Annotated in this window: 163 protein-coding genes and 2 pseudogenes; 81 read left to right on the top strand and 84 right to left on the bottom strand. The window is 54.6% G+C overall.

Features of this window, described 5'->3' with window-relative positions; all coding sequences use genetic code 11:
• Positions 1–234 precede the first annotated feature (234 nt).
• Positions 235–333: pseudogene (locus tag GOX61_RS18800) on the top strand (IS5/IS1182 family transposase); the annotation flags it as partial.
• A gap of 49 nt (positions 334–382) precedes the next feature.
• Here GOX61_RS18800 and GOX61_RS18795 read toward each other — a convergent pair.
• From GOX61_RS18795 to GOX61_RS18785, 3 genes are all read right to left on the bottom strand, one after another.
• Positions 383–2,245, bottom strand: a complete 1,863-nt coding sequence (locus GOX61_RS18795; protein ID WP_217353928.1) for an acyltransferase family protein — start codon at positions 2,243–2,245, stop codon at positions 383–385.
• A 320-nt stretch (positions 2,246–2,565) separates the two neighbouring features.
• Positions 2,566–3,144 carry a prolyl hydroxylase family protein gene (locus GOX61_RS18790; protein ID WP_170336210.1) on the bottom strand — a complete coding sequence of 193 codons (579 nt, stop codon included), beginning with the start codon at positions 3,142–3,144 and terminating at the stop codon, positions 2,566–2,568.
• A gap of 527 nt (positions 3,145–3,671) precedes the next feature.
• A complete protein-coding gene (locus tag GOX61_RS18785; RefSeq protein WP_170336208.1) occupies positions 3,672–4,556 on the bottom strand; it encodes a LysR family transcriptional regulator in 885 nt (294 codons plus the stop codon).
• Positions 4,557–4,658: 102 nt separating this feature from the next.
• Here GOX61_RS18785 and GOX61_RS18780 point away from each other — a divergent pair, with 102 nt between their 5' ends.
• The 6 genes from GOX61_RS18780 to GOX61_RS18755 all read left to right on the top strand — a co-directional run bounded on the left by GOX61_RS18780 (position 4,659) and on the right by GOX61_RS18755 (position 12,302).
• Complete coding sequence (locus GOX61_RS18780) at positions 4,659–6,101, top strand: aldehyde dehydrogenase family protein (RefSeq protein WP_170336206.1); 1,443 nt, start codon at positions 4,659–4,661, stop codon at positions 6,099–6,101.
• Positions 6,101–7,078 (top strand): membrane dipeptidase, encoded by a 978-nt coding sequence (locus tag GOX61_RS18775; protein WP_170336204.1) that lies wholly within the window; start codon positions 6,101–6,103, stop codon positions 7,076–7,078. The genes GOX61_RS18780 and GOX61_RS18775 overlap by 1 nt, the downstream gene beginning before the upstream one ends.
• Positions 7,075–8,760, top strand: coding sequence for a hypothetical protein (locus tag GOX61_RS18770; protein ID WP_170336202.1), 1,686 nt, complete (start codon positions 7,075–7,077; stop codon positions 8,758–8,760). The genes GOX61_RS18775 and GOX61_RS18770 overlap by 4 nt, the downstream gene beginning before the upstream one ends.
• The gene (locus GOX61_RS18765) at positions 8,757–9,386 is read left to right on the top strand and encodes a DUF3726 domain-containing protein (RefSeq protein ID WP_170336200.1); all 630 of its coding nucleotides are present in this window, start codon (positions 8,757–8,759) and stop codon (positions 9,384–9,386) included. Before GOX61_RS18770 ends, GOX61_RS18765 begins: the two co-directional genes overlap by 4 nt.
• A gap of 12 nt (positions 9,387–9,398) precedes the next feature.
• Complete coding sequence (locus tag GOX61_RS18760; RefSeq protein WP_170336198.1) at positions 9,399–10,409, top strand: Ldh family oxidoreductase; 1,011 nt, start codon at positions 9,399–9,401, stop codon at positions 10,407–10,409.
• Positions 10,410–10,487: 78 nt separating this feature from the next.
• Positions 10,488–12,302: a BCCT family transporter gene (locus GOX61_RS18755; protein WP_170336196.1), complete on the top strand. Its 1,815-nt coding sequence runs from the start codon at positions 10,488–10,490 to the stop codon at positions 12,300–12,302.
• Positions 12,303–12,997: 695 nt separating this feature from the next.
• Here GOX61_RS18755 and GOX61_RS18750 read toward each other — a convergent pair.
• The 5 genes from GOX61_RS18750 to GOX61_RS18730 form a co-directional block, all read right to left on the bottom strand.
• Positions 12,998–14,005: a DUF2955 domain-containing protein gene (locus GOX61_RS18750; RefSeq protein WP_170336194.1), complete on the bottom strand. Its 1,008-nt coding sequence runs from the start codon at positions 14,003–14,005 to the stop codon at positions 12,998–13,000.
• Entirely contained in the window at positions 13,995–15,059 is a 1,065-nt protein-coding gene (locus GOX61_RS18745; protein ID WP_170336192.1) for an HlyD family secretion protein, read from the bottom strand. The genes GOX61_RS18750 and GOX61_RS18745 overlap by 11 nt, the downstream gene beginning before the upstream one ends.
• Positions 15,056–16,135, bottom strand: a complete 1,080-nt coding sequence (locus tag GOX61_RS18740) for an AI-2E family transporter (RefSeq protein ID WP_170336190.1) — start codon at positions 16,133–16,135, stop codon at positions 15,056–15,058. The genes GOX61_RS18745 and GOX61_RS18740 overlap by 4 nt, the downstream gene beginning before the upstream one ends.
• Positions 16,136–16,314: 179 nt before the next feature.
• A complete protein-coding gene (locus GOX61_RS18735; protein WP_254436926.1) occupies positions 16,315–16,554 on the bottom strand; it encodes a potassium channel family protein in 240 nt (79 codons plus the stop codon).
• 281 nt (positions 16,555–16,835) lie between these two features.
• Positions 16,836–17,351, bottom strand: a complete 516-nt coding sequence (locus GOX61_RS18730; protein WP_217353926.1) for an Lrp/AsnC family transcriptional regulator — start codon at positions 17,349–17,351, stop codon at positions 16,836–16,838.
• Between the two features lie 101 nt (positions 17,352–17,452).
• On the opposite strand from GOX61_RS18730, the gene GOX61_RS18725 reads away from it, so the two are divergent.
• The 4 genes from GOX61_RS18725 (at position 17,453) to GOX61_RS18710 (ending at position 20,220) form a co-directional block, all read left to right on the top strand.
• Positions 17,453–18,487 carry a zinc-dependent alcohol dehydrogenase family protein gene (locus GOX61_RS18725; protein ID WP_170336186.1) on the top strand — a complete coding sequence of 345 codons (1,035 nt, stop codon included), beginning with the start codon at positions 17,453–17,455 and terminating at the stop codon, positions 18,485–18,487.
• Between the two features lie 50 nt (positions 18,488–18,537).
• Positions 18,538–18,858, top strand: coding sequence for a pyrroline-5-carboxylate reductase family protein (locus GOX61_RS18720; RefSeq protein ID WP_217353925.1), 321 nt, complete (start codon positions 18,538–18,540; stop codon positions 18,856–18,858).
• 46 nt (positions 18,859–18,904) lie between these two features.
• Entirely contained in the window at positions 18,905–19,063 is a 159-nt protein-coding gene (locus GOX61_RS18715) for a hypothetical protein (protein ID WP_254436922.1), read from the top strand.
• Between the two features lie 221 nt (positions 19,064–19,284).
• Positions 19,285–20,220: a hypothetical protein gene (locus GOX61_RS18710; RefSeq protein WP_170336183.1), complete on the top strand. Its 936-nt coding sequence runs from the start codon at positions 19,285–19,287 to the stop codon at positions 20,218–20,220.
• 294 nt (positions 20,221–20,514) lie between these two features.
• On the opposite strand, the gene GOX61_RS18705 is transcribed toward GOX61_RS18710, so the two are convergent.
• Positions 20,515–21,414, bottom strand: a complete 900-nt coding sequence (locus GOX61_RS18705; protein ID WP_170336181.1) for a LysR substrate-binding domain-containing protein — start codon at positions 21,412–21,414, stop codon at positions 20,515–20,517.
• Between the two features lie 138 nt (positions 21,415–21,552).
• On the opposite strand from GOX61_RS18705, the gene GOX61_RS18700 reads away from it, so the two are divergent.
• The 5 genes from GOX61_RS18700 to GOX61_RS18680 are packed head-to-tail and all read left to right on the top strand — an operon-like array spanning position 21,553 to position 26,023.
• Positions 21,553–22,644, top strand: coding sequence for an aromatic ring-hydroxylating oxygenase subunit alpha (locus GOX61_RS18700; protein ID WP_170336179.1), 1,092 nt, complete (start codon positions 21,553–21,555; stop codon positions 22,642–22,644).
• Positions 22,641–23,369, top strand: a complete 729-nt coding sequence (locus GOX61_RS18695) for a class II aldolase/adducin family protein (protein ID WP_170336177.1) — start codon at positions 22,641–22,643, stop codon at positions 23,367–23,369. The genes GOX61_RS18700 and GOX61_RS18695 overlap by 4 nt, the downstream gene beginning before the upstream one ends.
• Positions 23,366–24,013: an enoyl-CoA hydratase/isomerase family protein gene (locus GOX61_RS18690; protein ID WP_170336176.1), complete on the top strand. Its 648-nt coding sequence runs from the start codon at positions 23,366–23,368 to the stop codon at positions 24,011–24,013. Before GOX61_RS18695 ends, GOX61_RS18690 begins: the two co-directional genes overlap by 4 nt.
• Positions 24,010–25,170, top strand: a complete 1,161-nt coding sequence (locus GOX61_RS18685; RefSeq protein ID WP_170336174.1) for a CaiB/BaiF CoA transferase family protein — start codon at positions 24,010–24,012, stop codon at positions 25,168–25,170. Before GOX61_RS18690 ends, GOX61_RS18685 begins: the two co-directional genes overlap by 4 nt.
• Before the next feature lie 22 nt (positions 25,171–25,192).
• Positions 25,193–26,023, top strand: coding sequence for an alpha/beta fold hydrolase (locus GOX61_RS18680; protein WP_170336172.1), 831 nt, complete (start codon positions 25,193–25,195; stop codon positions 26,021–26,023).
• A 503-nt stretch (positions 26,024–26,526) separates the two neighbouring features.
• On the opposite strand, the gene GOX61_RS18675 is transcribed toward GOX61_RS18680, so the two are convergent.
• The 3 genes from GOX61_RS18675 to GOX61_RS18665 form a co-directional block, all read right to left on the bottom strand.
• A complete protein-coding gene (locus GOX61_RS18675; RefSeq protein ID WP_170336170.1) occupies positions 26,527–27,141 on the bottom strand; it encodes a DUF2147 domain-containing protein in 615 nt (204 codons plus the stop codon).
• 230 nt (positions 27,142–27,371) lie between these two features.
• Complete coding sequence (locus GOX61_RS18670; protein ID WP_170336169.1) at positions 27,372–28,484, bottom strand: ATP-binding protein; 1,113 nt, start codon at positions 28,482–28,484, stop codon at positions 27,372–27,374.
• Positions 28,481–29,179, bottom strand: a complete 699-nt coding sequence (locus GOX61_RS18665) for a response regulator (RefSeq protein ID WP_170336167.1) — start codon at positions 29,177–29,179, stop codon at positions 28,481–28,483. The genes GOX61_RS18670 and GOX61_RS18665 overlap by 4 nt, the downstream gene beginning before the upstream one ends.
• A gap of 229 nt (positions 29,180–29,408) precedes the next feature.
• On the opposite strand from GOX61_RS18665, the gene GOX61_RS18660 reads away from it, so the two are divergent.
• Positions 29,409–30,458 carry an alpha/beta hydrolase family protein gene (locus tag GOX61_RS18660; protein ID WP_170336165.1) on the top strand — a complete coding sequence of 350 codons (1,050 nt, stop codon included), beginning with the start codon at positions 29,409–29,411 and terminating at the stop codon, positions 30,456–30,458.
• A 64-nt stretch (positions 30,459–30,522) separates the two neighbouring features.
• Positions 30,523–31,407, top strand: coding sequence for a sterol desaturase family protein (locus GOX61_RS18655; RefSeq protein ID WP_170336163.1), 885 nt, complete (start codon positions 30,523–30,525; stop codon positions 31,405–31,407).
• 427 nt (positions 31,408–31,834) lie between these two features.
• On the opposite strand, the gene trhA is transcribed toward GOX61_RS18655, so the two are convergent.
• The 5 genes from trhA to GOX61_RS22670 form a co-directional block, all read right to left on the bottom strand.
• Positions 31,835–32,482, bottom strand: a complete 648-nt coding sequence (gene trhA / locus GOX61_RS18650) for a PAQR family membrane homeostasis protein TrhA (protein WP_170336161.1) — start codon at positions 32,480–32,482, stop codon at positions 31,835–31,837.
• Positions 32,483–32,812: 330 nt separating this feature from the next.
• Positions 32,813–33,334, bottom strand: a complete 522-nt coding sequence (locus GOX61_RS18645; RefSeq protein ID WP_170336159.1) for a GNAT family N-acetyltransferase — start codon at positions 33,332–33,334, stop codon at positions 32,813–32,815.
• An 8-nt stretch (positions 33,335–33,342) separates the two neighbouring features.
• Positions 33,343–33,600 carry a YjhX family toxin gene (locus GOX61_RS18640; protein WP_170336157.1) on the bottom strand — a complete coding sequence of 86 codons (258 nt, stop codon included), beginning with the start codon at positions 33,598–33,600 and terminating at the stop codon, positions 33,343–33,345.
• Positions 33,601–34,011: 411 nt separating this feature from the next.
• Positions 34,012–35,115: a hypothetical protein gene (locus GOX61_RS18635; RefSeq protein WP_170336155.1), complete on the bottom strand. Its 1,104-nt coding sequence runs from the start codon at positions 35,113–35,115 to the stop codon at positions 34,012–34,014.
• Between the two features lie 440 nt (positions 35,116–35,555).
• A complete protein-coding gene (locus GOX61_RS22670) occupies positions 35,556–35,783 on the bottom strand; it encodes a hypothetical protein (protein ID WP_254436921.1) in 228 nt (75 codons plus the stop codon).
• A 226-nt stretch (positions 35,784–36,009) separates the two neighbouring features.
• Here GOX61_RS22670 and GOX61_RS18630 point away from each other — a divergent pair, with 226 nt between their 5' ends.
• Positions 36,010–36,378 carry a hypothetical protein gene (locus tag GOX61_RS18630; protein WP_170336153.1) on the top strand — a complete coding sequence of 123 codons (369 nt, stop codon included), beginning with the start codon at positions 36,010–36,012 and terminating at the stop codon, positions 36,376–36,378.
• 21 nt (positions 36,379–36,399) lie between these two features.
• On the top strand, positions 36,400–37,062 hold the full coding sequence (locus GOX61_RS18625; protein WP_170336151.1) for a hypothetical protein: 663 nt from the start codon (positions 36,400–36,402) through the stop codon (positions 37,060–37,062).
• A gap of 429 nt (positions 37,063–37,491) precedes the next feature.
• Here GOX61_RS18625 and GOX61_RS18620 read toward each other — a convergent pair whose 3' ends face one another.
• The 4 genes from GOX61_RS18620 to GOX61_RS18605 are packed head-to-tail and all read right to left on the bottom strand — an operon-like array spanning position 37,492 to position 42,821.
• Entirely contained in the window at positions 37,492–38,595 is a 1,104-nt protein-coding gene (locus GOX61_RS18620; protein ID WP_170336149.1) for a dimethylsulfoniopropionate demethylase, read from the bottom strand.
• 1 nt (position 38,596) lies between these two features.
• On the bottom strand, positions 38,597–40,210 hold the full coding sequence (locus tag GOX61_RS18615; protein ID WP_170336147.1) for an AMP-binding protein: 1,614 nt from the start codon (positions 40,208–40,210) through the stop codon (positions 38,597–38,599).
• A 16-nt stretch (positions 40,211–40,226) separates the two neighbouring features.
• The gene (gene dmdD / locus GOX61_RS18610) at positions 40,227–41,036 is read right to left on the bottom strand and encodes a methylthioacryloyl-CoA hydratase (RefSeq protein WP_170336145.1); all 810 of its coding nucleotides are present in this window, start codon (positions 41,034–41,036) and stop codon (positions 40,227–40,229) included.
• A gap of 21 nt (positions 41,037–41,057) precedes the next feature.
• Entirely contained in the window at positions 41,058–42,821 is a 1,764-nt protein-coding gene (locus GOX61_RS18605; protein WP_170336143.1) for an acyl-CoA dehydrogenase, read from the bottom strand.
• 112 nt (positions 42,822–42,933) lie between these two features.
• On the opposite strand from GOX61_RS18605, the gene GOX61_RS18600 reads away from it, so the two are divergent.
• On the top strand, positions 42,934–43,947 hold the full coding sequence (locus GOX61_RS18600) for an AraC family transcriptional regulator (protein WP_170336141.1): 1,014 nt from the start codon (positions 42,934–42,936) through the stop codon (positions 43,945–43,947).
• Positions 43,948–44,007: 60 nt separating this feature from the next.
• On the opposite strand, the gene GOX61_RS22640 is transcribed toward GOX61_RS18600, so the two are convergent.
• Together GOX61_RS22640 and GOX61_RS18595 are read right to left on the bottom strand one after the other, a co-directional pair.
• Complete coding sequence (locus GOX61_RS22640) at positions 44,008–44,139, bottom strand: DDE-type integrase/transposase/recombinase (RefSeq protein WP_367646984.1); 132 nt, start codon at positions 44,137–44,139, stop codon at positions 44,008–44,010.
• Between the two features lie 177 nt (positions 44,140–44,316).
• Positions 44,317–46,293, bottom strand: coding sequence for a TonB-dependent receptor domain-containing protein (locus GOX61_RS18595; RefSeq protein WP_170336139.1), 1,977 nt, complete (start codon positions 46,291–46,293; stop codon positions 44,317–44,319).
• Positions 46,294–46,547: 254 nt separating this feature from the next.
• Here GOX61_RS18595 and GOX61_RS18590 point away from each other — a divergent pair, with 254 nt between their 5' ends.
• Genes GOX61_RS18590 through GOX61_RS18575 form a run of 4 tightly spaced genes read left to right on the top strand, consistent with a single transcriptional unit; the run spans position 46,548 to position 50,090 of the window.
• Positions 46,548–47,438, top strand: a complete 891-nt coding sequence (locus tag GOX61_RS18590) for a siderophore ABC transporter substrate-binding protein (protein WP_170336137.1) — start codon at positions 46,548–46,550, stop codon at positions 47,436–47,438.
• 3 nt (positions 47,439–47,441) lie between these two features.
• Positions 47,442–48,407, top strand: a complete 966-nt coding sequence (locus tag GOX61_RS18585; RefSeq protein ID WP_170336135.1) for an ABC transporter permease — start codon at positions 47,442–47,444, stop codon at positions 48,405–48,407.
• Between the two features lie 49 nt (positions 48,408–48,456).
• The gene (locus GOX61_RS18580) at positions 48,457–49,341 is read left to right on the top strand and encodes an iron chelate uptake ABC transporter family permease subunit (RefSeq protein ID WP_170336133.1); all 885 of its coding nucleotides are present in this window, start codon (positions 48,457–48,459) and stop codon (positions 49,339–49,341) included.
• Complete coding sequence (locus GOX61_RS18575) at positions 49,338–50,090, top strand: iron ABC transporter ATP-binding protein (protein ID WP_170336131.1); 753 nt, start codon at positions 49,338–49,340, stop codon at positions 50,088–50,090. The genes GOX61_RS18580 and GOX61_RS18575 overlap by 4 nt, the downstream gene beginning before the upstream one ends.
• Positions 50,091–50,161: 71 nt before the next feature.
• On the opposite strand, the gene GOX61_RS18570 is transcribed toward GOX61_RS18575, so the two are convergent.
• The gene (locus GOX61_RS18570) at positions 50,162–51,004 is read right to left on the bottom strand and encodes a PHB depolymerase family esterase (RefSeq protein WP_170336129.1); all 843 of its coding nucleotides are present in this window, start codon (positions 51,002–51,004) and stop codon (positions 50,162–50,164) included.
• A gap of 104 nt (positions 51,005–51,108) precedes the next feature.
• On the opposite strand from GOX61_RS18570, the gene GOX61_RS18565 reads away from it, so the two are divergent.
• A complete protein-coding gene (locus GOX61_RS18565; protein WP_170336127.1) occupies positions 51,109–52,005 on the top strand; it encodes a GntR family transcriptional regulator in 897 nt (298 codons plus the stop codon).
• 446 nt (positions 52,006–52,451) lie between these two features.
• Here the strand turns inward: GOX61_RS18565 and GOX61_RS18560 are convergent, their stop codons facing one another.
• The 6 genes from GOX61_RS18560 to GOX61_RS18535 form a co-directional block, all read right to left on the bottom strand.
• Positions 52,452–54,917: an autotransporter outer membrane beta-barrel domain-containing protein gene (locus tag GOX61_RS18560; RefSeq protein WP_170336125.1), complete on the bottom strand. Its 2,466-nt coding sequence runs from the start codon at positions 54,915–54,917 to the stop codon at positions 52,452–52,454.
• Positions 54,918–55,181: 264 nt separating this feature from the next.
• Positions 55,182–55,709, bottom strand: coding sequence for a dihydrofolate reductase family protein (locus GOX61_RS18555; RefSeq protein ID WP_170336122.1), 528 nt, complete (start codon positions 55,707–55,709; stop codon positions 55,182–55,184).
• Between the two features lie 159 nt (positions 55,710–55,868).
• Positions 55,869–56,570, bottom strand: a complete 702-nt coding sequence (locus GOX61_RS18550) for a response regulator (RefSeq protein ID WP_155147789.1) — start codon at positions 56,568–56,570, stop codon at positions 55,869–55,871.
• A 3-nt stretch (positions 56,571–56,573) separates the two neighbouring features.
• Positions 56,574–58,895 (bottom strand): ATP-binding protein, encoded by a 2,322-nt coding sequence (locus GOX61_RS18545; protein WP_170336120.1) that lies wholly within the window; start codon positions 58,893–58,895, stop codon positions 56,574–56,576.
• A 112-nt stretch (positions 58,896–59,007) separates the two neighbouring features.
• Entirely contained in the window at positions 59,008–59,763 is a 756-nt protein-coding gene (locus tag GOX61_RS18540; protein WP_170336119.1) for a hypothetical protein, read from the bottom strand.
• 151 nt (positions 59,764–59,914) lie between these two features.
• Positions 59,915–60,736, bottom strand: coding sequence for a LysR family transcriptional regulator (locus GOX61_RS18535; protein WP_170336117.1), 822 nt, complete (start codon positions 60,734–60,736; stop codon positions 59,915–59,917).
• A 96-nt stretch (positions 60,737–60,832) separates the two neighbouring features.
• Between GOX61_RS18535 and GOX61_RS18530 the strand changes: the two genes are divergently transcribed.
• Entirely contained in the window at positions 60,833–61,240 is a 408-nt protein-coding gene (locus GOX61_RS18530) for a hypothetical protein (protein WP_254436920.1), read from the top strand.
• 116 nt (positions 61,241–61,356) lie between these two features.
• Here the strand turns inward: GOX61_RS18530 and GOX61_RS18525 are convergent, their stop codons facing one another.
• The 5 genes from GOX61_RS18525 to GOX61_RS18505 all read right to left on the bottom strand — a co-directional run bounded on the left by GOX61_RS18525 (position 61,357) and on the right by GOX61_RS18505 (position 69,247).
• Positions 61,357–62,634, bottom strand: a complete 1,278-nt coding sequence (locus tag GOX61_RS18525) for a hypothetical protein (protein WP_170336113.1) — start codon at positions 62,632–62,634, stop codon at positions 61,357–61,359.
• A 636-nt stretch (positions 62,635–63,270) separates the two neighbouring features.
• Positions 63,271–64,788, bottom strand: coding sequence for an ABC transporter permease (locus GOX61_RS18520; RefSeq protein WP_170336111.1), 1,518 nt, complete (start codon positions 64,786–64,788; stop codon positions 63,271–63,273).
• Between the two features lie 10 nt (positions 64,789–64,798).
• Complete coding sequence (locus GOX61_RS18515) at positions 64,799–65,848, bottom strand: quaternary amine ABC transporter ATP-binding protein (protein ID WP_170336109.1); 1,050 nt, start codon at positions 65,846–65,848, stop codon at positions 64,799–64,801.
• Between the two features lie 68 nt (positions 65,849–65,916).
• Positions 65,917–66,888, bottom strand: a complete 972-nt coding sequence (locus tag GOX61_RS18510) for an ABC transporter substrate-binding protein (protein WP_170336108.1) — start codon at positions 66,886–66,888, stop codon at positions 65,917–65,919.
• Positions 66,889–66,922: 34 nt separating this feature from the next.
• Positions 66,923–69,247 carry a DUF1989 domain-containing protein gene (locus GOX61_RS18505; protein WP_170336106.1) on the bottom strand — a complete coding sequence of 775 codons (2,325 nt, stop codon included), beginning with the start codon at positions 69,245–69,247 and terminating at the stop codon, positions 66,923–66,925.
• A gap of 105 nt (positions 69,248–69,352) precedes the next feature.
• On the opposite strand from GOX61_RS18505, the gene GOX61_RS18500 reads away from it, so the two are divergent.
• From GOX61_RS18500 to GOX61_RS18480, 6 genes and pseudogenes are all read left to right on the top strand, one after another.
• Positions 69,353–70,381 carry a LacI family DNA-binding transcriptional regulator gene (locus GOX61_RS18500; protein WP_367646983.1) on the top strand — a complete coding sequence of 343 codons (1,029 nt, stop codon included), beginning with the start codon at positions 69,353–69,355 and terminating at the stop codon, positions 70,379–70,381.
• Between the two features lie 10 nt (positions 70,382–70,391).
• A pseudogene (locus GOX61_RS22665) lies at positions 70,392–70,547 on the top strand (IS6 family transposase); the annotation flags it as partial.
• 207 nt (positions 70,548–70,754) lie between these two features.
• Complete coding sequence (locus GOX61_RS18495; protein WP_170336104.1) at positions 70,755–71,432, top strand: response regulator transcription factor; 678 nt, start codon at positions 70,755–70,757, stop codon at positions 71,430–71,432.
• Positions 71,419–72,780 (top strand): sensor histidine kinase, encoded by a 1,362-nt coding sequence (locus tag GOX61_RS22490; protein WP_170336102.1) that lies wholly within the window; start codon positions 71,419–71,421, stop codon positions 72,778–72,780. Before GOX61_RS18495 ends, GOX61_RS22490 begins: the two co-directional genes overlap by 14 nt.
• An 85-nt stretch (positions 72,781–72,865) precedes the next feature.
• On the top strand, positions 72,866–73,519 hold the full coding sequence (locus GOX61_RS18485; RefSeq protein ID WP_170336100.1) for a YfdX family protein: 654 nt from the start codon (positions 72,866–72,868) through the stop codon (positions 73,517–73,519).
• Between the two features lie 220 nt (positions 73,520–73,739).
• On the top strand, positions 73,740–75,356 hold the full coding sequence (locus tag GOX61_RS18480; protein ID WP_170336224.1) for an ABC transporter substrate-binding protein: 1,617 nt from the start codon (positions 73,740–73,742) through the stop codon (positions 75,354–75,356).
• A gap of 568 nt (positions 75,357–75,924) precedes the next feature.
• Here GOX61_RS18480 and GOX61_RS18475 read toward each other — a convergent pair.
• The gene (locus GOX61_RS18475; RefSeq protein WP_170336098.1) at positions 75,925–76,824 is read right to left on the bottom strand and encodes a LysR family transcriptional regulator; all 900 of its coding nucleotides are present in this window, start codon (positions 76,822–76,824) and stop codon (positions 75,925–75,927) included.
• 108 nt (positions 76,825–76,932) lie between these two features.
• Here GOX61_RS18475 and GOX61_RS18470 point away from each other — a divergent pair, with 108 nt between their 5' ends.
• The 4 genes from GOX61_RS18470 to speB all read left to right on the top strand — a co-directional run bounded on the left by GOX61_RS18470 (position 76,933) and on the right by speB (position 80,914).
• Positions 76,933–77,976 (top strand): TRAP transporter substrate-binding protein, encoded by a 1,044-nt coding sequence (locus GOX61_RS18470; RefSeq protein ID WP_170336222.1) that lies wholly within the window; start codon positions 76,933–76,935, stop codon positions 77,974–77,976.
• 68 nt (positions 77,977–78,044) lie between these two features.
• Positions 78,045–78,650 carry a TRAP transporter small permease gene (locus GOX61_RS18465; RefSeq protein WP_170336096.1) on the top strand — a complete coding sequence of 202 codons (606 nt, stop codon included), beginning with the start codon at positions 78,045–78,047 and terminating at the stop codon, positions 78,648–78,650.
• Positions 78,647–79,927 (top strand): TRAP transporter large permease, encoded by a 1,281-nt coding sequence (locus GOX61_RS18460; protein ID WP_170336094.1) that lies wholly within the window; start codon positions 78,647–78,649, stop codon positions 79,925–79,927. The genes GOX61_RS18465 and GOX61_RS18460 overlap by 4 nt, the downstream gene beginning before the upstream one ends.
• Positions 79,928–79,948: 21 nt before the next feature.
• Positions 79,949–80,914, top strand: a complete 966-nt coding sequence (speB, locus tag GOX61_RS18455; protein WP_170336092.1) for an agmatinase — start codon at positions 79,949–79,951, stop codon at positions 80,912–80,914.
• A 150-nt stretch (positions 80,915–81,064) separates the two neighbouring features.
• Here the strand turns inward: speB and GOX61_RS18450 are convergent, their stop codons facing one another.
• The 7 genes from GOX61_RS18450 to GOX61_RS18420 all read right to left on the bottom strand — a co-directional run bounded on the left by GOX61_RS18450 (position 81,065) and on the right by GOX61_RS18420 (position 89,284).
• Positions 81,065–82,285 (bottom strand): aminopeptidase P family protein, encoded by a 1,221-nt coding sequence (locus tag GOX61_RS18450; protein ID WP_170336090.1) that lies wholly within the window; start codon positions 82,283–82,285, stop codon positions 81,065–81,067.
• A 164-nt stretch (positions 82,286–82,449) separates the two neighbouring features.
• Positions 82,450–83,661 (bottom strand): ABC transporter permease, encoded by a 1,212-nt coding sequence (locus GOX61_RS18445; RefSeq protein WP_155147754.1) that lies wholly within the window; start codon positions 83,659–83,661, stop codon positions 82,450–82,452.
• Positions 83,662–83,666: 5 nt separating this feature from the next.
• Complete coding sequence (locus tag GOX61_RS18440; protein WP_170336088.1) at positions 83,667–84,941, bottom strand: ABC transporter permease; 1,275 nt, start codon at positions 84,939–84,941, stop codon at positions 83,667–83,669.
• Positions 84,942–85,015: 74 nt separating this feature from the next.
• The gene (locus GOX61_RS18435; protein WP_155147750.1) at positions 85,016–86,107 is read right to left on the bottom strand and encodes an extracellular solute-binding protein; all 1,092 of its coding nucleotides are present in this window, start codon (positions 86,105–86,107) and stop codon (positions 85,016–85,018) included.
• Positions 86,108–86,195: 88 nt separating this feature from the next.
• Entirely contained in the window at positions 86,196–87,296 is a 1,101-nt protein-coding gene (locus GOX61_RS18430) for an ABC transporter ATP-binding protein (RefSeq protein WP_170336086.1), read from the bottom strand.
• Positions 87,297–87,434: 138 nt separating this feature from the next.
• Positions 87,435–88,142 carry a maleate cis-trans isomerase family protein gene (locus GOX61_RS18425; protein WP_170336084.1) on the bottom strand — a complete coding sequence of 236 codons (708 nt, stop codon included), beginning with the start codon at positions 88,140–88,142 and terminating at the stop codon, positions 87,435–87,437.
• Positions 88,139–89,284, bottom strand: a complete 1,146-nt coding sequence (locus GOX61_RS18420; protein ID WP_170336220.1) for a M24 family metallopeptidase — start codon at positions 89,282–89,284, stop codon at positions 88,139–88,141. The genes GOX61_RS18425 and GOX61_RS18420 overlap by 4 nt, the downstream gene beginning before the upstream one ends.
• A 96-nt stretch (positions 89,285–89,380) precedes the next feature.
• Here GOX61_RS18420 and GOX61_RS18415 point away from each other — a divergent pair, with 96 nt between their 5' ends.
• The 15 genes from GOX61_RS18415 to GOX61_RS18350 all read left to right on the top strand — a co-directional run bounded on the left by GOX61_RS18415 (position 89,381) and on the right by GOX61_RS18350 (position 105,784).
• Positions 89,381–90,565: a M24 family metallopeptidase gene (locus GOX61_RS18415; protein ID WP_170336082.1), complete on the top strand. Its 1,185-nt coding sequence runs from the start codon at positions 89,381–89,383 to the stop codon at positions 90,563–90,565.
• The gene (argE, locus tag GOX61_RS18410) at positions 90,565–91,719 is read left to right on the top strand and encodes an acetylornithine deacetylase (RefSeq protein ID WP_170336081.1); all 1,155 of its coding nucleotides are present in this window, start codon (positions 90,565–90,567) and stop codon (positions 91,717–91,719) included. Before GOX61_RS18415 ends, argE begins: the two co-directional genes overlap by 1 nt.
• Positions 91,720–91,907: 188 nt before the next feature.
• Positions 91,908–93,164 (top strand): flavin-containing monooxygenase, encoded by a 1,257-nt coding sequence (locus GOX61_RS18405; RefSeq protein ID WP_170336079.1) that lies wholly within the window; start codon positions 91,908–91,910, stop codon positions 93,162–93,164.
• 23 nt (positions 93,165–93,187) lie between these two features.
• Positions 93,188–94,354 carry an aromatic ring-hydroxylating oxygenase subunit alpha gene (locus GOX61_RS18400; protein WP_170336077.1) on the top strand — a complete coding sequence of 389 codons (1,167 nt, stop codon included), beginning with the start codon at positions 93,188–93,190 and terminating at the stop codon, positions 94,352–94,354.
• Between the two features lies 1 nt (position 94,355).
• Positions 94,356–95,468, top strand: a complete 1,113-nt coding sequence (locus GOX61_RS18395) for an aromatic ring-hydroxylating oxygenase subunit alpha (protein WP_217353924.1) — start codon at positions 94,356–94,358, stop codon at positions 95,466–95,468.
• Positions 95,469–95,480: 12 nt separating this feature from the next.
• Positions 95,481–95,900 (top strand): RidA family protein, encoded by a 420-nt coding sequence (locus GOX61_RS18390; RefSeq protein WP_170336076.1) that lies wholly within the window; start codon positions 95,481–95,483, stop codon positions 95,898–95,900.
• A complete protein-coding gene (locus GOX61_RS18385) occupies positions 95,897–96,571 on the top strand; it encodes a DUF1028 domain-containing protein (protein WP_170336074.1) in 675 nt (224 codons plus the stop codon). Before GOX61_RS18390 ends, GOX61_RS18385 begins: the two co-directional genes overlap by 4 nt.
• A 71-nt stretch (positions 96,572–96,642) precedes the next feature.
• The gene (locus tag GOX61_RS18380; RefSeq protein WP_170336072.1) at positions 96,643–97,542 is read left to right on the top strand and encodes a LysR family transcriptional regulator; all 900 of its coding nucleotides are present in this window, start codon (positions 96,643–96,645) and stop codon (positions 97,540–97,542) included.
• A 419-nt stretch (positions 97,543–97,961) separates the two neighbouring features.
• On the top strand, positions 97,962–99,314 hold the full coding sequence (locus GOX61_RS18375) for an ABC transporter substrate-binding protein (RefSeq protein ID WP_155147732.1): 1,353 nt from the start codon (positions 97,962–97,964) through the stop codon (positions 99,312–99,314).
• A gap of 62 nt (positions 99,315–99,376) precedes the next feature.
• Positions 99,377–100,678 carry a carbohydrate ABC transporter permease gene (locus GOX61_RS22320; RefSeq protein WP_174825263.1) on the top strand — a complete coding sequence of 434 codons (1,302 nt, stop codon included), beginning with the start codon at positions 99,377–99,379 and terminating at the stop codon, positions 100,676–100,678.
• A gap of 9 nt (positions 100,679–100,687) precedes the next feature.
• A complete protein-coding gene (locus GOX61_RS22315) occupies positions 100,688–101,515 on the top strand; it encodes a carbohydrate ABC transporter permease (protein ID WP_174825262.1) in 828 nt (275 codons plus the stop codon).
• Complete coding sequence (locus GOX61_RS18365) at positions 101,515–102,564, top strand: ABC transporter ATP-binding protein (RefSeq protein WP_170336071.1); 1,050 nt, start codon at positions 101,515–101,517, stop codon at positions 102,562–102,564. Before GOX61_RS22315 ends, GOX61_RS18365 begins: the two co-directional genes overlap by 1 nt.
• Positions 102,564–103,985, top strand: coding sequence for a glycerophosphodiester phosphodiesterase family protein (locus GOX61_RS18360; protein ID WP_170336068.1), 1,422 nt, complete (start codon positions 102,564–102,566; stop codon positions 103,983–103,985). The genes GOX61_RS18365 and GOX61_RS18360 overlap by 1 nt, the downstream gene beginning before the upstream one ends.
• On the top strand, positions 103,978–104,997 hold the full coding sequence (locus GOX61_RS18355) for a LacI family DNA-binding transcriptional regulator (protein WP_170336067.1): 1,020 nt from the start codon (positions 103,978–103,980) through the stop codon (positions 104,995–104,997). Before GOX61_RS18360 ends, GOX61_RS18355 begins: the two co-directional genes overlap by 8 nt.
• Positions 104,990–105,784: an inositol monophosphatase family protein gene (locus GOX61_RS18350; protein WP_170336065.1), complete on the top strand. Its 795-nt coding sequence runs from the start codon at positions 104,990–104,992 to the stop codon at positions 105,782–105,784. The genes GOX61_RS18355 and GOX61_RS18350 overlap by 8 nt, the downstream gene beginning before the upstream one ends.
• A gap of 279 nt (positions 105,785–106,063) precedes the next feature.
• Here the strand turns inward: GOX61_RS18350 and GOX61_RS18345 are convergent, their stop codons facing one another.
• The 4 genes from GOX61_RS18345 to GOX61_RS18330 all read right to left on the bottom strand — a co-directional run bounded on the left by GOX61_RS18345 (position 106,064) and on the right by GOX61_RS18330 (position 110,981).
• On the bottom strand, positions 106,064–106,948 hold the full coding sequence (locus GOX61_RS18345) for a hypothetical protein (protein WP_170336064.1): 885 nt from the start codon (positions 106,946–106,948) through the stop codon (positions 106,064–106,066).
• A gap of 152 nt (positions 106,949–107,100) precedes the next feature.
• Positions 107,101–108,396, bottom strand: coding sequence for a hypothetical protein (locus tag GOX61_RS18340; protein ID WP_170336062.1), 1,296 nt, complete (start codon positions 108,394–108,396; stop codon positions 107,101–107,103).
• A gap of 42 nt (positions 108,397–108,438) precedes the next feature.
• Entirely contained in the window at positions 108,439–109,779 is a 1,341-nt protein-coding gene (locus GOX61_RS18335) for a TfuA-like protein (protein ID WP_170336061.1), read from the bottom strand.
• Positions 109,776–110,981, bottom strand: a complete 1,206-nt coding sequence (locus GOX61_RS18330; protein WP_170336059.1) for a YcaO-like family protein — start codon at positions 110,979–110,981, stop codon at positions 109,776–109,778. The genes GOX61_RS18335 and GOX61_RS18330 overlap by 4 nt, the downstream gene beginning before the upstream one ends.
• Before the next feature lie 419 nt (positions 110,982–111,400).
• Between GOX61_RS18330 and GOX61_RS18325 the strand changes: the two genes are divergently transcribed.
• From GOX61_RS18325 to fdhD, 3 genes are read left to right on the top strand one after another with little or no spacing between them, the layout of a single operon-like run.
• Complete coding sequence (locus GOX61_RS18325) at positions 111,401–113,695, top strand: FdhF/YdeP family oxidoreductase (protein WP_170336057.1); 2,295 nt, start codon at positions 111,401–111,403, stop codon at positions 113,693–113,695.
• A 2-nt stretch (positions 113,696–113,697) separates the two neighbouring features.
• A complete protein-coding gene (locus tag GOX61_RS18320) occupies positions 113,698–113,985 on the top strand; it encodes a hypothetical protein (protein ID WP_170336055.1) in 288 nt (95 codons plus the stop codon).
• A 2-nt stretch (positions 113,986–113,987) separates the two neighbouring features.
• Positions 113,988–114,815: a formate dehydrogenase accessory sulfurtransferase FdhD gene (fdhD, locus tag GOX61_RS18315; protein WP_254436919.1), complete on the top strand. Its 828-nt coding sequence runs from the start codon at positions 113,988–113,990 to the stop codon at positions 114,813–114,815.
• Positions 114,816–114,829: 14 nt separating this feature from the next.
• Here the strand turns inward: fdhD and GOX61_RS18310 are convergent, their stop codons facing one another.
• From GOX61_RS18310 to napF, 9 genes are all read right to left on the bottom strand, one after another.
• Positions 114,830–116,464: a GMC family oxidoreductase gene (locus GOX61_RS18310; RefSeq protein ID WP_254436918.1), complete on the bottom strand. Its 1,635-nt coding sequence runs from the start codon at positions 116,462–116,464 to the stop codon at positions 114,830–114,832.
• A gap of 193 nt (positions 116,465–116,657) precedes the next feature.
• Positions 116,658–116,915 (bottom strand): hypothetical protein, encoded by a 258-nt coding sequence (locus GOX61_RS18305; RefSeq protein WP_170336051.1) that lies wholly within the window; start codon positions 116,913–116,915, stop codon positions 116,658–116,660.
• 15 nt (positions 116,916–116,930) lie between these two features.
• Complete coding sequence (locus GOX61_RS18300) at positions 116,931–117,632, bottom strand: NapC/NirT family cytochrome c (protein WP_170336049.1); 702 nt, start codon at positions 117,630–117,632, stop codon at positions 116,931–116,933.
• A 29-nt stretch (positions 117,633–117,661) separates the two neighbouring features.
• A complete protein-coding gene (locus tag GOX61_RS18295; protein ID WP_170336047.1) occupies positions 117,662–118,105 on the bottom strand; it encodes a nitrate reductase cytochrome c-type subunit in 444 nt (147 codons plus the stop codon).
• Positions 118,106–118,124: 19 nt separating this feature from the next.
• Complete coding sequence (napH, locus tag GOX61_RS18290) at positions 118,125–119,048, bottom strand: quinol dehydrogenase ferredoxin subunit NapH (RefSeq protein ID WP_170336046.1); 924 nt, start codon at positions 119,046–119,048, stop codon at positions 118,125–118,127.
• Complete coding sequence (napG, locus tag GOX61_RS18285; RefSeq protein ID WP_170336044.1) at positions 119,045–119,914, bottom strand: ferredoxin-type protein NapG; 870 nt, start codon at positions 119,912–119,914, stop codon at positions 119,045–119,047. Before napG ends, napH begins: the two co-directional genes overlap by 4 nt.
• Positions 119,915–119,943: 29 nt before the next feature.
• Positions 119,944–122,445, bottom strand: a complete 2,502-nt coding sequence (gene napA / locus GOX61_RS18280) for a nitrate reductase catalytic subunit NapA (protein ID WP_155147695.1) — start codon at positions 122,443–122,445, stop codon at positions 119,944–119,946.
• A 16-nt stretch (positions 122,446–122,461) separates the two neighbouring features.
• Positions 122,462–122,731 (bottom strand): chaperone NapD, encoded by a 270-nt coding sequence (locus tag GOX61_RS18275; RefSeq protein ID WP_170336042.1) that lies wholly within the window; start codon positions 122,729–122,731, stop codon positions 122,462–122,464.
• The gene (napF, locus tag GOX61_RS18270; RefSeq protein WP_170336039.1) at positions 122,725–123,243 is read right to left on the bottom strand and encodes a ferredoxin-type protein NapF; all 519 of its coding nucleotides are present in this window, start codon (positions 123,241–123,243) and stop codon (positions 122,725–122,727) included. The genes GOX61_RS18275 and napF overlap by 7 nt, the downstream gene beginning before the upstream one ends.
• Before the next feature lie 819 nt (positions 123,244–124,062).
• Here napF and GOX61_RS18265 point away from each other — a divergent pair.
• Positions 124,063–125,097: a glycosyltransferase WbsX family protein gene (locus GOX61_RS18265; protein ID WP_217353923.1), complete on the top strand. Its 1,035-nt coding sequence runs from the start codon at positions 124,063–124,065 to the stop codon at positions 125,095–125,097.
• Between the two features lie 217 nt (positions 125,098–125,314).
• Here the strand turns inward: GOX61_RS18265 and GOX61_RS18260 are convergent, their stop codons facing one another.
• From GOX61_RS18260 to GOX61_RS18230, 7 genes are all read right to left on the bottom strand, one after another.
• On the bottom strand, positions 125,315–126,364 hold the full coding sequence (locus GOX61_RS18260) for an AI-2E family transporter (RefSeq protein ID WP_170336036.1): 1,050 nt from the start codon (positions 126,362–126,364) through the stop codon (positions 125,315–125,317).
• A 123-nt stretch (positions 126,365–126,487) separates the two neighbouring features.
• Positions 126,488–127,273, bottom strand: a complete 786-nt coding sequence (locus GOX61_RS18255; RefSeq protein WP_170336034.1) for a TIGR03084 family metal-binding protein — start codon at positions 127,271–127,273, stop codon at positions 126,488–126,490.
• A 3-nt stretch (positions 127,274–127,276) separates the two neighbouring features.
• A complete protein-coding gene (locus GOX61_RS18250; protein WP_170336032.1) occupies positions 127,277–128,407 on the bottom strand; it encodes a nitronate monooxygenase in 1,131 nt (376 codons plus the stop codon).
• Positions 128,408–130,381, bottom strand: a complete 1,974-nt coding sequence (locus GOX61_RS18245; protein WP_170336029.1) for an acetyl/propionyl/methylcrotonyl-CoA carboxylase subunit alpha — start codon at positions 130,379–130,381, stop codon at positions 128,408–128,410.
• A 3-nt stretch (positions 130,382–130,384) separates the two neighbouring features.
• Positions 130,385–131,179, bottom strand: coding sequence for an enoyl-CoA hydratase/isomerase family protein (locus GOX61_RS18240; RefSeq protein ID WP_170336027.1), 795 nt, complete (start codon positions 131,177–131,179; stop codon positions 130,385–130,387).
• Positions 131,180–131,181: 2 nt separating this feature from the next.
• Positions 131,182–132,801, bottom strand: coding sequence for an acyl-CoA carboxylase subunit beta (locus GOX61_RS18235; RefSeq protein WP_170336025.1), 1,620 nt, complete (start codon positions 132,799–132,801; stop codon positions 131,182–131,184).
• Entirely contained in the window at positions 132,801–134,585 is a 1,785-nt protein-coding gene (locus GOX61_RS18230; protein ID WP_170336023.1) for an acyclic terpene utilization AtuA family protein, read from the bottom strand. The genes GOX61_RS18235 and GOX61_RS18230 overlap by 1 nt, the downstream gene beginning before the upstream one ends.
• Before the next feature lie 114 nt (positions 134,586–134,699).
• Here GOX61_RS18230 and GOX61_RS18225 point away from each other — a divergent pair, with 114 nt between their 5' ends.
• Both GOX61_RS18225 and GOX61_RS18220 read left to right on the top strand, forming a co-directional pair.
• The gene (locus tag GOX61_RS18225; protein ID WP_170336022.1) at positions 134,700–135,341 is read left to right on the top strand and encodes a TetR/AcrR family transcriptional regulator; all 642 of its coding nucleotides are present in this window, start codon (positions 134,700–134,702) and stop codon (positions 135,339–135,341) included.
• Complete coding sequence (locus GOX61_RS18220; RefSeq protein ID WP_254436917.1) at positions 135,338–136,495, top strand: acyl-CoA dehydrogenase family protein; 1,158 nt, start codon at positions 135,338–135,340, stop codon at positions 136,493–136,495. The genes GOX61_RS18225 and GOX61_RS18220 overlap by 4 nt, the downstream gene beginning before the upstream one ends.
• 8 nt (positions 136,496–136,503) lie before the next feature.
• Here the strand turns inward: GOX61_RS18220 and GOX61_RS18215 are convergent, their stop codons facing one another.
• Positions 136,504–137,499, bottom strand: coding sequence for an AraC family transcriptional regulator (locus GOX61_RS18215; RefSeq protein WP_170336020.1), 996 nt, complete (start codon positions 137,497–137,499; stop codon positions 136,504–136,506).
• A gap of 98 nt (positions 137,500–137,597) precedes the next feature.
• Between GOX61_RS18215 and GOX61_RS18210 the strand changes: the two genes are divergently transcribed.
• Together GOX61_RS18210 and GOX61_RS18205 are read left to right on the top strand one after the other, a co-directional pair.
• Positions 137,598–138,806, top strand: a complete 1,209-nt coding sequence (locus GOX61_RS18210) for an acetyl-CoA C-acetyltransferase (protein ID WP_170336018.1) — start codon at positions 137,598–137,600, stop codon at positions 138,804–138,806.
• 15 nt (positions 138,807–138,821) lie between these two features.
• The gene (locus tag GOX61_RS18205) at positions 138,822–140,963 is read left to right on the top strand and encodes a 3-hydroxyacyl-CoA dehydrogenase NAD-binding domain-containing protein (protein WP_170336016.1); all 2,142 of its coding nucleotides are present in this window, start codon (positions 138,822–138,824) and stop codon (positions 140,961–140,963) included.
• 113 nt (positions 140,964–141,076) lie between these two features.
• On the opposite strand, the gene GOX61_RS18200 is transcribed toward GOX61_RS18205, so the two are convergent.
• Positions 141,077–142,039 carry a LysR family transcriptional regulator gene (locus GOX61_RS18200; RefSeq protein ID WP_155147669.1) on the bottom strand — a complete coding sequence of 321 codons (963 nt, stop codon included), beginning with the start codon at positions 142,037–142,039 and terminating at the stop codon, positions 141,077–141,079.
• Positions 142,040–142,119: 80 nt separating this feature from the next.
• Here GOX61_RS18200 and GOX61_RS18195 point away from each other — a divergent pair, with 80 nt between their 5' ends.
• Positions 142,120–143,646: a trimethylamine methyltransferase family protein gene (locus GOX61_RS18195; protein WP_170336014.1), complete on the top strand. Its 1,527-nt coding sequence runs from the start codon at positions 142,120–142,122 to the stop codon at positions 143,644–143,646.
• Here the strand turns inward: GOX61_RS18195 and GOX61_RS18190 are convergent.
• Positions 143,640–144,383 (bottom strand): hypothetical protein, encoded by a 744-nt coding sequence (locus GOX61_RS18190; RefSeq protein WP_170336011.1) that lies wholly within the window; start codon positions 144,381–144,383, stop codon positions 143,640–143,642. The genes GOX61_RS18195 and GOX61_RS18190 overlap by 7 nt on opposite strands.
• A 47-nt stretch (positions 144,384–144,430) precedes the next feature.
• Between GOX61_RS18190 and GOX61_RS18185 the strand changes: the two genes are divergently transcribed.
• The 3 genes from GOX61_RS18185 to GOX61_RS18175 are packed head-to-tail and all read left to right on the top strand — an operon-like array spanning position 144,431 to position 150,482.
• On the top strand, positions 144,431–146,797 hold the full coding sequence (locus GOX61_RS18185; protein WP_170336009.1) for a GcvT family protein: 2,367 nt from the start codon (positions 144,431–144,433) through the stop codon (positions 146,795–146,797).
• Positions 146,794–149,172, top strand: a complete 2,379-nt coding sequence (locus GOX61_RS18180) for a GcvT family protein (protein WP_170336008.1) — start codon at positions 146,794–146,796, stop codon at positions 149,170–149,172. Before GOX61_RS18185 ends, GOX61_RS18180 begins: the two co-directional genes overlap by 4 nt.
• Positions 149,169–150,482 (top strand): aspartate aminotransferase family protein, encoded by a 1,314-nt coding sequence (locus GOX61_RS18175; protein WP_170336006.1) that lies wholly within the window; start codon positions 149,169–149,171, stop codon positions 150,480–150,482. The genes GOX61_RS18180 and GOX61_RS18175 overlap by 4 nt, the downstream gene beginning before the upstream one ends.
• Positions 150,483–150,671: 189 nt before the next feature.
• Here the strand turns inward: GOX61_RS18175 and GOX61_RS18170 are convergent, their stop codons facing one another.
• The 6 genes from GOX61_RS18170 to GOX61_RS18145 all read right to left on the bottom strand — a co-directional run bounded on the left by GOX61_RS18170 (position 150,672) and on the right by GOX61_RS18145 (position 157,237).
• A complete protein-coding gene (locus tag GOX61_RS18170; protein WP_170336004.1) occupies positions 150,672–151,358 on the bottom strand; it encodes an ABC transporter ATP-binding protein in 687 nt (228 codons plus the stop codon).
• Positions 151,355–152,104 carry an ABC transporter ATP-binding protein gene (locus GOX61_RS18165; protein WP_170336002.1) on the bottom strand — a complete coding sequence of 250 codons (750 nt, stop codon included), beginning with the start codon at positions 152,102–152,104 and terminating at the stop codon, positions 151,355–151,357. The genes GOX61_RS18170 and GOX61_RS18165 overlap by 4 nt, the downstream gene beginning before the upstream one ends.
• Positions 152,097–153,083 (bottom strand): branched-chain amino acid ABC transporter permease, encoded by a 987-nt coding sequence (locus GOX61_RS18160; RefSeq protein ID WP_155147653.1) that lies wholly within the window; start codon positions 153,081–153,083, stop codon positions 152,097–152,099. The genes GOX61_RS18165 and GOX61_RS18160 overlap by 8 nt, the downstream gene beginning before the upstream one ends.
• Positions 153,080–154,000: a branched-chain amino acid ABC transporter permease gene (locus GOX61_RS18155; RefSeq protein ID WP_170336000.1), complete on the bottom strand. Its 921-nt coding sequence runs from the start codon at positions 153,998–154,000 to the stop codon at positions 153,080–153,082. The genes GOX61_RS18160 and GOX61_RS18155 overlap by 4 nt, the downstream gene beginning before the upstream one ends.
• A gap of 51 nt (positions 154,001–154,051) precedes the next feature.
• Positions 154,052–155,182 carry an ABC transporter substrate-binding protein gene (locus tag GOX61_RS18150; protein WP_170335999.1) on the bottom strand — a complete coding sequence of 377 codons (1,131 nt, stop codon included), beginning with the start codon at positions 155,180–155,182 and terminating at the stop codon, positions 154,052–154,054.
• A 459-nt stretch (positions 155,183–155,641) separates the two neighbouring features.
• Positions 155,642–157,237, bottom strand: coding sequence for a GMC family oxidoreductase (locus GOX61_RS18145; RefSeq protein WP_170335997.1), 1,596 nt, complete (start codon positions 157,235–157,237; stop codon positions 155,642–155,644).
• 109 nt (positions 157,238–157,346) lie between these two features.
• Here GOX61_RS18145 and GOX61_RS18140 point away from each other — a divergent pair, with 109 nt between their 5' ends.
• From GOX61_RS18140 to GOX61_RS18125, 4 genes are all read left to right on the top strand, one after another.
• A complete protein-coding gene (locus GOX61_RS18140; protein WP_155147646.1) occupies positions 157,347–158,585 on the top strand; it encodes a TRAP transporter substrate-binding protein in 1,239 nt (412 codons plus the stop codon).
• Between the two features lie 66 nt (positions 158,586–158,651).
• Positions 158,652–159,317, top strand: a complete 666-nt coding sequence (locus tag GOX61_RS18135; protein ID WP_170335995.1) for a TRAP transporter small permease — start codon at positions 158,652–158,654, stop codon at positions 159,315–159,317.
• Complete coding sequence (locus tag GOX61_RS18130) at positions 159,317–160,675, top strand: TRAP transporter large permease (protein WP_155147642.1); 1,359 nt, start codon at positions 159,317–159,319, stop codon at positions 160,673–160,675. The genes GOX61_RS18135 and GOX61_RS18130 overlap by 1 nt, the downstream gene beginning before the upstream one ends.
• 11 nt (positions 160,676–160,686) lie before the next feature.
• Positions 160,687–161,472, top strand: a complete 786-nt coding sequence (locus GOX61_RS18125; protein WP_170335993.1) for an IclR family transcriptional regulator — start codon at positions 160,687–160,689, stop codon at positions 161,470–161,472.
• A 280-nt stretch (positions 161,473–161,752) separates the two neighbouring features.
• Here GOX61_RS18125 and GOX61_RS18120 read toward each other — a convergent pair whose 3' ends face one another.
• From GOX61_RS18120 to GOX61_RS18110, 3 genes are all read right to left on the bottom strand, one after another.
• Positions 161,753–163,330, bottom strand: coding sequence for a serine hydrolase (locus GOX61_RS18120; protein WP_170335991.1), 1,578 nt, complete (start codon positions 163,328–163,330; stop codon positions 161,753–161,755).
• Between the two features lie 339 nt (positions 163,331–163,669).
• Positions 163,670–165,604 carry a RiPP maturation radical SAM C-methyltransferase gene (locus GOX61_RS18115; protein WP_170335989.1) on the bottom strand — a complete coding sequence of 645 codons (1,935 nt, stop codon included), beginning with the start codon at positions 165,602–165,604 and terminating at the stop codon, positions 163,670–163,672.
• Positions 165,605–165,610: 6 nt separating this feature from the next.
• The gene (locus GOX61_RS18110; protein ID WP_155147633.1) at positions 165,611–165,892 is read right to left on the bottom strand and encodes a hypothetical protein; all 282 of its coding nucleotides are present in this window, start codon (positions 165,890–165,892) and stop codon (positions 165,611–165,613) included.
• A 171-nt stretch (positions 165,893–166,063) separates the two neighbouring features.
• Between GOX61_RS18110 and GOX61_RS18105 the strand changes: the two genes are divergently transcribed.
• Positions 166,064–168,970: an ATP-binding protein gene (locus GOX61_RS18105; protein ID WP_170335987.1), complete on the top strand. Its 2,907-nt coding sequence runs from the start codon at positions 166,064–166,066 to the stop codon at positions 168,968–168,970.
• A 448-nt stretch (positions 168,971–169,418) separates the two neighbouring features.
• Here GOX61_RS18105 and GOX61_RS18100 read toward each other — a convergent pair whose 3' ends face one another.
• Both GOX61_RS18100 and GOX61_RS18095 read right to left on the bottom strand, forming a co-directional pair.
• On the bottom strand, positions 169,419–171,044 hold the full coding sequence (locus GOX61_RS18100; protein ID WP_155147630.1) for a N,N-dimethylformamidase beta subunit family domain-containing protein: 1,626 nt from the start codon (positions 171,042–171,044) through the stop codon (positions 169,419–169,421).
• A 9-nt stretch (positions 171,045–171,053) separates the two neighbouring features.
• On the bottom strand, positions 171,054–173,528 hold the full coding sequence (locus tag GOX61_RS18095) for a CoA transferase (RefSeq protein ID WP_170335985.1): 2,475 nt from the start codon (positions 173,526–173,528) through the stop codon (positions 171,054–171,056).
• Between the two features lie 124 nt (positions 173,529–173,652).
• Between GOX61_RS18095 and GOX61_RS18090 the strand changes: the two genes are divergently transcribed.
• A complete protein-coding gene (locus GOX61_RS18090; protein ID WP_170335983.1) occupies positions 173,653–174,609 on the top strand; it encodes a GlxA family transcriptional regulator in 957 nt (318 codons plus the stop codon).
• A 221-nt stretch (positions 174,610–174,830) separates the two neighbouring features.
• On the opposite strand, the gene GOX61_RS18085 is transcribed toward GOX61_RS18090, so the two are convergent.
• Positions 174,831–175,787, bottom strand: a complete 957-nt coding sequence (locus GOX61_RS18085) for an isopenicillin N synthase family dioxygenase (protein ID WP_170335981.1) — start codon at positions 175,785–175,787, stop codon at positions 174,831–174,833.
• 334 nt (positions 175,788–176,121) lie between these two features.
• On the opposite strand from GOX61_RS18085, the gene GOX61_RS18080 reads away from it, so the two are divergent.
• Positions 176,122–177,024, top strand: a complete 903-nt coding sequence (locus GOX61_RS18080; protein ID WP_170335980.1) for a LysR family transcriptional regulator — start codon at positions 176,122–176,124, stop codon at positions 177,022–177,024.
• Here the strand turns inward: GOX61_RS18080 and GOX61_RS18075 are convergent.
• The gene (locus GOX61_RS18075) at positions 177,021–177,902 is read right to left on the bottom strand and encodes an SDR family oxidoreductase (protein ID WP_170335978.1); all 882 of its coding nucleotides are present in this window, start codon (positions 177,900–177,902) and stop codon (positions 177,021–177,023) included. The genes GOX61_RS18080 and GOX61_RS18075 overlap by 4 nt on opposite strands.
• A 421-nt stretch (positions 177,903–178,323) precedes the next feature.
• Here GOX61_RS18075 and GOX61_RS18070 point away from each other — a divergent pair, with 421 nt between their 5' ends.
• The 3 genes from GOX61_RS18070 (at position 178,324) to GOX61_RS18060 (ending at position 182,223) form a co-directional block, all read left to right on the top strand.
• The gene (locus tag GOX61_RS18070) at positions 178,324–180,246 is read left to right on the top strand and encodes a DUF3604 domain-containing protein (RefSeq protein WP_170335976.1); all 1,923 of its coding nucleotides are present in this window, start codon (positions 178,324–178,326) and stop codon (positions 180,244–180,246) included.
• A gap of 160 nt (positions 180,247–180,406) precedes the next feature.
• Positions 180,407–181,237 carry a peptidyl-prolyl cis-trans isomerase gene (locus GOX61_RS18065; RefSeq protein WP_170335973.1) on the top strand — a complete coding sequence of 277 codons (831 nt, stop codon included), beginning with the start codon at positions 180,407–180,409 and terminating at the stop codon, positions 181,235–181,237.
• Positions 181,234–182,223 (top strand): HupE/UreJ family protein, encoded by a 990-nt coding sequence (locus GOX61_RS18060; RefSeq protein ID WP_170335972.1) that lies wholly within the window; start codon positions 181,234–181,236, stop codon positions 182,221–182,223. The genes GOX61_RS18065 and GOX61_RS18060 overlap by 4 nt, the downstream gene beginning before the upstream one ends.
• A gap of 194 nt (positions 182,224–182,417) precedes the next feature.
• On the opposite strand, the gene GOX61_RS18055 is transcribed toward GOX61_RS18060, so the two are convergent.
• Entirely contained in the window at positions 182,418–183,320 is a 903-nt protein-coding gene (locus tag GOX61_RS18055) for a LysR family transcriptional regulator (protein ID WP_170335970.1), read from the bottom strand.
• 131 nt (positions 183,321–183,451) lie between these two features.
• Here GOX61_RS18055 and GOX61_RS18050 point away from each other — a divergent pair, with 131 nt between their 5' ends.
• Complete coding sequence (locus GOX61_RS18050) at positions 183,452–184,315, top strand: MBL fold metallo-hydrolase (protein WP_217353921.1); 864 nt, start codon at positions 183,452–183,454, stop codon at positions 184,313–184,315.
• 566 nt (positions 184,316–184,881) lie between these two features.
• Positions 184,882–190,602, top strand: coding sequence for an autotransporter outer membrane beta-barrel domain-containing protein (locus tag GOX61_RS18045; RefSeq protein ID WP_170335966.1), 5,721 nt, complete (start codon positions 184,882–184,884; stop codon positions 190,600–190,602).
• Between the two features lie 419 nt (positions 190,603–191,021).
• On the opposite strand, the gene GOX61_RS18040 is transcribed toward GOX61_RS18045, so the two are convergent.
• A complete protein-coding gene (locus tag GOX61_RS18040; RefSeq protein ID WP_155147611.1) occupies positions 191,022–191,369 on the bottom strand; it encodes a winged helix-turn-helix transcriptional regulator in 348 nt (115 codons plus the stop codon).
• An 86-nt stretch (positions 191,370–191,455) separates the two neighbouring features.
• On the opposite strand from GOX61_RS18040, the gene GOX61_RS18035 reads away from it, so the two are divergent.
• Entirely contained in the window at positions 191,456–192,547 is a 1,092-nt protein-coding gene (locus tag GOX61_RS18035) for an NAD(P)/FAD-dependent oxidoreductase (RefSeq protein WP_170335964.1), read from the top strand.
• Between the two features lie 73 nt (positions 192,548–192,620).
• Here the strand turns inward: GOX61_RS18035 and GOX61_RS18030 are convergent, their stop codons facing one another.
• From GOX61_RS18030 to GOX61_RS18020, 3 genes are all read right to left on the bottom strand, one after another.
• On the bottom strand, positions 192,621–192,827 hold the full coding sequence (locus GOX61_RS18030) for a dodecin (RefSeq protein ID WP_155147607.1): 207 nt from the start codon (positions 192,825–192,827) through the stop codon (positions 192,621–192,623).
• 361 nt (positions 192,828–193,188) lie between these two features.
• A complete protein-coding gene (locus tag GOX61_RS18025; protein ID WP_170335962.1) occupies positions 193,189–195,072 on the bottom strand; it encodes an amidohydrolase family protein in 1,884 nt (627 codons plus the stop codon).
• A 163-nt stretch (positions 195,073–195,235) separates the two neighbouring features.
• Positions 195,236–196,075: a LysR family transcriptional regulator gene (locus GOX61_RS18020; protein ID WP_170335961.1), complete on the bottom strand. Its 840-nt coding sequence runs from the start codon at positions 196,073–196,075 to the stop codon at positions 195,236–195,238.
• Between the two features lie 103 nt (positions 196,076–196,178).
• Between GOX61_RS18020 and GOX61_RS18015 the strand changes: the two genes are divergently transcribed.
• Genes GOX61_RS18015 through GOX61_RS18000 form a run of 4 tightly spaced genes read left to right on the top strand, consistent with a single transcriptional unit; the run spans position 196,179 to position 198,709 of the window.
• A complete protein-coding gene (locus GOX61_RS18015; protein ID WP_170335960.1) occupies positions 196,179–197,222 on the top strand; it encodes an LLM class flavin-dependent oxidoreductase in 1,044 nt (347 codons plus the stop codon).
• Positions 197,219–197,731: a flavin reductase family protein gene (locus GOX61_RS18010; RefSeq protein ID WP_170335958.1), complete on the top strand. Its 513-nt coding sequence runs from the start codon at positions 197,219–197,221 to the stop codon at positions 197,729–197,731. The genes GOX61_RS18015 and GOX61_RS18010 overlap by 4 nt, the downstream gene beginning before the upstream one ends.
• On the top strand, positions 197,722–197,916 hold the full coding sequence (locus GOX61_RS18005) for a 2-hydroxymuconate tautomerase (RefSeq protein WP_170335956.1): 195 nt from the start codon (positions 197,722–197,724) through the stop codon (positions 197,914–197,916). The genes GOX61_RS18010 and GOX61_RS18005 overlap by 10 nt, the downstream gene beginning before the upstream one ends.
• A gap of 10 nt (positions 197,917–197,926) precedes the next feature.
• Positions 197,927–198,709, top strand: coding sequence for an alpha/beta fold hydrolase (locus GOX61_RS18000; RefSeq protein WP_170335954.1), 783 nt, complete (start codon positions 197,927–197,929; stop codon positions 198,707–198,709).
• Positions 198,710–198,840: the final 131 nt, after the last annotated feature.

Below are 198,840 nucleotides of genomic sequence, written 5' to 3'. Positions count from 1 at the left end.
CGCAACAACTATCTCGCCCGAGGCAACAACTATGCCTGCCGAATAAAGGTCGATTTGGTTTATATGAATGGCCTCCGACGTTTCGGAGGCCATTTTCTATACTACCCTTGGCCCGGCATCGGTAATCTGAATTCCCACCATTCTCTGAGTGTCAACGAAAAATCTGGTTCTCAAGCTGTGGCATACATTTTCTCACCACAACTGTCGTAGAACGGGCAACGCGGCCGCTGATGAGGTGGCTTCACGATCAAAATCCATCTCTTCGTCAATGCACACGGCCTGCCCATGAGGACGGAAATCACACCAGGCCAGACATCCGACTACCTAGGCTTCATCGACATCACACCAATCCGCCTCTGGCTGCGTCAATTGTAAACATGATCTAAGGTTCAATTATCGATCGCATGGAAGGATGATCTCTCAAACGCTCTCCGTAATATTTCATTCCGGCTGGCGAAAAATGTTGAGAATCTGAATACAACAGATCATTGCCGACGATCACTGCGCATTTGAAATTCGGACAGACAACTTCACGTTTCAATACAAACGTGACTCCTGTCTCTTGCGCGATTTCTTGAAGCCTTTCGTCAATGCCATCGAAGTAGGGGTGTCGCAGGGACCAAGCGCTGTCATTCAACTGCTCGACGCTACTAAAATCCCGGAAAACAGTCTCGGGCGTTCCGACCCACTGCGGCACCCTGCCCAGAACAACAATTTCAGCATTTGTAACGCTCTGCAGCTCCTCGATAGTCGCTTGGAGAAACTCCAATGACACCTTTCTCCAAGCCTCTGAGAAAACAATAAAGTCCGGTTTCTGAGCAGTTACGTGGTCCAGGAAACTCTGATGAAAGTCCAAGCACTTTTGGGCAGTAGCCTCCGGGTTCGTATGATTTTCATACAGCGCATCAAGCGAAATATTGATACTTCCGCTCGAAAGTGGATCGCAGGCGCTGTTTCCGGAAAGCAATGTAAGATTGTATTTCTTCGGGGATAGCGAATACCTCAACGCTGCAAACACGTCATAAGCGTGAGAGTCTCCGAGAATCAGGATATTCTTTTTCTCACCATTGTAGTCTGGCCAGCTGATCTGCGATATCTCACTTTCGGCAATTTGCACGACGTCTCGGCGCGCGGGGATCTTATCCAATATTTCAGCGACCAAACCTCTATTGTGATGGATGGTCGAGTAGATGCGCTGATGCGTGAATTGGAAGGCTAGACCGAAAATGAATAGACCAGCGACCATCCCGACCAGAGCTTTTGATCCGGTTTCCAACGAAATACGCGATGCGGGCTGCTCTATACAACGATACATGAATTCGGCGATGATCACTGTTGCGAGAATGAGCGCCAGAATGCCAATCGCTGAAATGTCTCCGGGGAAGTAAGTCTTGTAAACAACCACCAGGGGCCAGTGCGCAAGATAGATTGAATAGGAAATCAGGCCTATTCTCAGCATGGGAGCTGTTATGATTGTATCCTTTTGCAGCAATGGATGAGATGCGCTGATAATCCCAGCCGTGCCCAGGCATACTGCCAAAGTGCCCCAACTCGGGTTTGGATCGAGTTCCGAACTGAAAAAAAGTGACACTCCCACAAGCAGAAATGAAACGGGAAGCACGAATGCTCTGTAATGTACAAGTCTGGAGCTAAGCGCTGCGCTGGTTAGCAATGCGCCTATCGAGAACTCGTAGATCCTGAACGGGAACTGAAAGAATGTGGTTGAAGAGGAAAATGCGGGAACCAGCCCAAGCCCCAAGGAGAGCAGGCCCACGAGAACTATCGCTCTGGCATGTAGCCTGAGTGAAATGAGCATGAGAAACAACGGCCAAATTAAATAAAACTGCTCTTCGACCGACAGGGACCATGTGTGCAGCAAAGGCTTGTAGATGCTCTCAAAGTCAAAATAATCAGCGCCCGACCAAAAGTGTATGTTGGAAAGATAGACGGAGGAAAAAATCAAAGATAACGCGAAATCCGAAATCAGATTCGGTGGGAATACGAAAAGAACAACGACCGCTGTAGCGAAAAGTGTAAACAAAAGTGCGGGATATAGTCGTCTGATCCTCTTTAGGAAAAATGACGATAACTTAAAACGCTCGTTTCGAATTTCACTTCGGATATGAGAGGTGATCAGATACCCGGAGATGACAAAAAACATGTCCACACCGAGAAATCCGCCGGAAAATCCAGGTGCCTCAAAGTGAAATAGAACCACCGCAGTTACCGCAACAAAGCGCAACAAGTCGATATCGCAACGTCTGCTTTTGGGGTGAGAGTCTGGCCGATAGTCACTAAAAAGTTGCACCGCTGCAGGCCTCTTCCTAAAAAGCTCGTCTTGGTCGTTCGAACAGTTTGTTATAACAAGGTCGTGGGATCGTCCATCGTGTTACGCCCAATATCGGCCCTGAGCCGAAACTGTCGCAAACTCTAAGCTAGGTTGAAAAGGATCGACGCTCGGGTTGACCAATCCTGCCGACTGTACAACCTGCTTTTAGGGAGAGATTCTTGGCGTGCTTTGCAGCATCAGGCCTTGAAGACAGCAGCTTTGTGGGCAAAGCGGACTTAGGCTGCCTTCTCAAACATCACGTCAGTTCGTAAGACAAACTTCTCTCCGCTTGTAACTGGGTCACCTCGGTGAGACAGCGGGTGGTTAAAGAAAAGTGCCTTTCCCGTCTTTGGCGCAATCGTGAAATCATTGAAAACATGCGGTGAGAACACATCGGCAAAGGATGTGCCGCCACCTTCGCAGCCTTCATTGAGGTACATCATCATCGTAAACATACTGCGGTGACCAGTTGACGCCTGAAACTCGCCGTCCTGATGCCAATCGAAGAACTGATCGGCGCCATAGCGATACACGCGAAATCTTTCATTTAGGCCGACAGCGCGATGTCCTTTGAATGAGTTTGAAAACAGAGGATCCGCTTTTCTCCATAGTGCGTTCGCTAGCTCCGGATCATCGAAGATCACTCGATCATTGTTACGAATTTCCTGTGCGACGCTTGTACCACGTTCGGTTGTGATTGTTGCCGAACTAAAGCCAATTTCGTTGGCTCGACCAATTATCTGGTCACAAAATTCTGGTGTGCCGAAATCTGATACCTCAAAAACGAGGTGTTGCAGGTAAGTTGGAATGGTCATTGTCCATCTCCATGAGCAGTTCAAAAAACAGGGGTGTTCGCTAGATCGCCACGCGATCAACGATGGGAGCCCCTGAGAAGAGCTGAGTGGCAGGGCCACTGGAGGGAAATCGGCATTAGATCCATTATCGCTTATTGTCAGAAGGGCTTGTTTTAATCAACCGGTTTGCACTTGCAGCATATGTGAATCTAGGCTCTTCGCTTACATTCTCTGCAAACGGGATTAATGTCTGCTACCAGGTAGACTTAATTAATGGTGTATGGGATTCGCAGGGGAACTGACACCTCAGCCAGAGATCGCTTTACGTACCATCGGCTGAGTGATGATCGTGTTTGGTGTGATACCCAATACACCCTTGGGAATCTGCGTCTTAGGCGAGAGCATAAGCCTCACCTCAGGCCCGAGTTACTGTGTGATGCCGACCCCAAGCAAACAATTCCTCCGCCATCTACGATGCCGTTAACACGAGTGCTTCATTTCAAACAGTCAGACTTTGTAGATTGCAACAGAACCCGAAAAGACAATAGCTACTCGGTTCGCCAATCATTAATACATTCCAAAATGAACGACTTGCACGCATCGGTTTGTTCCCGAAATCGGGTTCTGTTGTGGACATAAAGATAGACCTGCCTTTTATCCGGCAGGTCGGAAACGGACCGAAACGCTATGGTTTCCGGCATAAACCGTGAAACGGTTTGGGGCAGTATCGTGACCCATTTTCCGGTTTTGACAAAAGCAATCAACGAGTGTGTGTTGTGGAGGGTTATCGCCGCGCCCTCCATTGCGCTCACGAAGGCCTGGGTTTGGATATTATCGCTCAGAGCGTTCCGCACGAACGGAGCGGCAACCACATCCTCGATTGTCGGAGGGGCCGTTTGCGTGATCAGAGGGTGATCCGCCGCACACACTAGTCCGAAGCGATCCTCAAACAGAGGGATCGCTTCAACGCCGTTGATCGGGTGGTGACCGGACGCGATCCCGATATCAGCCTCTCCTTCTGCAAGCGCATCCAGAACGCGCTGCGTGTCGGTATCGCGTATCTCGACTTTCAGTTTGGGAAACCGGGCTGCCAAGATGTCAAGAACGGCCGGAAAGATCAGCGCCCCGACCGACGGGACCGATACAATTCGAACCAGACCTTGCTCGGAATTTGCGGCTTCTCCGATGCTGTTTATAGTGTGTTCGAACTGGCGGACCTGTTTCAATGCCAGTTTAAACACTTCCTCGCCCAATACCGTTAGCCGGTTCTTGCGTTCGCCTTCGAACAGCGGCTTTCCGATGTGCTGTTCCAACTGCTTCAATGACATTGAAATAGCGGATTGTGTGCGGCCAAGCCGTTCTGCTGCTTCGGCAATGTTTCCGGTTTGCGCGACGGTGCAGAAGCAGCGCAGCATTTCGATCTTGATAGCCATACTTCAATTCCTCTGAAGTTTGGTCAATTTATTTGAATTTGACTGATGCAATCAAGGGAATCCATCCTTCTGCAACCCGAATTTCTGTTGGTGGGATCCAAAGTGACCAAATTGAACTTGATTGCTGGCGAGTGGCTGGCTGGCGAAAGCGAGATTGAAAACCGCAACCCGTCGGATTTGAGCGATCTGGTGGGCATGTTTGCCCAGGCCAGTGCCGATCAGCTGGACGCAACGCTGGATCAGGCCCGCATCGCACAGGCCGAATGGGCATCCTATGGGCTGGAGCGTAAGCAAGCCGTGCTCATGAACATCGGCAATGAGTTGATGGCGCGCGCTGAGGAACTGGGTACATTGCTCAGTCGTGAAGAGGGCAAACCTCTGGCAGAAGGCAAGGGCGAGGTTTTCCGCGCCGGTCAGTTTTTTACCTACTATGCCGCTGAATGCTTGCGCCAAATCGGTGAGAACGCTGACTCCGTGCGCCCCGACATCGAGATCGACGTGCGGCGTGAGGCGGTTGGCGTTGTCGCGATCATCAGCCCATGGAACTTCCCTACTGCGACCGCCTCGTGGAAGATTGCGCCAGCGTTGTGTTATGGCAACTCGGTTGTGTGGAAGCCTGCGAACATTACGCCTGCCTCGGCTGTGGCGCTGACCGAAATCATCGAACGTCAGGATATTCCGAAGGGCCTGTTCAGCCTTGTGATGGGCTCGGGACGTTCAATCGGGCAACGACTGGTCGAAAGCCCCAAGGTCAACGCGATTTCTTTCACTGGCTCCGTACCGGTGGGCAAGGGTATTGCCGCCGCTGCCATCCAGAACCTGACCAAGGTGCAAATGGAGATGGGTTCCAAGAATGCTCTGGCTGTCATGGATGACGCCGATCTGGATTTGGCGGTGACACTGGCATTGGGTGGAGCCTTTGGTGGTACAGGCCAGAAATGCACAGCCTCCTCTCGGCTGGTGGTGCATGAGGGTATCCATGATGCCTTTGTCGAAAAGCTGGTCGCGGGCGCACTGGGGATGAAGGTTGGTCACGCACTAGAACAGGGCACCCAAATGGGGCCTGTCGTGAGCCAACAGCAACTGCATGAAAACCTCGCCTATGTCGATCTGGGCAAATCTGAGGGTGCGGAACTAGCCTGTGGCGGTCAGCGGCTTGAGATGCCACATGACGGGTTCTACATGTCTCCCGGCGTGTTCCTGAACACTACCAACGACATGCGCATCAACCGCGAGGAAATGTTTGCGCCCCTGACCAGCGTCATCAAGGTCGGCAGCTATGACGAGGCGCTGAGCGTGGTCAATGACACCAACTTTGGTCTGACCTCGGGCATTGTGACCAAATCGCTGGCCCGCGCCACCCATTTCCGCCGCAATGCGCGCACAGGTGTTGTCACCGTGAACTTGCCGACTGCAGGCACCGACTATCACGTGCCCTTCGGTGGCCGCGGTGACAGTTCCTATGGCCCGCGCGAGCAGGGCAAGGCTGCTGCCGAATTCTACACCACGGTCAAAACCGCCTATATCAGTGCAGGCCCTGTCTGATGCTGATCGATGGCCTGCAATATGCCAACTGGTCGGAAAAGATCTTCCGCCAACTACGCGAAGGCGGCGTGGACGCGATCCACGTCACCATCGCCTATCATGAAAATTTCCGCGAAACCGTTCTGAACTTTGAGAAATGGAATCGCTGGTTCGAGCAATATCCGGACCTGATCATGAAAGGCCGCTGGGCCAGCGATATTGATTTAGCAAAGGAAACGGGCCGGACGGCTGTATTCTTCGGGTTCCAGAACCCGTCTCCGATTGAAGACGATATCGGTCTGGTCGAAATCCTGCACGATCTGGGTGCGCGGTTCATGCAGCTGACGTACAACAACCAGTCCCTACTGGCGACCGGCTGTTACGAGGCCGAAGACACCGGCATCACCCGCATGGGCAAGCAGGTCATCAAGGAAATGAACCGCGTCGGACTTGTGGTCGACATGAGCCATTCGGCAGACCGCTCGACCATCGAGGCGGCTGATATTTCCGAACGTCCTATCGCCATCACGCACGCCAACCCGCACGAATGGTCTCCCGCGCTGCGCAATAAGCGCGAGGATGTGATCCGCGCGGTGACACAAAACGGCGGGATGTTCGGCTTTTCGGTCTATCCGCATCACCTGAAGGGCAAATCTGACTGCACGCTGGAAAGCTTCTGCGAAATGATCGCCCGTACGGCCGACAAATATGGGGTAGAGCACCTGGGGATTGGTACGGACCTGTGTCAGGATCAATCCGACAGCGTGGTCGAATGGATGCGGGTTGGGCGCTGGACGAAAGAGATTGACTATGGCGAAGGCTCGGCCTCGGCGCCTGGCTTCCCTCCGATGCCGCACTGGTTCCGCGACAATCGCGACTTTGGCAACATCAAAGACGGGCTTCACGCCGTTGGCATGAACGCCGAAGAAGTGGCGGGCATCATGGGTGGCAACTGGTATCGTTTCTTCGCCGAAAACTTTGGATCGCAGCAGTCATGACCACCACGCCCCAAAATGTTGAACGTCGTGAGCCTGCCCGGGTGATGCGCCTTTCGCGTCTTGGGTCGTTGCATCAATGTCGGCTCAGCTTCATGCGCCAGCTCACCCGCCGCATGGCGGCTGAGAAATGGGTCTTTTCCCGGCCCGTTTTTGATATTGACGCTAACGGTGTGGGCCATGCGGTGTATTCCGCGCAAGGACCCGATCGCACCTATTCACTGGTCGCCTTCGCCCATGACCTGCCGCCCGAGCAACGTTCGGATCGCGTGATAGCCGAGGCCTGGGATGCCACCTTCGCCTTGTTCGACGGTGTTCCCACCAAGGACGATATTCAACGTCTGTCCCGGAATGTACCGCTGCAAGAGGCCGGCCGGGTCAGCGAAAGCGAGTTGTCGCTGTCGCGTGCCAATCGCTCGGTTCGGTTGTGGGCCCATGTGGTCGACCGGCTGGCTGCGGGTCAGCAGCCGGATCTCGCGCAGATCTACAAGGTTGGGTATCTGATGCGCACCACGGCGGTTTACGGATCGGGCAAGTTCGGCGCGGCGGACCGGGAAAAAATCGCCGATCGCCCCGAGGTCAGCGGCCCGTTTCAGGCCGAGATGCTGTCGGTCTATCTGACCCGGATATTCGTGCGTGATCTGGTGCAGCACATGGCAAAGGCAAAGGGCGGTGCACAGACCGCGCAGCTTGACCCGAATATCGCCCGCTGGCTGGGGATCGGCAACTCGACCGGTCTGGGCATGGCGCCCTTCATCGTCAATCACCCGATCCTGTTCAACAATTGGATCATGGCACGCGAAGAGGCCATCGCGCGCGTTCGGTCAGTTGAGTCGGCAACCGACGCCGAAGTGACCATGTTCCGCGAGGTATTCGAGCGCAGCAAATTGTCGATCTCATGGTGGCTGTCTGAGCACCCGATCCAGACCAAAAAACTAGTCGCCCTGAATGCCGATCTGGACGCGATAGCTGCGCATCTCGATCAGACCGATCTGACAAGAATCCAGCCCTGGGAACACCTGATCCAATGGTCTCAGACCGCCCTTAGCGAAGAAGGGCAAGAGTTGCTGGCTTCTCTGATCCTTGAACCATATGGCGAATTGGTGGACGGGTTGAGCGGTTGCATGGCGGATGGCAACAGCGCGGCCTTTGCAATAGACGGTGCAATGCCGGTCAACCAGGTGCGCGAGCTGATCCGCACGAGCTTTGGCTGGGCGCTGGACCAGGATTGGAACGCGGCCGAACATTGCGCGCGCGCCTGGTATGTTTCCGAAGAAAAGCTTGAACCCCGCCTGGGGGAACGGTTCGACGAACCAATCGCGGACTATGAACAACCTCTTGCGCCGGCTCGCGATGCGGCACGTGCGTTTGACGCGCTGGACAAATGGTCGGGCGAAGCCCCGGTCGCAGAGTTTCTGCTGCGCCACCCGGAACATCGCCATACGGTGCGCCGCGCGCAAATGAGCCGCGTCGCTCCGTATGGTGAAATCCGGGACAATACGATTGGCGCAGAGGTGATGCCCATCGACATGCTGCGCGCCAAACTCTCGTTTTTCGGTGCCACCCATTTCGATCCGCGCTCAGACCGCTGGGTTCGCATCTGTATGTATGCAGGCGCGCCATATCCCGAAGAGCTGGGCCCGGACAATGCTGATCTGTGGGTCTATCCGGAGCTTGCGCAATGAGCTTTTCCCTCAACGAAGTCGAAGCCACCGCCAAACGCGCAGCGCGCGGGGCAGGCTATGACTGGGGTGTGGCGGAAGAGGCTGGGAAGGCGACACGTTGGCTCTGCGCGCAGGGTCTTGACGGGGCAACCGAATTGGCACGCGTGTTGGAGTGCGGATTTGCCAGTAATTTGGTTGAACACGTCCCTAAACATATGGAACCCGACTGGGCTGGGGGTAAGGACTTGTGTCCGCTGATGACCGGGGCGTTGTTGTCGGATTGTTCGCATTTCCTGCAATCTGGGCCGCGACGGATCAGATACTTGGCCACGCCTGCTGTCTTGCTGCCATTTGCGGCCCAAGCCGCACGTGGCCAATCCGCAATTGTTACCGTCATAGCGGGCGATTTCTTCGCTGCGACTGACGGGACGCAACTGGTACTGGAAAACGAGTGTCCCGCCCACGCAAGCGTAATTGAGGTTGCGCTGGGTGATACCTTGACCAACCCGCGCGCGCTAAAGACCCGCGCGATGCCCGATCCGGCGGCATGGAACACACTTAACTGCTTTGCACACCGCACCTACGCCCCGGCAACGGAAGAATCCCGTTTGCTCGGCGCTGGTGCCGGGCTTTCCGACAACGACTGAAAAGAGACCGTCATGATCCAGACCCGCACCCTGTCACTTGCTGAAATCGAAGAGCTGTCTTTCCAGGCACTGGTCGCTGCGGGCACAAGCGAGGAAAACGCGCGGCCTCTGGCGGTCGCAACCGCCGCGACCGAAGCAGACGGGGTTGCCAGCCATGGCCTGGCTTATATACCGATCTACTGTGAGCATGTTCAATGCGGCAAGGTCGATGGGCAGGCCCAGCCGGTTCTGGCGAAGCCACGCCCCGGTGTTATCACTGTCGACGCTGCCACCGGGTTTGCACATGCAGCCATTGAGGTCGGGTTCAAAGCGCTGATCCCAGCTGCCCGCACGCAAGGGATTGCCGCGCTGGCGATCCGCAACAGCTATAATTGCGGCGTTTTGGGGTATCACACTCACCAGCTGGCGCAGGCCGGGTTGGTCGGTCTGGGATTCACCAATGCTCCGGCTTCAATAGCACCTTCGGGTGGCTCTAAGCCGGTGGTTGGGACCAACCCGTTCTCGATCGCCGCTCCGGGCACCGATGGGCAACCTGCACTTCTGATCGACCAGAGCGCCAGCACCATCGCAAAAAGCGAAGTCATGAAACATGCCCGGGAAGGCAAGTCGATCCCTGTTGGCTGGGCGCTGGACCCCGATGGCAACCCCACCACCGACCCAAATGTCGGGCTCAGAGGATCGATGGCCCCTTCGGGGGGCTATAAAGGCGTCGGCGTGGCCTTGCTGACAGAGATTTTGGCCGCGGCGCTAACCGGTGCCACGCTTGGAATCCACGCCTCACCCTTTTCGGGAACGGCTGGAGGCCCTCCTAAAACGGGCCAGTTCTTTATCGCGATTGACGCATCTGCGACCTCAGATGACGCTTTTTCGACCAAAATTGCCGATCTTGTCGAAGCGATCCGATTTCAGGACGGCGCACATTTGCCCGGTGATGGTCGCCGGGCAAAGCGTTTGGCGGCAAATTCTGAAGGTGTGGCCGTCAACGTGGCAACGCTGGAGAAAATTGAGGCCCTGCTCACTTAGGGCCCAAATGGTGAAGTTCCGGGACACCTGCCAATTCTTTTCTGGACATCTGGACACGTGCGAACAGGGAGGTAACACATGTCAATGAAGGATCCTTTTACCGATCTGGAGATCAAGCGATCTTCGGGCGGTTTCTATGAAGGTCACAGCGTCGAAATTGCCTTGCTCAGCAAGTCGATCATGGTTGCGCTGGTCATCTGGGCGCTGGTCTGGCCAGCAAACGCAAATGGCGTTCTGGGAAGTCTGAACTCGCGCCTATTGGAAGACTTCAATGCGTTCTACATCATTATCGTAGGCCTATTTGCCTTTTTCCTGTTTGTCGTAGCTGCGCTGCCGCAAACCGGTAAACGGCTTATGGGCCCCGAGGGTGAAAAGCCGGAATTCTCCGACTTTTCATGGTTCTCGATGATGTTTGGTGCCGGTCTGGGCGTTGGTTTGATGGTCTTTGCGACCGCCGAACCTCTGGGCCTGTGGGGATCGAACCCGGTCGTTATTGCCGGAGACGTCCCCGGCAACACCGAAGAAGCGTTGCAGTCCGGGTATCGTTATACCTTCCTGCACTACGGGTTTCATGCCTGGTCGATCTATGTGGTGACCGGCCTTTCGCTGGCATACTACGCCTATACGCGTGACATGCCACTGACCATCCGTACCGCGCTGACACCATTGTTCGGCAAGCTTATGAATGGTCTTCTGGGCCATGTGGTTGATGTACTTGGCGTGGTTGCGACCATTTTGGGTGTGTCGGTGACCATCGGTTACGGCGTCTCGCAATTCATTGACGGCCTTTATGCCATCTCGGGCATGGAATGGATGATGGACATGACTGGAGACGCACCTGCACCCAGCACCGTTGGCCTGCTGGCAGGTCTGATCGTGATCATGGGTCTGTCGATCATTTCGGCGGTCTCGGGGGTTGGGCGAGGCGTTAAGTACCTGTCGAACCTTAATCTGGTACTGTCGCTGATCCTGCTTCTGGTCTTCGTTGTCTTTGGGTCGTTCCTGTTTGCGATGACCACCTATGCAACAGCGTTTGTAGACTACATCCTGCACTTCATCTCGCTCAGCTTTGGTGCTTTCAACCCGCAATCGGCAACAGCGTTTGATGCGGCTCTGCCCAGCGAGGCCGCGCCGTTTGCCGACGCGCTTTATGCCGGTGCGACCAATCCTTGGGGATCGTTCGACGGGTTCGTGTCGGGCCTGGAAGGCGATGCTGCAGCGTTGCCGGAATCGGTTCTTGCTTCGGTCTACGCCGCAGGCGATCCAGGCCGTCAGTTCGGCTGGCAGGCTGGTTGGACCACGTTCTATTGGGCCTGGTGGATCGCGTTCTCGCCCTTCGTCGGCTTGTTCCTGGCGCGTATCTCCAAAGGTCGCTCGGTCCGTGAGTTCATCATCGGCTGCGTGTTTGCACCAGCGCTGGTCTGCTTTGCATGGATGACCATACTGGGAGGCACAGCAATTGATCTTGAGCTGAACGGCACAGCCGAAGGTGCGATCATCGGCGCGTCGAACACAGCCAAGCTGTTTGTCACGCTGCAAGAGATGGTTACCGGTGGTTTGCTGTCGGGTATTACAGTGATGTGTGTTGTTCTGATCATGACCTTCCTGGTCACATCGGCGGACTCGGGCATTCTGGTGATGAACACCATCATGTCGGGTGGCGATCAGAACATCGGTAACAAGCACAAGATCATCTGGGGTCTGATCCTGACCGCGGTGATTGGTGCGCTGATCCTTGCAGCTGGCGAGAACAACCCGATGGATGCTTTGCGGAACGCGATGATCATCGGTGCCCTGCCCTTCACGATGGTCATGGGGCTAATGTGCGTGGCTCTCGCCAAGGCCCTATACCGCGATGGTTTACGCCAGAAACTGACAGCCCCGGCTGAGTAGGCTCAATTCCGGGCAGTTGTACCATGGCTGCCCGGATTTCCGCCCGACAGGGTTTGTTCTTGGATTTCGTGGGGCTCTCTTGCGAATATTTGGTTGGATGAAAAGTACGTGCCGTAGCAGCGGGGCTACCCTTCGAAGATATATTGTTTTCCAATGACGGCTTTGTCCCGCCGAACCGACGTTGAGCACCTCTAGCGCGGCGTTGGAGTCTAAACGGCTGCTTAGATGGGATGCATCGCAGCATTGTGACGACACGCTTAATGTCGGGAATGGGCGGTTCGTGACCTGCTGAACGCGCGAAGCCCGGGCTGCTGGCGAAAGACTGTTAAGGGCTCTTTCAGGCGGTTCTTAGCGCGTTAAATGAGGGACTGTCTTTCTATTTGTCTGAGTACGTAAATAATGGGGCTGAATTATTGGGACTCGCTTCCCATTGAATTCAACACCCTAAGATTTTTGTGCTTTTTTGAGTGTTTCGTCGGTTTAAGCCTACGTCAAACAGTAAGCCGATGAGCCGCTTCGCAATTTGGAAACCGGCGCAGTGGGTCTTATTTGGGCTTAGTTGATCAGCAGAATACCCTGCCCCAGCAGTCGGCCCAAACCCAATACTAGCGCGGACCGTAACGCTGATATCGAAGGGTAAACTTGCCGCTTACTTGTCAATGTAGTGGACAACTGGGCATCTTTCTTCAGACAACTCAAGAAACCTGCTTTTTTCTCTCAGGCCAGAACTCGTCCACTATGACATACGCAACAATCACGAAGAAGGCGGCGCCAGCGACTTGCAAAACGCGTGTGATGCTTTTGACGTCAGCCTCATCCGAAAACGGTGCAATCGATCCGCCATAAACGATCAGAACCGTTGTTAGCGCCGAGCCAGCCGCGGCGGCGAGCGGGATCTGAGATTTTCCAAGCGCCCCAAGTGCAAAACAGAAGAGCAGGCACAATAAAATGGGCGTCAGGATAACCGGTGCGATCACGTTCACCTCGTAGCAGATGATCGAAATCATCGCCCCAAGCAGGTTTGCCGTAAGCATCGCTTTGGCGACGGCTTTGCCCATAGATGGCATGGCTGCCAGTTGTTGGCTGAGAAGGGCGACAAAGAACAGAACCAACAAAGCTGAGGCACCGGACACAAAAAACGCCATGGCAAATGGAACTGTTACAAGCGACATTCTGACAATGCGGCGGTGTGGGTCAAAGTCTGGTGGCGTATCAGTTTTCTTCTGAGCGGCTGTCAAAGGTTCAGCTGGTATCAGCACAAACATCAGCGTCGATACGAACCCAGCAAATAGCAGGTTCATTGGTATCCAAAATACGAGCACCAGAGCCAGATCCTGCGATTGCAAAACTAGGTTCGGGATCATCAATGCCCCCATGAGCGCTATGACACCGGGCAAAACACCGGCACCTGAAACTGACCATATGAAGGACAGGATGATCCCGATGGCAACCAGAATAAGGAATACTACGGGATAGGGCGCGAAGACCGACGATAGTAGGAATGAGATGAACATCAATCCTATTGAGAAAACGAACAGCTTCGCAAATGCCGCCAACGGCAGCGCGGCGGGCGCTTGTAGGAACAGCGCGGTGAAAACTGCCCCGACCACCGCCAATGGCCACCCCAGAAACAGGCCCAAGGCAAAAACGCCGGTTACACCCAGCGCGAGCCGAGCAACGGATTTTCGGTCTTCAGTAGGCATAGGACAGGATTGAAACCAAACGGATATAGGTCCGACCGACCGCGTTCAGCAGAGAATTGTCGCTCAGATACATGATCACATCAGCCTGCCCATTAAGCTGGAAGCGCAGATCGTCTTCGGCACTTCCGGCCTCATATCCCGGCAGTACGATCCGAACAGGGAACCGCTCTGGTTCGCGCAAGAAGCCTTTGGTGCTTGGCGGGCTCGCCAACTGGCCGGGCTCATCTCCACCGCTCAGGGATACCGCCGCGCTGAAGCTCTCAATGACACCCGGAACAATTTGACCGGGGTGCATATCCAATACGACATCAACAGGAGAACCTACCGCGGCCCGGCCAAGGTTGTTTTCGGTGAAATACGCCTCGATCCAAACGTCTGTTGCATCAAGGAATGTCAAAAGGTCCTGACCGGATCGGGCATAGGTTCCGGGGGCAATCAACAGATTAGATATTACACCTGTCGCCGGCGCACGAAGCTCAGTCCATTCAATGTTTAATTCTGCATCCGCCAAGGCCGCCAGTGCGCGCTGGATCTTCGGGTTTTCGATCCCTTCGTCACCCAACCTCTGCTTTGCTTTTTCCAGATCCGCTCTGGCGTTTTCATAGTTCGCCTCAGACTCCGCCAGCTGACCTCGGGCATCATCGGCCTTTGAGACGGCGATCAAACCTTTCTTCTCCAGCGCAAATACTCGCTCAGTTTGAATGCGCATGGTGTCGAGGTCACTTTGGGCGCGTGCCAGTTTGGCTTGTGCAGCACTCACCTCAGCCGAGGATGCTCCCACCTCTTGAGTTGCTGCCTCAAGATCAGCTTGCGCCTTGTCGCGTTGAATTTCGTATGGCCTGGAGTCGATCCGAACCAAAACATCACCTGCCGAGACAACCTGACCATTTTCGACAAGAACCTCTGTCACTGTTCCAGTGACCTGTGGGACGATCTGGGTCGCTATGGCCTTTACTCTGGCGTTCCCGGTAAACGGTGTCTTTCGGTCAGCGACAAGGTACCAGATCAGGAAGACAAGAATGACGGCCAAAGTGGTCCAAATCGTCTTTCTCATTTCGCCGCTCCTTCAGCGGCGGTTTCGGTTTCGACAGGCGCGTCGATCCATACCTTGAACAGCTCGTAAAAGACGGCGAACAGAACCGGCCCCATGAAGATTCCGATCAAACCGTAAGCCATCATGCCGCCAAGAACACCAATGAGGATGACCAGCATAGGTGTTTCAAGCCCTTTCGAGATGAACACAGGCCGTAAGAAACTATCCATTATTGTGACGGGAACGGCAAGTATGGTGAAGATCAACGCTGTGCCGCCGGACATAGTGCTCCAAGCGTAAATGATTACCGGCAATAGCACCAAACCAGGCCCGATCTGGATAATTGACAGGATCAGGCAGATAAATGCCAACGTAGCGGCCGAGTTAATCCCGAACAGCACCAACAGTAACCAAACGACGACTGCCTGAATGGCAGCCACGCCGATCACGCCTTTTGTCACATTGCGTATCGTCGCCCCGGCCAGTGTCACAAACTCGCCACCGCGCGGAGCGAAGACACGGTTGGCAAAGCGCTGGAGGCCTTGCACAAGACTTGGCCCGGGGCTGAACAGTGCTCCCATGATCAACACGGACAAAGCCAGTCCCAAAAGTCCAATTCCTATACCCAAAACCTTTCCGAAGAGGGACTTGGTGATCTCCAAAATCTGTGCGCCATATTTGGCAAGCGCGCCATCCAGATTTCGTTCGAACAAGCCCCAGACGTCAGCTATTTTGTCCCCTACTAACGGCAATTCCTTTAAGCCTTCAGGAGCGGGCGGTATGTTCAGCTCTCCTTTGTCAGCTTGTTCCGCAAATTCGGATCCAAGTTCTGCAGCTCCGGATACCGCCGTTGCGACCGGACCCAGGGTCAGAACGAGGCCCAACAAAACCAAGATTGTCGTGGCCAGTTTCTTCCTGCCACCCAACTTGGACTGCAGCCAATCGAAAACCGGATAGAGCGCGACGCAGAGTATCGTAGCCCAGATGACCACGCTTGCGAGCGGGGCAACCATGACCAGGGCGCTGTAGAGGAATAGTCCAAGAAACAACAATCGTATCGCGAGATCGACAATCTTCGCGTCCTGGGTCTTTTCCATACCATCCCTCCATTATCAGTTTTCTAAATATTACACTCAAATAACGTGATATGTATATTTTTATTCCATGGAGGTTCCTGCAACATCTTAAAAACCCCGATGAAACCGGGTTGCGGCTTAGGCTGCTTGTTCAGAGTAATACCTGTATAGAAATTCACCTTGGTTCGATTGGGAGTCACTCAATCGTCCGCCTTATCATCGCTCTGGGACAATATTGTATCTGCCACAGTGGTAGCCGCAGTTACGAAGATTCCGAGGCCCACGATGATATAGATCATAGTAAAAATTTTCCCCGCAGCGGTTTCAGGAGAAAAGTCTCCAAATCCTACAGTCGATATGGTCACAACGGAAAAATAGATAGAATCGAGCCAACTCCACCCTTCAACATAATGATAAAAAACCGAGGCCCAAAAGATCATACCAATCGTAAAGGCAAGAAGGCCTTTAACCCTGCCATCCTTTAGGGCGACGCCTATCCCTCGTGTTATTCTGGTTAGTGAGTTCATAAGGCCACCATACCAACAAATACATACAATCAAATCTTTTAATGAATCGGCCAGAGATTATTCAAATCTAATTGACGGTTTCTCCAGCTTGCATATCGCAATGGATTTGCAGCTGCAGCGCAACTCCGGAATGCGGGTCGGAGCTGCATTTAAATGAGTATGCACAAATGTCTGCTGTCTGAGCGACGTGTTGATCATTGCTCTGAAACACGTACAGGCAGCTTGCTCGATGCCTTCATCTCTTTGAGTGAAAGGTTTGAGCGAATGCTGGTCACACCCGGCAGGCGCCGCAAAGTGCTGTCAACAAAGGCGCTGTAATCGTCCAAATCACGAGCGACCACGATAAGTAAGAAATCGTCCTCGCCCGTGGTGTTATGGCAGGCGAGAATATTGGGCGTGATCTCGATAATACGTTGGAATTCGTCTGTAGCGGTCTGATCATGCTCTGAGCAACTAAGTTGAACAAAGGCCATGACGCCGAGCCCCAGCTTGCGGCGATTGAGGTGGGCCTGATAGCCCTCAATGATACCCGTCTCTTCCAGTTTCTTCAGCCGCCGCCAACAGGGCGTTTCACTCATGTTCAGGTGCTCGGCCAGTTTAGCATTGGTCATGCGCCCGTCGCTTTGAAGTAATTCAAGAATCTGTGCGTTGACTGTGTCGATACTGTGCAAGGGAAGGTTTTCCTCTAATTTCTCCAGTGGAGAGAGCATTCTGCTCAAGATGCTCTTAAAATGAGGCAGATTAGCAAGTCAATTTCGTCAGTGTTTGATAGCTTCCACTTAGTTTATCGACACAACCGAAAGACCCTACCATGAAAGCTGTCCTGTTCGAGAAGTTCCAAGAAACCCCCAAGGTCGTGAGCGTGGCAGACCCGTCACCGGAACCGCATGGTGTTGTGCTTAAGGTCGAAGCCACCGGTGTGTGTCGCAGCGACTGGCACGGTTGGATGGGACACGACAGCGATATCGAGCTTCCACATATCCCCGGCCACGAGCTCGCGGGTGTTGTCGAGGCAGTAGGAAAGGACGTGAAGAACTGGAAGGTGGGCGACCGGGTCACCGTGCCGTTCATCTGTGGTTGCGGGTCGTGTAGCGAATGCCATGCGGGTCATCAACAAGTGTGCCTGCATCAGGAGCAGCCTGGTTTCACCCATTGGGGCAGCTTTGCGGAATATGTGCCGATCCACCAGGCTGACCTAAACGTGGTCGCATTGCCCGAGGCGATGGATTTCGCCACCGCAGCAAGTTTGGGATGCCGGTTCGCCACATCGTTTCGGGCCGTGATCGACCAAGGCAAAGTCGGCGCGGGCCAGTGGGTTGCCGTCCATGGCTGTGGCGGCGTCGGATTGTCTGCTGTGATGATCGCCAGTGCGGCAGGGGCGAATGTGATCGGAGTTGATCTGGACCCGGCAAAATTGACACTCGCCAAAAAACTTGGTGCGGTTGCGGCTATTGATGGCAAGGGCGACGTGATCGAAGCGATCAAAGAAATCACCCAAGGCGGCGCGCATGTTTCGCTGGATGCGCTTGGGCATCCGGCGACGATGACCAATTCGATCCTTTGCCTGCGGCCACGTGGCAAGCATATCCAGGTCGGCCTTATGCTAGGTGATCATGCAGCCCCTGCTGTGCCAATGCCTAAGATCGTGAGCCAAGAGATCGAACTGCTCGGTTCCCATGGGATGCAGGCGCATCGCTATGGTGCGATGCTCGATATGGTCGAGAACGGCAAACTCGACCCGGCCCGGCTGGTTGGCGACAAAATTAGCATCGACGCGGCTCCCGAGGCGCTCATGAACATGGACAAGTTCCAGTCCATCGGCGCAACCGTGATCACGAACTTCTGAGCCATGGACAAGATAGCATTCATCTGCGTCGATCATCATCGGGGGCTTGATTGCAAGTGGATGTGTGCCTTTGCGGACTACGGTTGTCGATCCGAACCCGGACCAACGGAACGGGTTGGCAAATAAGCATCGTACTGGGGGTCAAGCCGCAGATCATCGCCGCCGTTGCCAAGCAAATAAACACAGACCTATCCGGCAAACTGATCTTCAGCATTGCAGCCGGGATCACGATTGAAGACCTCATTGTTCCGGTGGCCATCGCACGCACTGTGCTCAATACGACCGCTTTTCTTGGACTGGGCGCGACAGGGCTCTATGTGAACGGTCGCACAACCGAAGCGCAACGCGTGGCTGCTCAAGTAGGTCATTGAGGCCTTCGGGATTTACGTCACCGTCGAGCTGGGAAAGGGATAGGCCATGTTTGAAAAGGTTGAGCACTATCCCGTCGATCCCATCATGATCGGCGCTGACTATTTCGCTGCTGATCCTCGCAAGGACAAACACAACCTGATCGTTGGTATTTATCAGGACGAACAGGGCCAAGCGCCTGAAAAATTCAAAACTCTAAGTTGCTGATTTTGCTGTAACCGCAGCCTCACCATTAAGGTGCTCCGGCAACCATTGTCGGAGTGCAAAAACAATGGTGCTAAATTATTAAGACTCGCCTCCCATTGGATTCAACGCAAACTCTGTCCTCCCTTCTCGCCGGGAGCTTTTCATGTATTGGTGATCTAAGGGATCTAATTTGCGTCCGTGCAGTTATAATAGATTTGCCTTTGAGGCAGGAGGCTAACTCAATGCGTCTAATTTGTTTTTTTGTATTGTGTTTAGTTGTGAACAGTGCAGCGGCTCAGGACGCACTACCTCTCCCTCTGCAAACGCGCTTTGGAACACTCGAAGAAGGTATTGAAGTAGGATGCAACCGCACTGGAGATGTCTGCCTTGAGCATGCAACGACCTTGTTGGACGGTAAAAAGCTCTGGACACACAGCAATCGCGTAGCACCCGAGTTTTTACGTGTTTTTCAATGGGGAGAAGACAAAGATGTTGTTCTTGTGCGCAATTGGTCTGGCGGAGCGCATTGCTGTACCGGCTACGTTTTATTGTCACTCAAAGCAGACGACGTCACTTTCTCAGACGAGTTTGGCGCTTATGGGCACACCCCAAGCATGTTCAGAGTCTCCGAAGAAGGAATTTCATTTAGATTAGAACGCGACTTTCCAGCCACAATCGACCATCAGGAGGTAATGTTCGATGGTGAAACAACCAACATTCGAACGGTCTATGAGGATGACGGCGACGCAGGGATAGCCGGCGCAGATATTGAGGTTTCAAAGTGGTTGGGACACCGCCCCAGCGAGTTTTGGGAAGATGGGGCCGAACGTAACAGGTTCCGTCAGATCATGCCGGAGGAAGCACTAAATTGTCTGAGGACATCGACCAGTCTTGGAACAGAATTTGAGCTGAAAGATGGGTACTTGTTCGCCAGTGGCATGTGGCCAAGCCAAGGTGGTTCGCGACACGGCTACATTGCGATTGAAGTCAGTACAGGTCTGCCATTTGCCGCGCAAATGTGGGGCGATGATGTGCATATCTTTGGTGCTCAACAAGGAACGTATTCTGGGATTTTGGCAGATTGGGTTCAACAGGATGTTACGCGGCTAAGAGAGCGGCATCAGGTTGTCTTCGGAAGCCGCGTGGCAGAGCTAAGCTACACAAGTGCCTGTTCATGACTTTTTAGGATCTTAAGTTCTGTGTTCTGAGGGCTTCTTGACCGTCCCTCTTCGCTTCGGCAGGAAATCACAGTGTTGGAAACGGTCTGCCCATTGCGGTCGCTTGCCACAGCAACCGGGTATTGCGATGCGGTCCGCCAGAGGTGACATTCGTTGCTGGTGCATGTTTCGGGATTAGGCGAACTCACGCATCCGGGACTGTCCAGTCGTTCACTGCGGGAGCTAGTTACAAGCATGGACAAGCCTTTTGATGCCAAGGGCTCACAGGCTAAATGCGCTATCCAATCATGCTGGCTAGGATTGTTTCAAACCGGCTTCATCAATAATCCAATTCCGGAAAGCCTTCAGTTGCGGTTGATCCATGGCATCGGGTGGGTAGACCAGGTGGTAGGACCGTGACGGAGTAAATTCATCGCTGAATGGCCGTATCAACTGCCCAGAGTGCAATTCGTTTTGAACAAGAGGAAGCAACCCAAGCGAAACCCCCTGCCCCGACAGGACTGCCCGCAACAGAACACTGGAGTCGTCAATTACGACACCGGGCAAGTGTCCATTGGTTTCGACCCCCATAGCGGCGAACCATTCCAGCCAATCGAACTGATCTTTCCAATGCAGTAATGGCCGAGTCAGCAAGTCAGCCGGATCGGTTAGATTCGTTTTGCCCGCCAACAGGGATGGGCTGATTACCGGCGAGGTATTGAACCGCAGCAATGGTTCGGAGATCAACCCGGGCCAGCGGCCGTCGCCCCAGGCGAGCATCATGTCCGTCTGTCCGTCCGAAAATTCCACCCCGCCGGGGGAATACTGCAGGTGCAGCCCGGTCTCGGGAAAGCGCTGCCAGAAACTGTACAACCGTTTGGACAGCCATTGCGAGCCGATCAACGCGCCGACCCCCACCGTGATCGAAGTGCGGCTGGCGGATTGGCGCACCTCTTGCACGGCCTTGTCCAGCCGCGCAAAGACCGCGTCGCAGGCCTCTGCGAACTGCCGGCCGGTCTCGTTCAGCGTGACGGACTGGGCGTTGCGATCAAACAGCTGGCAGCCGAGATAGGCCTCAAGCGATTTGATCTGGGAACTGACGGCCGTTGGCGTCACTCTCAGTTCAGCTGCGGCGCGCTTGAAGTTCTCAAAGCGCGCTGCAACAGCAAAGACACGTACCGCTCCGAGTGGAGCCTGATCTGAGGGGTTCAACATGGATAGGCCAACTTTGAATTACCCTAGGTGTAAAATCTTTCTATCTATTCACATCGACTGCAACAAGGCAGGCTGTGGCTCGACAGGGAACAAGCAACGCGGCGGAGGCGGGATATATCCGCCAGAAGCGGAGGGCAGATGTCACGGGATACGCCATTGCCGGCGCGGTATTACGTCGAGCAGGAATATTTCGAGCGGGACAAGGAGCGGATCTTTTTCCGCAGCTGGCAATGTGTCTGCCATGTTTCTGAGATCGCGGAACCGGGTGATTTCAAAACCTTTACCATCGTTGATGAGGATGTCTTTGTCATCCGTGCGCCGGACGGCGGGATCAAGGCCTACTACAACATCTGCCGCCACCGCGGGCATCCGATTGTCGAAGACAGCGGCAAAGGCAAGCGGGTGTTGGTCTGCCCCTATCACGCCTGGACCTATGAGATTAACGGCAGGCTGCGCCGCGCGCCGGGATCGGTTGAGAGCGACGGGCTGAGCTGTGACCAGATCAACCTACGCAAGATCAGGGTCGAGGAGTTTTGTGGCTTTGTCTTTGTCAACCTTGACGAAGATGCTGCGCCAATGGGGGAAGAGTTGGAAGATTATCGCCAGAATATGCTCAGCTTTCACCCCGACCCAACCAAGCTGAAGTTCGTCTGCGAAACCGAGATCGCGCATGACAGCAACTGGAAGCTTTCGGTTGAGAACTACAACGAGTGCTACCATTGCCCAACGGTGCATGCCTCCTCTCTGACCCATGGCGTGCTTGAGATGGAAGGTTATACCACCATTCCCAAGGGCAAGACGATTTGGCATGATGGCAAAGCGCAGACCAGAAACGAAAAGCAATACGACTACGATCTCACGGCCAGCCCGCGGGCAGGTGACTACGGAGCTTATTGGATTTTTCCAAATGTCTCGATGTGCTGCTATCCGGGCGGCTATTTCACCATCCGCCAGTTTCTGCCCATAGCCTGGAACAAGACGGTCTATCGCTACCGCTGGTTCTCTAGCGGCGATATTGCGGACGAGGACGTGATCGCGCTGATGCACAAGCACAAGGCAACCACCGGAGCCGAAGATGAGGTTGTTGTCTCGAAGATCCAGAAAGGTATGCAAAGCCGTGCTTTTGAGCCGGGGCCATATGTCATCGGCGATGGTTGCGGCGCGATGAGCGAGGTCGGTTTGCGCCATTTTCACAACCTCTACCGGGATGCTTTGGGAGAGAGCGAATGAGCACTGCAATCCGCCAGGAATTGGCCGCTCTTTACCGGCTGGCACATCACTATGGCTGGACCGACCTGACCTCCACCCATATCTCAGCGCGCCTGCCGCAGGATCCGGAGCATTACCTTCTGAACTCGCATGACTTGATGTTTGATGAGATCACCGCCTCGAACCTGACCCGCATGTCGTTTGATGGCGAGGCGGTGGATGATCAGCCCGGCAGCGGCAGGATCATCAATCTGGCCGGGCATATCATCCATTCCGGCATTCTGAATGCTCGCCCTGATGTGAACTACGTGATCCACAGCCACACCCGCGCAGGTGTCGCGGTCTCGGCGATGCCCCAGGGACTGCTGCCGCTGTCTCAGCACGCCGGATTTGTGCTCGGCACCTTGTCCAGTCACCCCTACCAAGACTCCACTGCGGTCGAAGACGAAGGCGCGCTGTTGGCCCGCGACTTGGGTAGCAATTTTGCCATGCTGCTGCAGAATCACGGGCTGCTAGCGGTAGGACGCACCGCAGCTGAGGCCTTTACCTATCATTACTACCTTGAGATGGCTTGCAAGATTCAAGTGGATATTCTGGGGGCTACGGACAAGCCTACCGCCATCACCAAAGACGCCATGGCCGCCCTGCATGATTGGGGCGCGCCGGAAAACGGACCCCACGGCGGGGTACAATGGCCCTCGCTCATCCGGATGCTGGAGCGCACGGTTCCGGAGTACTGTTCATGAACGAAGACAGCCTGATCCTTACCCGCCGCGAGGACGCGTGCCTGATGGTGACCATCAATCGGCCAGGTAAGGCTAATTCGCTGACTACAGACATGCTGACCGGGCTGCGGGATATCTTCCGCGGGGCTGCCAGTGATGAAGAGCTGCGGGCCATCATCATAACTGGAGCCGGTGAACGGGTGTTTTGTGCCGGCGCGGATCTGAACACGCTTTACGCCGAACAGGACGGCCCCGATCTCTGGGACGAAATGGCCGCAGCGCTGCGCGCTGTGCCGGTGCTGACCGTGGCGGCTATCAACGGGCCCTGCATCGGCGGTGGGCTGACTCTGGCGCTTGGCTGCGACATTCGCGTCTGCGTACACGAAGCCCATTTTTCCTACCCCGTCCTCAAAAACAACGTGCTGCCCGGTCAATATGACGTTGACAAATTGCAGGCGCTGACCGGCCCGGGCCGCAGCGCCGCAATTCTGCTTGGCGGTGACGTTGTGAGCGCTGAAGACGCCACCGCCTGGGGGCTGGTGGATCGGTTGGCGCCGCGTGAGGCTCTGGAAGACACGTGCCGCAGCCTCTGCGCCACAGCGCTGGCCGCCGAGGGCGCAAATCTTAAAACACTTAAGTCCATGCTGCGAGGAGCTGCATCATGAAAGGCATCCGCGTTGTTGATATGACCTCGGTGTTGTCCGGCCCGTTCTGCACCTGGCTGCTCGCCAGCCTCGGCGCTGATGTGATCAAGGTAGAGAACCCGAACGGTGACCTGGCCCGCTATACGCCGCCGTTTGAGGACGGCATCAGCCTTTATTTTGCCTCGCTGAACCGTAACAAACGGTCGATGAAACTGGACCTGAAGACCGCTGAAGGCAAGGAAGCCCTGCACAAGCTACTGGCCAACTCGGACGTCTTTGTCGAGAACATGCGCCCCGGGGTGCGCGACCGGTTGGGCTGCAGTGACGCTGATCTCCAGCGGATCAATCCGCGGCTGATATCCGCCTCGATCAGTGGCTTCGGTCAGACCGGCAGCCTATCGCACCGCCCGGCATACGACATCGTGGTGCAGGCGATGAGCGGCATGATGAGTATCAACGGCGAATTGGACGGCGACCCGACCCGTGTCGGCTTCTCTGTTGGCGACATCGCCGCCGCGCTGTTCACCACCATCGGCATTATCCAGCGCCTCTATGAGCGCGATGCCAAGGAGGCGCAGGAAACCAGCCATTTGGATGTCTCCATGCTGGCTTGCCAGTGGGTGTGCCTGGAAAACGCCTTTGCCCGTTATCTTAATGCCGGCATTGTCCCGGGGCCAATCGGCTCGCGCCACCCGTCGATGACACCGTTTGAACCTTATCCGACCGCCGACCGCGACATCGTCATCGGATTGGGCAGCGAAAAGGATTGGCCGCGCTTCTGCGAGGCAATCGGCTATCCTGAACTGTTGGAGGATGAGCGGTTTCAGGGCGACGAAGCGCGGCTTGCCAACCGCGATGCTTTGGACGGCGTTCTGGGCGCGCACCTAAAACAGCATCCTTCGGCCTATTGGACAAAGGTCCTGATTGGCAACTCGATCCCCTGTTCGGTGGTTGAAAATATCCAGACTATCGCCGACAGTCCAATTGCCAAGGAATATGTTGCCTTTTCCACTGTGAATGCGAATGGGCGCCACATGCAATTCGCGCGCAACCCAATTGCAGAAAAGGATTTGCAGGAAAGTCCGGCGCCGCAGCTGGGAGAGCACACCCGCGAGATTCTGGCAGAACTGGGCTATGCCGCGGCTGCAATCGACACACTGACTGAAGAAAATTCCTAACGGCAAACTCAGGACACAGTACATGCCCGAATTTCAATCCTTTGACGGCATTTCAATCTACTACGAAGAGGCCGGGGTCGGCGCCCCCATTGTCTTTGTCCACGAATTCGGCGGCGACTACCGCAGCTGGCACCTGCAGGTAGAGGAACTGAGACGATCCTTCCGCTGCATCACCTTTAGCGCGCGCGGTTTTCTGCCCTCGGCCGTTCCGGAGAAACGCAGCCAATACGGGCAATCCCAGTCCACAGGCGACCTGCTGGCCCTGATGGATCACCTCGGACTGGAAAAGGCCAACATCGTCGGGACGTCCATGGGCAGCTTCACCGGCCTCGACTTCGCGTTGAACCATCCTGACCGCGTCGCCAGCGCTACCCTTGTCGGCAACAGCTCCGGCCCGCGCGATGAGAAGGAGCGGATCCGCTACAGGGGGGAATGGGTCAGCCATGAAGCTAATCTGCGCGAAGAGCTCGGCGGTGATGGCGCAGTTTCGGTACTCGAAGACGATCCTGCCTATCAGAGCTTCCAGAGAAACGATTCCGAGAATTGGGCCATCTATGCGTCGAACCTGCGCAACCAATCTGCCGAAGGCGCTGTTCATGTGCTATCGACCGTGCATTGGAACCGGCGATCCCTATTTGAGGATGAGGCCCGGTTGAAAGCCTTCGAAAAGCCGGTGCTTCTGGTGACCGGGGACGAGGACTACTACCTGGTTGGCGAGACAAATGCCTTTCTAAAAGACACTTTGCCCAACTCGGTATGGCACCGGTTTCCCGGGACTGGCCATTTGGTCAACATCGAGCGGGCCGCAGAATTCAACCGTCTGCTCGCCGAATTTGCCAGAGAGCCGGAATGACGGGCTACATATCCCCGTCTCTCTCCTAGTGAACCTGTACTTGGCAGCGGGGTACGATAGTACAAGCTAACATGAACGCCCGGCCGTCAGCTTCCTTGTGTGACGTCAGGAGATATCGAAGTTGCGGAGAAGGTCCGCAAACCGCCCGTCGTATTCAAAACCACTTTGACGGGAACGCGACACTAGAAAAGTGGTCTATTGGTGCGTGGCCTAGTCGGATTGATTTCATCAGAGCATTGGCAAATCCCATAGCGAAGTCTCTGAATTCGCTTTTGTTCTTGGTATGTGATCGCTCCGACAGACCCTTTTCAAGCGTCAATTTCAAGTGGAGTACCTCAATCCAGGCTATCTGCACATGATGGTTGTCACGCAGCTCCAAGACGGACGATGAAGACGTGTTGGGTATACCTAATTGCGTCCAAATGAGTGAGCCGTAAGTATTATAAACGGCTGTGTTTTCTTACTGGAAGAATGGCGCGGCATTCAGAATCGTGTTCCTTTGCTCAACTGCACTGATGTTGGGGTGGCTCCACACGTGTCCAGGTGTAGTTTTTTCCCAGATGCTTCTTGCCGATGCTTGCGCGGGTGGCAATGGAAATAGTTTCAAAGATTGGCAACTCACCGGTGACAGCGGATACGACCAGATTAACGGCCTCATCTACGCTAGCGCCGTGAAAGGCTCGCGCTTCGATAACGTCGGCGGATTTCACCAAAACGATGAGATTCAGTACTTCTCCCTCGTCAGGATCATACAGTCGCCCAGTGTAAATTTGTGTTTCCTCTGAGGGGGTCAGATCAAAGACAATAACGCTGTTGCAGATCTTTTGCCCCCAGCTGAGGAGGTCTGGGTTCAGCACGTCGCGCGCGTCTGGATCGCCTTCGAAGACAACAAGTTTGCCGCAGAGTTTTTCTGACCCGGCTTTGCAGGGTTCCAGAAAAACAGTGTTAGGTGTCTCCCCCAAGCCCCAGTAACCTTCTAATGGACTTGGGTTTCTTGACACCATTCCCGTGTCCTGGTCCGCTTGGGCGCAGGCACCAAGGGCAATTGACGCGACAAGTGCCATGTCTCGAACGGGATTGTTCTGCCTTGGTCTGTACCATCTTGCGCCGATCTTCATGGCTCATTCCCTCCAACGCGCCGAGTTTCCTGCAAAATAGCGGCGGAGCGTTAGGAGGTTGCCCAGACCTGGTGGAGGTTGTGTGGAGATGTGTGCTTATGCGATTTGGCAAATCGATCGTTTCATCTAAACCCAAAAAAGCGATGCGGTTTTGCAATCTTCTTCTCACAGCCTTCCGCTGAAGACTGCAATGGAAGTTTCAATATAAACACCGCTCCTCGTTCACCGTTTCACTGTGCTTCAGTGTCACCTCCATGCGCCCTGGAAATCGCCCGAACCACCGACAATCCTAACCCTGTTCCTCCTTCTGAGCGGTTGCGAGACGCTTCGCCACGCCACCAGCGCTCGAAAACCTTATTGCGATCAGAGGGGGCGATCCCGGGGCCACAGTCAGCGACCGAGAGATAGGCGAATTGGCCGTCAGCAAACGTCCCTATCTTTAGATATTCACCACAAGCTGCATATCGGCTCGCATTTTCGATCAGAGCTGCCAGCGCTCGACGAATAAGGACTGGATCAGCAAGCAGATCCACCGGTTTCAGCGAAAACTCCATCCGCATTCCAAGCCGGTCCAGATCGGGGCGCATCGTTGTTATCACCCGCTCGACCTCTTCAACAAGGTCCACCTCAATACTTTGCGGAACGAAACGACCTGCACTCAGTCGCGAGAGCAGGCCGAGTTCGTCGACAATCCGAGAGAGAGAGTCTACCTGCGCGATCAGCCCGTCAGTCATTTCCTTCGACAGCGAGAAAGCCCCATCACCAAGGCCCTGGAGACGGCCACGCAAAATGGTAAGAGGCGTTCGCAACTCATGTGCGATTGCAGCAGAAGACTCCGTGGCTTCACGCTCGGCCTTTTCCAGGCCTTGTGTCATAACTCGAAAAGCGGCCAGCAGCTCCTGCGTTTCGGAGGCTCCGCCTTCGATTTCGGGAATATCCAGCCTGAGGTTGCCTTGCGCGATTTCATGCGCGGCGCGCGTTACGCTTTCAATTGGTGCGCTCAACCTGCGCGCAACCAACATTCCAGTCACGACAGACACAAGCGCAGCAATTGTAACCAGCGCAATCAGAGCGGCAAACTCCGCCTGCGCATACCCGCCTTCGCCCCAATAGATCGAAAACGCACTAACGAGAGATGTCAGGGCGTCAGGCGAGATGGTTTCGTCCCTGATCAGGGCCTGCAGTGTGGCCTGGTTTGCAACACTGAGACTGGTAAGCCAAATATCTTGCGCGGCCAAATAGAAGGTGACCATGCCAACGATGAAAACTCCAAGCGCAGTCAGAGCGATAAAAATCATCGAGAGCGACAGTCGGGTGCGGAGCTTCCACTGACGGCTGCTCATGTCAACGGTTCCAGCCGGTAGCCGACGCCACGAACCGTTTCCAGAAAACCTAAAACGCCTGCCTCTTCGAGTTTGCGGCGCGCATTTGAGATGTGGCTGTCAATCGTGCGTTCCAACACATCGCCTTCGGGCACACAGGCATCGATCAGCTCTGCGCGGGAAAATGCGCGCTGGGGCGTGCGACACATATGAGCAATGATTGCATATTCCGTCTGTGTGAGCGGGACAGGTGCGCGTGTGTCATCGTCAATCGCGAAGACAGAGTAAGCGCTCTTGTCAATGACTAGTGCGCCGACTGTCACCGGTCGTTCCTCTGGCCAGACGTCCGGGCCCGAACGGCGCAGCACGGCCTTGACCCGCTCCACCACCTCCAGAGCATTGAAGGGCTTGACCACATAGTCATCCGCGCCCAGCCGGAGCGCCGATATCTTCTCAATGTCTTCGGCCATTGCGGTGACCATGATAACCGGCGTGTCCGAGCTCTGCCGGATCACGCGCAGTACCTCGATACCGTCCTTTTTCGGCATCTTGACATCCAGCAGGGCGAGCGCGGGCTTGAGCTGGCGAAAATGAGACAATGCGAGATCACCATCTGCCGCAGTTACGGTGCGGAATCCGGCGCGCTCCAGATAGGCTTTGATTATCTCTGCAATCTCGCGCTCGTCCTCGGCGATGAGGATCAGATCATTGCTCATGGTCAATTTCCCTTCTGGTTGCCGCCACCCTACCCCGCGCGCGTGTAGTCCTTAACCACGCATTGTGGAGATTTGGTGAAGACAGGGCGCAGCTCTCCACCAAATCTGGACCGTTTCTCCGCCGCCGTTGGATGATCAGTGGCCATCTCCTTGGCTGACAACTTGATTGGCGAAGTCGGTGAAGGCAGCGCAGCAACCCGCACCGAGAGACCAAATTAGGAGACCGGACATGTCTTTTTCGAGTCACGTTGCCTGTGGTGTGTTTATCGCGTTTTTGGGCTGCTTGCTTTTGCTGCAGGGTGCGTGGTCTGACGCGGCAGGCACAGAGCGGCTGAATTTCAGGCATTCAGATGATACGCTTGCCGGAAGGCTCCTTCTGCCTGAGACACCCGGGCCCCATCCGGCAGTCATATTAGTGCATGGCGACGGAGCCCTCCGCTGGGACGCCTACGGTTACTATAAACCTTTCATCCAAGCCCTCAACGATGCCGGCTTTGCAGTTTACTCCTGGGACAAGCCCGGTGTTGGCGACTCCACGGGCAACTGGTTGAATCAGTCCATGCAGGACCGCGCCGATGAGGTCGCGACGGCTGCTGCCAAATTACGCAGTGATGCACGGGTTCAGCCGGAAAGGATCGGGCTCATGGGGTTCAGTCAGGCGGGTTGGGTCATGCCGAAAGCTATCGCCCAGCATTCTGGTTTCACTTTTATGGTTTCCGTTTCCGGTGCGATCAACTGGATTGATCAATCAAAATACACGACCCGTAACAGACTTCGACTGGAAGGTGCCACCAATGCGGAAATCCAGAAAGCCCTCGTTTTCGACCATATGATCGTGGCGATGATGGACGAAGACGCGGATTATCGGACCTATAGCCGTTTCGTGAAGGATGCCCCAGCTTGCTGCCGCGATTCTATGTCAGAGGACAGATGGCACTTCGTCAAAACGAACTTCCAGAGCGACGTGCGGGCAGATCTGCGTAAGGTAGATGTGCCCGTTCTTGCGCTGTTCGGGGATAAAGACCTGAATGTGGACTACGCGGAAAGTGCCTCGGTCTATCGCGACATTCTTACGCGAACACCTGGAGCTGATCGCATTGTTGTATTGCCCAGAGCGGATCACTCACTGCTTCCAACGGAAACTGAACGGCTGGTAACCACGGGTCCGGCTTTGACAAAACGATTGATTGCGATCGACCTGTTCGGCGCGGATGCTTTTGCCAATGACGCGCCCGGTCTCGTTGCCCGGTGGGTCTCATCGGCTCAGCACCAGTTTTGAGTAACGGCCACTAATCTGAGCAGCCCCTTACGGCTGGAAATCAACTGAGTGTTGAGAGTACATTATGGATCAACTTGAATCAGAATTTGCCGTTTACGAAGCAGTTTTCCAGGCCACTGGGATACTCGGGCTCGCGTTTCTCTTCTCCGTCGTGTCCGAGACCGTTTGGGATGTCGCGCGAGGACGCCGTAAATCCTATGGTGAAACTCTGGCAAACGGGTCTATTGCCATCGTTAGTGCGCTTCTTGAAAGAACGGCCTATGGTCTGGTTTTTGTTGTCGGCTTGCTGATTGCGACACCTCTGGCGGTGTTCCATGTACCCCAGGGCTGGTGGACAATTCCGGTCGCGGTGCTCGTGGCGGATTTTACTTACTACTGGATGCATCGCTGCGAACATGAAGTGCGCTTGTTCTGGGCAAACCACAGCGTTCATCATTCATCACCCGAGTTTAACTTCTCAACAGCTCTGCGTATCTCATGGATGGATGCACTCATAGAATGGGTTTTCTTCATCCCCATGATCCTGCTCGGCTTCAGCGTCGCCGAAACAGTTGTTGGCCTGGTCGTTGTTGTCGCCTACCAGAGCTGGATCCACACCGAAAAGGTCGGCAAGCTGGGGTGGCTTGAAGGGGTTTTGAATACACCTTCGGTTCATCGTGTTCATCATGGATCGAACGCAAGATACATCGACAAGAACTACGGCGGCATCCTCATCATTTGGGATCGTATGTTTGGCACCTATCAGCCCGAGGTCGAACCTGTCGCTTATGGCATCACAACACCAGTCAATTCCCACAATCCTCTTGTGATCAACTTCAAGGAATACACAAACATCTGGCGGGATATGCGTCATGCCGAAAGTTGGACCGATGGCGTAGGATACCTTTTTCGTTCACCCGGTTGGCGCGCAGAGGACCGGCAAGACGGAAAGAAACCAGCACAAAGATGAAACGCGCCATTGTCCTTTCTGGCATCGGTTTTCAGGCTGGCCGCGCAGTTTTCTTCGCATGCCGCGTCCTCAAGACCCAAGAGCGCAGCACTACCTAGTCGAACAGGTTGAATTTGCCGGGGGTGGCAGCGCCACCTTTGATGGAGAGTTTACCAAACTGCCAGCAGAAGGACCGTTTTCAGCAGTCATTTTACTGTCTGGTTCAGGCCCGAGCGATCGCGATGAAACGATCGCTGGCCATCTAATTCACCGATAGGGGTTGCCGTGTTGCGGCGTCTCGACGGAATGGCGATGGCGGCTATGGGCTTAATGAAGCTGTTCTCTGCTGTGAGACACAACAGGTCCTATGAGTCCTAAGCAGACCTGTTTTCCCCTGTAGTATCCAGCATACCGGTTGCGAAACAGTTACTCCCTGCCTCTGCAAAATTTACCATTGAGTGGATAAGGCTATCCATATGCCCGCAAACATCAGGGCTCCGCCAATGTTTACCCATGTGTGCCAAACAGCATACCGGTAAGGCAAAGTTTTTTGGGCGTAAAACACCGTTCCAATGACGTAGGCGACAGACCCAGCCAGGATGCACCACAGCGTCGTGATAGGTACATTCGTGAGGTCAGGAAGGGCACTCAACCCAATTGCACCCAGTCCAAGGTAGGATGCGGTAGACCATCGAGACTTGACCGTTTCGTTTGTGATTTTGTTCCAGACGGCCACGGCTGTCAGCCCCCAACAAATCCACAGCAGCGCCATCGTCCACGTCGTGTCTGCTAAGACGAAAAAAGGAGTGAAGGTACCCGAAATGCTGGAGTAGATCGCGGCGTGATCAATGCGTCGCAATAGTCTGCGCCTGTGGTGCCATGTGGAAAAGTGATAGGCGACGGATGCCAGATTGGACGACAGCGCACAAAGCACATAAACCACGACCGCAAGAACCAGTTTAGGTTCTAGACCGAGGATGGACTTATAAATAAGTAACCCGCCTGCCATCAGGATTGCCACCAACCCGATCGCATGGACGACAATGTCGGCACGGCGGTGCGCTTTGACAGGGCTTGGATATGTCGTTTCCGTCATTTTGGTTCCGGGCAAAGGTTTGTTTGGCGCTACATCGAGAGACGTGGAGTGTCCATGCTTCCGGCACGTCAGATCTCGACGCTATGACAGATGACCACTCTGTCTGCGAATTCTCCTTTGTTCTTCAATATGTCCAACGTCTGTTTTGTGTTTGTTTGCGATGTGCCCCATGAACCAGGTTCAAAATATCGGTCAATGTTGGCTCTGGGGCTCGTTCTGGACATGCGAATTCACGATAGCTAGCAAATGTGGGCTGCGCGGATGAACCAGACATTCAACTTGCGAAATTGAACGTCTGGTTATTGCTTGAGTTGAGGATGAAATATGGTTTCACCCGTGCTGCGACGTGTCCCACCAATGTGAGTGCATGAACGGTGTGATCGCTATCGTTTTACCGCTCAGCTTTTCGACCGAACCTGCAGTTAGCTCCAGTGTCATCCATGCCTCCGGTGTTGTCAGGAGATCTGGATACGGCGTCTGCTTGTCGGTCGGGGTAAACCCAAAACGGGGGTAGAATGACGGCACTCCCAACACGAATAAAGCGTCTGTTCCTATGGATTTGAGGTGATTTATGCTGGCTTCCATGATCTCCTTGCCAACACCATGGCCTTGATACTTCGGCGAGACCCCGCAAGGTGCCAGCAAGTAGCAACTTGTGTCAGGGTGGTCTTTGAAAACAAACGGTGTGAACAACACGTTGCCCGCGATCTTCCCATCACGCTCTGCACTGATCGAGATTGTCTTTGATTGGTCGAGAAAATCTCTCGCGAGCTGAGCTATTTCTGCTCCTTCAGCCTCGCCAAACGCCTGTCGGTGGACTTCCACGATGGCTTCAATTTCTGCGTGGTGCATTTTCATTCCTATCTTTGGTTCATTTGTGCGCGAACGGATTGGTTGCCCAAATGGGTAATCCGGTAGGGACCGCCATTTCTTGATTTGATGAAGCGCTTGTCCTTGAGACGTTTGAATACGTCCATTGTGCAGGCCGAGAAGACAAAGCCGTCGCGGGTAAAACACTGAACGGATTTCACTTTTCCGTTGTCGGCGCGCGTATATTTAATCTCGCCACCTAAGGCGAGTTCATGCAAAACACGTTGCTCGTGCTTTGAAATGTTCATTGGGATGTCTCGATTTTATGAAGGTACAGAAACAGGTCACTCAGCGTAGCGCGTGAGTGTGCCTATCAATGTTGGTGTTCCTGCATTCGCTTCGCCAGGAACGGGCGTTAGGCCCGGGACTCTTTCATAAAATCTCCATAACGAGAGGCGATCTGCCTCAAGTATGCGACGCACCTAGTCTTCGTTCCAAGTATCGTCAATACGAGTGTGTCCAAAAAATTTCCAAGCATGTGAATAAACCGCCATTCGACCGAACTGCAGTATTCGGTAATATCAGGCTCGTTCCGCCAACTCGCCGCATTGGATACGAGTGACCAGCCCAGGACGCACCCGTATTTCGCTACGTCGTGCACGAACTGAGGCTGGGCGGACAAAGTTGTCGTCGACATAAAACTCCCCAATCATCGAGCCTCAGATACAGAGCATTGGCGGTAGCCATGTTTCTCTTAGCGGGGACTGGTCCGGTTTTACAAAAGTCGCGCGGAAGCTCGTTACATTTTGCTGATATGCTAATAGAGCCGCGCCATGTTCCGAATTACACAATGGTTTTCGCAGCCAGCTTGCCGCTTTGCGAGCCGCCATGTTGCCTGTCCAAGTCCGAAACTCGTTCGGTCTTCGAACTTCAATCGTCAGCGTGATCATCTGATCTGAGATGGCGCCCCCGATAAAGCTGAAATCTCGCGACGGTCGTGTTTCTGAAGCCGCAGACAAGATGCCTGGCCCAGATTCTCTCAGTGCTTGTTCTCGGCCACTATCGTTTTTGATCCAATCCTGAATCTGGAGATACGTTTGCAGGTTGGCCGAAGCTCGCTGCTTGGTCGGATTGCGCCGCCACCGCGATGTCATCTCGGACTCATTTTGTGGCAAGGTAAAAACATAATCTGATGACAGTTCGTAGGCATAGCTTTCAACGACACCTTCTGCGGCATCCACAACCATGACACATAGAATGAACTTGTCATCGGGATGCGCAATCGTGGTTGCCCAAATGCGTGCTTCGGCAGTACAGCGTTCTCGCGACAAAGAAACTGGTTGATGATTAGGTGCGCCCCAGAGCAGCCCAATGACCGCTTTGGGAGATGCATCTTGGTCATAGATGCCATCAAACCCATCAGGTTTCTCGGCGACAACACGGCAGACCACATAATTTGAATAAGCAAGCGCGAGGTCTTTGTCGTTCGTCAGTGCCTCGCCACGATGCGGTTCTAAGCACGAATTTCCAATGATGGGCGAAACATCGGGGTGCTGGGGCCAGTCAGGGCGCATAGTTTCGAGCCAGAGACTCTGAGGGTTTTCAGTTGCAAATTTGAAATCTTCAAGCATTCGTAACTGGTATGAAAACTCCTGAGTTCCTTTGTTACCCGTCTGAAAACGTACATATGCGTTCAGGTGTGGGTAAATTTTTCCAGCGACTGGTTGGGGTCCGACCTCGATAACGGTTTTTACGGTAGTTGCAGTGCTCGAATTTTTAGTGCCCATCCATTTCGCGCGAATTGGATCGTAGAACAGAACCAACGCAAGAATAAGCCCAACAACACAAATCAGGGCTGAGATCGAAGCCAAATATCTTACGAACATTATGTATCACCGAAATGTACTTGTTTTATGCCTAAGTATTGTTGGCTTGCAACGCAATCTCCCTTTGGATGTGTTGGTAACCCTACCCAGTTTTGTCGTAGCCGCAGTCTGATCCTTAAGGTGATCCGGCAACCATTGTCGGAGAACGTAAATAGTGAGCCCGAATTGTTGAGACTCACCTGCATTGAATGCAACACCTTAGAATTTATGCCCTTTTTTCATGTTTCGACGATCCAAGCATTGCCAGTAATGTCGGCACGCGTTGAAACGCCCACTGATCTAAAGAACTGGCAACAGCTCGATATCCGAGGCGCTAGTGTGATGGAGGCTTCTTACCGCATCAACCTAACATCAGGCGCAGCGGTGGGGGGTGCAATTTATCCTCCCACGTAAACACCGCTCTTGGGTCGGTAGAAAATCTTCTGATCATGAAGCCTGCCTAAGAGCGATTGAATACGGCGTAATGACTCTTCCCGTTCCAATCTTTCACCCTCAAGCTCACCGGTTGTTTCATGAGATAGTGAAGCCATTGCGCGTCGCAGAGAGGTTTCGATAAGATCAATGTCCTCGACCGACAGTTCGAACATGTCATTATAAAGGGGCATTCTAAGACCTCGTGCTTAGGCGTGGATCTTCAGATTGCCTCAGCCAGCCCCTTTTTTCCAGTTGTCTCCAATGACGACCCCATCTGTGCCTCATTGTGAAACTGTCGTGCCATCTTTCCAGTAGACTGGCGGTATCCTAATTTGAAACCAACGTCAGCTCGGGTCTTATAGCTGGCCTTGTAGGCAGAGCAACTCCTGTTCGTGGGGTCATCAGGATCGCCATCAATTGCGGCTCAAAACTGCCATTTACCCCAAGCAACGATTGATGTGGCGCGGCGCTTCATACCGGTCAATACCGGAAAATGCAGCCTCTAGAGCTGGTTGGCCCACCAAAACGGCCACAAAGCTGCAGTTCGCCGCATTTGCAGGATTGAGTGAAACTAACGACAACCATGCGCAGAAAGCGGACTTTCCGATCGACCTTGTGAAATTTGAGGCGGAGCGGCGCCAGATTAACGAGCCGAATGCCCCCGAAGAACTACATACGACAAAATCACCGGCCAAGTCACAGCGTGGCTGGTTGATGAAAAGCCCCAAAAAACTGAGCTCTTCTCACAATAACCAAAGCTGTCTCGTTCCTAAGTTGGAGTTGTAACCACAAGATAAGGAGATGGAAATGGAACGCTTCAGCACAATCAAAAACCTCAGTGTCGTACCCGCACTGGTGATTGCACTGACGGCAGGATCGGCCATGGCAGGACCGGGTGAACACTCGGATGGCACTGCTAATCAAAGCACCCAAATTGGCCGATCTGAGACGCCCCGGGACATGGCATATGATGCAGCGAATACTTCGACAACCGTCACACGGAAAATTGCTAACCTCTCACCATTGGAAGCGACGCAAGATATGGGAAACGCCCAGGAATTTCCGACTGTCACTGGCAAAATGGTCAATCGTATCACAAACCTCTCCCCGCTAGACGCATCGCAGAATGTGGGCACAGGTCCTCTTGATACGGGCGGGTCACTGAGTGCGGACAGTGATTTCTACCTTGATGGTGAAGCACATTTCCTGTCAGCCAGCACGGATATTGAAAACGGCTCAACTGAGACGAACGCGCGTGTCGGTGCCACTGATGGAGCCATCACACAGGACGCAGAGCAGAAAATTCAAGACATGTCCGCTGGTCAGTACATTGATGCGTTTGGGAAAGCCATAACCGGAGCCCTCAAGTTCAATGCATGGAAAGATAACCCCAACAAACCGCCAATCGGCCGCCCTATCGGAAATACAAGAGCAGCGCATACTGCTCAATTTGAGACAAATCAGAGCTAATAAGCGTTTCGTTCTTGGTCACAGCTTTAGTGCGCGTGAAGATTACAATGAAACGGAACTAGGTTTTTAATCAAAGGTGGTCGGGTCAAGTGATTGACCCAGCCACCTAGAAGCCATTCTGGATATGTAGTCGGCTCTTTACCGCGCTTCGAGCGGATCAATTTTCAACAGCTGGCATATCTGATTGGTTTGACTAAGCGTGACATCCGGACGGTCTCAGATCTTGAATTGAAGATGATCTGTGACCGCCTCAATGCGACACAAAGAAAGTGCCTGAGATGCAAGACGCCCTCAGAGGTGTTTCCGGAAAAAATGCTAGAGGAAAGCGATGAGGCCCCTACCCTGACTATCGACAGGTGTTGCAGCTTAAGTATCGCTCACAGCTTTCGCTTGGCTTAGGGTTCCGCACTCTCTCGCAACCAACCTAGACTATATCCAGAACGAACCTCGTACATCTGCTCGTCGGAAACCCGTTGGAGTTTGTACTTCAAGCTCCGTACCGGAGTCCCAGTAACCGGCATCCACCATTCCAATTGCGACGTTTGTATCGAAGTCTGGCGACCAAGCAGCTGAAGTAACTTGACCAACTCGCTTTCGACCGTCGAACAGAGGCCAAGCCGAGCGAGCTGGGGGCACGGGATCTCCTGGAATGGAAATCGCGCGGATCTGTCGGGTCGAGCCAGTTTCAACTTCGCTGGCAAGTGCTTGCTTGCCAATGTGGTCACTGTTCTCGTTCGGTTTGCAGAATTTGCCCAATCCGCACTCCAGCGGCGAGTTTTCCATGGTCATATCGTTGCCATAGCTCAACAATCCGCCTTCGATCCGTTCGATCAAATTTGGACATCCCGGACGAACATTCAGATCATCTCCGGCTTCGAAAAGGGCGTTCCACAGTGGCATACCGTAGGCACCATTTTCGACATAGATCTCATAGCCGCCCTGTTTCGAGTAGCCAGACCGCGCCACCACAAATGACGTGTCCTGAAACGCTAATCGTTTATACCTGAAAAAGCGGATGTCGCGCACCTCTTCGCCAAAGACCCGGGCCATCAGGTCATCTGATTTTGGTCCTTGCACTGCCAAGGGTGAAACGTCAGGCTCAAACACGCGTACATCCATGCCCGCACCAACGGCCAAACCCTTAATCCACAATAACAGATCGCTGTCGGCGATTGAGATCCACCAGCGATCCTCGCTGTGTTTGATCGCCACCGGGTCGTTCAGCATGCCACCGTTTTCATCAACAATTGGTACGTAGTAGCACTGGTCTTCCTGCATGTTCTCAAGATTTCGGGGTGTCAATCGCCGCATAAGGCGACCAGCATCCGGGCCGTTTAGTTCGATTTGCCGTTCGCAGGATACATCCCAGACCTGAACATGAGATTTGAGATGCCGATAGTCGGCCTCGACGCTTTCGAAAACCGTCGGCAGCAGCATCCGGTTGTAAACGGTGTAGGCGGTAACGCCTTTGTCTTCGACGCCCTCTGAAAAAGGTGTCTGGCGCAGGCGACGGGATTGGGACAGCAGGCGCATTTCAAAGGTCCATTGCTTTGGCGCGATCCCGAAGCTGGAACTTCTGAATCTTACCGGTGGAGGTTTTGGGAAGAGTTTCGAAGACGACGACTTTGGGGGCCTTGAACCCGGCCAGATGCTCGCGGCAGAAGGCTATGATCTCGTCAGATGTTGTTTCGGCACCTTCGCGCAATTCGACAAAGGCGCAGGGGACTTCGCCCCATTTATCGTGTGGCATCGCAACCACGGCAGCGGCCTGTACGGCCTCATGGCGGTAGAGTACTGCTTCGACCTCGACCGAAGAAATGTTTTCTCCGCCGGAAATGATAACGTCTTTCAGGCGGTCACGTATCTGGATGTAGCCGTTTTCATGTAAGACAGCGCCGTCGCCGGACCAGAACCAACCGTCCTCAAAAGCTTTCGACGTGGCCTCGGCGTCCTTGTAGTACCCCGCCATCACCGTGTTGCCCCGAATGGCGATTTCGCCCTGTGTAACACCATCGCGTGTTACGGGTGTGTCACTGTTACGGTCGATCACTGTGACCTCTTCGACCATCGGAAAGGCGATGCCTTGCTGCGCTTGCAATTCGGCTTGCTCCGCTGGACTGAGTTGGTCCCAGTCATCCTGCCAAAGACACTGTGAGATATGGCCGTAGGTCTCTGTCAGGCCGTAGACCTGCATGACGTCGAGCCCCATCGAGCGGGTTTTTTCCAGTACCGAAGGCGGCGGTGGTGCACCCGCCGTCAAAACGCGGATTGCAGGATCGAATGGGGCCGCGTCGCTCGCGGCTTCGGCCAACATTTGCAACACGATGGGCGCCGCACCGAAATGAGTCACGCCATGGGTACGGATCGCGTTCAGAATACGGTCTGCCGCCGGAACACGAGTAAACACGACAGTCGCGCCAAGCATGGCCATCAACCACGGGTGCCCCCAGCCGTTGCAGTGGAACATCGGCACCACCGACAGATAGACCGGGTAAGGCGGCATCTGCCAAGCTGTCCCTGTGCCGAGCGCCACCAGATAGGCCCCGCGATGGTGATAGACAACGCCTTTCGGGCGACCGGACGTACCGGACGTGTAGTTCAACGCAATGGCATCCCATTCATCATCGGGCAGTTCTATTGGTAGCGGTGTGGCTTCAGTCAACGCCTCGTAGGTTTGCCCACCAAGGCTCTCACCGGTGACCGCAGGATCGACGATTTCGACCACTGGCAAGGTCCGACCAAGTAGTTCAAAGGCTTTCGACAAAAGCGGTACAAGCTCCTGATCCACGATCACCAGCTTCGTGTCCGCGTGATCCAGAATGTAGGCGATGGTTTCCGGCTCCAGCCGCGTGTTCAGTGTGTTGAGGACACCGCCCGTCAACGGTAGGGCAAAGTGCAACTCAAAGAGTTCCGGGACATTCGGGCTCAGCACTGAAACCGTGTCGCCTTTCTGCACGCCAAGTTCGACCAGCCCACCGGCCACAGCGCGAATGCGGGTTGCAGTTTCGGCCCATGTTCTTTGAATGTCGCCATAGATCACCGCCGTTCGCGCGCCGTGCAGATTTTCGGCGCGGCGCAGGAAAGATATCGGTGACAAGGGCACATGGTTTGCCCGCGTCTTTTGAAGAGCTTCGAATTGCTGACGCATCCCGGTTCCGCCTGAGTTAGCTGTTGGGCCGCACGCGGGCGGCGGTTTTGTTTGCAAAAGCTTCCAGGCGCGCACGGGCCGCAGGTTGGGTATTGACCACTCCACCCACCACAGCCTCTGCATAGGCGGCATCCATGCCGGACATGTTGTTCAAGTGGCTAATCGCAGAACAGATGGCAAAGTTCGTCAGTGGCAGGTTCTTCGCAATTTGTTCTGCCAGCTCCATTGCCTTGGCCATGCTGCCGCCATCTTCGGTGATGTATTGCGCCAATCCCAGATCAACGGCCTCTTGTCCCTGATAGACGCGGCCCGTCAGGATCATGTCGATCATGCGGTACTTGCCGATCATGTCTGAAACACGGATTGTCGCTCCACCACCGGTGAAAATCCCGCGCTGGCCTTCGGGCAGGGCGAAATAGGTTCCCGGATCGATCACCCGGATATGCGCCGCGCTGGCGAGTTCCAGTCCTCCGCCGACAACGGCACCTTTGAGTGCAGCAATGATCGGCACACCGCCATACTCCATCTTATTGAATGCCTCATGCCAACGCAGGCAGACATGCATGAAGTCATCCGGGCTACGGTCGGCTTTCCAATGCTCAACCAGATCAAGACCCGCGCAGAAATGGTCGCCTTCACCAGCGAGAACCACGGCTCTGACCCCAGCCATACGTGCTCCGCTAAAAAAGCGGATCAGTTCCTCGATTGTGGCCACATCCAGCGCATTGCGCTTTGAAGGGCGGTTCAAAGTTACGACGTACAGACCGTTCTCACGCTCTGAAATCGCGAGGTTTTCGTAAGTGTCAGGGTTCACGACATCATTCATGGGTCAGGTCCTTTCAAGGAATTATTCGGCAAAAGCCGCATCAAGCAGGCTGCGCGAGCCGTACAGAATGCGAGTGTGTTCGGTCATGCATTCAGGCAAAATGTGCTGCGCAAAGAAAAGGGCGGTGGCAATTTTCTGGGACATGAATTGCGTTTTCTGTCCAGCATCCAGCGCATCCTGCGCGGCTAACGCACCCTTCGCCAGCTTCCATCCCGCCGCCAGCGTACCCGCCAACATCAGGAACGGGACCGAGCCCGCAAAGGCTGCATCGATGTCCTTTCGGCAGTTTTCCAACAACCAATCCAATGCGGTTTCAAACGCGCCGCGCGCCTGCGCAAGACTTGTGCTGATAGCTTGCGCCGTTGCGTCACCGTCGGCCAGTTCCGCTTCGGTTGCCTTTATCCGAGCTGCGAAGCGGCGGGCAGTTTCGCCGCCGTCGCGCATTACCTTGCGTCCCAGAAGGTCGTTGGCCTGAATGGCGGTGGTGCCTTCGTAAATCGGCAGAATGCGTGCGTCGCGGTAATGCTGCGCGGCACCGGTTTCCTCGATAAAGCCCATGCCGCCATGGATTTGCACGCCCAGCGATGCGACCTCAACTGCACGTTCCGAGCAGAAACCTTTGACCAGCGGAACCATGAATTCGGCCAGGGCAGCCATCTCCGGATTGTCTTGATGATGTGCGATGTCCAACAACCCAGCGGTCGCCGCTGCCATGGCCCGACCGCCTTGCGTCAGGCTGCGCATCCGCATGAGCATACGGCGGACATCCGGGTGTTCAATGATGGCGACTGCATCTTTGGCCTGACCATTCACCGGACGGCTTTGCACCCGCTCGCGTGCATAGGCCAGGGCACGTTGGTAGGCCCGCTCAGAAGTCGCAATACCCTGCACACCAACGGAGAACCGCGCTGCGTTCATCATGATGAACATGTATTCCAACCCGCGATTTTCATCGCCGATCAAGAACCCCGTGGCATCATTGTATTCCAGAACCGCCGTCGGGCTGGCGCGAACACCAAGTTTGTGTTCGATGCTCACACAGTTGACCGTATTTTCTGATCCTACCGTCCCGTCCGCTTCCACAAGCTTCTGCGGCACGATGAACAGGCTCAGCCCCTTAGGCCCGGCAGGTGCGTCGGGTGTACGGGCCAATACCAAATGGATGATGTTCTCGGTCAGATCATGAGCGCCATATGTGATGAAAATTTTCGTTCCTGAGATGCCATAGCTGCCATCCGCACGTTGCACCGCTTTGGTCGCCACGCGCCCCAGATCGCTGCCCGCTTGTGGTTCCGTCAGGTTCATCGTGCCGGACCAGCGTCCAGCAATCAGCGGTTCAAGGTACATGGCTTTCTGATCATCCGAACCCGTCAGCAGTAGCGCCTCAATGGCCCCATCAGTCAGGAGTGGGCAGAGGCCAAAGCTCATATCAGCGGCATTCAGCATTTCCACGGCTGCTGCGCCGACGGTTCGCGGCAACCCCATGCCACCGTATTCCACCGGGTGGGTCAGGGCCTGCCAACCCATCTCGACGAACTGTGCATAGGCCTGCGCGTCGCCCTCAGGCATAGTCACGCGCCCGTTGCCAAACCGGGCCCCCAAAGTGTCTCCAATATGGGACAAAGGCGCGATCTGCTCACCGCAGAACCGGGCATAGCCTTCGAGAACAGCACCAATATCCTCCAAGTCGTAGTCCGAATATGCGGCCAGCGACGACACCTTCTCCCAGTGGGACAAGTGCTCGACACAAAACATCAAATCCTGAACGGGCGGCTGATAGGACATTCCAGGCTCCCTGGCGGTCATTATGGTTTCGCGTCATTTATCTGCCCTATGGATTGTCGATAAGCTCATTTCTTGACAAAATAGTATCCGATTACGCCAAACAGAGATTCTTATGACCAGCAATGACCCCATCTCTCTGACGACGGTTTCAGCGGCATTTATTCAGGATTGGCTAGATGCACTTGGGTCTCGTTGCACTGTGGAAGAGATGGATTCGCTGCTTGAACGCTCGGGCCTTCAAACCAGTCCGATGGCACCAACTCAACGTGTCACACTGAATGAAATAGCCCGGCTGTATCAACTTGCCGCGCCTGAGACTGGGGACGAAATGATGGGTCTCTGGAGCCGACCGATCCGGCCACGCGCATTGCAGCATCTTGTGACGGTTCAACGCGGAGCGAGCAGCCTGACCTCGGCTCTCTATCGGTTCTCGACGTTCTGGAACTTGCTTCTGGATGACTTCTACTTTGACTTGCGGAACAAACCGGACGAAGTGGAGTTGGCATTGGTACCTTACTTAGGCGAAACTCAGCCGCAGCGTTTCGGCCACATGCTGATCCTGAAGCTGGCGCATGGGCTGCTATCCTGGCTCAGCGGGTCTGAAACACCGGTGCAAACGGTTTGCTTTGCCTTTGCCCGCCCGGAATTTGCAGCCGATTATTCGGTTGTCTTCCCGTGCCCCGTCGAGTTCGATACCCCAGAAACCTGCATTCGCTTTGACCCACGCCAGTTCACCCGTTTGATAAGCCGCAGTCCTGCCGAGGCATCCGCGTTTCTTGAACGCGCGCCGCTGGATTGGATTTTTACTGGTTCACGCGCCCATACAAATAGTCTTCGAGTCCGAGCATTTCTTTATGGAGCGACATGGCAGACTTGCCAGCTTCCGGATGCTGCCCGGGCTCTTAAGATGACGCCTCGGACTTTGAACAGACGCTTGAAAGATGAGGGGACATCCTTTCAGGACATCAAAGATGCCCTGCGCCGAGACATCGCGATCCGTTCTCTTCAGCAAAGCACGGACAGCATAGATCAAATCGCGTTTGACACGGGCTTCTCGGCCCCTGCGAACTTTCATAGGGCCTTCCGAAAGTGGACAAACCGAACGCCTGGGTCATACCGTACATAAGAACTGAGCACCGGCGAATTAGGGTAAATCGCCTTCATTTAACCCAGGCTATTTCATGATCTAGTTCCTAACGGAACGGTGTTTCCCTGCTTTATCGACAGCCCGATAGAGGTACATCCGCTTGCCGAGAACACGTAGATAGTTTTCGTTGATAGGCCAGAATTTCAGCGTTGGCTGTTTCTTCGATTGCACCCGCGCTGCAACCAACGGCGAGTACCTCTTCACTCACCAGTACCAGCTCAATCAGATTCATGGATGCGATCTCTAAAGGTCGGACACGGGTAGGCACTGGTAAAAAGCTCCGAACGCAACGAAAATGGGGGCTGACAACATTCAATTGCCAACCCCGTCTTTTCTCTCAATTACGTATCAGAACTCGATCTCTGCCATGAGGCGCAGCGAACGACCTGGTTCGTTCAGAGCAACCACTTCACCCACGAATTCTTGCCCATAGGTCGCGCGGTTTGCATAAGTCTCATCGAATAGATTGCTAACCTCGGCCCGAAGGGTCAGGTTTTGCATCTTTTTCGGAGAGTATTGAGCAAATACGTTGACTACGGTGTAACCTGGCAGTTCTGGACCACGCCCGCCTGTAGCGAAATCGTACGTGTCATCGTAGTCAAACGCCACTTGTGCATCGCCACCAATTAGAACCCCGTTGTTGAACTGATGCGCTGCTTGCAATGATACAAACTCGCCCATCGGCATAGTCAGATAGTTACCGGTGAAGGAGTCCGCGGTGCGGCCATTGATGTCCGTATCAATGTTGGCATAGCCCACTCTTACGAAGCCACCATTCCACGCATATCCAAAGCCCAGTTCGTATCCCTTAGATTCAAGATCCGCTGTCTCCGCTGGCCCGGCGCGATAGGATGCAGCGCGGGCATTGTCAATTTTAGTATGGAAGTACTTGGCGTTAGCCACCCAGACTCCAACATCATACTTGGCCGCGACAAACACGTTTTCGGAGGTAACATCTTCGATCCCTGTTGCCGGATAGCTCCAGGCTGGGTTCATGATGAAGTTCTCAGCCAGTTCGATACCGCCCCAGACATTCGAATATCCGGCGCTTACGGTGAATTGATCCGTGATGTTGTATTGCGCCGCAAAGTTACCCGAAATTCCGCTGGTAGACTGTTTGGAACCGTCAACTCCGGTGAAGTCTTGAAAATCGCCACGCAGACCGAAGGAAAGGTCAGTCCGATCATTGGGCCGCATACGGACCTGCGCAAAAACACCAATGTTCCGCAGCTTCTCTGAAGCCGCTTCATCCCGATTTGAGAACCGCAGTGACTTGTAGTCCGTATCAGCAGTATCATTGTAGAAATCCAGTCCGGCATTGATTTCGGTCCACCCAAAATCGAAGCGGTTGGAGATCTCACCGTTGAAACTGTCGGTCTTGCCGGAAACAGTCTGGTTCGTCGGCAGACCGGATTCGTCCAGGAACAGTTCGGAACTGCTATATGCAAGAAGAACTTTGGGGTCCCACAACCCCTTGGGTTCGGCTTCGGTATAAGTGAAAACCACGTTCTCGCGTTTCAGATCATATGGGCGTGTGAGTGGCACGGGACGCCCACCAATGATTTGACCGATATTAGCCCGATAGGGTCGCACTTCGTCATCTCTGACGCGTTCATACGACAGCTCGAACCGGCTGCCTTCCTCAGTTTGATATGCGGTTTTTACCAATCCGCTTAACAAGTCTGTGGCGGACCCGATGATTTCGTTTCCACTACCATCCTTTTGCGTGTTCCCGGTCGCGTATTTTAGGTAGCCCAAGTATTCGAAGCCACTTTGTTGGCCATAGAGCGTGAGGCTGTTGGCTACGATGTCACCGTTCGACTGATACTCGAACCGGTACCTACCCCCGAAATTGGCGTCTTCGGACAGCAGGTCCGCTACATCCTTGGTCTCGTAGGCCAAGGCCCCCGCAAGTGCACCGGGACCTGCGTCCGCAGGGGCTACACCGGGATCAATCCGCGCGGCCTTGAGCAACCCCGGATCGACCAAAGTCGTCGTGTTGTGGTGGAAGATCTTATTGTTCTGGCGCGCTCCGTCGATAGAGATTGCCAGATTGTTTTCCTCAATTCCGTTGACGTAGAGTTTCTGAGACAATGGGATCGAGCTGCCAACCTGTACAGTCGGCTCCGCCACAAACAACTCAGAAAGATCAGAAGGATTGGTAAGTGCCAGTTCGTCGCTGGTGATATCGATTTCCTCACCTTCCGGATCTTCCAGAGTTGGTGCTGAAATCAAAATTGTCCCCAAGAATATGTCATCTTCTGCATGTGCTGCCAGCGGCAGCAAGCCAGTGGCAACATAGGCCAGATATCGGTGTGCTTTCATGTCCTAACCCGTTCTTTTGTATTTTTATCGTTTGGCTAGGTGGTTGAATGGCTACCGATTTGCGGTTATTTGGCACAGTCAAAATTGTACTTCAACACATAAAATACAATTAGGGAAGAAACACCGATCCTGCCACGCTAAAATCACTCACTCAGAAAACCGACCTAGTTCTGGACTGTCCCATGTGCCAGAACACTATGGACCCCCGCTCAGCCAGTCATCGTGACAGCCAAGCCTTGATCATGAGGACTGTTATGTACAAAAAGCTCGCTGTTGCGTTGTGTCTGCTGGCATCACCACTTTCGGCGCAAACTGTTTCAATCGAAACCTATCGTGGCCATCAGGATGTACCTGTCACACCTGGCAAAATCGCTGTGTTTGACATGGCTGCTCTGGACAGTCTGCTGGCTCTGGGAGTCGTACCAGATGCCACGATACACCCAGTCTATGTGGACTATTTGGCAGAGGCGACCAACAGCGCCGCGCATGTCGGTACGTTGTTCGAGCCAGATTACGAAGCAATCGCTGCAATTGCTCCTGATCTGGTGATAGCCGGCGGTCGGTCTTACAAGGCTGTGCCCAAGCTGAACAAGATCGCCCCGACAATCGACATGACGATCTGGGAAGACACAGTGGGCCAGGGCCTGGACCGTTTGGAAGCTTATGGCGAAATCTTTGACAAGCAGGCAGAGGCCGCCGCGCTTGCGCAAGCGTTCGAAGCTAAAGTTGAAGCGACACGCAATTCCACCTCGGGTCAAGGATCAGCTCTTGTCGTAATGACCAACGGCCCCAAAATCTCAGCCTATGGCCCTGAAGGACGCTTTGGCTGGCTATACGACACGGTGGGGTTGAAGCCGGCTGTCGAAAATATCGAATCCTCCACCCATGGTGAAGCGATCAGTTTTGAGTTTATCCATGACGCCAATCCCGATGTCCTGATTGTAATCGACCGCATGGCTGCCATCGGGCAAGATGGTGACGCCGCGCAGACCGTTCTGGACAACCCATTGGTGCAGGAAACCAAAGCCTGGGAGACTGGTAAGGTCATCTATCTCGACAGCACGCCGCTTTATATTGCGGCAGGCGGCATCCAATCCATGACGCTGACTTTGGATCAGATCGCAGCTGCATTTGAGGCTGATTAATCTGTGCGCACACTGCGATTAGAAATATGGGTAGGGCTAGGTGTAATTCTGGCCCTGTCAGTAGTCTCGCTCGGTGTTGGTGTAATCAAGCTGTCGTGGGAACAAGCATTTAGTGATCCCGAAGCACTACGCGTTCTGATTGTCATCCGCCTACCCCGCACCCTGGCCGTTCTTATCACAGGCGCTGTTCTTGCCATGGCTGGCATCATTCTGCAGGCCATCGTTCGCAATCGGTTCGTAGAACCCATGACGACGGGCACCGGACAAGGGGCAGCTTTGGGGATACTGTTGGCTACAATTCTGATCCCGACCGCGCCATTGATCCTGCGCATGGGATTGGCAGCAACAACCGCCTTGGCCGCTTCGCTGGGATTTCTGGCCATCGTTCGGCGTCTGCCAGTAACCCAACCTTTGTTGGTGCCGCTGGTAGGGCTGATCTATGGTGCGCTCCTGGGGGCAGTATCCGTGTTCTTCGCCTATCAGTTTGACTTGCAGCAAAGCATTGCAATTTGGACCACGGGTGAGTTTTCCGGCGTTCTGAAAGGCCGCTACGAACTGCTGTGGCTGGCCGCGTTGGCTGGGGGACTAGTCTATCTGATTGCAGATCAATTGGCGATCATCGGTATGGGGCAAACCATGGCGACCGGGTTGGGTGTGAACTATTGGCAGATCATGGCGGCAGGGCTGCTGGTGATTTCCCTGGTAACGGCGCTGACCGTGGTAACCGTGGGCATGATCCCATTTGTAGGATTGGTCGTACCCAACATTATCTCGCGGCGCTATGGCGACAACCTGCGCCAGACCCTGCCGTTAGTAGCGCTGACCGGAGCCGGGCTGGTGCTGATCTCTGACATATTGGGGCGCATACTGCGCTTTCCCTTCGAAATCCCAGTGGGCTCGGTCTTTGGCGTGATCGGAGCAGTGTTTTTCTTGATGATCCTGTATTCGAGGTCACGCAGTGCCTACTAAATTGTTGGCCGGCCTGAGCCTGGCTTTCGCCTTGATTTGCGTAGCTTACATGACCGTTGACGCCAAAGCGGGTTGGGATTTTATCCTTCCGTTTCGTGGCACCAAGTTGTTGGCGCTGGTGGTGGTTGGTGTGGCTGTCAGCACCGCCACCGTTTTGTTTCAAACTATCTCGGGGAACCAGATCCTCACTCCGTCGATCATGGGGTTCGATGCACTTTATGTATTGATCCTGACCGGATCGGTTTACGCTTTAGGCGGGTTGGTCGTGGCTGATCTGGCACCCATCAAGACGTTTCTGATAACGGGCTCGATGATGGTGGTTGTTTCTCTACTGCTTTTTGGATCCCTGCTGCTGGACAACAGGCAGGATTTGTTCCGCATGATCCTGACCGGAGTGATACTGGCTACATTATTCAGGTCGCTTACCTCATTCCTGCAAAGGATAGTCGATCCCAACGAATTTGCATTCATACAGGTGGCCAGCTACGCGAGGTTCAACGATCTGTCGATTGACACGCTGGCCATTGCAGCTCCGCTGACGGCACTCGCCGTAGTCTCCGCCTGGTCTATGCGATTTCGTCTGGATGTACTCATGCTAGGCCGTAACATCTCTATCGGTTTGGGTGAGAATCCTCATCGCGGATATCTAGTGACTTTGCTGCTGGTGGCGGTATTGGTCTCGGTATCCACTGCTCTGGTCGGTCCCGTGGCCTTTTTGGGCCTGCTGGTTGTGTCCTTGGCGCGGTTTGTCCTACCCAGCCCTTACCATTCCCATCTCTTACCGGTTGCTGCATTGATCTCGGCCATCACGCTGGTCGGAGGGCAACTGCTGATGGAGCGTGTTTTTCGCCTTGTCACACCTTTGTCAGTGGTCATTGACCTTGTCGGTGGGCTGGTGTTCCTGACCCTTATTCTGAAGAGTTTACGCAGATGATTACAGCCTCCAACATCACTCATCAGCATAACGGAAAACCAGTTTTGAAAGACGTTTCCGTTCAGATCCCCGGCGGCGGGATCACGGCGCTGGTCGGTCCAAATGGGGCTGGAAAATCAACGCTGCTCAGTCTGATCGCACGATTGCAACCTTTGCAAAGTGGGCAAGTCTTGGTCAACGGACTGGACGTGCAGACCACGCCTGCACGGAACATGGCCCGGACATTGGCAATCCTGCCCCAAACGACCGAGGTTACCCCCCGCCTCACAGTCGCCGAACTGGTTGGCTTTGGACGCTACCCGCATCATCGTGGGCGCCCAGGACCGCAGGACGTTGCCAAAGTCGATGAGGCAATTGAAACATTTGATTTGACAGATTTCCGCGATCGACCCTTGGACAGTCTTTCTGGTGGCCAACGCCAGCGTGCATTTGTGGCAATGGTTTTCGCCCAGGACACCGAATATGTGCTGCTGGACGAGCCGCTAAACAATCTCGACATTGCCGCCAGCCGTTCTCTGATGCAGACTCTGCAAGGTCTCACGCGTGATCACGGTCGAACCGTGGTGATCGTACTGCATGACATCAACTATGCATGTGCCTACGCAGACACCATGATTACATTGACTGACGGGCGGTTGGGCCCCTGCGGCACTCCCGGTGACATAGTTTCGGATGCTATGATGCAGCAGGTCTTTCGAACCGACGCTCGTATCCTCAGAGTTGGGGACAGGGTGTTGGTTGAAGCCTGATTGAAACACATCAGATGACTTAGTCGATTGCCGCGGCGGCAAAGCAAGGCGCCAGTTTTGTCTTGGCCTATTCAGGGCAAGTGGTCCTTCAGGAACGCTTGTACGGATGCCACCAAGCCCCGTTCGTCATGTGACACACCGGAGATGAGATCAAACTGCACAGAGCACCCCGCTGTTTCAAGCGAAGTAGCCAAACTGCGAAGCCTGTCAATTCGGGTACGTCCAGTATCGTTGATACCTGGGGTCCAGAACAGCTCATCAGGTTCTACCGTGATCTCCCAAGTGTCGGTGTCCTTCGAGCCAACCACGCATTGAACCGGCACTTGCTCGATCAGATCGGGCTTGATCTCACCACCCAGATAATCGGCCATTCCTTCCAATCCCAATGGATACCGCTTGGTTTGATTACACAGCGTCACCACCCCGGGTGCGCCAATTGAGACAGCGCTCAGACGGTCGGGGTGTGCATAGAGAAACCGATGGGCGAAATGTCCGCCTCCGGAAAAGCCATGAAGCAAGAACTTGTCAGATTGAACGCGGTAACGCGCGGCAACCTCATCCACCATCGACAACAGGGAAAGATCGAACCGGAAATCCCGCGCCCGCAACAGTTTGTAGTTCTCCTGATCGCCAACAAACAACAGATTGCACGGAAACAAAGGTGCAAGCACGATCGCTTTTTGCTGTTCAGCAAACTCGGCAAACCCGTCCCGATACAGATGTGCCCCTCTTTCCGTACCGTGCACTAGCACCACCAGCGGATAGATCCGGTCATCATCTGTTTTGTAATCCATCGGCACATACAGGCAGTAGCTGAGCCGTGGTTCGCTTTGGAGCGCATAAAACGGTGTGTACCCCTTATCGTAGTACCCAAGCGGTAACGCCGCATTTGCGGCTTGTGCCTTCGATTCCATCTGCATTCTCCACCGGTGGTTACACGCTGCGCTCGTCAGTGATTTGCATTTTTCACGACAAAGTACACTTGCGATTAACCTTTGAAAACCGTAAAGAAATTAGCATGTCAGATATTTCGCCTCCTGCTCGGAAGGTATCGGATCTTCAACGCGAGTTGGCAGCACAAATTATGGATACTGCCGAAAAACGGGGCCTGGATTCTGGTGACCCTCTGAGAGAATCTGTATTTGCCAAGGAACTATCGGTGTCTCGAACTCCGGTCCGAGCCGCGTTGGATTTCTTATGTGAAATCGGCGTTGCCGAGCATCGGCCTCGCCGGGGGTATTTTCTATGCATTGATGCCGACAAGTTGCCCAATCTGGACTTTCAGACAACCGGTCAGCAGGCTTACAAGCTTTATCACAAAATTATCGACGCCTATTTCGCAGGCGACCTGTGTGATCGGATCAGTGAGGCCGAACTGATGCGGCGCTTTCAGACCGAGCGCGCTCCATTGCAAGAAGCCCTGTTCCGCCTATCCAACGAAGGTTTAGTGCGACAGAATCCAGGTTATGGATGGCAGGTCACACCATTGGCAAAATCGCGCGAGGCAGAAGCGGAGGATATGTTCCGGTTTCGACTGCTTCTGGAACCAGCCGTTTTCCTTGAACCCGGATACACCGTGGACTCAGAGAGGATAGCCGAACTCCGACTTGAGCAGACCCACCTGATCGACACGATCATGACAGATTTCGACCTGACATTGGTATATGAGTCCAACATCCGCCTGCACGGCACCCTAATCTCTTTTTGCCGGAACAGGTTCTTCATACGCGCGCTGGATTCCGATGAACCAGCTGGTCGGATAAAGGAGTATCAAAACTACCAGAACAAGGTGCGCACTCTGCAGGCCTGCCACGAGCATGTTGCCATTCTGGATGCCGTCGATGCTGGCGATCTGGACCGGGCTTCGGACTTGATGCGAGCGCATATCTTATCTGCCAAAGAGGCGAGTAAGTGAACAAACCAATATTTGATGAGCAGGGCCGAGGGAATCTGTTGCAACTGCTCAGGTTAGACCGCGAAGAGTGCTGCGTGAGTGCAATGTCGGCAATGTCCAATAATTCGCCTTTATTCTGTTCCACATCCAATATCTGATTTGCACCGCTCGTAACTTGCTGCACGCTTGACACTCAGGCTACTTATCAAGCTCCGCTTTGGGCTCGAAGCGAATGCAGAGGTGAGGTACTGGGCAGGGCTTCCACCTTTGCACACATGATCACTCCTTGCTGCTGGACGCCTCGAGCATTCGGAAACAACCTCATACTTGCCCAACACAGACTCGGTCAGAATTGGTACTGGTGGCAAGTACAAACAGAATTCCAAGTAACCCAGAGCAGTTACATCCTGTAAGCATACTTTTTCCTTGTTGAAACATGGATCGATTGGTGGAGGATTTGGTTCGTCCTAGAAGACGTATTGAAAGGACAGTGTTCCACGAATCTCGTAGTTGTCGCTACCGCCGAAAAACCCGTCCGCACCCACTGAGAATACCCCGCGACCATCGCGTGTCTGCTGGCGGAGCCCACCCCCAATAAACCCGCGAATGAGCTGGTCATCATAGGTTGGATTCAAGGTAATCTCAGAGCCTAGTACACTTGCGTTTCGCGACGCGTCTCCCAGTGTGAACTGCCCGTCGATGCCCGCCGTTAATTCCAACAGCGCGTCCGGACCTGCGCCCAGAGAGAACTCGTGCGGTAGTGTGACCTGAGCCCGGGCATTCACGTAGTCACTCTGACTGCCATCTACCGTGATTGGGCTGGCAACCCCAGTTTCGGTGTATCCATCTTCGGACGTATGTAGATAGCTGAGCTGCAGGCTGGCCAAAATCGGTCTGTTCGCCAGCACATTATCGAGCCGAGCTCCAAACTCGATAGAAGGCGACAGGAAGTAACCATCATAATCGTAAGTGCCGGTCTCAACCCCACCTGCAGCCAGGTTGTTAAATACTTGCCTGTTGCCATCAGAACTTAGCTGCCCCCCGACAATCGATGCACGAATGTAGTTGGATCCAAAGTCGCTGTGGTACCGACCACCGACGAAAATAGATTTAGTGGTAAGCGAATTGCCTGAGTTGTCTGAGGTTATGTCACCGGTTGCAACACCGCCGAACAAACCAACCAGCGAGCCGTAGGCTGTAGGCAGGTCCACGCCACCGATCACGCCACCATAGCTATCTTGAAGAATACCGGCCCCTGATACCTGATTTTGCCCTCCGAAACCGGTAAACCAGACATTTTTTTGGGTCCCGTTTTCGCGCCTGATCAAAGGAATACGAGTCCCAGTGTTGCCTGCGACATCAGAAATTGAGCGAACCAGATCGTTGGCAAAGATGTCAGATCCGGCGAACCCGGCAGGGTCGATCACAACAATCGTGTCATTACTAACAACAAATGGCGAACCTGCAGTGTCTCCAACAGAAGGCACATCGTTCTTGAACGTCAGATCAAGGTTCATTCCGGGATCAGTGTTCAGAGTGCTCGAACCGACAATATCGATCAAGCCCTGGATGTTGGACCCTTGGCGCAGAAAGAGATCCGTGCCAGTGCTCGCATTGATTTCGAACGCCACGGTGTTGCCTTTGATCAAACCGCTATTGGTGAAAGCTGTGGCGTCATTCAGAACAACACCAACGTCATCTCTGCTTGAAATCGTTCCGGTATTAACGAATGAGGATATGACACCGGTGTTTTCAAAGCCTGCGTTGAGCCGTCCCGTAATGGTACCGTGGTTTTCGAAACTGCCTACGTCTCCGTCGATACCAAGCCCGAGTTCGTGACCTTCAATCCGACCCGCATTGAAAAAGGTTTTGATTTGTCCAGAAATCGCGCCCGAAGCGTTATCGCTGGAAATAGTGCCGGTATTGACGAAATTTTTGACGTCCCTGAGCGCAAGGCCGACACTGCCGTTCCCGTAAATCACACCGCTGTTGTTCAGCGATGTCATGGTTCCGTCGCTAAGAACACCTACTTGCGCGCCGCTTATTGTGCCCGAATTTGCAAATGTCGAAATCCCGCTACTGGCTGTCACACCATTGCCATCATGAGAAATAATCTGTCCAGTATTGTCCAATAGAGCGACTTGGCCGTCGATGGATACTCCGTCACTATTTAGCGACTCGATGAAACCATCATTTCTCAATACCCCCAAACCTCCACCAATTGCGATCGCGCCTTGCCCCCCGCGAATGACCCCTTGATTAGAGAGCTCGCCCACATTCCCGACGGAACGAATGGCGTTAAATGTGCCCAGTATCTCGCCGGAATTCAGGATCTGACCAATGTCAGCCTCACCAAATATTCCGAAAACATCCGTGCCTTGGATTTTACCCGTGTTTTGGATCGTGCCGATCGATCCTGTTCCATGGAATCCGACGTCATCGCCTAGTATCAACCCGTCGTTTACAACGGTCTGGCTCGTACCTCCGACCCGAACCCCGGTTCCGGAGACGCCGTTAATGACACCGGTCGCATCATTATGAAGGTAGGTCAGTGATGAGCTGGGTGAAAGGAAGTGTATCCCGTCGACATTGCCAACAATTTCACCAGAGTTCTCGAGTCGAAGCGTACTTGTTGCCAACCAGAGCGCTGTAGAGTTGACCGAACGTATTTTACCGTTGTTGATGACCTCAAGCGCTGCGTCCGCTTCGCCTGCCAGTACAGTACTATCAAGGTTGGATACGGTCCCACCGCTTTCAACATGCAAGGTCGAGTTATCAAACAGCAATACCTGATTGTTTATCGCATCCCCTGGATTCACAATCAGAGTGTCACCGGGATCGACGATCACCTGCGCCGAAACCACCCCAACCGTAAGCAGCGCTGCAATTGATGTACTGCCGAACAATTTGATCAGATGTGTCTCTGGAAACATGCGTACTCACTTCCCCGTTGCAATTTTGAGGGAGCGATAGAATGCTGACATGTCAGGCTTGTTTCGGGTAATGTATCAATTATGTCAGTACCTTGTTGAATTCTTGGAAGAAGGCACTCTAAGAAACGCAGAGGTTTTTCTGGTCATTGATTGGTGCGACACGGCAAACAGGATTGTCGTCGTCTTCGCGATTTCGAAAATCGAGCGATCCTGCTGACGACGGGACATTCCCAGTCGAGACCGCAGCAGGACCGCTATCACCACTTAGGTCTCGTATTCTTCTAATACGTACCCGCTCAGGTAAGACTTGGATGCGATCTTTCTGAATGGTTGCGGACTTACCTTACCACCGAAAAGAGATACACCGTCGCCATAAACGAAAGGCGCGCGCTTAAGAACGACCCTATCGATCAGGCCTTCTTTCAAAAGCCATCCAGCAAACAAACCGCCTCCGCAAAGGTAGATTGGTCCCTTCGCATTCGATTTAAGTTCCCTAATTAAATGGGTTGTTGCCGACCTGCATATCTTCACATCGCTGTTTTTCAGATCACCAATGGACTGAGAAAACACGATCGTCTCCATGTGCGGATAAGGATTTTGACCCGGTTCCAGGCCATATTTGTATCCAAACTGATATGTTGATCGGCCCATGATTGCCGTCGTGTATGTAGCCATACGCGCATGGTAGTCTTCGACGACCGGTCCTTCATTGGCGAACATTGAGATGTCACCGGATGGACCAGATATAAACCCGTCCAGTGAGACGGCGACGTCATAGATAATGGGATGCATTGTGTGCTCCGAGAAAGTTAATCCAACTATTGCCGTTTGGGCTGGCTGCGTGATTGGACTTACTTGATCACTTTCAGGGCACTCCTATTGCTCATGATTGGATACTGTTGCGTGGTAAGAAAAACCAGCACCATATCGGTCTGTGTTCGGTGCAGCAATTTAACCAAAAACATAGCCGATACCGTGAACAGTACGGATCACCTCGGGCTTTTCAGGGTTTTTTTCGACCTTGCGACGGATGCGCGATATTCTGAGGTCAATTGATCGATCGAATGGTTCCCAACCCCGATCATGCGCCTTGGCCAGCAGTTGATCACGGTTCAGAATCCGACCACGATTTTCGGCAAAAACCCTCAGCAGACTAAACTCCATGGCGGTTATCGCAATTTCAGAACCGTCTTCGGCAAATAAGCGGGCGCTATCGAGGTCAAGATGGCAGGTCCCAAAGGGCACCGTGCCGCTGAGACGATCATGTTTTTCCTGCTCGGTTTCCCGGATGGCGCTGCGCCGGATCGCCGCTTTGATCCGCGCTTGCAATTCGCGAAGATCAACTGGTTTGACAAGATAGTCATCGGCCCCGAACTCCAGACCCAGAACCTTGTCTACTACGTCTCCGGCAGCTGTCAGCATCATCACCGGCACCTGAGAATCCATCCGGATATCCCGCAAGGCCGTGAAACCGTCCTTACCGGGCATACGCACATCCAACAGCACCAGATCGGGTTCTTGTTTGGCCAAAAGCGCCATTAGCTCTGCGGCGTTTTCAACCTCTTGCACGGCATAGCCACATTCGCTCAGGTGATCTGCGAGCATCTTGCGCAAGGGTGCTTCGTCGTCGCAGATGATAACGGAATGATACATAGGCTATTCCAGTTCGTAGAGCACGAGCCGGATCAACGTCAAAAGCTCGCGTTTAATGATTGGTTTTTCGATATAGGGGCGTTTTGATCGTGCAAAGAATTCACGGACATTCTCACTCAGGGCATCACCGGTTATGAAACCCACGCGATTGGCGCTATTCGGTGAAATCAGGCGCAGGGCTTCATAGAACGCTTCGCCATCCATATCGGGCATTTTGAAATCGCTCAGGATCACATCAAATTCCCTGGCCTCGGCCATGTGCAGCGCCTTACGGGGCGTGGTCGTCATTTCGACCGAATGGCCTTCGTCGGTGAGTATGTCCGAAAGCAATTGCGCCACGCCGGCCTCGTCATCAACCACCAGACAGGACAGCGACTTCGACGGCGTGGGGGCCAATCGATCCAGCTCGTTCCGCGTGTTGTCATCATGGACCGCATTCAGCTTGACGTAAAAACTTGTGCCTTCACCCGGAACAGATCGCAATGACAACTCACCTTCGTGGCCTTCGATAATCTTATGGCTAAAGGCAAGCCCAACGCCGGTCCCTTCGCCGACTTCCTTAGTGGTAAAGAATGGTTCGAAAACCCGGTTCTGAATGTCTGCAGGAATACCCGGACCGTTGTCGCGGATTTCGACCACGGTTCGGTTCTCGTCGACATCGTGATACGACCGCACAAGAATGCGGCCTTCCTCGCGCTGTTCGTGAAGAGCGTGGCCAGCATTGACAATGAGATTGCTGAAAACCTGCGCCAGCTGATCGAAATCACCCGCAATCGGAGGCGCGGTCGCGTCTAGATCAGTCTCGACAACAGTGCCGTTGGTTTTCAGCGAGTAGCCCGACACCTCCAATGCTGTCGCCACGACGTCGTTAAGCGAACAGATATCTATCCGGGTTGGACGCTGACGTGCCATCGCAAGAAAGGTTTTTACGATCTTTCCCGCGCGTTCGGCGGACTGGCACATCAGATCAATCCGTTCGGACAGCACGGGATCGCTCACCTTGCCCTGCAACATCTGGCTATATCCGAAAATCACCGACAATGGATTGTTCAGCTCATGCGCAACGCCGGCCAGCAGTTCCCCAAGGGCCGAGAGCTTTTCGTTCTGATGAGCCACCTCACGCTGTTGTTCCAGCTCTGCCTCGGCGCGGATCTGTTCGGTGATTTCCCGATAGGACAGCAGAAATCCACCCAGCGCGGTGACATTCGAGCTTCCTAGAAAAACCCTGCCATCAGAGGTTTGCAGCGGAAACTCGCGTCCGTAGTTGTAGATTAAGGCCATTCCGGCGGCAAAGTAGTCTTCCTTACTCATACCCTCCGGGCGCAGGTAATAATCAGAGTCGACAATGGACCAGAAAAACTCATTTCCAGGGTCACCAGGCTGCGGATCCAACCCCGTAGGCTCGATCATCGCGTACCACGCCTTATTGGCCAGCACGAACTTCTCATCCGCATCAAACAAAACCAGAGGGTAGTCCACTGCATCGATAGCGCCGTTCACGGCTTCGAGCCGCGTCGCCTCAGCCCTACGCTGATTAGTCAGATCGCGTACAAACAACAGGGATCCGCCGTACGCGGTCAAATGTGAGGCACCCACATAGTGTTTGCCCTCTGCGGTGCGTATCTCTACCTGTTTCCCGTGCTGGGACATCTCGGTCATCAGCCAATTGATGTAATCCTCTTGGCTCTGATCCGCAGGGATATCGTAGAAGCCGTCCTTGACCAGCTCGATAACCTTTTCGACAACTTCGTCGCCGGGTTCAGGAGTAAGATGCGGCCGCGCACCATACATCATGTTCTTCCACGCCGTGTTGGCAAAGACGAAACGCATGTTCTCATCGCAAAGAACGAGACCTTCATCCAATGCCTGAAACGCATCTAGCAACATGTCACGCGCTGATTGATCGGGCGTTTTCGCTTCCTCGAGAAACTGCAAGCGCACCAGTGCCCTGCCGCCTAAGGTAATTTTGGTAGTGGCGGCAATGGTGCACCCGTCCGCGTTTCTGAACTCAAATACCTGCCCCGGATCAGTAGGCACTCCAACAGAACGCGAAAGCATCGCCTCATCCATGCCATCTACCGGCTGAAGATAGCCCGTTCCAAAAAAGCCAAGCGCGACCTGTTGAGATGAGGTTCCTTCAGCGGGTCGTGGATGACCTGATGGCGCCAGCATTTCCATGTATTTGTCATTACACAGAAGAAAACTGCCATCGATATCAAATAGTGCGACCCCTTCGTCCATGGCATTGAGCAGGTCTTCGAACTGGGTGACATCGATTTGTGAACTACCCTCGACACAGGTTGCCATATCCTGAGCTGTCGTCATTTTCGCTGTCCTCTAAGACCGGTTGGATCAAGGCGGTGCACTTGCTGGCTCAGATCAGTTTGTCGGGAGATGCGGTAGCCGACAAGCCATAACCTGAACCCACAAGATAGCTTCACGGTTCGATAACGTACCAAGCGTTATCAACAAAAACCCATCGCGTTCCGCTGGTCCATTCATACTGCCCACCATCCTGCTCAAGGTGAACAACAACAGGCGGCTGACTGGAGGGGGCCAAAACTTCCCAGGCCAACCCATCCAAGACCGGTGTCAAAGTCAGGTTTTGCATTAGGGTAATTTCGCCTTCCGTCAGCATCTTGGTGACATGAGCATTGATCCGCTCCATCGGAGCACCGCTTTCAGCCATTTTGGTCAGAAGAGGTTCGTGGAAAGCAAATACGGTTTCGACATCTCGCCTTTGAACTGCGGCCTGTAGCTCTTTTACCGCATCAAGCAGGCCCTTGCCGTCGCTTATAACTGCCCCGGGAAAAAAAGCCTCAACCGGGCTCTGGCTATCGAAGACCAATTCTTGCTCTCCATCGCCGTGAATTTCCACCGAAGCCAGAGATTGTTCGTTCGGAAATTCGCCCTCGCATCCTTCATGCACTGCGAAATAAGCTACATCCTGCGCGCCCTTGGCGTCATACGTAACCGTAATTGTATTCTCACCATCCATTAAACCCTGATCGAGTTTCACAACACCTGAATAGCTATCTCCTGCCATTACCAGAACACCGTTCAGTCGAATGTCGAAGTAGCCTCCATCTGTCTTGTAATTCACTTGGTGCATGGGCTGACATCCCAGTGCCGATTTGGAAAGCAGTAACACCAGTGCTGCTGATGCAAATCCGGTACGACTTTGGCCACTCATTCTCTCGCTCTCTCCCGCTGCAGGTGAACCTGGGCAGGTCAACAGGTTCCATTTACTCAAACCATCAGGCTAAGGCCGGTTTGTGTCAGAGAAACATTGCAAGATGTATCAATTGTATCATTTGCCAGAGGGTCGCCTTTATATGAAAAGGTCAGCCACTTTTGATAACCTCAGCCAGCTTCTTTGCCAGCTTGGTGGCCAACGCCGATCGTCGATGGGAAATCCCGGCTTTACGTGTTCCTGCGTTTCTATCCGCAAGTGGTACCCAGACGACATCTTCACGGTATCTGGCATGTGAGCGTGGGGTGAAAGCGATGCCAAGATCCGCCGCAACCAGATCCATCAACTGTGGGTCGTTCATAGTCTGCGCAGCGGGCGCTGCGCTGAGTGCATTCATATCCATATGATCAGCGTTCGGGCAGTAAGGCCTGTGAATTACTGGGTGCCTACAAACATCCTCCAGTCGCACCTCGCTCAGGGTGGCAAGCGGATGCTTACTTGAGAACGCCAAGCCAAAAGGCTCTTCCTCCAATAAAATGAAACTATGTGAAGCAGGAAGGCAGACGTCAGTAGTATAGGCGATGTCGCTATCCTTCGCATCGGCTGTAAAACTGAAGGCCAGATCGGAAAACTCGTGGCGAAGACTGCTGAGTCCTGACGCGAGGCTATTGATCAGCATATCTGGTGCGCAATGGATCCGGACATTCTGTTTCGGCTGATTTAGAATTCGGCTCTCGAGTGTTGTGAGATGAGCGACGCTGTTCAGCGCGTCATGGTAAAGCCGCGTCCCTAGCGGTGTTGGTGTTAAGCCAGTTTTTGAGCGTAGAAACAAAGATGCGCCAAGACGATCTTCAAGCTTTTGAATCGCAGCCGAGACTGTTGGCTGGCTAACGCCGTTCTCTCGTGCCGCTTTGCTAAAAGTCCTGACCTCATAGGCACTGACAAAATAGCGTAAGGAGTTTAGCTCTATCATAGATAATATCTATATCATTCATAATTGATATAGCAATTACCTTTACCATGCAGCGATGACAGACTCCATTCGTTAAACAAAGAGGAGTCTATGAACATGGAACCGAAATCTGCGATTGTTGAGGAAACAGTTATCGAACAAGTCATCGCCAAATTTGTTGCTGGTGATCCGACGATGTTTGAACTGATCGCGCAGGATATTGATTTTCGGATCGATCACTTTCGCGATGATACCGACATCAGTTGGCAGCAGGCAAAAAACCGCGATGAGCTGATGGTACTCGTTGGCCGATTGGGCGCAGAGGTGTTCCCCGAGGGCACAAAATCATTGGGCACAAATTGCGTAGAGCTAGGTGATGGCTGGTATCTGACTTCCTTTCGCCAGCAGTTTTTCTACGGCGTCCAACAAAGGGAAGTAAAAAGCCTTACGTATATCTTGTCTCACGAGGCGGATGGTCTGCTGGACTACTTCCGCGAGACGGTTACCAGTGTTGTCGAAGTGTAGGTTTTTCCCAAAGTAATAACTCAGTGCAGAGGGGATCTGACGTAAACCCTGCACTGAGCTGTTTCTCTCACTCATGGCACGCATTTTCCGAAGGAAGTAATCTTGCACGCCGCCTTCTAGTAGGAATGCGATAGAACCCCCGCACGATGTAGTTTCTGCGGTATGATGGACAGATCATCCTGCACGATGAATGTCTCTGCTACACCCTTTAGCGACACCGCTTCACTCACCCAATCCCGGACCGGTTTGATGTTCTCCAAAGTGATCCTTAGCCAGATTGAATGTGCGAAAACTTCATCAATCCGCACTAACAGATTGTAATGCGACACTCTCGATCCAGACTGATTATTGAAATGAGCCTGTTCCGCCGAATGATCGACAACAATGCCTTTGATCACCTTACCAGGTCGGATCGCCTCTGGCAGCGGTGCAAATACATCACCCGGCTGAAGTCTTTCAACGAGCTTCGGGTCATGAGCCCAGGTCACCAATCCGATCATCGTTCCGACGCCTGCCAACACAGCTGCCAGAAACACGACCCGATGATGTTGCCACAACCAGCTGAATCCGGCCTCAAGAGCCGAGGCCGAAGCGGTCTCAAGCTCGCCCTGATAGTCAACGGACCAACCGATTAGTCCAACGAAGAACAACCCAAGCAAACCCAATGTCGCAAAATGGAGCACGCCGGCCTTGATCGCCGACTTGGTCGTAAAAGACTGCCAGCCCAAAACATCCTGCTCACGCTGACCAAACCGCAGAGTTTTCTCCCATTGCAGATCGGCAAATCGGTCGACAAATACGTCGTTATCTTCGTAGGTACCGCCATGTGAAGTCACGATCTCACCTCCCCCTATAGTTGGATAAAGACGAAACACCTCGTTGTGCAGATCATGACCAACCACGACCGAGGAGTCTGGTTGGCCAAAATAGCGAGTATGGATCGTTCCGATCGTATCAGTCACCATCAACGTATGTACGGTCAGGACCCCCAGAAAGAGTATGCTCAAACCCCAGCGAGAAGCCCCACTCTCAAACCATGAAAACACAATCAATATGCCAGACACGCCAACTGTCATGCGACAGAAAAGGTCGAACAGAGCCAGTATCGCTACGGTAACCGATAACCAAATCCAATGGTTATAGTCTGAGTACCGCGGAGCTTCTGGAAACGACAACGTGGCAAGATCCTGTTCCATAGAGGGGACCAAAAACTGATATACGGTCAACAGCAGGGCGGAAACTAAGAGTAGCCCACCAAATACCCCTGAGGCGATCGGGATCATTCCGCTCATGCCTTCAAAGCTCTGCTGGCCCGAGTGGGTATAATGCCCCCAGAATGCGAAAGTGACGCTACCGATGCCGACTGCGAAAAGAGCAATACTGGTGGCAGTCATGCCACCGACTCGAAAATCCGTCTCTGACAGGTTCTGAATTCACCAACCCACAATTGTCCTACTAAAGGAGCGATGGCAGCACCGAGGCTTGGCAGTCGCTTGTGTGACATATTCCGGTCTTCCTCGGGGCGATTGTAGCGCGTTGGCGTTCAGCGGGATGAGAAGACTCTGGGTTCGAAATGTATCAGAGAAGCGCCAGTGATTGTATCAGTTGTATTTTCACTTGGACTTTAGCAACCGCTGGCCCCGCTCCTGAAGGCTAGACGGGAAAACCAAATGTGAACCGCAAACAAGTGGCTAGACGTTAGCGCTTTCCCGCTGTCTTCATTTTGTTCACTGTCCGGATGTGTGTGCAGCAGGCCCTTGTTCAAAATTGGTCGATTTTCTCCCCGAGCGAGATGAGCATATTCACCGCTAGAAAGGGTGCGCATGCAACCAGCGCCTTACCTCCACTTTGACCACATCGCCCACAATGTCTAAAGGTGGAAGATCACCTGACAGTTGGCAACAGTGCCATCAGCTTGAGCCATGACAGTCGCCCGAAGTGAATCCTTTTTGTGCACACGGCTCAAAAGACATTGCACCACGGGATTTGAAGTCAGGACGATTTAGCTGATATCAAATTCGCAATAGGGCTCACTTCTTACCGGCCACAATACGATCCAGAATGAGAGCGCAAAACAAAATGGCTAGGCCTGCCAATATACCCTGCCCCGCCGCAGCATATTGCAACGCCTCCAGAACATCTTCGCCCAGTCCCTTTGCCCCGATCAGCGATGCGACAACAACCATGGCCAATGACATCAGGATGGTCTGATTGACACCTGCCATGATGGTTTTGTGCGCAAGTGGAAGATCTACGCGCCAAAGCAGATAGCGCGGGGTGGCACCAAATGCCAAAGCAGCCTCGCGCACGGTTTCGGGAACCTGCTGCAAACCAAGGACGGTAAAGCGAATGACGGGTGGACTGCCAAAAATCATGGTCGCGACCACACCTGCGGGTTTACCGGATCCGATGAATGCGACCACCGGGATCAGATAAACAAAGGATGGCATCGATTGCATGAAGTCCAGTATCGGCCGCACGATGGCAAAGGCCCTGGGCCGACGCGCACAATAGATACCAAGTGGGATGCCCAGCGTAATTGAGATCATCGCTGCAGCACCCAACAGTGCGATAGTGGTCATCGCCTTTTCCCAGAAATCCAGTAACCCGAGATAGGCCAATGCAGCGCCGGTGAAAATCGCAACACGCGCACCCGCGGAAAGGTAAGCCAACATAATGATAACCAGCGAAACCACTGGCCAGGGCGTGTCGACCAGAACCACCTCGATCCAGTCCAACAGGGTGCGCATCCCGTATGTCAGCCCGTCAAAGAAACCTCGACCAGCAGTTTTGGTCCATTCAAAGACTGCCTGCACACCATCCCCGACATTCAATCGCCAGTCACGGTTGGTTGGAAAAGTCTTGAGGATCGCAAACGCATCGGGTTGCGCAAATTTTATTGCGGACAGAATGACAACGACCAGGGTCAGTGCCGATGCAACAATCATCCGTACCATGGACCACCCATGAGCCACGCTGGAATCTGATCGCCAGCGGGCGAACTGACCCTCTAAGGTCCAGTTGGCCAATGACGCAGCGATAAACTTTACGACCAGCAACAGGACGATGCCTGCTGCCAGATATGTGATCCCCGTTGAATCGGCACTTCGAGCAGCGTCCTGAGCCCCGGCCAAAGCCCCCTCTAGCGACTCTGCCGCACGTTTCAGGGAATCGAGCGAGGCGGCCCCCGATTGTTCGGCCGCTTCGATCTGTTGTCGGCGAAGATCAAGGGTTTGTTCGATCTGCTCGGCCCGTTCGCGAAATTCGCGCCCAAGATCACCAAAAAGACCCAGCCCTATCTGTATGTAAGCCAGTGTTTCAAGAACCAGAAAAGTCAGAAACCACGACCAGAGACCGCGCGCTCCAAACCAGATCGGCCCAAGAATCGCAGCTGCCTTGTTCAGGGTAAACCGGTAACCCGGTGCCTGCATCATGTAGGAGAATGTTTTCTGATAATACGCCTCGCCCTGCCCGACGAAATCACCTATCAGGCCGTTCAGGCGGTCAGCGGTCTCGGGTTGGACCTGTTGTACGTCAACGTGTTTCATCGCCGTTCCCTTATGCCTGACTGTCTTGAATGGCGCGGATCAGACCCGCCCGGTTGATCACGCCCACGGTCTTGCCGTCCTGAGTGACAGCCACAACCCCGTGACCATCTACGCAGAGGTTCATGAGATCAGACAAATCCATGTCGGGATGTGCCTCTTTGGCGTCTGTCGGAACCTCACCGTGATGTGCCTCGAATTCTTCAACCGGCTTCATCACCGCATGGGCAAAGATCATGTTGAGTTTTGAAATCCCGGCAACGAAGTCAGCAACATAGTCATCTGCCGGATTCAGAATGATCTCTTCCGGCGTGCCAATCTGAACTATGCGCCCGTCTTTCATAATCGCAATTCGATGGCCGATACGAATGGCTTCATCAAGATCGTGCGTGATAAACATCGTAGTCTTGTTGAGTTTGTTGCTGAGCTCCATGAACTGATCCTGCAACTGTTTGCGGATCAGCGGGTCAAGGGCCGAGAACGGCTCGTCCATCAACAAAATCTCCGGGTCCGCAGCGATAGCGCGGGCAAGACCAACCCGCTGCTGCATACCACCAGACAGTTCGTGCGCGTATTTGTCTTCCCAGCCGCTCAGTTCCACCAGTTCAAGAACGCGATCCGCCTCTTCCCAGCGACGCGCCTTGCCGGTACCGCGAATTTCCAGGGGCATAGCTACGTTGTCACGAACAGTACGGTGGGGCATCAGGCCAAAGTTCTGGAACACCATCGCAACGCGGCGATTGCGCAAATCACGAAGGCCTTCGTCCTTCAGGCCCATCACGTCATCGCCGTCGAGGTAGATATGGCCATCCGTGGGTTCCAGCAGACGGTTGACGTGGCGCACCAGAGTCGACTTACCCGACCCGGACAGACCCATAACGCAAAACAGCTCACCGCGTTCGATCTCGAAACTGGCATCGGCAACACCTACAACGCAGTTGAAGCGTTCAAGTACCTCCGCCTTGCTCAGCCCCTCATTGTGAATGGCCATCAACGCGTCTTGCGCCTTTGCTCCGAAAACTTTCCACACGCCACGCGCATCGATTGCGATATCCGCTGTCATACTGGTCTCACCATAGTTGGTCTTGTGGATTGCGCCCCCGAACCAGAAACGCCGGGGGCACAGTTGCTTCAGTTGGTTTTCAGGCCCAGCCAGCCATCAACTGTATCGCCATTGGCATCGATCCATTCGGCCACAACCTCATCGATCTCGCGCCCTTTGACCACGACTTCATAAGTCAGACCGCTCAGCTGGGCGGCATCCATGTTGATGCTGCTCAGGAATGACGCGGCCGCCGGATTGCGCTGGTCCAAAGACTTGGAATGCGCAACAGTTACCGTCTTTACCGGCTCGCCGGTGCTGACATGAGACTGGTTGTACCAATCAGCATCCTGATCGGGTTGTACCATTTTGTAGGTGGCCGGATCATGTTCGGGCTCTTCCAGAATGGTGACGTCATAAAGTGCGTGCACGTAATGCGGTGCATAACAGTAGAACGCTGCACCTTTCTTCTGATCGATCTGATCCTTCAAACGCGAATAGAATACCGTTTCATCCTCGGTGGTCGGCGTCAGGAAAGTTTCGATGCCATAATCGCGTACCCGTACTTTAAATGTATTGGTAGATGCCCAACCAGAAGCACCAACCCAGACCTCGCCCATGCCATCGCCGTCTGAGTCAAAAAGCTCCTGTGCCATCGGTGTGGCAAGATCATAGATCGATTTGATGTTGTGATCCTCGACCATGTAGGTCGGAACACAAATTCCGGCACGACCTTCATAGCTACCGTCGGACAGGCCAACTGTCCCCTTTTGGTCCACGTATTCGTCAGTGAACGAAGATTGGTTTGGCAACCAGACATCGGGGTGCACGTCAATGTCACCACGCCCACCATCCATCGCAGCAAAGATCACTGCGTTTGCGCCGGGCGCATAGCCGACCTCACCGCCAAGACGGGTTTCAATGACTTGGCCGATCACACGGCTCATAATCTTGGCTCCAGGCCAGCTGGGTTCACCAACCATAACCTTTTCCTGCGCCATTGCAGTGGTGGCACCCAAGGCCAATGCCAGCGACGCAGTCAGTGTATTAAAGTGCTTCATCTTGTTCTCCTGTTGCGTAGTGTTGCTTGCGCCTTCAGGCGCGCGCCCGCTTTCGTTGCGGGTCTATGAATGGAATGTCCGAGACAGTGGCGCCGAGCCTTTTCATCCGCCCGTCAAGTTGACCGATTTCCAGCTGTGTCCCGTTCTCGGAATGTTCGACCGACACCCTCGCCATCGCGATGGCGTGTTCCAGCATCGGTGACCTGGTGGCCGAAGTGACGACGCCTACCTGCCGTTCACCGACAAAAACAGGGGCGCCGTGGGCAGGTACATCATCACAGCCGATCAGTAAGCCTTTGAGCGCGCGACGCGGCTCTCGCGCGTTTCTGTCAAGCGCGGCTTTGCCCGTAAAATTGTTTTTGTTCAGATCGATGGCGAAGCCCAACCCGGCTTCGAATGCATCTACTCCGGGTGCAAATTCAGCATTTGCCGCGGCCAACCCGGCTTCGATCCGGATAATGTCCAATGCTGCCGAGCCCATGGGTGTAACTCCAAGTTCCTGACCCGCTTCCATGACAGCGTCCCAGATCTCAATCGCGTCAGACTTGGAACAGAAGATTTCGTAGCCCAGCTCCCCAGTGTATCCGGAGCGCGAGAGCATGAATGGCGCACCCTCGCGATTGTTGAGGCGGGCGATCGTGACCCCGAACCACTTCAGGTCATCCAACGAAGGAACGTGTGGTTGAGTAAAGGTGATCTTGCGCAATAGGTCGCGCGATTTTGGCCCCTGAATCGCGAGGTTAGGCATCGCGTTCTGCATGGCGTGCACACGGACCTGCAGGCCCAGATTCGTGGCCAATGACTGCAGTGCGCGGCCACTTTCTTCAGAGCCGCAGCACCAGCGGAATATCTCGGGCGCAAGCCGAAAAAGCGTGCCGTCATCGATGACCGACCCGCTTTCGTCGCACATCAAAGTGTAGGACCCGCGCCAGATCGGCAGCTTGGCTACGTTTCGGGTTGTTGCTTGTTGGAGCAGTTTCTCCGCATCTGGGCCAACGATATCGAATTTGCGCAACCCGCTCATGTCCTGCACCGTCACTGCCTCGCGACAGGCCCAGTACTCGCCCAATGTTCCGAAAGCGGGAAAGCTGACTGGCGCCCATAGATCACGTGCAGGTGCAAATTGTTGGGTCAGTGGGGCCAGACGGTCATGAAACGCGGACTCCTGACTGATCGACATCGGGGCATCTTCCTTTTCACGATAGGCAACCGCGCGGCGGATCGGTGTTTCCGGGCGGTAGATACGGACATGCACATCCGTCGGGTTCCAACCATTGATCGGGTCAATATCGTCCGGGCAAGCAGTTGAAACGCACACCAGATTCTCCATTGCGCGCATGGCGACGTAGTCGCCGGGACGCGAATGGGATTCTTCGGTCAGGATGTGATGACTTGCCGGATCAATCCACGTGCTCCAGAAGAAATTTACGGCCGGCCACGCAGAACGACGGGCTATACCATAGGCAGCCAACGCGTTCGACATATTATCTGAACAGTTCACATGCCCGGGAAAGCCCCGCTCTTCATAGCCACGTGCGGTGCAAGCCAGACCAAATGTATCATGACGCCCACAGGTGTCTTGCACCACATTGAGAAGAGGCCGCATCTCACGGTCGTAAAACTTGTCAAGCAAACCGGGGCCAGGATAGGCGCGTCGCACCATCGACCGGGTCGCGGTCGAGTCGATCATCCATTCGTCTCCGCGATCCAACCCGTCGGAACGAAGTGCCATGAAGTCAGAGCACTGCTGCCCCTCGACGTCGATGATTTGAACAAATTCACCGGCTTTCAGCTCATATGCGAGTCCCGTACCGCGCGGCACAGTGAATTCGTCTCGCGTATCACCCAAAAGCGGTGGCAATAAAGGCACACTTGAAGCTGCAACCGTATGAGAAACCGCGACGCAGCCAGAACCAATCCCTTCGATCAATCCAGTGTTCGGAGTTGGTCGGATCAGCCAAACTGTGATGCGATTGTCTGTACGCAAGATCAAAGGATCTGCAGACGCGACTGCCTTGTAGCATGGAATTGTTTGCGTTGGATTTCCGCCATTCGCACTGATCCAACCCTCGAGTGGCTCGCTGTTGAATTCGTAGTGATCAAGCGCTCCGTTTGCCTCTAAGCCCAGATGAGCAAGCGCCGTCTGCCCGTTGAGATATGCAACAATGTCCAGAGGTTGCGTCTGCGACGCCGCTTCCAAGGATAGCAAATCACCCGGATCCAACACCACTCGGATCGCTTCCCGCGATGCCAGAACATATTTTCGAACCCCGGAAGCCTTCGGAAACCCAGGGAATCTGCGTCCCGGGCTTTCGAACCCGGAATTCGTGAACTCGTGTAAGACAGCAGAACCTTGCATATCGCTGTTGGATTCTCAGTTATGAAACTAGTTACAGAGGTTGATGAAACTAGTTACATATGTCAACACTTTCATTGAAACTCAAAATAGTGGACGCAAATACAGGTGACACAAAAAGCCCCCGCGCTGAAAAAACGCGCAAATCTCAGAGATGTCGCAAAAGCAGCGGGCGTTTCAGTCGCGACGGTGTCCCGAGTACTGAATGAACCAGATGTGGTAAAAAAGGACACTCTGGAGAAAGTTCAAAAAGCGATCACTGAACTTCGCTTCGTCCCTAGTGCGGCGGCCCGAGCAATTAATTCTGGCCGTACGCGTTTTGTAGGTGCGCTGGTTCCAACACTGGACAATGCCATTTTTGCCCGGTTCTTGGCCGCTCTGGAGCGAAAGCTTTCCGAAGATGGGTTATCGTTGATTGTGGCCACTACTGAGTCTGACTTGCAGGTCGAAGCTAAAAAGGCGAAGGGGCTTGTCGATATTGGGGCAGAAGGCCTGATCGTTACCGGCGCAACCCATTCCGATGAGTTCCACGAACTTCTCGAACGTACGATGATACCCACAATCATCACATCCTATTATGACGGCTCCAATCCATTGCCAACGATCGGGTATGACAACAAGGCCGCGGCACAATTGGCACTGCAGCACCTCATTGACCTGGGGCATCAGAAAATCACTGTTGTGCACGGCCCGGTTCATAACAATGACCGGACACTCGCGCGGCTTTCCGGGTTGCGCGCTGTGAACTGGAACGGCGAACTTGCAACTGTTGAGACTGAAATCAGCCTTCGCGGCGGTGCGGAAGCAGCTGCGCGTATCGTAAGCAACGCGGTCATGACTGACGCTGTCTTGTGTCTTTCGGACGTCGTCGCGCTAGGGGTTTTGTTTGGTCTTCAATCCAAGGGAGTAAGTGTTCCGAAAGACGTATCGTTGATGGGCCTGGATGATCTGCCCAGTTCTGCCGTCGCCGTACCCTCGTTGTCGACGGTTCATCTTCCAGTTTCCAGAATGGGCGAACGTACAGCCATCGCGTTGGCCCGCTGGATTTCTTTCCAGGAGAGACCAGATTCTGAAAAGTTAGAGGCACAGTTGATCGAAAGAAACTCTGCGATACGAAAGTCAGCGCTGGAAAATTAGGTCTTCTCTTAGAGTAGTTGGCATCGACAAAAGCGGAGCCAATGCTGCATGCATCAAGGCTATCAACAGAATACTCTAAGGGTTTGGCTGCCCAGTACCAATCGAGATGGTGACGCGTAAATACCTTAACAACATCGTGGAGCAGGATCTCCGTTTCACCAAACGATGATCACGGTTCTGATCACGATCATTATGGATCGCGCTGCCAGACATGCACTGGCTTCAGGATGGATGGGTCAACCGTTACATCGTGCCCCAGTTTTTTGTACAAGAAAGTTGCGCGGCAAGACGGGTCGTCCTGTCGCTACCAGCTCATCAGAACCCAACCATGCGATCGCTTTTCGAGCAGGCGCATTTGACGTATCAACGGGGTATGAAAGTTCTTTTGGCAGAAGACGATGTGAAATCGGCTGACTATATCCGCAAAGGCCTGACCGAACACGGATATGTTGTCGACTGGGTAGAAGACGGGCGAGAGGCTCTGACCTATTGCCTCTACAATAGCGTAGACATTGCGATTGTTGATCGGATGCTGCCTGGCATGGATGGGTTGTCAGTTGTAAAGGCACTACGCGCATCGAAAAGCGATCTGCCAATCATCTTTCTGACGGCTCTCTCGGATGTGGATGATCGGGTCGAAGGGCTGCTGGCTGGCGGTGATGACTATATGGTCAAGCCGTTTCACTTTTCAGAGTTGCTTGCCCGGATTACTGCTCTTTCCCGGCGCCCGGGCCAGACCGCTCAGGAGACCATTCTAGAGGTTCATGACCTGAGTCTGGATCTCTTGACCCGAACAGCAACCAGGCAGGGCCAGGTGATTGAGCTTTTGAATAAGGAGTTTGCTCTGTTACAGCATCTGATGGAACATCCGGGCAGAGTTGTCAGTCGCACAATGATCTTGGAGAAAGTGTGGGATTTCACTTTTGACCCCGGCACCACAATTGTCGAAACGCACATCAGCAAACTGCGACACAAAGTGGATAAGCCGTTCAAAACTGCGCTGATACACACGGTACGTAACATGGGATATACGATCCGTGCGCCTCGGTGAGTTGATCAGCGGCCAACCGTTCAAAGCGACACTAAGGGCATTGTTTTTCTTTCTGGCAATATTTACGGTTGGCGGATGGGCATTGGTGCAGATCGTGCAGAATACGCTGGTCAGCGAACTCAATGCCCAAAGCGAAGGCGAAAGCCTTTTGCTAGGTGATATTTATGAGGCCGAGGGGCAATCCGGCCTGGTAGACACTCTGCATCAGATGGATCGCCTTTCTGAGCCATCCAATCGCGTTGTGTCTTTGCTGGACGCGAACAATGTGACCCTAACAGGTCCATTTGCCTTGGCCCCGGATTTTGTCGGGGTAGCACGGCAGGATCTGGATACATTGACTAACGGTCGCGTGGTCGGCGATTACCATTTGAGCATTCACAAGCTTGATGACATGACATTGGTTATTGGGCGTAGCAGAGAGCCAATTCAACTTGCTGTCATGAGGCTTGTGGGGGGGTTAGTGGTGTTTGGGCTGATAAACACCATCGCAATACTGGCCTTGGGACTTTGGGCAAGCCGTTTCTCAATGACCCGATTGCAAGAGATGAACTCAGCGCTTTCACGGGTTTCGGATGGTGACCTAGATGTCAGATTGCCCGTTTATAATCGGGACGATCAGTTTGACCGTATTGCAACGCGAGTGAACCAGAATCTCGATCGATTGACGCTTTTGGTTACCGGAATGAAATCAACCGCTTCTGCAATCGCGCATGATCTGAAAACTCCACTTTCACATCTGCAAATTGCGTTGCACGAGATCGCAGATGCGGTGGACCAGCAGACTGACCCTGTACCCAAGATCGATGCAGCTCTCGCAGAAGCCGAGGCCCTGGGTACGATTTTCGACACCATGCTTCGAATCGCGCGGGTCGAAGCTGACCGTGATCAATCGCGATTGCAATTGATCCCACTTCGGCCCCTGGTTGAAGAGGTAGCAGAATTCGTTCGTCCGATGACTGAAGAAAGCAATCAGACCCTGGTGGTAAAATCGCAAGATGTTCAGATCAAAGCTGACGCTCCGATGATAAAGCAGGCTCTGGTTAACCTTGTGATGAACGCATCAAGCCATGCTGGAAGCGGCGCGGAGATTAATGTTGAGATCAGCGCCACTGAACAAGGTGCGACACTGGTCGTTCGTGACACAGGCCCCGGAATTCCGGAGGACGACATGGACCGTGCGCTGCAACCGTTCGTCCGGATGGATGCGGCCCGCACCACGCCCGGAAGCGGGCTTGGGCTGGCATTGGTGCGAGCAGTTGTCGACCGTCACGGCGCAACGCTGACGCTGTCAGATGCCAAACCGGGCCTGTGTGTTTCGATCATTTTTCGAGAGTTCAAAAAAATTTAAACTTCGTCGCAAGCTGAGGTGAAGTTTACAATCTAGTTTCCGGTCAATCGCAGCAGACCAAGTTGCAGAAGATCAGGAGATGAGCATGAAAGCGAATAAGAAATCTGTGGCCACCATTGTTGCCCTCGCCCTCGCCACGACAAGTTTATCGCAGATTGCGTTTGCTGACACGGATGTGACCAGCGAAACGGAAACTGCTGGAGAGGTTGAAACACAACACATCCGCATTCCTGCTACCGGCAAGCTCATTCTGGACGGTGTGCGGGCTGCGCGTCTGGCCTTGTTCGATGGCAATCTTGATCAGGCCAAAGAGATCGTGTCCGCCTCACGAGGCGCTATCGACGAGCATGCGGCAAAATTCTCGGTGCATCTGAGTGATAGCAAGGGTTACGCGCTGCCCGTCGACAGCGGGTTAAAGTTCTCCGATGGGTTTGAGCCCACGGATCAGCATGGCGCTAGCATAACCCAAGCTGGGGTCATGATTCAGGAGGGTCGCGTCGATGAAGCGATCAAGGTCATGTCGAAGGCTGGCGTCGAATTGGATGTCGCAGTCGTAATGTTGCCTGTCGGCGCCACCGCAACACATCTGGAACAGGCACTGACCGATATCGAGGCAGGACAGATTCATAAGGCCAATATGGCGCTTAAGGCGGTGGAAACCTCGACGGTGATCCAAGACTTCAAGCCCGGCAATCTGCCTGCCCAAGGTTATCCTCTGGCCGACATACTTCCGGGTTGAACTGACCACTCACGGAAGACGTGCCCTGCGTGGTTCTCATCATTTCACGCAGGGCAACTCGATGGCGGTCAGCCCCGGTACGAGAAGGTTCTGACAGCACCGAAGATCGTCTTTGGCGAATTATTTTGCCGTGTTGATCCTCGCATTGAAACACCCACCAAGGGAGGAAAAATTGGAAAGTAAGACTAAAAAACAATCTGACATCCACTGGGCGATCGAAATGCACGCCAGTGAATATCATCAGGGAAAGCTTAGCCGTCGCGAATTCTTGACTCGTGCCACTGGCCTCGGGGTTAGCGCTGCGGCTGCTTACAGTTTGATTGGTGTGCCGGCACCGGCAAGTGCGGATGTCATCAAAAAGGATGGCGGCGTTGTGCGCGTTCAGATGAGCGTGCGCGCTTTGAAGGACCCGCGTACCTATGACTGGTCCGAAATGGGCAACGAAACCCGCGGCACCCTTGAATATCTGGTGCAATACAACCCTGATGGTTCGTTGACGCCCATGCTGCTAGAAGGCTGGGAGGTTAATGATGACGCCACCGAATACACTCTTCATGTCCGCAGGGGCGTGAAGTGGAACAATGGTGACGATTTTACGGCTCAGGATGTAGCCCGGAATATTCGCGGATGGACTGACAGAAGTGTCGAAACCAACTCGATGGCCGGTCGCTTTGCAAGTCTGGTTGACCCGACGCTGAACAAAGCCAGCCCCGACATGGTCAAAGTCGTAGGCGATCATACGGTAAAGCTCACACTACCGGATTCGGATATTTCTCTGATTGCGGGAATGTCTGACTATCCTGCTGCAATCGTGCATGAATCCTTCGATGAAAACGACGTCAAAGGTGCCATTGGCACCGGTCCGTATCTGATCGATGAATTTGAGGTGGGCGTTAAATGCACACTGATACGCAATGATGCGCATCCATGGTGGGGCGATGAGGTGTTCGGCAAACCAGCTTTGGAAAAGATCGAATACATCGACTATGGCACCGATCCGGCTGCTTGGCTGGCAGCGCTGGAATCCGGCGAAGTCGATATGCTTCACGAGGCCGTCGGAGAATTCATCGATGTTCTGGATGGCCTCGGCTATGAAAAGTCCGAAGTGCTGACCATGAGCACCATTGTCATCCGTCCCAACCAGCAAGCAGAGGTAAATGGTAGCAAACCTTATGCTGACAAGCGGGTGCGCAAGGCAATTCAAATGGCGGTTAAAAACGCTGTTCTGCTCGAACTTGGTTACGGGAATCGCGGCGAAACTGCCGAAAACCACCATGTAGGCCCATTGCATCCCGAATTCGCCCCGTTGCCACCTATGCCCTATGATCCGAAGGCCGCGAAGGCACTGATGGATGAGGCCGGAATGGGCGATTACGAGCACGAATTGTTCTCGATCGATGATGACTGGCGCAGAAACACAACCGATGCTGCGGCCGCTCAGTTGCGGGATGCGGGTATCAAGGTAAAGCGGACAGTTCTGCCTGGGGCAACGTTCTGGAACGACTGGACCAAGTACCCGTTCAGTTCAACCAATTGGAACCATCGACCCTTGGGTGTGCAGATTCACGCGCTTGCCTACAAATCAGGCGAGGCATGGAATGAGTTTGGTTGGGAAAATGCCGAGTTTGACGCCCTGCTGGCTGAAGCGTTGACAATTGCGGATGCAGACAAGCGCCGTTTGGTGGCGAAAAAGATGGAAGAACTGATCCAGGAAGAAGGCGTCACCATTCAGCCGTACTGGCGTTCACTCTATCGTTTCATGGTCGAAGGCTTGGCTGAAACCGGAATGCACCCAGCCTTTGAACATCATCACTACAAATGGGGCTGGAAGGCCTGAGCCACTAACCACCGCCAATTTCAGGCGTTCAGCTCAGACCAGATCTGATGGGCGCCTTCTTCAACACACTTCCTGAGATTGTCCCCTCACTCATGGAAGGCGCGCTCTGCGAATATCCGGGGATGTGACGCAGAGCGCAGTAATTAACTAGAGATCGAGATGTATCATGTCATCAATATCCCAGATACCGAGAAGAACGATCCGGTTGGCTATCTCAAGTCGCATATGAACGCGCGCATTATCGATCAGTTGAGGCTAATGGCATGAAGGGAATATCGATCTCTCTTCCCGAGCTGGTTGGCGCGTGTCCCCCGCGCGCCTCACGGTGTTCACTACCCCTGAGGCCTGCATAAGATCTTGTATAACCGTGGTACGCGACCAAACGACAAAGGCACCTTCGGTTTGAAGATGGTTAGACGAAATCATGTTCGACGGGCCCCTGAACTTGGGGCATGTGAAAGCCCGCTATAGACGATGCCCGAAAGCCTTCCTTTCAGAAATCGCTCTTACAGCAATCGCAATCTACTGACTTAGAAAATCAATGAGCCCGACGCCTGATATTGACGCTTTATCGTTTAGCGTCCGCTCCACAAGCCCAGATCACATCCTCAACAAAAAGCTCAACTGCTCGTCTGTGAAGGTTTGTCGGCCGGGTTGCGAGGTAGAATGTGGAGGTCCAGTGCAACCTGTCCGGCGCAAGTTCTCGGAGCTTTCCGTTCTGTGCTCTGGCTTCTACGAAGTGGACCGGCAGTGGCCCAAGGTAGTGTCCGGTCTCAATTAATGTCGCCATGGCCTCCATATTCGCCACGACAGCCTTTGGGTCTGTGGATTGAAGCTCGGGCGATACCAGGTGGCTGTAGGATCTCTGGCAAATATGATAACCCGAGATGATGTTGATATCGATTTTGTCGTTGGGCAAATCGAACAACGGATGGTCGCGACCGCAATAGAGCCGGTGCTCTTCTTGGCACAATTCGGTGTATGTCAGATCAGCAACTTGGTTGCGAAACGGTGCAATTGCAACATGCAGTTTTCCGGTTATCAGCTGTTGTGTGAGTTCCGTCGGTGAAGCAACAACAATCTCCAGGCGTACATCGTTTGGCCGGTCGAGAAACCGCTTCAGGGCCTTTTCCAGGCTCAGGTCGGCAAGGGTGTTGACGGCGTCCACGACCCCGATCCGCAAATCGCCGGTTGTGGCGTCCCGAAGCTCAAGGAGTTCGGCATCAAAATCACGCGCGCTGCGCAGAATGTCCCTGGCTTTGCCATAGGCGATCTCACCCCGCTCCGTGAGGCGGAACCCCCCTCGCCCGCGTTCGCACACACGATATCCAAGTGCCGCTTCGAGGTCGCGGATTCGAATGCTGATGGCGGATTGTGTAATGCCCAGTGCGTACTGTGCATCGGTAAATCCACCGCAATCGACCACGGCCACAAATGTCTCAAGGAGTGTATTTCTCAGCAGTTTCAAAGGTCAGCTCCTCCTAACCACATAACATAGTTTTTCTTTATGTGAACATTTACAAGATAATATTTTTTCATGAAAGAATCCGTGGTGTGGTTCTCTCCAGAATTGGCAATGAAAGCGAAATGGGAGGACATTCGCGTGACAATCTCTTTCTCCAATATCAAGATAACTGCCGCCGCTGCGCTGCTGAGCATCGCGCCGATCAGCGTGATGGCCGAGGACTGGAAATTCGCCATCGAGGAGATTCCGGGCTCGATCATGGATGCCTATGCGCAAGAGTTCAAATCGCGTATCGAAGCAGCCACCAACGGCGAAGTGACCGTAACGGTTTACCCGATGGGTACCCTGGGCACGCCAACCGAAACGGTCGAGCAGGCCGCGGACGGCATCATCCAGTTCACCAACGTCTCGATCGGCAACCTTGGCACCATTGTTCCCGAAAGCCAGGTCTTCCTGCTGCCCTACCTGCTGCCGTCTGATCCGGCAGCGATTTCGAACATCCTCAGCAGCTCGGAAACTATTTACGGTCCGCTGAACGATGACTTCCGTCAGCGTGGTCTGGAAGTCATGACCATGTATTCCGAAGGCCCGCAGGTCTGGACCACCAACCGCGAAATCCGCACACCTGAAGATTTTGACAACTTCAAAATGCGCGTGATGGTGTCGCCAATCCTTCTGGAGACCTACAAGAACATGGGCGCCAGCCCGACACCGCTGCCGTTCGGCGAGGTGTTCGGCGCGCTGCAGCTGGGTGCTGTCGACGGTCAGGTAAACCCGATCCCGACCATCGAAGAAATGAAGTTCTACGAAGTCACCAGCCACCTGATCTGGGCCGGTGAGCAAGAGCTGGTCACCACCGTTGTTGCCGGCTCGGACTGGTTCGAAACCCTCAGCCCTGATCGCCAGCAACTGGTACGTGACACCATGGCCGACATGACCGGGTTCATCGATGGCGTTGTCACCGACTTCAACCAGCAGCGTCTGGACATCATCAAAGAAGCCAAGCCCGATATCGGCCTGGTCGTCCTGACTGAAGAAGAGCGTGACGCCTTCCGTGAGCGCAGCACCGGCACCTCGGCAGCTTATGTCGATACGGTCGGCGCGCGTGGTCAGGAATTGCTGGACGCTCTGCGAGCTGAGCTTGCGGGCAACTGATCTCCCCACCACTCACGTAAAACTCCCTCACGCGCCGGGCGCGTGAGGGTTTTAAAAGGGAGGATATCATGAACAGCGGCACTGCCACTCCCTTCGGCTTTCTGGGAAAGATCGACGCCGTCATCGGGCGGATCGAAGTCTTGATCCTGGGCTGGGGGATCATCCTGATGGCCGTGAATACTATCGCCAACGTCTTTGGCCGGTACGTGTTCAATCAATCCATCTATTTTTCCGAGGAATTGAATGAATTCCTCATCGTAATCGTCACCTTCATGGGGCTGGGCTACGCCACCCGCAAGGGCATTCATATCCGCATGTCGGCGATCTATGATGCGCTTCCGATCAAACTGCGTAAAGGTCTGATGGTCATCATCGCCGCGACCACCGCCGTAGTTATGGCCGTACTGGCCTGGTACGCGCTGGAATATGTGCAGAAAGTCGCCTCACGCGGGCGAATTACCCCGGCGCTGCAGCTGCCGCTGTATCTGACATATGTCTGGGTAGTGATCGGCCTGAGCCTCGCGTCTTTCCAATACCTGCTGACGGCAATCCGCAATCTGAACTTTGCCGAGGAAGAGGTCTACGTCTCTTACCTCGAAGTTGACAGCTATGAAGACCCTGAAACTGCAGCTGCAATTCAGCGCTACGAAGATTCCACGGAGGCAGACAAATGACCGAGTTGATGCTGATCGTGATGATCGTCCTGCTGTTGGCAGGGTTTCCGATGAAAATGCCGTTGATCTCGGCGGCGGTGCTGGGGTTCCTTGTCTATTTCCCCAACATGAACATGCAGATCCTGATCCAGCAGATGATCGGGGGTGTGAAACCGGCCGCGCTGATTGCGGTGCCAATGTTCATTCTCGCTGCCGATATCATCACGCGGGGTCATTCCGCCAACCGGCTGATCGATCTGGTGATGAGTTTCATGGGCCACATCAAGGGCGGGCTCGCTATTTCTGTCACATCAGCTTGCGCACTGTTCGGCGCGGTTTGTGGCTCGACACAGGCGACAGTGGTGGCCATCGGTGGGGCCATGCGGCCCCGGATGCTGAAATCGGGCTATAGCGACAGCTTTTCAATTGGCCTGATCGTCAACGCCGCCGATCTCGCCTACCTGATCCCGCCCTCGATCGGCATGATTATCTATGGCGTGGTCTCAGGCACATCGATCTCGCAACTGTTCATTGCGGGTATCCTGCCGGGCCTGCTGATTGTGGTGCTGTTCTCGACCTATTGCATGTATTACGCCTATCGCCACGATATTCCTGTGCTGCCGCGCGAAGGCTGGGGCCAGCGCTTTACCGCTCTGCGCAAGGCACTCTGGCCCATGGGCTTCCCGGCCATCATCGTTGGCGGCATCTATGGCGGTGTCTTCTCTCCAACCGAAGCCGCTGCGATCTGCGTTCTCTATGCCGTCGTGCTTGAGGTCGTGATCTTCCGCTCGATCAAAATCGGAGATCTGTTCGATATCGCGCTGTCCACCGGCGCCATCACCTCGGTAGTCTTCATCCTGATCGCGGCCGGTGCGGCGTTCAGCTGGACGCTGAGCTTTGCGCAGGTGCCGCAAACCATCATTGCCGCGTTGGGTCTTGAACAGGCCAGCCCACTGATGGTGCTGCTTGCGATCAACGTCGCCTTCTTTGTTGGCTGCATGTTTGTGGACTCGATCGTGGTGATCCTGATCCTGGTGCCGATCTTTGCGCCAATGATCAAAGCTAGCGGGCTGGACCCGGTATTGGTCGGTGTCCTGATCACATTGCAGGTGGCCATCGGCGCGGCAACACCACCCTTCGGCTGCAACCTGTTCACCGCCATCGCTGTCTTCCGCCGGCCCTTTATCGAAGTGGTACGCGGTGTACCCCCGTTCCTGATCATTCTTTTGATTGTGACCGGGTTGCTGGTAGCCTTCCCTCAAATCGCCCTGTTCCTGCCGGAACTGGCTTATCGCTAAACAATAAGAAACGGAGAATTCATGTCGGGACATGGTTATGAAGCTGGTCGTCTAAATCTGCCTTTTGTTGGCATCTCGACCTTTGGCAAGAAACCTTACGTCGAGAACTGGGACGAGATCGACGCGGATGTAGCAATCCTTGGTGCGCCATTTGATTTCGGCTGCCAGTTCCGTTCGGGTGCACGGTTCGGGCCGCGATCGGTGCGTGAGGCATCGACCCTGTTCAGCTTTGGCCACGCAGGTGCATATGATCACGAGGACGATGCCACCTATCTTGGCAACGACGTTCGCATCGTTGATCTGGGGGATGCAGATATCATCCACACTAAAACCGAAGAGAGCCACGCCAACATCGAATACGGCGTCAAAAAGATACTCGATGCGGGTGCAATCCCCGTCACGATCGGCGGTGATCACTCGGTAAACATTCCCTGCATTAATGCCTATGCGGAAGACTGCGCCGAAAAAGGTCCGATCCACGTCATTCAGATCGACGCGCATCTGGACTTTGTCGATGAGCGCCACGGCGTCACAGTCGGCCACGGCAACCCAATGCGTCGTGCGATTGAGAAGGATTACGTATCGGGCATGACCCAGCTGGGTATCCGCAACGTATCTTCGACCGCGAAAGAGGGTTATGACGATGCCCGCGCCCGCGGCTCGGATATTCTGTCGGTCCGACAGGTCCGCAAACTGGGAACTCAGGGAGTTTTGGATCGTATTCCCGAAGGTGTACGCTATTATGTCACCATCGATATTGACGCATTCTGCCCATCAATTGCGCCCGGAACTGGCACACCCAGCCATGGTGGTTTTCAGTACTATGACGTGTTGGAGATTCTGCAGGGTCTGAGCAAACGTGGCGATGTTGTTGGCATCGATCTGGTAGAGGTCGCCCCAGCTTATGACCCATCCGAAAGCACCCAGATTCTTGCGGCGCAACTGTTGCTGAACTTCATCGGCTTCATCTTCCACAATCGGAAGTAAGTTCCCTCCCCAGAGCATTCTGCATTTGAATGCTTCAGTATTCCGGCAGTCAGTCTGATCTGAGTGCCGGAATACGTCGTTTGAAGCGCTTAGGATCTGATATGTCGATATCCTTTGGCAAGCGTGGAGCAAATGGCCCCACGCATCCGGTCAGGCGCCGATAATGTTGTGACCCGGGCCATATGGGAAGCCCGTGATGTTTTCTGCGCCATCTTCACCAACAACAAGAATATCGTGTTCACGATAACCGCCTGCGCCGGGCTGCCCTTCGGGAATCCACAACATGGGTTCAATTGAAACCACCATGCCCGGTTCGAGAACGGTGTCGATGTCCTCACGCAGTTCCAGCCCTGCCTCGCGCCCGTAATAGTGGCTGAGAATACCGAAGGAATGGCCGTAGCCGAAGGAACGGTATTGCAGCAGGCCCTCATCCGCAAAAAAGCGGTTGATCTCGGCAGTGATGCCGGAACAGGTCGCGCCCGGTTTGATCAGACTTAGGCCCAGTTCATGAGCTGCGACGTTGGCCTTCCACAAGCGCAGGCTTTCAGCGTCCGGTTCACCCAGAAACAGGGTCCGCTCAAGCGCTGTGTAGTATCCCGAAATCATCGGGAAAGTGTTCAGCGAAAGAATATCGCCCTTCTGCAGCGCGCGTTTTGTCACCGGGTTATGGGCGCCGTCTGTGTTGAGACCTGACTGGAACCAAACCCAGGTGTCACGGTATTCAGCATCTGGATAAGCGCGGGCAATCTCGGCCTCCATCGCATCGCGGCCTGCCATTGCGATCTCAATCTCGGTTGCACCTTCTCGGATTGCAGCATGAATCGCGGCGCCACCAACGTCAGCGGTCCGTGCACCACCCTTAATCAACTCGATCTCTTCTGCGGACTTCACCATACGTGCTGCCATGGTATCGGGTGCAATGTCGACAAGCTCGGGCGCGCCCAGCATGTTCAGCGCGGTATCGCGCGCGGCCAAGGTCATGTGGTCGCTCTCGATACCGACGCGTTTCGCGTTACCAATCAGACTTGCAACAGCGCGCCAGTAATTGTCGCGTTTCCAGTCAGTGTAGATAACGTTTTCTTCGACAGAACGCCGCCAGGGCTGTCCCGCGTCGATATTGGCGGACACGGTGGTGCAGCTATCCTGTGTCACAACGCAGCCGTAGGGACGACCGAAGGCACAGTACAGAAAGCTGGAATAGTAAGCGATGTTGTGCATCGAAGTCAGCAGCACTGCGGAAACATCGCGGGCTGCCATAATCGAGCGCAGCTTGGCCAAGCGACGTTCATATTCCCCCTTGCTGAACGGCAGGGGCGCTTTGTCACCATTGTGACAGGTAAAGAACTCTGGGCGATTTGTTAGGTCGGTCATAGTCAGGTCTCTCATCTTTGCCGGACGTGCAAAGCCCGGCCACATGTCCCGGCGTTCAGGACAGGCGGTCTCGGGGTCCGAGAGCCGATCAACCCCTTAAGTGCCACGACGCCATCGCAGCAGGGGTTGAACGGGTGAATCGTTAAATGACCTGCTTTTTTACGTCAAGCCGGAGAAAGCCCGCGAAGACGTTCAGAACGACGCCGCAGCAGTTCAACCGTGGTAAGCAACGCGATCGAGATCACCACGAGGATCGTCGCAACCGCCAGAATGGTCGGGCTGATCTGCTCCCGCAGGCCGGTGAACATCTGCCAAGGCAGGGTTTTCTGGCTGGCAGACCCGACAAACAGCACAACGACCACCTCATCGAACGAAGTGATGAAGGCGAAAAGGCCACCCGAGATCACGCCGGGCAGGATCAACGGCATCTGGATTGAAAAGAACGTCCGGACAGGACCAGCGCCCATATTGGCAGCGGCGCGAGTCAGGGATCGATCGAAACCCACCAGGGTCGCGGTCACAGTGATGATAACAAACGGAATACCCAGAACCGCATGCGCGAGGATAACCTTGATGTAACCCACAAGGTTCTTGTTCATGCCCAGCGTACCTTCCATGAAGCGGCCGATATCACTGTAGAAAAAGAACATCCCGGTGGCTGAGATGATCAGCGGAACAATCATGGGCGAAATCAGGATACCCATAATGGCGCGGCGTCCGGGAACGTGGCTCTGGCTGAGGCCGATGGCCGCCAGCGTACCCAGAGAGACTGAAATGATCGTCGCAATCGGTGCGATGATCAGCGAGTTCTTGAAACTGCGCTGCCATTCATTGTTGGTAAAGAAATCGCGGTAGTGCTTCAGCGAATACCCTTCAGGGTCCAGCCGCAACATTTCCGGCGTGAACGTAAAGAAGTCCTGAGCATTAAAGGATAGCGGCAGAACCACCAGAATTGGTGTGATCAGGAAGACAAAGATCGCACCACAGATCACTCTGAACAGGTAGTGGTAGAACACCTGTTTTGGCGTCAGGTAGGGCAACAGTTTGCGGCGATACCGGCCTTCGTACAGCCAATAGATGAACCAGATGAAGAACCACCCGCCCAGCAGGCCGAGTACACCCCCCATCGGACCGGAAACCAGAAAGCCAACGATGCCGAAGCCAAGGATATTAATCCATCGCGCCAGCTTTTCGTTTTTTAGCAGCGTAATGTAGATCCAGGCCAATCCTGCGATCAGGATCGCTCCGCCCAACATTCCAAGAAGAATCGAGCCATTTCCAGCGCCGACAAAAATTCCGGCGAAAGCGCCAGCAAGCGCAACACTGGGCAGGACCATTGACAGAGGTTTGCGGGATATCGGTGTAAGTGCGGCCATTATTCTTATCCCAGCTTCACGTTATCAATGCCGACGATCTTGTCGTAGACCCAATAGAGCAGCAGCACGACACCCAGCAGGATTGTTCCCAAGGCCGCGGCAAGCCCCCAGTTCAGCGAGGACGAGATGTGGTAGGCGATCCGGTTCGAGATGAAGACACCCTTGGTTCCGCCGACAATCTCGGGCGTGATGTAGTAACCAATCGCCAGAATGAAGACGAGGATCGAACCCGCTCCGATACCCGGAATGGATTGCGGGAAGTAGATGCGCCAGAAGGTGGTCCAGTTCGTGGCCCCCATCGACTTGGCGGCACGGGTGTAGGATGGCGGGATCGTCTGCATCACCGAATACATCGGCAGGATCATGAATGGCAGCAGGATATGCGTCATCGCAACAATCGTACCGATCTGGTTGTTGATGATGATCAGACGTGAATCATCTGCAACCAGCCCGAGCCAAACCAGCGTGTCATTGATCACACCTTGTTGCTGCAGCATGACCTTCCAGGCCGAGGTTCGCACCAGAAGGGATGTCCAGAATGGCAATAATACGAGGATCATCAGCAGGTTCGAAACTCGCATTGGCAATGTCGCCAGCAGGTAGCTGATCGGATAGGCCAACAGGATACATGCACCGGTAATCACCAGTGACATGAACAGCGTACGACCAAAAAGCTTGATAAGAATCTGCTTGTCTTCCGGTTGCGCCTGCGCCCCTTCGGGAGTGCGTCGCATATCGACAGCATTCAGGAAGTAACCATTTGTAATCGGCACCGCGTGCGTCTTGATCACACGCCATGTCTGTGGATCACCCCAGCCTTCGTGAATTTCGATCAGCTGTTCTTTGAACGGTCCGTCGGTTTCGGGATCCAGACGCTTGAGCTTCCGACCGGATTTGCGGAACATCGAAGACATGCCCGTTTCTTCGTAGTTCAGACGCGTTCCCAACCGGGTGTGTTGTTTGTTGTCGATCGCAATGACCATATCACGGACGAACGCATCATAAACATCTTCGCCCGGTAACTCGCCACTTGTCTCATCCCAATTATTCAGTGCCTCGACCGTTAACGGGATCGTATCCGAAACGATGCTGTTCTCGACCGAGCGGAACAGCATTGAGGCGATGGGGACAAGAAACGAAAACAGTACGAACAGGAGTAGTGGCGCGACAAGTAAAAGCGCCCGGAGTTTCTGACGCCGCAACGAACGCGCGAGCGATTGCTTGAGCGGCGTTCCGTCCGCTGCCAGCATGGGTCCGGCGGGTTGGCTTGCGTCAGTCATTCGTGCCTCTTGGTTCTGCTTGGGTCAGGCGGCGGCGCACCGCCACCTGACTGGTCTTTCAACGCATTCAGCGATTATTGTGCCAGCCACGCTTGGAATTTGGCGTCGATGTCATCACGATAGTCAGCCCAGAACTCGTAGTTGTAGAGGAACGTGTTCTTTGCGTTTTCCGGATCGGTCGGCATATGTGGTGCCATGTCGATACCCAGTTCGGCGTGCTGACCAACCAGCGGTGCAGACGATGCACGTGCAGGACCGTACGAGATGTACTTGGCCTGATCTGCCAGACGCTGAGTGTCGGTGGCGAACATGATGTAGTCCAGCGCGCGCTGCTTGCGCTCATCGCTCAGACCGGCCGGGATGATCCAGCCATCAAGGTCAAACACCTGAGCGTCCCAAAGCATTGCAACTGGCTGCTTCTGCTCTTCGATCACGCTGAACAGACGACCGTTATAGGTCGAACCCATGACGACTTCGCCATCAGCCAAAAGCTGCGGTGTGTCAGCACCGGCGGACCACCAGACAACGCTGTCCTTGATGGTGTCGAGCTTGGCAAGAGCCTGGTCCTGACCTTCGGCAGTTGCCAGAACGTCATAAACGTCTTCTTTGGCCACGCCGTCACAGAGCAGAGCCCATTCCATGTTGTTGATCGGGCGCTTTTCCAGCGAACGTTTGCCGGGATACGCTTCGAGATCGAATACCGCACAAATGTCGGTCGGAGGATTGTCGCCCACCAGATCTGTACGATAGCCAAAGGTCGTCGAATACACGATCTGCGGGATAAAGCACTCGCTGACCAACAGGTCACCAAAATCTTCCGATGCAGGTGTTCCGTCAGGTGCTGCCGCCAGTTGCGTGTCCGGGTCGATTTCCATCGCCAGGCCTTCGTCACACAGACGGATCGCATCTGCAGCCACAACATCAACCACATCCCATGTGATGTTGCCCGCTTCGTTCATCGCGCGCAGTTTTGCCACCGCTTCGGCCGAGCTGTCATCGTTCAGAATTGTGACGCCGGTCTTTTCCGAATAGGGCTCGTGGTAAGCCTTTAGCTGAGATTTCGAATAGGCGCCGCCCCACGAGACGATCGTCATCTCTTCTGCGGAAACGGTGCCTGCGGCCGTCGCAATTGCGGCTGCAGAAAGCAAGATCTTTGTTGGTTTCATAAAGTATCTCCCAGTTATTCCCGTTTGTATTATTGTAGGCTGACGCACGGGTTTTCGTCAGCCTGTCCCTCTGCCTGACCCGGCTGGTCTATGCGTCCAGCGCACGACAATCCTGAGGCAGCCACCCGATCTCTATCTCTTCGCCGGGTTTCAGTTTTACAGCATCCGGGGCATTCCGTGTCTTGACGATGAACTCGTCATTTCCAGCGACCGACATGCGGAAGCGGAACACATCGCCCATATAGATGAACTCTTTCACTATCGCCTTGAGCGTGTGCGCATCGGCGTGCAGTCGGTCTTTGTTGAATTCAACACGCTCAGGCCGGATCGACACTTTGGTGCGCTCGCCTGGCTGGTGAACATTGATCGGAACCGCATCAATTTCCGAGCCATCATCCAGTTGAACAAGGCAGGTATCACCGTCGATCGATTTCACCACGCCTTCCAGCGTGTTGTTCTCACCGATGAACTGCGCAACAAAGCTGTTCTCGGGTTCTTCATAGAGCTGATCGGGCGGGGCAAGTTGCTGGATGCGGCCGTCATCAAACACCGCCACACGATCCGACATGGTCAGGGCTTCGGTCTGGTCGTGAGTGACGTAAACGGTTGTGATTCCAAGCTCGTGCGCAAGACGGGTGATTTCGAACTGCATGTGTTCGCGCAGCTGCTTGTCTAGTGCGCCCAGTGGTTCGTCCATCAATACCAGCTCAGGTTCGAAAACGAGAGCACGCGCCAGTGCGATCCGCTGTTGCTGTCCACCTGACAGCTGCGCAGGACGGCGGCTGCCAAAGGCACCCATCTGCACCATATCCAGAGCGCGCTTTACCTTTTCCTCTCGTTCGGACTTGCCCATCTTGCGGACTTCCAGTGGGAACGAAAGGTTTTCGGCCACAGTCATGTGCGGGAACAGGGCGTAGTTTTGAAACACCATGCCGATGCCGCGCTTGTGGGGCGGAATATTGTTGATGGGTCGCCCATCCAACAGGATTTCACCATGGGTAGCTGTTTCAAACCCGGCGAGCATCATAAGGCAGGTGGTTTTCCCGGACCCTGATGGCCCGAGCATCGTCAGAAACTCACCCTTGGGCATAGCCAGATTTAAATCTTTAACGACGAGATTTTCGCCATCATAAGACTTTTGAACGCGTTGAAATTCGACAAACGCGGCGTCGTTACTTGTTTCGGTCACAAGACCCCCTGTCTCGTCAAATGATTATCCAACAGCGTCGGATTTCACTGATCTGTCGACTCAGTTAAGACCAAGCAGGTGCGTCATTGCAACCTTGAATGCAATTTTTGATAATTGAGATATCGTTTTGATAATTCATTAAGCTGCATTCAAACGCTTCATATGCCAAGCGAGACTTTGATTACTTGAAAGAACCGGCTTTCCGATCCTTTTCTGGATTTCAGGGATGGCCGACAAGGTTCTGAGGTTCGTACAGCTTAGAAATACTGCTTCGACCGAAGAATCGGAGCCCAATTTTACGGCGGCGTCGACCACCGATTGGTTGGATATGCGTACCACTTTTGCCTCTTCGGCCTCGCCAAAGGTTCCGAAAACATCAGTCGACATTCCACGCTCGGCGAACGCCCGGCGCAACGGTATGTTGACCTCTTCTATGTAGGGCGAGAGCAACGCAAACTTTGAAACCCCAAGATCTGCGGCGCAAGCCGCAGCCGCACGCAGGGGATTGGTAACCTCAGCAGTATTGCAGGTTTGCTTAACCAGTTCCGCCACACATTCGGACCCTATGACCGAACTGGCCGAGGTACATCCATATCCAACAACCCGATAAGGCCGCGCGTTCGGCAAAAGACTGGCAGCAGCCGGCAGCGCAGTTTCCATTTCAGCCAGACTATCCGTTGTCACCTCAATACCACTTGGAATGCGGGTCACGTGGATTGGATACTTCCGATCCGAGAAATAAGCACTGAATTCGGGCTCAAGAGTTTCATCGGTCTGAAGCACAATCAGGCCCAGAGGTGACGCATTCGGATCGTCTGTATCCAGAGTATAAGGAATATGTGTCATAGTTCGATCAACTCAGGGCCTATGCGGGGGCTGATATATCTTGGTGCATTGTCAGTGATGACGATGTTCTCTTCGTGGACAAGTATTTTGTCACCCACAGCGATTCCCGGTTCTAGCGTAAGGACCATACCCGGCTCCAGCACTGTGTGATCTGATGGGATAAGCGACGGCCATTCAGTCAGCGACATACCCAAACCGTGACCCAGCCGCCCCGCATCCGTCCCTTCAGCATCACGGGTCAACACATCATTCATGGCGTGAAACAGATCGGCGGCCGTGGTCCCGGGCCTTGCGATTTCAAATGCAGCGTCCGAAGCTTCGATCAGGCGGGCATGTGCGGATTGGACTTCGTTGCTGGCAGGTCCTATCGACCAGTTGCGATCAAAGTCACTGAAGTACCCATCCCAGACGAGGCCTGTGTCCAGCATTAGCACGTCACCATTGGACAATGGCACCGGTCGTGCAGGCGAGATTACATCCGAATACCCGCCACGCTCTGCTCCGCCTGCCAGATAAGGCACCCAATCAGCTCCTTCTTCAAGGCAGAGGATCTGAAACCCGCGAAACACCTCATCCAGCGGCACACCGGAAGAGGCAATTTCCGGGACACGTGCAAATGCGCTACCTGCAATGTCACAGGCGGTTTCGATCTTAGCAATTTCAGCGGGGGATTTGACCATTCGAAGCTGCCGCAGGATGCCATGGTCACCTGCAATTTGCCGCTGACCAATGTTTCCACGCACACGGTTGAGATCTGCCAGCGGTATCCGCGCGTGCGTTTCGTGGCCGTCTGGTATCCCGATTTGACCATCTGCCGGTGTTAACTCAATCAGTGTCTCAACCAGCAATGAAACGCCATCATCCTTCAGATCAGGCGCGCTCCATGTTCTGATATCATCAACCCATGTCTGTCCCATGAGCGCTGCACCGATTGAGGGGATCACTGCTACCGGCTTGCCGCTCGCCGGCAGTACAAGAAACCAAGGGCGCGTCGGGCTTTCCCAGAACCGCGTCAGATACCCGGTAAAGTAACGCACATCCGTCTCGGTCGTCAGCAATAGTGCCGACAGGCCCTTCTGCTCCATCACCTTTTGAGCACGCTTAGTCCGGGCCTCGAACTCGGCCTGTTCAAACCCTCTCATTTTGATGAACTCCATCCCGTCGACTGCCTGACCCATTGACGTGAGCCGATTGGTGAAGTTGTGTCAACCAAAGTTCGTTGCGAAGCGGAGATTCAGATGGCGCATACTGACCCGGCCTTTACCCAAGCGGAATATGATCGCCGCCTTGCCAAAACCCGGAACGCAATGTCTCAGGCCGGTCTGGATTGCCTCTTCATAGAAGACCCTTCAAACATTTCATGGCTCACTGGCTACGAAGGTTGGTCGTTTTATGTTCATCAGGGCGCGCTGATCTTTCTGGACTCTGTTCCGGTTTGGTGGGGGCGCAGTCAGGATGCAAATGGCGCGCGCCGTACCGTTTGGATGACGGATGACCGTATCCACGGTTATGAAGACAGCTTTGTGCAATCGACAACACGCCATCCGATGCAGGATCTTGCGAAACTGATCACCGAATATGGGCATGCCCACGGTCGGATTGGTGTTGAGCTGGACAACTACTATTATTCAGCGAAGGCACATCAGACGCTGCTATCTGAATTGCCTGGTGCGTCACTGATCGATGCAACCGCACTGGTGAATTGGCAACGCGCCGTAAAGTCGGAGGAAGAGATTGCCTTTATGCGCAAGGCCGCGCGTATTTCCGAGCACATCGTTGATGGCGTGCTCGAGCGTGTTGAACCGGGCCTTCGCAAAAATGAACTTGTTGCTCAAATTTATCACGACGCGATCACGGGTGTCGGCGACGATTGGGGGGACTACGCAGCAATTGTGCCCCTGTTACCGTCGGGAACGGATGCTGCAGCACCCCACCTGACGTGGAATGGCGATGTATTCAAATCCGGCGAATGTACCTTTTTCGAATTATCAGGATGTTACAGGCGCTATCACGCCCCGTTCTGCCGGTCTGTGTATTTGGGGAGTCCCCCCGATCAGCTGAAACGCGCAGAAGCAGCACTGGTAGAAGGATTGGAAGCCGGTCTTGATGCCGCGAGGGCGGGAAATCGAGCAAAGGACATCGCTGCCGCTCTGGCCGCACCGCTGGAGCGCGCGGGAATAGAACGCGGGGCGCGTTGCGGATATCCGATTGGACTGAGTTATCCGCCCGATTGGGGGGAGCGCACAATCTCGCTGCGCGACGAAGATGAGACCATTCTCGAACCCGGCATGACCTTTCATTTCATGCCCGGCCTCTGGATGGATGACTGGGGGCTAGAGATCACCGAGTCGATCCTGATTACCGAAAATGGACCTGCTGAGTGCTTTTGCGATCGGCCCCGCAAGATGTTTGTGAAACCATAATGCTGGACCGGTCTATCGATATACTTGGCGATTTGATCGCATTTCCGACAGTTTCGATAGATTCAAATCTGGATCTGATCAAATACCTGTCGGATCGTTTCGAAGCGCTCGGCGCACGTTGTTCCTTAACTGCAGACCATAGCGACACCAAAGCCAATCTTTTTGCGACACTAGGGCCGGACCTGCCAGGCGGTGTCATGTTGTCCGGACACACGGATGTCGTCCCCGTTGCGGATCAGGATTGGACAACCGATCCCTTTGAATTGAACTGTCGCGATGGAAAGCTTTTTGGTCGGGGCACCTGTGACATGAAGGGGTTCATTGCAGCCAGTCTGGCGCTTGCCGAGACGCTTGATGCAAGCGCCTTGAAGCAACCACTGCACTTTGCCTTCACATATGATGAGGAAACGGGCTGTTTGGGCGCGCAAAATTTGATCCGTGATATCGCGCAGCGAGGAATTGTTCCGGATATCGCGATTGTTGGCGAGCCCACCGAGATGCGCGTCATCGAGGGTCACAAGGGCTGCTATGAGTACACGGCCCGATTTGCCGGATTGGAGGGGCATGGTTCAGCGCCGGATGCAGGTGTGAACGCCGCCGAATATGCTGCGCGCTATGTGGCGAAATTGCTCGAGTTGCGAGAGGCTCTGAAGGCAAGGACCCCAAAGACCAGCAAGTTTGACCCGCCATGGAGCACTATAAATATCGGCAGAATCTCGGGCGGCGTAGCGCATAATGTTATTGTCGGCAAAGCCGAGGTCGACTGGGAAATGCGACCGGTTCAGGCGAGCGATGCAGATTTCGTGAAAGGGGAAATGACGGATTACGTTGACGGTACACTGGTGCCCGATATGAAGTCTGTTCATCCAAAGGCAGGTATCGAGCTGGAAATCATAGCAGAAGTTGTTGGTCTCGAGCCCATGGATGACAACGCGGCCCGCGATCTGGTTGCAAAGCTGACAGGGGCAAACGGTGCCGATCTGGTGGCGTTCGGAACCGAGGCAGGGCTGTTTCAGCAATTGGGCTCAAATACGATCGTCTGCGGCCCCGGTTCGATCCGTGAAGCTCATAAGCCTGATGAGTATCTGGAGATCGAGCAGATGGAACTTTGCTGCCGTATGCTAAGGCGTTTGGGTGAGACGCTGGTCAACTGACTGATCTGCCGAAACCATTCCACTTTGTTTCTGCAATTTTTCAACGCCTTAATTGGTGTCGATCGCCAATAGTTACCGGTTATATTACTTCTTAGCTCTTACCTAATTGAAAAGAAGAAAGACTATTCTTTTTTGCGCTCTCCGGGAATGGCAGGTTCCCGGAGACCTAGCAAGAAAGGCTCCGAGCGATGGTGGAATATGTTGATACCCTTGTTGTAGGCGCAGGGCAGGCTGGAATCGCGATGAGCGAGCATCTGAGCCGCAACTCGATTTCTCATATCGTTCTTGAAAAGCATCGCGTGGCCGAAGCCTGGAGATCGCGCCGCTGGGATTCGCTGGTGGCAAACGGCCCGGCTTGGCACGATCGTTTTCCAAACATGAAGTTTCAGACCTGTGGGGCGGACGCATTTCCGCCCAAAGAACAGGTTGCAGATTATCTGAACGCTTATGCCGAGATGATCGAGGCCCCCATTCGGACAGGGGTTGAGGTGATTTCTCTTACAAAGAATGTTGGCCGGCCGGGATTTACGGTTGAAACATCGGACGGCGTGATCGAAGCCGAGGCCGTAGTGTCAGCAACGGGCGCATTTCAGCATCCGGGTTTTCCGGATATCGTGCCCGAGAGTGAGGGCATTACGCAGATCCATTCGGCCTCGTACCGCAACCCGCAAGATCTTCCCGAAGGGGCTGTGCTTGTAGTGGGCGCTGGTTCGTCGGGAGGTCAGATTGCAGATGAGTTGCAGCGCGCCGGCCGCAAGACTTTCCTTTGTGTTGGACCGCATGATCGTCCCCCTCGTGCGTATCGCGGTCGGGACTATTGCTGGTGGCTGGGTGTACTGGGCCTGTGGGACATTCCCGCCAAAGAACCCGGCACCGAACATGTCACGATTTCGGTCAGTGGCGCGCAGGGTGGACAGACGGTAGATTTCCGCCGCCTCGCAGCCGAAGGCATGACGCTGCTAGGCAGGGCTGATCGATATGAAAACGGCAAGCTGATCATCGACAATGATCTGGCGGAAAACATCGCCGCAGGGGATGCGAACTATCTCGATATGCTTGATCAGGCGGATGCCTATGCTGAACGTATGGGTTTGGATCTGCCTCAGGAACCCGAGGCAAGGACCCTGCCGCCCGACCCGGAATGCCTGACCAATCCGATCCATGAGCTTGATCTCAGGGCTGAAGGTATCACCACCATAATCTGGGCTACGGGCTATCGTCAGGATTTCAGCTGGATGAAAGTGGATGCGTTTGACCCGACAGGTGCGCCGATGCATCAGCGCGGCGTCTCGACTGAGCCAGGCATCTATTTTCTCGGACTGCCGTGGCAATCGCGGCGCGGGTCTACCTTCATTTGGGGCGTTTGGCACGACGCAGCTTATGTCGCAGATCAGATAGCCATCCAGAAAAATTACCGGGACTATTGTCCTGCAGCCGCTGAGTGACTCGGCAGGAAAGGCACCGAAACATGACAGTTATGCATCCCATCGAGAATCCGGTCGAAGCATTGCGGGCCAATGTATCCGTCCCGTTCGAACAGGCCCGGGCAATGCCGCCTTCCGTGTACTACTCTCAAGAGTTTCTGGAGGCCGAACTTGAAAACATCTTCAAGAAAGACTGGTTCTGCGTCGGTCGCGCCAGTTCGTTGTCAGAAGTTGGAGACTACGTAACCTGCGAACTGGCTGATCAACCGATCATCGTACTACGCGATCGGGATGGTGAATTGAGGGCTTTCTCGAATGTCTGTCGCCACCGAATGTCGACACTTCTGCATGGACGGGGGCAAACCAAATCGATTGTTTGTCCCTATCACGCATGGACTTACAATCTGGATGGTTCGCTGCGCGGTGCGCCAGCAATGGCCGGAAACAAGGGGTTCTGCAAAAGCGATTATGCTCTGCCGGAAGTGTCGTGTGAGGAATGGCTGGGTTGGGTTTTCATAACCCTTAACCCCGATGCATCCCCGGTGGCTTCGCAACTGAAAGAAGTCGAGGATCTGGTCGCCGGATACGACATGACCAACTATACTGAGACCTTCTTTGAAGAGCATCTGTGGGACACAAACTGGAAGGTGCTCGCAGAAAACTTCATGGAAAGCTATCACTTGCCGGTTTGTCACGCAGGAACCATCGGTGGGCTTTCACGGCTGGATGAAATGATTTGCCCACCGGGTCGGAGAGCTTTCAATTATCACACGATCCTCAAGGATGAATCGCTGCGTATCGCGATGGCGCATCCCAAGAATGACCGCCTGCAGGGAGATGAGCGCCGAACAACCTTTCTATTGGCGATCTATCCGAGCCTACTGATCACACTAACGCCCGGATATTTCTGGTATCTGAGCCTGCACCCCAAGGGGCCGTCACAGGTACAGATCCGTTTCGGCGGGGGCATGTCCGATGATTATGCGGACGATACGGAGGCCCAGCAGAACCTGATCGACCTGAAAACACTGTTGGACGAAGTCAACGTCGAGGACCGTGGCTGCACAGAGAAGGTCTATCGCGGTCTTTGCGCGGATGGGGCCGAGCCCGGACATCTGTCGCATCTGGAACGTCCAAATTTCGACTTTGCACAATACCTGATGAATCGCATGGATTCCAATTTCGAACCCAGAATAAAGGAGGGGGCCTGAGATGCACACCGAGCTTGCGAAACAGCTGCAAGAGATTGCGGCCCTGCCTGCGGACCGGCCGATGTCGATGCCCGGTGCATTTTACACCTCTGCATTGCAATTCGAACACGAAGCCGCGACTGTCCTGCGTCGTGGCTGGCATTGTCTAGGTCGTGCGGACGAGGTGCCTGAACCCGGTGATTTCTTTACCGTTCAGTTGTTGAACGAGCCCTTGATCGTCGTGCGCAAAGCAGACGGAGATATCGCGGTTTTGGCAAATGTATGCCGGCATCGGGGTATGCCACTGGCCGAGGGCAGTGGATCGGCTAAACGGTTCATTTGCTCTTATCACGCCTGGGCGTATGACCTTGATGGATCTCTGATGCGGGCTGCGCGCATGAAGAATGCAGGTTTCGATGCCTCCAACTGTGGTCTGCACCGGCACAATATGCATTTGTGGAACGGGTTTATCTACGTAAGCCTCGACCCGCACGCCCAGCCCTTTGAATATCCCGAACTTGATGGATTGCTCGCCCCTTACGAAAGCGAGACGTTCCGTGTTGCCCATGTGGGAGAAGAGATATGGAATACCAACTGGAAATGTCTCGTCGAGAATTTCATGGAAGGTTACCACTTGTCGGTCGTACACCCGGAAACGCTGCATGGTTACACCCCGACAGGTCTGGCACGGAAACTCTACGGAGGTGACGGCTTTACCTCATATGCTGCAAATTACCCCAAAGACATCCCTTCACGCGGCTTCGGCGCAGAAGGTCTTTCCGAGGATGAGCGTTTGCGGTCAACATTGTTTTCAGTGTTCCCAACGCAAGTTGCCAGCCAGGCGGCAAGTCTTCTTGTATCGCTGAGTATTTTTCCGCTGAACGCTGAACAGATACGAGTCAAATGGACCCTGTCGGTTTACGGCGACGATCTGGATGAAGAAACAATCTCTAAGCGGGTTTCGCTATGGGAAGAGGTCAATCGTGAAGATCGGGAAAAGCTTGAAAGAATGCAAGTTGCCCTGAATTCTGAACACGCCTGTTCCGGGCCTCTGGCGGAAGACAACTACGAAGGCACTATTCGGGACTTCCAGCTTTGGCTTGCCAAACAGGATCGCGTTCAGGCCGTGGCATAGCGGAGGCACTTGATGGCCCATACACGAATTCGGAAATTCAATACGTCCGATACTTATCCTGAACAGAATCTGGACAATGACCTCTGTCAGGCCGTTGTGACCGAGGCCAGTGGCAAAATCGTCTGGTTGCGGGGCCAATGCCCGCAGAATCTGGACGACGCAGCAAACATCGACAGCCATGACCCGGTTGAGCAAACTCACAAGGTGATGCAGAACATTCGCCAGCTTATTGAAGAAGCAGGCGGAGACATGAGCCACCTCGTCAAAGTTGTTGTTTACATAACCGATGTTCGCCATCGCGAGGCGGTGTATCGCACCATGGGCGAGTACATCAAAGGCGTACACCCGGTCTCGACCGGTCTGGTGGTTCAGGCGTTGGCCAGACCCGAATGGCTGGTCGAAATTGACGGGACTGCGGTGATCCCCGCATGACATTTTCCCTTGTTGCCCGCTGCGTTGAAACCGGCATGTTCGGTTTGGCTATATCATCGTCCTCTCCGGCTGTGGCAGCGCGCTGCTCTTTTGCACGCGCTGGTGTCGGGGCAGTAGCGTCTCAGAACGTGACGGACCCGACGCTGGGTCCACTCACACTTGATCTGATGCAAAATGGCCTGTCCGCTCCCGAAGCGATTGACCAGATCGGTCGGCAGGGAAATTTCATGGACTATCGACAGGTATTGGCCATCGACACGCAAGGGCGAACGGCTATCCATTCAGGTGCCAACAGTCTGGGCATCTGGACACAAGCCGAAGGTCGCGATGTAGCCTCTGGTGGCAATCTGCTGGCCAACGAAGGAGTTCCCGGGGCCATCGTGGCCGGATTTGTCGAATCTACCGGCCATATCGGTGATCGTCTGATTGCCGCAATGCGGGCGGGACTGAGAGCTGGAGGAGAAGCGGGACCAGTACACTCTGCCGGTCTCAAGATCGTCGACCGTCTTTCCTGGCCCATTGCTGATTTACGTTGTGACTGGACCGAAGACTGTCCGATCGAAAACATCGCAACAGCGTGGGGTGTCTACGCACCGCAGATTGATGCCTATGTCCAGCGCGCGCTTGACCCGCGCGAGGCACCTTCCTATGGGGTGCCGGGTGACAATTGACCGGTTGCAAAGGTGACTGGACGTCGGGTGGCCCTTGCTCCACCATGAGCAGGCCACTTGAAAGCTTGTACATGCCGATCAGATTCACGCTACGCCAGTTGGAGTATTTTGTTGCAGCCGGTGAGTGCGGCAGCATCGCCGCTGCGAGTCAAAAGCTTAACGTATCTTCGCCCTCGATCTCATCTGCGATAACACAATTGGAAACCGAGTTGGGTATCCCGCTATTCGTACGCCAGCGGGCGCAGGGTTTGAAAATGACCGAAGCGGGCAGAACCCTTACCGGGCAGGCACTGCTCATTCTCAATCAGGCGACGGAACTGACGCGGATGGCCGCGACTGTCTCGAACACAGTTCAGGGTCCTTTGCGGTTGGGTTGCCTTGTATCATTTGCCCAGATTGTGGTGTCAGGCCTGCGCCGCAGCTTTGAAGCGCAATACCCGGATGTGCATATGAGTCAGGTTGAACTGACTCAGAACGAAATATTCGCGGCTCTGCGACGCGCTGAAGTCGATCTGGCCCTCAGCTATGATCTGAACCTTCCACCTGATCTTGAGTTTCATCTGGTAAAGGAGTTGCCGCCATTCGCGTTACTGGCGCCGGAGCACCCGCTTGCCATCTGTGACAGCGTGACCGTTCATGATCTTGCAGCCTATCCGATGGTCCTGCTCGATTTGCCGATCAGCTCTGACTACTTCCTGTCGTTTTTCACCCGCGCAGGGCTACGACCGGTGATCAGTGAGCGAACGCGCGATATGGCCGTAATGCGAAGTCTGGTTGCCAATGGGTTCGGATACTCCATTGCAAATTTCCTTCCTCTGAACGATCTCGCACCAGATGGTAAGCCACTGAAATTCGTACCGATCGTCGGAGGGGTACCCCCGATTGCCATGGGTGTTCTGGGTGTGCCGGGCGCGACCAGCAGCAGCACCCACGCGGCTTTTGTCGAGCATTGTCGTGCAGAACTGATTTGAAGCGAAGTCACTGAACTAGGCTCTGGGACATTCTGACCGGGCAATCAAGTTCTGAGTATCAAACTCGATCAAACCCGAGTCTCGAATTAATCGGACCTGAATATCTTCAAGTGACAAAGCCTTAGCTTTTTGGTCCGTTCTGCACTCCAAAACAACCAAGCGCACGAAGGTCTGCATTCAAAATATGATAAATTTGTTGACTAAGTTGCACACGTGTTCAATTGTCGACTCCGCTGGAGGAGAGAGTCGGTGCTAGCTTGTTCCGACTGAAAACAACCTAATAATCACTATTCGACAGAGGAACCCTATCCTCGATAACAAACCTGGGCTCGTGTCACACTGGCTACATAAATAAATGATAGGGCAACTCATGCACACGTGTGCGATACTTGCGCTCACTAACCAAACAGGGGTTCCGCATGACCACATTCAAGTTTAAACGCGCTACAGCAGCATTATTGCTGAGCACAATCGCCCTACCCGCTCTGGCCGAAGACGTGACAATCACAGTCTGGGCCGGGGGCTCGAACGATGCAGATGCATATCGCATTGATGCCATTGAAATCGCCGCCGATATGCTGGAGCGCGAAGCCGCCATTGAAGGTCGCGAGCTGAATATCACCGTCGAAGGTAAACGCGACTTTGGTGGCTGGGAAGAGTTCAAGCAGGGTGTAACCCTTGCCGCCGAAGCTGGCACCGCGCCGAACATTGTGGTCACCAGCCACCTCGATATCGCACCCTGGAGCCAGGCCGGTTACATCGTTCCAGCCGAGGACTATCTGGACTTCGACGCGTGGCCACTGAACGACATCTACCCCAACTTGCTTGAGATCGCCGCCTATAATGGCATTCAGTGGGGTCTGCCGCAGGACGCAGAAAGCCGCCCGTTCTTCTTCTGGAAGGACACCATGCGCGGTATCGGTTACTCCGACGAAGACATCGCTGCCCTGCCTGACAAAATCGCATCGGGTGAATACACTCTTCAAAACGTCTTGGAAGATGCGAAGAAAGCAGTGGATGCTGGCCTTGTAGAAGAGGGTTACGGCTTTTATCCTCGGCCATCGAACGGCCCGGACTATGCTCAGTTCTACCAGTCTTTTGGTGGGCAGTTGCAGGATCCTGAGACAGGCAAGCTGGTCCTGGACAAGGCCGCGATGGAAGCATTTTACCAGTTCTTCGCCGACGCGGTTGATGCAGGGATCACGCGTAAAAACCACCTGGGTACTGATTGGGGCCAGTGGTACAGCGAAGTGGCTAATGGAAAAGCCGCGACGTGGCATGGCGGTACCTGGCACTACGCCCGCTATACCGGCAAGGAGGGCAACGAAGACTTCTTCGGTACCATCGAGTTTTCTCTGATCCCGGCAGGCAACGAAAACGGTCGCGCCAACACCATCACTCACCCACTGGTCTATCTGGTGACAGATCAGGAAAACGACGATCACGAGGACATCGCCGCACAACTGGTCAAAATCGCTTCGGAACCACGCCTGAACTCGCTGCACGCGATCAAGTCGGCGCATCTGGGCATCGGTCAACAGCAGTCGAACATCGAGCTTTACGCCAATGACCGCTGGGCCTCGGAAGCGACAGAACGCCTGCTGGTCAGCGCCAACGCACAGCCGAACAATCTGGATTACGGCGCGTTTTCAGAAGCCATGTTCAAGGGGCTCGAGGCGGCCTGGACGGGTGTGAAAACGCCAGCAGATGCGGTTGCCGAGTTGGAATCCGAGTTGAACGCGAAATTGGGCGACAACCTGATCGTCCGCTAAGTTTCCTCCCACTGGCTGGGGCGGGGTAGCCTGCCCCGGCCAACTTTTTCTCGGAGATTGCAATGCCCCGCTTCAATGCGCTTGGGTTCGGATTTCTTGCGCCCGCGATGATCGTGGTAACGCTGTTCTTTCTGGCCCCGGTCATCCTGACGGTGTTCTTCGCCTTTACCAACATGTCCACATCAACGGGCATTACAGGCGGTGAATACCTGTTGACTCAATCCGATCTGCGCGAGGTGAAAGCCAGCGGTGTGTCGGAGGAAACCTATGACAAGCTGGAAAATGCCGGTTATGTCGTCGACGAAACCGGTCTGGCCCTATTGGCCGAAGCGCGCGATCAGGCAACCGCAGATGAACTAGCAGATCTGCACGCTGGGGCACAGTTTTCATCGCGTCGGGATATGGAGCGTGCGCTCAAGGACTTGCGTGCAAATCGGATCCGTTCAACCCGAGATCGCAAGGCGCTGGCCGAGCTTTTCACTTCGAGCGTGATGGATGAACGGTTTCAGACCGAAGAAGAGTTTCGCGCAGCCCTGACTGCAGCCAGCATCCCCGAGGCAGATCAAAACATCTTGGTCAAAGTCGCCTATACTGGCTGGGTCTGGACCACAGAGAACATGAAGCTGCTGTTCTCGCTGGACAGTTCCTGGCGCTACGCAATGAACACATTGTTCTATGTTGTGTTTACATTGACATTTAACGTGGGCTTCGGCCTGTTTCTGGCGATCTCGACTTTCTATCTGCCTTCGGGCATCGCCAACACCTTTCGCACCATCTGGTTTCTTCCGCGTATCCTGCCGCCGGTTTTGTATGTGCTGATGTGGTACTGGCTGACATGGGACACTGGAATCATTTCGTCCTTCATGAGTTGGTTCGGCGTCGCTCCCCGAAACTGGATGCTGGATACAGCGACAAATGCCTGGATCGTGGTTATCCTGATCAATGGATTTGTAGGCGCCTCTCTGGGGATGATCCTGTTCTCATCAGCGATCCGGACGATCCCTGCATCGATGCTCTATGCATCAGAAGTGGATGGGGCCAATCGGTGGCAACAGATCCGCTATATCATCCTGCCACAGCTACGTTGGCCAATCCTGTTCACGTCATCCTACCAGACACTCTCGCTGCTGACCTCGTTTGAGTACATACTGCTGGCCACCGATGGCGGACCGGGTGGTGCGACCGAAGTTTGGGCTTTGGCCGCCTATCACACTGCACTGAACAACTATGGCGGCAACCTGCAATACGGTCTGGGCGCGGCCTATGCGCTGGTGCTGGTGGTGATCGGCATCGTGACCAGCGCGCTGTACCTGCGGTTCTTCAACTTCAAAGACCTCGTGGCAAAACCACGGATCGAGCAATAGGGGCCTGTCATGACATCGAACTTTCGCTCGCTTCCGGTTATTGCGCTGCTGACGATCCTGTCGCTGCCACTGGTGATCATGTACGCCTTTACATTGGTGGACTCGATCACCGATGCAGAGCCCGGCAGTCTGATACCTTCGGAATTCACCTTCCACCATTGGCGGTTCCTTTGGGATGATACCACGGGACGGGGATCAGTGTGGATCGCAACGATCAACACCTTCATCTTTGCGGGTTCTACAGCGGCCATCGTCTGTGTCACTTCGCTGACCTCGGCCTATGCGCTGTCGCGCCTTAACTTCCCGGCGCGGCGGTTCTTTCTGGCGGGTGTCATCATCCTGCACGCGTTCCCGACGATCACCCTGATCATCGCGATCTTTCTGATCCTGCAATTCCTTGGCCTTTTCGATACGCTGATCGGCGTCATCATGGTCAAGGCTGCGCTGGAACTGCCCTTTGGCATCTGGGTTATGAAAGGCTTCTACGACACCGTCCCGTGGGAGATCGAGATGGCCGGTGTACAGGACGGCGCGAGCCGTTTCATGGTCTGGCGCAAGTTGGTCCTGCCGCAGGTGCAGCCGGGCCTGTCTGCGTTGCTGATCTTCTCCTTCCTGTCGGGGTGGAGCGAATTCATCCTGCCGTTGGTCCTTGCTCCGGGCAGCGACGCGCAGGTTCTGTCGACCTATCTGGCGTACTTCCTGCTGGATGACAGTTTGGAGGTCGACTTCAACCTCTTTAAATCGGTGGGCTTGTTCTACGCACTGCCGGTAATCCTCATCTATCTGGTATTCCAGAAAAAACTCATGAATATCTACGGCGGGGGCTCGAAAGGCTGATGCAACTTAGGCTCGAAAACTTCACCAAAACCTTCGACGGCCTTACCGTCATCGATAAGCTGAACCTTACGGTAGAGAGCGGTGAGATGATGGCGCTGCTGGGTCCATCTGGCTGCGGCAAGTCCACCACGCTGTTTACCATCTGCGGTATCCACCGGATGAATGGTGGTACGCTGCACTTCGGGGATCGCAATGTCTCGGACCTGCCCTCGCAAAAGCGCAACGTGGGTGTGGTGTTCCAGAACTATGCGCTTTACCCGCATATGAGCATTCGCGAAAATATTGCTTTCCCTTTGCGCGTGCAGAAGCTGGATAACGCGACTATCACACGCAAGGTGGCTGAGATTGCGGAACTGGTGCATATCCCTGAACTGCTAGATCGTCGCCCGGCGCAGCTGTCAGGTGGTCAGCAGCAGCGCGTAGCTCTTGCCCGCGCGCTTGTGCGACAACCGGATGTGCTGTTGCTGGACGAACCACTGGCCAATCTCGACGCTAAGCTACGGCTTGAGATGCGCTCGGAAATTCGTCGCATTCAGCTGGAAACCGGCATCACGGCCATCCTCGTGACTCATGATCAGGTCGAAGCAATGTCAATGTGCGATCGCATCGCGCTGATGAAGGATGGTAAAATCGTACAGCTGAGCGAACCGGACCAGATGTACAACGATCCGGTTGATACCTTTGTGGCCGGTTTCCTTGGCAACCCGCCGATTTCATTCCTGGACGCTACTGTTGCTGATGGCCAGTTCCGCATTGGCGACAGCGGTATTGCTATTGCCGAAACTCTAAGACCGAAGGTCAATGGTCAGGTACAACTGGGCATCCGGCCTGAATATTTCGGCCCGCAATTCGGATCTGACCTGACGGGCAAGATCAGTTTCGTTGAAACGCAAGGACGCGAAGATCTTTATAACGTGACCCTTCCCAACGGGTCGGTTCTGCGGTCAATCCAACCTGCTGGACCGCGTCTGAAACTGGGTGAGACCGTGAACTGGGGTATCGCCTCGGATCACGCATTGGCCTTTACACCCGAAGGAACGCGCATCTGATGTCGGACTGGTTGACCCCCTCCCGTCCCTTGTCGATCGCGCATCGCGGGGCCAGTGCCTATGCGCAGGAAAACACCCTGCCTGCATTTGCACTGGCCGCCGATCTGGGCGCCGATATGTGGGAGGTGGATCTGCACCTGACAGCAGATAATCAGATCATCGCTTTTCACGATTTTTCATTGGCAGACGGGCGCGCCCTTCGTCACCTTACATATGCAGAAATTCGGGCAGCAGTTCGTCAGGATGAAGCCCCTCTGTTGTCTCAGATCATCGAACTGGCACGGGACCGCTGCTGTGGTATCTATGCGGACATCAAGGCACCGGATGCAGCCGTACCAACATCAGAGTTGCTTCAGTCCGTCGGGATGAAACGCGCTATTCTTGGTGCTTTTGATCCAACTGCGGTGCAAGCTCTGCGCGCTGCAGATTGCCCCTACCCTGTTGCTGTCCTGATACCAATCGGGATCGATCCATTCGAGATCGCAACCGAGGCAGATATCCTTCATCTATGCTGGGAGAAGCTGGATCGCCCTCAGGATCTGCTGGATGAGGCCTTTTTTGACCGGTGCCGCAATACCGGACAGAAGGTCGTTCTTTGGCACGAAGAAGATCCGGTCCGAATGGCTAAACTGCGCAACAAGCCGGTATTGGGAATCTGTTCGGATCGTCCCGAATTGGTCAATCCGATTAAGTTTCGCGACGGATTGCAAGTTGTGTGTCACCGAGGCGCCAACAAAATCGCACCTGAAAACACCCTTGCCGCTGCGCACGCATGCTTTGCTGCAGGCTTTAGCCATGTCGAGATCGACGTCCATGTGACAGCCGATGATCAACTGGTGGTTTTGCACGACCCCACTCTGGATCGCACCACTAACGGAACCGGGCCAGTATGCGACCGGACCCTGGCAGAGCTACAATTGCTGAGCGCCGGGGATTGGTTTTCGCAGTTCTACGCCGAGGAAAAGATACCCATGCTTGATGAAGTGTTGGAGTTGGCCAAATCCTATGACGGCCATCTCTATATCGAGCTGAAATCGGCACCGGCGAATTTGGTCTGGGATCGCGTAACAGCTCACGACATGCAGGATCGGGTGTTTTTCTGGTCCTTCGTGACGCAATCCTTGCACGACATGCGTGCGATTTCCTCCGAAGCGAACCTGATGATGCGCCGACAGGATTTTCCCAGCCTGAATGAGGCTCTTAATTGTCTGGCTCCAAAACTGATCGAATACACGATATCGGACGACTGGTCTGAATTTCCTAAGCTGCGCCAGCTCGGGATACCCTTCATGATCGCTTACGGTGGCGACGAGAGCGAAACACTCGAGAAAATCGCTGACGCGAAGGCTGACTTGGTCAATCTTGATCAACCGTTTAGTTTTGCAGAGATTTGTCGCAAAAAGGGGTTGATCAGTGACTGACGAACCCAGAAAATCTGTTACCTCATTTGACGTTGCCCGCCGGGCGGGCGTTTCACGCTCGATGGTCTCAAGGGCGTTTACCGAAGGCGGGGCTATTTCGGACAAATCCCGCCAAAAGGTTCTGAAAGCTGCTGAGGAGTTGGGTTATCGCGTCAACTTTCTGGCGCGCGGTCTGCAAACGCGACAGTCCAATCTGGTTGGCATCGTCGCTTCATCTCTGGATACTCCGTTCCGATCTCGGCAGGTCAAAATTGCCGCGCAAGAGTTCATCAGCCACGGTTATCGCCCGATTTTGCTGACCGTGGACGCCCATGAAAGTGTCGAACAACTCATGTCGGTGCTGCTCAACTACAATGTTGCTGGCGTAATGGTGACATCAGCGACGCCGTCTTCAAAGATCATTCAGGAATGTCGCCGCCTGCGCATGCCCCTTGTCTTGATCAATCGTGGCACGAACCAAGACATCGCGGACACGGTTCAAATCGACGTACAACAAGCCGGAGAGTTGGCATACACGATGCTCACCCGATCCGGTGCGGGTCGCTTGGCCGTGGTTCACCCTCAGGCACCGTCATATTCAGTGACCGGACGCGCCCGCGCATTCATTGAGAAGTGTCATGCCGAAGGCATCGAGGTTACGGAATTCATATCTTCCAGCCAAAGCTATGCAGCAGGATACGACGTAGCAGGAAACCTGGGTCTTTCGCTGGATCAGATCGATGGTGTGTTCTGCTCGACTGATCTGTTGGCCCTGGGCGTTCTGGACCGGCTTCGCGCGGACTGGCACACCCGGTTTCCCGAAGACCTGCAGGTGGTTGGCTGCGACGACATCGAACAGGCTAGTTGGGGGGCCTATCAGCTATCGACGATGCGGCAGGACGCTGAGGAACAAGTGCTTGCCGCCGTCACCCAGATGCTGGATCGCATCGAAAACCCCGACGCACCAATTCAAAACTACAATCAAAAACTGACACCGATTTTTCGGCAGACAACAATGAACAGGCATGACTGAGAGATTTGAAACCAAACTGGATTTTGCCAGATTTTTAGCCGTTGAAGCTGGCACTTTGGCTCGCGAGCTCTACAAAAACAAAGATCAGGATTTTGTTTCCGTCAAAGGTTTGCAGGATTTCGTGACAATTGCAGATCGCAAAGTCGAACAGCGCATTCGCGCCTTGATCAAGGAATACTACCCATCGGACGCGGTCTTGGGCGAAGAAGAAGGCCAATCCGGGCAAAGTGAGGCGATCTGGGTGGTCGATCCGATTGATGGCACGGCAAACTACATGAGAGGTTTACCGGATTGGGCTGTCTCGATTGCATACTGCGAAAACGAAGAGATTATGCTTGGGGCAATTTATGCGCCTGACCGAGATGAGTTGTGCTGGGCTGCCAAAGATCAGGGCGCTTTCTGCAATGGGGTTGTAATTGAGGTTTCGAATTGCAGCCAACCCGACCAGGCAGTATTGTTGTTGGGTCGTTCATCTCGCAAACCGCTTCAGGAATATTTGGACATCGTGCAGCACACGGTTGATGCGAACATGGAGTATCGCCGCAATGGTTCGGCTGCCGTGAGTCTGATGTGGGTCGCTCAAGGACGTGCTGAGGGATATTACGAGGCTCATCTGAATGCTTGGGACGCACTGGCCGGTGTGCTGATCATTCGTGAGGCGGGCGGATTGGTGCGCTCTCAACCAGTTGCGGAGACGCTTGAGAATGGCAGCGAGATTCTGGCAATTGTTCCTGAACTAGAGCGGATCACGGTCGACACCATCATGCATCAGGATTTTATCGCGTAAGCCCTGCCTCTTTGAAACGGAGTACTTCTAAGGAGTATCGCGCCACAAGGTGTCTGGTCGCACCACCGCTATTGCATCCGAAAGATCTTCTGTTGATCGAAGTAGCGAAACCACACCAACACGCAAATCGGCTACCGCATTCGATGGTGAGCGCGGTGTTTGGTCCCCTGATTTGATGGGGTGATCCAGCAAACAGCGTTTGAGAGGCGTTTTAGGGGCGGATAATGTGCCGCCCCTGTTTGACAGCGCTACATCGGCAAGCGCAGCGCCATATGCAAGTTAATCTTCGGAGCCTCGAGCTCTTGCGCCACTGACCCGTGCACCGCTGACGCGAGCGCCGCTCACTCTTGCGCCACTGACCCGTGCACCGCTAACACGTGCACCACTGACGCGGGCGCCGCTGACACCAGGCCCATCACCTCCGAAGCAGACATCCAACAGTACCTGTTCGAACTGGCCGGTCATCACATCCATACGAACGGTGAAATCAGCTTTGTTGTAGTTCCAGACCCGAATGTCGTCCGCAAACTGAAAATCGGCAGCGGCAATCCCGGTAAGGTTGGGGTTGTTTGGCGCACGCGATGCCAGATTGCCCGGTGCGTTGTTGTCAGATCCCTCTTTGTTGACGAAATCTCCGTCACCATGCACGAGGAAAATGGTGGGCTCAGGCAATTCGTAGTAGGCGCCCTCGAATGCGAAGCCGTAAATTCTGGCCAGTTGTCCGCCATCAAGGAACTGATCGCCAAGGAAATTGTTCACACCTTTGCCGCGACGGCGTTTACCTTTGAATTCGAACTTCTGATGTTCCGCTGCTGCGGTGACATCATCGGTCTGTTGCCAGAACGTGCGCTTGTGCTTTGACCCCTTTTTGACAAATACAAAGTCACCCTTCGGCTCTAACCTCCGATTGCCCAGAACGAGAGAGCCGCCCGAATTCTGAACCCGGTAAACTCCTGAGACATCAACATCATTGATCTGAACCAGAACTTTGTTACCAACCTCAACGGTCACATCGTCAATCACACCACTTGTGATGGTGGGCAGCGAGGTGACGCCATCGTCAATAATGGCAACACGGACCCGTGTGTCTTTCTTGAGTTTGAGATCATCTACAGCGCGGCCAAACAAAAGCACTTCTGAAAAACTGAGCAACGACTCAGACATATCACTTTCTCCCAATTACGGGATTGGCGAAGTCCGAGACTGCGCCCCCCCCTCTTTGAGGCCCGATCAATTCGGACCAAATGTTTCATAAGAATTCACCCGCGTATTAAATGCCACAAAATGCGCGCAAAACAAAGCAATTTACGTTCGGGTCAATTTGGTATTTTTGTTCGTACAGAGTTTGCATGACTATTTTCATCAGCTTCTGGCAGTCGGGGACCTGCTGTTGTCAAACCGATTTCACGCATTCTGAAGTTGCCTTCGATGATATTTCGGAACGCACCACCGGTGATTTCCTGATCAACTGCAAGCAGGGCTTTTTCGACTCCGAAATAGCTCAGCATATCAGCGTCAAGCTTCTCCCAGGTGTCGGCCAGATAGGTGCCAAGATAGTCGCGCGCCTCCAACAAGGCGATGCGAAACCCTTCAGGATTTTGCTCATAGCGCGCATCAAAGATATTTTGCATCACCTCGTTGTAATCTGGGGAATCTTCGAGCTTGTCTGACAGATCCTCTTCCTCGGCTGAGATCAGTCCATGCAGCAGCAAGCGCTCATGATAGATGTCTACGAAGATATCAAACATTGCGCCGGTCAAAGGCTCGGAAAGATCGTGTTCACTTGACCAGCCGCCTGCGAATTCGGACAGGACCTTGTCATTGGCGGCAGTCCGAATCTGGGCGTTCTCGGACAGTTCCGCAAATCGGTTTAAGCGGTTGAACGTATAGAGATTTCCACGGGTGTTTCTCAGCAGATCGTCCACAACAGATCCAAAATGCAGGGACGCCAGCAAGGCAACCATGTCCGCCGCAGATTCATGGAACCCATAATATTCTCCGGATGCATCTTCGGTCGACGGCATCCCAATGACGCTATAGATGATCGCATGCCCAATCTCATGCGCGACAACATCAAAGTTCAGGCTGTAGGGTCGGTATTCATTGCCATGCTCATGTGTGCCTCCGGTTTCCAGGAAGCCCCACCCGATATGAGCATTGTCGAGACTGGGAAGTAGTGACAGCTCCAAACGATCGAAATCGCGGGCAAAGTGCCATGGGATCGGTCGCCCGAAATAACCCTCCCAGACATCCATCGTGAAATGTGCTGAGCCGAAAAGGTGAGCCGCCTCAAACCCGGGATCGCCGGGTTGGACATGGATGAAATTACCGTCCTCATCCGGAGACGGAGGCGGCTGTATATAACCATCCCAAGGAGGCAGGTACATGTGCGGGCCATGCGGTCCCTGGACGTTCGCACCGTATGGAGTCGTCTTGCCGACCGGATCGACTGTGTACATGCGTGGGCCCGCCGGGCCGGGACCAATCGAACCGGGCGGAGCAGAGATCTCCACCAATTCCGGCACAGCATTGGATTCAAGAAAGGGCGATTGCGGATACAGCAGGAACCGGGTGCCCGGCGCCTCGTCCTCCATCTGTTCGGGCCAGTTCATAAATTCCCTTCCCGCGTCGCGCAGGTGCCATTCAGTTACCGCCTATTTGGCAGGTTTCTTTTGGTCCGAGTCGACATCCATTTGGCAAAACAAAAATTCAGCTTCAATCAAGTCATAAAACGCTTCGCGGCCTGAGAGACCAACCGAAGCTGCGTATGATTCAAGATCATCAGGGACCTCTCGGTCAAGATGTGTTTCAAAATACCACATCAGCATCCGCAATCGATCGGCCCCTGCGTGAGAGCTTCCTGACGGTACACGAGAGCCGTATTCTGCTTTGCGCATCGCTCGGTCTCGCAAGTCTGAGTAACCACCCGACCGGCGCAGTTCTACCAGCAGCGTGGCACCGAGCTTGTCGGTGCGTTCAGAAATCATCCAGTCAATGCGGGAGGCATCGGCCAGCATTCCCTCGTAGCCGTCTGCGGTCAGATCGTTCATTTCGAGCCAGCGCATCAGATCTGCGTGTTGGGACAAGCCCTCTTTGGTCCGATGGGCCGACATTTGCTTAACCAGTGCATCGCGATCTGGTTGTTGATCGCGCCTTTTCGCCTCGTCTCGAGCCAGAAGGCTGAGGGTGGCGCGATCTCGCAAAGTTGCGAAGAGATCGGGTTGCAGCCGAATTTCGTTCAACACGGCATCATTGACTGCGCGATCAGAACTTGGCTCAGCATCAATACGCGCGCGCAGGCTCTGCCACATTAGCGAGCGCTCAGTTCGAACTGCGAATGGACCGCCAGAAGCGCTTTCCTCCAGATGTTGAGACATCCGAACCAGCATCGCGCGCGCATCATCGCCTTTGGCATCCACACGCCCAACAGGCAGCCAATCGATAAACTCGTTCATCCCGGGCAATTTTTGCATCGAATGCCCGATATCTTTCCAGATACGGTCGCGATAGTTCAGGGCTTTTGCTACGCGCAGCACTTCTGTCGCGGTCTCGTGCGGTAGCACGCCTTCGTCGCATGCGCGATCCACTGTCGCCCTGATCGAAACCATCGGTTCGCTCAACGGCATAAACCCAAGCTCGACCGGACCGTGTAACACTGCGACTTCATCATCATCAGTCAGCGTGCCGTTGTAGTACTCTTCATAGATGCGACCGACCCCGATCATTCCGAAATCGGCAAGTTCCGCAGCACGCAAGGCCCCCATGCTGGCGCTGCCAAACACTGGAATGCCCTGCTCCATCGCCCAGAGGATTTCTTTGTGCCAGACAGAAGGTACCCCTTCAAAGAAGCCATCAATGATCCCGATCGCGCGCGGGTTTTCCCGAGCGACGCGGTACACGTCACCCTGCCTTACTGGTGGCAAAACTGTTGCGTCCAGAAGCTCGGAAACCGCATCAGCCGTTAAGGTCGGGCCTGCAAACACAAATACGGTCATATTGCCTGCCCCATCACGCGCTGTGCCCGAGGACCGGGTATATAATCAGGTTCGTCATGCGGTGCTTCCAGGCCTGGTACAACAGCCCGGATAACCGCGATGTCGTATTCGGTTCGGGACAGGTCCACTGTCACAACCTGAGAGATTCCAACAGCCGACAGGCGCGTTAACAACAGGTTGAGGTCATCTTCGAATGAAGAGGTCACATGGGTCGGGCAATCACGGAACGACTTTGCAGGTTGGGCCTGATCAATCAGCTCGCGAACATAGCGGCATCGATCGTTCTGTGCGGCATCCGTAAATTCCTCGGGGTCCAGATCATCGCGCGCACCGGAGATATAGGTCAGTCGGGTTTGTGCCGCTTCTGTCAGTGCACGCAACAATGCAATCGCGCGATCAGGGTGGCACCCGTCGCCAATGCCGATATGTCCCGATTTGCCATCAGCTTCGCATATCACACAACGGAAACTGGCGATGCCTATGTCGGATGTTGTATCCCAGACTCCCAACTCCAGATCCGCAGCCTCGATCTGTTCCATCGCCTGAATACATCGTTGGTCGTCAACGCTGTTGGGATCCAGACGCTCAGTCGCAGGTTGATGGTTCCATAAGGTCGTGGCATCACGTTCGATCAGTTCGCATATGGCGTGGCAGCTCGCCTCGATTTTGCAGTTCCCCGAAGCCAGCCCATTGGTTGTTCTGGGAAAGGCCGCCTGCCCTCCCATCGGGGCCGAAGTGTAGTCCGTATCGACCATTTCAAGTGGAACCCAGCACGGACGGTAAGCACTCAGGTCCTCGCCCTCAACCCAGACCGTGTTGCGATCAGGATCGAACCGACCACCAGACACACGAGGTAGAGCATAGGCATCAACCACATGTTCTTTTTCAATTATATCGTTATATCGGGCAAGGCGTTGCGGCAGATCCACCTGCTCTGCGTGCCATGACTCAATGGCTTCCATGACGCCCGAAGCTTCAGCCGCGCGCAGAGACAAACCCTTGCCGAGCGACACCGCAACCGAGCGCGAGTTTGGTCTTGCAACCATCACAGTGGGTAATCCAACCCTGTCCAGCCCGGTCAGATTTGCGATGCGTGTGATCCCCATCTCTTTGAGAAAGGGCCTGACGATTTCGAGGGTTTGTTCCGGGTCGCGTAATCGGTGCGTATCAAGCACATAGTGCTTTCGTGAAGTTTCTGGCATTTGCCGGCCTTACAAATTCATAGCATTACGGCCTTCGTGGTGCGCCTTAAACGCGTGTCGGGCCAAAAAAATTTGCGCAAGAATGCGAAATGGAATTGGATTGGTCAACAGTGGTGGATACCTGCCGGTTTCAACCCTATGGCCTCATGTCAATCTGTAGAAGTCACTTTTATAATCAGATTTGATTATTGTAACTTCAGAAATTTAATATGAATAGTTTATCAAAAACCCGATCTTGCAATTGACAGGTATACCATTCCGTCGCATCTAGCTGATGGAAAGCCACTTGGGCCGGGCTTGAATCTAAGCGTCAAAACAAGCAGCTGCAACAAATCAACAACTTCGTATCGGCTCCGCCAAGGCGAGAGGTATTGCACCATGCATGCCTTGTCATCGCGCGTGATCAAACAGGTTCGAGAATGGCAAAAAAAGACTGCACCGGAAAAAGTTCGAAAGCTGCTGGCGGTTGGGGGGCCCTGAAAAGCGTGGGGCGCCAGCTGATGGGCAGTGGGAAGCCATTGTCAGGTGCCAAAACAATGCTCAAGGCCAACCAGCCCGATGGGTTTGATTGCCCTGGTTGCGCCTGGGGCGACCCCGAGCATGGGTCATCCTTTGAATTCTGTGAAAATGGCGTCAAAGCAGTGGCTTGGGAGGCTACCAAGGCCCGTGTCACGCCCGAATTCTTTGCCAGACACACAGTTACAGAGCTGCGTAGCTGGACCGACTATGATTTGGAGCATCAGGGTCGTTTGACACATCCAGTGCGCTACAGCCCTGCGACCGACAAGTACGAGCAGGTAGACTGGGAAACCGCGTTTGCTGAAATCGGTGCAGCGCTGAACGCATTGGACGATCCGAACCGTGCTGAATTCTACACGTCAGGACGTGCAAGCAATGAGGCCGCCTTTCTATACCAGATGTTCGTGCGCCTTTACGGCACAAACAACTTCCCGGATTGCTCGAACATGTGTCATGAGGCGAGCGGTGTCGCGCTGACCGAGGCAATCGGGATCGGTAAAGGTACAGTCCTGTTGGAGGACTTTGAAAAGGCAGACGCTATCTTTGTGGTGGGTCAGAACCCGGGAACCAACCATCCAAGGATGCTCGCTGATCTGCGTAAGGCCACCTTGCGCGGAGCGCGTGTTGTTGTCTTCAACACCCTCAAGGAGAAAGGCCTGCACCGATTTGCCGATCCTCAGAACAAGCTTGAGATGATCCGGGGTCGCTCCGAAGCGACCTCAACTGATTACTATCGGCCACGGCTCGGTGGCGACATGGCAATCTTCCGCGGCATGGCCAAGATTGTTTTCGCCGCTGACGATGCCTCTTTGGCCGAGGGTCGACCGTCTGTTCTGGATCATGACTTCATTACAGAACATGCCCACGGATTTGACGCCTACCGCGCCCTGGTCGAAAGCACGTCTTGGGAAACCATCGAGGAACAATCTGGTCTGAGCCGTTCCCAGATCGAAGAAGCCGCAGAAATTTACATGTCCTCGGATAAGGTGATCACCACCTGGGCCATGGGTGTGACGCAGCACAAGCATTCGGTTCAGACGATCCGCGAGATTGCCAGCTTTATGTTCTTGCGCGGAAATATCGGACGACCTGGTGCTGGTTTGTGTCCGGTACGTGGCCATTCGAATGTACAAGGCGACCGCACCGTTGGAATCAATGAAAAGGCCCCTGCCTCGTTGCTGGACGCGATGGAGCGGGAATTGGGCGTTCCCATGCCGCGTGATCCGGGTCACAACGTATTGCATGCCATTGGCGCGATGCTGAACGGTCAGGCCAAGGCGTTTATTGGATTGGGCGGCAACTTTGCCCGCGCCACGCCTGATAGCCAACTGATTGCACAGGCTTTGGGCAATCTGGATCTGACCGTCAATGTGGCCACCAAGCTGAACCACGGTCATTTGTTGCCGGGTAAAGCCTCTTACATCCTTCCCTGCCTTGGACGGACTGAGATTGATCGCAACTCGCAAGGTGCGCGCCAGATCGTGACGGTCGAAGATTCGATGTCGATGGTGCATGGTTCGGGTGGGATTAACTTGCCTGCATCCAAAGAACTAAGGTCCGAGGTCGGGATCGTCGCTGGTATCGCCAAGGCAACCGTGGGCAGCGATGTGGTCGATTGGGATTTACTTGCAGATGACAACGACAAGATCCGTGATCTGATCGCGCGTGTCCTGCCCGCTTTTGGTAACTACAACGAGGCCGTCCGCAAGCCGCGCGGTTTCCACCTGTACAACAGTGCTGCTGCGCGGGATTGGAAGACCCCAACGGGGCGAGCAAACTTCTCGGACGCTGATCTGCCGGATCAGACCGAGTGGCAACGGGCCAAAAGCGACGATCAGACTTTCGTGTTGCAGACTTTCCGCTCACACGACCAGTACAACACGACTGTCTATGGAATGGATGATCGTTACAGGGGCGTTTATGGTGAGCGTCAGGTGGTGTTCATGCATCCTAAGGATGTCGCGCTGCTGGGAGCTGAAGCTGGTGATCGGGTGGATGTCATCGGTTGTCATGATGACGGAGTCGATCGTGTCGCCGAAAACTTCCGCCTTGTTCCTTACGACATCCCAAGGGGTTGCGTTGCTGGCTACTATCCGGAATTGAACGTTCTGGTTCCCTATCAGGCGTTTGGAGACAAGAGCTTCACCCCTGCCTCCAAGTCCGTCATGGTCCGTTTTCGGCTGCTGGAGAAATAGGGATGGAAGACGTGATGATGAAAACCGTCACCAATCTTATGGCAAAAAGCCCAGAACACCTGAGCCCGATCGGAGCCGGAGTTCTGGTCGCCGCGCATTTTGGAGTTTCCAGCGACAGCCGTAGCTGTGCGTCCAAACTTGGCGTCGCGCACGCGCTAGTCCTGCGTGAGTGCGTGATGCTTGCTGAAGAGCACCAGCTGATAAGTCTTGAGAACCGAGAAGAGCGTTCACAGCGCTTGTTCTATTCTCTGACCGCGCAAGGACATGATCTACTGGCGAAGGTGCACTGAAGATGACGGTGCCATTCCGTGACAGCCCCAAAATGCAATATGAAGCCTCTGTGCGGATGTCTTCATCCAGTATCGGGACTGGTGTTGAGATATCGCGTGAACTGGCACAGGAGACACCGGTTGCTCTGGTGTTCAACGGCACGACGACAGCAGTGATGATGGCGTCGCCTTCCGACATACAGGACTTTGCCTATGGATTTGCGCTGACCGAAGGATTCATCTCTGATCCCGATGAGATTGTGGATTTTGAGCAGGTTGCCCATGAGGCAGGTATAGAAGCTCGCTATTGGCTAAAAGGCGATGCGTCCGAAAAACTGGGAAGACGTCGCAGGGCGTCAATGGGGCCGGTGGGTTGTGGGCTGTGCGGGATCGACAGTTTGGAACAGGCTGTTCGGAGTATTGCACCTGTTTCGGGCATCCGATTGCAGATCGATGCAGCAGACATTGCATCGGCAACAGGTCAGCTTCGGGATAATCAGGCGTTGCATGATCGTACCAAATCAGCCCATGCGGCCGGATTTCTCGTTCCGGGGAAAGGCATCGTGATGGCTCGCGAAGATATAGGTCGGCACAACGCCGTGGATAAACTGCTGGGTGCGCTGATCCTCAATGACACAGATCCAGGACAGGGTGCTGTTGTTGTCACCTCGCGTGTGTCTGTCGAACTGATCCAGAAGACCACTGCTCTTGGATGTTCCATGCTAATCGCCGTATCGGCTCCGACGGCGTTTGCAGTCAAGCTTGCGCAACAATCGGGGATGACGCTGGTCGCAAATGCGAAGAGAGCTGATTGTGAAGTGTTCACCCACGCTCACCGCATCAAGACGTAATCCAGAAATACCTACTAAGGTATGGCTTTTTTACCGATCATCCCGGCCAGTTTTTCCGCGATCATAATAACGGGCGAAGCGGTGTTGCCTGAGACTATTTTTGGCATCACGGAAGCATCTGCCACACGAACCCCTTCCAAGCCGTGTACGCGCAACTGCGGATCAACGACGGCCATTGGATCCGTTCCCATCTTGCAGGTGCCTACTGGATGAAAAATCGTGGTGGCGATGTCACCGACCGCCTCGACTAGCTCTGCATCGCTTTGAAACTTGGGACCGGGCAGGATCTCTTCAGGCTGATACGGCTCAAGCGCCTTTGCTGTCATGATCTTGCGTGCCTGCTTGACCGATTTGACCGCGATAGCTTGATCCCGCGAGGCTGAGAGGTAGTTGAGCCGGATATCAGGCTGGATATCACAATCCTGGGTCGTGATATGGCTGCTGCCGATACTGTCCGGACGCAGATTGCAGACTGAAACTGTGATTGCAGGGAACGGATGCAGCGGATCACCCAGCTTGTCGGTCGACAATGGCTGAATGTGGTATTCAAGATCCGGCGTTTCCATAGAAGGGTCCGATTTGGTGAACATGCCAAACTGGCTCGGGGCCATGGACATCGGTCCTGACTGCGTCAGCCCGTATTGCAGCGCGATCCGAGCCTTTCCCAACAGGCTATTGGCGATTGTGTTCAGTGTCTTGGCATTTTGCACTCGAAACACGGTACGTATCTGCAGATGGTCCTGAAGGTTTTCGCCAACTCCGGCGCTTTCATGCCGGACTGGGATGCCCAGATCGGTCAACAGATCGCCTCGCCCGATACCGGACATTTCGAGTATTTTGGGCGAATTGATTGACCCGGCTGCCAGAAGCACTTCACCATTGGTCATCGCGTCCAGAACCTTGCCCCTGTGACGAAAGCGAACGCCTCGGACAGTTTTACCGTCAAGGATCAGATGCTCGGTCATCGCTTCGGTCAGGACGCGCAGGTTCGGACGCTTCATCGCTGGTCGCAGAAAGCCCTTAGCAGTATTCCAACGCACACCATTGTTCTGGTTGACCTCGAAGAATCCCGAACCTTCGTTGTTGCCATCATTGAAGTCATCACGTGGAAGAATGCCAAACTCTTTTGCACCGTCCTGCACTGCCTGCAGGATATCCCAGCTCAGTTTTTGTTTCTGGACTTTCCATTCACCACCGCTGCGATGCATCTCGCTGTCACCGGCATGGTGATCTTCGGACTTCAGGAAATAAGGCAGCACATCATCCCAGCCCCAGCCTGTGTTCCCAAGCTGCCGCCAGTGGTCATAATCCGCCGCCTGCCCGCGCATATAGATCATGCCATTGACTGAACTGCAGCCGCCCAACACTTTGCCGCGTGGATAAGTCAATGAGCGGCCGTTCAGGCCGGCCTCGGGCGCGGTCTTCATCATCCAGTCGGTACGGGGATTTCCGATGCAATAAAGATAGCCGACCGGGATATGCACCCAGTGATAATTGTCGGACTTTCCCGCCTCCAGCAGCAGGACACGGGTTTTGGGGTCTTCTGTGAGCCGGTTCGCCAGTACGCATCCGGCTGTACCCGCACCCACGATAATATAATCATAGTCGCCATCTAGGCGCGCTGCATCCTTCATATGACGTCTCAGCATCTTCTTTTCAGGCTCATGATCTGTGCCCGAAACTGGCAAAGCCTGATCATAGGGATTTGTGTTGGTCAGTGCGGTTTGTCTGCGCTGCCTTCAGACTAAACAGCAGGTTTACTGAATACGCCAGCCCCTAAGGTTTGGCGTATAAACAATTTTTCCCACAGCGGAGAATTCTGAGACCAGCCCGACAAGGTGATCAGGCAGAAGCACCCTTGAGACGAATGGCGCAACCCAAGCTGCCTGCGATGACGCCAACGATAATTGCAATCACCAGCTCCATCGTTTCGATCTGGTCGAATCTCCAACCTGAGAAGACAAGCGTTTCGACAACACCAACCAGCCCACCCATCAGCGCGCCCAGCCACAGGCGTCGTGTCATCATGCCAAGTGCCAGCCCGAGGATGCCGGGAAGGCTCAGGATATTGCCGCCGATTGTTCCAAGTATTTCAAGCATCTTATCACCTGTTTCCTATTCCGAGCGACTGTCGAGGAAAGACTGAATTGCAGTGCCATCTACCGAGGCTTCAGCACGTATTGCATTCGGGTCATCGAAGCTCAGCGATCCGACCACATTCTGGTACTCTTCAAGGTAACCGGGTGGCAGGCTGTGAGCGATACCCTGGTGGCAATCGATGCAGGTCATGTTGTTGTCAATTGCACGCTGATGTTCGGACGCGGCGCGTGTCTCCTGAAGGGTAAAGTCCATGTAGTCGAAGTTGTGGCAGTTCCGGCATTCGCGGCTGTCAGAGGCTTTCATCTTCTTCCAAACAGCGGCTGCCATCTGCAAACGGTGATCCTCGTACTTTTCGGGCGTACTGATCGTGCCTGCCAGTTCGTGGTAGACATCTTTGACCGCCATAATCTTGGCTTTGATCTTGTGGTTCCATTCTTTCGGAACGTGGCAATCGGAACAGATGGCCCGCACGCCTGAATGGTTGTTGTAGTGGATCGTTTCGCGGTACTCGCCAAGATTGGTTTCCATCGTGTGGCACGACACACAGAATTCTTCGGTATTGGTCAGTTCCAGTGTCCAGTGGAATCCACCCCAGAACAGGATACCGCCCAGAAAGCCTGCAATCAGCAGAAAGCCGGTGCTGAACAGGGCTGCGGGTGTCCAGAACCAGGTCCAGATGCGGCGAAGCCAGCCATGATTTTCAGGAGAGTCTGCCATTTCGGTGCTCCTTTCAGACGTGCGCTAGGTTAGTTGCCGGAAGAAGGCTGAAAGACGTTGTCAATCAGCGCTGGCGCATCTGCCTGAGGCACATGGCATTGATTGCAGAAGTACCGTGTACCTGCGACCCGATCCAATTCGACACCGTCACGATCCAGATAGTGGGTCATGGACAAGGTGGGGGCATTTCGCTCACCTGCTTTGGTCCAGTCATGACAGGACAGGCACTGGTTGGTCCGCAGGTCAATTTGGTATTGTTCCACCTTGTGCGGGATCAGCGGCGGCTGTTGGCGATAGTTACGCTGCATCCGCCCTTCGACATTGCGGTGAACCTGGTCAAGGGCGACAGGTTCGTCGATATCTGCACCGCGCAGAGAATCCACCTGCGAACCGGTAGATTGCGCAAGAGCGATACCCGCAGCGGCAGTCAGTGCCGCGGCAGCGAGGGCGCTGAATATGGCGTTCTTGTTCATGAGAAACTCCGTTGTTTGCTCAGGCGGCGCGACTGGCCCCGGATTTCGATAAAGGTTTCGAACGGGCCACGCGTCCTGGCGCTGAGGCCGTATCGAAACGGTGAGAGAATTTGAAAACGTCAACCGCGCAGACGTCGATGCAACGTCCGCAATTGGTACAGTCCGGTGACAGGATCAGGGGTGTATCAGCGGTCTTTCCACGCAACGCTGGTGAGATCACATGCATCTCGGGGCAGACCGCAAAGCAATCCATGCAATCGTCACAAGCCGCTCGGTTGACCGCGCTGACACGTAACAACGCCTTCTGGCCTAAAAGACCGTAGAATGCGCCTACGGGGCAGATATGGCCGCACCAGCCTCGGCGCGAGACAAAGACATCGAAAACAAAGACAACCAGCACAAAAGTCCAGGCGGAACCAATCCCGAAGATGAGACCCCGATGCAACATCGAGATCGGATTGATGACTTCCCACGCGATTGTTCCGGTTGCCGCGGAAACCAGCAACACGGTTCCCAAGATCCAGTAGCGGGTGGTTCGTTTCGGCTGCCAACCTTTTTGCATGCCCAATTTGTCGTGCACCCAGTGTGCGCCGTCTGTAATCGGATTGATCGGGCACACCCAGCTGCAATAAACCCGCCCACCGATTATTGCGTAGACACCACCGACAATCAGAGCGCCGATGAGGGCAGTCATCTCTGGCCAATGCTGAGCAAACATTCCTTGCAATAGAACGAAGGGGTCAGTCAGCGGCAGCGTTTCAAAGGTTAAAGAACCGGTGAGATTGCCCTTGACCCACCAGATGCCGAACCAGGGGCCTAACAGGAAGAGTCCGAGAAACGTAAGTTGGGCAAGGCGGCGCAATATGAGATACTTGTGCGCCCCCATCCAGCCCTTGGCTTCAATGGCCTCCTGTCCAACTGGCAGATGCACCGTGCCACTCATTGACCGACACTCCCCGTATCGGGCAGCGAGAAGCTGGGGGTGAAGCCGCCTTCCATTGAGGGATCAGGCAGTGCTTCCGTCCCGTTTATGTATCCGCCGGGTGCGGCGAGGTTGTCAGTTCCGGGCCCAGGCAGTCTGTCCGGCAGGTCAATCAACTCGTCGACCAATGGGTCGCGGTCTTCCCATCCAAGTTTGTAGTGATCAGCTGCCTCGGCCATGGCAATTCGGCGCGGCAGGACCTTGATTGCGGATTCTCCGGGCAGAACACAGGATTTTTCGCATTTTCCACAGCCTGTACAGGCGTCCGAATGGACCACCGGCATGAAAATGGCGTGATGGCCCGAGCGTTCGTTATGGCGACGCTCAAGTGTAATGGCTTCGTCGATAACCGGGCAGACCCGATAGCAGACGTCACAGCGCAGCCCCAAAGCGTTCAGGCATCTTTCCTGATCAATCAGAACGGCCAGTCCCATGTCGGCGTCATCAATATTGGTCAGTGATGGATCGAGAGCACCGGTCGGACAAGCGACGACGCAGGGAATATCCTCGCACATTTCACAAGGCACATCGCGGGCCGTGAAATACGGCGTCCCCGTGGCCGGTCCATCAACTCCCAGTTCCGCCAGCTTCAAAGTGTCATAGGGGCAATCGCGGACACACAGACCACATCGAATGCAGGCGGCCAGAAACTTGTCTTCATCCAATGCCCCGGGTGGCCGTATCGCCTGCGCCGGCAGGGCCCGGGCATCAAGCGACAGGTAGGCAAGAAAACTGCCCGCCACTGCACAACCCGCCGTGACCCGCGCTGTATCCTGAAGGAAACGGCGCCGGTTCACGGGACTTGATGTTGTGACGTTAGCGGGCATCTGGCTTGCTTACATTCTAAATGGTTGTGTCAGGCGCGTTCGACCTTGCAGGCACATTTCTTGAAGTCCGTCTCTTTCGAGATCGGGCAAGTTGCGTCCAACGTCAGCTTGTTGGTCAGCTGGCCTTCATCGAACCATGGGAAGAACACCACGCCTTTGGGCATCTTGTTACGCCCGCGGGTCTCAACCCGCGACAGCACATCACCGCGTCGCGTTGATACGTTGATCTCTTGCCCACGCCGCAGACCGCGCTCTTTCGCGTCTTCGGGGTGCATGAAGACTACTGCAGCAGGGAACGAACGGTGCAGTTCCGGGACACGACGGGTCATTGAACCCGAATGCCAGTGTTCCAGGACGCGACCTGTAACCAGCCACAGATCATATTCTTCATCCGGAACCTCCGGCGCCGGTTCGTATGGCGCGAAGATGATGCTCGCTTTGCCGTCCGGCTTGCCGTAGAATTTTACCCCTTCACCTTCTTTTACATAGGGGTCGTACCCTTCGCGGAAGCGGTAGAGAGTCTCCTTGCCGTCAACCACGGGCCAGCGCATCCCGCGTGCCTGGTGGTAAACGTCGAAATCAGCCAGATCATGCGCCTTGCCGCGTCCAAACGAGGCGTATTCCTCGAACAGACCCTTCTGGACATAAAACCCGAAATGATTGGCTTCCTGATTGTTGAAACCTTCGGCGGTATCCGACAGCGGGTATTTGTTGACCTTGCCGTTTTCGTAAAGAATTTCGTACAGGGTCTTTCCGCGGTACTCGGGCATCTGGGCGATCAGCTCTTCGGGCCAGACATCCTCGACCTTGAAGCGTTTCGAAAACTCCATCACCTGCCAGACATCCGAGCGAGCCTCACCCGGTGCATCGACTTGCTGGCGCCAGAACTGGGTGCGGCGTTCAGCGTTGCCATAGGCACCTTCTTTTTCAACCCACATTGCCGTGGGCAGGATCAGGTCGGCTGCCAGCGCGGTAACCGTGGGATAAGGATCAGAGACCGTGATGAAGTTATCCGGGTTGCGATAGCCCGGCCATCCTTCTTCATTGATGTTAGGAGCGGCCTGCATGTTGTTGGTGCACTGAACCCAGTGACAATTCAGATCGCCGTCCTTCAACCTGCGGTGTTGTTCCACCGCGTGGTAGCCGGGTTTGGGCGGGATAGTCCCTGCAGGCAGCAGCCACTTGTCTTCAGCGATCTCGCGATGCTTTTCGTTGGCCACGACCATGTCTGCAGGCAGGCGGTGCGCAAAGGTGCCCACTTCGCGCGCAGTGCCACATGCCGATGGCTGACCAGTCAGCGAGAACGGTGAGTTGCCTGGCTCGGAGATCTTACCCATCAACAGATGCACATTGTACATAAGCGAGTTCACCCACGACCCGCGGGTGTGTTGGTTAAAGCCCATGGTCCACAGGCTCATGATCTTGCGGTCGGGGTCGGCGTATTGCTGAGCCAGACGCTCCAGCTGTGCAGCGGGCACGCCAGACAGCTCGGACACGTATTCCAGCGTATAGGGTGCTACATATTCCTTGTAGGCTTCGAAATCGATCTGTTCGAGTTTGCCGTGCTTGCCCTCGTGGGCTGGATTGGCCGCTGCCTGTTCCAGTTCATGCTCAGGACGCAGGCCATAGCCGATGTCGGTGGCCGTTTTTGTGAAGTTGACGTTCTTGTTGACGAAATCCCAGTTCACCGCATCGTTCTGAATGATGTAGTTGGCGATGTAGTTGAGGATTGCCAGATCGGTTTGCGGCACAAATATCATGCCGTTGTCGGCCAGCTCGAATGAGCGGTGTTCGAAAGTCGAAAGCACATGCACTTCGGCACCCGGTTTGGTCAGACGGGTGTCAGTCAGCCGCGACCAAAGGATCGGGTGCATCTCGGCCATGTTCGAACCCCACAGCACGAACGTGTCGGCATGTTCGAAGTCGTCATAGCAGCCCATCGGCTCGTCGATGCCGAATGTGCGCATGAAGCCGGCCACAGCTGATGCCATGCAATGGCGTGCGTTCGGGTCGATATTGTTCGAACGCAGACCGGCCTTCATGAATTTTGCGGCTGCGTAGCCTTCCCAGACGGTCCATTGCCCTGAACCAAACATCGAAACCGCGGTTGGGCCTTTTTCCTTGATGGAGGCCTTCCATTTCTCGGCCATCACGTCGAAGGCTTCGTCCCAGCTCACCGGTTCGAACTCACCATTCTTGTCGTAGGCTCCGTTTGACTTGCGCAGTAACGGAGTGGTCAGACGGTCGGACCCGTACATGATCTTGGACAAGAAATAGCCCTTGATGCAGTTCAGGCCGCGGTTCACCGGCGCCTCGGGGTCGCCCTGGGTGGCCACAACGCGACCGTCTTTTACACCGACAAGAACAGAACAACCCGTGCCGCAGAAGCGACAGGCTGCTTTGTCCCAGCGAATGTCTGGAGCCCCGATCTGAGCAGAAGCACTCTGAGGCAGGGTGATACCGGCGGCCGAAGCCGTTGCAGCGGCAGCGGTCGCCTTAAGGAACGAGCGGCGGGACGTTGGCAGAGTCATGGCTATTTTCTCCCGTTCAGGCAGAGGGTTGCGAATGAGCTTCGTTCTCGGTCGGAAGCTCTTCGAAATGGTGGTAAGTCAGGGTGACAGTCAGCACGCCGGGGATCTGGTGCATATCCATAATCTGATCAGATGCCCGCGTTGTTTCGGTGTCTTCGACGGTGACGACAATGCGCCCGTTTTCACAGGCGTGAACCTCACAGCCTTCGGCCGCATTTATGGATTTGATCACGCTGTCAGTCGTTTCGGGCATCGCGTGGACAAGGCAGCCGCAAATGTTCAGCATGTCTGTGCCTCCGTTGTTTCAAGCATTTGGACCATTTGGATGGCACCTACTGGGCAAGGCGCGACGCAGCCGCCACAACCCGTGCAGGAGGTTTCATCGATTTGTGGCTCGGCTCGGCCCTGCGTCATCAATCGGAACCGGATGGCTGACTCATCGCAATGGTCCTCGCAACTGCGACACTGCACACCATTCTTGGCGAGGCAGGTGTCGGTGGTATCCGCACGCCAGTGCCAGGGTTGAGATTCCTCCAACGCGCCTGTCTGGCAAGCATCAATGCAATCACTGCAGAAAGTGCAGGCGCCTTTGTTGAAATCGACGACCGGCGATCCGTCCGGGGCCGATAAGATGATGCCTTCCGGGCAGGCCCGTACACAGTCACCACAGTTTGAGCAGATCTCAGAAAAGCGAGAATCCTCGACCGCCCCAAATGGCCTTAGGGCGGGTCGGTTGATTTCTGCGGGCGACGAGAATCTTCCCCGCAAAAAACTGCGTCGAGTGGCTTGGGGCGTCATGATGCGCGCGTCCTAGCTTACAAAGTTACTTTCCTTGCGTTCAGCAGCCTATTTGTTTTTTTGGATCTCAGACTTGATTTATATCATGTTTGACCAGTTAGTCTTGGAATTATATTATTCATATATGTTATGCACTTACCAAGTATTGCGAGCGCGATAAGCGAAAGGCACCGCCATCGAAACGATGAAACTACATTCTGGATCGCTGTGTGAGAAATGCGGTTTTGGAGTTTCACCACAACCTTGGTTGGTGTCTTGCCTGAAGCCCTGATGACAACATCTATCCTGAGGTCAAAGCAGAAGCTTGAACCCTGAATTGGCCCCAACATGAACCATGTTACCAGGGGTCTTCCACTGGTAATTCGTACCTTGGTGGATTGACCCAGACGCATCGTTGCAGCGGCTACTGCCACTGGAATTAGGGATTGCGGAATAGGGCCATATTATTTAGCAGCAAACTCTATAGCATCATTTGAGCATGACGGAAGCATTCCTATAAGCGATTGGCATGCTTACAGCGGAAGGACCACTTCCTCGCAGTCAGCGTCAAACGCCGTAGAATGAGAAATTTGCATGTCGATCAAAGATACCCTGCTATTCTACCTGCTTTCAGCTGCTTCCAAATGCAGCCCTCCTCTATCCTCACGAACGGCAAGGCGATTTCGCAATTCGGCTAAGAAGCGTGATCCGAAACGGGGCTGGAATACTCAAGGCCAATCACAGCGGCAAAGTTTCGAAACAATCGGTCGGTCTGACGAGTTTGTACCCTTCAACCCACCTGCAGCGGCTGAGCCGGCCGTCAAAGCAATCGCACATTACTTGCCCCAATTTCACCCATTCAAGGAAAACGATGAATGGTGGGGTAAAGGTTTTACCGAGTGGACCAACGTCGGAAAGGCGGTCCCAAACTATCCGGGCCATTACCAGCCGCATTGTCCAATTCACCTGGGGTATTATGATCTGCGATTGCCTGAGATCATGGTCGAGCAGGCACAGATGGCCAAAGCCTATGGGATAGGCGGATTTTCATACTATTTCTATTGGTTTGGCGGAAAGACCCTGTTGGAGCATCCGCTGGAGCAGATGCTTGCCAACCCCGACGTTGACATGCCCTTTTGTTTGACATGGGCAAACGAAAACTGGACCCGTCGTTGGGATGGGCGAGAACATGACGTATTGATCGGGCAGAATCATTCCATCGAGGACTCTGTGAATCTGCTGCGGCATGTGCGCAAATACATGGAAGATCCGCGCTATATTCGGATAGACGGAAAACCCGTATTTATTGTTTATCGCGCCAATATCATTCCCGATATCAGGGAAACAACGAAAGCCTGGCGAGAAGAAGCACGGCGTTGGGGTGAGCAGGGTCTCTATCTTATCGCAGCGCAGACCTTCGATATCGGCGACCCCGAAAAACTGGGCTTTGATGCCGCGATGGAGTTTCCGCCTCAACAGGTACAGCGTACTGATATCACCGACGAAATGGGCGTCTACAATCCTGAGTTTACAGGTATGATCATGGATTACGAAGCGGTGGTGGAAGCCCAAATCCAAAAACCGGAACCGGATTACAAGCTGTTCCGATCTTCTACGCTGTCATGGGATAATACCGCACGCAATCAGGATGCACCCCGTATCATGGGTCGATTTTCCATCGACGCATACAAGCGCTGGACGGCACAGTTGTGCAATCAGGTTCTGGCACGGGACAAATACAGCACTGACGAAAAAATCGTTTTCATCAATGCTTGGAATGAGTGGGCCGAGGGAACTCACCTGGAACCGGATCAGCGTTACGGGTTTGCCTATCTTCAGGCGACCTATGATGCGCTACCGAAAAAGGACGGATAGGCCCCCATCAGGGGTTGGAGCAGAGCAAATTCTGCGCAGCCGGTGCCCTGCAAATAATACAGGGTCAACTGCGCCGGCATCCCTGCGCTCTGGAAGCAATACGTTGCTAAGAAAAAGGATGCTCGACATATCGAGAGCTAACTGGTGTTCGCAGGCATCGTTCCAGTGATACCGTGAACCACAATGCAGGGAAACTGGGGGCTCAAAGCATGCACTCTCAATCGATTTCTCCGTTTTCGGACATGAGAATCGCGATTGGGCGTGTTGACTGGATCTGAGACAGGATGATCATCACGACCGCGGTCAGAGGTGCGGCCAGGATTGTGCCTGCCAGTCCCCACATGGCGGTCCAGATTGCCAGCGAGAACAAAACCATGAACCCGCTCAGGTTCACGGAATTGCCAACCAGCCGTGGCTCCAGCACGTTGCCGACAAACAGCTGTGCCGCCATCAGCGCCACAAATGCAATCCCGGCATGCCAGAGGTCAGTGAACTGCACCAGGCTCAGCATGACCGGAAACAGCACGCCCAGGATGGATCCGAGGTATGGAATATAGTTCAAAAGCCCGATCAGGATGGCCCAGAACAACGCAAACTCGATCCCCAAAAGAAGCATGATCACGAATGAGATCGTCGCCAGGATGACATTGATCAGTGTTTTAGCGCTCAGATAGCTGCCGATTTTCTGGTTGATCTGGCCAACTATTTTCAGCGACCGGCCCGCGGTTTCCGCGTTGCCAAAAGCTTGCTGTACCTTTGCTGGCATACCATCCAGATCGGTCAGGATGAACACCATGTAGAGGATGGCCATGAACAGGATTGTGCCAAAACCCTGCACGGTGGTCAGTGCCCCTTGCAGGAATCCCATGACATCAATTTTGTCCGAAATGGTTTTCTCGATCGTGGACCAGTCCGGCAGTTTCTCGACACCCAGAGAACCCATGACGGTTTCGACTAACGTGTTCAGGTTGCTTTGATAGCGCGGCATGTTCTCAGCAACTGCCTGGGCGTTTGCCTCAATGAACATGGCCATCAGGAAAACGATCAGGAATATCGTCAGCAGGGCAAGCAAGCGCCGCAGCCGACGCGGTATGCCACGCAACCCAGGAACGCGACCAACCGCCGAAGCGGTGGAATCCAGAACATAGATGCCGATGATGCCCAGAAGCACCGGTAGCAGGATGCTCTTTCCAAGAACCAACAGCCAGCCCACCAACACTGCGATGATTAGGCCAGCGGCCAGTTTTGTCACATCAAACTGTAGCATGTCCGTATTCTCTGTCTGTTCCTGCCTTCGTGTCTGACGCGTTAACAACGTATCGTCAACTTGAGCCCACTAAACCGTGCGACTCCGACAATCACGGCCAGCTAACCAACAACGCTTCTGGCGTTAGGATCGGTGACGCGTACCCACAGCAGGGGGCTTTTCCACCCCACCCGCAAAACACTGAGCGATCGACATCCACTCCGTCGCTATTGCACCTTCCACTTTCAGGGAAGTGTCCCCGATGTTGCGTGTCTGAGCCGAGACCTGGGCAAACTCGACGGCAGAGCCTGTAATCCTGTTTTCACCCGGCTCACCAAACTCCCAAAGTTTCCCTGATGGTGCGGTCAACTCCAATCGCGGCATCGCATCAGGAACGGGTCGACCATTGACCTTATAGGCCCAACCAAAAGTGTTCACACACAACACAACGACGTTCCTGATACGATCATGCTCGCTGCGCACAAGACCCAGAATGTCGAACACTTCCTGACCGTGTGCCCAGGTCTCCATCTGCCGGGCAGTAATTGAGGAACGTACCGACATATCCGGACCCGCCCATTTCACCCTGTGCTTGGGATCGAGATCCACCCAGCGTGCACCAATGTCGGCATAAAGCGACCGCCAGGCCGCGCGCAATTCTGCCCCGCGTTCTGAGATCACCTCATTCTCTGCCGCGCGCAGGCCTTCAACCTTGGCCTTGGCGAACAATGCCCCAATTCGGGCGGTAAAGGCGTCAGGATCGTTAAGGGACAGGTCAGCCATTTGGTTCCAATAGTGCAGATGCACGAGAACATCGTTCAGCGTCCATCCCTTGAATTGGGTTACAGTTTCCCATTGGTTGCCTGATACATCTGCCAAAACCGCATGCAAAGCGTTGCTTTCTTCCAGAAAATCCATTGCCTGTTGCACTGCTTAGCCCTCCAACGTTGAATTCAGACGGTCGATAGCGGCCAGATAATCCTGCTTAAATTCCTGAACGACTGCCGTAGCCGAGGTTACCTGGTTCATCAGACCGACCCCCTGTCCGACCCAGTAAGTTGAGAGCTTCTCCGCCCCCTCATGTCCGGACTGCGCCAGTTTCTCGACCTTGCGCAAAGCCGGTTCTGAAACCAGCGACTGATAGGGCATCGCAAGTGGATCCGGCCCATCAGCCTCCCACGCATCCGTCCAAGTGGATTCGAGTTGGCGGGAATGCTTGCCGGTGCGTGAACGGCTCCGCACGGTGTCGGCCGATGTCGCTGCCAGCATCTTGTCCTTGATCTGCTGTGGAGGCTCGCCCTCGGCGGTTGTCAACCAGACCGAGCCGCACCAGGCGCCCGCAGCGCCCATTGCAATTCCTGCGGCCATCTGCGCGCCATTCACAATACCCCCCGCCGCCAGCACAGGGGTGCCGTTCGCCACCGAGACGACCTCGGGCACCAAAACCATGGTCGACACTTCCCCGCAATGCCCACCAGCTTCACCACCGGCAGCTACAAGGATATCAACACCTGCAGCCACCTGCAGTTCTGCATGCTTTTTCGAACCAACCAGCGCGGCGACCGGTACACCAGCAGCCTGTGCGCGCTCCATCATGATTGGCGGAGGCGTCCCCAGTGCATTGGCGATCAGCTTGATCGGATATGAAAACACGATGTCCAGAATGGCTTCGGCACCGGTGGCGTTCATGTTGTCGGAAAGGTGCATCATATCGAGGCGGGCGTCGTCCAAACCGTCAAGACCAACACCGTGATCGTTTAGCAGGGTATTGGCGAACTGCTTGTGTGTCTCCGGCAGAGCGGCAAGCAGGTCTTGCCCGCTGAGGGCCGGATCGCCCTGTTTCTGCATCGACGTCGGAACGATCAAATCCACACCATAAGGTTTGCCGCCGCAATGTGCGTCGATCCAATCCAATTCAGCCCTCAACTTGTCCGGTGGCGTCAAGACCGCCCCGAAAACGCCCATGCCGCCCGAGCGCGATACTGCCGCCACAACATCCCGGCAATGGCTGAACGCAAACAGCGGGAACTCGATCCCAAGTCGACGGCACAGATCGGAATTCATCTAGGTCTCCTCAATCTCGATCATCACATCGCCCGAGGTTAGCTGCTGACCCGTTTCGACGTGGACCGCGGTGATCACACCGTCTACGGCCGCCGTGATTTGATGCTGCATTTTCATCGCTTCCAGAACAGCCAGCCGGTCGCCCTTGGCCACGTTCTGGCCGGCTTCCGCGTTCAATTCGATTAGCAAACCCGGCATAGGAGCGATTACGCGGCCCCCGGCTGTGGTTGCTTCGTCAACAGCACCGGGGCGCAGACGTCGAAACTTCAGGCGCTCAGCACCGATGGCGTACTGGACCAAGTCGCGTGTCAGATGGGCCACAACATCTACGGTCTGGTCATTGATGCGCGCTCGGATATTGGAGTCCGAGCGGTCTACGACAGCAACATCGAACTTGTCTTCTCCAACCCAAACAGTCCAGCCTTCCGGATGCGCACAACCACGAGTGCTAAATTCATCCTCACCACACACCAGTTTTACGCTGAACGGCAAAAGGGCGGCGCTGGACCAGCCGAGCTGATCGCATGAGACGTAACCAGCCGCATCCTTAGCACGCGCTTGGTCGGCTTCGAGCATCAGGGCAAGTGCCAAAGCGGCGTCGCGCCCGCTGGTCTGATAAGCGGGGAAACCCTCGGGATAGATGCGATCAAGAAAGGTTGTTGTAGCATCGCCGCTGATGAAAGTGCCCTGCCCCAGCACATCCACAAGGAAGGCCGAATTCGTCACCGTTCCGAGTAACACGGATTCCTTTACTGCCCTGATCAGCCGCGCTCGCGCGGTTTCGCGGGTCGGTCCATGCGCGATGATTTTGGCCAGCATCGGGTCGTAGAACGGAGACACTTCCTGCCCGGTTTCAATGCCTGCGTCCACGCGCACTCCGGGTCCGGTCGCAGGCTTCCAGATGTCAATCGGACCCGTTACCGGCAGATAGCCGTTGACCGGATCCTCGGCATATAGGCGCACTTCCATCGCATGGCCATTCAGGGTCACATCCTCTTGCGAAACCGGAAGAGCTTCGCCCTGAGCGACCGCGATCTGCATTGCCACAAGATCAAGACCGGTGACCATTTCAGTCACCGGATGTTCCACCTGTAGGCGGGTGTTCATTTCGAGAAAATAAAATGCCCCTGAAGCATCCAGCAGGAATTCAACAGTGCCTGCTCCGCGATAGTTCACCGCGCGCGCAGCCTCAATGGCGACCGCGCCCATCTTTGCCCGCAATTCAGATGTCATCCCCGGGCAAGGAGCCTCTTCGACAACCTTCTGGTGACGGCGCTGAACCGAACAGTCCCGTTCGCCCAGATGGATCACATTTCCATGTGTGTCGGCAAAGACCTGAATTTCAACGTGGCGGGCGTCGGTAATCGCCTTTTCAAGGATCAGTTCACCAGAACCAAACGCATTTTCTGCCTCGGATCGCGCCAACGCGATTGCTGCGGGCAAAGCACCAGCGTCGTGAACCAGCCGCATCCCGCGCCCGCCGCCACCAGCTGCTGCCTTTACCATGATGGGAAATCCAATGTTGTCCGCGGCTTTGACCAAAACGGCTTCGGACTGATCATCGCCCTCATATCCCGGTACGCAAGGCACGCTTGCAGAGAGCATTAGCCGTTTGGCGTCAGCCTTGTCGCCCATCAACCTGATTGCTTCGGGGTCGGGACCGACAAAGATCAGTCCAGCGGCTTCAACCGATCTGGCAAACTCTGCGTTTTCAGACAGAAAGCCATACCCCGGATGGATCGCTCCAGCCGCCGTTTTTTCGGCAGCTGCGATGATCTTATCGCCCTTCAAATAACTTTCGCCAACGGGTCCGTCTCCGATCCAGACCGCCTCATCAGCAAGTTCAACATGCGGTGCCTTAGCATCCGCAGTCGTATAAACAGCTACTGTCCGAAGACCGAGCGATCGCGCGGTCCGGATGATGCGTGCGGCTATTTCCCCGCGATTGGCGATCAGAAGTGTATCGAATGCCATTGCTCAACCCCCTGCCCAATTGGGTTTGCGTTTGTTCAAAAAGGCCGAAATGCCCTCTTTTGCCTCGTCCGACAGCAAACGTTCGGCGAAACTCTTTGCTGCCATCTGCCGCTGCTGTTCCCGGGTTTGAAACGGCATCTCGTTCAATTGCCGTTTTATCGTGGCCATGGCTTGCGGCGCTGTCGATCGGATCATTGCCTGAACTTCTTCAATCGCGTTGTCCATCTCCTCAGGGGCGACAATCTGATCCACCAATCCCAGGCGTTTAGCCTCTTGCACATCAACCGTGGCCCCTGTCAGCATTAGTCGCCGCGCAGCGGGCATGCCCAGCCGTGTAACCACAAATGGTGCTATCTGCGCAGGAGTCAGTCCGATGCGTGTTTCGGACAGGCTGAACCGTGTGCCTTCGCTTGCGACAATCATATCCCCGATGCAGGTCAGTCCGAGTCCACCAGCCATTGCAGCGCCTTCAACAGCCATGACAGTAAACTGTGGCAGAGCAGCCACCGCGTCGAACAGATCGGCAGCCCGCAGGCTCAGGCGGACTATGTCATCTTGCGATGCCGGGCCGTCAAAGCTGGATTTGAAGGACTTCAGGTCGCCGCCGGCACAAAAAATTCCTCCGCGCCCGCGAAATGTTACACCTTGTATCGGTGCGTTTGGCAGCGCCGCGCACAAGTCGAGCAGGGCATCCACCCGCGCATTTGTCAGGGGGTTCCGGCGTTCAGGCTCGTTGAACCAGACGGTCAGCCAACTACCATCCTGTTCCAGCTCAAGATGTTGAGATTGTGGCAGCATGATCAGAACCTGTGAACACCGTAGCTGCTGGGTTTGACCTTTCGCGCGCGCGCCTCAAGGCAGGTTTCAAGACAGAATCCCAGTACGCGCCGCGTATCGCGTGGGTCGATGACACCGTGGTCGATACAACGGCCCGAAGTGTAAAACGCGTTCTCCTGCTTGGTGAAATGTGCCGTGATTGCTGCCTTCTGCGCCGCCAGTTTGTTTTCGTCAGGCTCGATCCCTTTTCGTTTGAACCCTGCCCGAGCGACCATCTCCATCGTACCGGCAGCCTGCTCACCCCCCATCACTCCGGTGGAAGCGTTTGGCCATGCGAACAGGAAATCCGGATCATAAGCGTATCCGCACATCCCATAGTTGCCCGCCCCAAAACTTGCGCCGATGTACAGTGTGATTTTGGGCACATCTACCGAGGTCACGGCCTGGATCATCTTGGCCCCGTGTTTGATCATACCACCCTGCTCGTATTGGGTGCCAACCATGAAGCCAGTTATATTGTTCAGGAAAATCAACGGAATGTTTGCCTGGCCACAAAGCTGGATGAACTGCGCGGCCTTGTTCGCACCGGCTGGGTCCAGCGGGCCATTGTTACCGAGGATGCCTACGGGGATACCGTTGATTGCAGCCTGCAAACAGACGGTTGCCGGACCGTAGTCCGGTTTAAAGTCTTCAAAATCCGAACCGTCCACGATACGTGCCACGACTTCGCGAACATCATAGGGAATGCGATAATCGGTTGGGACGACACCGGCGATCTCGTCCGGGTCGTATTTGGGCGGCTCTACCGTTTTATTGCGCCTCAGAGGCAGAGACTTGTTCCAATCCAGCCGCGCCATCACGTCTCGCGCCAATTCGACACCGTGCGCGTCATCTTCAGCCAGATACTCTACAAGCCCTGAGGTGGTGGCGTGCATCTCGCTCCCGCCCAGATCGCGATCATTAGCCTTCTCGCCGGTAGCTGCATAAACCAGCGCCGCACCAGCCAGAGCCGCCATACCGTTCTGCTTTACGCCCACCACATAATCGGCGAGCCCCGGCATATAAGCCCCGCCCGCGGTTGATGGTCCGTGCAACACAGCAACATTGGGAAGGCCAGCAGCTGAATGACGGGCCAGATTGCGGAATAGTTTTCCGCCGTTGGCCCAGAACTCGACCTTGTACTCCATCAGGTTCGCACCCGCGCTTTCGACCAGATGCACAAATGGCAGGTTCTGTTTATGCGCCATGTCTTGCGCGCTCAGGAATGCCACGCCTGACATCTCGACCATCGCGCCAGCTTTGATTCCGGCGTCGTCGACGATGATCATGCATCTGACACCGGAAATGAAACCGATCCCGATAATGAGCGATGCGCCCGGCACTGATTTCTCTGGATCGTTGCTGTCGACGCAATACCCCGCCAATCCGTGCAACTGCAAAAATGGCATCCCCGGATCCAACAGATGTGCAAGGCGATCGCGTGGGGTGATCTGACCACGGGCTTCCATCCGTTCGCGGCGTTGCTCGGACAAGGCCACGGGCCGCGCCTCAAGCGCGCGCATCTCATCGATCAGAGCCAGCATGTCGGCTCGGTTCTTTGCATAGGTTTCAGAGTCGCGGACGACCTGGCTTACAAAGCCCATCAGATACCTCCTTGCTCGGAATTGGCGATCAGCCGCGCCGGAATTCTGACCGGTGTGGCCAGCAGAAGCTGGGCGAAGCTTTTCCCTTGTGCATCGTTGCGCAGAGACGCGATGCCGCCTCCACCCAAAACTTCGTGCAGCAGAATGTTCATGGAATGTGTGCCGGGCAGATAAAATCGTTCAGCTTCGCCGGACAGATAATCAGAGAAAACGGCTGACACTTTTTCCTCTGTCAGCGCAGACCAGATATAAGGCATGTAGGCTGCGTGTCTTGCGATGACACCGATATTGGCCTTGTCACCTTTGTCCCCCGAACGCGCCCAGGCCAACTCCTCCAACGGACAAGACACCCAATCCATCACGTCCGCTTCTGCGGGTTCAGGAACTTCTCCTTTGATAGGTTTTGGTTCATTCGGAGTGATTTCAGATTGTTGATAGGGGATGTTTTTCCCTTCCAGGGTCACACGGTAGGAAAGCGTGATCGCGGGAACTAAAAATGAAAACAAGGCAACGACTGGCGAAGGTTTGGGGCGTCCTCCGCCAGTAAAGATGTGTAGACCCGGCGGAGCAGCCAGAGCTGCTCCAGTCATTTCGCGCAAAAACAGGCCCGCTGCGCGAGCATCATCGTGTTTTACGGCCGCCTTGAATGAAATCTCTTCGTAGTCACTGTCGCCGGGCCGCCCGCCATATGCTTCGAATGACACTTCCCGGTAGTCAGGGGCGCCCAAGCGATTCAGTATGGCCCGGGCACGATCAAGTCCGGCCTGCGCGAACACTTCGGCCTTTTGGCGAGCCTCGCGCCCGTTGATCAGGAAAGTCATCCCAACACGATAGCCATCAACCCAAGTTGCCGACACTTTGAGTTGTCCAGTTGGTGCGCACCCTCTGGCACCCGTCACCCCCACCCGGTCAGGCCCCGCCTGTTCCATCCTAACTTCTGAGAAATCGCAAACCACATCCGGCAGTATATACCCGCGCGGATCACCGATCTCATACAACATCTGCTCGCAAACAGATGCCGGTGTTACGCATCCGGTGGTGCCCTCGGGCTTGGTCAGGACCATCGAACCATCTGCGCTGATCTCGGCAACCGGATATCCGATCTGCGCGATATCGCCGGCCAGTTTCCAATCGGTGAAATTTCCACCTGTGGCCTGAGGGCCGCATTCCAGCAGGTGTCCCGCCAATGATCCTGCTGCCAGCAGATCATGATCACCCTGCCCCCACCCAAAGTGATGCATACAGGCCGCCAGCGTCAGGGCACTGTCAACACATCGCCCTGTAACGACGATATCCGCCCCAGCTTTCAACGCGGCCACTATCGGGCCGGCACCGATATAGGCGTTGATGGACGCGATCTTTTCGGCTGCGGGCATCGGAGTCCCGGAGAACATCTCGGTACGATCCGCAAACTCCGCCGCACGCGGCAGCAAATCATCACCTTCGACAACCGCTACCTTCAGGTTCAGCCCAAGCTCAGCAATTTCAGCGCGCAAGGCGTTGGCACAGGCCATAGGGTTGACGCCACCCGCGTTCGAAAGAACTTTCACGCCCAGTTCGTCGATCCGGCTCAGGTTTTGGGTCATGACCTCGGAAACAAAGTCCACAGCATATCCCTTTTCCGAATCCTTCAGGCGAGCACGCGCCATGATCGACATGGTGATTTCTGCCAGGTAGTCATAGACCAGAAAGTCCAGATCCGGATCGCGCAACAACTGCCGTGTGGCGTGGGGCGCATCACCCCAAAACCCGCTTGCCCCTCCGATCCGCAGAGAATGCTTCACGTAACGTCTCTCCCGCCTGTCGATGACTCCGTACTTTACAGACCGACTGTTCTGTTTTTATGATTTGTCGATTACATCGGTCAACAGTGATCTGCCAACACGACGCCACGGAACATGACGGAAACAACATCCAAAAAGCCCAAGGCTCAGGATCAACGATCTCGGGATATGCAGGCTAGAATCTGCAACGCTACGGTCGCTTGTCTGGATCAACTTGGCTATGCCGAGACAACTTTCGCCAAGGTTCAGGCCAAGGCGGATATCTCGCGCGGGGCCATCACGCATCACTTCCCGACCAAGCAAGCACTTGTTGCCGCGACTGCAATGCGGCTTTTGGACAATGCACAGAGCCCGATCTGGAAGCGGGGCAGCACTCCACCGCCTGTCTATGATCTGATCATGTCGTCCTGGAGCAACATCGTAAACTCTTCGGGCGGTCGCGCGATCGTCGAGATTCTGGTTGCATGCCGGACGGATGCGGACCTGTTCGAGCTGCTCGAACAGAGCCTGAGGGACTGGGACAAATCCAATCTGAACCTCATCGCCAGCCAGTACGCCAGCGTTTCAGGTGACCGAGACGACACCGAATTGTTGTGGAGCATTTCCCGGAATTTCTTACGCGGTCTTTTGTTGCACGAAAAATTCGTTTCATCACCGGAATATCTGACGAAGATGATGGGACGGTTTGCGCGAATGATGGAAAGCCAGCTTCGCGTTGTTTCCCCGAACAACGCCAAGATTGAGGAAGTAGAATGACAATGCCATCCCCCTTCATGACGCCCGAGCGCGAGGCTTTTCGGCGCGATTTCGGGCGTTTTGTTGATGCAGAAATCAAACCTCACATAGAACAATGGGAAGCGGATCGCGGAGTTCCTTGGGAGTTGCATGCTGCAATCGCGGAGTTTGGCGTCTTTGGTTTTGGAATCGATGAAGAATATGGCGGCTTGGGTTTCGACAATGCGTTCATGCGTCATGACTACAGCGAAATTCTGTTTGGATGTGGCGCGTCAGGTATCGGCGCGGCGGTAGGTGGTCGTACGATCTCAATCAGCCCGATTGCACAGTTCGCATCTGAAGAGTTCAAGAAAACGGTCCTGCCGGAGATTATCGGCGGACGAATGATGTCTGCCCTTGGCATAACAGAGCCCGGTGCAGGATCGGACGTGGCCAACATTAAGACACGGGCCGAGCTCAAAGGCGGGAAATGGATCCTGAACGGCGAAAAAACCTACATTACCGGTGGGATGGATGCCGAATGGTTTGTGATTGGCGCCCGCACCGGGGGTCCGGGACTGGCCGGGATTTCCTTGTTTCTTGTTCCTTTCGATGCGCCGGGCTTCAGCCGCACCCCGCTGGGTGGTAAAATGGGTTGGCATAGTTCGCAGCAGGCGACATTGCATTTCGACGATTGCGAACTTGATGCGGACGCGCTTTTGGGGCCTGAAAATAAAGGCTTTATCGCGATCATGAACAATTTCAATTTTGAACGGTTGGGGCTGACATCTGCTTCACTGGGCATGATGAAACTGTGTTACGACAGCGCGCTTGCGTGGGCGCGCGAACGCGAGACCTTTGGAAAACGGCTGATTGAGCACCAGGTAATCGGCCACAAATTTGCGGAAATGTCTGCCCGGATCGATATGAACGAGGCATATATCGAGCGCATCTGTTGGGCGATTGAGCAAGGCTTGATGCCCGTTGCCGAACTTGCCAAGGCCAAGGTACAGGCGACAAAGTCGCTGGAATTTGTCGCCTCTGAGGCGATGCAGGTTTTTGGCGGTGCGGCCTACATGCTGGGCAACCCGGTCGAACGTGTCTGGCGTGAGATCAAAATAATGGCAATAGGCGGCGGTTCGGAAGAGATCATGCGTGATCTGGCGGTGCGACAGATGGGCCTAGCGGGCCAATAGCAGCAAGTTTAAAGGTCTGAGACGCGATAAGCGCGCGGTGTCAAACCAGTCCATCCCCTGAAGGCACGAATAAAAGAGCTGGCCTCACTAAACCCGGCGCGCGCCGCAATAACTTCGATGGACAGATCCGTTGTTGTCAGCAAACGTACAGCCAGATCGCGCCGGACCTGCTTACGCAGGTCCGAATAATCCACGCCTTCAAGCTTAAGACTCCGACGCAACCTGTGGCTGGGCATGTTCAGGTTGCGACCGACCTCGTCCATATCCGCAAGTCTGCCTTCACGGGTCAGAATTGCATCAATGGTAAGTGCGGCCTCAAGCGCCAGGCCTGTGGTGCCGTCCACCGGTAAAAAAGCGTCCAGAGGCGTACGCCGGGCATATGCCATGGCCTGTTCTTCCGTGCGTACAAGCGGCAATTTCATCAGGTTTCGCGGGATTGCCAGACCGCTGCTGGATTGCTCGAACCGTACCGGCGCCTGCATGAACATCGCCCGATAGATCGGCGCATGGGGCGGGCTGGGATAGTCGAACCAGGCCCGGTTGACGGCGCCTTTATTGCCCGCCAGCCAACTGAGCATTCGATTGACCAGTACCATGATCATTTCAACCGCAAGCTCGTTGAGCACCACTCGCCCGGGTATGCGCACCATCTCGAATATGGCGCTCTCACCCTCTTCGCGAAACGTGTAGCGGAATGAATTGTCTATAATGTCCATGAATTGGACTGTTCGACGATAAGCATCACCCAAGGATTCGGCGTGACTTGCGTGAGCTGCGAGTATGGCTGTGCTTCCAATGCGCTGCGGCCGTTCCTGCAACCCCCCTAGTTCATCATCGAGTGTCAGCGTTACTGTGCGGACCAGTTTGACGAAGTTTGGATGAGATAATGGACGCGCCGCACTATCTAATCCGGCATGTCTTAGAATAGCCGCGGGATCGCCCCCGCGCCGCGTCACACCCTGAAGTAGATTAACAGCAAAAACCGCCGGAATGAGAACCGCCATTCATGTAAGATAATGTCTATTTTTTTGTATCACCAGATCATTGTTGCCTGCCTATCTGGCTGTCACGCTGCGCACTGAATAGAGTTTGGAGGTCCCTGATGGCGAACGCCGCCTATATCTACGATGCCATCCGCACGCCGCGTTCGCGTGGCAAGGCCAGCGGAACACTGCATGAGGTCAAACCCGTTCAACTTGCCGCGGGTCTGTTGCGCGAATTGCAGAGCCGTCACGATCTGGATACCAGTCGCGTTGGTGATGTGGTGCTGGGGTGTGTCTCACCCGTGGGCGATCAGGGCAGCGATATCGCCAAAGGCGCAGTGCAAGCTGCACATTGGGACGAATCTGTGTCGGGCGTACAGTTGGACCGCTTCTGTGGGTCCGGGCTTGAGGCAGTGAACACGGCAGCCGCTAAGATCATCGCCGGGCAAGAGGACCTGATGGTCGCAGGTGGCGTGGAATCCATGAGCCGCGTACCCATGGGGTCATCCGGTGGTGCGATGTATCTGGATCCCGACATGATCATGGATCAACGTGCCGTGCCGCAGGGCATCGGTGCCGATCTGATCGCTACCATCGACGGCTACAGCCGAGAGGACGTTGATGCTTTTGCAGTAGAAAGCCAGCGCCGCGCTGCCCACGCACGTGACAGTGGTTGGTTCGACAAGTCCGTGGTTCCGGTTTGCGACGAAAGTGGCCTGACCATCTTGGATCGGGACGATTTCATCAAACCCGACACCGACATGCAGAAGCTGGGCGCCCTGAACCCGTCCTTCGCGGCCATGGGCAGCTATGGCTATGACGACATGGCTCTGTCGAAATACCCCGAAGTAGCGCGCATCAATCACGTTCATACACCCGGCAACTCTTCGGGCATCGTGGACGGATCCGCTTCGGTTCTGATCGGGTCGGAACAGGCAGGCAAGGATCTGGGGTTGGAGCCGCGCGGTCGCATCGTGCAGGCCACAATGGTGTCTACAGACCCGGTCATCATGCTGGCGGGTCCGGGGCCGGCTGCAAAAAAATGTCTGGATAAGGCCGGACTGAACGTAAACCATATCGACCTGTGGGAAATTAACGAAGCCTTCGCCTCGGTCGCCATGCGTTACATGAAAGATCTGGGTATCGATCATGAGATCACCAATGTGAACGGTGGCGCAATCGCCATGGGCCACCCTCTGGGAGCAACCGGCGCGATGCTGGTCTCAACCATGTTGGATGAGCTGGAGCGGCGTGCCGCCAAACGCGCAATGCTGTCGCTGTGCATTGGCGGTGGCATGGGTATCTCGACCCTGATCGAACGCGTGTAAGGAAGGATCAAAGCAATGGCATTTGCTTATGAAAAAGACGCCAAGGGCATCGTGACTGTCACCATGGACATGGACGGTCCCGTAAATGCGATGAACGACGCCTTTCTGCCGCAGTTCCGCGAAGCCGTGGATAAGATCGAAGCCGAGGACGATCTAAAGGGTGTCATCTGGACGTCGGCCAAGGAAACCTTCTTTGCCGGTGGCGATCTAAACATGCTGAAATCCATAACTCCGGATGGGGTCGAGGCCCTGTTTGAGAACGTGGAAGGCACCAAAGCTGTCATGCGCCGGCTGGAGAAATTACCAGTCCCGGTTGTTGCTGCAATCAATGGTGCGGCGCTTGGCGGTGGCTATGAAATCTGCCTGGCTTGCAATTATCGCATCGCTGCGGAGAACCCTAAAACCAAGATCGGTCTGCCTGAGGTCACGCTGGGCCTGCTGCCCGGTGGTGGTGGCACGGTGCGCCTGACCTGGCTGTTGGGCCTTGAAGCCGCGATGCCTTTCCTATTGGAAGGTCGTCAGGTGAATCCACAAAAGGCGTTGGCCGCGGGACTGATCCATGATGTCGTTGCCCCGGATCAGCTGCTGGACCGCGCAAAGGAGTACATCCTGTCGGTTCAGGGAGACGAAGCAGCAGTGACACAGCCCTGGGACACAAAAGGCTACAAAATCCCCGGCGGCCCGTCGGCATCACCCAAGAATGCGCCGCGCATCGCAGGCGCTGCGGCTATGTTGTTCAAAAAAACCAAAGGATTGATGCCCGCGCCAACGCGCATTCTGGACATCATGACCGAGGCCGCGGGTCGTATCGATTTCGATACAGCTCAGCGCTACGAAAGCCGCCGCTTTGCTTCGCTAACACCGCTGGCTCCGACCAAGAACATGATCGAAACACTGTTCTTTGGCATGAACAAGGTTAATGGCGGAGCATCACGCCCGCCGGATGTCCCACGCTCAAAAGTGGAACGCCTCGGCATTCTGGGTGCTGGTATGATGGGTCAGGGCATCACCTATTCGGCGGCGATGGCAGGTATTCCTGTTGTACTTAAGGATATGACGCTTGAGGCTGCGGAACGCGGCAAAGCCTACACCGCAATGCTGTTAAACAAGCGTGTCGATAAAGGACGTATGACGCCGGAGAAGCGGGATGCGGTGCTGGCGCTGATCACGCCGACTGACAAGGCCGAAGAAGTCAAAGGATGCGATCTGATCATCGAAGCGGTTTTCGAAAAGATCGATATCAAGAATGCAGTATTGGCCGAACACGAGGAACTGCTGGCCGAAGGCGGTTTCTGGGGATCAAACACCTCAACGTTGCCTATCACGCGTTTGGCGGAAGAGTCGGGTAAGCCGGAAAACTTCGTTGGACTGCACTTTTTCTCGCCCGTCGATAAGATGCCGTTGCTTGAGATCATCGCAGGCGACATGACGTCGGACGAAACCCTGGCGCGGGCCTTTGATTTCGCACGCCAAATCAAAAAGACGCCGATTATCGTAGGCGACAAGACCGGGTTCTACACCTCGCGTACCATTGGCACAAAGATGCTTGAGGCCGCACAACTGGTGGCGGAGGGACAGGATCCATTGCGCGTCGACAACCTGTCGCGCCTGACGGGTATGCCAACCGGAATGCTCTCTTTGCTGGATGAGGTACAGTTGAAGCTTGTAGATGACATTTACAACACGCAAGTACAGATGGGCCTTCAGGATCCGACAGAAGAGGTGACGCCTGAGGCCCGCAAATTGGTCCGTGAACTGGTTGCTGAGCATGACAGACCCGGCCGGGCGACTGGCAAGGGGTTCTATGATTATACTGAGGCTGGCAAGGAAATCTGGTCTGGCTTAGCAGCGTGGCGCAAAGAGGGGTCAGACCTGCCCGATCAGGACATTCAGGACCGCATCATGTTCCGGGCTATCCTGGAAACCCTGCGCTGTCTGGAAGAAGGCGTGCTGCGTTCAGTCGCGGACGGCAATGTTGGTTCGATCCTGGGCATCGGCGCCCCTGTTCATACCGGGGGATACATACAATTCGTCAACACCTACGGGCTGGACCGGTTCGTGGCCCGGTGTGAAGAACTGTCCTCTAAATACGGCGACCGCTTTGCACCACCTGATATCCTGAAGAAACACGCAGCGGATCAATTGGAGTTCTGCTAGTATTAAATCATCAGACAACAAAGGGGGCGAGGTGCTGACAATGCGCCTCGCCCTTCTTTGCGTGCATAGTTTGGATCAATATCCGATACTCCATGGTGAGACCGATGCACCAGTTAAGAACGATCTACACTCTGGGATCCGATCTTCCCGACATATTCTGCAATATGATGTGTCAGCTTTTGTTTGGACAACGCGGCGATTGCTTTCGGTAAGTTCTGCAGTTCCCCCTTTCGGGCGACGACAGTCAGCGTGCGCGAAAGACCAACCACCGGCAACTCAAGCAGGCGAAGCTGCATGTTCTCGACCATCCCGTCAATCAACAGGGTTGGCGTCAAAAGGCTGAAACCTTGCCCTGCAGCCACGCAGGAGGTCACCATGCTCGAGCGATCGGCCTGAATCACTCTATCCGGTTCAAACCGCAGCCTGCGAAGATGTTGGGCAATCTGGCGGCCCGCGTTTGTCGTATCTCCAAACCGAACCAAAGGTAGCTTTCTTTGGATCGCCTCAAGGCTGCTTGTAGGGCCGTCATAGTCAGCGGGTAGAACCAGCAAGTAGTCTTCTTTCAATATGTGATGCCGCTCCAGCCCGTCCATATCGAGGAACGGGTTCGAGGTTATCGCAAGATCGGCCTGTTTTGTGCGGAGAAGATGCTCGTGATTGCCACTCTGTCCTGCGTGAAGGGTGATGTCCTCGACCCCAAACTCCTGTTGGGCCAGCGTAACCAGCGACGGCGTCAAGGTGGTAGCGATCGAAGCTTGAATACCCACGCGCAGCAGATTGATAGAGCCTTCCCCAATGTGGCGTAGTTCAGATTCCATATCGGAAAGGGCATGCAAAATTTTCTGGGCTCGATTGTGCAGCCGCATTCCGGCGTGGGTCAATCGTGCTGGCCGAACACTGCGATCAATCAGCTGGGTGGCAAAGGCCTTTTCCAACGCGGCTATATGTTGCGAAGCTGCGGGTTGGGACAGGCCCAACAACCGTGCGCCAGAACGCATTTGCCCAGTTTCGGCGACGGCAATAAAGACCTCGAGAGAGCGGATCAGGCCAGGTGATAGAGTTCGACGGTCGGGCATGAGATCATCATTAGTATAAGAATACCTAATACTGTGCGAATATGATTGGAAACTGTCAATCCGGCTGCGACGTTGCGCACATGGAACGTCAACGAAGACATAAGCGCCGAGATGCGAAACGAGCCCCCGCAGCCGAGCCTCGTACTCCGTTTGTCGTGCGAAAACTCTCGACGTTCAATGTTCTGAGCGAAGCGGGATTGGAGCAGATTGAAGCCAATGCCGATCGCATTCTGGCAGAAACCGGGATGGAGTTTCAGGATGATCCAGGGATCCTGAAAATTTTTGCCGACGCGGGGTGCGATGTTTCAGGGACAAGGGTGCGTTTTGCCCCGGGGTTCTGCCGCAACAAGATCACAACCACTGCTCCGTCCGAATTTGTTCAGCATGCGCGGAATCCAGCGAACAATGTGCAACTTGGCGGAGACGCAACTGTCTTGTGTCCGTCTTGGGGGCCGCCTTTCGTCCATGATCTGGATCGGGGGCGGCGCTACGCCTCCTACGAGGATTTCACCAATCTGGTGAAACTCCATCACAACCTGCCCTGGCTTCACCATTCTGGCGGGGTTGTTTGTGAGCCGGTCGACCTGCCGGCCAACAAACGACACCTGGATATGCTGTATGCCCATATCCGATACTCTGACCGGGCATTCATGGGAGCATTTATCGGAGCCGAACGCGCGGGCCATGCGATTGATATGGCGCGCATTTTGTTCGGGGCGGATTTTGTCGCCGAAAACCCGGTTCTGTATTGCGTTTCAAATACAAACGCTCCGCTGGTGATGGATAGCCATATGTCCGGAGCGTTAAAGACCTATGCGCGAGCGGGACAGCCCGTCGCTTGCACGCCATGGGTTCTGACCGGGGCGATGTCACCCACAACAGTAGCGGGGACCCTCGCGCAGGTACTTGCTGAAACCATGGCAGCCATGACGCTGGTTCAGCTTGTCGCGCCGGGCGCGCCCTGCCTGATGGGTAGCTTCGCATCAACGATGTCGATGAAGTCAGGTGCGCCCACATTTGGCACGCCCGAGGCTGGATTAATGGTATTGGCCGCCGGGCAGCTGGCCCGCAGACTGGGCGTGCCATTGCACACTGTCGGAACGCTCAGTTCATCGAAAGTGCCTGACGCACAAAGCCAGCAAGAGGCAGCCTGGGGTTTGTTGATGTCGATGTTCGCAGGGGCAAACCTGATCAATCATGCCACCGGCTGGCTGGAAGGAGGACTGGTCACGTCCTTCGAAAAAACGATCATCGATCACGATCTTTGCGGTAAGGTAGCGCGTTTCTTTGACGGGATTGACCTGAGCGAAAATGCACAGGCCATGGAAGCAATCGCAGCCACGGGACCGGGGCAGCACTTTCTTGGATCAGAGCACACGCAGGCCAATTTCATGACTGCCCTGTTTCGACCCTGGACACCTGACGACAGTTCTTTCGAGCAATGGCAAGCTGACGGATCGAAAGACGCCGCCAAACGCGCAAACGCAATCTGGAAGGAACAGCTCCAGAATTACGAAGATCCTGGTCTTGACCCGGATATAGATGCCGCGCTGAAAGACTATATCGCGCAGCGGAAATCGGAAAAACCTGATCAGGATTACTACTGATGGGCCTGCATTTCTGCGATCTCCCGCATCTCTGCATAAAACGGCTCATGATGGGCCGAGATTCCAACGTAGGGCTCGCCAAGCGCGGCAAGCTGGTCTGCGGCATTCGTTTGCGTTGGTTTTCGTATCGCGCCGCTTTGCAAAACTTCGCGATGCCAGCCTTTGACGGCCTCCCATCCTGCAGGCACCCGATCATCCCAGGCAAAAGCGTGGCTGGCGAAATCCAATCCGATATGCGCCCAGTAGCGGCGCAGGGTTTTCTCTGGGTCGTCTCGCAATTGATCGGCCGTCAGGACCAGCGGATCATGCCCCAAAGATACCAGCGCGTGATACATGCGATGCTGCGCCTCATGCCCCAGTTCGGTCCGTGTGAACGCCGGATCGCGTCGGGCATAGGACAACGCCGCTTCGGTCGGATCACGCAGCAGAAATGCGTGGCTCATCTGTCCGGCAAAGTCCCGATCCTTCGGCAACGTTTCAGCGACATAATACGCCATATCTTTGAAGAACACCGGGCTGGCTTGCGCCTTTTCGCAGATCATCTCACGAATGTCGGCATAAGTGGTTGGATGCCCCGGTTCAGGCGCAAAGTCAGGAAACAACCTGTCCGTGGTGGTCAGATAGTGATGGTACATGAATGGCTCATGCAGCACGGCCAGATCGCCTCGTTCACGCATAATGCGTTCGAAGGCCGTGGAGACCGATCGCGGATGACACCAGAGAGCGTGAATTTTCATAAGGCAAAATCTGGAACAAGACGCTGCAGCGGTCAACGGAGTATTGCATGAGCCGCATACTGATCATCGGCGGCGGGGCCATCGGATTGAGCCTTGGTTATCACCTGACCAAACGTTGCGCGTCTGACGTCACTCTGCTGGAGCGGAACCAGCTGACATCAGGCACATCGTGGCATGCGGCTGGGATTGTCGGGCCGCTGCGCGCCACCCCGAATATGACGAAACTGGCTATGGCAGCGCTGGACGTCTTTCCCGAACTGGAGGCAGAGACAGGCCTTTCTACAGGTTACAAACGAACCGGCGGATACTGGTTGGCCCGTGAAGAAGCGCGACTGGACGAGTTGCACAGGATTGCAGATCTGGGAATCACTCAGGGCCTTTGGCCCCGTGTGGTCAACGCCTCGGACGTTCCATTGCCAATGCTCGACCTCAAGGATCACGCCGGGGCGCTATACGTCCCGGAAGATGCGAACGTAAACCCGGTCGATCTCTGTATGGCCTATGCCCGCGCGGCCCGGGATCGGGGTCTGAAAATACGCGAAGGTGTTCAGGTCAAGCGAATGCTGGTCGTAAAAGGTAGGATCAGCGGTGTGGAATTGTCCGACGGATCGCAACTGGCGACGGATCATGTTGTTCTCGCCACCGGTGCGTGGTCTCGTGAACTCGCCGCAACCGCAGGCGTCGCCCTTCCCCTACAGGCTGTTGAGCACATGTATGTGGTTACTGAGCCCATACCGGATCTACCCAACCCGTTCCCAGTCATCCGGGATCTTGATCGCGGCATCTACATCAAGGGAGACGCGGGCAAACTGGTAATCGGTGGATTCGAACCCAATGCAAAGTGCTGGGATGCCTACGGACCCGAAGGCGACCGGGCCTTTCTTGAACTCGCTGATGACTGGGATCAGTTTTCCCCGTTCCTCGAAGCCGCGCTGGAGCTTTGTCCAGATTTGGAGAGCGTCGGCATCCAGCATTTCATGAACGGCCCCGAGAGTTTTACTGCCGACACGCGCCCGCTGGTTGGGGAAACATCCGTAGATGGGCTTTATGTTGCTGCCGGAATGAACTCGGTCGGTGTGATGAGCTCTGCTGGCATCGGTCGTGCTTTGGCGGACTGGATCATCGATGGACATCCGTCGATGGACATGTGGGAGGTGGATGTGGCCCGGGTTGACCCCAAAACGGCAACCCCTTCCCATATGGAAGCACGCATGGAAGAGGCTGTTTCTGATCTGTTCGCGCTGCATTGGCCTTACAAACAACCAACGGCCGGGCGGGGGCTACGCAAGACCGCGCTGCATGACAACTGGGCAAAGGCTGGCGCCATGTTTGGTGCTACAGCGGGCTGGGAACGTGGTTTGTGGTACGGCGATCCGCAACCGTATTCGGTTGGCGCGCAGGGTTGGTGGCCCATAGCTCGGGCCGAAGCGGCAGTCATGGCTGAAGGAACAGCTTTGATTGATCTGAGTCCGTTCACCAAGCTCGACATTACCGGTGCTGAAGCGCTCGTGGGATTAAGCCGGTTGAGTACGGCGCAGCTGGATGTAGAGTTCGGTCGCTCAGTCTATACTCAGTTGCTGAATGCGCGCGGTGGGATAGAGATGGATGTAACGATCACTCGGATCGGAGCGGAAGCCTTCCATCTTACCTCAGGTGCAGCAACCCGGGCTCGCGACCTTGCCTATTTGCGCCGCAACCTGCCGAACGGCACCCAAATCGCCGATGTCACTGAGCAATTCTGCACCATCGGTGTCATGGGGGCGGGCAGTCGCGACTTGTTGGAAGGACTGGGGAGTTTGCCGGAAACGCCTTTCGGCCATTCCCGCAAGGCCTACCTTGCTGATGTCGAATGCCGCGCCACCCGGGTGAGCTTTGTGGGTGAGTTGGGTTGGGAGTTGACGGTTGCAAACGCCGAGGCACCAACTCTTTTTAATTCTCTCAAAGAGGCTGGAGGCCATCCATTGGGGCATTTTACGCTTGACGGTTGCCGCCTCGAAAAAGGGTTCAGGCATTGGGGCCACGAGTTGGGGCCAGAAGTAACCCCACTGGAGGCCGGGCTGGGTTTCACGATCGATTGGAGCAAAGACTCTATTGGCAAATCAGCTCTACAGGCGCAACGCGAGGATGGCCTTCGTCAGCGCCTGGTCCTGATGCAGGTCGAGGGTGATGCATTGATGCTGCATGACGAACCTGTGTACGAAGCAGGGCGACATGTCGGGCTGACAACCTCGGCTGCGCGCGGACCCCGTACTGGTCTGAACCTGTGCTTTGCAATGGTTCAGACTGCGCCGGGTGAATCTCTGGCCGAGACATGTGCGCGCGATTTCAGCGTCCGAGTTGCTGGCCGCGACTATCCGGCAATCCCCCTTATCCGGGCTCCGTTTGACCCCAAAGGTGAAAGGATGCGCGCATGACCAAAGCGCAGGTAGTGATTATCGGCGGCGGGGCGATGGGTGTCTCGCTGATGTATCATCTGGTGAAGGCTGGCTGGTCGGATGTGTTGCTGGTCGAAAAAAACGACCTGACCCACGGATCAACCTGGCATGCCGCAGGGCTTTGTACGCATTTTGCGCATAACCCGACGATTCAGGAACTGCGCGCCACCTCGGTCAGGCTCTATCGTGATATCCTGCCTTCAGAGACAGGCAGGGATTGCGGATTTCACAGGTCTGGCGCGATGCGGATCACACGCAATCCTGACCGTATGGACGAATTTCGCCACGTGGCGGGGCTGTCAGAGTTCACTGGATATCCACTTGAGATACTGACCCCTGATCGCATCGCCGAGTTGTTCCCACTAGCAAGGCTCGATGGGTTGCTGGGTGGTATCTACGAACCCGATGATGGCCACGTCGATCCGTCGCTGGCAACAAACGCAATGGCCGAGGTTGCCCGTCGCGGTGGCGCTGCGATCTGGCGCAACTGTCCCGTGACAGATATTCGTCGCGAAGCGGAGGTCTGGAGAGTTGAGACTCCCAAAGGCCCGGTTCACGCCAATCATGTCGTCAACGCGGCCGGCACCTGGGGCTGGGAAATTGGGCAAATGATGGGGCTGAACATCCCCTCGGTTCCGGTGCTGCATCAGTATCTGGTGACAGATACGGTGCAGGCAGTCAGTGATCGGATCTCTGCAGGCTTGCCCGAACTCCCAATCATCCGCGATCCGGAAGAAAGCTGGTATGTCAGGCAGGAACGCGATGGCCTGATCCTTGGTCCTTACGAGAAACAGGCACAGGTATGGTCGGTTGATGGTGTGCCGCCGGAATTCGGGGCGGATCTTATGCCGCCCGATCTGGACCGGGTAGAACACATTATCCTGGCTGCCATGGAACGTATCCCGGCGCTCGAAACCGGGGGCGTAAAATCCGTCATCAACGGCCCGATTACCTTCACACCCGATGCCAATCCGTTGATCGGTCCTGCCCATGGATTGCAGAATGCATGGTTACTGACCGGTTCTTCCATGGGTGTCATGGAGGGTGGAGGTGCTGGCTGGTTCCTCGCCCATTGGATGACCCATGGCGCCCCGCCGATGGATGCGCTGGCGGTGGACAGTCGCCGCTTTGGATCATGGGCTGATCGTGAATACCGCGTCGAGAAAGCTATCGAGTGTTTCGGTCTGCAGTTTGGCGTGCACTACCCGAACGAGGAACGGCCCGCCGGTCGCGGATTGCGGCTGTCACCTTTGCATGAAGTGATGATTGAACGTGGCGCGGCAATGGGTGCCGCCCATGGGTGGGAACGGCCCAACTGGTTCGCGGATACCCCCGGCACTACAGCAGATGAGACCTTCAGGCGCTCGAACTGGTTTGATCCTGTCGCTGCTGAAGTTGAGGCCGCCTCAAACCATGTCGCCATCGCAGACCTTTCGGTCTTTTCAAAGTTCGAAGTAACCGGGCCTGATGTTGTTGAGTTTCTGAAAAGACTCGGAGCCAATCGTGCTCCAAAACCTGGCCGTATTGGCCTGACCCATGCGCTTACTCCGGCGGGTGGGGTGTTGTCAGAATTCACTGTAAGCAGACTTGGGTCTCAACATGCCTACATGACCTCAGCTGCCGCCGCCGAAGAGATCGACTTCGATCTCATTTGCGCCTGCGCCAAAGATCTTGAAGTTCAGGTTTCAAATGTCACTGCGGACTACGCCGTAATCGGTGTCATGGGTCCGAAGGCGGTACAGGTATTGCCCGACCTGATCGATATGCCCTGGTTGACTGTTCTCGAGACCACGATTGCAGATATCCCGGTTCGCGCCCTGCGTGTTTCGTATATCGGCGAAGCTGGCTGGGAACTACATGTGCCTGCCAACAAAGCGGTACAGCTGTTTAACTGGATGGAACAGGCTGCACTTCCGTTCGGTCTGGGTTTTTATGGCGCTTATGCCGCCAATTCCATGCGGTTGGAAAAGGGTTATCGTGGCTGGGGTGGCGATCTCACGACTGAACGCAGCCCTCTGGAAGCCGGACTTAAGCCTCTTGTACGACCGGATCTAAGAGAGAGCCTTTCCCGCGAAAACCCTTGGGAAATGGTCCTGCTCGAGATTGAGGCAAAAGATGTTGATCCGTTCTATGCCCACACAATTTGGCAGGATGACAGCCCTGTAGGCATCGTCACATCAGGCGCCTATGGCCACCGAACCGGCAAGGTGTTGGCGCTGGGATATCTGCGGAACACATCTGCCCGCACTGGGCTGACTGTTTCGATCCTTGGTCAGCACTGTGCCGCGACCATCCTGCCTGAACCACCTTTTGACCCGAATAACACTCGCCTGAAGACCGGAGGCCTTTCATGACCGATCATGCTTTGCACACAGAATGGGATTTTGACGCGACCGCCGCGCGGCGCGATCAGTACTATGCGGCGTCATTGACCCGGTTTACCCCATTTCGTGAACCCATCGTATTTCGCAAGGGCCAAGGTCAATATCTGTGGGACACGGACGGTCGCAAATACACCGACCTACTTGGTATGAACGTCTGCATCTCTGTAGGTCATTCACACCCACGCGTTGTTTCCGCCGCAATGGAACAGGCTCAGGATCTGACCCATTGCACCACGATGTTCTACCATCCTACTCCCGCGCATCTCGCCGAGGAACTGGCCGCCACGATGCCGAAAGGCCATGAGTGGGTGGTGCATCTGACCAACTCCGGGTCCGAGGCGGTTGATCTGGCGATGACCATGGCGCGCACTTACACAGGCAATCTGGATCTGTTGGCTTTGCGAACCGCCTATCATGGCCCGACGGCGGCGGCGCAGTCCATCACAGGCATTGCGGGCTGGCGCCATCCGGGAATGCCAGGCAACGTGGCCTTCGTCCCGGAACCCAACCAGTATCGCGGAATCTTCGGTCCCGGCACGCAGCCCTATCTGGATGAAATCGACCGGACGATAGCCTCGGCAACCTCGGGCCAGATTGCCGGGATGTTCGTTGAAAGCGTACAGGGCTATGGTGGTATCATCGAAATGCCTAAGGGGTATATGTCCGGCGCTGCTGAGCGAGTGCGCGCAGCAGGAGGACTTTATATCGCCGATGAAGTTCAATCCGGATTTGGTCGAACCGGCGAGAACTTCTGGGGATTTGAAGCGGATGGCGTTGTACCGGACATTGTGGTGATGGCAAAAGGTCTGGGCAACGGCTTTCCCATCGGTGCCGTAGTAGCCAAAAAACACATTGCCGCCCCTATGGCGGAAAAATTCATGTTCCACACATATGGTGCTAACCCAACCTCAGCTGCTGCAGCCCGTGCAGTGCTATCAGTAATGCGAGATGAGGGTCTGCAGGATAACGCCCGTAAAGTGGGGGCTGCCTTGCTGGAACGGTTGCACGATCTCAAAGACAAGCATCAGGCCATTGGAGATGTGCGCGGCAAAGGTCTGATGCTTGCGATCGAAATGGTCAGCGACCGTGGCGACAAAAAACCCGACAAGGAAACGACTACAGAAGTTTTTGAGGCCTGCCGTGATCAGGGGATCATCCTGTCAAAATCGGGACCCTTTCAGTCTTGTCTGCGTATGGTGCCCCCGCTTTGTCTGTCCTTGGAGGACGTGGATCATGTGGCTGAGGGGTTGGATCTGGCGTTTAATAAAGCAGCAGGCTAGGTCTCGTGCCCTCCATTACATTGTACGAAGTACATGAATGATGAGGCATCGGTTCAGATGACTACCGTTTCTGCGGCTTGCGTAAACTGGTTTTCAATTTGGAATGCCAGCTGAGGTAACAACTCGATTGGTGAATTCCGCTCTTAATCGAAGGGTTGGATAGCGCTTTCTGATGGGGTTCAAACCCCATCAGACACCCACATATCTCTCGGATATTTCAGGCGTCAGATCCGCCATAGCACCTGCCCAAACCGTCTTACCGCGTTCCAGTATCACTGCTTTGTCTGATACGGCTGCCAGTTCCTTCAGAGATTTGTCGATCAACAGAATAGCTACGCTGGTTTCCTGTTTCAGACGGCGCAATGCCGCCCAAATCTCTTGCCGAATGATCGGCGCGAGGCCTTCGGTTGCCTCATCAAGGATCAGCAGCCGAGGGTTGGTCATAAGCGCGCGGCCAATAGCGAGCATCTGTTGCTCTCCGCCCGACAAAGAAGCAGCGCGTTGACTTTCCCGCTCACCAAGTCGAGGAAACAACTCCGTCACCTTTGCCATGTTCCAATCCCCGGGCCGAGCCGCAGCGACAAGATTTTCCCGCACGGTAAGATCGGCAAAACAGCGACGCCCCTCCGGCACAAGACCCACACCCTTGCGGGCGACTTTATGGCTGGGAAGGTCATGTAGGTTCAACCCATCCAGGGTAAGTGTCCCTTCGGACCTGATCATCTGACAGACCGCCTTTACGGTTGTCGATTTGCCCATTCCATTTCGCCCCATCAGGGCCGTCACTTCACCCTCTGCCATTGTCAGATCCACTCCGAACAATGCCTGGCTGACACCGTAGGTGGCGGTAAGGTTCTGAACGGTAAGAAAGCTCATATCTCGTCCCCCAGATAGGCTTCGCGCACTTCTTGACTACTGCGGATTTCATCTGCGGTTCCCGTGGCAATGACTTTGCCATAGACCAAGACACTGATCCGATCCGCCAGAGCAAAGACAGCGTCCATATCATGTTCCACCAGCAGGATTGGCGCTTCTTCGCGCAATCCATCCAGAAAACCGGTCAGCCGTTTGGAACCTTCTGCCCCAAGCCCTGCCATCGGTTCATCCATGATAAAAGCCCGTGGTGACAGCGTCAGCGCAACAGCCACCTCCAATTGCCGACGTTGGCCATGGCTTAAGTTGGCACAGCGCGAGTTGCGTTCTTCCGCTAGACCGACGCGGTCCAATGCGGCTTCAGCTCTTTCCAGAAGTACACTGGTTTTCAAGGCGCTGCGCCAGAACCGCCAGGCGACCCCTTCAGCACCCATCGCACCCAGCACTGCGTTTTCCAGAACTGTGTCTTCCATGCACAGGTCGGAAATCTGGAAAGTTCGCCCCAATCCAGCGCGCGCTCTGGCTTGGGTGGTTTTGCCGGACACGTCCTGCCCGCACAGTACCACTCGCCCTGAATCCGGCCTTAGCCCACCGCAGATCTGCTTGATCAGTGTGGATTTTCCCGCTCCGTTGGGCCCGATGATCGCGTGAATTTCGCGGGGCATGAGATCAATGGAAACGTCGTTGGTTGCCTTGAGAGCACCAAAGCTTTTGTTCAGTCCATGAGTTGCAAGGATCGGTTCAGACATGTGCCCCCTCCTTGCCGGTCAGAAGACCAATCAACCCGCCGCGTCCGAACAGGACGATGCACAACAGAATGATGCCCAGATAAACATGCCAGAACTCGGTGAGTTCACCTAGAAAATGCTCTAGCGCGACAAATACACAGGCACCAATCACTGGTCCCATCAGGCGCCCTACCCCACCGATAATGATCAAGACAATCAGTTCGCCGGACAATTGCCAGCTGAACATTGTGGGTGAAACAAAGCGGTTCAGATCAGCAAACAAAGCCCCGGCCAGCCCTGTGATGGCACCTGAGATGACAAAGGCCAGCAGTTTGAGATGCATGGGGTTCAGGCCAACAGTCTCGACCCGCGCATTGGTTTGACGCGCTGCATTCAGTGCCAGACCAAAGGGCGATGACTGAAGTCGTGAAAAGAGGAAAAGCACGATGCACAGCAAGGCGAAGCATATGCCGAAGAACTGAATTGGAACCAGCGTGTTCAGGCCCGGGAAGCCGTTGCGAACATAAATCGAAAGCCCATCCTCGCCACCGTACTGGGCCCACGAGATTGCGAAGTAGAAGAACATCTGGCCAAAGGCGAGTGTGATCATGATGAAGTAGACACCGGATGTTCGCAGGGACAAAAGGCCAATGAAGAACGCCACGATCGCTGACATTATCATTGCAACAAGCCAGATAACCGGCATTGAGTTGGTACCATCAGTCTCAAAGAACCCGAGGTCGAGCGCAGTATAGGTCTGTGCGTGATAGGCAAGGATCCCCATTGCATAGCCGCCAATGCCGAAGAAAACAGCGTGGCCAAAGCTAACCATCCCGCCAATACCCAGAATGAGGTTCAGACCGACCGCTGCCAAAGCAAGGATGACTGCACGGGTTACCAGCGTGATCGTGAAAGGTTCATCCGTTGCCAACGCCCAAAGTGGCAACGCAAGCAACCCGATCAGCACGAGACCGTTGATATAGCGTTCATCAAGCGTCATGCACGTGCTCCGAACAAGCCGGTGGGACGCCAGATCAGAACCAGTCCCATCAGGATGTATATTCCCATGGATGCGATGGCCGAGCCGCTTTTCTGAGCAGCGCCTGTATCCATGAACAGTTTGAACAGTTCGGGCAGAAACACGCCACCCAATGTATCGGTTAGACCCACCAGAAGCGCCCCGATGAATGCCCCCCGGATCGACCCGATACCGCCGATGACAATGACGACGAACGCAAGGATAAGCACTGGCTCACCCATACCGACCTGAACCGATTGAATTGCGCCCACCAAGGCTCCGGCCAGACCAGCCAGAGCGGCCCCAAGCGCGAAAACAAGCGTGTAGAGCTTTGAGATGTCGACACCCAATGCTGCGATCATTTCACGGTCATTTTCACCGGCACGAATTTGAATCCCGATCCGTGTACGTTCGATGAGCAGCCAAAGCCCCCCTGCCACAGCCATCCCGATCAAGATCAGAGTCAAACGGTATAGGGGGTATTCGATCCCACCGGGTAAACTCACAGGACCGGACAGCGCTTCTGGAATATTCAGGAACAGTGGAAAGGATCCGAAAATCCAGCGTGTACCCTCTGAAAAAATCAGGATCAGAGCAAAAGTAGCCAGAACCTGATCAAGATGCGCGGCATCATATAGCCGTCGGATGACAACCATTTCGATGATCGCGCCGGCCAGAGCAGCAGCCGCAAGAGCAGCAATCAAACCCAGAAAGAACGAGCCTGTCACGCCGGCAACAGCCGCCGCAGCGAACGCCCCGACCATATATAACGAGCCGTGGGCGAGATTGATCAAACCCATGACCCCGAAGATCAGAGTCAGGCCGGCAGCCATTAAAAAGAGCATAACGCCGAATTGCAGTCCGTTGAGGATCTGCTCGATAATCAGGATCGAAGACATGGAAACTCCGGGGATCTGCCTGCCCTCGGTCAGAAGGCAGGCAGAGATCGATCACATTTTGCAGTCGGCCGCGTAAGCGTCAGAATGACCTTCCAGCGCTGCACCGATGATCTTGTTCGTAAAGACGTCGCCTTCCTTGATCACTTCGCGTGCATAGATCGTCTGCACCGGGTGATGGTTCGGGCCAAAGGCGAAATCCCCGCGTGTGCTGTCAAAGTCAGCAGCCCGCAGCGCTTCGCGGAATGCATCTGCATCGGACGGGTCAGCCTTCTCAAGCGCCGACAGCAACAGGTTTGCAGTGTCAAACCCCTGACTCGCGTAAAGCGATGGCAGACGACCGTACTCGGCCTGGAAGCTTTCGACGAAAGCTTCATTGGTTGGGTTGTCGATGTCCTTGTTCCACTGCGATGTATTCACGACGCCAAGTGCTGCGTCCCCAACGGCCTGAAGGATGCCCTGGTCAAAGCTGAACGCAGGACCAACAACCGGAAGGTCAATACCGCTGTCAGCATATTGCTTGAGGAAGGAAATCCCCATGCCGCCAGGCAGGAAGAAGAACACGCTGTCCGCGTCACTTGCCCGGATCTGCGCGATTTCGGCGGCATAGTCCGTCTGACCAAGCTTGGTATAGACTTCACCGGCCAGATCACCCTTGAAGTACCGCTTGTAGCCGGTCAGAGCGTCAGTGCCCGCCGGATAGTTCGGTGCCATGATGAAGGTCTTTTCATAGCCCGCTTCATTGGCATAAGCCCCTGCGGCCTCGTGCAGATTGTCGTTCTGCCACGCAACGTTGAAATAGTTCTGGTGGCAGCCTTTGCCTGCGAGCGGTGAAGGCCCGGCATTGGGCGACAGGTAGAACACATTCTGGTTCACCGCCGCTGGGACAACCGCCATAGCAAGGTTGGACCAGATGATCCCTGTCATCACATCGACACGCTCGGACTGGATCATTTTATCCGAAAGCTGAACCGCAATATCCGGTTTGCGCTGATCATCTTCGATCACGACCTCAATGTCGTCACGGCCGGACTGTGCAATTGCCAGCATAAAACCATCGCGAACATCAATTCCAAGACCCGCGCCACCACCGGACAGAGTGGTGATCATCCCGACCTTGACCTCAGCCAGTGCGCCTGTTGCGCACAGGGCAGATGCCGCAGCGGCCAATAGCAGCTTTTTCATTTGTTTCTCCCTTGTTGGTCTTTCCTATTTCATACAAAACTCGGGCGCTCTGAACACCCGTTCGAGGCCTCATTTTCAGACGAAATTTCAACACGGTGTTGAGATATCCGGGAAACGAGAATGCACAAGGCCATCGAAAGCGCGCTAACGACCCTGTCAGCGACCTCAATTGGAGCTATGCACCTGCCATGCAGAGCAAAGGCAGGAAACTCTTGGCCAGATCAATAAAAAGTTGGCTGGTGTCGCAGATCAGTCGAAAGCTCACAAAACGGAAATGGTTCCAGCGGCTAAAGCTATTTTCGAAACCCCTGGCCTGATTAATCGGCCAGCGGTTCAACAAGTTAGGAAAGCGGCATGCGTTCATCCGATTTGATCATGCAACCATAAATCTAAGTTTTTTAGCACTTATTGAACGCAGGAAAATGCAAACCAGTTCAAGGTAATGTCAGGACGGCACACCTAAGCCCTGTCAGAAAGCAGTTCGCTTGCTTTCTCTCCAATCATTATAGCTGGAGCATTAGTGTTCCCACTAACGATTTCCGGCATGATTGAGCAGTCGGCGACCCGCAGGTTTTCGATTCCGTGCACCTTCAGGCTGGGATCTACGACTGATCTGTCGGACGACCCCATCGCACAGGTACCGGTGGGATGATAAATCGAAACAGAATTAGATCTCGCCCAATCCAGGGTTCCACTGTAGTCGTCAGTGGATAGTTCGGCTGTCGGCCGGAACTCTTCCGAAATTTTTGAAGCAAGCGGATTATGACGCGCGATCTTGCGTGCAATATTCACTCCATCAACGATGGTGCGACAGTCAACTTCGGTCGACAGGTAGTTCGGGATAATCTTCACGTGTTGAGTAGGGTCTGGACCATTCAGACGCAACTCTCCCCTGCTCTGGGGGCGCAGCTGACAAACCGACATCGTGAAGGCCGAGAACGGATGCACGCCTTCACCGGGGCTGTCTGCAGACCATGGCTGAACATGAAACTGAATGTCAGGCGTTTCCACCTCAGGTCTGGTCTTCAGAAATCCTGTTGCAAGGCTGGCCGCCATTGTCATCGGACCTGCCCGGAACAATGCGTATTTCAGAGCAATACGAGCCTGATTGAACAGACTGCGCACTTCGTCATTCAGCGTGGGCTCATTACACTTGAACACCAGACGCGCTTGCAAATGATCCTGCAAACCTTTCCCGACACCAGGCAGCGTGTGCACAGGCTCGATTCCGTTTTCCTTCAGGTGTTCGGGGTCTCCGATGCCGGACAACATCAGGATCTGTGGAGAGTTTATAGCCCCGCCGGACAATATGATTTCACGACGGACTTTTATCGTTTTCTCATTCCCTGCGCGGTCTCGATACACAAGCCCTGTGGCCTTTTTGCCGTCCAGCACGATGCGACTGACCAAGGCATGTGTCATGATATTCAGGTTTTTCCTGTTCCTAACAGGTTTTAAATAAGCAACGGCGGCACTGCACCTGCGACCGTTTCGCGTAGTTAGCTGAAAGTAGCCAACACCCTCCTGCCTTTCACCGTTGTAGTCAGGATTGAACGGATATCCCGCAGCCTGCGCGGCCGTGACCCACGCGTCACAGATTGGTCGCTGAATCCGCATATTGGAAACCGAGAGCGGGCCGCCGATTCCATGGAAATCGTCCTCCCCGCGCTCCTGATCTTCGCTACGTTTGAACAGGGGCAACACGTCATCCCAACCCCATCCCGTGTTACCCATTTGGCGCCAGCGATCGTAATCTTCTTTCTGGCCACGAACATAAAGTAACCCGTTCAGCGAAGATGACCCCCCCAGCACCTTACCACGCGGCCAGTCTATTGATCGTCCATTTAGACCTGGATCCGGTTCGGTGCGATAACACCAGTCGAGAGAAGGGTTATGCATGGTCTTGAAGTAGCCGACGGGAATGTGAATCCACGGATTGGTGTCCGGCCCTCCTGCCTCAAGCAAGGCGACCGTCGTCTGAGAATCGGCACTCAGTCGGTTGGCGATGACACAGCCCGAAGAACCGGCTCCGACAACTGCATAATCTACCTCCATGATGGTCTCCTCCCAAGGTCACTGAAAAAAACCCTATGCAAATTGCCGGAACTATACTAGCATTTTTTGATACAAAAAGTCTCATTAATTGCGATCAGGGAGGTAAGCAATGGAGATCGGTAAGAAACTAAGCGGTATTTCAAGGCGGGATTTTTTCCGTGTGGCTGGACGCTATGGCATGAGCTCGACGCTGCTGGCCGCAGGTGGATTCGGCGGGGCGATGAGTCTGGCCAATCTCGCGCAAGCAGCTGAATCGACTTACGAAAAACGGTTCTCGAAAGAACCAAAGCACACACTGAAATTCGGTGCGTCCGGCTTCAACACCCGCAACCTGTTGATCGAGCGGGCGGGCGCTATCGAGTTCGCTCGCGACCTGGAAGAGCGCACCGATGGCGAGATTCGCATCGAGTTCATCGGTGACAACCAGATTTGTGGACAGCTGAGTTGTGTGGAGAAGACACAGCAGGGAATCGTCGACATCTATGCGGCCTCGACCCAGAACTCGGCTGGTGGCGCACCTTATCTGAACGTGCTGGACTATGCCTATATGTTCCCCAGCCGTGCAGCTCAGTACCACTTCTTCTATAGCCCGGCGAGCCAGCGCATCCTGCGTGAGCCACTTGAAAAACGGCATGGGCTGAAATTCTTGTTCACCCACTGCGAACTGCGCGGCCTGCAAATGGGCTCGACCTTTGCTGACAAGCCGACCGTTACCAAACTGGAAGAGCTATTTGGCACAAAGAACCGCGTGACAGGCACACAGCTTGGCCGGATCGCCATGCAGCTTCTGAACCTGAACCCGGTTCCGGTTGCGTGGGAAGAAACACTGGACGCTCTTAAAACCGGCCTGATCGATGGTGCCGAAACGTGGGCATCGGCTGTTGCCTACGCCAATATGGCGCCTGTGGTTTCGCAGTCAGTAAACCTCAAGTTCTTCTGCGGAACCGAGCATACATCGATGTCTGCAAAAGTGTTCGATAGCCTTGGAGGTGAACTTCAGGATGCAGTGATGGAATCGTCGTATTTCACACAAGCCCTCATCCAAGGCGCGAACGAAGCTGCGCTTTTGAACACGGTCGGTTTCTCGGAGCCCCAGCTTCCCAACACGATCTTCGCGGAAAACGGCGTTCGTCCGGCCTTCCTGCCCGATGATCAGATCAAACTGGCCGAAGAGATGTGCGCCCCGAACTACAACCCTGAACCGTGGGCACAGTGGCGCGAACGTCTCAACAAGTGGGCCGGTGGTATCGACACCTACCAGGAGATCTACGACATCGCGCGCGAGATCCCCGCAGACACCTTGCCGGAAAATGTTGAACCACGCCGTTGGTGGATGGGCCAAGCCTGATTAATCTGACCGAGCCGGCCTCAAAAGGGCCGGCTCATTCAAACACCGACTGGGAGGACGGGGTTCATGTCATTATGGGCAGATATCGGCGCGATTTTCAGCGCCTTGCTCACTCGCGATTCATTCGAGATCCAAATCGCCTTGGAATCAGATGCCGCTTGGATAGTCGGCGTGATTGTTGCAGCCTTGGGCGGCTTTTTGGTGATGCTGATCTATCGCAAGGTGCCCTTTATCGAACGCCATCTTGAGCGTTCGGTGATGGTATATTCCTACCTCGCCATCGCATTGATCATCTTTTGGGGCGTGATCGACCGGTTCGTCTTCAATGATCAGGAACCCTGGTCCACCACCATTCCTCCACTTCTGTTCATGGTGATGGCCTGGTTTGGTGCCTCCTATAATGTTCGTCTGCGTACACACCTCAGTTTCAGCGAATTCCGCACGGCGATGCCGCGAAGCGGGCAGTTGGCCTGCCTGATACTCGATGCCGTCCTGTGGTTCATTTTTGCGGTGATCGTCATTGTGACCACGTCGCGGCTTGTTGCGCTGTCCGCTTCGAATTTTCAGATCGTGCTCGGGACCGACAACATCATGCAGTGGTGGTTCCTGCTTGCTGCCCCGCTTTCATTCTTCCTGATGGTCGGGCGCGTTTTTCAAAACCTGGCAGATGATCTCAACAACTGGAAAACCGGCGAGCCGCTGATCAAGCAGGCCGTTATAGGAGCAGACTGATGACAGATGGTACATGGGTCACTCTGATCTCTCTGGGGGTCACGTTTCTGTTCATGCTGGGCGTGCCGGTGCTGCTGGTTATCGGCTATTGGGTGATCGGTTGCTCATTCGTTTTGGGACTAACACTCGACAATATGGGCGCCGAGCTGCTCAATGTTTTCAACAAGGGATTTGCCCTGCTGGCTATGCCGTTGTTCATACTGACTGGCGACCTGATCAACAAATCTGGCATTGCCCGTCGGCTTAGCGATTTTGCCTATGCCTGTCTGGGCTGGATACGCGGCGGGTTGGCGATGGCTTCGTTGGGGGCCTGCGGGCTGTTTGCTGCGATCTCGGGATCGAACTCTGCGACTACCGCGACAATCGGGTCAATGTTGCACCCCGAGATGGTCAAAGGCGGATACGACGAACGTTTCAGCGCCGCAACTGCAGCAGCTGGTGGCACCGTTGGGATCATTATCCCACCGTCGATCATATTCATCGTCTACGGCTTCCTGATGAACCTGCCAATCTCCGAGCTGTTTGTGGCTGGCATCCTTCCCGGTGCACTGATGGTGTTCGGCATGCAGTTTGCATGCTGGATCATCTGCCGGATCAACGGCTGGGGTCACCTGATCCCTTTGCAGCTGAACCGGGTTCTCAAAACTGCTTTCGGTGCCTGGCTTGGTTTCTTTGCGATCGGGCTGGTCTTGTGGGGGATCTACACTGGCAAGTTCTCTCCGACCGAGGCGGCTGGTGTAACTGTCGGGTTTTGCGTGATTGCCGGATTGGTCAGCTACCCGATTAATCGCATTATGGGTGCGCGCGGCGATATTTCACCCTCTGAAAAGACCTATGCGGAAATGCTGGTCGTCGAAGGTTTCACGATCCCTGAAATCCCCTCGATCGTGATCCGCTCTGCACAAATCACGGGAATTCTGGCGCCATTGATCGCCATATCTGTCGTCATGCAGCAAATTCTGTCCCTGCTCGGCGCCCAGCAGACAATTGGCGATTTCGTGACATCAATGGGCGGCTATCACGCAGTTCTGTTTACATCGATGGTGATTGTATTCTTCTCGGGAATGGTGCTGGAGAGCTTACCTGTCACGATCATCCTTGCACCAATCCTTGCCCCTATTGCGGCCTCTGTCGGGATTGATCCGATTCACTTCTCGGTCATCTTCCTCGTTGGCGCCTCGATCGGTTTCATCACCCCACCATATGGCCTGAATCTCTATGTTGCATCTGGCGTGACGGGTGTGCCGTATTTCCGCCTGCTCAGATACACAGTTCCGTATCTCGCAGCGCTGCTTTCGGTATGGATTTTAGTCTCTTTGGTACCTGATCTGGCCTTGATCCTACTACCAAACAACTAGAATGTAACGGGATGGTATCTACGGACGCATCACAACGTGAAACCCAAATTCCCACGAACTTGCGGTTACTTCTGATCCTGGAAGAAGTGGCAAGGCGCGGTGTTCCCGTCAAACCGGCAGAGTTAGTTGATACGCTCGGTCTTGCGAAACCGACAATTCACAGGCTGCTTCAAACCGCTGAAGCTGAAGGGTTTCTTCAACGCGATCTGGATGGCAGATCCTACGGGCCGGGTCCGCGCCTGCGCCAGCTGTCGGTCAACACGATGTCGGCAGAACACCTGCGCACTGCGCGGCTTGCGATTTTGCGAGGCATTGCCGACGAAGTAGGAGAAACCTGCAACCTCGCCATCCCCGACCGGGAAGGTATGATTTATCTCGACCGGGTCGAAACAAAGTGGCCACTTCGAATTCAGTTGCCAATTGGCACCCAAGTACCTTTTCATTGCACGGCAAGCGGAAAGATGTACCTCTCGACCCTTCGCCAGAAGACGCTTGATGGCTACCTGTCGGCTCGAAAATTACTTCCCCAAACCGACCATACCTTGACGAGGCCCAAAGCGCTGCGAGATGAGATTACCCTTATCTCCCAAAACGGTTACTCCACAGACAACGAAGAGTTCATGCTTGGGATGTCTGCCATTGCAGTTCCAATTATTGACGCCAATAAACGTCTCGTTGCTACTTTGTCGGTACACGCTCCAACTCAGAGGCATGACGTAGATGGGTTAGTTCTGTTTCTGGAAACTTTACAGCGAGGGGCAAAGAAACTTTCTAACTTGCTTTCTTTTGATCAATAATAAGCGAGCTTCCGGCGATCAGCGTCAACACCGAAAGGCAGAATGTACAGTCGTTTGGATCAGGGTAGATCGGCCTCGCTCGCGAGTGTTTGCGAAGTTCTCGAACGGCACTCAAAGCCGACCACCAATCTTACAAGTCCAATACCACCTAGTGGCCAGTCAGGGTTAATGCCTGACCAACGAGAGGCGGTTCTGTGCAACATCGGAACAGAGGTCTGCTTTAAGCCGGTCAATGGGCAGGTATACGACGGACATTAAACAACGCTATCAGGAAACAGAGTCAGACACGGATGAAACGAGAAGGTTCGTGTTCACCAAACAGCTCAACTACGATACTTCCCGCTTTGCCACTCGCTAGATCTTCAAATGTCAGCATTGAGCGCGATCCGGGTGGAGCGTTTTCCGTAACAAAGTCGAAAACCATGGTGGCTCCGTCCCACGGTTGCAGCAGGTAATCCTGCGAATGCGGTCCAACTAACAATACCAATTGCTCTCCCGTCGCCTGAATCTCCACAGTCCCAAAATATGGGTGGCTGTACTTGCCGACAGCGGTTTCGAAATTCAGAGGAACGGCCGCGTCGACCGGGGGAAAGGCGCCCACAGTATGGCCGAGTGGGTCAAAGAACGGTTTGAACAATTGAGAATAGCCTGCATACCAATCGCGGGTCTGCTTTCCAAACTGAGCCAGATCGGTGAATTCCGCTGCGATGGATTCCACCGCCCCTACCGGAGATGCATTCGACAATACGACGATGCCGAGATCTAAAGAGGGAATGAGAGAGAAACAGGTGCCCGTGCCCATTACAAAGGCCCCTGAGTGGCTGAGTTTTACCCGCCCGGAAGGTTCGGTGCTGACATTGAAGCCAAACCCATAGAACCCGGCGCGGCTGTCTGGGGATGTCGGCGGTGATGATACGGTTTGCGGACTGATCGCAGGAAGCAGGGCCTCGGGCGGAATAATCTGATCGTCACCGTAACGGCCATTTGCCAGAATCAACTGCATCCATCTGGCCATATCGTTGGCAGAGGAACTGACACCACCTGCTGGCGACTGCGCGTCAGGCATGCGCTGAAACTGCGGGAGAAACACTCCATCGCTGGGCGTATGAGGAACAGCCCGGTCAGTGACCGCCATGTAGTCAGCGAAACGCGAACTAGTGCGCGTCATACCAAGCGGCTGGTAAATCGCCTGCTCAGACAACGTTGCCCAATCCATCCCCGCTTTTTCCGCTACTGCTTCAGCGGCGGCGGTGAGGCCGAAATTGGTATAGGCGTAAGATGTCCGAAATGGAGCGAGGGGCAGCAACCGCAGATGCTCCAGTATCGTTGTGCGGTCAAAGCCCAGATCTTCCAAATCATCGCCTGCGTGATCTGGCAGACCAGACCTGTGACTGTACAGGTCCCCAATGGTCAACAACTCACTTCGCGCCGGGTCCGACAGACGAAACCATGGCAAGAGTTCATGCATGGGGCTGTCCCAGGAAACAACTCCTTGCCCCACTTGCTGCGCAACCACTGTGGCCCCGACTGATTTTGATACGGAAGCGATCTGAAACACGGTGTCCGGGTTGATAGTATCCGATGACCCCACGCGACGCAGACCGTAACCGTTGGTCAAAACTGTTTCACCCTTGTGCACGACCGCGACGGAGACGCCAGGGATACCGCTGCGCGCCATGATCTCGGCAACGATATCATCCAGTGCCGCGATTGCGGTCGCAATCTGACCAGGCGGCACCGCAACGCCCGCCATTTGAGACGGCGATGGCGTCTGGGCATACGCCGTCAGAGGCATACCGACCAGCGAGGCGGTCGCAGATCCAAGGAAAAACCGACGGGAAATAGAATTGGTTTGCATAATAAATCTCGGCTAATTCATACAGGTAACTCTAACCATAGTTTGGTGAACTGCATAGATTCAGGACCAATTGATTTGTTTGAAGTCTGGCCGTTGGCAGCGTTCGCGCTTTCACAGGCTATGTCGCAAACTAGCTGAAAGTCCGGATCGGCGTGATACGGGACGAACTTATCCAGCGATCCCGACAAAAACCCGAAAGTCCGAGGTTACAGTTCTGTAGAACGACCGATCCACCAAGCCTTTGATAGAGGCGTACCAAAAATGATCTGAGACACGCCGTGGCGAACTTGGCGTTTCACCCCTGCTGCGGTTAGAGAAACCAAAATAGACACGCCCCTGTCAGACAAAATCTTCACGTCGTTGCACGGCAAAAGCCAGGTGCGGACTATTCCGAATAACATTCCAATCGGGAGCCCGCGTGAAACCAGGCGTCCTGAGCACAAGCGACAGTAGGGCGTCTTGTTCGACAGTCAGCAGGTTAAGCTCACACAACCGCTCAACCGCTTTGCGCACTGACATCTGGCCGAATTGAGGCGCTACACGCTCCTCCAATTGAGTGGCCCCAACAATAGTGGAGGCATGCGCCAGGACCGCACACTCTGCGGGCGAAAGCTGATGCTCAATGCGCTGATCTGGGCACCGTGTGTCAATCGCAACATCCTTGTCCAGATACAGCTCAGCAGAGCCAGCATCATTCTGCCAAACCGTCAGCGCCTTGAGTGTAGGTTCTGCGCGGTTCTGTGCCGTGGTGTCTGATTTATCGATGATGTCAAAGTGATAGGAAAACTGAGTGAGATCCTCTTTTGGAACATCAAAGATATATTTATAGGGCTTTGCCGGTCGAACCTGAATGCCGTAGGCTTCGGGATAGTCGTAGTAAGGGCTGAAGCGATCAGCCCGGACGGGGCCGACCGAGCCCGGAGGTTGCAGGTGGTGCAGGTGCGGTATCAGGTGCGCCATACGTTCAAAACCTTCGGGATTTTCACCCGGGAATCCGAACAGGAAACACCATTCGACAAACACACCGGCTTCTGCACAAAGTTTCAGGGTCTGAATGTTCTGAATCCCAGACACGCCTTTGCGCATATGTGTCAGGGTTTTCGTATCAAACGTTTCGATCCCTGGCTGAACCTTTCTGACACCTCCGTCTGCCAAAGAGGCAATCACGGCCGGTGAAAGGTTGGATTTGACCTCATAGTGCATCAGAAACGGGCGTTCATCCTGCGCCAATTTAGGAATAAGCGTCCTGAGATAGCGATGGTCCAGAATGTTGTCGACCACAACAAGGTCCGGGCCATACAAATCGGCCAGCTCACTGAACTCTGCAAAAGCCCGATCAGCAGATTTGCTGCGATAGGTCATGGACTGGCCGTTGAGGCCACAGAATGTGCAATGGTGTTTGGCACCCCACCAGCATCCACGAGAGGTTTCAATTGTCGCCGATGGTTTGAACAGATCCGGCAAACCGGGCGTATTGTTAAACCTATCAAAAAACGAGGTGAAGTCCGGGACAGGCAGCGCATCCAGATCGGTGACCAGAGGGGCCGTCGCATCTTTGAGCGGCCTCGTCTTTTGTGATTGCGTCAGTATGCCCGGCACATTTGGCAGATCATCACGCGACCGCAATACACCGAGAAAATCGGGGAATGCTTCATCTCCCTCACCAATGCAGACTGCGTCCAGTTCAGGGTGGGCTTGCAACAGGGCCTGACCGAGCGGCCCTTCGCAATTTGCGCCGCCCATCACGATCACGACATCCTCAGATCGCCGACGTACAGCCTTGGCGATGGCCAATGAAGACATCACTTGCTGAAACGACGATGTGATGCCTACTACGGTCGGTTTGTCCTGAAGGATTTCTTCGGCGCACCTGTCCACAAAGGCACCGACCTGTTCGCGGGCCGAAATGGCGTCTTGCATCACGGTCAGCCATTCCACGCCTGACACGTGATCAGCCAGAACCGTCGTCAGATACTCAAAGGCAACGGCTTCACTCCGGGGATAGATCAGGTCACTGAAAACCCATTCGCCCAAAAGCGCCTGATAAAACCTTCCGTCCGATAAAAGTGAATAGCGATCCAGCCCAATGAGTTCTGCGAAATCAAAGCTAAAGAACTTCTCGCTTGTCCGGGCACCTGCTCTGCGGGCCAGTTGTGCAAGCAACGCCAGCCCCAGACCAGGATGCTGAAGCGATGAAAACGGCATCGACACCAGACACAGACGATGATGTTCTGCGTCTGCATCAAGTGTCGGGCTGAGTGCCGTTTCTGTCATTGCGCGTCAGGCGCAGCGAGGCCGGATCACACCGTCCGAAGACACTTCGTATGCTTTCCTGATATCGGACATCGCAGCCTGTACATCGGCGCGACCATCGAAGACAGCGCTGATCGCTTTCAGCAGGTCAACCGCGCTACCGTCCTCATCAACAGAGATGCCCAGACGTTTAACGACGTCTTCTGGGTCAGCAATAAATTCCTTACGAAAAGATTCATCAAGAACGCCTCGACCAATGATCATCTGAACATCTTCAAGCGTTAATCCGTGTTTATGTTTGTCTGTCACGTCAATCCCTCTTATTAATATTTGTATACGGCTAGTCCATTAACCATGACGTTTCAATTAATTTCAATCGTCAGGTTTATCGAAAGGCCTGCGGGCCAGATCTTTAAGGTGCTATAATCTACAAGAATTTTTACGTAGCGAAGTTGTACATTTTAACAGGACTTTGACAGAATGGCAGGCAACGTTCAGATAGAACCGACAGAGCGCAAGATGTGCACTGTCATGTTCGCTGACATAGTCAAATCTACGATGATGATCGGCTCTCTCGATCCCGAAGATGCTGTTGACCACCTTGGACCAGCAATCGAGCTGATGATGTCGACCTGTGAGAGTCATGGCGCGACGACACTATTTACCGGTGATGGAGCCCTGGCAGTTTTTGGGGCGCCTGATGCAGATGAAGATCATGCGATCAAGGCAATCGCAAGCGCTCTGGAAATCATCCAAAACCTGTCGAAAATGGACGGCGCGCAGCCAGATATTCGGATTGGGCTGCACTGTGGCGAACTGTTGGTGAGTCATCTCCAGCACACGCTGGGTGAAGAGCAAGCATTCCTTGGCCCAGTCATGAACATTGCCAGCACGATCGAAAGCCGCGCCCGTCACAACGTAGTTACTGTTTCCGGTGCAGTGATCGAACACGCGGGTGGGGTATTCGAACACGAACCTGTCGGCGAGCTTGAACTCGGCAGTCTGGCGGAACCCATTAGATTGTACGAGATACGGGCGCGTAAAAAACAGGTCTCGCGGTGGCGTTCACGTATCCGAAGGGGCCGGTCGCCGTTTGTCGGCAGAGCACAAGAACTGGAACGTATGTTCGACGCCTGGAACACGATCCGTTCCGGTCAGGGCAATGCAGCTTTGCTCATAGGAACCGCGGGAATTGGAAAGTCCCGATTGTTGCATGAGTTCGCCGACAGCGCTTTCCTTGGCAAACACGAAACGCTGGAATTCAATTGTACATCACTGGATCAGGAAGCTGCGTTTCTGCCGATTACGCGCGCAATTACATCCTATCTTCAATACTCTGATCCCACATCCAAAATCGGGCTAGAAGCCAGACTGTCTAACGTGTTGGCAAGCCTTCACGATCTCGGCGAAGCAACAAGACAAGAGCTGTTTTCGTTATTCACGCGAGTTCAGCCCCAATCCGAGATTGGTGTGGCCGACCATTTGCACCGCAGAAAGCTTCTGGTCGATGCGCTTGCGCGGCTCGTTTTGGCTCTGGGTTCCGGGGCGCCAATGGTGCTGATTGTCGAAGATCTGCACTGGGCCGACAAAGGTACGCTGGACGTAGTAGACACTCTGCTGGACAAAATTGCGGCACAGCGCGTCCTGATCCTGTTAACGTCACGCAATGCAGATTTCGTTTCATCCGGGCCAAAACCTTTGCTGGACGTCATCCACGTACCCCCATTGGAAGCTGCGGCTTGCAAAAACCTGATCAGATTGCTGCTTGATAACAGTGGCGTCGATCAGCTTGTCGCCGGATACATCGAGGAATTGAGTGACCGAACTCCGCTGTTTGTCGAAGAGTTTGTGTACAATATCCGCGACCGCCTGGATGATGACAAACATCCCAACAAGCTTCCCGATACTGTGGATGAGTTCGACATCCCCATAAGAGTGCAGCCTTTGATTGCCTCGCGTATCGATGCACTTGATCTTGAAGATCGAAAGGCGTTGCAGATCGTTGCTGTCGGCGGAATGCAATGGAACCGGGACGTATTGTTCAACACCCTTCAAAGTGAGTTCCAAGATGCGCAGGCCCGGGTCTACAGCCTAATTGAACAGGGTCTGCTCGAGTTTGCGGTGGGCGGAAATGCTCAAACCATTCGGTTCCGCCACGCACTGATCCAGAAAGTCGGCTATCGCAGTGTTCCCAGGCTGCGGCGGTACAAACACCACCGGACCATTTTCTCAACCTTGAACAAGGATGGGGATACCGACAATCTCGACCACATGCAGTCGGTCGCCCGTCATGCGGATGGTGGTGAACTCTGGCTGGACGCCGCAAATGCCTATAACCACTGTGGTGAGTTGTCGATCAAGCTCTATTCGTTTGAGGCAGCCGTATCATTCTTTGAACACGCTCTACGCTGCATCGATAAGATCCGTCACGAGGCTGATGCATTTTTGGTGGCCAAGCTGGGGCTGCAAGCGCGCAGGGGCTTGCGTGTATCTTTGGTGGCCAGCGGGGACTTCGAACGTATCCTGAGCATTTCGCGCGAGGCTGAGGACTTGTGCAAAAAGATCGGAGATACATCGTCCCGTATCGCCTCGCAGATTGACCAGGGGATCATGCTTTCGGTTCTTTCGGACGTGCGGGATGCTATAAGAGTGTCGCAGTTTGCATTGATAAACGCCGAAACGTCTGGCGATACGATGCTGCAAGCCAAGGCCGCCTTTGCTCTGGCCCAGGCCGCTTGGTTTCACGGGGATTATCTCAGCTCGGTATCTGCAATAGACCGTCACGAAAACCTCTTTGCCGAGACATTTCGTACTGTGGACATAGGTACCACGGGTTCGATCTCGGTTTTGGGCATTGCGACGCGGGCCAATGCTTACAGTATGGCCGGACGGTTCACTGAAAGTGAAAAGGATATTCGCACTGCGCTTAGCATCGCCGAGGAAACCGGGAAAGCCTATGACCAAAGCTTTGCGCTTGTCGCCCGAGGAATACAGTCTTGCATGAAGCGCGAGCTGGACACTGGAATAGCCGCTCTCAGACAAGCGCTTCGAACGTCGGATTCGGCCGGAATCGATGTGCTGTGCTGTTTTTCCGCTGCTCCTTTGGCTCGATTGCTTGCGCTAAAACACGAATTCGATGAAGCACGGACTGTTCTCAACAAGGGTCTTAATCTGGCTCAGTTGATGAAAATGGATGCGTTTGAAGCCTGGCTGCTGACGGCAGAGGTCCATGTTTTGCTGGAGGAATCCCGACATTCTGAAGCAAGAGAATTGGCAATCGACTTGTTAGATCTTTGCAGCCGAAACGGATATTCCGGTTTCCGGAACGAGCTTAAGATTTGCATTGAAATGCCTGAGTTCGGTGATCACTGGTTCGCTACGAAGTGACGGTTGTTGTGCGTGGGCTCTTTCACCTTGCAGAAATATGTATCGAGGATCGAGCGAGGTGTATGAATATCTGATCGCCCTCACCAACAGTGTGATGCCCTTCGATCCGAACAGTTATGGGTTGGCTTTGAAACGCAGCACTTGAGTATTACAGTGTTTCCGCCCCAAGTGCTTCAACTCATTCGACACGGGCAGGAACATCCGCGTCTTCGGGATAAGTAAGGCCGAGATGTTCGGGGCGAAAGCCAATTGTTGCCGGACCACGAAGTGCCGAAGACTCATCCGCTCCGCAGTTTCGCGCCAGAGCTTGCAGTTCTCCATCACAATGGGCCTTCCAGGGATACCAAGAGCTTTTCTGGCGATATCGCTGTTTCCTAACGTCTGGTCATCACAGGCGGTTTCCTCTCAACACCTCGCTTCGACGGCACCTACCGAGGGATATTCAAGATCACCCAAACCTCTCCAACACGTTACGGGTGACTTGCTCAACTTGCCAATCCCGGCGCGTCAATCCCATGACCCATTCACAGGTCGCCGCGTTGAACACCTCGCCTTTGCCACGTACCCAATGAACGATCACGCCATTGCCGCGAGCGCTGCGATCCACGGTCTCGGGCGTAACCTCACCAAACACAGCCTGTGCCTTGAACTGCGCGTCAGCGTCACCGATATAGGCCGTCTCGCCCCACACCCCATGTGATGGCTCCACGTTAGTTGCGAGCCCCAGCGCCAGTATCTGTATCGCCTGATCAGCCCCATCGCTGCCGGTAGCAAAGGGCAAACCGTCCTCCATCTGGTAATCAACGCCGTCCACCTCATAGCCAAAGATACGTGATCCTGCGCCCAGTTGATCGCCATACCCTAGCTCTGTGTTCCGGAAGGCCCAATGCTGCGGTCGATAGACGGTGTAACCGCCGCTGCCCTGCCCCACGCAGCGGCCCAGACCAGCATAGACACCTTTCAGTCCGCTTGCACCGAATGTCCTGGTGCCCGGCCAATTCACCGGGGCGACCTCCCAGGCCGCAGTGACCAGATGCGCCTGATCCGTCCCCACCAGAGGATCGCGGTCTGCTGTATATTTGTAACAGATTTGGGTCCTACCCTCGTCTTCGATCCGCGTCTGCCACAGGAAGTTACCGCCAAATCGAGCAACCCGCCCTCCACCATCGACGTAGCGATCCACCGCATGGCGCATATTGGCGGTCCAGTACTCATCATGGCCGACAAAGATCACGCATTTATGGCGGCGCAACAACTCCGGATCGGCCTCTAGATCGTGCTGCGTGGCAAAGTCCAGTTCGAACCCCTGCGCCTCTGCCCAACGGGCGAAATGCCGTTCATAGCTGGCCCAGCCAGCTGAGGCGTATTTCTTGGAATAGCCATAGGCGTATGCCCACTCCATATAGGGGTAACGCACCATTCCGCCGGGGACATGGGCACCCTCTGGCACTGCGCGAGGGGCACCCTCCGGCAGCTTGCAGAACCCCCGCGTCCATGGGCGTTGGGTTGAGACGATCGGGGAGAACGCGTTGCCTTTGGGTCCGGTAATCCCTTCGTAGTGGTTTGATCCACCCCAGCAATTGTAGGCCAGCCAGGTTCCGGTGGCGCAAACCAGTAAGTAAGGCGTCGGTGGCTTTGAGGGTGCTCGGCGCAGTAGGATCAGGTGGTGTTCCTCGATCCTGTCTCCGTCACACTCGGCGCTGAACGTGATCAGGTAACCACCCTCGCGCCAGTCGTCGGGGATGGTGAATTCGTAGGCGATATCCCAGTCACACCCCTTTACCGAACAGTCGGACGGCGTGTCTTGGTGTATTCCCGCAAGCCCCGACTCGCGTAGCAGCGGCTCATAGCGTTGTCCGTCCCGGCCAATTTCCAAATCCCAGGTTTCCGCAGTTGTTGACACTCGCAGCGCCACCCGGTCACCCGGGGCATAGGTCATCCGGTCAGTATATCCCCAAATCTCGAGCACCGCGTCATCACGCGACGGGCCGATGTAGTAGTTATCGAGGATGTGCCGCGCCTTAGCCCGCGTGCGGGGCGTCGTGGCAGGACCTGAAGTTTCCGAATGGGTCATCTCGACATCCTATTCCGGCAAGTACTTTCCGGACCAGCTTTCCGCTATCGCACCGGAGGCGATCATGGCGTCGATCTGATTACGGGAAAAGCCGATTTCGCCCAGAACCAGGCGAGTGTCGGCTCCATATTTGGGCATCGGCCCGGGGATGGTAATGGCCGCACGCGCGGGACGGACCGCATTGGGTGCCACAAGATCACACCAGCGGCCCATAGGGTGCTGGTCATGCCGGATCACACTGAAGGTTCCCCGGGTCAGATCGATCCGGTCATCACTTTCCGGCTGCAGAACTGCATCACGTGTGTCGTGCAGCGAACCCAGTGGCATCACGGTGCTAGAAGTTCCGGCAAATGCCTGCGACCAGTAGGCTACGTTGCGCGTGGCGAACTGTTGTGAAATCGCAGCCACCATTTCTACTTCGGGCATCGCGACCAGATCAGCAAATTCCGGCAGGCGCGCCAGCGCCTCCCTCCCTTCGGATGGCGCAGCAAAGAACATCCAACCATCCGCCGCGCGGTAGCAGTGATAAAACGGCCCCCAACCCAGAGCCTCGCGCCCCGCAGGCTCGTCGAAGGCTGCGCGCCCGTCGAAGTCATACATCAACTGGGCCTGAATCAGATTTCCTGCCCCGGCCAGCGCTGCACGCGCGATACCACCTTTGCCAGTTTTCTCGAGTCGCAGCAGCGCCGCGCCAAGTGCCACACAGGCACAGAATCCAGTCAGGACGTCGATGGTTCCGAAATGCGCATGTTCTTCGGGCGTTTGCATACCACCGCCAAAGCGCACCATGACCCCGGTCGCCGCCTGCGCGAGATCGTCATATCCCAGATGATCAGATTTAGGCCCGCGCGCCGGGCCCCCAAAGGCGTCGAGCTGCACCAAGATCAGCCGCGGGTTGATAGCCGCCAGCTGCGCTTCGCTCAACCCCAAGGCGTCACGCTGTTCGTCGGTACCGTTCATTGTTATCACATCCGACGCCTCGATCAGTCGCCGTAAAGCCAACTGACCGTCGTCCGAGCGCAGGTTCAGCAGAACACTCTTTTTTCCGCGATGCGCGTGCAGGCCAAAGACCACCGTATTCCAAGGATCAACCGAAGGATCCACTGGCTGAACCGAGGTCACCTGCGCTCCATACCGGGCAAGAGTTGACCCGATGGTCGGGCCGGCAATCACGTTAGTCAGGTCCAGCACCTTTAGTCCTTCGAGCCACCCGCCCTCTCCGTCGCCACCTGCGGCTGTTCGGGGAACCTCGGCCAGTATGTCGGATAGAGGGGCGCTGTCCGGTTCAGGCCCAGGGCTTTTTTGCAAAGCCCCCGCATCCCCGGCGAGCCAGGCCACGTTTCCCATCTGCCGCATCTTGCCATAGCGCGGGTCATCAACCTCAAGCACCAGACCCGAGGCCAGCGCGTGGGCGTCTGCGAGCCATTCCTTTGAAAACCGCTGCGCCGTGGCCGGTGCCTTGGCCGCTCCGAACAGTGCTTCCCATTCAAATGAAGGCTTGGTCAGGAAAGCAGCCTTCATTGCCGACGACACCCGCTCTCTGTCACGTTCGCCAACGGGATAGTTTCGCAGCGACCATTCATCGGGCCAATCACGTGTATCCAGATAGGCATCGAAATCGGGCAGTTCGTCGGCGAGCTTTTTCAGCCCCAAGGTCTCCAACACCCGGCGCGGGTGCGTCTTCACGCTTCCTGCCACCACATAGAACCCCCGCCCGTCGGCACAGGTATAGGTGCGATAGAATGGATCCAGGAACTCTTCCAGTTCGCTAAATCCGAGGTTCATGGGCAGGCCCGCGGCCGTTCGCCGGTCGAGCTCCACTTCGCGTGGGGATTTGTAACGTTCGGGGTAATCCTCGATCTGTTCGCAGTTGTAGACGAGCCCTTCAAGCAAGGAAGATGCCAGTGGGACCTCGATATGCTCGCCGCCATTGCGGTCCCGTGCAAGCAGGGCGAACTGCACAGCCATCGCGCCAAATGCTGCGCCATAGGCAGAGGCCAGAGTGAGTGGAGTGAAAGAAGGGTTGATCCCCATCAGCCGCCGGTTCAACCCCATGTCGGTAAAATGCCCGGTGCGCGCGGCAATCACTGCCTCCCACGCGGGCAGATCGGCCAGCGCCGGATCGGTCGAGGCGAAGCCCGGCAAAGACAGCGACACGATGCGCGGATTGATTTCCCGCAAGGCCTTCGGCCCCAGGCCCAACCGCTCCATCACCCCGGGTCGGAAGTTTTCGATCACCACATCGGCCCGGGCAGCCAAATCCCGCGCAGTGGCAAGGCCCGCTTCGTTTTTCAGATCCAAGGTCAGCGCGGACTTGCCACGTGACAGCATATCGGTGGTTGGTTCCTTTAGCCTTGGGCCTCCGGGCGGATCAATGCGGATCACCTCAGCCCCCATATCAGCCAGCATCATTCCGACCAGGGGGCCCGCCAGATACTGGCCGAAATCAAGCACGCGAATATAATCAAGGGGCCGTGTTGTCATGAAAACGTGTCTCCTGTCGGGCTGCTGACATGTCGCCGCGCATTGGGGCATTGAGCTGACGTTAGGATTGTGTCCCGATGCCGAACGAACCAATATTGTCGAAAAATGTGCGGATTCTGCCAAAGTGACACAGCTCACCGTTTTGATTCTATTGTCGGAAAGTTTTTCCAACATCGTTCTGGCGTGCCTGCTGGAACCGCTGCGGGTCGTTCGTGACAATCGTGGTGCAGATATCCGGTGGACAATCCTGACTGCAAGTGACGCACCAGTGACCAGTTCCAGCGGCATCCGTGTTGCACCTGACAGATCGCTTCAGGGCATGAGTGCGGCCGACCTGACTCTGATCGTGGGTGGTGACGAGTTCCGCGCGGAAGCTGTGCAGAAACCACTCTCGCGCCATTTGAATCCCTTATTGCGATCGGGAGTGGTGATCGGGGCGGACACGGGTTCCTGGCTGATGGCGGCCCTGGGCCTATTGGACGGGCGCCGTGCCACCATCCACTGGCAACTCCACGACGAGTTTGCCGAGAGCTTTCTGGCCACCGTCGTAGAACCCGACCGTTTCGTGCAGGATGGGCGGTTCTGGACTTGCGGCAGCGCCGCTACAGCGCTGGATCTGATCTTGGAATTCATCACCAGTCGTTACGGTGCAGTAGCAGCGCAAGAGGCAGCGGCCATGTTCCTGCAGGACAGCGCCAGTGCGCAACTTTCTGGTTCCGGGGCACGCGGGCTTCGCATCCATGGCTCAGAACAGCTGCGTATGCTGATTACCCGTATGGCTGACACTTTGGAAACACCGCTTTCGCTGGCCGAACTCGCAGCTTTCGCCAACATGTCAGAACGCAGTCTGGCCCGTCTGTTCAAGCAGGAGCTTGGTGTTTCTCCCGGGCGTCATTACCAGGCGCTTCGCCTGGCACGTGCGCGCGACCTCAGCACACATACCAGACTGAGTGTCGAGGAGATCGCCCTGCGTTGCGGCTTTTCTTCAGCGTCTGGGCTGCGCAGGGCGTTTCGCAAACAATATGGCCAACCAGTTCGCAGAAGAACCCGAAGGCAGGGTGATCAGTCCAACCCCTCTTGACGCGCGTTTGCCTCGCCCAAGATTGCCTTGCTCCTTTTATCAAAGATGAATTTCGAACAGTCACGTAATCCATCGCCACGCTGCGGCGATAAAGGCGACCTGTTCCAAGTAGTAATCTGTTGCCGCAGGCACCCCTGCAAATTGTGCAGTATATTCAACCATAGCACCGCACTTCCATCGATGACGGGAGAGCAAATTTTTCTCAAGGACAATAGCACGCTCTAAGTTTCTGACTGGTCTGCTTGATGGGCATCGTAGCTGGCTTCGAGTTCATTTCTGAGAAACTCACCAAAGTTCAAAGGTTCAAACCTTGCGATGCCTGTTTCCGGGAGGGGTGCGATTACGGCAGAGACATGTGGGTCAAAGAAGAACGGCACGGAATAGCGCTCTCGTCCGCTCGCATTGATCACCCGATGCGGCGTGGACAACAACCTGCCGTTGGACAAGCGATGCAGCATGTCGCCGACATTAACTACGAAAGCACCCTCGATTGGCGGCGCATCCACCCAATGGCCAGCCGGTGTCTGAACTTGAAGGCCACCAACATCATCTTGCGCCAGCAATGTCAGAAATCCAAAGTCCTTATGGGGGGCTGAACCGAACAGATCATCCGGCGCTTTCGGAGGCTGCGGTGGATAGTGAAGCAAGCGCAGCCATATAGTCGGCGTTTCGAATGCAGCGAGAATTGAACGATCCTCGGCACCAACTGCATCCAGTGCCAACCTCAACAGTTTGTTGCCCAATTCGGTCATTGCATGAGCATAGGCCTCACAAGCCTCTCGAAACCCATCCAGGTCTGGCCACTGGTTTGGTCCGGACAGATAGACATCAGGGTCTCTCTCCGGGTCCTCGCGCATCATCATGAACGAAGCAGATTGGTTCGGCTTTGTCACTTTGGCCAAATCGGAATTTACGTCCGTCGAGGTGTTTATGGCTATGTACCCGCGATGGCATTCATCCAGCGCAATTGCTTGCTTTTCAGTCTCTCGCAACGCGTGAAACTCTTTTGAGGCCGCGAACACGGCGGCGCGCAATGCAGGATCCACTCCATGATTTATGACATAGCCGAACCCGGTCTTGCCGTATGCATCTAGGAACTCCAGGGCCAGGTCGGATGTATCTTCGCCATCGATCAATGGTGAAAGATCAAGTACAGGAATAGTGTTGAATTCAGTCATCTGAGATCTCCGAAAAAAGTTTCGCTAAGCAGAGAGCCAAACGAGGAATCGCTATCCTGCGAAACGCTTTCGGCGGTGAGCGCTGTGGCGCTCTAAGACGACCAGGAAATCAAATTCAGACATACGTGGTACGCTAGGGTGGACGAAGGCACTGATCAACCAAAAACATCGTCACCCCGAACCCGCCGTTCGGCGATGTCAGAAGATACCTCAATGCGATCCATCAGCCCGAACATTCGCTGCCAGCGGAGAATTCTTGGTCAAATGGATCTGTTGTTACAATCCATTAATCACAATACCATACCACTAACAGATAGTTAGAGGAGAACTCCTGATGCGCGCATCGTTCGAACAATTGGAGGCATTCGTCACCACTCACAGCGAAGGGTCTTTTTCTGCGGCAGCGCGAAAGTGCAACAAAGCACAGTCGGTGATCAGCACTTTGGTCGCCAACCTCGAGGTCGATCTGAACGTCGAGCTTTTTGATCGCAGCCGAAGATACCCTACCCTCACCGATGCGGGAGAGATGTTGATCTCGCAGGCCGAAATTTTACTGGAGCGTCGCAGCCGGTTTCTGGCGATTGCCGATGCCCTATCCATGACCCTGGAAAACCGCATAACGCTCGCCATGGCACCGCACATCAAACTGGCCAATCTGGGAGAGATCATCCGAACCTTCAGCGCTGACTTTCCATCTGTTGACGTTGAGATCCAGTCGTTCGCCGCTGGAGATATCCAACGGCTGGTTGTTCAAGGCGAAGTGGATCTAGGCATTATTCTGGAACCCGAGGGCATCCCTCAATCGCTTGACTTCCGCTCTTTGGGCTCACTCAAGCTGGTTTGCGTCAGCCATCCGGAAAGCCCGCTTTCACATACACCCTCGGTCTCGTGGGAAGAGTTGCGCCTACATCGCCAGATCTTGTTGAAAGAAGCTGACAACCCTAACAGTGCTATCCTCAAGGCCTCGCCGTCGATCTGGCATGTTAGCACTGCAACTGAGGCTATCGATCTTGTGAGGGCCGATCTGGGGTGGTCGGCGCTGCCATTGCATGCTGTGGACATCTTTGTTCAGACCGGTGCACTGAAAATCCTGCCGCTGCAATTCGAGACCAAACCCTATGCCGAACGTTCGGTGGATATGGTTTGGTCTTTTGAAAAGCCGATGGGTCAGGCCACTGCCAAGCTGTGCGAGCTACTGGCTGAAAACGCCGTTATTCAGAACTCCACTATGGCTTAGGCTTCTTCGCGAAGCTCCTTTGCGAAAGATGCAATGGTGTGTTTTGGTTTTCCGAGAACTTCCCACGTTTCGCCGGCGACCAGTTCTTCCCGCAGTTGCTGCACGAAGGTGAGCAAATGCTCCATAAAGACCGCCTGCTCTTCCGGCAGCCCCATCTGGCCGATCGTCTCCATTGGTAACTGAGTGACTTCTGCCTCAGGTGCATAAGTTTTCAAAAATTCGGTCGCTCCCTCGGTGTAGGTCTTGGCCTGCCAGCCCTGAACGGCAAACTCTTTGTTTTTTGCCGCATCATTGCCAATGGCATTCAAAACGAGTTCAGCCAGGTCACTGGAATTGGTGAACCGGATTGGATGAACGTAATTACCGATGACGGCAAACTGGTTATCCATCAAGAACTTTGGCAGCGAATCCAGGAAGAACGAACAATAGAAGAAGGTATAGGGGATGCCGGACGCCTTGATGGCATCGATCCCGCCCTGACGGATCGCATTGGTACCATAAGCTATCCCTTCGGTAGAAAAATCGGGGTATGCGGTGTCAACGCCTGCAATTTGCATGATGTGCTGAACCCCTGTCTCTTTTGCCGCCGCGACGACGTTAATCACACCTTCCCGCTCGGTGTGGAATGGCGCGGTGGTGTCCAACGTCTCGGTATTCAGCGTGATGTACAGCGTCTCGGTTCCCCGTAAAGCTGAAAGCAGACTGGCCGGGTCTGACACATCACCCTGAACGAGCCGAACCCCAGCAGGCAGAGCAGCTTTAGCCGCCTCTGGGTCTCGCACGAGGGCGGTCACTTCAACGCCTTTCTCGGCGAGTTTTTTGGTCACACGATGCCCCAGATGGCCTGTGGCACCGATGATTGTGATCTTCTTGGTCATATTGATAACTCCTGTTTCAGCGACGCTTCTACAGGTTGGGCCCCAATGTCTTTAGTGATGATCCATCTGGTTGATAGATACTTTGCTGTGCGAATAGTTGATCTTGCCTCGCAGTTTAGACGAACACGTGAGCTATGACCGCCAAAGTGCCCGGTCGCACACCAAGCGGTAGAACCGCTTCAGGCTCAGCGCACACCTCAGCTGGGCTAAGCCACAAATCAATGAGAATGCAGGTCATATTGTTTTCGACCCATTCTGAGCACCCATCGGCCAAAGCTTTTGGTTGCGTCGTTGCGACAAATCAGAGTTCCAAGATTTTTCTCAATTAGGCAACTCACTATGATATAGAGAAATACGAATATCACTTTGTTGCGATGTAATTCATCAACACCGCCGAGCTAAGTTGATTTGGGAGGTCATAATGCTTCGTACATTGGTGTGCTTTATATCACTTGGACTGACGCCGACGAATATCTTGGCCGACGCTGTCCCAAGCGAACAGGCTGCTGAAGGTTTGTTCTCAGATCGACCTTATTCGCCATATGCGAACCGGAGCTTCCCTGAACGCCCACTTTGGGGAGACACGCACCTTCACACGGGGCTTTCACTGGACGCCGGCGCCTTTGGGAACACACTACTGCCAGACGACGCCTGGCGTTTTGCAAAGGGTGAGCAGGTTATTTCTTCCACAGGTCAACCCGTGAGGCTGGCCCGGCCACTGGATTGGATGGTTCTCACAGATCACACTGATCTCATGGGGTTTGCACCGGATCTGCAAGCCGGAAAGCCGGGCGTTCTTGCTGATCCAAAAGGATTGGAGTGGTATGAGGGTTACAAAGCGGGTGGTGAAGAAGCCGGAAAAACGGCCTTTGATATCATTACCAATTTCTCGCAAATGACCCTGCCCGAGATCCTACTCGAGTCTTACAGCCCCGGTGCAGATGCTTTCGCCTTCACTTGGGAAAGCATTGTATTGGCGGCCGAGCAGCACAACGATCCTGGAAACTTTACCGCGTTCATTGGGTTCGAATGGACATCGGTTCCCAAGGGTTTCAATCTGCATCGCAATGTCATGCTCCGCGATGGGCCGATCCGGGCCCTGCAGATGGTTCCCCCGGTTACACAACCACCTTATGGCGATACAGACCCAAAATCGTTGTATGCCTGGCTTGAAGAATATGAAGAAAAAACGGGAGGCCGCGCGGTAGCCTTTGCCCATAACGGCAACCTGTCGAACGGATGGATGTTTCCAACCGAAGACACCTATCACGGCGGCAAGGTCGACGAGGACTATGTAGCTGCCCGAGCAAAGTGGGAGCCGCATTATGAGGTCACGCAGATCAAGGGTGATGGTGAAGCACATCCATTCCTGAGCCCTGACGATGAATTCGCGGACTACGAAAACTGGGACGTAGGCAATCTCGATATCACAGAATTGAAGACCGACGATATGCTGGCTGGTGAATACGCCCGCGAAGCGTTGAAGCGCGGTTTGATGTTGGAAGAAAAGTTCGGCGTGAACCCCTATAAGTTTGGGATGGGTGGCGCTACGGACAGCCATACCTCTCTGGCCACAGCCGAAGAAGACAACTTCTTTGGAAAGTCCGTCAGCGTTGAACCTTCAGCCTCGCGGATCGAACATCCCTTCATCGCCAATGATCTTGGCGAAATCCCCGGCGACCTCCTTGTTGCCTCGGGATACACCGCCGTTTGGGCGACTGAGAATACACGTGCCGCTATCTTCGATGCGTTCAAACGCAGAGAGACCTATGCAACCACCGGACCCCGAATTGGCCTGCGGTTCTTTGGCGGATGGGATTTCAATGACGCTGACGTTGAAACCCGCTTCCTTGCAGATGTTGGCTACACCAAAGGTGTTCCGATGGGTTCTGACCTGCGTCCTCGCGAAGGCGATGGTGCGCCTGCATTCCTTATCGCGGCGCTTCGTGACCCGATCGGCGCTAATCTGGATCGCGTGCAAGTGATAAAGGGGTGGCTCGACTCCGAAGGGACCTTGCAGGAAAAAGTCTACGACGTGGCGTGGTCGGATAATCGTGTTGCTGATCAAAACGGCAAAATCCCAGCGGTTGGAAACACCGTGGATTTGGAAACCGCCAGCTGGACCAACACAATCGGCACCGCCGAGTTGGTAACCGTTTGGTCTGATCCTGATTTCGACCCGAACGCGCGGGCGTTTTATTATGTGCGTGCCATCGAAATCCCGACGCCGCGCTGGGTGCTGTATGACAAATTGAGGTTCGGCACCGAATTGCCAGAAGATGCGGTGCTCACACATCAGGAGCGCGCGTATTCGTCCCCGATTTGGTATACGCCGACAGAGTGACACGCTCTGTGCAGGAGATGAGAGCCCGAGGTAGCAGCCCTACCTCGGAGCTATAACCAAACATCTAAAGCGCCCGGAGCATTCATTAACTTGCAAAACCAATTTGTCTGATGCCAGCATCGATACATAAAACCTGATCGCGTTTCACGCAGGAGCCTTCATGCGATTACTAAAAGAACCTCTGTTCCATTTCTTCTTGATTGGAGCGGCAATCTTTTTTTGGTTCCACATAGTTTCAACAGATAGCGAGACAGTCGAAGACCTCGAGACTATCACGATCAGCGAAAGCGATGTCGCTCTGTTAGCTTCCCAGTTTGAAGCGATGCGGAAACGCTCTCCAAACAGCGCTGAACTACAAGCTTTGGTGAATGCGTCAATTCGTGAGGAGATTCTGGTCAGGGAAGCGAAAAAGCTTGGCTTGGATCGCGGAGATACCGTGATCAGGTCTCGGCTCAGCCAGAAAATGGATTTTCTAACCGAAGCTATCGCTACCTCAGTTGTTCCGGAGGACGAAGAACTAGAGGCGTTTCTTCAACATAACCCAGAACGCTACGCTACGCCCACCAAGGTGGCTTTCACTCAGGTCTTTCTGGGTGAAGATCCAAGCGATGCCGAAATTGAACAGGCGTTGACAGCACTGCGCACAGATCAAGATGTCACAGCTGTCGGTGCCTCCACACTGCTACCTGCCTCAATGCCCTTGACCCCGACCCGAGCAATTGACTCGGTCTTTGGCGCTGGATTTTCGAAAGATTTCGAGGAGGTTGAAACAGATCAGTGGTCGGGACCGATCCAGTCTGGTTATGGGGTCCATCTGGTTCAGGTATTGGCAATCGAGCCTAGTCAAATACCTCCCCTATCAGAAATTCACAGCGCGGTGCTGCGAGATTGGCGCCGTACGATGAGTGAGGATTTGGCGCTAGCGCAGTTTAATGCTCTTGCAGAGAACTACGAAATTGTGGCGCCTGATCTTTCAGGTCTGCTCAAATGAAACTCATCGTCTGCTTATTGCTAGCACTGCTGTTTGCGTGCTCCACAAGTGATGCTGATGCGCATGCGCTTGATCCGGGATACTTGGAAATTCGCCAAATCGCTTCTGACACATGGAGCGTTCATTGGCGAAAACCCGATGTGAATGGTCAGCCGATGGCGATTGATGCCGTATTGCCAGAGGGTTGTACACCGGCACGTGGGCCTGATCCGATTTCCGATAGCAGAGCGTGGGTTTCTTCCTGGGTTGTCGAATGCCGCGCGGACATTGCGGGGCAACCCATCAAGATTGAAGGATTAGAGACGCAACAGAACGATGTATTGGTACGGCTACTCCCCCTAGAATCCTCACCCGCAACACTTCGCTTCACATCAGATGCTATCGTCCAGAACATACCTTCTGAACAGACAACATGGTCGGTTTTCATCGCCTACTTCCAGTTGGGTTTTGAACACATATTGGAAGGCTGGGACCACCTTCTGTTTGTTTTCGCGTTGTTCATTCTGGTCCGCGATCCATGGAGACTGGTTGGGGCAGTAACGGCTTTCACACTTGCGCATTCCATAACCTTGGCACTTGCAACATTTGGTATTTTGAACGTTCCCGGTCCGCCGGTAGAAGCCGTTATTGCACTGTCTATCGTTTTTCTGGCGATGGAGATTGTAAAGAGCAGCGAAGGTCGGTTCCGACTTTCAAAACAAAAACCCTGGATCGTTTGTTTCGGGTTTGGACTTTTGCATGGTCTGGGTTTTGCAGGGGCTTTGGCTGACATTGGACTGCCCGCGGATGATATACCTGCAGCCTTGCTTGCGTTTAACCTGGGCGTTGAAGCCGGACAGCTTTGTTTTATCGGCGTCTTGGCTCTCTTGGTGACAACCTGGCGCCTGATTGCGGCTCCAATCAGCCAAGGGGCTACAGTAGTTGCCGCCTACGGCATCGGTTCAGTGTCGATGTACTGGCTCATAGAGCGTATCAGCGGTTTTTGAAGTGCCATGAACTTCTCACAGTAGAGGCAACAGGCTGCCCCAAAGGGCGATGTGATTGCAAACTATAATGCTGCGATACAACGGCACCGAATTGAGCGTGACGATCGTGGTTCGCCCCATGTGAAGAAACGCAGAAGGCATCTATGCAGGTTTTCGCAGCTCAAATAGTCAGTGATTGGTTCCCAAATTGCTGCTTATGCCAGTTCTTTGCACATGTTCTCGGCGAACAATTTCGAAAACCGCTGCGTAGCGCTCGATCTATACTGTGTCGGCGGATAAACTGCATAAATTCCTCCGGACGGGAGCGTCCAGTCCGGGAGTAGCTGGATCAGAGATTTATCCGCAAGCTCTTTGCGAACGTAGAAATCTGGAAGGATTGAGATACCTGCCCCGTCAAGTGTCATCGCCTTGATTGCCGGCGTCACGTCAGCCGACAGGGCACGCTTCATTTCAACATCAATTGTTTCGCCAGTTTGACCGGAAAAACGCCAGCGGAGCGGAGACGATAGTGCCCGATGTTCGATAAACGGAAAATTCGACAAGTCACTAGGTGTATCAGGATCGCCCAACTCATTGATGACCTCTGCAGAGGCAACGACGATCTGTCTGAACTCTCCCAACTTGCGGGCGATATTCGCAGAATCAGACAGCCAGCCAACACGATAGGCAATGTCGAATCGTGCTTCGACCGGATCTATCCGCACGTCACTCAATGTTAACTCGATGGTTACCGCGGGGTGCATTCTACGAAACTCCGCAACGACTGGAGCAACATAGTCAGCACCCAGATCAAGTGGTGCAGTGATGCGCAGTGTTCCGGAAGGTTCGGCATTACCACGCCTCACCATCGCGTAAGCTTCTTCCGCCTGTGCAACCGAAGCCTGCGCAGCCGCATAAAAAGACTGACCGATTTCCGTCAGGTTCAGATGGCGGGAATTTCGAACAATCAATGTCGCCCCAAGCTCTTCTTCAAGAAGTTGCAATTGCTTGCTGACAACGGCCTTGCTGACCCGCATACGATCTGCCGCCGCCGTGATAGTCCCGGCCTCAGCTATTGCCACAAAATACTCGAGCCGGTTCAGGTTTGATTTTGCCATTAAACGTCATCTTTTAGCTGACACTAAGTCCATATAATGCGTATTTAGCTGACGACGTCGACTCCCTATTTGTCACACGTAAGGCAACCGCGACGGCCATTGACGGTTGCCCTCTGACAAAGGAGATGACTATGAAAGCAATCCTGACCGCTACAGCAGCAATGATGATTTCAACGGCTGCAATGGCTGCCGACCTGAAAATCACCCACTTCACTCCCAACGAAGGCAGCCTGTTCCCGGTGTCTTCAAATCTGGTCGAAGGACCCAGCGAAGTGCTGCTGGTCGATGCGCAGTTTGAAAAGGATGATGCCGAACAACTGGTCAGCATGATCCAGGCGACCGGCAAACCGCTTATGACCGTTTTCATCAGCCACAAAGACCCCGATTTCTATTTCGGGCTGGATACGATCCGCGCAGCCTATCCCGATGTCAAAATTGTCGCCACGCCGGAAACCGTGAAAGGGATCGAGAAGACGATCCAGCTCAAATATGATTTCTGGGGGCCGATCCTGAAGGAAAATGCGCCGACCGAGTTGATCATCCCGGACGTTCTGGAGGGCGACAGCCTCACCGTGGATGGAGAAACCATTCAGGTTGTCGGTTTGGACGGCCATGACCCCGTTCACACCTTCCTCTGGGCACCGACCGAGAAAACCGTTCTGGGCGGTGTGGTTCTTTATGAAAACGTCCATGTTTGGCTTGCAGACAACCAAACACCCGAAAGCCGCGACAACTGGCGTGCAACATTGGAGCAGATCACCGCGCTCAACCCCGAGCGTATCATTCCCGGGCATGTCATCGGCGATAGTGCCGAGGATGAAAGCATCGTTGAATTCACCAAAGAATACGTCGCTACGTTTGAAGCAGCGTCGGAAGAGGCTGAAAACTCTGCCGCTTTGGTCGCAGCAATGCAGGAAGCCTATCCAACCTTCGAGAATGTTGGCGATCTTGAACTCAGCGCACAAGTTATCGAGGGCGAACGCTCCTGGCCTTGAAGAATAACTGAGCATCAGATTGTGCGACTGCCGAGAGTTGCCATACTAACGATCAGAGAGCCGGTTCTTACGATCCGGCTCTCTGCATTTAAACTGTTCAGGCGTTGAAACCCGGATGAGCATGCCTCTATTCCCCGATTTGGGGACAGTCGTTTCGCATTTCCTAATTTCGATATCTTGGTGCTCAAACCTGCCCCAAAATTGCAGCGTAAGAACGTGATCGTAGACCTCATACTCCGGGGGGTCACCCCCACACCTTAACTGTATTTATATTGCAGCAATCGAGTCATAGCAGGCGCGATCAGTCCAGTTGTTTTTCCTGGAGCTTAGCGGCGCGTCATGGTGATGAGTACCGTACAAGCTCCACTCAAAAGTGCTCGCCTACCAATGACGTTGCTAACTGAATTTACCAATTAATATCATATTGATACGTGGCGACCACTAAATACTAACCTGTTCGGAAAAGCATGATGCACACCTTCGAAGTTTGCCACAATTACGCCGATATTTGTTTCTAGGCCAAGCATAGACAAATCATAAAAAAAGACCTTTTTGGGGGAACATCAGTGAATACAACCGGATTGCGGCGGTCCGTGCAGGCGCACGTGGCTAGGGGTGGGCGCGTTGTCAAATGGAAAGGCAAGATTGCCAGTATCGCACCTTCGGTCTTTCTTGCAGCGGCATCGATAGGCACATTACCGTCAGGCGAGGCCCAAGCAGAAGTCATCACCGCATCGCAAACAGCGCCGGTAGTATTTGCGAGTGACGAAGACAACAGCATTACATCACCAACTTCGGTAACCGTTTCTGCACCCACAGCGCGCGCTGTCGAACTGGACACGGATTATTCCAGCGTCCTCACTAACGGCGGTTCTATCTCTGCGACCGCAAGCTCGCTGGCGGTAGGTCTTCAGGCGAACAACCAGTTGCGGCCCTCGGGGCAGATCATCAACACAGGCGCAATAAGCGCTTCCATAACCGGAGGTGCAGCCAACGTTACGGCCTATGGCTTCCTAGCCAATGACGAGTTCGGCGGGGCATTCTCAAACACAGGAACATTGTCGGCCAGCGCATCCACGGTCGCGGGCAATGCTGTCGCCACTGGTGGCAGGTTTGAAAGTGGTATTCAATCTACAGGATCCGTCATGAATGCAGGAGCCGTTTCAGCGGTCGCTGCGGCAGGATCGTCGAATGCCTCGGCTACGACTTTGATGTTTGGGGACGACGTCAGCACAACCATCAGGAACACCGGAACTCTCAGCGCCAGTACAACAAGCGGTGCTTCGGTTTCAGTGGCCGGCATCAATATCGATGGTGCGTTGAACGGCAGCATTATCAGTTTCAACACAATTACTGTCGCCACTAACACCGGAGCCGAAACGGCAGAGGCAGTTGCTGTCAGGGTCGCTGACGGCATGACGGGCGACTTTCTGAACTCCGGCAACATTTCGGTTTCCGCTCAAGGCAGCAGTGAAGAAACCAACGCCGATGCCTTTTATGTTAGCGGAGGAATGACCGGGAGTATCACCAATTCCAGCAGCGTTACGGTCAACGCATCGGGCAATTCGTCGGTCGATGCTGACGCCTTTTATGTCAGTAGCGGCCTGACCGGGAGCTTCCTGAATTCCGGTAGCATCATGGTCAAAGCCGATAGCGACGCGAGTGAAGCAGATGCTGACGGATTCTATGTCAGTAGTGGAATGACCGGTGACATAACAAACAATGGCACCGTCACCATTGAAGCGACCGGCGCGTCGCGGGCTGATGCTGACGCGTTCTATGTCTCCAGCGGGTTTACCGGAAGCTACTCGAATTCTGGCACGGTATCGGTCAGAGCAAGCGGTGCCACCGATCGTGCATCCGCATCGGGATTGCATGTGGCTGGCGGGATGGATGGAAACCTGTTGAACTCGGGCACGGTCACCGTTTCCGCCTCAGGGTCTTCCTCGGTGCGTGCGGATGGGTTCGATGTCAGCAGTGGCCTGACCGGTACTATCAACAATAGCGGCACGATTGCCGTGAAGGCAGATGGCAACGACGAAGTTCGGGTCAACGGGATCGACATCGCCGGCGGATTGACAGGTCATATCCTGAATAGCGGAACAGTTAGGGCCGAGGCCGACGCTGAGGGTACCAGCGGACGCGCCAGTGGTATCGACATCACAAGTGGCATGACAGGCAATATCTCTAATTCGGGCAGTATCACTGCCATCGCGCACGCAGGGTCCGACACAGCAAACGCCGCCAGCATACGTATCGGTGGGGGTCTGACGGGCAGTTTCCTGAATTCCGGTACCATAGCAGTTGATGCTCAAGGCGGCATCGATAGAACGGATGCCGATGCTTTCTATGTCAGCGGCGGAATGACAGGCGACATCACCAACGCCAGTACTGTCACGGTCAATGCTGCGGGGGGTACGTCGGTTTACGCAAGCACGTTTTACGTCAGCAGCGGTCTGAGCGGAAATTTCCTCAACTCGGGAAGCTTTACCGTCAAGGCTGATAGCGACTCGGGCGAAGCGGATGCGGATGGACTTTACGTCAGCAGCGGCTTGACCGGTGACATAGCGAACAGTGGGTCTGTGTCAATCGAGGCCATCAGCTCGTCTGAGGCAGATGCCAACGCTTTCTACGTCACCAGTGGATTTGATGGAAACTTCTCAAACACCGGTGTCGTTGTGGTTACTGCGAAAGGTGGCTCTAGCCAGGTTCAGGCGGAGGCCCTGCATGTATCCGGAGGTATGACTGGAAACCTGTCGAATTCTGGCACGGTCGTAGTCAACGCATCAGGATCAACATCAGTCCGCGCGGACGGTGTTGATGTCAGCAGCGGACTGACGGGGACAGTCACAAATAGCGGTACGATTGTTGTAAATGCTAAAGGGTCCGATGAAGTTTCGGCCAATGGTATCGACATCGCCGGCGGACTGACCGGTGACTTCAACAATCTGGGCGGTATCTCGGTCATGGCCGATGCCAGTGGATCCAGCGCTCGCGCCAGCGGTGTGGACGTTACCAGTGGCATGACCGGCAACGTGGCCAACTCAGGCAGCATCAGAGCTGTCGCACGTGCGGGTTCCGATGCCGCGAATGTCGCGGGTTTACGCGTCGGTGGCGGCTTGACCGGTAGCATAACGAACAACGGATCAATCCGTGCAGAGGCCGTCGCATCTTCGTCAGATGCATTTGCTTACGGCATGATCTCTTATGGTGACGTAACCGGGAACATTACCAATGGGGGCTCGGTATTTGTATCGGCATCCGGTGAGGATACGGCCACTGCTTCGGGCTTTCGCGTCGATGGTAAGCTGACGGGTACGTTCTTCAATTCTGGCAGCGTAGCCGTTACGGCGACTGCCACGGGTGCGTCTCACGAAGATGTCATGGCGATGGGACTGGATGTCACGGGTCACATCCAGGGTGGTTTCAATAACTCGGGTGTCCTGTCGGTCAAGGCGATCGGAGAGAACAAACAAGCATATGCCTATGGTCTCTACGCTCAAGATGGCGTGACCGGGGATGTTCTGAACAGTGGGCTTATTCGCAGCGAGGTCGATAGTGGAACGTCCGCAGATGTCTACGGTATTCGAATTGATGAAGGGCTGGATGGCGCCTTCTCGAATACGGGCACGATTCAAGTTGTCGGCCGGATCGATGAAGATGACCTGGACGCCTATGGTCTCTATATCAGTGGCGGTGTCACCAAGGATGTCAGCAACAGCGGTACAATAGCGCTACAGGCCATCGCCGAAGATGAAGCCGAGGCGATTGGGCTGAGGTTGTCCGGTGAGGTTGGCGCAAACATCATGAACTCGGGCAATATCTCGGTCGTCACGCAAAGCACGGCCAATGACGCACTTGGCTATGGCATTTCCGTGGTGTCGGGGCTGGAAGGTAACATCGTCAACTCGGGCGCGATTTCGGTTCAGGGTATTGGTGCGACCGAAGCAACCGTTGCGGGCGTCTATATCAACCGGGAGTGGACCGGCGCGTTGAACAATTCCGGGACGATCCGGGCGATTGCTGACGCGGGAACGAAACAAGCCGAGGCTTACGGGCTGCTAACCAGAAATGATCAGGTTGACGCGAACATCGAAAACTCCGGGTCTTTCGCGGTGCAAGCCAGTTCTGATGATGAATATGCCTACGCCTATGCGCTCTACTTTGACCATGAAGAAGCAGTCAGCACCCTGAACAACACCGGATCAATGACGGTTCGGGCTGCAGCACAGAAGGAAGCGCGGGCTGCAGCACTGTATGCACAGGACGGATTGAAAGGTGATTTCCGGAATCAAGGTGCCATTTCCATCCGGGCCAAATCGTCAGACAGTGTTGCCAAAGCCTATGGTTTGCATGTGGGTAGCGCGGGCGACGATGACCATTTGAACGGCAGCATCGCCAATGAGGGCTCGGTATTTGTGTCGGCAACTGCGCAAGACGAAGCTGAGGCCTATGGCTTCAACATCGATGAGCAACTCAATGGCGGCTTCTCGAATTCTGGATCAGTCATCGCACAGGCCACATCGCAGGAAACCGAAGCGCAAGCCTATGGGATCTATGTAGGAAGCAAGGTCAGTGGTGATGTCACAAACAGCGGCACTGTTTCAGTTCGCGCAGAAGGTCACAGCGCAAATGTGGCCGGGGTCTTCGTTCGCGATGGGCTAGAGGGCAAGCTAACGAACTCGGGAACGATCACCGCGCAGAGCTTTTCGGCCACCGAAGAATCCAGTGCACGCGGAATTTACGTGCGCGGTAGTACCAGTGATACGGTTCAAAATCAGGGTAATATCACAGCTTTTGCCCAGGGGGTCGAACGCGCGCGCGCTCAGGCCGTTCTGTTATACGATACGATGGCAGGCGACGTCGCAAACACAGGAACAGTTACGGCCACTGCCAGATTGGTCAATGCAACGAACAATGCCGACGGCACCGCCGCTGGATTCTACATCGAGGACATGCAGGGCAATTTCTCCAACAGCGGCGTCATTCGGGCCTATGCGGCAGGTGGTGACAAAGTCAACGCCTACGGCCTGCACTTCGGGAACTTTGATGGTGTAATCACCTCCGTTGGCGATATCTCCGCGACGTCGGCCTCAGGGGACGCCTATGCGATATATCTGGGAACCGGCGCAGGGACGCTAAACCTTGTCACCCAAGACAAAGTCGGGGGGCTGATCCGGGTACAGGAACATAATGTAAATCTGAATGCCATCGGTGGCAGCGCGGTGTTTCAGTTCCAGGACGCTGCAACGGGTTCAGGCACATTTGCCACAACAGCCTCTGATGGCCGGTCAGCGTGGTTTGTCCAAGATGAAGGTGGCGCGGCACCAATTTATGCCAGCGTTGATTCCGCCGAACTGTTGAACTCGGCCGACGTGACGGCCTTCTACGGCGGAGTGGTCAATGGCTCCATGAGCACACTAAACTACGGAGGGCAGGCTCAGGTTACGCGCAATTCGGCAACCGGCCGTGTTTCGGGTGTCAGCTTCGGCCCCTTCCACCCCTATGTGATTGTAGATGCTGCGAGTCGCCGTTTTGAAAACGTGCCCGGAGTTGATACCGACGTCACAGTTTTCAATGGCAGTGTTGGGTACTCCGGACAACTGGATAATGGTTTGGCGCTGGCGCTTGGGCTGGGTGTCCTCCGCTCGAACGGTGATACCGATACGACAGATTTTGACACAAATGGCGTGTATCTGGACGCGTCTTTGGGGCGTCAGATTGGATCTTTCACAATTGAGGCCGGGCTAGGCTATGGCTGGTTGTCGACCAAGCGCTCACGCCAAATTGCCGGCAGCGCCAACGCAAGCGCCGACTACAACAGCACTCTCGCAACGGCCTATCTGGGTGTTGAGCGATCTTTTGACGTCAGCGACGCGTTTGCATTGCTGGGTTTCGGCAGTGTTCGTTATACCCGTCAAGATGATGACAGTTATACCGAGACCGGTTCATCTGCCAACGCAACGGTCGGAGCCGCAACCACCGAAGTCATCGAAGCCCGCTTGGGTGTCGAAGCCGAACATGCGCTGAACAGCGGCGGTGTCCTGATCGGCCAACTGTCGGGTGTCCTACGACGTGATCTGGGCAATACCGATGCGAGCGTTACAGTATTTTCCACAACACAGGATCTTTCGTTCGCATCGACAGATTTCACCGGAGCCAGCGTGCTGCTCGGATACGAGCACGACTTTGCCCGCAACATGACGTTTGAAGCAAATGCCGAACAAGAGTTTGGAAGCGAAGCCCAGGGACCGTTCTTCAAAGCCGGTCTGCGGTGGTCGTTCTGATCAACAACGACAATAGGCAAGCGTTTATGTAGGTTGTAGATACAAATCGCTCGAGAGTTGCGGCTGCAAGCAACTCATCCAAATCTGGTCAAACGTCAGATAGCGATCGAGTGCACTTTCAAGGACCGGCTGGAACGCTAGGCGCGGTTTTGAACCGGCCTATGGTTCATTTGTGCTTACGGCTTGGCCTTCGGACCCTTCAATCATGTTGTTCAGGCTCTCGTGCGAACTGCAATCCACCTCCGGTGATGGCCCTTGATTGAAGGAGTCAGAGCAAATACGGCTTCTTTCATCCCGCTGCGCGTGATTTTCACATGCACGGATGCCAGTAGTTCGCGACGGTCCAAGCAATTAACTCCACAAGAGAAACAGGCTGCGATCATTTTGCTAATCCGTTCAGCCAAAGTTGGTTGACCAAGCTAGCCCGGACGGGTCTTTGTCTTCGGTAGTTTATCCGCGTTCTGCGCTGCCCACTCGTGCATTTCATACAACAGTGGGATCAGGCTTTGCCCCAAAGGTGTGAGGCTGTATTCGACGTGTGGCGGTATGGTCCGAAAATCTTTGCGAGAGACAAACCCCGTCTCCTGCAACTCGCTGAGTTGCCGCGTCAATGTGCGATGAGTAATGGACCCCAAGTTGCGTTGGAGTTGATTGAAACGGCAGCTGCCTTGCGCCAACCAATAGATAACCAGCAGTTTCCAACGTCCTGAAATGGCTGAGATCAGTGATTCAATCTGGCAGTGTTCTTCAAGTTCGTCCGATTTCATTACAGTATCCCAAATGACCGTACTTGTTGGATCGATCGTACAAAGCTAGCTAACCATCAATGCAACGTGCCGCAATGGGGAACCCGATGACCAAAAAGAAGATCGTGATCGTGGGTGGAGGCTATGTCGGGTTTGAGGTCGCCAAGAAACTGGACGCTTATGCGGATGTCACCCTGATTGAGCAACGTGAAGCCTTCGTGCAGCCGCCTGCCGCGATCCGTGCGCTAGTTGAACCCACATTATTGGACAAGATCATCCTCCCCTACGACAACTTACTGGAGTCAGGAAAAGTTGTGCGGGGTCGTGCAGTTTCAATTTCCCAAACCCAGGTTAGCCTGGACTCTGGAGCCGTTTTCCCGGCGGATTTTTTCGTGATCGCAACTGGATCGTCTTATGCTGCCCCATTCAAACCGTCGGGAGACAGCATCGCTGATTTCCGTCAAGCCAGCATGGATGTCAGTGGACGGTTAGCACGGGCGACTTCTGTAGCAATCGTCGGCGCGGGCGCCGTGGGAACTGAACTTGCGGGCGAGATCTCGGCGGCGCAGCCGGGAAAGACCATCACCTTGATTTCTTCCGATGACACCTTGTTTCCAAAATACCCAGCTGGATTTGGTACACAGCTCAAACGCAAACTCGAACGCCTCGGCGTCACTGTCATTCTTGGCCAAAGGGTGCAGGACTTGCGTCATTTGGATCGGCCTTACGAAGGATCTGTGACTCTGGCTGATGGCAGTGTGATTACCGCTGATCTTGTGTTTCCGGTGATTGGCTCTAAACCTCAAACATCATTGGTCCAAAGTCTTCCGGGTGTGACCTCAGGCACTGCAGGCCGTGTTGAGACCGACAAGTGGTTGCGGCCGTCGGACTACCCGAATGTCTTCGTAGCCGGTGACATTGCCAACGTTGGCGACGGAATGACAATTGTCGCGACGACCCGACAAAATCCATGGCTCATCAAGACGCTTAAGAAAGTGATAGATGGTGCATCCGTCGAAAAGCAGAAGCCTTACGTGCCATGGAAAAGAGCTCCCATTCTGGTGCCACTCGGCCCCGTCATCGGAAATAGCTGGCTCTTTGCAACCTTCGGCGACTGGATCACCCGCATGATGAAAGGGAAAGCGCTCTTCATCCCCAAATATCGCAGGGCGTTCGGGTTTACCGATGCTGATAAATAGACCTGCTTCTCTGGAAAGAACTGTCAGCGCTCTTCTTCAGTAACGCCTGTTGAGCTGAGGGTATCATGTTGCCCTAGTCGAGCCTGAACCCGATTTTCATAGCGACCTGAAAGTGAGCAACCTCACCATTCTCTATGTGACCGCGAATTTCTGAAACTTCGAACCAATCAAGGTTTTTTACTGTCTCAGCCGCCTTTGAAATTCCCGACTTGATAGCGGCATCGACAGATTCCGTTGACGTGCCGACGACATCGATCTTCTTGTAGGTTGCGTTGGTCATTTTCGCTCTCCCTAGGCTGAAATGGATGATTGAACGTAAGCTTGATGGCTCCTCTGAAATTGCTCTTACGGTCCTTCATCTCTGTAAAGAGATCAACTGGATTGCCCCTTGCAGATCCACGCCTCGCTGAATGCGGGCACCTGAGCGCCTCAGAGAAGACTGATTAGCAGTTCATCAATAGTGATACGGCAACGCTGGTTTTAATATTTTTGCTCGCAGCTTGCGGTTTTTTTCCACATATCATTGGGCCGGTGGAATTCACGGTAAACCAAATCTTGCTCGCGGTCTGATAGCTACAATAATATTGGGCCGCTTCTCAAAGCGGGCTTTATTGTATTAAGGCAGGGCGCAATTTAGCGAGTTAGTTTGCGATGCCCTGCCCCGGCTGTTTGGGACCAATTCCGCCCGTTTTGGACATCATAGCCTTCGCATAGTCACGTCTTGCTGTTGAACGATCTTCGAATCGAGCGTGTACGACACAAAAGAACAGGGCACCATCATCTAGGCCATTGCGAGGTGTAAACCAATCATAAGCGTCGGTTGGCTCTACCGACGCAAACTGTTTTGGCGATGGCGCTACAGGTACTACATTGGCTTCACTATTCGTGATGTCATCAAGCAGCGTTGGGCGCGCTGTGCCCGTATCGGGCGTGAGAATACCCATGATCTGTTCGCGACCAGCCGGAACGAAACGCCCGTTTTCCTCGACTGGAAACCGGATCTGCTGTCCCGCATATACATCTCGTTGAACTTCGCTGTTCTTAACAACAATCGTTCCATTGACGAGCACATAGGGAATACCTTGCGACGGAAGGCCTTGTTGACCCAGTGTATAGTTTGCCTTTTCGGTCACTGTCTGGGGATCAAAAATCGTTATATCGGCGACCATACCTTCCTGCATCCGCCCGCGCACCTGCATTGATCGCAACCCGGTATCACCCAATCGCTTTGCATGGATGTAGCTTAACTGAGTGAGCGTAAGCATTAGTGGCACATTTGCTTCACGTGCCAGCCTTAAGACAAGCGCATGGCTACCGGCAGACCTCGGGTGTCCTGCGTAATCTTCATAGGGCGCATCCCAACTCATCAGATTGCCCTCAATGTCCAACCCGGCCATCCCGTCACCAGAGATGCCGTACCCAGCAATTGTTATCCAATCATTGAGCCACTGCTCTCTTGGCGGACTAAATACTATAGCGGTTCGTCCGGGCTCATTCTCTGCAAAGTTCAAGAACTCGTCTTTGGTTACGAAGCGGTCGAGTTGCGGATCAAAGATTGTCTCTTCGTATTTGTACCCCATCGAGCCTTCCCAGTTTTCCGGGGCGATAATGGAGGCGCCGTAGTTGCCCGACCCGGCGGTCCAGGGATAGTAACTCGACCAGACGTTGTAACCTTGGTCGCGGGCCATCTGTAGTTTTTCCTGGTTTTCCCACCAGCCATAATCGTTGTCGTGATGAATGTGCAGTGGGGCGCCAAGCACCATCGCGTTGACAAGGATTTCATTAACCCCCGTTTGTGTCTCAGTCGGCGTAGAAGCACTGGGGTGAAACCGGTGATGTACAGAGGTCACCCGCCCGTAACGGGCCGCTGCACGTTGCGCTTGGAACATCTCATACGTGGTAATACCTTCACGGGCATACCCAATGGTCGATCCAACGCCGAGCGCGCCAAGACGCAGGCCTTCATCAAGCTGCGCCGTGATTTCGTTCATCTGCTCACGATTGCTTGGAACCGAAGACCATCCTTCAACGCCATCTTCCACCGATTGTGCCCTAAGAGCGAAGAAATTGCGGAAATCGATGTCTCCTCCTTCAAGTGCAAGACCGTCATGAACCCGCATCCGTGCGAACTCTTGCCCAACGACAGTACCGTAATTGGCCTGCGTAACGCCCTCGCGCGCGTCATACCACTCGTCGATGTTCGCGGCCCCGACCTCGAAATCCATTTGGGTTGTGACGCCGTCACGAAGATTTACCTTGATGCCCCACGGGTCCAGGCCGTGTTGCTCGAGGTCGATGAAGCCTGCGGCTACAACATGCCCTGTCGCATCGATGGTCTCAGCGCCTTCAATAGCGTCTTCGGTAATCGACGTAATCCAACCATTGCTTATTCCCACATTAGCGATTTGATCAAATCCGGTTTCCGGATCCATCACACGACCATTGAGAATTACAACGTCGTAAGTTTGCGCGACGCATAGCGTCGCAACAACAGACAAGGTACCTGCCAGAAACACAGTTCGCATAGACGAAGCCTCCCTTTGATCTGCAGGATAGCGGAAAGCGGCATTCAATCAACAAAACGGCATATATCGATGTCTTGTGGCAACATGTTCGCGAATGAGCGACTGTGTTCGCTAAGCTCACACGGGGACCAGATTCAGATCGGCACAACTGTCCCTTTGTAGCTTAGTATTCTTTCGGATTCGCACCCGAAGATGCAAGCCAAGGGAAGTTATCCTCATGACCCTTGCGCCAAGAGAGAAATGTCCGTCGTTCGAATACGACAGCATTTTCAACCCTAAACAAAGCACCTTCTGCAATTAAATCGGTGACCATGCGTCGGGGAAGATAGGCGGAGCCGCCTTCAGAAAGCAGATGCGCAAGCGCCCAATCCGGACTACTGAAGGCAACGGATGCTGTTTCGTCGGTTGGCCAGGCTTCGGCGTGTTGCGCCCTAAATGTGGCGCCGTAGTCCACATAAATGTAGTCAGGATCCCACCGCACTGCCTCACGCTGTCTCGTGGCGACCTGGATCAAACTGTCGGTGGTGAATTCACGACTGTCAAAATCCGTCCCGACAAGAGGCTCGGTCAGCAGTGCTGCATCGCTCATCCCGCTCTGCAACCAGGATTGAGCATTTCCAGTCAGCCCGGACCAGATCTCAATGGCTGTTTCTGGATGGTCGTCCCGAATTCGCCTGATCCAATTTTGACCTAAGCCAGTCCACAGTCCCGGATCACAAACGAAACTGAAAAGACGTATCACGCCCCGGGGCAGGTTGGCACGCGAGCGCGCATTTTCCCAGGTGCGGGTAATCACTTCTGCCTGTTCCAGAAACCCAAAGCCCGCTTTGGTCAACATCGCACCCTTACGGGACCGAATGAGCAATCGGGTCCCCAAGGCTTGGTCCAATGCGTCGAGCCGGGCGGTCACCGCAGACTGCGTGATGTTTAGCTCCTCAGCCGCCCGATTTAGATTTCGAGTACGAACGACGCTGAGAAACGTCTGAATTGCGGCTATGTTCATAAATAGATAATGCAGATTTATCGATGTAATTGATAGAATAATTCCGTTTTATAGAATTTCCTTTTTCTGGCACCGTAGCGTGGACAGACAAAGGAGGCTTATCATGGAATTCAGCATCCAACTTTCTGCAGATTACCCTGATAAATCCTATGGCGGCGATCGGGTCTATGCCGACATGCTGGATCAGGCGATCCTCGCGGACCGGTTGGGTTTTGATGCCGTGTCGGTGACCGAACACCACCTGATCAACTGCTTGATGATGCCAGCCCCGCTTCAGTTTGCGGTCAAAATCGCGGCGCATACAAGCCGCGTCAAGATCATGACCTCAATCGTCGTGCTGCCACTACACGACATGCGCACCTATGCAGGCGAATTGGTTGTTGCCGACATCTTTACTGAAGGGCGTCTGATGTTGGGTGTGGGTCGCGGGGCCTTCAAATACGAGATGGAGCGGCTGGGAGTGCCGATGGAGGAAACCCAAGCCCGGTTCAATGAATCGTTGGCCGTTTTACAGGCACTTCTGTCCGAAGAAGAAGTAAGTTGGGATGGTGACTTCTATCAGTTCGACCCGATCACCATCATGCCACGTCCTCTACGTCCCGGTGGGCCGCAAATGATGATGGCGGTACTGAACCCCGAAGGTATTTATCACTGCACCAAACGCGGCTTCCACATTCAGACGACACCGCTTGCGGGAAACCAGCAGCTGTTGTTGGAACAAGTCGATGGCTTCAGTCGCGCCAAAGGCGAGATGGGAGAAGCTGGGCGCGATCTGACCCTGTCGCTTTCACGGGTAGGCTTTGTAACCCAAAACGAAACTGACCGACAAAACAAGATCGCGGCTGCGAACAGGTACTACAGCCGTTTCGACAACGTGTTTACCGGGCCGGGTGTCGTGGATAAGGGAATGATCCGCGAGCTTCCGCGCATGCAAACTGTCGATGAACTAGCCGAAAGCCTGCTCATCGGCACGCCGCAGGAAATGATCGACAAACTCGGTCCTTATTCCGAGCTCGGCATCGACAGGGTAATCCTGAACCCCAATTTCGGGTGCAACGCTCAAGAGACGCTGGATGGGCTGCAGTGTTTCGCCGAAGAGGTCATGCCTCATTTCACCAGTCGTACTGTCACCGAGGCGGCGGAATGACCGTAAGCCGTGACATGTTTATTTCGGCTATGCGTCAGGTTGCCAGTTCAGTCACCATTGTCACAACCGATGGGTCTGCCGGGCGGGCGGGCGCGACCGTGAGTGCATTTACCTCGCTTTCCGCTGATCCCCCGTCGGTACTGGTCTGCCTGAGAAGCGACAGTCGGATTGCCCGGACAGTCGCCGCAAACGGTGCTTTCAGTGTTAATGTCTTGCCCGAGGATGCCTCACACCTCGCTCAAAAATTTTCCGGGATGTTCGATCACGCCCAAAGGGACCCGTTTCAGGGCATAGAAATGTCAGAGGCGCCTTCGGGTGCGGTCCTTGCCGGAGCCACATCTTTCAACTGTACAGTTGAACAGACAATGACCCATGGAACTCATTCGGTTGTCGTGGGCAGCGTCAGTACAGTGAGTGAAGCGGGTATGAGACCCCTGGCCTACATGGCGGGCGCATACCACGTTGTTCGCCCTCAGAACGACCCAACAGGAGAACCGCAATGCCAATAATTCGTGTCGAAATGTTTTCAGGACGCACCCCAGAGCAGAAGCGGGCACTTGTCCGAGAGCTGACGGATGCCTTTGTCAACGCAGCAGGAGGGACGCCGCAAAGTGTGCACGTGGTGATAACAGATGTGGATAAAGGCGATTGGGGTTCCGGCGGACAGCTCTGCTCTGACAAGTTTCCGGATTGAGGGCTGATAGATGGCAGAGGTGATCGACTGCGAATTCTCCGTTCAGGGCGACGGCCCACCGCTCTTTTTGATTCACGGAATCGGGGCGGCGCGCAATACCTGGGCCAAGGCTCTGCCGATTTTAACCGACCATTTCACCGTCGTGACCTATGACCTTCGCGGACACGGGACCTCGCCGCTGCCGGAAGATCCATTTGGTCTGGACGAGTTGGTCGCCGATCTGGAGCGGGTGCGAGAGAAGACAGGGTTTGAATGCGCACATTTCGCCGGTCATTCCCTAGGTGGCATGATCGGGCCAGCCTATGCATTGAAGCACCCGAATCGCGTCAACTCGCTGGGACTTCTGTCTACTGCCGCTTTTCGCACCAAGGAAGACAGCGCGAAGGTCTGGGGGGTCGTGCATGCGATGGAAGAAAAAGGCATCCCGCAGGTTTTGGAAACCCTGACCGCCCGCTGGTTCACCGATGAATTCATCGCGACACATCCGGAAGTGGTTGAAAACCGGCTGAAGCAGGTGATCAGAACGGATCCGGATGTTTTCCTGAATGTATTCCGAATCTATGCGGACACAGAAATGGCATCTTGGCTGCAGCGCGTCACGGCCCCGTCCCTGGTGCTCACCGGTGAATATGACGGGGGCTGCAATCCGCGCCTGAATCGCCTGATAGATCAAGCGCTGCCGAACTCGGAACTGTTGATCCTGCCAAAGCTAAAGCACTCGATCCTGTTGGAGGCGGGCGACCGTGTTGCTGAACATCTCTGTCGGTTTGTTGCCGCCAACTCGGTGGAGTAATCGCTTCGCGGACGTATTTTGCTCGACACTTCTTCTTATCTGTGACCCCAACTTCATATTGGGGTCACAGGTGGGTTATCGAAAACTACTCCGCAGGTATTGTAGAGCTTTCCGGATCTATGGTCGAAGCA

The sequence above is a fragment of the Ruegeria arenilitoris genome, from assembly GCF_013030265.1.
GTDB classification, from domain to species: domain Bacteria; phylum Pseudomonadota; class Alphaproteobacteria; order Rhodobacterales; family Rhodobacteraceae; genus Ruegeria; species Ruegeria arenilitoris_E.
This window is presented reverse-complemented; position numbering and strand designations above follow the sequence as displayed.

What these genes read in the sequence shown, in the direction of transcription:
- GOX61_RS18350 (WP_170336065.1), top strand. Translation starts at nt 104,990, where the DNA reads ATGACTGAGAGATTTGAAACCAAACTGGATTTTGCCAGATTTTTAGCC.
- GOX61_RS18660 (WP_170336165.1), top strand. Translation starts at nt 29,409, where the DNA reads ATGTCTTTTTCGAGTCACGTTGCCTGTGGTGTGTTTATCGCGTTTTTG.
- GOX61_RS18655 (WP_170336163.1), top strand. Translation starts at nt 30,523, where the DNA reads ATGGATCAACTTGAATCAGAATTTGCCGTTTACGAAGCAGTTTTCCAG.
- GOX61_RS22670 (WP_254436921.1), bottom strand. Translation starts at nt 35,783, where the DNA reads ATGCCCCTTTATAATGACATGTTCGAACTGTCGGTCGAGGACATTGAT.
- GOX61_RS18545 (WP_170336120.1), bottom strand. Translation starts at nt 58,895, where the DNA reads ATGACGACAGCTCAGGATATGGCAACCTGTGTCGAGGGTAGTTCACAA.
- GOX61_RS18790 (WP_170336210.1), bottom strand. Translation starts at nt 3,144, where the DNA reads ATGACCATTCCAACTTACCTGCAACACCTCGTTTTTGAGGTATCAGAT.
- GOX61_RS18695 (WP_170336177.1), top strand. Translation starts at nt 22,641, where the DNA reads ATGAGCACTGCAATCCGCCAGGAATTGGCCGCTCTTTACCGGCTGGCA.
- GOX61_RS18485 (WP_170336100.1), top strand. Translation starts at nt 72,866, where the DNA reads ATGAAAGCGAATAAGAAATCTGTGGCCACCATTGTTGCCCTCGCCCTC.
- GOX61_RS18525 (WP_170336113.1), bottom strand. Translation starts at nt 62,634, where the DNA reads ATGACTGCCACCAGTATTGCTCTTTTCGCAGTCGGCATCGGTAGCGTC.
- GOX61_RS18710 (WP_170336183.1), top strand. Translation starts at nt 19,285, where the DNA reads ATGCGTCTAATTTGTTTTTTTGTATTGTGTTTAGTTGTGAACAGTGCA.
- GOX61_RS18535 (WP_170336117.1), bottom strand. Translation starts at nt 60,736, where the DNA reads ATGATAGAGCTAAACTCCTTACGCTATTTTGTCAGTGCCTATGAGGTC.
- GOX61_RS18565 (WP_170336127.1), top strand. Translation starts at nt 51,109, where the DNA reads ATGTCAGATATTTCGCCTCCTGCTCGGAAGGTATCGGATCTTCAACGC.
- GOX61_RS18025 (WP_170335962.1), bottom strand. Translation starts at nt 195,072, where the DNA reads ATGCGAACTGTGTTTCTGGCAGGTACCTTGTCTGTTGTTGCGACGCTA.
- GOX61_RS18040 (WP_155147611.1), bottom strand. Translation starts at nt 191,369, where the DNA reads ATGAAATCGGACGAACTTGAAGAACACTGCCAGATTGAATCACTGATC.
- GOX61_RS18620 (WP_170336149.1), bottom strand. Translation starts at nt 38,595, where the DNA reads ATGCGCCTGCTGTCCCAATCCCGTCGCCTGCGCCAGACACCTTTTTCA.
- GOX61_RS18510 (WP_170336108.1), bottom strand. Translation starts at nt 66,888, where the DNA reads ATGAAGCACTTTAATACACTGACTGCGTCGCTGGCATTGGCCTTGGGT.
- GOX61_RS18580 (WP_170336133.1), top strand. Translation starts at nt 48,457, where the DNA reads ATGACCGTTGACGCCAAAGCGGGTTGGGATTTTATCCTTCCGTTTCGT.
- GOX61_RS18140 (WP_155147646.1), top strand. Translation starts at nt 157,347, where the DNA reads ATGGAGATCGGTAAGAAACTAAGCGGTATTTCAAGGCGGGATTTTTTC.
- GOX61_RS18100 (WP_155147630.1), bottom strand. Translation starts at nt 171,044, where the DNA reads ATGACCCATTCGGAAACTTCAGGTCCTGCCACGACGCCCCGCACGCGG.
- GOX61_RS18345 (WP_170336064.1), bottom strand. Translation starts at nt 106,948, where the DNA reads ATGTCTGAGTCGTTGCTCAGTTTTTCAGAAGTGCTTTTGTTTGGCCGC.
- GOX61_RS18515 (WP_170336109.1), bottom strand. Translation starts at nt 65,848, where the DNA reads ATGACAGCGGATATCGCAATCGATGCGCGTGGCGTGTGGAAAGTTTTC.
- GOX61_RS18190 (WP_170336011.1), bottom strand. Translation starts at nt 144,383, where the DNA reads ATGAAAATTCACGCTCTCTGGTGTCATCCGCGATCGGTCTCCACGGCC.
- GOX61_RS18550 (WP_155147789.1), bottom strand. Translation starts at nt 56,570, where the DNA reads ATGTATCATTCCGTTATCATCTGCGACGACGAAGCACCCTTGCGCAAG.
- trhA (WP_170336161.1), bottom strand. Translation starts at nt 32,482, where the DNA reads ATGACGGAAACGACATATCCAAGCCCTGTCAAAGCGCACCGCCGTGCC.
- GOX61_RS18600 (WP_170336141.1), top strand. Translation starts at nt 42,934, where the DNA reads ATGACCAGCAATGACCCCATCTCTCTGACGACGGTTTCAGCGGCATTT.
- GOX61_RS18595 (WP_170336139.1), bottom strand. Translation starts at nt 46,293, where the DNA reads ATGAAAGCACACCGATATCTGGCCTATGTTGCCACTGGCTTGCTGCCG.
- GOX61_RS18505 (WP_170336106.1), bottom strand. Translation starts at nt 69,247, where the DNA reads ATGCAAGGTTCTGCTGTCTTACACGAGTTCACGAATTCCGGGTTCGAA.
- GOX61_RS18705 (WP_170336181.1), bottom strand. Translation starts at nt 21,414, where the DNA reads ATGTTGAACCCCTCAGATCAGGCTCCACTCGGAGCGGTACGTGTCTTT.
- GOX61_RS18135 (WP_170335995.1), top strand. Translation starts at nt 158,652, where the DNA reads ATGTCATTATGGGCAGATATCGGCGCGATTTTCAGCGCCTTGCTCACT.
- GOX61_RS18010 (WP_170335958.1), top strand. Translation starts at nt 197,219, where the DNA reads ATGACCGTAAGCCGTGACATGTTTATTTCGGCTATGCGTCAGGTTGCC.
- GOX61_RS18125 (WP_170335993.1), top strand. Translation starts at nt 160,687, where the DNA reads ATGGTATCTACGGACGCATCACAACGTGAAACCCAAATTCCCACGAAC.
- GOX61_RS18195 (WP_170336014.1), top strand. Translation starts at nt 142,120, where the DNA reads ATGGAACGTCAACGAAGACATAAGCGCCGAGATGCGAAACGAGCCCCC.
- GOX61_RS18785 (WP_170336208.1), bottom strand. Translation starts at nt 4,556, where the DNA reads ATGGCTATCAAGATCGAAATGCTGCGCTGCTTCTGCACCGTCGCGCAA.
- GOX61_RS18445 (WP_155147754.1), bottom strand. Translation starts at nt 83,661, where the DNA reads ATGGCCGCACTTACACCGATATCCCGCAAACCTCTGTCAATGGTCCTG.
- GOX61_RS18210 (WP_170336018.1), top strand. Translation starts at nt 137,598, where the DNA reads ATGGCGAACGCCGCCTATATCTACGATGCCATCCGCACGCCGCGTTCG.
- GOX61_RS18030 (WP_155147607.1), bottom strand. Translation starts at nt 192,827, where the DNA reads ATGACCAACGCAACCTACAAGAAGATCGATGTCGTCGGCACGTCAACG.
- GOX61_RS18675 (WP_170336170.1), bottom strand. Translation starts at nt 27,141, where the DNA reads ATGAAGATCGGCGCAAGATGGTACAGACCAAGGCAGAACAATCCCGTT.
- GOX61_RS18775 (WP_170336204.1), top strand. Translation starts at nt 6,101, where the DNA reads ATGCTGATCGATGGCCTGCAATATGCCAACTGGTCGGAAAAGATCTTC.
- GOX61_RS18760 (WP_170336198.1), top strand. Translation starts at nt 9,399, where the DNA reads ATGATCCAGACCCGCACCCTGTCACTTGCTGAAATCGAAGAGCTGTCT.
- GOX61_RS18160 (WP_155147653.1), bottom strand. Translation starts at nt 153,083, where the DNA reads ATGACGCTTGATGAACGCTATATCAACGGTCTCGTGCTGATCGGGTTG.
- GOX61_RS18700 (WP_170336179.1), top strand. Translation starts at nt 21,553, where the DNA reads ATGTCACGGGATACGCCATTGCCGGCGCGGTATTACGTCGAGCAGGAA.
- GOX61_RS18245 (WP_170336029.1), bottom strand. Translation starts at nt 130,381, where the DNA reads ATGGCATTCGATACACTTCTGATCGCCAATCGCGGGGAAATAGCCGCA.
- GOX61_RS18050 (WP_217353921.1), top strand. Translation starts at nt 183,452, where the DNA reads ATGAAAGCAATCCTGACCGCTACAGCAGCAATGATGATTTCAACGGCT.
- napG (WP_170336044.1), bottom strand. Translation starts at nt 119,914, where the DNA reads ATGCCCGCTAACGTCACAACATCAAGTCCCGTGAACCGGCGCCGTTTC.
- GOX61_RS18665 (WP_170336167.1), bottom strand. Translation starts at nt 29,179, where the DNA reads ATGAGCAATGATCTGATCCTCATCGCCGAGGACGAGCGCGAGATTGCA.
- GOX61_RS18420 (WP_170336220.1), bottom strand. Translation starts at nt 89,284, where the DNA reads ATGAGAGGGTTTGAACAGGCCGAGTTCGAGGCCCGGACTAAGCGTGCT.
- GOX61_RS18080 (WP_170335980.1), top strand. Translation starts at nt 176,122, where the DNA reads ATGCGCGCATCGTTCGAACAATTGGAGGCATTCGTCACCACTCACAGC.
- GOX61_RS18645 (WP_170336159.1), bottom strand. Translation starts at nt 33,334, where the DNA reads ATGCACCACGCAGAAATTGAAGCCATCGTGGAAGTCCACCGACAGGCG.
- GOX61_RS18085 (WP_170335981.1), bottom strand. Translation starts at nt 175,787, where the DNA reads ATGACTGAATTCAACACTATTCCTGTACTTGATCTTTCACCATTGATC.
- GOX61_RS18435 (WP_155147750.1), bottom strand. Translation starts at nt 86,107, where the DNA reads ATGAAACCAACAAAGATCTTGCTTTCTGCAGCCGCAATTGCGACGGCC.
- GOX61_RS18590 (WP_170336137.1), top strand. Translation starts at nt 46,548, where the DNA reads ATGTACAAAAAGCTCGCTGTTGCGTTGTGTCTGCTGGCATCACCACTT.
- GOX61_RS18120 (WP_170335991.1), bottom strand. Translation starts at nt 163,330, where the DNA reads ATGCAAACCAATTCTATTTCCCGTCGGTTTTTCCTTGGATCTGCGACC.
- GOX61_RS18295 (WP_170336047.1), bottom strand. Translation starts at nt 118,105, where the DNA reads ATGAACAAGAACGCCATATTCAGCGCCCTCGCTGCCGCGGCACTGACT.
- GOX61_RS18305 (WP_170336051.1), bottom strand. Translation starts at nt 116,915, where the DNA reads ATGCTTGAAATACTTGGAACAATCGGCGGCAATATCCTGAGCCTTCCC.
- GOX61_RS18670 (WP_170336169.1), bottom strand. Translation starts at nt 28,484, where the DNA reads ATGAGCAGCCGTCAGTGGAAGCTCCGCACCCGACTGTCGCTCTCGATG.
- GOX61_RS18320 (WP_170336055.1), top strand. Translation starts at nt 113,698, where the DNA reads ATGGAAGACGTGATGATGAAAACCGTCACCAATCTTATGGCAAAAAGC.
- GOX61_RS18070 (WP_170335976.1), top strand. Translation starts at nt 178,324, where the DNA reads ATGCTTCGTACATTGGTGTGCTTTATATCACTTGGACTGACGCCGACG.
- GOX61_RS18530 (WP_254436920.1), top strand. Translation starts at nt 60,833, where the DNA reads ATGGAACCGAAATCTGCGATTGTTGAGGAAACAGTTATCGAACAAGTC.
- GOX61_RS18680 (WP_170336172.1), top strand. Translation starts at nt 25,193, where the DNA reads ATGCCCGAATTTCAATCCTTTGACGGCATTTCAATCTACTACGAAGAG.
- GOX61_RS18330 (WP_170336059.1), bottom strand. Translation starts at nt 110,981, where the DNA reads ATGCCAGAAACTTCACGAAAGCACTATGTGCTTGATACGCACCGATTA.
- GOX61_RS18730 (WP_217353926.1), bottom strand. Translation starts at nt 17,351, where the DNA reads ATGCTCTCTCCACTGGAGAAATTAGAGGAAAACCTTCCCTTGCACAGT.
- GOX61_RS18340 (WP_170336062.1), bottom strand. Translation starts at nt 108,396, where the DNA reads ATGAACTGGCCCGAACAGATGGAGGACGAGGCGCCGGGCACCCGGTTC.
- napH (WP_170336046.1), bottom strand. Translation starts at nt 119,048, where the DNA reads ATGAGTGGCACGGTGCATCTGCCAGTTGGACAGGAGGCCATTGAAGCC.
- GOX61_RS18335 (WP_170336061.1), bottom strand. Translation starts at nt 109,779, where the DNA reads ATGACCGTATTTGTGTTTGCAGGCCCGACCTTAACGGCTGATGCGGTT.
- GOX61_RS18450 (WP_170336090.1), bottom strand. Translation starts at nt 82,285, where the DNA reads ATGACCGACCTAACAAATCGCCCAGAGTTCTTTACCTGTCACAATGGT.
- napF (WP_170336039.1), bottom strand. Translation starts at nt 123,243, where the DNA reads ATGACGCCCCAAGCCACTCGACGCAGTTTTTTGCGGGGAAGATTCTCG.
- GOX61_RS18375 (WP_155147732.1), top strand. Translation starts at nt 97,962, where the DNA reads ATGACCACATTCAAGTTTAAACGCGCTACAGCAGCATTATTGCTGAGC.
- GOX61_RS18200 (WP_155147669.1), bottom strand. Translation starts at nt 142,039, where the DNA reads ATGCCCGACCGTCGAACTCTATCACCTGGCCTGATCCGCTCTCTCGAG.
- GOX61_RS18640 (WP_170336157.1), bottom strand. Translation starts at nt 33,600, where the DNA reads ATGAACATTTCAAAGCACGAGCAACGTGTTTTGCATGAACTCGCCTTA.
- GOX61_RS18300 (WP_170336049.1), bottom strand. Translation starts at nt 117,632, where the DNA reads ATGGCAGACTCTCCTGAAAATCATGGCTGGCTTCGCCGCATCTGGACC.
- GOX61_RS18765 (WP_170336200.1), top strand. Translation starts at nt 8,757, where the DNA reads ATGAGCTTTTCCCTCAACGAAGTCGAAGCCACCGCCAAACGCGCAGCG.
- GOX61_RS18015 (WP_170335960.1), top strand. Translation starts at nt 196,179, where the DNA reads ATGGAATTCAGCATCCAACTTTCTGCAGATTACCCTGATAAATCCTAT.
- GOX61_RS18745 (WP_170336192.1), bottom strand. Translation starts at nt 15,059, where the DNA reads ATGAGAAAGACGATTTGGACCACTTTGGCCGTCATTCTTGTCTTCCTG.
- GOX61_RS18520 (WP_170336111.1), bottom strand. Translation starts at nt 64,788, where the DNA reads ATGAAACACGTTGACGTACAACAGGTCCAACCCGAGACCGCTGACCGC.
- GOX61_RS18470 (WP_170336222.1), top strand. Translation starts at nt 76,933, where the DNA reads ATGAAAGCGAAATGGGAGGACATTCGCGTGACAATCTCTTTCTCCAAT.
- fdhD (WP_254436919.1), top strand. Translation starts at nt 113,988, where the DNA reads ATGACGGTGCCATTCCGTGACAGCCCCAAAATGCAATATGAAGCCTCT.
- GOX61_RS18570 (WP_170336129.1), bottom strand. Translation starts at nt 51,004, where the DNA reads ATGGAATCGAAGGCACAAGCCGCAAATGCGGCGTTACCGCTTGGGTAC.
- GOX61_RS18480 (WP_170336224.1), top strand. Translation starts at nt 73,740, where the DNA reads ATGCACGCCAGTGAATATCATCAGGGAAAGCTTAGCCGTCGCGAATTC.
- GOX61_RS18465 (WP_170336096.1), top strand. Translation starts at nt 78,045, where the DNA reads ATGAACAGCGGCACTGCCACTCCCTTCGGCTTTCTGGGAAAGATCGAC.
- GOX61_RS18170 (WP_170336004.1), bottom strand. Translation starts at nt 151,358, where the DNA reads ATGAGCTTTCTTACCGTTCAGAACCTTACCGCCACCTACGGTGTCAGC.
- GOX61_RS18425 (WP_170336084.1), bottom strand. Translation starts at nt 88,142, where the DNA reads ATGACACATATTCCTTATACTCTGGATACAGACGATCCGAATGCGTCA.
- GOX61_RS18020 (WP_170335961.1), bottom strand. Translation starts at nt 196,075, where the DNA reads ATGAACATAGCCGCAATTCAGACGTTTCTCAGCGTCGTTCGTACTCGA.
- GOX61_RS18440 (WP_170336088.1), bottom strand. Translation starts at nt 84,941, where the DNA reads ATGACTGACGCAAGCCAACCCGCCGGACCCATGCTGGCAGCGGACGGA.
- GOX61_RS18555 (WP_170336122.1), bottom strand. Translation starts at nt 55,709, where the DNA reads ATGCATCCCATTATCTATGACGTCGCCGTCTCACTGGACGGGTTTATA.
- GOX61_RS18750 (WP_170336194.1), bottom strand. Translation starts at nt 14,005, where the DNA reads ATGCCTACTGAAGACCGAAAATCCGTTGCTCGGCTCGCGCTGGGTGTA.
- GOX61_RS18395 (WP_217353924.1), top strand. Translation starts at nt 94,356, where the DNA reads ATGCACACCGAGCTTGCGAAACAGCTGCAAGAGATTGCGGCCCTGCCT.
- GOX61_RS18000 (WP_170335954.1), top strand. Translation starts at nt 197,927, where the DNA reads ATGGCAGAGGTGATCGACTGCGAATTCTCCGTTCAGGGCGACGGCCCA.
- GOX61_RS18770 (WP_170336202.1), top strand. Translation starts at nt 7,075, where the DNA reads ATGACCACCACGCCCCAAAATGTTGAACGTCGTGAGCCTGCCCGGGTG.
- GOX61_RS18540 (WP_170336119.1), bottom strand. Translation starts at nt 59,763, where the DNA reads ATGAGTGGCCAAAGTCGTACCGGATTTGCATCAGCAGCACTGGTGTTA.
- GOX61_RS18735 (WP_254436926.1), bottom strand. Translation starts at nt 16,554, where the DNA reads ATGATCTTTTGGGCCTCGGTTTTTTATCATTATGTTGAAGGGTGGAGT.
- GOX61_RS18365 (WP_170336071.1), top strand. Translation starts at nt 101,515, where the DNA reads ATGCAACTTAGGCTCGAAAACTTCACCAAAACCTTCGACGGCCTTACC.
- GOX61_RS18575 (WP_170336131.1), top strand. Translation starts at nt 49,338, where the DNA reads ATGATTACAGCCTCCAACATCACTCATCAGCATAACGGAAAACCAGTT.
- dmdD (WP_170336145.1), bottom strand. Translation starts at nt 41,036, where the DNA reads ATGAATGATGTCGTGAACCCTGACACTTACGAAAACCTCGCGATTTCA.
- GOX61_RS18325 (WP_170336057.1), top strand. Translation starts at nt 111,401, where the DNA reads ATGGCAAAAAAAGACTGCACCGGAAAAAGTTCGAAAGCTGCTGGCGGT.
- GOX61_RS18495 (WP_170336104.1), top strand. Translation starts at nt 70,755, where the DNA reads ATGAAAGTTCTTTTGGCAGAAGACGATGTGAAATCGGCTGACTATATC.
- GOX61_RS18725 (WP_170336186.1), top strand. Translation starts at nt 17,453, where the DNA reads ATGAAAGCTGTCCTGTTCGAGAAGTTCCAAGAAACCCCCAAGGTCGTG.
- GOX61_RS18755 (WP_170336196.1), top strand. Translation starts at nt 10,488, where the DNA reads ATGTCAATGAAGGATCCTTTTACCGATCTGGAGATCAAGCGATCTTCG.
- GOX61_RS18460 (WP_170336094.1), top strand. Translation starts at nt 78,647, where the DNA reads ATGACCGAGTTGATGCTGATCGTGATGATCGTCCTGCTGTTGGCAGGG.
- GOX61_RS18165 (WP_170336002.1), bottom strand. Translation starts at nt 152,104, where the DNA reads ATGTCTGAACCGATCCTTGCAACTCATGGACTGAACAAAAGCTTTGGT.
- GOX61_RS18180 (WP_170336008.1), top strand. Translation starts at nt 146,794, where the DNA reads ATGACCAAAGCGCAGGTAGTGATTATCGGCGGCGGGGCGATGGGTGTC.
- GOX61_RS18360 (WP_170336068.1), top strand. Translation starts at nt 102,564, where the DNA reads ATGTCGGACTGGTTGACCCCCTCCCGTCCCTTGTCGATCGCGCATCGC.
- speB (WP_170336092.1), top strand. Translation starts at nt 79,949, where the DNA reads ATGTCGGGACATGGTTATGAAGCTGGTCGTCTAAATCTGCCTTTTGTT.
- GOX61_RS18175 (WP_170336006.1), top strand. Translation starts at nt 149,169, where the DNA reads ATGACCGATCATGCTTTGCACACAGAATGGGATTTTGACGCGACCGCC.
- GOX61_RS18260 (WP_170336036.1), bottom strand. Translation starts at nt 126,364, where the DNA reads ATGCTACAGTTTGATGTGACAAAACTGGCCGCTGGCCTAATCATCGCA.
- GOX61_RS18400 (WP_170336077.1), top strand. Translation starts at nt 93,188, where the DNA reads ATGACAGTTATGCATCCCATCGAGAATCCGGTCGAAGCATTGCGGGCC.
- GOX61_RS18075 (WP_170335978.1), bottom strand. Translation starts at nt 177,902, where the DNA reads ATGACCAAGAAGATCACAATCATCGGTGCCACAGGCCATCTGGGGCAT.
- GOX61_RS18065 (WP_170335973.1), top strand. Translation starts at nt 180,407, where the DNA reads ATGCGATTACTAAAAGAACCTCTGTTCCATTTCTTCTTGATTGGAGCG.
- GOX61_RS18215 (WP_170336020.1), bottom strand. Translation starts at nt 137,499, where the DNA reads ATGGCGGTTCTCATTCCGGCGGTTTTTGCTGTTAATCTACTTCAGGGT.
- GOX61_RS18145 (WP_170335997.1), bottom strand. Translation starts at nt 157,237, where the DNA reads ATGGAGGTAGATTATGCAGTTGTCGGAGCCGGTTCTTCGGGCTGTGTC.
- GOX61_RS18390 (WP_170336076.1), top strand. Translation starts at nt 95,481, where the DNA reads ATGGCCCATACACGAATTCGGAAATTCAATACGTCCGATACTTATCCT.
- GOX61_RS18155 (WP_170336000.1), bottom strand. Translation starts at nt 154,000, where the DNA reads ATGTCTTCGATCCTGATTATCGAGCAGATCCTCAACGGACTGCAATTC.
- GOX61_RS18185 (WP_170336009.1), top strand. Translation starts at nt 144,431, where the DNA reads ATGAGCCGCATACTGATCATCGGCGGCGGGGCCATCGGATTGAGCCTT.
- GOX61_RS18060 (WP_170335972.1), top strand. Translation starts at nt 181,234, where the DNA reads ATGAAACTCATCGTCTGCTTATTGCTAGCACTGCTGTTTGCGTGCTCC.
- GOX61_RS18685 (WP_170336174.1), top strand. Translation starts at nt 24,010, where the DNA reads ATGAAAGGCATCCGCGTTGTTGATATGACCTCGGTGTTGTCCGGCCCG.
- GOX61_RS18385 (WP_170336074.1), top strand. Translation starts at nt 95,897, where the DNA reads ATGACATTTTCCCTTGTTGCCCGCTGCGTTGAAACCGGCATGTTCGGT.
- GOX61_RS18625 (WP_170336151.1), top strand. Translation starts at nt 36,400, where the DNA reads ATGGAACGCTTCAGCACAATCAAAAACCTCAGTGTCGTACCCGCACTG.
- GOX61_RS18240 (WP_170336027.1), bottom strand. Translation starts at nt 131,179, where the DNA reads ATGCTGCCACAATCTCAACATCTTGAGCTGGAACAGGATGGTAGTTGG.
- GOX61_RS18220 (WP_254436917.1), top strand. Translation starts at nt 135,338, where the DNA reads ATGACAATGCCATCCCCCTTCATGACGCCCGAGCGCGAGGCTTTTCGG.
- GOX61_RS18035 (WP_170335964.1), top strand. Translation starts at nt 191,456, where the DNA reads ATGACCAAAAAGAAGATCGTGATCGTGGGTGGAGGCTATGTCGGGTTT.
- GOX61_RS18250 (WP_170336032.1), bottom strand. Translation starts at nt 128,407, where the DNA reads ATGAATTCCGATCTGTGCCGTCGACTTGGGATCGAGTTCCCGCTGTTT.
- GOX61_RS22320 (WP_174825263.1), top strand. Translation starts at nt 99,377, where the DNA reads ATGCCCCGCTTCAATGCGCTTGGGTTCGGATTTCTTGCGCCCGCGATG.
- GOX61_RS18235 (WP_170336025.1), bottom strand. Translation starts at nt 132,801, where the DNA reads ATGGGCTTTGTAAGCCAGGTCGTCCGCGACTCTGAAACCTATGCAAAG.
- GOX61_RS18115 (WP_170335989.1), bottom strand. Translation starts at nt 165,604, where the DNA reads ATGACAGAAACGGCACTCAGCCCGACACTTGATGCAGACGCAGAACAT.
- GOX61_RS18225 (WP_170336022.1), top strand. Translation starts at nt 134,700, where the DNA reads ATGACGGAAACAACATCCAAAAAGCCCAAGGCTCAGGATCAACGATCT.
- GOX61_RS18150 (WP_170335999.1), bottom strand. Translation starts at nt 155,182, where the DNA reads ATGAAAAAGCTGCTATTGGCCGCTGCGGCATCTGCCCTGTGCGCAACA.
- GOX61_RS18690 (WP_170336176.1), top strand. Translation starts at nt 23,366, where the DNA reads ATGAACGAAGACAGCCTGATCCTTACCCGCCGCGAGGACGCGTGCCTG.
- napA (WP_155147695.1), bottom strand. Translation starts at nt 122,445, where the DNA reads ATGACTCTGCCAACGTCCCGCCGCTCGTTCCTTAAGGCGACCGCTGCC.
- GOX61_RS18740 (WP_170336190.1), bottom strand. Translation starts at nt 16,135, where the DNA reads ATGGAAAAGACCCAGGACGCGAAGATTGTCGATCTCGCGATACGATTG.
- GOX61_RS18055 (WP_170335970.1), bottom strand. Translation starts at nt 183,320, where the DNA reads ATGGCAAAATCAAACCTGAACCGGCTCGAGTATTTTGTGGCAATAGCT.
- GOX61_RS18605 (WP_170336143.1), bottom strand. Translation starts at nt 42,821, where the DNA reads ATGTCCTATCAGCCGCCCGTTCAGGATTTGATGTTTTGTGTCGAGCAC.
- GOX61_RS18130 (WP_155147642.1), top strand. Translation starts at nt 159,317, where the DNA reads ATGACAGATGGTACATGGGTCACTCTGATCTCTCTGGGGGTCACGTTT.
- GOX61_RS18615 (WP_170336147.1), bottom strand. Translation starts at nt 40,210, where the DNA reads ATGCGTCAGCAATTCGAAGCTCTTCAAAAGACGCGGGCAAACCATGTG.
- GOX61_RS18095 (WP_170335985.1), bottom strand. Translation starts at nt 173,528, where the DNA reads ATGACAACACGGCCCCTTGATTATATTCGCGTGCTTGATTTCGGCCAG.
- GOX61_RS18405 (WP_170336079.1), top strand. Translation starts at nt 91,908, where the DNA reads ATGGTGGAATATGTTGATACCCTTGTTGTAGGCGCAGGGCAGGCTGGA.
- GOX61_RS18275 (WP_170336042.1), bottom strand. Translation starts at nt 122,731, where the DNA reads ATGCTGAACATTTGCGGCTGCCTTGTCCACGCGATGCCCGAAACGACT.
- GOX61_RS18380 (WP_170336072.1), top strand. Translation starts at nt 96,643, where the DNA reads ATGCCGATCAGATTCACGCTACGCCAGTTGGAGTATTTTGTTGCAGCC.
- GOX61_RS18005 (WP_170335956.1), top strand. Translation starts at nt 197,722, where the DNA reads ATGCCAATAATTCGTGTCGAAATGTTTTCAGGACGCACCCCAGAGCAG.
- GOX61_RS18560 (WP_170336125.1), bottom strand. Translation starts at nt 54,917, where the DNA reads ATGTTTCCAGAGACACATCTGATCAAATTGTTCGGCAGTACATCAATT.
- GOX61_RS18105 (WP_170335987.1), top strand. Translation starts at nt 166,064, where the DNA reads ATGGCAGGCAACGTTCAGATAGAACCGACAGAGCGCAAGATGTGCACT.
- argE (WP_170336081.1), top strand. Translation starts at nt 90,565, where the DNA reads ATGCTGGACCGGTCTATCGATATACTTGGCGATTTGATCGCATTTCCG.
- GOX61_RS18415 (WP_170336082.1), top strand. Translation starts at nt 89,381, where the DNA reads ATGGCGCATACTGACCCGGCCTTTACCCAAGCGGAATATGATCGCCGC.
- GOX61_RS18310 (WP_254436918.1), bottom strand. Translation starts at nt 116,464, where the DNA reads ATGCTGAGACGTCATATGAAGGATGCAGCGCGCCTAGATGGCGACTAT.
- GOX61_RS18205 (WP_170336016.1), top strand. Translation starts at nt 138,822, where the DNA reads ATGGCATTTGCTTATGAAAAAGACGCCAAGGGCATCGTGACTGTCACC.
- GOX61_RS18715 (WP_254436922.1), top strand. Translation starts at nt 18,905, where the DNA reads ATGTTTGAAAAGGTTGAGCACTATCCCGTCGATCCCATCATGATCGGC.
- GOX61_RS22315 (WP_174825262.1), top strand. Translation starts at nt 100,688, where the DNA reads ATGACATCGAACTTTCGCTCGCTTCCGGTTATTGCGCTGCTGACGATC.